This is a genomic window from Martinezella calliandrae, assembly GCF_030272695.1.
Taxonomy (GTDB): domain Bacteria; phylum Pseudomonadota; class Alphaproteobacteria; order Rhizobiales; family Rhizobiaceae; genus Rhizobium; species Rhizobium calliandrae.
The window spans coordinates 1-230,686 of record NZ_JARFYN010000002.1 but is presented as its reverse complement, the minus strand read 5'-3'; the positions used below and the strand labels follow the sequence as shown (position 1 = coordinate 230,686).

General features: G+C 59.3%; 218 protein-coding genes, 1 tRNA gene and 8 pseudogenes. 127 read left to right on the top strand and 100 right to left on the bottom strand.

Going from position 1 to position 230,686, the window contains the following annotated elements:
• The first annotated feature begins 191 nt into the window (after positions 1-191).
• A complete protein-coding gene (locus PY650_RS02630; RefSeq protein WP_285877515.1) occupies positions 192-1,379 on the top strand; it encodes an aq_1923 C-terminal domain in 1,188 nt (395 codons plus the stop codon).
• 66 nt (positions 1,380-1,445) lie between these two features.
• Here the strand turns inward: PY650_RS02630 and PY650_RS02625 are convergent, their stop codons facing one another.
• Positions 1,446-2,102 carry a TetR/AcrR family transcriptional regulator gene (locus PY650_RS02625; protein ID WP_285877514.1) on the bottom strand — a complete coding sequence of 219 codons (657 nt, stop codon included), beginning with the start codon at positions 2,100-2,102 and terminating at the stop codon, positions 1,446-1,448.
• Positions 2,103-2,168: 66 nt separating this feature from the next.
• Here PY650_RS02625 and PY650_RS02620 point away from each other — a divergent pair, with 66 nt between their 5' ends.
• On the top strand, positions 2,169-3,338 hold the full coding sequence (locus PY650_RS02620; protein WP_285877513.1) for a serine hydrolase domain-containing protein: 1,170 nt from the start codon (positions 2,169-2,171) through the stop codon (positions 3,336-3,338).
• An 84-nt stretch (positions 3,339-3,422) separates the two neighbouring features.
• Here PY650_RS02620 and aspS read toward each other — a convergent pair whose 3' ends face one another.
• Together aspS and PY650_RS02610 are read right to left on the bottom strand one after the other, a co-directional pair.
• Positions 3,423-5,213 (bottom strand): aspartate--tRNA ligase, encoded by a 1,791-nt coding sequence (gene aspS / locus PY650_RS02615; RefSeq protein WP_285877512.1) that lies wholly within the window; start codon positions 5,211-5,213, stop codon positions 3,423-3,425.
• 407 nt (positions 5,214-5,620) lie between these two features.
• Positions 5,621-5,932 (bottom strand): annotated as a pseudogene (locus PY650_RS02610) (endonuclease domain-containing protein).
• Between the two features lie 235 nt (positions 5,933-6,167).
• Here PY650_RS02610 and PY650_RS02605 point away from each other — a divergent pair.
• The 3 genes from PY650_RS02605 (at position 6,168) to PY650_RS02595 (ending at position 10,135) form a co-directional block, all read left to right on the top strand.
• On the top strand, positions 6,168-7,562 hold the full coding sequence (locus PY650_RS02605) for a multicopper oxidase family protein (RefSeq protein ID WP_285877511.1): 1,395 nt from the start codon (positions 6,168-6,170) through the stop codon (positions 7,560-7,562).
• Between the two features lie 167 nt (positions 7,563-7,729).
• Entirely contained in the window at positions 7,730-8,875 is a 1,146-nt protein-coding gene (gene rnd / locus PY650_RS02600) for a ribonuclease D (protein ID WP_285877510.1), read from the top strand.
• A 207-nt stretch (positions 8,876-9,082) separates the two neighbouring features.
• Positions 9,083-10,135, top strand: coding sequence for an adenylate/guanylate cyclase domain-containing protein (locus PY650_RS02595; protein ID WP_285877509.1), 1,053 nt, complete (start codon positions 9,083-9,085; stop codon positions 10,133-10,135).
• A gap of 102 nt (positions 10,136-10,237) precedes the next feature.
• Here PY650_RS02595 and ppx read toward each other — a convergent pair whose 3' ends face one another.
• From ppx to PY650_RS02575, 4 genes are all read right to left on the bottom strand, one after another.
• Positions 10,238-11,758 carry an exopolyphosphatase gene (ppx, locus tag PY650_RS02590; protein WP_285877508.1) on the bottom strand — a complete coding sequence of 507 codons (1,521 nt, stop codon included), beginning with the start codon at positions 11,756-11,758 and terminating at the stop codon, positions 10,238-10,240.
• A gap of 11 nt (positions 11,759-11,769) precedes the next feature.
• Positions 11,770-13,971, bottom strand: a complete 2,202-nt coding sequence (locus tag PY650_RS02585) for an RNA degradosome polyphosphate kinase (protein ID WP_285877507.1) — start codon at positions 13,969-13,971, stop codon at positions 11,770-11,772.
• 75 nt (positions 13,972-14,046) lie between these two features.
• Positions 14,047-14,760, bottom strand: a complete 714-nt coding sequence (gene hdaA, locus PY650_RS02580; RefSeq protein ID WP_285877506.1) for a DnaA regulatory inactivator HdaA — start codon at positions 14,758-14,760, stop codon at positions 14,047-14,049.
• Between the two features lie 2 nt (positions 14,761-14,762).
• On the bottom strand, positions 14,763-15,893 hold the full coding sequence (locus tag PY650_RS02575) for an AI-2E family transporter (protein ID WP_285877505.1): 1,131 nt from the start codon (positions 15,891-15,893) through the stop codon (positions 14,763-14,765).
• Positions 15,894-16,128: 235 nt separating this feature from the next.
• Between PY650_RS02575 and purM the strand changes: the two genes are divergently transcribed.
• On the top strand, positions 16,129-17,202 hold the full coding sequence (purM, locus tag PY650_RS02570) for a phosphoribosylformylglycinamidine cyclo-ligase (protein ID WP_285877504.1): 1,074 nt from the start codon (positions 16,129-16,131) through the stop codon (positions 17,200-17,202).
• Positions 17,199-17,876, top strand: coding sequence for a phosphoribosylglycinamide formyltransferase (gene purN, locus PY650_RS02565; RefSeq protein ID WP_285877503.1), 678 nt, complete (start codon positions 17,199-17,201; stop codon positions 17,874-17,876). Before purM ends, purN begins: the two co-directional genes overlap by 4 nt.
• A 15-nt stretch (positions 17,877-17,891) precedes the next feature.
• Here the strand turns inward: purN and PY650_RS02560 are convergent, their stop codons facing one another.
• The 3 genes from PY650_RS02560 to PY650_RS02550 form a co-directional block, all read right to left on the bottom strand.
• Positions 17,892-19,061 (bottom strand): alpha-D-ribose 1-methylphosphonate 5-triphosphate diphosphatase, encoded by a 1,170-nt coding sequence (locus PY650_RS02560; RefSeq protein WP_285877502.1) that lies wholly within the window; start codon positions 19,059-19,061, stop codon positions 17,892-17,894.
• 161 nt (positions 19,062-19,222) lie between these two features.
• Positions 19,223-19,816, bottom strand: coding sequence for an NUDIX domain-containing protein (locus tag PY650_RS02555; protein ID WP_285877501.1), 594 nt, complete (start codon positions 19,814-19,816; stop codon positions 19,223-19,225).
• On the bottom strand, positions 19,813-21,954 hold the full coding sequence (locus tag PY650_RS02550) for a molybdopterin-containing oxidoreductase family protein (RefSeq protein ID WP_285877500.1): 2,142 nt from the start codon (positions 21,952-21,954) through the stop codon (positions 19,813-19,815). The genes PY650_RS02555 and PY650_RS02550 overlap by 4 nt, the downstream gene beginning before the upstream one ends.
• A 63-nt stretch (positions 21,955-22,017) precedes the next feature.
• On the opposite strand from PY650_RS02550, the gene PY650_RS02545 reads away from it, so the two are divergent.
• Positions 22,018-22,869: a 23S rRNA (adenine(2030)-N(6))-methyltransferase RlmJ gene (locus tag PY650_RS02545; RefSeq protein ID WP_285877499.1), complete on the top strand. Its 852-nt coding sequence runs from the start codon at positions 22,018-22,020 to the stop codon at positions 22,867-22,869.
• Positions 22,870-22,900: 31 nt separating this feature from the next.
• The gene (locus PY650_RS02540; RefSeq protein WP_285877498.1) at positions 22,901-23,497 is read left to right on the top strand and encodes a glutathione S-transferase; all 597 of its coding nucleotides are present in this window, start codon (positions 22,901-22,903) and stop codon (positions 23,495-23,497) included.
• Between the two features lie 10 nt (positions 23,498-23,507).
• Here the strand turns inward: PY650_RS02540 and PY650_RS02535 are convergent, their stop codons facing one another.
• The gene (locus PY650_RS02535) at positions 23,508-24,410 is read right to left on the bottom strand and encodes a LysR family transcriptional regulator (protein WP_285877497.1); all 903 of its coding nucleotides are present in this window, start codon (positions 24,408-24,410) and stop codon (positions 23,508-23,510) included.
• Between the two features lie 123 nt (positions 24,411-24,533).
• Between PY650_RS02535 and PY650_RS02530 the strand changes: the two genes are divergently transcribed.
• Positions 24,534-25,376: an oxidoreductase gene (locus PY650_RS02530; protein ID WP_285877496.1), complete on the top strand. Its 843-nt coding sequence runs from the start codon at positions 24,534-24,536 to the stop codon at positions 25,374-25,376.
• 73 nt (positions 25,377-25,449) lie between these two features.
• On the opposite strand, the gene PY650_RS02525 is transcribed toward PY650_RS02530, so the two are convergent.
• Positions 25,450-26,082 (bottom strand): outer membrane protein, encoded by a 633-nt coding sequence (locus PY650_RS02525; protein ID WP_285877495.1) that lies wholly within the window; start codon positions 26,080-26,082, stop codon positions 25,450-25,452.
• Positions 26,083-26,446: 364 nt separating this feature from the next.
• Here PY650_RS02525 and PY650_RS02520 point away from each other — a divergent pair, with 364 nt between their 5' ends.
• From PY650_RS02520 to PY650_RS02500, 5 genes are all read left to right on the top strand, one after another.
• The gene (locus PY650_RS02520; protein ID WP_285877494.1) at positions 26,447-27,214 is read left to right on the top strand and encodes an SDR family oxidoreductase; all 768 of its coding nucleotides are present in this window, start codon (positions 26,447-26,449) and stop codon (positions 27,212-27,214) included.
• On the top strand, positions 27,211-29,253 hold the full coding sequence (uvrC, locus tag PY650_RS02515) for an excinuclease ABC subunit UvrC (protein WP_285877493.1): 2,043 nt from the start codon (positions 27,211-27,213) through the stop codon (positions 29,251-29,253). Before PY650_RS02520 ends, uvrC begins: the two co-directional genes overlap by 4 nt.
• Before the next feature lie 212 nt (positions 29,254-29,465).
• Complete coding sequence (gene pgsA / locus PY650_RS02510; RefSeq protein ID WP_285877492.1) at positions 29,466-30,053, top strand: CDP-diacylglycerol--glycerol-3-phosphate 3-phosphatidyltransferase; 588 nt, start codon at positions 29,466-29,468, stop codon at positions 30,051-30,053.
• Complete coding sequence (gene moaD, locus PY650_RS02505; RefSeq protein WP_285877566.1) at positions 30,053-30,307, top strand: molybdopterin converting factor subunit 1; 255 nt, start codon at positions 30,053-30,055, stop codon at positions 30,305-30,307. Before pgsA ends, moaD begins: the two co-directional genes overlap by 1 nt.
• Before the next feature lie 5 nt (positions 30,308-30,312).
• Positions 30,313-30,783 carry a molybdenum cofactor biosynthesis protein MoaE gene (locus tag PY650_RS02500; RefSeq protein ID WP_285877491.1) on the top strand — a complete coding sequence of 157 codons (471 nt, stop codon included), beginning with the start codon at positions 30,313-30,315 and terminating at the stop codon, positions 30,781-30,783.
• A 19-nt stretch (positions 30,784-30,802) separates the two neighbouring features.
• On the opposite strand, the gene PY650_RS02495 is transcribed toward PY650_RS02500, so the two are convergent.
• Complete coding sequence (locus PY650_RS02495) at positions 30,803-31,699, bottom strand: branched-chain amino acid ABC transporter permease (RefSeq protein ID WP_285877490.1); 897 nt, start codon at positions 31,697-31,699, stop codon at positions 30,803-30,805.
• A gap of 64 nt (positions 31,700-31,763) precedes the next feature.
• Here PY650_RS02495 and PY650_RS02490 point away from each other — a divergent pair, with 64 nt between their 5' ends.
• Both PY650_RS02490 and PY650_RS02485 read left to right on the top strand, forming a co-directional pair.
• Positions 31,764-32,315 carry a CGNR zinc finger domain-containing protein gene (locus PY650_RS02490; protein ID WP_285877489.1) on the top strand — a complete coding sequence of 184 codons (552 nt, stop codon included), beginning with the start codon at positions 31,764-31,766 and terminating at the stop codon, positions 32,313-32,315.
• Positions 32,312-32,821, top strand: coding sequence for a hypothetical protein (locus PY650_RS02485; protein WP_285877488.1), 510 nt, complete (start codon positions 32,312-32,314; stop codon positions 32,819-32,821). Before PY650_RS02490 ends, PY650_RS02485 begins: the two co-directional genes overlap by 4 nt.
• Positions 32,822-32,894: 73 nt before the next feature.
• On the opposite strand, the gene ndk is transcribed toward PY650_RS02485, so the two are convergent.
• On the bottom strand, positions 32,895-33,317 hold the full coding sequence (gene ndk, locus PY650_RS02480; RefSeq protein ID WP_285868963.1) for a nucleoside-diphosphate kinase: 423 nt from the start codon (positions 33,315-33,317) through the stop codon (positions 32,895-32,897).
• Between the two features lie 226 nt (positions 33,318-33,543).
• Here ndk and PY650_RS02475 point away from each other — a divergent pair, with 226 nt between their 5' ends.
• The 7 genes and pseudogenes from PY650_RS02475 to PY650_RS02445 all read left to right on the top strand — a co-directional run bounded on the left by PY650_RS02475 (position 33,544) and on the right by PY650_RS02445 (position 41,572).
• Positions 33,544-34,053: a DinB family protein gene (locus PY650_RS02475; protein ID WP_285877487.1), complete on the top strand. Its 510-nt coding sequence runs from the start codon at positions 33,544-33,546 to the stop codon at positions 34,051-34,053.
• A 160-nt stretch (positions 34,054-34,213) separates the two neighbouring features.
• Positions 34,214-34,720 (top strand): hypothetical protein, encoded by a 507-nt coding sequence (locus PY650_RS02470; protein WP_285877486.1) that lies wholly within the window; start codon positions 34,214-34,216, stop codon positions 34,718-34,720.
• 49 nt (positions 34,721-34,769) lie between these two features.
• Positions 34,770-36,659, top strand: coding sequence for an ABC-F family ATP-binding cassette domain-containing protein (locus tag PY650_RS02465; RefSeq protein ID WP_285877485.1), 1,890 nt, complete (start codon positions 34,770-34,772; stop codon positions 36,657-36,659).
• A gap of 106 nt (positions 36,660-36,765) precedes the next feature.
• Entirely contained in the window at positions 36,766-37,656 is an 891-nt protein-coding gene (locus tag PY650_RS02460; protein WP_285877484.1) for a polysaccharide deacetylase family protein, read from the top strand.
• 123 nt (positions 37,657-37,779) lie between these two features.
• Positions 37,780-39,840: a prolyl oligopeptidase family serine peptidase gene (locus PY650_RS02455; protein ID WP_285877483.1), complete on the top strand. Its 2,061-nt coding sequence runs from the start codon at positions 37,780-37,782 to the stop codon at positions 39,838-39,840.
• A gap of 207 nt (positions 39,841-40,047) precedes the next feature.
• Entirely contained in the window at positions 40,048-40,971 is a 924-nt protein-coding gene (locus PY650_RS02450; protein WP_285877482.1) for a Gfo/Idh/MocA family protein, read from the top strand.
• A 56-nt stretch (positions 40,972-41,027) separates the two neighbouring features.
• A pseudogene (locus PY650_RS02445) lies at positions 41,028-41,572 on the top strand (GrpB family protein).
• Between the two features lie 37 nt (positions 41,573-41,609).
• Here PY650_RS02445 and PY650_RS02440 read toward each other — a convergent pair.
• Both PY650_RS02440 and PY650_RS02435 read right to left on the bottom strand, forming a co-directional pair.
• On the bottom strand, positions 41,610-42,059 hold the full coding sequence (locus tag PY650_RS02440) for a DNA polymerase III subunit chi (protein ID WP_285877481.1): 450 nt from the start codon (positions 42,057-42,059) through the stop codon (positions 41,610-41,612).
• A gap of 32 nt (positions 42,060-42,091) precedes the next feature.
• Positions 42,092-43,585, bottom strand: coding sequence for a leucyl aminopeptidase (locus PY650_RS02435; RefSeq protein WP_285877480.1), 1,494 nt, complete (start codon positions 43,583-43,585; stop codon positions 42,092-42,094).
• A 210-nt stretch (positions 43,586-43,795) separates the two neighbouring features.
• Here PY650_RS02435 and PY650_RS02430 point away from each other — a divergent pair, with 210 nt between their 5' ends.
• The 7 genes from PY650_RS02430 to rsmA all read left to right on the top strand — a co-directional run bounded on the left by PY650_RS02430 (position 43,796) and on the right by rsmA (position 52,346).
• Entirely contained in the window at positions 43,796-44,578 is a 783-nt protein-coding gene (locus tag PY650_RS02430) for a phosphatase PAP2 family protein (protein ID WP_285877479.1), read from the top strand.
• 105 nt (positions 44,579-44,683) lie between these two features.
• Positions 44,684-45,862: an LptF/LptG family permease gene (locus PY650_RS02425; protein WP_285877478.1), complete on the top strand. Its 1,179-nt coding sequence runs from the start codon at positions 44,684-44,686 to the stop codon at positions 45,860-45,862.
• The gene (gene lptG, locus PY650_RS02420; RefSeq protein WP_285877477.1) at positions 45,859-46,944 is read left to right on the top strand and encodes an LPS export ABC transporter permease LptG; all 1,086 of its coding nucleotides are present in this window, start codon (positions 45,859-45,861) and stop codon (positions 46,942-46,944) included. Before PY650_RS02425 ends, lptG begins: the two co-directional genes overlap by 4 nt.
• A complete protein-coding gene (locus PY650_RS02415) occupies positions 46,945-49,335 on the top strand; it encodes an LPS-assembly protein LptD (protein ID WP_285877476.1) in 2,391 nt (796 codons plus the stop codon). It begins immediately after the preceding gene.
• Positions 49,336-49,538: 203 nt separating this feature from the next.
• Positions 49,539-50,486: a SurA N-terminal domain-containing protein gene (locus PY650_RS02410; RefSeq protein WP_285877475.1), complete on the top strand. Its 948-nt coding sequence runs from the start codon at positions 49,539-49,541 to the stop codon at positions 50,484-50,486.
• A gap of 7 nt (positions 50,487-50,493) precedes the next feature.
• Entirely contained in the window at positions 50,494-51,519 is a 1,026-nt protein-coding gene (pdxA, locus tag PY650_RS02405; protein WP_285877474.1) for a 4-hydroxythreonine-4-phosphate dehydrogenase PdxA, read from the top strand.
• Positions 51,519-52,346: a 16S rRNA (adenine(1518)-N(6)/adenine(1519)-N(6))-dimethyltransferase RsmA gene (gene rsmA / locus PY650_RS02400; protein WP_285877473.1), complete on the top strand. Its 828-nt coding sequence runs from the start codon at positions 51,519-51,521 to the stop codon at positions 52,344-52,346. Before pdxA ends, rsmA begins: the two co-directional genes overlap by 1 nt.
• A 7-nt stretch (positions 52,347-52,353) precedes the next feature.
• Here the strand turns inward: rsmA and gmk are convergent, their stop codons facing one another.
• The 7 genes from gmk to fabD all read right to left on the bottom strand — a co-directional run bounded on the left by gmk (position 52,354) and on the right by fabD (position 59,075).
• Positions 52,354-53,016: a guanylate kinase gene (gmk, locus tag PY650_RS02395; protein ID WP_028753370.1), complete on the bottom strand. Its 663-nt coding sequence runs from the start codon at positions 53,014-53,016 to the stop codon at positions 52,354-52,356.
• Positions 53,017-53,018: 2 nt separating this feature from the next.
• On the bottom strand, positions 53,019-53,906 hold the full coding sequence (locus PY650_RS02390; protein ID WP_285877472.1) for a YicC/YloC family endoribonuclease: 888 nt from the start codon (positions 53,904-53,906) through the stop codon (positions 53,019-53,021).
• 110 nt (positions 53,907-54,016) lie between these two features.
• Entirely contained in the window at positions 54,017-55,237 is a 1,221-nt protein-coding gene (gene mltG / locus PY650_RS02385) for an endolytic transglycosylase MltG (RefSeq protein ID WP_432761475.1), read from the bottom strand.
• Positions 55,238-55,456: 219 nt separating this feature from the next.
• Positions 55,457-56,719, bottom strand: coding sequence for a beta-ketoacyl-ACP synthase II (fabF, locus tag PY650_RS02380; protein WP_285877470.1), 1,263 nt, complete (start codon positions 56,717-56,719; stop codon positions 55,457-55,459).
• Positions 56,720-56,833: 114 nt separating this feature from the next.
• Positions 56,834-57,070 carry an acyl carrier protein gene (locus PY650_RS02375; RefSeq protein WP_003547058.1) on the bottom strand — a complete coding sequence of 79 codons (237 nt, stop codon included), beginning with the start codon at positions 57,068-57,070 and terminating at the stop codon, positions 56,834-56,836.
• Between the two features lie 294 nt (positions 57,071-57,364).
• Entirely contained in the window at positions 57,365-58,102 is a 738-nt protein-coding gene (gene fabG / locus PY650_RS02370) for a 3-oxoacyl-[acyl-carrier-protein] reductase (RefSeq protein WP_285877469.1), read from the bottom strand.
• A 28-nt stretch (positions 58,103-58,130) separates the two neighbouring features.
• Entirely contained in the window at positions 58,131-59,075 is a 945-nt protein-coding gene (gene fabD, locus PY650_RS02365) for an ACP S-malonyltransferase (RefSeq protein WP_285877468.1), read from the bottom strand.
• A 196-nt stretch (positions 59,076-59,271) separates the two neighbouring features.
• Here fabD and PY650_RS02360 point away from each other — a divergent pair, with 196 nt between their 5' ends.
• The 9 genes from PY650_RS02360 to rplI all read left to right on the top strand — a co-directional run bounded on the left by PY650_RS02360 (position 59,272) and on the right by rplI (position 66,538).
• On the top strand, positions 59,272-60,315 hold the full coding sequence (locus tag PY650_RS02360) for an aldo/keto reductase (RefSeq protein WP_285877467.1): 1,044 nt from the start codon (positions 59,272-59,274) through the stop codon (positions 60,313-60,315).
• Between the two features lie 299 nt (positions 60,316-60,614).
• Positions 60,615-61,004, top strand: coding sequence for a nuclear transport factor 2 family protein (locus PY650_RS02355; RefSeq protein ID WP_285877466.1), 390 nt, complete (start codon positions 60,615-60,617; stop codon positions 61,002-61,004).
• Positions 61,005-61,059: 55 nt separating this feature from the next.
• The gene (locus PY650_RS02350; RefSeq protein ID WP_285877465.1) at positions 61,060-61,926 is read left to right on the top strand and encodes a helix-turn-helix domain-containing protein; all 867 of its coding nucleotides are present in this window, start codon (positions 61,060-61,062) and stop codon (positions 61,924-61,926) included.
• Positions 61,927-62,112: 186 nt separating this feature from the next.
• On the top strand, positions 62,113-62,559 hold the full coding sequence (locus PY650_RS02345) for an SRPBCC family protein (protein ID WP_285877464.1): 447 nt from the start codon (positions 62,113-62,115) through the stop codon (positions 62,557-62,559).
• A gap of 156 nt (positions 62,560-62,715) precedes the next feature.
• Complete coding sequence (locus PY650_RS02340; RefSeq protein ID WP_285877463.1) at positions 62,716-63,774, top strand: adenylate/guanylate cyclase domain-containing protein; 1,059 nt, start codon at positions 62,716-62,718, stop codon at positions 63,772-63,774.
• A gap of 313 nt (positions 63,775-64,087) precedes the next feature.
• The gene (gene rpsF, locus PY650_RS02335; RefSeq protein ID WP_285877462.1) at positions 64,088-64,534 is read left to right on the top strand and encodes a 30S ribosomal protein S6; all 447 of its coding nucleotides are present in this window, start codon (positions 64,088-64,090) and stop codon (positions 64,532-64,534) included.
• Between the two features lie 13 nt (positions 64,535-64,547).
• The gene (gene rpsR, locus PY650_RS02330) at positions 64,548-64,796 is read left to right on the top strand and encodes a 30S ribosomal protein S18 (RefSeq protein WP_004122103.1); all 249 of its coding nucleotides are present in this window, start codon (positions 64,548-64,550) and stop codon (positions 64,794-64,796) included.
• Between the two features lie 162 nt (positions 64,797-64,958).
• A complete protein-coding gene (locus tag PY650_RS02325) occupies positions 64,959-65,939 on the top strand; it encodes a DUF2232 domain-containing protein (protein ID WP_285877461.1) in 981 nt (326 codons plus the stop codon).
• Positions 65,940-65,959: 20 nt separating this feature from the next.
• On the top strand, positions 65,960-66,538 hold the full coding sequence (rplI, locus tag PY650_RS02320; RefSeq protein ID WP_285877460.1) for a 50S ribosomal protein L9: 579 nt from the start codon (positions 65,960-65,962) through the stop codon (positions 66,536-66,538).
• A gap of 108 nt (positions 66,539-66,646) precedes the next feature.
• Here rplI and PY650_RS02315 read toward each other — a convergent pair whose 3' ends face one another.
• Genes PY650_RS02315 through PY650_RS02305 form a run of 3 tightly spaced genes read right to left on the bottom strand, consistent with a single transcriptional unit; the run spans position 66,647 to position 69,827 of the window.
• Complete coding sequence (locus PY650_RS02315) at positions 66,647-67,711, bottom strand: HlyD family secretion protein (protein WP_285877459.1); 1,065 nt, start codon at positions 67,709-67,711, stop codon at positions 66,647-66,649.
• Positions 67,712-67,728: 17 nt separating this feature from the next.
• Positions 67,729-69,375, bottom strand: coding sequence for an MFS transporter (locus tag PY650_RS02310; RefSeq protein WP_285877458.1), 1,647 nt, complete (start codon positions 69,373-69,375; stop codon positions 67,729-67,731).
• A gap of 8 nt (positions 69,376-69,383) precedes the next feature.
• The gene (locus tag PY650_RS02305) at positions 69,384-69,827 is read right to left on the bottom strand and encodes a MarR family winged helix-turn-helix transcriptional regulator (RefSeq protein ID WP_285877457.1); all 444 of its coding nucleotides are present in this window, start codon (positions 69,825-69,827) and stop codon (positions 69,384-69,386) included.
• 344 nt (positions 69,828-70,171) lie between these two features.
• On the opposite strand from PY650_RS02305, the gene PY650_RS02300 reads away from it, so the two are divergent.
• Positions 70,172-71,668, top strand: coding sequence for a replicative DNA helicase (locus tag PY650_RS02300; protein WP_285877456.1), 1,497 nt, complete (start codon positions 70,172-70,174; stop codon positions 71,666-71,668).
• Between the two features lie 108 nt (positions 71,669-71,776).
• Positions 71,777-72,961 (top strand): alanine racemase, encoded by a 1,185-nt coding sequence (gene alr / locus PY650_RS02295; protein ID WP_285877455.1) that lies wholly within the window; start codon positions 71,777-71,779, stop codon positions 72,959-72,961.
• On the opposite strand, the gene PY650_RS02290 is transcribed toward alr, so the two are convergent.
• Complete coding sequence (locus tag PY650_RS02290) at positions 72,958-73,593, bottom strand: LysE family translocator (protein ID WP_285877454.1); 636 nt, start codon at positions 73,591-73,593, stop codon at positions 72,958-72,960. The genes alr and PY650_RS02290 overlap by 4 nt on opposite strands.
• A gap of 155 nt (positions 73,594-73,748) precedes the next feature.
• Here PY650_RS02290 and radA point away from each other — a divergent pair, with 155 nt between their 5' ends.
• The 10 genes from radA to rarD all read left to right on the top strand — a co-directional run bounded on the left by radA (position 73,749) and on the right by rarD (position 84,549).
• Entirely contained in the window at positions 73,749-75,152 is a 1,404-nt protein-coding gene (radA, locus tag PY650_RS02285) for a DNA repair protein RadA (protein WP_285877453.1), read from the top strand.
• 94 nt (positions 75,153-75,246) lie between these two features.
• Positions 75,247-75,870: a CvpA family protein gene (locus PY650_RS02280; protein ID WP_285877452.1), complete on the top strand. Its 624-nt coding sequence runs from the start codon at positions 75,247-75,249 to the stop codon at positions 75,868-75,870.
• 164 nt (positions 75,871-76,034) lie between these two features.
• Positions 76,035-77,519 (top strand): amidophosphoribosyltransferase, encoded by a 1,485-nt coding sequence (purF, locus tag PY650_RS02275; RefSeq protein WP_285877451.1) that lies wholly within the window; start codon positions 76,035-76,037, stop codon positions 77,517-77,519.
• 51 nt (positions 77,520-77,570) lie between these two features.
• Positions 77,571-78,311 carry an SDR family NAD(P)-dependent oxidoreductase gene (locus PY650_RS02270; RefSeq protein WP_285877450.1) on the top strand — a complete coding sequence of 247 codons (741 nt, stop codon included), beginning with the start codon at positions 77,571-77,573 and terminating at the stop codon, positions 78,309-78,311.
• 211 nt (positions 78,312-78,522) lie between these two features.
• Positions 78,523-79,914 carry a cysteine--tRNA ligase gene (gene cysS, locus PY650_RS02265; RefSeq protein ID WP_285877449.1) on the top strand — a complete coding sequence of 464 codons (1,392 nt, stop codon included), beginning with the start codon at positions 78,523-78,525 and terminating at the stop codon, positions 79,912-79,914.
• On the top strand, positions 79,911-80,393 hold the full coding sequence (locus tag PY650_RS02260; RefSeq protein WP_285877448.1) for a GFA family protein: 483 nt from the start codon (positions 79,911-79,913) through the stop codon (positions 80,391-80,393). The genes cysS and PY650_RS02260 overlap by 4 nt, the downstream gene beginning before the upstream one ends.
• Complete coding sequence (locus tag PY650_RS02255; RefSeq protein ID WP_285877447.1) at positions 80,386-80,862, top strand: GFA family protein; 477 nt, start codon at positions 80,386-80,388, stop codon at positions 80,860-80,862. The genes PY650_RS02260 and PY650_RS02255 overlap by 8 nt, the downstream gene beginning before the upstream one ends.
• Positions 80,859-81,818, top strand: coding sequence for a prolyl aminopeptidase (pip, locus tag PY650_RS02250; RefSeq protein ID WP_285877446.1), 960 nt, complete (start codon positions 80,859-80,861; stop codon positions 81,816-81,818). The genes PY650_RS02255 and pip overlap by 4 nt, the downstream gene beginning before the upstream one ends.
• A gap of 92 nt (positions 81,819-81,910) precedes the next feature.
• Positions 81,911-83,527: a citramalate synthase gene (gene cimA / locus PY650_RS02245; protein ID WP_285877445.1), complete on the top strand. Its 1,617-nt coding sequence runs from the start codon at positions 81,911-81,913 to the stop codon at positions 83,525-83,527.
• A gap of 110 nt (positions 83,528-83,637) precedes the next feature.
• Positions 83,638-84,549: an EamA family transporter RarD gene (gene rarD, locus PY650_RS02240; RefSeq protein WP_285877444.1), complete on the top strand. Its 912-nt coding sequence runs from the start codon at positions 83,638-83,640 to the stop codon at positions 84,547-84,549.
• Between the two features lie 28 nt (positions 84,550-84,577).
• On the opposite strand, the gene PY650_RS02235 is transcribed toward rarD, so the two are convergent.
• Positions 84,578-85,201: an LOG family protein gene (locus tag PY650_RS02235; protein ID WP_107108105.1), complete on the bottom strand. Its 624-nt coding sequence runs from the start codon at positions 85,199-85,201 to the stop codon at positions 84,578-84,580.
• A gap of 155 nt (positions 85,202-85,356) precedes the next feature.
• Here PY650_RS02235 and PY650_RS02230 point away from each other — a divergent pair, with 155 nt between their 5' ends.
• The 7 genes from PY650_RS02230 to PY650_RS02200 all read left to right on the top strand — a co-directional run bounded on the left by PY650_RS02230 (position 85,357) and on the right by PY650_RS02200 (position 93,159).
• Positions 85,357-87,402 carry a LysM peptidoglycan-binding domain-containing protein gene (locus PY650_RS02230; protein ID WP_285877443.1) on the top strand — a complete coding sequence of 682 codons (2,046 nt, stop codon included), beginning with the start codon at positions 85,357-85,359 and terminating at the stop codon, positions 87,400-87,402.
• Positions 87,403-87,604: 202 nt separating this feature from the next.
• Positions 87,605-89,491: an ABCB family ABC transporter ATP-binding protein/permease gene (locus tag PY650_RS02225; RefSeq protein ID WP_285877442.1), complete on the top strand. Its 1,887-nt coding sequence runs from the start codon at positions 87,605-87,607 to the stop codon at positions 89,489-89,491.
• Positions 89,492-89,601: 110 nt separating this feature from the next.
• On the top strand, positions 89,602-90,300 hold the full coding sequence (locus tag PY650_RS02220) for an acid phosphatase (protein ID WP_285877441.1): 699 nt from the start codon (positions 89,602-89,604) through the stop codon (positions 90,298-90,300).
• 315 nt (positions 90,301-90,615) lie between these two features.
• Positions 90,616-91,002: an orotate phosphoribosyltransferase gene (locus PY650_RS02215; protein WP_285877440.1), complete on the top strand. Its 387-nt coding sequence runs from the start codon at positions 90,616-90,618 to the stop codon at positions 91,000-91,002.
• A gap of 181 nt (positions 91,003-91,183) precedes the next feature.
• Positions 91,184-91,882 carry a phosphatidylserine decarboxylase gene (locus tag PY650_RS02210; protein ID WP_285877439.1) on the top strand — a complete coding sequence of 233 codons (699 nt, stop codon included), beginning with the start codon at positions 91,184-91,186 and terminating at the stop codon, positions 91,880-91,882.
• Positions 91,883-91,902: 20 nt separating this feature from the next.
• Positions 91,903-92,763 carry a CDP-diacylglycerol--serine O-phosphatidyltransferase gene (gene pssA, locus PY650_RS02205; RefSeq protein ID WP_285877438.1) on the top strand — a complete coding sequence of 287 codons (861 nt, stop codon included), beginning with the start codon at positions 91,903-91,905 and terminating at the stop codon, positions 92,761-92,763.
• Between the two features lie 252 nt (positions 92,764-93,015).
• Positions 93,016-93,159: a hypothetical protein gene (locus PY650_RS02200; protein ID WP_285877437.1), complete on the top strand. Its 144-nt coding sequence runs from the start codon at positions 93,016-93,018 to the stop codon at positions 93,157-93,159.
• Positions 93,160-93,239: 80 nt separating this feature from the next.
• Here the strand turns inward: PY650_RS02200 and PY650_RS02195 are convergent, their stop codons facing one another.
• Positions 93,240-94,004 carry an SOS response-associated peptidase gene (locus PY650_RS02195; RefSeq protein WP_285877436.1) on the bottom strand — a complete coding sequence of 255 codons (765 nt, stop codon included), beginning with the start codon at positions 94,002-94,004 and terminating at the stop codon, positions 93,240-93,242.
• Positions 94,005-94,047: 43 nt separating this feature from the next.
• A complete protein-coding gene (locus tag PY650_RS02190) occupies positions 94,048-94,368 on the bottom strand; it encodes a YnfA family protein (RefSeq protein WP_285877435.1) in 321 nt (106 codons plus the stop codon).
• A gap of 164 nt (positions 94,369-94,532) precedes the next feature.
• Between PY650_RS02190 and PY650_RS02185 the strand changes: the two genes are divergently transcribed.
• From PY650_RS02185 to PY650_RS02155, 7 genes are all read left to right on the top strand, one after another.
• Entirely contained in the window at positions 94,533-94,952 is a 420-nt protein-coding gene (locus PY650_RS02185) for an NUDIX hydrolase (RefSeq protein WP_285877434.1), read from the top strand.
• 78 nt (positions 94,953-95,030) lie between these two features.
• Positions 95,031-95,492, top strand: coding sequence for a TIGR02301 family protein (locus PY650_RS02180; RefSeq protein ID WP_432761474.1), 462 nt, complete (start codon positions 95,031-95,033; stop codon positions 95,490-95,492).
• A gap of 104 nt (positions 95,493-95,596) precedes the next feature.
• Positions 95,597-95,854: a hypothetical protein gene (locus tag PY650_RS02175; RefSeq protein WP_285877432.1), complete on the top strand. Its 258-nt coding sequence runs from the start codon at positions 95,597-95,599 to the stop codon at positions 95,852-95,854.
• 16 nt (positions 95,855-95,870) lie between these two features.
• A complete protein-coding gene (locus tag PY650_RS02170) occupies positions 95,871-96,632 on the top strand; it encodes a hypothetical protein (RefSeq protein WP_285877431.1) in 762 nt (253 codons plus the stop codon).
• Positions 96,633-96,705: 73 nt separating this feature from the next.
• Positions 96,706-97,545: a CAF17-like 4Fe-4S cluster assembly/insertion protein YgfZ gene (ygfZ, locus tag PY650_RS02165; protein WP_285877430.1), complete on the top strand. Its 840-nt coding sequence runs from the start codon at positions 96,706-96,708 to the stop codon at positions 97,543-97,545.
• The gene (locus PY650_RS02160) at positions 97,542-98,159 is read left to right on the top strand and encodes a YfbR-like 5'-deoxynucleotidase (protein ID WP_285877429.1); all 618 of its coding nucleotides are present in this window, start codon (positions 97,542-97,544) and stop codon (positions 98,157-98,159) included. Before ygfZ ends, PY650_RS02160 begins: the two co-directional genes overlap by 4 nt.
• A complete protein-coding gene (locus PY650_RS02155; protein WP_285877428.1) occupies positions 98,156-98,689 on the top strand; it encodes a tyrosine phosphatase family protein in 534 nt (177 codons plus the stop codon). Before PY650_RS02160 ends, PY650_RS02155 begins: the two co-directional genes overlap by 4 nt.
• Positions 98,690-98,742: 53 nt before the next feature.
• On the opposite strand, the gene PY650_RS02150 is transcribed toward PY650_RS02155, so the two are convergent.
• The 3 genes from PY650_RS02150 to PY650_RS02140 all read right to left on the bottom strand — a co-directional run bounded on the left by PY650_RS02150 (position 98,743) and on the right by PY650_RS02140 (position 100,631).
• Positions 98,743-99,417, bottom strand: coding sequence for an EF-hand domain-containing protein (locus tag PY650_RS02150; protein WP_285877427.1), 675 nt, complete (start codon positions 99,415-99,417; stop codon positions 98,743-98,745).
• Positions 99,418-99,648: 231 nt separating this feature from the next.
• Entirely contained in the window at positions 99,649-100,155 is a 507-nt protein-coding gene (locus PY650_RS02145; protein WP_285877426.1) for a superoxide dismutase family protein, read from the bottom strand.
• 143 nt (positions 100,156-100,298) lie between these two features.
• Positions 100,299-100,631 (bottom strand): hypothetical protein, encoded by a 333-nt coding sequence (locus PY650_RS02140; RefSeq protein ID WP_285877425.1) that lies wholly within the window; start codon positions 100,629-100,631, stop codon positions 100,299-100,301.
• Between the two features lie 302 nt (positions 100,632-100,933).
• Here PY650_RS02140 and PY650_RS02135 point away from each other — a divergent pair, with 302 nt between their 5' ends.
• From PY650_RS02135 to PY650_RS02115, 5 genes are all read left to right on the top strand, one after another.
• Positions 100,934-103,675: a DUF2339 domain-containing protein gene (locus PY650_RS02135; RefSeq protein WP_432761479.1), complete on the top strand. Its 2,742-nt coding sequence runs from the start codon at positions 100,934-100,936 to the stop codon at positions 103,673-103,675.
• A 73-nt stretch (positions 103,676-103,748) separates the two neighbouring features.
• The gene (locus tag PY650_RS02130; RefSeq protein ID WP_285877423.1) at positions 103,749-104,402 is read left to right on the top strand and encodes an HD domain-containing protein; all 654 of its coding nucleotides are present in this window, start codon (positions 103,749-103,751) and stop codon (positions 104,400-104,402) included.
• A gap of 9 nt (positions 104,403-104,411) precedes the next feature.
• Complete coding sequence (locus tag PY650_RS02125; RefSeq protein ID WP_285877422.1) at positions 104,412-105,260, top strand: MOSC domain-containing protein; 849 nt, start codon at positions 104,412-104,414, stop codon at positions 105,258-105,260.
• Between the two features lie 137 nt (positions 105,261-105,397).
• The gene (locus PY650_RS02120) at positions 105,398-108,643 is read left to right on the top strand and encodes an adenylate/guanylate cyclase domain-containing protein (protein WP_285877421.1); all 3,246 of its coding nucleotides are present in this window, start codon (positions 105,398-105,400) and stop codon (positions 108,641-108,643) included.
• A gap of 73 nt (positions 108,644-108,716) precedes the next feature.
• Positions 108,717-109,397, top strand: coding sequence for a peroxiredoxin-like family protein (locus PY650_RS02115; protein ID WP_285877420.1), 681 nt, complete (start codon positions 108,717-108,719; stop codon positions 109,395-109,397).
• A gap of 24 nt (positions 109,398-109,421) precedes the next feature.
• On the opposite strand, the gene recO is transcribed toward PY650_RS02115, so the two are convergent.
• The 11 genes from recO to rpoZ form a co-directional block, all read right to left on the bottom strand.
• A complete protein-coding gene (recO, locus tag PY650_RS02110; protein ID WP_285877419.1) occupies positions 109,422-110,207 on the bottom strand; it encodes a DNA repair protein RecO in 786 nt (261 codons plus the stop codon).
• Positions 110,208-110,286: 79 nt separating this feature from the next.
• Complete coding sequence (locus PY650_RS02105; RefSeq protein ID WP_349644473.1) at positions 110,287-110,664, bottom strand: response regulator; 378 nt, start codon at positions 110,662-110,664, stop codon at positions 110,287-110,289.
• Between the two features lie 335 nt (positions 110,665-110,999).
• Positions 111,000-111,752 (bottom strand): Crp/Fnr family transcriptional regulator, encoded by a 753-nt coding sequence (locus PY650_RS02100; protein ID WP_285877417.1) that lies wholly within the window; start codon positions 111,750-111,752, stop codon positions 111,000-111,002.
• A gap of 82 nt (positions 111,753-111,834) precedes the next feature.
• Positions 111,835-112,779 (bottom strand): GTPase Era, encoded by a 945-nt coding sequence (gene era, locus PY650_RS02095; protein WP_285877416.1) that lies wholly within the window; start codon positions 112,777-112,779, stop codon positions 111,835-111,837.
• A 22-nt stretch (positions 112,780-112,801) separates the two neighbouring features.
• Positions 112,802-113,521 (bottom strand): ribonuclease III, encoded by a 720-nt coding sequence (rnc, locus tag PY650_RS02090; protein WP_285877415.1) that lies wholly within the window; start codon positions 113,519-113,521, stop codon positions 112,802-112,804.
• Positions 113,518-114,264 (bottom strand): signal peptidase I, encoded by a 747-nt coding sequence (gene lepB, locus PY650_RS02085; protein WP_285877414.1) that lies wholly within the window; start codon positions 114,262-114,264, stop codon positions 113,518-113,520. The genes rnc and lepB overlap by 4 nt, the downstream gene beginning before the upstream one ends.
• A 115-nt stretch (positions 114,265-114,379) precedes the next feature.
• Complete coding sequence (acpS, locus tag PY650_RS02080; RefSeq protein ID WP_285877413.1) at positions 114,380-114,784, bottom strand: holo-ACP synthase; 405 nt, start codon at positions 114,782-114,784, stop codon at positions 114,380-114,382.
• Positions 114,785-114,805: 21 nt separating this feature from the next.
• Positions 114,806-115,393, bottom strand: a complete 588-nt coding sequence (locus PY650_RS02075) for a DUF2062 domain-containing protein (RefSeq protein ID WP_285877412.1) — start codon at positions 115,391-115,393, stop codon at positions 114,806-114,808.
• A 229-nt stretch (positions 115,394-115,622) separates the two neighbouring features.
• On the bottom strand, positions 115,623-115,772 hold the full coding sequence (locus tag PY650_RS02070) for a DUF3563 family protein (RefSeq protein WP_285877411.1): 150 nt from the start codon (positions 115,770-115,772) through the stop codon (positions 115,623-115,625).
• A gap of 193 nt (positions 115,773-115,965) precedes the next feature.
• On the bottom strand, positions 115,966-118,191 hold the full coding sequence (locus PY650_RS02065; RefSeq protein WP_285877410.1) for a RelA/SpoT family protein: 2,226 nt from the start codon (positions 118,189-118,191) through the stop codon (positions 115,966-115,968).
• Positions 118,192-118,293: 102 nt separating this feature from the next.
• Positions 118,294-118,698, bottom strand: coding sequence for a DNA-directed RNA polymerase subunit omega (gene rpoZ, locus PY650_RS02060; RefSeq protein ID WP_285877409.1), 405 nt, complete (start codon positions 118,696-118,698; stop codon positions 118,294-118,296).
• A gap of 310 nt (positions 118,699-119,008) precedes the next feature.
• Between rpoZ and PY650_RS02055 the strand changes: the two genes are divergently transcribed.
• Positions 119,009-119,593, top strand: coding sequence for a LabA-like NYN domain-containing protein (locus PY650_RS02055; protein ID WP_285877408.1), 585 nt, complete (start codon positions 119,009-119,011; stop codon positions 119,591-119,593).
• Positions 119,594-119,664: 71 nt separating this feature from the next.
• Here PY650_RS02055 and smpB read toward each other — a convergent pair whose 3' ends face one another.
• Positions 119,665-120,144, bottom strand: a complete 480-nt coding sequence (gene smpB / locus PY650_RS02050; RefSeq protein WP_285877407.1) for an SsrA-binding protein SmpB — start codon at positions 120,142-120,144, stop codon at positions 119,665-119,667.
• A 136-nt stretch (positions 120,145-120,280) separates the two neighbouring features.
• Positions 120,281-121,165 carry a 4-hydroxy-tetrahydrodipicolinate synthase gene (dapA, locus tag PY650_RS02045; protein ID WP_285877406.1) on the bottom strand — a complete coding sequence of 295 codons (885 nt, stop codon included), beginning with the start codon at positions 121,163-121,165 and terminating at the stop codon, positions 120,281-120,283.
• Between the two features lie 218 nt (positions 121,166-121,383).
• On the opposite strand from dapA, the gene PY650_RS02040 reads away from it, so the two are divergent.
• Both PY650_RS02040 and PY650_RS02035 read left to right on the top strand, forming a co-directional pair.
• Entirely contained in the window at positions 121,384-123,438 is a 2,055-nt protein-coding gene (locus PY650_RS02040; RefSeq protein WP_285877405.1) for a lytic transglycosylase domain-containing protein, read from the top strand.
• A gap of 86 nt (positions 123,439-123,524) precedes the next feature.
• On the top strand, positions 123,525-124,412 hold the full coding sequence (locus PY650_RS02035; RefSeq protein ID WP_285877404.1) for an alpha/beta fold hydrolase: 888 nt from the start codon (positions 123,525-123,527) through the stop codon (positions 124,410-124,412).
• Positions 124,413-124,540: 128 nt separating this feature from the next.
• On the opposite strand, the gene PY650_RS02030 is transcribed toward PY650_RS02035, so the two are convergent.
• The 5 genes from PY650_RS02030 to PY650_RS02010 form a co-directional block, all read right to left on the bottom strand.
• A complete protein-coding gene (locus PY650_RS02030) occupies positions 124,541-125,635 on the bottom strand; it encodes a porin (RefSeq protein ID WP_285877403.1) in 1,095 nt (364 codons plus the stop codon).
• A 465-nt stretch (positions 125,636-126,100) separates the two neighbouring features.
• Entirely contained in the window at positions 126,101-127,216 is a 1,116-nt protein-coding gene (locus tag PY650_RS02025) for a porin (RefSeq protein ID WP_285877402.1), read from the bottom strand.
• 613 nt (positions 127,217-127,829) lie between these two features.
• Positions 127,830-127,920, bottom strand: a tRNA-Ser gene (locus PY650_RS02020).
• Positions 127,921-128,047: 127 nt separating this feature from the next.
• Positions 128,048-129,265, bottom strand: a complete 1,218-nt coding sequence (locus tag PY650_RS02015; protein ID WP_285877401.1) for an NAD(P)/FAD-dependent oxidoreductase — start codon at positions 129,263-129,265, stop codon at positions 128,048-128,050.
• Between the two features lie 144 nt (positions 129,266-129,409).
• Positions 129,410-130,528: a Gfo/Idh/MocA family protein gene (locus PY650_RS02010; RefSeq protein ID WP_285877400.1), complete on the bottom strand. Its 1,119-nt coding sequence runs from the start codon at positions 130,526-130,528 to the stop codon at positions 129,410-129,412.
• Positions 130,529-130,763: 235 nt separating this feature from the next.
• On the opposite strand from PY650_RS02010, the gene PY650_RS02005 reads away from it, so the two are divergent.
• The 5 genes from PY650_RS02005 to iolB all read left to right on the top strand — a co-directional run bounded on the left by PY650_RS02005 (position 130,764) and on the right by iolB (position 137,515).
• Positions 130,764-131,639 (top strand): MurR/RpiR family transcriptional regulator, encoded by an 876-nt coding sequence (locus tag PY650_RS02005; protein WP_285877399.1) that lies wholly within the window; start codon positions 130,764-130,766, stop codon positions 131,637-131,639.
• Between the two features lie 181 nt (positions 131,640-131,820).
• On the top strand, positions 131,821-133,755 hold the full coding sequence (locus PY650_RS02000) for a bifunctional 5-dehydro-2-deoxygluconokinase/5-dehydro-2-deoxyphosphogluconate aldolase (protein ID WP_285877398.1): 1,935 nt from the start codon (positions 131,821-131,823) through the stop codon (positions 133,753-133,755).
• An 83-nt stretch (positions 133,756-133,838) separates the two neighbouring features.
• Positions 133,839-135,689 carry a 3D-(3,5/4)-trihydroxycyclohexane-1,2-dione acylhydrolase (decyclizing) gene (gene iolD, locus PY650_RS01995; protein WP_285877397.1) on the top strand — a complete coding sequence of 617 codons (1,851 nt, stop codon included), beginning with the start codon at positions 133,839-133,841 and terminating at the stop codon, positions 135,687-135,689.
• Between the two features lie 67 nt (positions 135,690-135,756).
• Positions 135,757-136,674, top strand: a complete 918-nt coding sequence (gene iolE, locus PY650_RS01990; protein ID WP_285877396.1) for a myo-inosose-2 dehydratase — start codon at positions 135,757-135,759, stop codon at positions 136,672-136,674.
• A 43-nt stretch (positions 136,675-136,717) separates the two neighbouring features.
• Entirely contained in the window at positions 136,718-137,515 is a 798-nt protein-coding gene (gene iolB / locus PY650_RS01985) for a 5-deoxy-glucuronate isomerase (protein WP_285877395.1), read from the top strand.
• Between the two features lie 48 nt (positions 137,516-137,563).
• Here the strand turns inward: iolB and PY650_RS01980 are convergent, their stop codons facing one another.
• From PY650_RS01980 to PY650_RS01970, 3 genes are all read right to left on the bottom strand, one after another.
• Positions 137,564-138,931 carry an MATE family efflux transporter gene (locus tag PY650_RS01980; RefSeq protein ID WP_285877394.1) on the bottom strand — a complete coding sequence of 456 codons (1,368 nt, stop codon included), beginning with the start codon at positions 138,929-138,931 and terminating at the stop codon, positions 137,564-137,566.
• Between the two features lie 67 nt (positions 138,932-138,998).
• Entirely contained in the window at positions 138,999-139,436 is a 438-nt protein-coding gene (locus PY650_RS01975; RefSeq protein ID WP_285877393.1) for a glyoxalase superfamily protein, read from the bottom strand.
• Between the two features lie 264 nt (positions 139,437-139,700).
• Positions 139,701-140,147, bottom strand: a complete 447-nt coding sequence (locus PY650_RS01970) for a baeRF12 domain-containing protein (RefSeq protein ID WP_285877392.1) — start codon at positions 140,145-140,147, stop codon at positions 139,701-139,703.
• Positions 140,148-140,371: 224 nt separating this feature from the next.
• Here PY650_RS01970 and PY650_RS01965 point away from each other — a divergent pair, with 224 nt between their 5' ends.
• A complete protein-coding gene (locus tag PY650_RS01965) occupies positions 140,372-140,770 on the top strand; it encodes a PilZ domain-containing protein (RefSeq protein ID WP_285877391.1) in 399 nt (132 codons plus the stop codon).
• Between the two features lie 48 nt (positions 140,771-140,818).
• Here the strand turns inward: PY650_RS01965 and PY650_RS01960 are convergent, their stop codons facing one another.
• Positions 140,819-141,139, bottom strand: coding sequence for a DoxX family protein (locus PY650_RS01960; protein ID WP_285877390.1), 321 nt, complete (start codon positions 141,137-141,139; stop codon positions 140,819-140,821).
• 1 nt (position 141,140) lies between these two features.
• Entirely contained in the window at positions 141,141-141,521 is a 381-nt protein-coding gene (locus tag PY650_RS01955; protein WP_285877389.1) for a DUF4267 domain-containing protein, read from the bottom strand.
• 122 nt (positions 141,522-141,643) lie between these two features.
• Between PY650_RS01955 and PY650_RS01950 the strand changes: the two genes are divergently transcribed.
• Both PY650_RS01950 and PY650_RS01945 read left to right on the top strand, forming a co-directional pair.
• On the top strand, positions 141,644-142,231 hold the full coding sequence (locus PY650_RS01950; RefSeq protein ID WP_285877388.1) for a TetR/AcrR family transcriptional regulator: 588 nt from the start codon (positions 141,644-141,646) through the stop codon (positions 142,229-142,231).
• A gap of 128 nt (positions 142,232-142,359) precedes the next feature.
• On the top strand, positions 142,360-143,472 hold the full coding sequence (locus PY650_RS01945; protein WP_285877387.1) for a pyridoxal phosphate-dependent aminotransferase: 1,113 nt from the start codon (positions 142,360-142,362) through the stop codon (positions 143,470-143,472).
• 134 nt (positions 143,473-143,606) lie between these two features.
• Here the strand turns inward: PY650_RS01945 and PY650_RS01940 are convergent, their stop codons facing one another.
• The gene (locus tag PY650_RS01940; RefSeq protein WP_285877386.1) at positions 143,607-143,870 is read right to left on the bottom strand and encodes a sel1 repeat family protein; all 264 of its coding nucleotides are present in this window, start codon (positions 143,868-143,870) and stop codon (positions 143,607-143,609) included.
• A 463-nt stretch (positions 143,871-144,333) separates the two neighbouring features.
• Between PY650_RS01940 and PY650_RS01935 the strand changes: the two genes are divergently transcribed.
• The 3 genes from PY650_RS01935 to PY650_RS01925 all read left to right on the top strand — a co-directional run bounded on the left by PY650_RS01935 (position 144,334) and on the right by PY650_RS01925 (position 146,658).
• On the top strand, positions 144,334-144,672 hold the full coding sequence (locus tag PY650_RS01935) for a DUF2147 domain-containing protein (protein WP_285877385.1): 339 nt from the start codon (positions 144,334-144,336) through the stop codon (positions 144,670-144,672).
• 182 nt (positions 144,673-144,854) lie between these two features.
• The gene (locus PY650_RS01930) at positions 144,855-145,031 is read left to right on the top strand and encodes a hypothetical protein (RefSeq protein WP_285871688.1); all 177 of its coding nucleotides are present in this window, start codon (positions 144,855-144,857) and stop codon (positions 145,029-145,031) included.
• A gap of 124 nt (positions 145,032-145,155) precedes the next feature.
• Positions 145,156-146,658, top strand: a complete 1,503-nt coding sequence (locus tag PY650_RS01925; RefSeq protein WP_285877384.1) for an AMP nucleosidase — start codon at positions 145,156-145,158, stop codon at positions 146,656-146,658.
• Positions 146,659-147,041: 383 nt separating this feature from the next.
• On the opposite strand, the gene PY650_RS01920 is transcribed toward PY650_RS01925, so the two are convergent.
• A complete protein-coding gene (locus tag PY650_RS01920; RefSeq protein ID WP_285877383.1) occupies positions 147,042-147,749 on the bottom strand; it encodes a helix-turn-helix transcriptional regulator in 708 nt (235 codons plus the stop codon).
• 74 nt (positions 147,750-147,823) lie between these two features.
• Here PY650_RS01920 and PY650_RS01915 point away from each other — a divergent pair, with 74 nt between their 5' ends.
• Positions 147,824-148,222: a VOC family protein gene (locus PY650_RS01915; protein WP_285877382.1), complete on the top strand. Its 399-nt coding sequence runs from the start codon at positions 147,824-147,826 to the stop codon at positions 148,220-148,222.
• A 78-nt stretch (positions 148,223-148,300) separates the two neighbouring features.
• On the opposite strand, the gene PY650_RS01910 is transcribed toward PY650_RS01915, so the two are convergent.
• A complete protein-coding gene (locus tag PY650_RS01910; RefSeq protein WP_285877381.1) occupies positions 148,301-148,531 on the bottom strand; it encodes a hypothetical protein in 231 nt (76 codons plus the stop codon).
• 156 nt (positions 148,532-148,687) lie between these two features.
• Between PY650_RS01910 and PY650_RS01905 the strand changes: the two genes are divergently transcribed.
• The 4 genes from PY650_RS01905 to PY650_RS01890 are packed head-to-tail and all read left to right on the top strand — an operon-like array spanning position 148,688 to position 151,074.
• Complete coding sequence (locus PY650_RS01905) at positions 148,688-149,047, top strand: YciI family protein (RefSeq protein ID WP_285877380.1); 360 nt, start codon at positions 148,688-148,690, stop codon at positions 149,045-149,047.
• A gap of 10 nt (positions 149,048-149,057) precedes the next feature.
• Positions 149,058-149,420: a YciI family protein gene (locus tag PY650_RS01900; protein ID WP_285877379.1), complete on the top strand. Its 363-nt coding sequence runs from the start codon at positions 149,058-149,060 to the stop codon at positions 149,418-149,420.
• Positions 149,421-149,443: 23 nt separating this feature from the next.
• Complete coding sequence (locus PY650_RS01895) at positions 149,444-149,806, top strand: YciI family protein (RefSeq protein ID WP_285877378.1); 363 nt, start codon at positions 149,444-149,446, stop codon at positions 149,804-149,806.
• A 26-nt stretch (positions 149,807-149,832) separates the two neighbouring features.
• Positions 149,833-151,074: an RNA polymerase sigma factor gene (locus PY650_RS01890; protein ID WP_285877565.1), complete on the top strand. Its 1,242-nt coding sequence runs from the start codon at positions 149,833-149,835 to the stop codon at positions 151,072-151,074.
• Positions 151,075-151,080: 6 nt separating this feature from the next.
• Here PY650_RS01890 and PY650_RS01885 read toward each other — a convergent pair whose 3' ends face one another.
• The gene (locus PY650_RS01885; protein WP_285877377.1) at positions 151,081-152,040 is read right to left on the bottom strand and encodes a lysylphosphatidylglycerol synthase domain-containing protein; all 960 of its coding nucleotides are present in this window, start codon (positions 152,038-152,040) and stop codon (positions 151,081-151,083) included.
• A 94-nt stretch (positions 152,041-152,134) separates the two neighbouring features.
• On the opposite strand from PY650_RS01885, the gene PY650_RS01880 reads away from it, so the two are divergent.
• The 3 genes from PY650_RS01880 (at position 152,135) to PY650_RS01870 (ending at position 155,325) form a co-directional block, all read left to right on the top strand.
• A complete protein-coding gene (locus tag PY650_RS01880) occupies positions 152,135-153,154 on the top strand; it encodes a glycosyltransferase family 2 protein (protein ID WP_285877376.1) in 1,020 nt (339 codons plus the stop codon).
• Positions 153,147-154,643, top strand: a complete 1,497-nt coding sequence (locus tag PY650_RS01875; RefSeq protein ID WP_285877375.1) for a glycosyltransferase family 39 protein — start codon at positions 153,147-153,149, stop codon at positions 154,641-154,643. The genes PY650_RS01880 and PY650_RS01875 overlap by 8 nt, the downstream gene beginning before the upstream one ends.
• A 61-nt stretch (positions 154,644-154,704) precedes the next feature.
• A complete protein-coding gene (locus PY650_RS01870) occupies positions 154,705-155,325 on the top strand; it encodes an NUDIX hydrolase (RefSeq protein ID WP_285877374.1) in 621 nt (206 codons plus the stop codon).
• Here PY650_RS01870 and PY650_RS01865 read toward each other — a convergent pair whose 3' ends face one another.
• A complete protein-coding gene (locus PY650_RS01865) occupies positions 155,326-156,693 on the bottom strand; it encodes an aspartate aminotransferase family protein (RefSeq protein ID WP_285877373.1) in 1,368 nt (455 codons plus the stop codon).
• Positions 156,694-156,775: 82 nt separating this feature from the next.
• Here PY650_RS01865 and PY650_RS01860 point away from each other — a divergent pair.
• Positions 156,776-158,098: pseudogene (locus PY650_RS01860) on the top strand (glutamine synthetase family protein).
• A 6-nt stretch (positions 158,099-158,104) separates the two neighbouring features.
• Here PY650_RS01860 and PY650_RS01855 read toward each other — a convergent pair.
• Positions 158,105-159,052: a diacylglycerol/lipid kinase family protein gene (locus PY650_RS01855; protein WP_285877372.1), complete on the bottom strand. Its 948-nt coding sequence runs from the start codon at positions 159,050-159,052 to the stop codon at positions 158,105-158,107.
• A 355-nt stretch (positions 159,053-159,407) separates the two neighbouring features.
• On the opposite strand from PY650_RS01855, the gene PY650_RS01850 reads away from it, so the two are divergent.
• Positions 159,408-160,625 (top strand): MFS transporter, encoded by a 1,218-nt coding sequence (locus PY650_RS01850; protein ID WP_432761473.1) that lies wholly within the window; start codon positions 159,408-159,410, stop codon positions 160,623-160,625.
• Here PY650_RS01850 and PY650_RS01845 read toward each other — a convergent pair.
• A pseudogene (locus PY650_RS01845) lies at positions 160,590-160,957 on the bottom strand (winged helix-turn-helix transcriptional regulator). The gene PY650_RS01850 and the pseudogene PY650_RS01845 sit on opposite strands and share 36 nt — an antisense overlap.
• A 45-nt stretch (positions 160,958-161,002) precedes the next feature.
• Between PY650_RS01845 and PY650_RS01840 the strand changes: the two are divergent.
• Positions 161,003-161,532, top strand: a pseudogene (locus PY650_RS01840) (zinc-binding dehydrogenase); the annotation flags it as partial.
• Positions 161,533-161,883: 351 nt separating this feature from the next.
• A complete protein-coding gene (gene mgtE, locus PY650_RS01835; protein WP_285877371.1) occupies positions 161,884-163,257 on the top strand; it encodes a magnesium transporter in 1,374 nt (457 codons plus the stop codon).
• A gap of 50 nt (positions 163,258-163,307) precedes the next feature.
• On the opposite strand, the gene PY650_RS01830 is transcribed toward mgtE, so the two are convergent.
• Positions 163,308-163,781, bottom strand: coding sequence for an Lrp/AsnC family transcriptional regulator (locus PY650_RS01830; RefSeq protein WP_285877370.1), 474 nt, complete (start codon positions 163,779-163,781; stop codon positions 163,308-163,310).
• A 145-nt stretch (positions 163,782-163,926) separates the two neighbouring features.
• Between PY650_RS01830 and PY650_RS01825 the strand changes: the two genes are divergently transcribed.
• Positions 163,927-164,829: a DMT family transporter gene (locus tag PY650_RS01825; protein ID WP_285877369.1), complete on the top strand. Its 903-nt coding sequence runs from the start codon at positions 163,927-163,929 to the stop codon at positions 164,827-164,829.
• A 114-nt stretch (positions 164,830-164,943) separates the two neighbouring features.
• On the opposite strand, the gene PY650_RS01820 is transcribed toward PY650_RS01825, so the two are convergent.
• Both PY650_RS01820 and PY650_RS01815 read right to left on the bottom strand, forming a co-directional pair.
• A complete protein-coding gene (locus PY650_RS01820; RefSeq protein ID WP_285877368.1) occupies positions 164,944-165,477 on the bottom strand; it encodes a GNAT family N-acetyltransferase in 534 nt (177 codons plus the stop codon).
• Positions 165,477-167,141, bottom strand: a complete 1,665-nt coding sequence (locus PY650_RS01815) for an electron transfer flavoprotein-ubiquinone oxidoreductase (protein WP_285877367.1) — start codon at positions 167,139-167,141, stop codon at positions 165,477-165,479. Before PY650_RS01815 ends, PY650_RS01820 begins: the two co-directional genes overlap by 1 nt.
• Before the next feature lie 291 nt (positions 167,142-167,432).
• Between PY650_RS01815 and PY650_RS01810 the strand changes: the two genes are divergently transcribed.
• The 6 genes from PY650_RS01810 to PY650_RS01785 all read left to right on the top strand — a co-directional run bounded on the left by PY650_RS01810 (position 167,433) and on the right by PY650_RS01785 (position 175,806).
• Positions 167,433-168,221, top strand: coding sequence for an SDR family oxidoreductase (locus tag PY650_RS01810; protein ID WP_285877366.1), 789 nt, complete (start codon positions 167,433-167,435; stop codon positions 168,219-168,221).
• A gap of 428 nt (positions 168,222-168,649) precedes the next feature.
• Positions 168,650-169,882, top strand: a complete 1,233-nt coding sequence (locus tag PY650_RS01805; RefSeq protein ID WP_285877365.1) for an efflux RND transporter periplasmic adaptor subunit — start codon at positions 168,650-168,652, stop codon at positions 169,880-169,882.
• Entirely contained in the window at positions 169,879-172,998 is a 3,120-nt protein-coding gene (locus PY650_RS01800) for an efflux RND transporter permease subunit (RefSeq protein ID WP_285877364.1), read from the top strand. Before PY650_RS01805 ends, PY650_RS01800 begins: the two co-directional genes overlap by 4 nt.
• A 242-nt stretch (positions 172,999-173,240) precedes the next feature.
• Positions 173,241-174,530 carry an Hsp70 family protein gene (locus PY650_RS01795; protein ID WP_285877363.1) on the top strand — a complete coding sequence of 430 codons (1,290 nt, stop codon included), beginning with the start codon at positions 173,241-173,243 and terminating at the stop codon, positions 174,528-174,530.
• Positions 174,531-174,585: 55 nt separating this feature from the next.
• On the top strand, positions 174,586-175,473 hold the full coding sequence (locus PY650_RS01790) for a uracil-DNA glycosylase family protein (protein ID WP_285877362.1): 888 nt from the start codon (positions 174,586-174,588) through the stop codon (positions 175,471-175,473).
• A gap of 141 nt (positions 175,474-175,614) precedes the next feature.
• Positions 175,615-175,806, top strand: a complete 192-nt coding sequence (locus tag PY650_RS01785) for a hypothetical protein (RefSeq protein ID WP_120703618.1) — start codon at positions 175,615-175,617, stop codon at positions 175,804-175,806.
• 401 nt (positions 175,807-176,207) lie between these two features.
• Here PY650_RS01785 and PY650_RS01780 read toward each other — a convergent pair whose 3' ends face one another.
• Entirely contained in the window at positions 176,208-177,083 is an 876-nt protein-coding gene (locus PY650_RS01780; RefSeq protein WP_285877361.1) for a hypothetical protein, read from the bottom strand.
• A 330-nt stretch (positions 177,084-177,413) separates the two neighbouring features.
• Between PY650_RS01780 and PY650_RS01775 the strand changes: the two genes are divergently transcribed.
• The 3 genes from PY650_RS01775 to PY650_RS01765 all read left to right on the top strand — a co-directional run bounded on the left by PY650_RS01775 (position 177,414) and on the right by PY650_RS01765 (position 184,161).
• Positions 177,414-178,652: an MFS transporter gene (locus tag PY650_RS01775; RefSeq protein WP_285877360.1), complete on the top strand. Its 1,239-nt coding sequence runs from the start codon at positions 177,414-177,416 to the stop codon at positions 178,650-178,652.
• 314 nt (positions 178,653-178,966) lie between these two features.
• Complete coding sequence (gene pepN, locus PY650_RS01770) at positions 178,967-181,615, top strand: aminopeptidase N (protein ID WP_285877359.1); 2,649 nt, start codon at positions 178,967-178,969, stop codon at positions 181,613-181,615.
• A 230-nt stretch (positions 181,616-181,845) separates the two neighbouring features.
• Complete coding sequence (locus PY650_RS01765; protein ID WP_285877358.1) at positions 181,846-184,161, top strand: PAS domain-containing sensor histidine kinase; 2,316 nt, start codon at positions 181,846-181,848, stop codon at positions 184,159-184,161.
• A 1-nt stretch (position 184,162) separates the two neighbouring features.
• Here PY650_RS01765 and PY650_RS01760 read toward each other — a convergent pair whose 3' ends face one another.
• The 13 genes from PY650_RS01760 to PY650_RS01700 all read right to left on the bottom strand — a co-directional run bounded on the left by PY650_RS01760 (position 184,163) and on the right by PY650_RS01700 (position 199,258).
• Entirely contained in the window at positions 184,163-187,123 is a 2,961-nt protein-coding gene (locus tag PY650_RS01760; protein ID WP_285877357.1) for a bifunctional [glutamine synthetase] adenylyltransferase/[glutamine synthetase]-adenylyl-L-tyrosine phosphorylase, read from the bottom strand.
• 149 nt (positions 187,124-187,272) lie between these two features.
• Positions 187,273-188,682, bottom strand: a complete 1,410-nt coding sequence (locus PY650_RS01755; protein WP_285877356.1) for a sensor histidine kinase — start codon at positions 188,680-188,682, stop codon at positions 187,273-187,275.
• On the bottom strand, positions 188,679-189,437 hold the full coding sequence (locus PY650_RS01750; RefSeq protein WP_432761472.1) for a response regulator transcription factor: 759 nt from the start codon (positions 189,435-189,437) through the stop codon (positions 188,679-188,681). Before PY650_RS01750 ends, PY650_RS01755 begins: the two co-directional genes overlap by 4 nt.
• Positions 189,438-189,545: 108 nt before the next feature.
• The gene (locus PY650_RS01745) at positions 189,546-191,102 is read right to left on the bottom strand and encodes a Do family serine endopeptidase (RefSeq protein ID WP_285877354.1); all 1,557 of its coding nucleotides are present in this window, start codon (positions 191,100-191,102) and stop codon (positions 189,546-189,548) included.
• 176 nt (positions 191,103-191,278) lie between these two features.
• Positions 191,279-191,734 carry a cytochrome c-type biogenesis protein gene (locus tag PY650_RS01740; RefSeq protein WP_285877353.1) on the bottom strand — a complete coding sequence of 152 codons (456 nt, stop codon included), beginning with the start codon at positions 191,732-191,734 and terminating at the stop codon, positions 191,279-191,281.
• A complete protein-coding gene (locus tag PY650_RS01735; protein WP_285877352.1) occupies positions 191,731-193,719 on the bottom strand; it encodes a heme lyase CcmF/NrfE family subunit in 1,989 nt (662 codons plus the stop codon). The genes PY650_RS01740 and PY650_RS01735 overlap by 4 nt, the downstream gene beginning before the upstream one ends.
• Positions 193,716-194,165, bottom strand: a complete 450-nt coding sequence (gene ccmE / locus PY650_RS01730) for a cytochrome c maturation protein CcmE (RefSeq protein ID WP_285877351.1) — start codon at positions 194,163-194,165, stop codon at positions 193,716-193,718. The genes PY650_RS01735 and ccmE overlap by 4 nt, the downstream gene beginning before the upstream one ends.
• A complete protein-coding gene (gene ccmI / locus PY650_RS01725; protein WP_285877350.1) occupies positions 194,162-195,310 on the bottom strand; it encodes a c-type cytochrome biogenesis protein CcmI in 1,149 nt (382 codons plus the stop codon). Before ccmI ends, ccmE begins: the two co-directional genes overlap by 4 nt.
• A gap of 98 nt (positions 195,311-195,408) precedes the next feature.
• Complete coding sequence (locus tag PY650_RS01720; RefSeq protein ID WP_285877349.1) at positions 195,409-195,840, bottom strand: RT0821/Lpp0805 family surface protein; 432 nt, start codon at positions 195,838-195,840, stop codon at positions 195,409-195,411.
• A 91-nt stretch (positions 195,841-195,931) separates the two neighbouring features.
• Entirely contained in the window at positions 195,932-197,329 is a 1,398-nt protein-coding gene (locus tag PY650_RS01715) for a sensor histidine kinase (protein ID WP_285877348.1), read from the bottom strand.
• Positions 197,319-197,990, bottom strand: a complete 672-nt coding sequence (locus PY650_RS01710; RefSeq protein ID WP_120703601.1) for a response regulator transcription factor — start codon at positions 197,988-197,990, stop codon at positions 197,319-197,321. The genes PY650_RS01715 and PY650_RS01710 overlap by 11 nt, the downstream gene beginning before the upstream one ends.
• Before the next feature lie 136 nt (positions 197,991-198,126).
• The gene (locus tag PY650_RS01705) at positions 198,127-198,375 is read right to left on the bottom strand and encodes a hypothetical protein (protein ID WP_285877347.1); all 249 of its coding nucleotides are present in this window, start codon (positions 198,373-198,375) and stop codon (positions 198,127-198,129) included.
• Positions 198,376-198,949: 574 nt separating this feature from the next.
• Positions 198,950-199,258 (bottom strand): Dabb family protein, encoded by a 309-nt coding sequence (locus PY650_RS01700; RefSeq protein WP_285877346.1) that lies wholly within the window; start codon positions 199,256-199,258, stop codon positions 198,950-198,952.
• 159 nt (positions 199,259-199,417) lie between these two features.
• Here PY650_RS01700 and PY650_RS01695 point away from each other — a divergent pair, with 159 nt between their 5' ends.
• A complete protein-coding gene (locus tag PY650_RS01695) occupies positions 199,418-199,747 on the top strand; it encodes an MmcQ/YjbR family DNA-binding protein (protein WP_285877345.1) in 330 nt (109 codons plus the stop codon).
• On the opposite strand, the gene PY650_RS01690 is transcribed toward PY650_RS01695, so the two are convergent.
• On the bottom strand, positions 199,725-200,210 hold the full coding sequence (locus PY650_RS01690) for a YcgN family cysteine cluster protein (protein WP_285877344.1): 486 nt from the start codon (positions 200,208-200,210) through the stop codon (positions 199,725-199,727). The two genes, PY650_RS01695 and PY650_RS01690, sit on opposite strands and share 23 nt — an antisense overlap.
• Positions 200,211-200,375: 165 nt before the next feature.
• Here PY650_RS01690 and PY650_RS01685 point away from each other — a divergent pair, with 165 nt between their 5' ends.
• From PY650_RS01685 to PY650_RS01675, 3 genes are all read left to right on the top strand, one after another.
• Entirely contained in the window at positions 200,376-202,583 is a 2,208-nt protein-coding gene (locus tag PY650_RS01685) for a transglycosylase domain-containing protein (protein WP_285877343.1), read from the top strand.
• A gap of 153 nt (positions 202,584-202,736) precedes the next feature.
• Positions 202,737-203,324, top strand: coding sequence for a DUF1214 domain-containing protein (locus tag PY650_RS01680; RefSeq protein WP_285877342.1), 588 nt, complete (start codon positions 202,737-202,739; stop codon positions 203,322-203,324).
• Positions 203,317-203,865, top strand: a complete 549-nt coding sequence (locus PY650_RS01675; RefSeq protein ID WP_285877341.1) for a DUF1254 domain-containing protein — start codon at positions 203,317-203,319, stop codon at positions 203,863-203,865. Before PY650_RS01680 ends, PY650_RS01675 begins: the two co-directional genes overlap by 8 nt.
• A gap of 134 nt (positions 203,866-203,999) precedes the next feature.
• Here PY650_RS01675 and PY650_RS01670 read toward each other — a convergent pair whose 3' ends face one another.
• A complete protein-coding gene (locus PY650_RS01670; protein WP_285877340.1) occupies positions 204,000-204,167 on the bottom strand; it encodes a hypothetical protein in 168 nt (55 codons plus the stop codon).
• Between the two features lie 535 nt (positions 204,168-204,702).
• Here PY650_RS01670 and PY650_RS01665 point away from each other — a divergent pair.
• From PY650_RS01665 to PY650_RS01650, 4 genes are all read left to right on the top strand, one after another.
• Positions 204,703-204,909, top strand: coding sequence for a hypothetical protein (locus PY650_RS01665; RefSeq protein ID WP_285877339.1), 207 nt, complete (start codon positions 204,703-204,705; stop codon positions 204,907-204,909).
• 383 nt (positions 204,910-205,292) lie between these two features.
• The gene (locus PY650_RS01660) at positions 205,293-206,330 is read left to right on the top strand and encodes a DUF2336 domain-containing protein (protein WP_432761478.1); all 1,038 of its coding nucleotides are present in this window, start codon (positions 205,293-205,295) and stop codon (positions 206,328-206,330) included.
• Between the two features lie 180 nt (positions 206,331-206,510).
• Positions 206,511-206,660, top strand: coding sequence for a GFA family protein (locus PY650_RS01655; RefSeq protein ID WP_349644472.1), 150 nt, complete (start codon positions 206,511-206,513; stop codon positions 206,658-206,660).
• Between the two features lie 15 nt (positions 206,661-206,675).
• Entirely contained in the window at positions 206,676-206,945 is a 270-nt protein-coding gene (locus PY650_RS01650; protein WP_285877336.1) for a GFA family protein, read from the top strand.
• Positions 206,946-206,968: 23 nt separating this feature from the next.
• On the opposite strand, the gene PY650_RS01645 is transcribed toward PY650_RS01650, so the two are convergent.
• The 4 genes and pseudogenes from PY650_RS01645 to PY650_RS01630 form a co-directional block, all read right to left on the bottom strand.
• On the bottom strand, positions 206,969-207,325 hold the full coding sequence (locus tag PY650_RS01645) for a DUF1491 family protein (RefSeq protein ID WP_285877335.1): 357 nt from the start codon (positions 207,323-207,325) through the stop codon (positions 206,969-206,971).
• Positions 207,326-207,375: 50 nt separating this feature from the next.
• A pseudogene (locus tag PY650_RS01640) lies at positions 207,376-207,546 on the bottom strand (peptidoglycan-binding domain-containing protein); the annotation flags it as partial.
• A 225-nt stretch (positions 207,547-207,771) separates the two neighbouring features.
• A pseudogene (locus PY650_RS01635) lies at positions 207,772-208,443 on the bottom strand (peptidoglycan-binding domain-containing protein); the annotation flags it as partial.
• Positions 208,415-209,950 carry a sensor histidine kinase gene (locus PY650_RS01630; RefSeq protein ID WP_285877562.1) on the bottom strand — a complete coding sequence of 512 codons (1,536 nt, stop codon included), beginning with the start codon at positions 209,948-209,950 and terminating at the stop codon, positions 208,415-208,417. The pseudogene PY650_RS01635 and the gene PY650_RS01630, both read right to left, overlap by 29 nt.
• A gap of 471 nt (positions 209,951-210,421) precedes the next feature.
• Between PY650_RS01630 and PY650_RS01625 the strand changes: the two genes are divergently transcribed.
• Both PY650_RS01625 and PY650_RS01620 read left to right on the top strand, forming a co-directional pair.
• Positions 210,422-210,895 (top strand): DUF5330 domain-containing protein, encoded by a 474-nt coding sequence (locus tag PY650_RS01625; RefSeq protein ID WP_285877334.1) that lies wholly within the window; start codon positions 210,422-210,424, stop codon positions 210,893-210,895.
• 132 nt (positions 210,896-211,027) lie between these two features.
• Positions 211,028-211,450 (top strand): SufE family protein, encoded by a 423-nt coding sequence (locus PY650_RS01620; protein ID WP_285877333.1) that lies wholly within the window; start codon positions 211,028-211,030, stop codon positions 211,448-211,450.
• 80 nt (positions 211,451-211,530) lie between these two features.
• Here PY650_RS01620 and PY650_RS01615 read toward each other — a convergent pair whose 3' ends face one another.
• The 6 genes and pseudogenes from PY650_RS01615 to PY650_RS01590 form a co-directional block, all read right to left on the bottom strand.
• Positions 211,531-211,962: a Ros/MucR family transcriptional regulator gene (locus PY650_RS01615; RefSeq protein WP_104822432.1), complete on the bottom strand. Its 432-nt coding sequence runs from the start codon at positions 211,960-211,962 to the stop codon at positions 211,531-211,533.
• Between the two features lie 532 nt (positions 211,963-212,494).
• Positions 212,495-212,644 (bottom strand): annotated as a pseudogene (locus PY650_RS01610) (monovalent cation/H(+) antiporter subunit G); the annotation flags it as partial.
• Between the two features lie 164 nt (positions 212,645-212,808).
• Entirely contained in the window at positions 212,809-212,907 is a 99-nt protein-coding gene (locus PY650_RS01605; RefSeq protein WP_285877332.1) for a hypothetical protein, read from the bottom strand.
• A gap of 22 nt (positions 212,908-212,929) precedes the next feature.
• On the bottom strand, positions 212,930-213,634 hold the full coding sequence (locus PY650_RS01600; protein ID WP_285877331.1) for a proton-conducting transporter transmembrane domain-containing protein: 705 nt from the start codon (positions 213,632-213,634) through the stop codon (positions 212,930-212,932).
• A gap of 191 nt (positions 213,635-213,825) precedes the next feature.
• Entirely contained in the window at positions 213,826-214,923 is a 1,098-nt protein-coding gene (locus tag PY650_RS01595) for an NAD(P)/FAD-dependent oxidoreductase (protein WP_285877330.1), read from the bottom strand.
• Between the two features lie 85 nt (positions 214,924-215,008).
• Positions 215,009-215,509, bottom strand: coding sequence for a GNAT family N-acetyltransferase (locus tag PY650_RS01590; RefSeq protein WP_285877329.1), 501 nt, complete (start codon positions 215,507-215,509; stop codon positions 215,009-215,011).
• Between the two features lie 205 nt (positions 215,510-215,714).
• Between PY650_RS01590 and PY650_RS01585 the strand changes: the two genes are divergently transcribed.
• Positions 215,715-216,230: a hypothetical protein gene (locus PY650_RS01585; RefSeq protein ID WP_285877328.1), complete on the top strand. Its 516-nt coding sequence runs from the start codon at positions 215,715-215,717 to the stop codon at positions 216,228-216,230.
• On the opposite strand, the gene trhA is transcribed toward PY650_RS01585, so the two are convergent.
• Positions 216,205-216,873: a PAQR family membrane homeostasis protein TrhA gene (trhA, locus tag PY650_RS01580; protein WP_285877327.1), complete on the bottom strand. Its 669-nt coding sequence runs from the start codon at positions 216,871-216,873 to the stop codon at positions 216,205-216,207. The two genes, PY650_RS01585 and trhA, sit on opposite strands and share 26 nt — an antisense overlap.
• Positions 216,874-217,202: 329 nt before the next feature.
• Here trhA and PY650_RS01575 point away from each other — a divergent pair, with 329 nt between their 5' ends.
• On the top strand, positions 217,203-218,069 hold the full coding sequence (locus PY650_RS01575; protein ID WP_285877326.1) for a VOC family protein: 867 nt from the start codon (positions 217,203-217,205) through the stop codon (positions 218,067-218,069).
• Between the two features lie 102 nt (positions 218,070-218,171).
• Positions 218,172-219,344 (top strand): AI-2E family transporter, encoded by a 1,173-nt coding sequence (locus PY650_RS01570; RefSeq protein ID WP_285877561.1) that lies wholly within the window; start codon positions 218,172-218,174, stop codon positions 219,342-219,344.
• A 64-nt stretch (positions 219,345-219,408) separates the two neighbouring features.
• On the opposite strand, the gene PY650_RS01565 is transcribed toward PY650_RS01570, so the two are convergent.
• Positions 219,409-220,203 (bottom strand): polysaccharide deacetylase family protein, encoded by a 795-nt coding sequence (locus PY650_RS01565; protein ID WP_285877325.1) that lies wholly within the window; start codon positions 220,201-220,203, stop codon positions 219,409-219,411.
• 269 nt (positions 220,204-220,472) lie between these two features.
• Here PY650_RS01565 and PY650_RS01560 point away from each other — a divergent pair, with 269 nt between their 5' ends.
• Both PY650_RS01560 and PY650_RS01555 read left to right on the top strand, forming a co-directional pair.
• Positions 220,473-221,384, top strand: coding sequence for a DnaJ C-terminal domain-containing protein (locus PY650_RS01560; protein ID WP_285877324.1), 912 nt, complete (start codon positions 220,473-220,475; stop codon positions 221,382-221,384).
• 3 nt (positions 221,385-221,387) lie between these two features.
• Complete coding sequence (locus PY650_RS01555) at positions 221,388-221,720, top strand: chaperone modulator CbpM (RefSeq protein ID WP_285877323.1); 333 nt, start codon at positions 221,388-221,390, stop codon at positions 221,718-221,720.
• 5 nt (positions 221,721-221,725) lie between these two features.
• Here PY650_RS01555 and PY650_RS01550 read toward each other — a convergent pair whose 3' ends face one another.
• Positions 221,726-222,067, bottom strand: coding sequence for a DUF930 domain-containing protein (locus PY650_RS01550; RefSeq protein ID WP_285877322.1), 342 nt, complete (start codon positions 222,065-222,067; stop codon positions 221,726-221,728).
• A 476-nt stretch (positions 222,068-222,543) separates the two neighbouring features.
• Here PY650_RS01550 and PY650_RS01545 point away from each other — a divergent pair, with 476 nt between their 5' ends.
• Entirely contained in the window at positions 222,544-224,637 is a 2,094-nt protein-coding gene (locus PY650_RS01545) for a S9 family peptidase (protein ID WP_285877321.1), read from the top strand.
• 20 nt (positions 224,638-224,657) lie between these two features.
• Positions 224,658-225,176, top strand: coding sequence for a DUF1697 domain-containing protein (locus PY650_RS01540; protein WP_285877320.1), 519 nt, complete (start codon positions 224,658-224,660; stop codon positions 225,174-225,176).
• Here PY650_RS01540 and PY650_RS01535 read toward each other — a convergent pair.
• Entirely contained in the window at positions 225,173-225,487 is a 315-nt protein-coding gene (locus PY650_RS01535; protein ID WP_285877319.1) for a hypothetical protein, read from the bottom strand. The genes PY650_RS01540 and PY650_RS01535 overlap by 4 nt on opposite strands.
• A gap of 144 nt (positions 225,488-225,631) precedes the next feature.
• On the bottom strand, positions 225,632-225,751 hold the full coding sequence (locus PY650_RS37095) for a ribbon-helix-helix domain-containing protein (RefSeq protein ID WP_349644471.1): 120 nt from the start codon (positions 225,749-225,751) through the stop codon (positions 225,632-225,634).
• Between the two features lie 107 nt (positions 225,752-225,858).
• Here PY650_RS37095 and PY650_RS01525 point away from each other — a divergent pair, with 107 nt between their 5' ends.
• The 3 genes from PY650_RS01525 to PY650_RS01515 all read left to right on the top strand — a co-directional run bounded on the left by PY650_RS01525 (position 225,859) and on the right by PY650_RS01515 (position 227,998).
• Positions 225,859-227,367 (top strand): protein adenylyltransferase SelO, encoded by a 1,509-nt coding sequence (locus PY650_RS01525; RefSeq protein ID WP_285877318.1) that lies wholly within the window; start codon positions 225,859-225,861, stop codon positions 227,365-227,367.
• Positions 227,368-227,440: 73 nt separating this feature from the next.
• Positions 227,441-227,674, top strand: coding sequence for a hypothetical protein (locus PY650_RS01520; RefSeq protein WP_285877317.1), 234 nt, complete (start codon positions 227,441-227,443; stop codon positions 227,672-227,674).
• 57 nt (positions 227,675-227,731) lie between these two features.
• The gene (locus PY650_RS01515; protein WP_285877316.1) at positions 227,732-227,998 is read left to right on the top strand and encodes a hypothetical protein; all 267 of its coding nucleotides are present in this window, start codon (positions 227,732-227,734) and stop codon (positions 227,996-227,998) included.
• Between the two features lie 53 nt (positions 227,999-228,051).
• Here PY650_RS01515 and bla read toward each other — a convergent pair whose 3' ends face one another.
• The 3 genes from bla to dmeR all read right to left on the bottom strand — a co-directional run bounded on the left by bla (position 228,052) and on the right by dmeR (position 230,443).
• A complete protein-coding gene (gene bla, locus PY650_RS01510; RefSeq protein WP_285877315.1) occupies positions 228,052-229,077 on the bottom strand; it encodes a class A beta-lactamase in 1,026 nt (341 codons plus the stop codon).
• A gap of 85 nt (positions 229,078-229,162) precedes the next feature.
• Positions 229,163-230,134 carry a CDF family Co(II)/Ni(II) efflux transporter DmeF gene (dmeF, locus tag PY650_RS01505; RefSeq protein WP_285877314.1) on the bottom strand — a complete coding sequence of 324 codons (972 nt, stop codon included), beginning with the start codon at positions 230,132-230,134 and terminating at the stop codon, positions 229,163-229,165.
• A gap of 36 nt (positions 230,135-230,170) precedes the next feature.
• Complete coding sequence (gene dmeR, locus PY650_RS01500; protein ID WP_285877313.1) at positions 230,171-230,443, bottom strand: Ni(II)/Co(II)-sensing transcriptional repressor DmeR; 273 nt, start codon at positions 230,441-230,443, stop codon at positions 230,171-230,173.
• Positions 230,444-230,686 lie beyond the last annotated feature (243 nt).

The following is a 230,686-nucleotide window of genomic DNA, read 5'->3' as shown; positions in this document are numbered from 1 at the left end:
AAATCAGTGGAAAGCACTTGTGGATGACGCCTCAGTTCAGGCACGATCTGACGTAACGTTGGACACAATTTTCATCCATCTATTTGCTATCGCCACTGTCATTGGAATTTAAGGCAAACGTGAATATAACCCGCGACAGTACACGCGATATCTGTACCCCGCCTACACCAGCTCAATGAGGAAAAGCCACCATGACTTTCTATCGGACAACACGGCTGATGCTGTCCAGCGCCGCAATTCTGTCTTTCGCCAGCTCCGCCTTTGCGCTTGATGGCAGCGACCTCTTGAAGAAGATCAATGACGCCTATGCTCTGCAGGGCGGCTCGGTCGCCGCGGAAAGCATCGATGTCAGCGGCACAACGGTGACGCTGAAAGGCGTGAGCATCAACGCGGCGGGCACGCCGGATGGCCTGAAGGTGGGCGATATCACTTTGACCGGCGTCGCGGAAGTGGGCGGTGGCTATGCGATCGATCAAATCGCTTTTCCCAACGTTGCCACAACGAAGGACGGCGTTACCATCGCAGCCTCCGACCTCACCTTGAGTGGTGTCGAAATCCCGGCCGACACCACCAAGGGCGATCTTGACTCCCTGCTGCTCTATAAGACCGCTCACGCCGGCCCCCTCTCCTTCACCAAGGACGGCACGCAGGTCTTCTCGTTCACCAACGCCGACGCCACGTTGAGCAAGCGAGCTGACAAGTCCGGTCTCGACTTCAATGCCAACGTCGACGGTATCAAGGCCGATCTCAGCAAGGTCGCAGATCAGCAGGCCAAGGAGGCCATCAACCAGCTGGATCTACAGCAGTTGAACGGCAGGCTGGCCATGAAGGGCAGCTGGGAAATCGCTCCGGGCAAGATTGACATCACCGAATATTCCCTGGATTTCAAGGATGTCGGTAAGCTGAACATCGCGCTCAGCATTTCCGGTTACACGCCCGCCTTCGTCAAGTCGCTTCAGGAGGCGCTCAAGACCGTCCGCTCCAATCCGAACCAGCAGGATGCCCAGCAATCCGCCGGTCTTGCCATGCTCGGACTTCTGCAGCAGTTGACCTTCAACAGTGCACAGATCCGCTTCGACGATAGCTCGATCACCTCCCGGGCACTGGAATTTGCCGGTAAGCAGCAGGGGGTTTCCGGCAAGCAGCTCGCCGACACGCTAAAGGCGATGACGCCGATCATGATGGCACAGCTCAACATTCCGGAGCTGCAGAACGCCGTTTCTACTGCCGTCAGCGCCTATCTCGACAATCCGAAGAGCCTAACGGTCAAGGCTTCGCCCGACAAGCCGGTGCCGCTGCCGATGATCATCGGCGCCGCTATGGGCGCTCCGCAGTCGATTCCGCAGGTCATCGGCCTCAAGGTTTCGTCCAACGACTAAGCGGCCGTTCTCCAAGCTGCTCAGAAACCCGGCGATCTCCGTCGCCGGGTTTTTCTTTGCCGCCGGTTAGATCTCCTCGGATAGTTGATATTTTTTCAGCTCGCTGAGGCCATGGGACAATAGGGCAAGCAGTTCATCCGTGGTTGCACCATCGCGCGCCTGGACGGACATGCCCTGCACGATTGCGCCCAGAAAGCGAGCTAGCGATTGGGCGTCGGCATCCGGCCGCATGTCGCCCTCCGCGATACCGCGCTCGATCCGTGCCGTGAAGATAGCCAGCGTCTGCAGGCGCATCGACGCGACGTGATGGGCGATCGGCTCGTTTTCCTCTGCGCAATTCAGCACCGCCGTCGATATCATGCAGCCCTTCGGATGCTCCGGCGCCGTGAAGGTCTTGGCGGAATTTGTCAGAAAGCGCTCGAAGGCGGTCACCGTATCGGTCATGTCCGTAAACGGATTGCCGGGCTCCGCTCGTGGCATGCGCCGATACTGATCGAGCGTTTCTCGGTAGAGCTCGGCCTTGGAGCCAAAGGCAGCATAGAGACTTTGCGGCGTAATTCCCATAGCTGCCGTCAGATCGGCGATGGAGGAACCATCATAGCCATGCTTCCAGAAAGTGTCGCGTGCGGCGGCGAGAACCGTCTCGCGATCGAAAGCCGGCGGCCGTCCGCGCTTGCGTGGCGCGGAATCTCCTGTCTCTTCGTTATTTTTCACAATGGTCACTCTAGAATTATTTCCCGATCTGGTTTATTCAGGAATGGTCATTGTGATTATAGAAGGTTTTGCCCCATGAGTCTTCCCCTGGAAAATTCCGCGCGTCCAAGCCACGGCAGCCTTTCTCAAGGTGTCGATGCTGCGATTGATACCGCTCTGGCCGACAAGAGGCTGGTCGGGACCGTGGTCCAGATCGCCCGGAACGGTGAGCTGATCTACAGCCGCGCTGCCGGCCTGGCGGATCGAGAAAACAAGGTGGCGATGCAGGAGGATGCCATCTTCCGCCTGGCCTCCATCACCAAGCCGATCGTCACCATTACCGCCATGCGGCTCGTCGAGCAGGGCCGCATCGGGCTCGACGATCCGATCACCAAATGGCTGCCGGACTTCCGGCCGCGGCTGCCCGATGGAGGCGAGGCCGTTATCCGCATCCGCCACCTACTGACGCACACGTCCGGACTGGGTTACACATTCGCCGAGGCGCAGGACGGCCCCTATCATCGCGCCAGCGTATCTGACGGGCTGGACACCCCCGGCCTGTCATTGGCTGATAACCTCAAGCGCCTGGCCAGTGCACCTCTTCTCTTTCCGCCCGGCGAAGGCTGGCAATATTCGCTGGCGATGGATGTGCTCGGCGGCATCATCGAAAAGGAAACCGGCCGTGCTCTCGGCGAGGTCGTTGAGGAGCTCGTGATGAAGCCGCTCGGCCTTTCCGATACTGCCTTCTCGGTCCGCGACCGCAGCCGCTTGCCAGTCGCCTATTTGAATAGTGCATTTGAGCCGGAGCCAATGGGACAAGAGGCGCTCGTTCCGATCCTCGATGGCTTCATTCGGTTCGCGCCGGACAGGATATTCGATGCCAGCTCCTATCATTCCGGCGGCGCGGGCATGGCCGGAACGGCAAGTGACATTCTTGCCATTCTGGAAGCCATACGGAAGGGCGGCGCACCGCTGCTGTCGGCGGATACTGTCAAGACCATGATGACCGATCAGGCGGGCGGCCATATGCAGACGCAACAAGCCGGCTTCGGCTTCGGTTATGGCTGGTCCGTCGTCATCGACCCCATTGCTGCCCAGGCGCCATTCTCCAAGGGCACGATCAAATGGGGCGGCGTCTATGGTCACAGCTGGTTCGTAGACCCACAGCAAAAGCTGACGGTCGTGGCGCTGACCAATACGGCGATCGAGGGCATGTGGGGACAGTTCACCATCGATCTTCGCGACGCGATTTATGCCGCTCTTTAATTCCCTCCCAAGACCAACAAAAACCCGGCGATTTCGGTCGCCGGGTTTTGCATTTTCATGAAACCTGGAAGCTTGTGAAAATCCTTAGTCCTTCTTGACCGGTGGTATCGGGCGGATTGCCAGCTCGCGCAGCTGCGTGGGCGTTGCAGGCGACGGAGCGCCCATCAGCAGATCCTGCGCCTGCTGGTTCATCGGGAACAGCGAGATCTCGCGCAGGTTCTTGGCGCCGACCAGCAGCATGACGATGCGGTCGATGCCGAAAGCAGCACCACCGTGCGGAGGCGCGCCGTATTGGAAGGCGCGGTAGAGACCGCCGAAGCGCTCCTCGACATCCGCCTGGCTGAGCCCGACCTTTTCGAAGGCGGCAACCATCGTTTCCGGCGACTGGTTACGGATCGAACCGGAAGCGATTTCGAAGCCGTTGCAGACGGCGTCGTACTGGAAGGCTTTGATCGTCAGCGGATCCTGGCTCTGTAGCGCCTCAAGACCGCCCTGCGGCATGGAGAACGGGTTGTGGGCAAAATCGACCTTCTTTTCTTCCTCGCTCCATTCGAAGAACGGGAAGTCGACGATCCAGCAGAGCTCGAAACGGTCGCGATCGACCAGGTTCAGCTCCTCACCGGCCTTGGTACGGGCCTCGCCGGCAAACTTGTGGAACTTGTCCGGATCGCCGGCGACGAAGAAGCAGGCGTCGCCGTCGCCGAGGCCGAGCTGGGTACGGATCGCATCGGTGCGCTCCTCGCCAATGTTCTTGGCAAGCGGGCCGGCGCCTTCGAGCTTTTCGCCTTCCTTGCGCCAGAAGATGTAACCGAGTCCTGGCTGGCCCTGGCTCTGCGCCCAGGCGTTCATGCGGTCGCAGAAAGCTCGGGAGCCGCCGGTCTTGGCCGGGATCGCCCAGACCTGAACCTTCGGGTTAGAGGCGATCATGTTGGCGAAGACCTTGAAGCCGGAGCCGGCGAAATGCTCGGTCACCGCTTCCATAACGATTGGGTTGCGCAGGTCGGGCTTGTCCGTACCGTATTTGCGGATCGCGACATCATAGGGGATGCGCGGCCATTCCTTGGTGACGGGCTTGCCGTCGGCAAATTCCTCGAACACCTGGGTCATGAGCGGTCCCATGGTGTTCCAGACATCTTCCTGGGTGACGAAGCTCATCTCGAGGTCGAGCTGGTAGAATTCGCCCGGCAGCCGGTCGGCACGCGGGTCTTCGTCGCGGAAGCAGGGCGCGATCTGGAAATAGCGGTCGAAGCCGGCGACCATCAGGAGCTGCTTATACTGCTGCGGCGCCTGCGGCAGGGCATAAAACGTGCCGGGATGAATGCGGCTCGGCACCAGGAAGTCGCGCGCGCCTTCCGGCGACGAGGCCGTCAGGATCGGCGTGGAATATTCGGTGAAGCCCACTTCGCCCATATGGCGGCGCATGGAGGAGATAACTTGCGTGCGCCTGACGATATTCCTGTGCAGCGTTTCGCGGCGCAGATCAAGGAAGCGATACTTCAGGCGAACGTCTTCCGGATACTCCGGCTCGCCGAAAACCGGCAGCGGCAACTCCTTGGCGGCGGAGAGCACTTCGATCTCTTGCGCATAAAGCTCGATCTCGCCGGTCGGCATGTTCTTGTTGATCGTGTCTTCGGTACGAGCCTTCACCAGGCCGTCGACACGGATGACCCACTCGCCGCGCACGGTCTCGGCCAGCTTGAAGGCCGGTGAATCCGGGTCGGCGACAACCTGCGTAATACCGTAGTGATCGCGCAGATCGATGAACAGCACGCCGCCATGATCTCGGACGCGATGAACCCAGCCGGAGATGCGGACGGTCGAACCGACGTCGGACTTGCGCAGGGCGGCGCATGTGTGGCTGCGATAGCGATGCATAGTATATATCCTGGACTTGGCGGACGGCGGCGAATGCGGACAAAAGCCCCTCGCCTGCCGACGAGAAAATCGGGCGGAAAAGCGCATGGTGCGCCTGATTTGTCAAGGCTCGAGCGCCGCTTCTATCTCGCCCCAGGCCGACGAGAAAGCAAAAACTTAGGCTTGGATGAGGGCTTGTCCCTCATCCAAGTCTTAGTTTTTGCAAGAGGGGGGGTAGGCGGGGACGCAGAGAACTCCTGAATTGGGGTGAGCAAGGAACGCCCCCGCTCTTGCAATTTCAATGGCTTAGAAATTGCGCCAAACTCTCGAGAGCTTGGAACTTCCGCTCGCACAATTCCGAAACCAGTGGAAATGCTTTCTCGCCCGCCAAGGGCGAGATGGGCTTCGAGATTGCTTCGCGCTCCAGCTCATTCTCCAGTGTTTTTCAGCTTCGCCAGGATCGTTAAACAGATTCCACCAAGATCCCTGACGACCTCGTGGTTCCAGATCCGTAGAATATGAAAGTCCTGATCTAGAAGATACGCGTCTCTTTTCCGGTCAGTCTTGCTTACGGCGTGTTGCGCTCCAGCGACCTCAACGATCATCCGAGCTTCGAAACATACGAAGTCCAAAATCTAACCATCGATCGGAACCTGTGGCTTGACTTTGAACCCATGAAGCTGGCTGCGGCGCAGAGACTGCCAAAGCAGTTTCTCGGCCTTGGTGGCATCAGCGCGTATCGTTATTGCGAACTGTCAATGTCGATCAGAACGTTGCAATGCAAGAGTTTTCTCGTTTCCGTCATCACTACCATAAACAACATGTAGCCAAATGAATTCCAGCACGGCGAGAATTGCGAACCAACATCCACGCCCCCAGTAGTCCGATGCGGCAATTCATCTACCCCAGACCTATTGCTGAATGCCACAGTCAACTTTAAACAGGCATGCACATCCCCGTGTTTCGGAGCCTCGCATGCCCATCCTCACCCGTCGCAATCTTCTGAAAGCCTCCGCCATTGCCGGCGCCTATGGTGTGGGGCTCGACATCGCCGGCAGGTCTGGCGGCAGCGCGATAGCGGCGCCGGAGCCGCAGGTTCTAAAAACCACAAAGATCCAAGCCGATTTGATGGATGCTGGAGCGACCCAGAACGTCTTGACCTATGGCGAAGCCGGCATGCCGCCGGTTGTGCGCATGAAAAAAGGCGAGCCCTTTGCCGCTCGCCTTGTCAACGGCATAGATGATCCGACGACAATTCACTGGCATGGCATCCGCCTCCCGAACAAGATGGACGGCGTGCCCTTCCTGACGCAGCCTTATGTCTATACCGGCGATCATTTCGACTATGCCTTCACTCCGCCCGATTCTGGCACCTTCTGGTATCACCCGCATTGCAACACGCTGATCCAGATGGGGCACGGCATGACCGGGGTCATCGTCGTGGAAAATCCGAAAGATCCGACATTCGATTCCGAAGTGGTCCTCAATCTGCGCGACTGGCGGCTCGGCGGCGACGGCCAGTTCATCGCGCAGTTCCGGCCGCGCGATTCCGCCAAATCTGGTACCTACGGCACGGTGCGGACGGCCAATTGGCGGCAGCAGCCGCAATATGACGCGCCTTCCGGCGGGCTGGTCCGGCTGCGCCTCGCCATAACTGACGTCACGCGCATCTATTCTTTCCGCCTGGAAGGGGCTGAAGCAACGGTGATCGCCATCGACGGCAACCCGGTGCCGCAGCGCTTTCCGCTCGAATTGCTGCAGCTAGGGCCCGGTCAACGCCTTGAGTTGGCCGTACGTATGCCCGACGACGAAGGCGCGATCGTCAAGCTCGAGGATATCAGGGGCACCGACCCGAAGGTGCTCGCAACGCTGCGGTCGGTCGGCGGCACGTTGAAGCGCGATGTTCGCGATCTGGCAACCGTTGAGGACAATCCGGTCGCGAAGGCGGATATTGGCTCGGCCCAACATATTCCGCTGATCCTCAGCGCCACGGCGGAAAACTCCGCCGACAACAGCATTTGCGGTTCGCTCGGCTTTAGTTTCTGGGCGATCAACAAGGTGCCGTGGCCGGGCGATTCGCCCGATCCGACCACGCCGCTGGCCGAACTGAAACTCGGCAAGAGCTATGTCATCGACATGGAAAACGTCACGCCGCACACGCATCCGATCCATCTGCACGGCATGAGCTTCACAGTGCTCTCCTCTTCGACACGCCAGGTCCAGCCATTCGTCTCGGACACCTACCTCATACAGCCGAACGAGAAGGTGCAGCTCGCTTTCGTTGCCGATAATCCCGGCGACTGGGTGCTCCATTGCCATATCATCGAACATCAGAAGACGGGCATGACCAGCTATCTGCGCGTGGCTTAGGCAGGAATGGGAAACCCGCGCCACGCTGGCTTTGCGCGACCTATTTGCTTTGAGCGATTCCGCTTAAAAGCGGCGTCTGCCTGAGGCTTGGGCTTTCGACGTATTGACATATCCGACCGAAAGGAGAAGGAAGGTTAGCGGACTATTTTACCGATGAATGTGTTGATATGATCGAAACTACCGCCCAATTGGAGGCGGCCTGCCAAGAGCTGGCCAAGTCAGAATTCATTACCATCGACACCGAATTCCTGCGCGAGACGACCTTCTGGCCGGAGCTGTGCTTGATCCAGATGGCGAGCCCGACGACCGAAGTGCTTGTTGATCCGCTGGCCAAGGGCCTGGAGTTGAAACCTTTCTTTGAGCTGATGGCCAATCCCGCCGTCATGAAAGTATTCCACGCCGCCCGCCAGGACATCGAAATCATCTTCAATCGCGGCAACCTTATCCCGCACCCGATCTTCGACACCCAGGTCGCCGCCATGGTCTGCGGTTTCGGCGATTCGGTCTCCTACGACCAGCTCGTCAGCCGCATCAAGAACGTTCATATCGACAAGTCCTCGCGCTTCACCGACTGGAGCCGCCGGCCGCTGTCGGAGAAACAGCTCGACTATGCGCTCGCCGACGTTACCCACCTGCGTGATGTCTATCTTTCGCTGAAAGTGCAGCTTGAGCGCGAAGGTCGCGCCTCCTGGCTGCTCGAAGAAATGGCAATCCTCGAAGCGCGCGAAACCTATGATCTGCATCCGGACGATGCATGGCAGCGGCTGAAGATGCGGCTGCGCAAGCCGCAGGAACTGGCCGTGTTGAAATACGTCGCCGCCTGGCGCGAACGCGAGGCGCGTTCCCGCAATGTGCCGCGCGCTCGCGTGTTGAAGGACGACGCCATCTACGAAATCGCCCAGCAGCAGCCTAAAGACATGGAAGCCCTCGGTCGCCTGCGGACGATCCCGAAGGGATGGGAACGATCCGCCTCCGGCACGGCCGTATTGGATGCGATCAACCAGGCCTTGGCGTTGCCCAAGGCCGAGATGCCGCATGTGCCGCGTCATCAACAGGCGCCGGAGGGTACGGCCGCAGCCGCTGAGTTGCTGAAGGTTCTTCTGAAGCTCATTGCCGAAAAGCACGGCGTCGCCCCGAAAGTCATCGCCAACAGCGAGGATCTGGATAAGATCGCCGCCGAAGGCGAGAAGGCCGACGTGGCCGCTCTCTCCGGCTGGCGACGCGATCTTTTCGGCGAGACCGCGCTGCAGCTTATCCAGGGACAGGTGGCCCTGCGCTTCGTCGGCAAGCGAGTCGAGACAGTCAGCCTGTAATCGCGTGACCGTTGCCAACCGTCAGCGATGCCGAACATTTGGCGGTTGCGCACTCTCAAAAAATGGCGATGTTGGTTCCGAACGCGATTGTGCCCCACATCCGACAGAATGGATACTTAGCGCAATCATATAGTTGATGGCGCACAGATCTTTTGCCAAACCAATCCCGGTTTGGGGGTATGCGCTGGCTCTTGGCGGATCGACAGCATGGGAAGGTTCCATTCAGCGCTCAACTGGGTTGTGACCGCGATTTTCGTCGCCGCAAGCGGCGTCGTCTATGGCAAGCTATTTTTCCATGCATCACCGCTCTATATCGGCGCAGTCTATGCGTTATTCTGCGGCATGCCGGCACTGGCCTTCGAACGCCGCATGATCCTGCCGCGCTTGAACCGTTGGATGCATCGCCTGCCCACGCCGGCCTTTATCGTCTCTGCCTTGATTGCCGATTTCGCCTTGATCGCCATCGGCTTTGCCGTGGCCGGCGCCCTGCTGAAATCCCTGCACCTAATCACCGACAACTGGGCCGAAGCCATGCTGCTCCAGGTCGACGTCTACATCTACGCCATCATCGTGACCGCTATCGTCGTCTTCGTCGCGCGTGTGCGGGAGCTGCTTGGCCGTGACGTCTTCCTCAGCCTTTTGACTGGCCGTTACCGCAATCCGGTGCAGGAAGAGCGCGTGTTTCTCTTCATCGATCTCGTCGGCTCGACTGCCTTCGCCGAGGAGCGTGGCGACCTCAAGGCACAGCAATACCTGGGCTCCATATTTGGCGCGATTGCCGAGCCGGTGCGGCGGCACAAGGGCGCGATCGACGACTATATCGGCGATGCCGCTATCATCACCTGGCCGCTTGAGCGTGGCGTGAAGAATGCCCGTTGCGTTCGCTGCGTTTTCGACATCCTTGCCGATATCGAGGCGAATGCAGAAATCTGGCTGAAATCCTACGGCAGAGTGCCGCGCCTGAGGGCAGCGCTGCATGGCGGCGGCATCGTCACCGCCGAAATCGGCGTCGACCACCACAAGATTGCCTATTTCGGCGACACGGTGAACACCACCGCCAGGTTGGAATCCCTCTGCAAGGCACTGGAACGCCAGGTGCTGATCTCGGCCGACCTTGCAAGACGGATAGAGCTTCCGGAGGAGATCGCCATGGAAGATCTGGGCGATCACGCTGTTCGCGGCCGCGACCAGACGCTCGGGGTGATCGCCCTGCATATGCCGAGAGAACATGTACGGAAGGCCATAAGCAATGGGCAATAGCAACAGCTACTATATGCCCGGCGCCGCGGGCCAATCCTTAGGTTTAAAGCCCCCTCAAACACGCAGTCTGTGGAACCTTCTCCTAGCGGCGAGAAGGTTTTCCTACTCGAACCGAAACGCCAATCTTCTGTTTGTCAGCCTGCCGAGCTGCTGCAGGCGGCCTTCCAACCGTTCGCCGGCAAAATCGTGGTATTCGGCCGGCACGACGAATTCGAGATCCAGCTCCGGATTTTGCGAGCGGCGGAACGACAAGTTGCGGACGACGCCTGGCATGGAAGCCGAAAAAAGATAGACGACACGCAGCAGGCCACCGAGCAGCTTGGCCCGCTCGATGAAGAGCGGCGTAGCGATCGTCGCGAGCGGCCCCGTGGCGCCGTCGTCGTTAAGGCCCTCGAAACGATAGTAGTTGGCGAGCGCAATGAAGGCGCGGCCGGCATGAGTGATGCCGACGAAGGAGGTGTGGGCGATGATGTTCAGCGCCTGCAAACCACGATAATCAGGATGGGCGCGCCAGCTAATGTCAGCAAGCAGGCACGCGGCCTGGCGATAGCGGCTTTCCTCCTCCGTCTCGGTGATGCCGAAGAAAGGCATCATCCGGCCGGTCCACTCGGCAAGCTCGCGGGCATGTTCCGGCGAGCGGGCACGCAGGATGGCAAGCTCACCAGCGGCTACGAGAAGCGGATCGCTATGACGTTCGGCTTCGGTCAGCAGCGAATAAAGGTAGCCTTCACGCACGCCCTGTGCCGAGAAGGACACGATGGAGGGCTTCATCTCCGCCAATACTTCGCGCATTGCCACCGCGCCGAAGGGCAGCAGCGAACGGCGATGCTTGGAGATCGACAGCAGCGCCGGCTCCTTCGTATCCCTTGCCTCGCTGATCTGGTCGAGGAAGCGCATCATCTCGTCCAGCGGTACTTCATAGCCCTGCATCATGTGCAGCGGATATTTGCGGATTTCCATGTGCAGCTTGGCGATGTTTCGCCAGGTGCCGCCGACAGCGTAAAAGGTGCGACCCTCGCCCTTGCCTAGCAATTTTGCTGTTTTCACATGCTTGCGGGCAAAGCTGCGCGCCCTGGCGAGCGAACCGTCGGCATATTCCGAAAGCCTGAGGCCCCCGAGCGGCAGAGTGACGCCCTTGCCGATTTCCTTGCCCTTGATGTCGATGAGTTCGAGCGAGCCGCCACCGAGGTCGCCAGCGATGCCATCTGGACTGAAAAAGCCGCTGATGATGCCGAGCGCGGAAAACTGCGCTTCTTCCTCGCCCGAAAGCAAGCGCACCTTACGCTGCAGGATCGATTCAGCCTGATGGATGAACTCTGGGCCGTTGCTTGCCTCGCGGGCGGCAGCCGTCGCTAGAACATAGATGGTCGATGCGCGCGCCTGGTCGGACAGCGCCTTGAACCGGTGCAGGGCAGCGAGCGCGCGCGCAACGCTCTCCTCATCCATCCTTCCCGTCAGCGCTATGCCTTTGCCAAGGCCGCAAAGCACCTTCTCGTTGAAAAGGATGGTTGGCGACCGCGAATGTCCTTCATAGACGACAAGACGAACCGAGTTCGATCCAATGTCGACAACGGAGACAGGGGCTATACCGGGAAGGCGCCCCTGGGCTTCTGATTCAACCATGCAGGTCCAATTTATATCTTGCGGCCCGACAATAGCCCGGCGATCAGTTTCGGCGCGCTGGATTTCAAAGCTTCACCACGGCCCGACAGGCTGGGATTGGTCATGAAATACTGCTGCGCGTTGAACGGCTCTTCACCTCTGCGCACTTCCATGCGCCGCGAAGTACCGTCCGGCAATATCTCGTAGCTCTGCTGATTGTCAATGATGTTGCCCAGCATGATCTGTGAAAGAACTTGCTCATGCACGGTCTTGTTGGTCAGCGGAACGAGGGTTTCGACGCGGCGATCGAGGTTTCTCGGCATCATGTCCGCCGAACCGATATAGACCAGCGCCTTTTCCGACGGCAGGCCTTGGCCATTGCCGAAACAGAAGATGCGGCTGTGTTCGAGGAAGCGGCCGACGATGGACTTGACGCGGATATTTTCGGAAAGACCTGCCACTTGCGGACGCAGGCAGCAGATGCCGCGGACGACGAGATCGATCTCGACGCCGGCATTGCTGGCCCGGTAAAGCGCGTCGATGATGTCGGGGTCGACCAGCGAATTCATCTTCATCCAGATCGCCGCCGGCTGGCCGTTCTTGGCGTGCTCGATTTCCTCCTCGATGTGCTGGAGGATGCGCGGGCGGAGTGTATAGGGCGAGACGGCGATCTTCATGTCATGTTCCGGCTCGCCATAGCCGGTGATGAAGTTGAAGATGTTTGCCATGTCGTGGGCGATCTTCGGATCGCAGGTGAAATAGGACAGGTCGGTATAGATCTTGGCGGTGACCGGGTGATAGTTGCCGGTACCGAGATGGCAATAGGTGCGCAGCTTGCCGTCTTCGCGGCGCACGACCATCGACATCTTCGCATGCGTCTTCAGTTCGATGAAGCCGAAGACGACCTGCACGCCGGCGCGTTCGAGATCGCGCGCCCAGCGGATGTTGGCCTCTTCGTCGAAGCGTGCCTTGAGTTCCACAAGCGCCGTGACGGACTTGCCCATGTCAGCGGCATCGATCAGTGCGCGGACGATCGGGCTGTCGTTCGACGTACGATAGAGCGTCTGTTTTATCGCCAGAACGTCAGGATCGCGCGCAGCTTGGAGCAGGAACTGGACCACCACGTCGAAGGATTCATAGGGATGATGGACCACCATGTCCTTTTCGCGGATCGCGGCAAAACAATCGCCGGCATGTTCGCGGACACGCTCAGGAAATCGGGCATTGTAAGGCTCGAAACGCAGGTCGTCTCGCGGGGCCTTGGCGATTTCCGACAGCGTGTTGAGGGCCAGCAGGCCCGGCAGAACGGCAATGCGGTTCTCCGGCACGTTCAGCGATTCCACCACGAACTGGCGCAGTTCGAGCGGCATTTCCGAGTCGGTCTCGATGCGGATCACCGAACCTCGGCGGCGGCGCTTCAACGCCGTTTCGAAAAAGCGAACGAGATCTTCGGCTTCTTCCTCGACTTCGATATCGCTGTCTCTGATGATGCGGAAGGTACCCGAACCCTGCACCTCATAGCCGGGATAAAGCCGGTGAATGAAGATGTTGACGACGTCTTCGAGGGTGATGTAGCGGATGACGTTGCTGGCATCCGGCAGGCGGACGAAGCGATCGAGCGCCGGCGGCAAGCGCAGCAGCGCCGTCATGGGCTCGCGGCCGTTCTTGCTGGTGAGTTGCAGCGCGATCGAGAAACCGAGATTCGGGATGAACGGGAACGGATGCGCCGGATCGATGGAAAGCGGCGTCAGGACCGGGAAGATCGCCTGCTCGAATTCATTGGCAAGCCACTGCCGGTCGGCCTCGGAAAGTGCCGGCGGGCGGACAATTAGAATGTCTTCTTTGGCGAGATACTGCTGCAGCACGGCAAGCGATGCCTGTTGCTCCATTTGGAGATTGTCGATTTCGCGAAGGATGTCGTCGAGCTGTTCGGCCGGTGTCTTGCCATCCGGCGTGCGCATAAGGATCTTCTGGCGGACCTGGCCTTCGAGGCCGGCGACGCGCACCATGAAGAACTCATCGAGGTTGGCGGCGGAGATCGAAAGGAAACGGATGCGTTCCAGCAGCGGATGCGCCGTGTTCAACGTTTCCTCGAGAACGCGGCGGTTGAACTGCAGCCAAGAGAATTCACGATTGATGAAGCGTTCAGGGCTGGTCAGCAACTCGTTGATCGGCGGCGCGGCCTCCGGCGCTTGCTGGCTGGTGTCCTGATGTTCCGTTAACGCCGAGTCCATGCACCTACCCTCATCTTAGAACTTTTTGCCACGTATAGCAGTTTGACGACGGAACTGTGACAGTTAACCAATCGCTCAATCAGCCAAGTCGGAATTGCCCAATTCATCTAATACTTCAACGGCCAACAGGCGTGTAATCCTGGTGCCACGACCAAGCGCCAACCGATCCAGCCGGTCGACGATCAACTGCGCGGCGTTCAAGGAGCGCTCCATTCGATTGACGATATAAAGGACAAGTTTATCATCGATATAAAGCTGGCGGTCCGCAAAAAGCTTTACAATCACCTGCGATAACAGCTCCTCGTCCGGCTCGCCGATCTCGACCACGGTCGCCGCTTTCAGTCGCGAGCGCAGATCGGGCAGCGCGACCGGCCAGGACATCGGCCACAGCCTGCTGGTCATCAACAAGCCCGTGCCGTTTTCCCTGACACTGTTGATGACATGAAAAAGCTCGGTGTCGTCGAAGCCCAGGCGATCGACATCCTCGAAGATGACCGGATCGTTCGCCGCCGCCACCGCGGCGCCGGAGCCGGTTTTCGGGTGAATGGAGATAGCGCCGCTTTTCTCGCGCCAGATACTTGCGAGATGTGATTTTCCCGAACCGACCGGCCCGGCGAGGATCACCACCGGCGATGGCCAGTGCGGCCATGAATCGACGATCTTCACGGCCGCGCTCAAGGGATTGGCGACCAACAGGTCGTCACGGCCGCTCGCGGCGTCATGAGTGAAGGCCAGGGCTAGCTGTTCGGCGGGTCTGCGCCTGAGATCAGCGTTCTTCGTGTCGGTCATGTCTATTTGTTCTCAGGATTGCCGGCCTTGGTTCTGCGCGCTTTACCGGTTTCCGAGCGTCCATGATAGAGGTCGCTCTGAAGGTACCGCGAAAGGGCAAAACGGACAAGGACGCCACAGGCTGCCGCGGCCGGAACGGCGATCAGCAGGCCGACGAAACCGAAGAGTGCGCCGAAGGCAAAAAGGGCGAACATCAGCCAGACCGGATGCAGGCCGACACTTTCGCCGACGAGCTTCGGCTGCAGCACGTTGCCCTCCAGGAACTGGCCGGTGAAGAAGACGGCGAGCGTGAGGCCGATCCAGAGATAATTCGGCCAGAACTGCACTAACGCAACGCTGACCGCGAGGAAGAGGCCGACCAGGGAGCCGACATAGGGGATGAAGCTGATCATGCCGGCGAACAGGCCGATCAGCAGGCCAAAATTCAAACCCACCAGCGACAGCCCGACGCCGTAGTAGACGCCGAGGATGATGCAGAGCGAGCCCTGGCCGCGGATGAAGCCGGCAATCGCCTGATCCACTTCCCGAGCGATCTTGCGCACGGTCGAGACATGATCGCGCGGTACCCAGGCATCGACCTTGGCGATCATGCGATCCCAGTCGAGCAATATATAGAAGGCGACGACCGGAGTGACGACCATGAGCGAGAGGATGTTGACCAGCGCCTTGCCGGAGCTCCATAGCTGCGCGAACAAGCCGCCGACGAAGCTCAGTGCATCTGACAGTATGCTGGAGAAATTGTCCTTGATTGCACCGAGCTGATTGCGAATCCAATCCGGCAGCATCGTCGTCTGCGTATGCGCGACGAATTTCTGGAATTGCTGGACGTAGCCCGGTATATGTTGAACGAAATCGTTGAACTGATTGATGATGATCGGAATAAAGATCGTCAGTGCCAGCGCAAAGACCAGCACGAAGGCAACGAGGATCACCACCGTCGCCATGAAGCGGCTGAGACCAATCCTTTCCAGCCGGTCGGCGACCGGATCGAGGAAATAGGCGACCGACATGCCGGCGATGAACGGCAAGAGGATCGAGCTGAAGAGATAGAGAAAGGCAATGAAGGCGGCGAGCACGATCACCCAGAAGATGATCTGGCGCTTGAGGCTCGCACCGCTGACTTGCTGCTCCATCGACTTCCCCATTATTGGCCGCCGTCGGCCGCTCGCTTAAGACATAGGATGACGGACATAGGATGACGCCGCAATTATGGTCAAGCCTGTGGCCTGAAATCGGCCTTTGGGCGCTGTGAAGCGGGGAAAATCGAGGGTTCGCCTGCGCTAGCGCCTTGCATAAAGGTTCCTGTCATGCAATGGCGACCCGATTAAAATTGTTCCAATTGGAATGATGGCCATCGGAGGCGGAAGCATGAGCCAGTCTGGAAAAAACGGTCTGACCTATAGCGACGCGGGCGTCGATATCGATGCCGGCAACCTGCTGGTCGAAATGATCAAGCCTGCGGTTCGCTCGACGCGCCGCTCTGGCGCTGATGGCGAAATCGGCGGTTTCGGCGGCCTCTTCGACCTGAAGGCCGCGGGCTTCAGCGATCCGGTGCTGGTTGCCGCGAATGACGGCGTCGGCACCAAGCTGAAGATCGCCATCGATGCGAATTATCACGACACCGTCGGCATCGACCTCGTTGCAATGTGCGTCAACGATCTCGTCGTCCAAGGTGCCGAACCGCTGTTCTTCCTCGATTATTTCGCGACCGGCAAGCTCGATCCCGATCAGGGCGCAGCCATCGTCGGCGGCATTGCGGCGGGTTGCCGCGAGGCGGGTTGTGCGTTGATCGGCGGCGAGACGGCGGAAATGCCGGGCATGTATTCCGATGGCGATTACGATCTGGCCGGCTTTGCCGTGGGTGCGGCCGAACGGGGTCAGCTGCTGCCCTCCGGAGATATCGCCGAGGGTGACGTCATTGTCGGCCTCGCTTCGTCCGGTGTCCACTCCAACGGTTTTTCGCTGGTGCGAAGGATCGTCGGCCTCTGCGGCCTTGATTGGGATGCCCCCGCCCCCTTTGCCGACGGCAAGGCGCTCGGTGAAGCCCTGCTGACGCCAACGCGCATTTATGTGAAGCCCCTTTTGAAGGCGATTCGCGAAACCCATGCCATCAAGGCGCTCGCTCATATCACCGGTGGCGGCTTCCCGGAGAATATTCCGCGGGTGCTGCCGAAGCATCTCGCGGCCGAGATCGATCTTGGCGCGGTCAAGGTCCTGCCGGTCTTCTCGTGGCTAGCAAAGGCAGGCGGCGTCGACTCCAAGGAGATGCTGCGCACCTTCAATTGCGGGATTGGCATGATCGCCGTCGTGGCGGTTGAAAATGTCGAAGCCGTCAAGGCAGCGCTTGAAGCCGAGGGCGAAACCATCGTCACGCTGGGCCGCATGATCGCCCGTGATGAAGGCGCTACCGGGACCGTTTACAAGGGCACGCTGGCGATATGAGTTCGGCCCGCAAACGCGTCGTCATCTTCATCTCGGGCAGCGGCTCCAACATGATGGCGCTGGTCAAAGCGGCGGCGGCTTCGGATTATCCGGCCGAAATCGTCGGCGTGATCTCCGACAAGGTCGGTGCCGGCGGTTTGGCGAAAGCAGCCGCAGAGGGTATCGCCACCTTCGCCTTCGTCCGCAAGGATTTTGCAAGCAAGGACGCGCATGAGGAGGCGATCCTCGCGCAGCTTGACGCTTTGTCGCCTGATATCATCTGCCTTGCCGGCTATATGCGCTTGCTCTCCGGCCGCTTCATCCAGCGTTACGAAGGCAGCATCATAAATATCCACCCTTCGTTGCTGCCGCTTTTTCCCGGCCTGCATACGCATCAGCGCGCCATCGACGCTGGCCAGCGGATCGCCGGTTGCACCGTGCATTTTGTCACCGAGGGCATGGACGAAGGCCCGGCGATCGGACAAGCGGCGGTGCCGGTGCTGACTGACGACACGGCCGAAACGCTCGCCGCTCGCGTGCTCACGATCGAGCATCAGCTTTATCCGCAATCACTCCGATTGCTAGCGCAGGGCAAGGTGCGCATGGAGGGCGGCAGAGCGATTTCCGCCGCCCAGATAGCCGTTGCCGGCGGGCGACAGATCATTTCACTGCTCGGTGACACCAACCAGATCTAACTAACTGTGTTCCCCTTACGCAGCCATTGCCATCAGCGGATTTAGCGTGCCGTCGCTATAGACGATGCGGCCATTGCGGAAGGTCGCGCGAATGCGATGAACCGCGCCATGCTCGACGGCGACCAGATCGGCCTTCTGGCCGACTGCGATCTCACCACGGTCCCTGAGACCTGCGGCGCGCGCGGCACCAGCCGTGGCCATGGCTACGGCGGCCGGCAGGCCGCCGCTGACGACATCGGCAATCTTGAAGATCGCCGGCACGAAGGCAGCCGGGTGATAATCGGCGGCGATGATGCCGAGCAAGCCGGCACCGGCGGCATCGAGCGCACTGAGATTTCCCGACATGGATTGGCCACGCAAGGCGTTCGGCGCGCCCATCAGCGTCCAGAGACCGCGGCGACGCGCCTCTTCGGCGGCCGGCAACGTCACCGGAAACTCGCTGATCGTGACACCGAGGTCGAACATTTCGGCCACCTTTTCCGCGTTGTCGTCGTCATGCGAGGCAAGCGATAGCTTGTGCTTCAGGGACAGCCTGATGACATCGCGCAGTTTCCGATCGATATCTGGATCCTGCCGCAGGGCGATGCGGCGGGCCAGCACTTCCTGGGCAGCTTCGCGAGTGATGCCGCGGCGCTCCGACATACTAAGAAGGTAGGCTTCGATGTTGTTATATTGCCCCTGCCCCGGCGTATGGTCGGTGAGCGACACCATGTCGACAAAACCATCTTCCAGCAGACGCTCCAGCGTCGGCGCTGCGCCGACATTGGTGATCTCATAACGGGCATGAACGCGATGATCGATCAGCAAGTGGTCGCGCAGGCTGTTGATGCCCTTGATGACAGCCGAGGTGGTCTCCAGCGACCGGACATGGCCGTAGACACTTTCGGTGGCGAAGGAGACAGCGGCGTAGGCCGTGGTGACGCCGGCGGCGGCAAGTTTCTTGTCGAGTTCATGGATGCCGAAATCGACGGGCATGGTCGCATTCGGCCGCGGCGCGATTTCGCGCTCGATCATATCGCCGTGCAGATCGACGAAGCCCGGCATCAGTAGCCGTCCACCGCCATCGAATGTCGCCCCCTCCACCAGTTCGGGTCGGATCTCCGCTATCACACCATCTTCTATGCGAACCGATCCCTGATCGACGACCTCATCGGGAAGAACGAGCGAAAAATTGCTGAGCCACATCGGCTTTCTCCTGAAATAGCATCAATCGTTTTGAGGGCATAGTGATGGTCCGGACCTATCCGGGGAGCGTCCCTCGTTAGTCGCGATTCGTGACATCATGATGAAAGCTGCAACATCGATTTCGGAGGCAACCAAAGACAACCGAACCGTCTTATTTTAGGCTATTTCAAGCCTGCCCTGTTCAACGTCGCCCATTGCAGAAGTATGATTGTCTTGGCGTCGTAGATCTCGCCTGCCTCGATCATCGCCATGGCATCGGCGAGTTTCACTTCGAGCACATCGATATCCTCGTGTTCGTCAGCGAGCCCGCCGCCACTACCGATGCGATCCGTGGCGTCGACAACGGCGGCGAAGAAATGCATGACCTCGACGACCGCACCCGGCGAGGTGAATGCCTTGAAAAGAAAATTGACCTCTCGAACGCGGAAGCCGGTTTCCTCAATTGCCTCTCGGCGGATCGCCTCTTCCGGATGATCGCCGTCGAGCAGACCGGCGGGTACTTCGATCATCCATCCGGGAAAGCCGGTGAGATGGGCCGGCAGACGGAACTGCCGCACGAGAATGACTGTTTCGCGCTTGGGGTCATAGAGTAGAATGCAGGCAGCCGGCGTGCGGTGATAGATTTCCCGCTCCAGCCGATGCGTCTCGCCCGCTGAATCCGTGTAGTCGATGTCGAAGCTGCTCAGCCGCGTCCATTGATCTGAAAGCGTCTTCTCGTTGACGATCTCGACCTTCGCCTTGTCAAATTTGCTCATGCTTTATCCTTGCGCAGCCAAACCTTGTTATCGTGCACGGCCGCGCCGCCATAGGGCGCGACGGGATCGGCGCCGGTCAGCACATTGATGCCTTCGCCATCGACATGCGCCTTGTTCGGCCACAGGCCCTCGGCAATCAGCACACCCGGCTTTACATCGGTCGTGATGCGCGCATGGATGCGGATAGCGCCCCTGACATTGCCGATCTGCACGAGGTCGCCATGGGCGATGTCCAATGCGGCAGCGTCCCCCGGATGGATCATCACCTCCGGACGACCTTCCTTCTGGCGCGAAGTCTTCGTTTCCGCAAAGCTCGAATTCAGGAAATTGCGCGATGGCGATGTGGCAAGGCGGAACGGATGGTCTGGATCGGCAACTTCGATGATGTCGACCTGATCGGGAAACTCCGGTAGTGCCACATGAGGGCCAAGCAGGCCGACAGCTTCCGGCGGCCGATTCGGGGCCGGTTGGCTGACCCAGTCTGGACGGAAGCGGAACTTGCCGTCGGGATGGGCAAAACCGTTGAGGAAATGCGCATCCTCGAAAGCCGGCTGGCGATTGAACCACTTATGCTCGACGAAATAATCATAGTCCGGCAGGCCGCTTCGCTCCAGAACGCGGTCGATCATCTCGCGAGCTGAAAAACCGAAGCCGGGACGATCGGCCACGCCGAGCCGTTTCGCCAGTTCCTCGATGACGAAGAGATTGCTGCGCACCGTCGGCGGCGGCTCGACCAGCTTGGGGCCGAGCAGGATGTGGTTCTGACCGCCGGCGCGGTAGATGTCGTCATGCTCGACGAACATGGTCGCGGGGATGACGATGTCAGCCATCTCAGCGGTATCCGTCATGAACTGTTCGTGCACGGCAACGAAGAGGTCGTTCCTGGCAAAACCACGCTTCACCAGCCGCTGTTCCGGCGCGATATTCACGGGATTGGTGTTCTGGATCAGCATCGCGGTCACTGGGCCGCGATGGCGCAAGGCGACGGCATCGCCGGTCAGCGCACGGCCGATCTGCGACTGGTCGATCATCCGGATACCCGGATCCTTCATCGATCGGCCGGTCAGCTCGCTCGCATCCATGCGGAAGATATCGCTGTTGGAATGGAAAGCACCGCCGCCCTCATATTGCCAGGAGCCGAGGACTGTGGCGACCGATGCTGCCGCGTGCATGGCGACAGCACCGTTGCGCTGGCGGGTAAAGCCGTAGCCGAGGCGAAAATAGGTCTTCTTCGTCGTGCCGACGAGCTTGGCGAAGGCCTCGATCTCATCGACCGACAGGCCTGTGATCGCAGCTGCCCATTCCGGCGTCTTTGTCTTCAAATGCCGTTCGAGGCCGGCCGGATCGTCGGCAAATTTCGCCATATACGCGCGATCGGCATAGCCGTCGCGGAAGGCGATGTGCATGACGGTGCAGGCGAGCGCCGCATCCGTTCCAGGTTTGACGATCAGCGCTAGGTCGGCCTGCTTCATCGTCGGATTGTCGTAGATGTCGATGACGACGATCTTGGCGCCCCGCTCCTTGCGCGACTTTACCGCATGGCTCATCACGTTGACTTGGGTGGCAACCGCATTGGTGCCCCAGATGACGACGCAGTCGGCGCGGCCCATCTCGTGCGGATCCGGGCCGCGCAGCACCCCGGTCGCCATGGTGAAACCGGTCCAGGCGGGGTTTGTGCAGATCGAGGAAAAGAAGCCCGAATAGCGCTTCGCATGGCGCAGCCGCTCGATGGAATCACGCTGCACCCAGCCCATGGTGCCGGCGTAAAAATATGGCCAAATCGCTTCGCTACCGTCTCTTGCCTCGGCCTTGACAAAGGCATTGGCGATCTCGTCCAGCGCGTCGTCCCAGGAGATCTGCTGCCAGCGCCCCTCGCCCTTGGCACCGGCGCGGCGCAGCGGCTGCATCAGCCGATCCGGATGGTAAAGCCGCTCGGCATAACGGGCGACCTTGGCGCAGATGACGCCCGACGTGTAGGAATGGTCGTTGGCACCGCGCACGCGGCCGACCTTGCCATCCTCCGTCAGGTCGATCTCCAACGCGCAGGTGGAGGGACAGTCGTGCGGACAGGCCGTGTGGCCGATGCGGGATTTGGCGTGAATAGGGGTCGCAATGTTCATGGCGTTTGTATATTTCATGCCTTGTCCGGCCAAAAGGCATAATCTGGCCCATCGCAACAATTCATGCGGACTTCACTGACAATGAACTATCGGCATATCTACCACGCGGGCAATTTCGCCGATGTGCTGAAGCACGCGGTGCTCGCCCGCCTCGTCCGCTACATGCAGAACAAGGACAGGGCTTTCCGCGTCCTCGACACCCATGCCGGCATCGGCCTCTACGATCTCTCTTCGGAAGAGGCGCAAAAGACCGGCGAATGGCGAGACGGGATCGGCCGGCTCTTGGAAACCGAGCTGGTGCCGCTGATTGCCGGCCTGCTGAAGCCTTATCTGGCCGCCGTCCGCGAGCTCAATCCCGAAGGCGGCCTGCGGTACTACCCCGGCTCGCCGAAGCTCGCCCGCATGCTATTTCGCCCACAGGACCGGCTATCGGCCATGGAGCTGCATCCGGACGATTTTCAGCGGCTGCATCGGTTGTTCGAGGGCGATCACCATGCGCGCATCACCGAACTCGACGGCTGGCTGGCGCTCGGCGCGCATCTGCCGCCGAAGGAAAAGCGCGGCATCGTCCTGGTCGATCCGCCTTTCGAGGAAGACGGCGAATATGAGCGGCTGGCAGACGGCCTTGCCAAGGCCTGGCGCCGCTTTCCCGGCGGCACCTATTGCCTATGGTATCCCCTCAAGAAGGACGCACCCATCAAGGCTTTTCACGAGGCACTGCAGGCATTGGAAATTCCGAAGATGCTTTGCGCCGAACTGGCGGTCAAGAGCGATCGCGGCTTCACCGGCCTGACCGGCTCAGGGCTCATCATCGTCAACCCACCGTTTACGCTGAAGGACGAGCTACATGCCTTGCTGCCGGCTCTGAAGGATATGCTGGCGCAGGACCGGTTTGCCTCGCAGCGCGCCTTCTGGCTGCGTGGCGAGCAGTGATATTTCTTTCGCACATCGCACAGGTGATTCCATGAAACTTCTTTGCGCACCCGCGTCCCCGTTTTCCAGCAAGGTACGGATGGCAGCGCGCCATCTCGGCATCGAGCTCAACGAAATCCGTGTCGATACCAATGCTGGTCCGGCCGTGCTGATCGACAACAATCCGCTCGGCAAGATCCCGACGTTGCTGACCGACGACGGTGAAGCGATCTTCGACAGCCGCGCCATCATGCACCATTTCAACCGGCTGAAGGGTAAGAAGCTTTATCCTGCCAAGGACAGCAAGCGCACCGAGGCCGAAGTGCTGGAAGCGCTTTGCGACGGCACCAGCGAGTGCCTCCTGTCGATCGTCTACGAACGGCGTTTTCGCAATCAGGACAAGCAGCACCAGCCCTGGATCGACCGGCAGTGGACCAAAGTGAGCCGCTCCCTCACCCATCTCAACGCTGAACCGCCGAAGTTCGGCAAGAAGCTACATGGCGGGCATTTCGCATTGGCCTCCATGCTGGGCTATCTGCAACTGCGATTTGAGGGACAGTGGGAAGCGGACCACGCAGACCTGATCGATTGGGCACGCAAGTTCGAAAAGCATTTTCCGGACTATCAGGCGATGAAGCCACAAGGCTGACGCCGTCCGCTCAGCTCTGGCGGACACCGTCGATCTTCACGAAATCGACAAAGGCGCGCAAGGCCGTCGGCAACTGCCGGCGGCTGGGATAATATAGGAAGAAGCCGGGATAATACGGGCACCAGTCCTCCAGCACACGGATCAGCCGGCCATCCTGCAAAGCCGGCAGCGCAAGATCTTCGAACATGAAAGCAAGACCGGAGCCATTGATGGCGGCATCGAACATCATGTCGAGATCGCCGAGCGTCAGCGGCCCCTGTACCTCGATCTCCAGCTCGATGCCACCGCGTTCGAACTCCCAGCGATAATAAGTGCCGCTCGGGAAACGGTAGCGGATGCAGGGATGATCTTTCAGATCATGCGGCGTGAGCGGTTTAGGGAAACGTTGAAAATGTTCGGGCGAGCCGACGATCGCTGTCCGCTGACGAGGGCCGATGGCGATGGCGATCATATCGGCGGCGATGCTTTCTCCGAACCTTATGCCGGCGTCGAAACCGCCTGACACAGTGTCCACCAGCCCATCGTCGACCACAATCTCCATTTCGACGGCCGGATAAGCCCTTAGGAATCGTGACACGATCGGCAACAACACCATCTTGGTGGCGGGGCGTGGCGTATTGATGCGCAGCTTGCCGTAGGGCTGGCCACGGAATTTATCGAGATCATCGAGCGCATCGTCGATATCGAGGAAAGCCGGGCGGATACGCTCGAACAGGCGCTCGCCGGCCTCCGTCAACCCGACACCGCGAGTGGTGCGATTGACCAGCCGCACATCCAACCGCTCCTCGATCGCCCGCAGCGAATGGCTAAGCGCGGAAGCGGTCACGCCGAGCCCTACCGCAGCCTTGCGAAAGCTGCGGTGTTGGGCGATGGCCAGGAAGATCGCCAGATCGGCCGAACGGGTGCGTCGCATTGATGAAATTTTCTCAGTACTTTATGGAGGAGAAAGTAGATTATCTCAACTATGCCATCAAGCTACCTTTCTCCCGCAAACAAATTCCACCCACGGAATTTTAAACCCACGAAGGAGAAAGTCATGCGCGTTTGGTTCATTACGGGCGCTTCCCGCGGCTTCGGCGCCCTTATCGCCCGGGAAGCCCTCAATGTGGGCGACGCCGTCGTTGCCACAGCCCGCAATCCCGCCGGCCTGGCGGAGAAGTTCGGCAATCATCCGAATCTCCTCCCCGTCGCCCTCGACGTTTCGAACGAGGCTCAGGCCCATGAAGCCGCAGCGGAAGCGGTCAAGCGCTTCGGCAGGATCGACATCCTTCTCAACAATGCCGGCTATGGGCTCTTAGGTGCAGTGGAAGAGGCAACGGCAGAGGAAATCGAGAAGCTTTACGCCACGAACGTCTTCGGCCTGCTGAAGGTTACCCGCGCCGTACTGCCGCACATGCGCCGGCAGCGTTCCGGTCATGTGATCAACACGTCCTCGATTGGCGGCTACCAGAGCTTTCCCGGTTGGGGCATCTATTCCTCGACGAAGTTCGCGGTCGAGGGCCTCTCCGAAGCAATGGCGGTGGAACTGCAACCGCTCGGCATCAAGGTCACTGTCGTCGAACCCGGCTTCTTCCGCACTGACTTCCTTGACGAAAGCTCGCTCGCTGTCAGCCCGAGCTCGATTGCCGACTACAAGGACACGCCTGCCGGTGCCATGCGCGATTTCGCAGCCGGTCACAATCACGGCCAGCCCGGCGATCCGGCACGGCTTGCAAAGTCGATGGTCACGCTCGCGCATTCGGCCAACCCGCCGCTGCGCATGCCGTTCGGAACCGATACGATCGGCGCGATCGAGGCCAAGAATGCATATGTCGCCAAGGAGCTGGCCGACTGGCGTGAACTGGCCGCTTCCACGGATTTCCCGAAGGTCGCCACATAAATATGCGGACTATGAAACAGAAAAAGCCGGGGCACGAACCCCGGCTTTTTCGTCAGATTATGCCATCAAATTATTAGAACTTGACGCCGATACCGACCTTGACGCTATTCTCGTCGTATCCGCGCGAGAAGCTGCCGGAGTCGAGGTGGAAATCCTTACGACCGTAGTCCGTGAAGCGATATTCGAGACGAGCGGTAATGTTGTTGGTGATGAAGGTTTCAGCGCCGGCACCGACCGTGTAACCAACAGCCGTCTTGCTTTCAGACGAGGTAGCGTCCTCGAGCTTGTTCTGGCCGAGCGCCAGACCAGCCGTGCCGTACAGCATAAACGGGTTGAAGTCGTAGCCGATACGGCCGCGAACGGAGCCGTTTACACCGTTCTTGGCGGTGAGGCCGTTGCGGGTCGCTTCAGAGTCGGCATAGCCGAGGTCACCTTCAATACCGTATACGATCTGGCCCTGCTGCCAGTTGTAGCCGGTGAAAGCCGAGCCACCCCAAGCATAGGAGTTACCGTTGTGGTTGAAATGACCCATGTTGTAGCTGCCGGTGCCACCGATGTAGAAGCCCGACCAGTTATTGATCGCCGGCGGAGCCTCCTGGGCAACGGGCGGTTGCGGAACCTGTTCCACAGCGTCGGCTGCATGAGCCGCAGTGAAGCCGCCGAGAGCGAAGCCAGAGACCATGAGGGTCGCAATAAGAGTACGCATACTTTTCTCCTTTCAGTCCCGTGTTCTTCGTCTACTGTCCTCGACTTCGAAGCACCACGAGCAATTACTAGATGTCCCTCCCGGATCGACACTGAAATTGGAATGCAATTGAGGAATTCGAAGAGCTAAAATATGATATCATTGTGGCACAGAGGTGGCTGAATTTCGATGTTGCTTGACTGCAACAGACGAATTGTTAACCATAACCATTAATTAAAGCGTGTATACTTATCTATGTTGAAATATAACTGTAGTTTTACATAAGTTGATTGCGTCGCTTCGCGCTGCAAACGCACCTTTTCACATGGTGTATCGACGCCCTATATGAGCCCCGTTGGGTAATGGCGACGAAAAAGGCGACATCTTGAGCCAGGAAAAACTACGCACGGCGCTGATAACGGGTGCATCAAAAAGAATAGGCCGCGCAATCGCAGAGGATTTGTCGGCTAATGGCTTTGCGGTGGCGCTGCATGCCAATCAATCGCTCGCCGAAGCGATCGAGCTTGTGGCGAAATTGCGGCAGCAGGGCAAAAAGGCGGTTGCGATCAAGGCGGACCTGCAAAATTCGGCGGAAACATCGACGCTGATCGAAACGGCTGTTGCGGAGCTAGGACCGCTGGATCTGCTGGTCAACAATGCCTCCATTTTTCAGGGCGATTCCGCCGACCATTTCGACGCTCAAGCCTTTGACGCGCATTTTGCCGTGCATGTCCGCGCGCCTTCGATTCTTGCGGCGGATTTCGCGCGCCAGCTTCCGCAAGGTGTTCCAGGGCTGATCGTCAATATAGTCGACCAGCGCGTGTGGGCGCTAAACCCGCGCTTCTATTCCTATACGCTGTCGAAGGCCGCTCTGTGGACTGCGACCCAGACGATGGCGCAGAGCTTCGCACCACTCATCCGCGTCAACGCCATCGGCCCGGGTCCCACGGTGCGCAGCGTCCGCCAGACCGAAGAGGACTTCCAGGCGCAGATTGATGGGCTCATACTGAAGGCTGCGCCCGGGCTCGAGGAATTCGGCCGCACCGTCCGCTTTCTTTTTGACACGCCTTCGATCACGGGCCAAATGATAGCGCTCGATGGCGGCCAGCATCTTGCCTGGGAAACGCCTGATGTGGCGGAGAGCATGGAATGAACGGACGAAAGCTGCTCGATGGCGGCATTCTCTATGACGAATCAGGGGACATTGAAGACGACATCGAGGTGGAAGGCGATGCCGGCGCCTCCCCTGTTGTGCCCATAGACTGGAATGAGGGCGGCAAGAACGAAACCGGCCTTCGGGGCGCCGAATTGATCGCGGAATTCGTCAAGCGCCTGCCGAACAATCCGGGCGTCTACCGCATGTTCAACGAAGACGGCGACGTACTCTATGTGGGCAAGGCACGCAGCCTAAAGAAGCGCGTCGCCAATTATGCCATGGGCCGGGTGCATTCCAACCGTATCGCCCGCATGGTGCGCGAAACCGCCAACATGGAGTTCGTCACCACCCGCACCGAGACCGAAGCGCTGCTGCTGGAAGCGAATCTAATCAAGCGATTACGGCCGCGCTTCAACGTATTGCTGCGGGACGACAAGTCCTTTCCCTACATTCTCATCACCGGTGATCATCGGGCGCCTGCGATCTTCAAGCATCGCGGCGCGCGTGCCCGCAAGGGCGATTATTTCGGTCCTTTCGCCTCGGCCGGCGCCGTCGGCCGCACCATCAATTCGCTGCAGCGCGCCTTCCTGATCCGCACCTGCACCGACAGCGTTTTTGAAACACGCACCCGGCCCTGCCTGCTCTATCAGATCAAGCGCTGCTCGGGGCCCTGCACACGTGAAATCAGCGATGAAGGCTATGCGGAGCTGGTGCAGGAGGCGAAGGACTTCCTGTCCGGCAAGAGCCAGAACGTCAAGGCGCACATGGCGGAGGCAATGAACGCCGCCGCCGAAGACCTCGATTTTGAGCGCGCCGCCATCTATCGCGACCGGCTAGCTGCGCTGTCGCATGTGCAGAGCCATCAGGGCATCAACCCCGCCGGCGTCGAAGAAGCCGATGTCTTCGCCATCTATCACGAAGGCGGCATCTCCTGCATCCAGGTCTTCTTCTTTCGCACCGGTCAGAACTGGGGCAACCGCGCCTATTTCCCGAAGGCCGATCCGTCGCTTTCTGGCGCCGAGGTGCTGAATGCCTTCCTTGCGCAGTTCTATGACGACAAGCCGGTGCCTAGGCAGATCCTTCTGTCGGAGACGGTCGAGGAGATCGAACTGCTTGCCGCCGCGCTCAGTGAAAAGGCAGGCCACAAGGTCACGATCCTGGTGCCGCAGCGTGGCGAGAAGCGCGATCTGGTCGATCATGTCGTCGCCAATGCCCGCGAAGCGCATGGCCGAAAGCTTGCAGAGACCGCCTCGCAATCGCGGCTGCTTGAAGGCTTCAAGGAGACATTCCAGCTTCCCTACGTGCCACAGCGCATCGAAATCTACGACAACTCGCATATCATGGGCACGAATGCAGTCGGCGGCATGGTGGTGGCCGGACCAGAAGGATTCGTCAAAGGCCAGTACCGCAAGTTCAACATCAAATCGACCGACATCACGCCCGGTGACGATTTCGGCATGATGCGCGAAGTCATGACCCGGCGCTTCTCCCGCCTTTTGAAGGAAGAGGGAAAGCCGGATCGGAGCTCGAATACAGAAACTGCAGCCGCTGACGCAGCGGATCGGCCCTTCCCCGCCTGGCCTGACGTCATCCTCATCGATGGCGGCCAAGGGCAGATGACCGCCGTGCGCGCCATTCTCGAAGAGCTCGGCATTACCGACAGCGTCATTGCCATCGGTGTCGCCAAGGGTGTCGACCGCGATGCCGGACGCGAACGCTTCTTTGCATCCTCCCGCGAGAGTTTCACCCTGCCACCGCGCGATCCTGTGCTCTACTTCATCCAGCGCATGCGCGACGAGGCGCACCGTTTTGCCATCGGCTCGCACCGGGCCCGGCGCAAGAAAGAAATGGTGAAGAACCCGCTGGACGAAATCGGCGGCATCGGCCCCTCGCGCAAGCGGGCGCTGCTGCAACATTTCGGCACCGCCAAGGCCGTGTCGCGCGCGGCGCTCTCCGATCTGATGGCTGTCGAAGGCATATCTGAAGCCGTGGCGCGGCAGGTCTACAACCATTTTCACGAGGACGCCGCGAAATAAAAAAAGCTGGTCGCAAATTCCACGCAATGACGATGAAAAAACGGAAACAATATTGACGGTAAGGTCCTCGAACCGCCATCTAGGACATGATCCCCAAAAGTGCGGAACGGTTTTTGGATAAGATCATGCTAAATCAAATAGCTGAGACGAGATGACGCCTTAGGGACAAGGCCATTTTGGTCCAGTGAGACAACCGAAACGAAACGATTTCCATGGCTTCGCGCACATACAGCATTCCCAACCTGCTCACCTATGGCCGCATCCTTTGCGTACCGTTGATCGTCCTGTGCTTTTTCATCGAGGGCAAACTGGACAGCTCCGATTTCGCACGCTGGGTTGCGCTGTGGATCTTCATCATTGCCTCGATCACCGACTTCCTGGATGGCTACCTCGCGCGCATCTGGAATCAGACCTCGAATATCGGCCGCATGCTGGACCCGATAGCCGACAAGCTGCTCGTCTCGGCAATCCTGCTGCTGGTCGCAGCCGACGGCACCATCGCCGGCTGGTCGCTTTGGGCAGCCATCATCATCCTGTGCCGCGAAATACTGGTCTCGGGCCTGCGCGAATATCTTGCGGCGCTGAAGGTCAGCGTGCCGGTGACGCGCATCGCCAAATGGAAGACCACCGCACAGCTAGTGGCCATCGCTTTCCTCCTGGCTGGGCCGGCCGGCGACAAGGTGGTACCCTATACGACGGAGATGGGCATCGTCCTGCTCTGGGTCGCAGCACTGCTGACCATCTACACTGGTTATGACTATTTCCGCGCCGGTTTGAAGCATGTAGTGGATGAAGAATGATGACGAAGCTCGTCTATTTCGCCTGGGTGCGTGAAAGGATCGGCAAGGGTGAGGAAGAAATTTCGCTCCCCGCAGAAGTGATTACCGTTGGCGATCTCCTGAATCATTTGAAGACGTTAGGCGAGGAATACGAGACGGCGCTTCAATTTCCCGAGGCGATCCGCGTGGCCATCGATATGGAACATGCCGATCATGACGAGCGGATCGCCGGAGCCCGAGAGATCGGGCTGTTTCCTCCTATGACCGGTGGGTGATACCCATGGCTGCCGCGCTGTTTGTCAGGGTTCAAGCCGAGGATTTCGATCTTCAGACCGAGATCGACCGTCTCACCGATGGGCGGCGCGATATCGGCGCGGTCGTCACCTTCTCCGGTCTCTGCCGCGACGAAGGCGGAACGCTCGGCGCGCTGGAACTAGAACATTATCCCGGCATGGCGGAAGCGGAGATCACCCGCATTGCGACGCTCGCCATCGAGCGCTTCGAACTTGGTGGCCTGACCGCCATTCACCGCTACGGCAAGATTGCGCCCGGAGAAAACATCGTCCTCGTCGCGGCTGCCGCCTCGCACCGGCAAGCCGCCTTCGACGGCGCCAATTTCGTCATGGATTTCTTGAAGACCTCAGCGCCCTTCTGGAAAAAGGAACATGCCAAAGACGGCAAGGAAGGCGATTGGGTTTCGGCCAAGGACGCGGACGATGCCGCGCGGGCCAGATGGGCCGATGAAGAATAGGCTCTGGACCGCAATTGCTCTAAGGAACCACACGCTCCCGCCGGCTCAATACCAGCAGCAGGACAAGCAGCGAGAAGATTACGAAATCGCGCCAAAGGAACGGTCCGTAAGCACCCCACATGGTCTCGAACAGGCCAAGCAATGCCGCGCCGCCCGCCGACTTCAACGGATCGGAATAGCCGCCGACAGCGGCGATCATCAATACCTTCAGCCCGAACATCAAGCCGGCGCCGAAATCCATCGTGCCGTAATAGGAAGTCGCAAGCAGGCCGCAGAAGGTCGCGACCAGTGCCGAGGCAACATAGGCCAGGAGAAAAACGCGATTGGCGCTCGTGCCACAAAGCTCGGCGGCCAGCGCATCGTCCGTCACCGCCCGCCAGACACGGCCCCATCCGGTATATCTGAGGACATAGGCCCCGCCGAGGATCACGAGAACCATCAGCGCCGTGTTGATGAGCTGGATCTCGGTCAGTGTTACCCGGAAACCGCCGCTATTCCAGAAGACGATCATGTCGTTTAGGAAGGGCGGCAGCCAGATGCCACGCGTGTTGGAAGCCAGCCGCGCCGTTTCCATCAGTATGATCATCATACCAAGCGCTGCGACAATGATCGTGTTGGGCGATTTGCGTGACAGCGGCAACATGATCGAACGGCCGATGAGAAAGCTCGAACCCAAGGTATAAGCAAGCGAGATGGCGGCACCGAAGGCGAGGGCGGCCGGCAGAATGAGAAAGATCCTCGTGTAGCCGACGTCGGTAAACAGGACCAGCATCTGGCCGGCAAAGGCAAAAAGGGCACCATAGGTGATATCGGCCCGCTTCATCACACCGAAGGCAACGGCATAGCCGAAAGCCAGCGCCGCATAGAGTGCGGCGAGCGGAACGGCGTTCGCCAGTTGCTGCAGGAGATAGGCCATGGAACCTCCGGACGTCGGCGAATAATAACTAGTAAAATCGATTTTACCAGTTATAATTTCAAGCATGAGTTTTACCTGGACCCCACATCGATTTTCCGGCGGCGCATTGGCGCTGGACGTCGCCAACAGCGTGATCCTGCGCCATGACGACGAGCGGCGCACCGATCGTTTCGAGGCGCCGGGACAGATGGAGAGCTTTCCAAGAGCGGCAGTAAATTTCTGTGCCGAGCGGGCTTTGTTCGGCGATATACTGCCGGTGGGGCAGGAAAACAGATCCGACTTCATCGACTTGCGCGAGGCGATCGACGCATATTTCCGCGCCCGCATTCTGGATCGTAACGTAGATGGACTGCTGGCCGATTTGCTGGAGGCGCTGTCTAAGGTGATGCGAGGCGCCGCCTTGTCCGACGGGCTCGACGCCGCGACGGTGCATTCCACGCTGAGGCTGATTGCCATGCCCGATCCGGATCGCATGAAAATCTGCCGCAACTGCGGCTGGCTGTTTATCGACCGCAGCAAGAACAAGAGCCGGGCCTGGTGCGACATGGCGGTCTGCGGCAACCGCGCTAAGGCGAACCGGTATTATCGCCGCAAGAAGGAGGAGAGCCCACCATGAGAACCAAGGCGATCGTTTTGATGGCGGCAATTGCGGGCCTGGCGCTCGCCGGCTGCCAACGGCAGGCCGATAACGGCCCGACTGAGCTCAGCGGCCGGCTCTTCGTCTTCAACTATCGCGTCGCGAGCGCGAGCTATATGATTACGCTGAAGAAGATCGCACCAATCCCGGAAGGCACGACAGCAGTCGCGGAATTCGAAAACCCGATGGGTGGCGATCCGCTGGTGGTGCGCGAGAAGATCTATACGTTCTGGGACAAGATCACGCTCGAAAGCCCGGATCTGCGCTGCGTGCGCAAGGACCGCCCCTATTCCGTCTCGATCAAGCTGGTCGATGCGAGCGACAAGACGCTCCAGACCATCAAGACCGAAGTGAAATCCGATCTCGACCAGACCGTGCTGCCGACAAGACCGCTTGTCGTCGGCCCGAGCTATACGAAGAACCCGGATGTATTCAAGGCCGACGGCAGCGTTGACTATGGTCACGACGAGGCTTGCCCGGCATGATAAAGCCGGGGCGTTTGACCCCGGCTTTCTTCTGTTAATTCAATTGCTTCAGCGCGCAGGCTGAATGACTGATTCAGCCAACAATTTCGGTTTCGGAGAACCAGTAAGCGATTTCGATCGCCGCGGTTTCCGGAGCGTCCGAGCCGTGAACGGAGTTTTCGCCGATCGACAGAGCGTGGATCTTGCGGATCGTGCCTTCTGCAGCATTGGCCGGGTTGGTCGCGCCCATGATTTCGCGGTTTTTCAGGATGGCGCCTTCGCCTTCGAGAACCTGAACGACCGTCGGGCCGGAGGTCATGCCTTCGACGAGTTCACCGAAGAAAGGACGTTCCTTGTGAACGGCGTAGAAGCCTTCGGCTTCGCGCTTGCTCATCCAAACGCGCTTGGAAGCGATGACGCGCAGGCCATTGTCCTCAAAAATCTTGGTGATGGCACCGGTCAGGTTACGCTTGGTTGCATCCGGCTTGATCATCGAAAAAGTGCGTTCAATCGCCATGGGTCAATTCCTTGTCATCAGAGAAAAGTGGGCGGTGTTTACCCGCCCCACAGCCTGAAAACAAGGGGGATGCGCCAATTTCACGCTGCTGTCACAGTCTGGATGACTGATTCGGCGCGGGGCTGGCGGCGGCCGGCAACCATCAGCAAATTTCATGGGCATCAATCAGCCCTATCGACCCATTCGTATTCTAATCTTGCTTCGTTGCCCTAGGGGAGAGGTCGGAATGCTTAGACATTACAGAATGTTCGCGGACTACAATCGCTGGGCTAATGCTCTGCTTTACGATGCTGCCGCTGAACTCAGCGATGCCGAATACCGCGACGAATGCGGCGCCTTTTTCGGTTCGCTGCACGGCACGCTCAATCATCTGCTGGTCGGTGACCGCGTCTGGATGCACCGCTTCACCGGTACCGGAGAGGCAGCGAAGGCGTTGGACGTGATCTTGCATGACGATCTCAGGGACCTTCGCGTTGCACGAGAGGCTGAAGACCTGCGCATCATCCACTGGTTAGATACGCTCGATAGCGACGCGCTTGCTGCCGAAATCACCTACACACCCATTACCCGGCCAGGTACCATCACCCATCCGTTGGCGCCGGCACTCACGCATTTCTTCAACCATCAGACCCACCACCGCGGCCAGTGCCACATGATACTGACGGCAATTGGGAAGCCCTCGCTATGTCTCGATCTGATCTATTTCCTGCGTGGAGACGGTCAGCGCTGGATGTAAAGCTCAGCGTGAGCCACTATCCTGCGATACAGCCACGCGTTGCTCGATTGTCTAATTTTGCTGCAGGATCACATCGATATGATATTTCGTTCATGCCGTATTAACCCGAGAGCCTGCAGGTTGACGAGATATATCAGCCGGCAGGAAAAAGAGAGAAGGCATGAAGAGTTCGCAGGCGAGCGTTTCAGCATATCCCATCGGCCATGACGACAGCGAGGCAGCGACTGATCTCGAGATGATCGGCCACTATATGGCCAAGCTGAGGGTCAAGGCCCTGCCGCGCAACTACCAGCTTTTCCACGAAGCGCTCCACGGGTCGGATCGCAGGATCGCCAGCGAGATCGCTGCACTCGGCCCTGCCCCTTCGCAAGCCAGTCTCGACGATATCGGCCTGAAATATCGCCTCGTCAGCCATTGTGGCCTCGTCGCCCGGAAATCGGAGACCGATGCCGCCGAGATGCTGCGTGAGGTGGCCGATCAACTGGCCGAGGGGTTGATGAAAAAACAGAGATTCGCCCGCAAGATCGAGACGGCGCCGCATGCCACCGCCGCGATGGACAGCCTCAATGCGTTCCTCAGCAATCTGCTACTCTACGAAACCGAACTGACACAGAGGCTGAAGGACTGTGCCGGCTTGCCGCCTCAAGCAGGCGACAGTCGCGCCTAAGCGCTCTCCGGCTCTTGCCTTCGGCGCGGAGTTCGGCCAAAACCGCGCCATGATTTCAATTTCTGAGCTTTCCGCCCGCATTGCCGGCCGCCTCCTCATAGAAAATGCCAGCGTGACTCTTCCGGCCGGCACGAAGGCGGGGCTTGTCGGCAAGAATGGCGCCGGCAAGTCGACGCTGTTTCGCGTGATCACCGGCGATCTAGCCGCCGAAAGCGGCTCGGTCTCCATCCCGCGCAATGCCCGTATCGGTCAGGTGGCGCAGGAAGCGCCTGGCACTGAAGAGCTGCTGATCGAGATTGTGCTGAGGGCCGACAAGGAACGCACCGCCCTGCTCGCGGAAGCCGAAACTGCGACCGATCCTCATCGCATCGCCGACATCCAGACACGACTTGCCGATATCGGCGCGCATTCCGCCGAAGCCCGCGCTGCCAGCATCCTCGCTGGCCTCGGTTTCGACCATGAAGCACAGCACCGCCCCGCCTCCTCCTTTTCCGGCGGCTGGCGCATGCGCGTGGCGCTTGCAGCCGTGCTGTTCTCCGAACCGGACCTGTTGCTGCTCGACGAGCCGACCAACTATCTCGACCTTGAAGGCACACTGTGGCTGGAGGACTATATCCGCCGCTATCCGCACACGGTCATCATCATCTCGCACGACCGCGACCTCCTGAACACGGCCGTCAATTCCATCGTCCATCTCGATCAGAAGAAGCTCACCTTCTATCGTGGCTCCTACGACCAGTTCGAGCGGCAGAAGGCGGAGGCCGACGAACTGCAGATGAAGGCGAAGGCGAAGAACGAGGCGGCACGCAAGCACTTGCAGAGTTTTATCGACCGCTTCAAGGCCAAGGCCACGAAGGCGCGGCAGGCGCAATCGCGTGTCAAGGCGCTGGAGCGCATGGGCACGGTCGCCGCCGTCATTGAAGACCATGTGATGGGCTTCAGCTTTCCCGAGCCGGAAAAGCAGGCGGCCTCGCCGATCATCGCCATTAGCGGCGGCGCGGTCGGCTACGAGCCCTGCAAGCCGATCCTGAAACGCCTTAACCTGCGCATCGACGCCGACGACCGTATCGCCCTGCTCGGTTCGAACGGCAACGGCAAATCCACCTTCGCGAAATTCGTTTCCGGTCGTCTCAATGCCGAAAGCGGCGATGTGAAGCTGGCGCCGAACCTGAAGATCGGTTTCTTCGCGCAGCATCAGCTCGACGATCTGGTCCCAAACCAGACGGCAGTCGAGCATGTGCGCCGCCGTATGCCAGACGCGCCGGAGGCGAAGGTACGCGCCCGCGTCGCCCAAATGGGCCTTGCGACCGAGAAGATGGATACGCAAGTGAAGGACCTTTCTGGCGGTGAAAAGGCGCGGCTGCTAATGGGTCTTGCCGCCTTCGATGCGCCGAACCTGTTGATCCTCGACGAACCGACCAACCACCTCGACATCGACAGCCGCAATGCGCTGATCCAGGCGCTGAACGACTATTCCGGCGCCGTCATCCTGATCTCGCACGACCGCCACCTGATCGAGGCGACAGTCGACCGGCTGTGGCTGGTGCGCGACGGCACGGTTTCCAACTTCGACGGCGACTTGGAAGACTATCGCAGCCTCGTCGTCGCCAGCCCGAAGCCCAGGGACGACAAGGCCAAAACGAACTGTGCCGACGATTCCGTCTCCAAGGCGGATCAGCGCAAGCTAAATGCCGACCGTCGCGCCTCGCTCGCGCCGCTCAAGAAAAAGATCAACGAAATCGAATCCTTGACCGGCAAGCTGGAGAAACTGATTCAGGCGCTTGATGCGGAACTTGCAGATCCCGCTCTCTATGAAAAGACGCCTGCCAAGGCAGCCGAGAAAGCCAAACAGCGCTCCGACGCGGCGGAAAAGCTTGCCGCTGCCGAAGAGCAGTGGCTCGAGCTCTCGTCGGAGTATGAGAGCGGGATGGCCGGTTAGAATCGGTTAATTCCTAGGGCATCTCCACGCCAATCCTAACCGATCCTTAACCATAATCGGAAAAAATACGCCCAACATTCATTGCCATATATTGTTGAGCGATTCCATGCCTTACCGTCTTTTCCTGGCCGGCCTTGCCGTGGCCTTATCTCTTGCCGGTTGCGCCACAAAGCCGGGCAACGACGCGTCGTTGAAGACGGGTTATGCCGCGGAAGAGCCCCATCACAAGCGATTGAAGGCCAACGACCCCGTCGACATGGAGCCGACCAAATGGGCTGGCGCCGAGCTTGAAACCAGGGAAACGATCGATACCGGCAGCCCGCATCACCTAGCTGGACGCACGCTGGAAGTTGCCTCGCTGCGCGACCTCAAGCTCGCCGACAAGGAAGTCATTCTGAGCTTCGATGACGGTCCGGCACCGGGCAAGACCGAGCGTATCCTTGCGACGCTGGACAGATTCGGCGTCAAGGGGACCTTCATGATGGTTGGCGAGATGGCGCAAGCGCACCCGGCCACCGCCCGCAAGGTCTTTGCCGACGGCGACACCGTCGGCAGCCACACGTTCCGCCATCCCGATCTCGACAAGATGAGCTTCGACATGGCGATGGCCGAGATCGCCCGCGGCGAACACGCGGTCGCCAAGGTCATCGGCACGGATGTCTCCTTCTTCCGCTTCCCCTACCTCGCCGATTCCAAGCGCCTGCGCACCGCGGTCGCCATGCGTAACCTCGTCGTCATGGATGTGGATATCGACAGCAAGGACTATTTCAACTCGACGCCATCTGCTGTCGTCGCGCGCACCATGGATCAGCTGCACAGGCGCGGCCGCGGCATCATCCTGATGCACGACATCCACCAGCGCACTGCTATCATGCTGCCGACCCTTTTAGCGCGCCTCGAAAGAGAGGGCTACAAGGTCGTGACGCTGAAGTACAAAGGCACCTCGGTACCGACAACCAATCTGGTTGCCGAGGCCAGCATCAGGGATACGCGCTGAGGTCGGGATAAACCTCCGAAAACTGTGAGACCTAGTACATTCGGGGAAGCCCTGTTGCTTCCCCGAATGTATTTTGATTTGATTATATATGATTCACTTCATCAATGGCGTATCAGGTACCTTATGAATCTCTATCTCGAGCATGCCGACGATCCACTGACCCTGCAATTCGTCGCCGAGAGGGATGCACAATCTGAGCAGGTGCTGATGACGCCCGAATTCGAGGCGGATAGTGCGGCGATCAAAGCGCTGATAGAGCGTGAAGACCGGCTGATCCAGGCGGTACGACGTGGCAAGTGGCTGTTCGACTTCCATCGCAGCCCAAATCACCCCCTCGGCATGTGGTTCCGGCTGCCGGCCGATCTCACCCCCTTGCCTAGCGCGCCCTGGGAGCCGATCTTCGATCTCGATGCGTTCTGCGCGGCAGAGAACAAGCTTTGGCTTTGGCGCGGCGCGATCACCTGCCCCTGGGAGCCGACGCGGGTACTGCTTTGCCTCTCAGACGGCGGTTCCGATCTTGGGCGTCTCCTGGAGTTCGATTGCGAAGCCAAGAGCATCGTCGAAGGTGGCTTCGACACGCCGCCAGCGCGTTGCCATGCGACCTGGCTCAGCCGGGACGAGATTGCCTATTTCGGCTCTATCGACCGCCTTTCCTCGACGCGCTCCGGCTGGCCTCGCGTCGGCCGCCGGCTGAAGCGCGGCCAACTGCCGTCGAAGGCACCCCTGCTCTACGCGACCGCCGATACCGACGTCTACGGTTCGTGCCTGGTCTTCGATCCGGTGCTTGCCGGCATTGCAAAAAAAGGCATGGCCAAACCGATCCGCCTGTTCATCACAGGCCATCAAATCGGCAGTTCCAGCGTTTTCGTCAAAGAGCAGGATTTTTCACTGCGACGCATCGATCTGCCGAAGGATATCGATGTCCAGCTCAGCTATTTCTATTGCCTCTGGCTCGCCAAGACCGATGAGCGCATACCCGCCGGCAGCCTCGCGATACAACCCTTGCCGCCCCAGGCCACAGACGCCGGCGCGGAGGCCATGCGCGTACTGTTCGTGCCCGGCGAACGTCAGTCAGTGGCGCAATTCCTACTGATGCGCGAATGGTGTGTGTTCGTGGTTTCGGACAACCTGCGGCCGCGCCTTTTCGTCTTTGATCTGACCAAGACGGATGCGGCGATCCAAGAAATCGCGCTACCGGCCGATGTCCAGACGGTGACGGTCTGGCCGCTTTATTCCGATCTGCATCTCGGTGATGACACGCTGCAGGTCTACGGTGAAGGCTTTCTACAGCCGCCCTCCTGCTATCGCCTGGACCTTGCCGACCGCAGCAAGCCGCTTGAACTCGTTCACACCGCAAGTTCGCCGGCCTATTTCGATACCGACGGCATGACCTCCGAATTGCTCGAAGCTACTTCCGAAGACGGCACGAGGGTGCCGTACCGGCTGGTGTTGCCAAAGACGTGGGCCGAGGGCGAACTGCCAGTGCTGATGTACGGCTATGGCGGCTTCGATTTCTCGGTCCGTCCACAGTATTCCGGCGTCATCGGCCGCTGGCTCGAACAGGGCGGCGCCTATGTACAGGCCTATATCCGCGGCGGGGGCGAGCTCGGCCCGAACTGGCATCGCGCCGCCAAAGCCCATGGCCGTCACAGAGCCTTTGCCGATTTTGTTGCCGTTGCCCGCGATCTCGTCGCCCGCAGCTACACCAAGCCGTCGCGCATCGCCTGCAATGGCGGCAGCAATGGCGGGCTCCTGACCGGTGTGATGCTCACGCGCTATCCACGCGACTTCGGCGCCGTCTGGTGCCAAGTGCCGGTGCTCGACATGACGCGTTTCCATGTCTTCCCGGCCGGCCAGGCCTGGATCGATGAATATGGCAATCCAGACGATCAGACGGATCGGGACTACCTGCTTTCCTATTCGCCGCTGCAGAATCTGAAGCCGGCGTCGGAGATCAGCTACCCGCCGATCTATATCGAAAGCTCCAGCAATGACGACCGTGTTCATCCCTCGCATGCACGGCGGTTTGCTGCACGCATGGAGGATCTTGGTCATCATCCACTATTCCACGAATTCCACTCGGGTGGCCATGGCGGCGACGGCGCATCGACACAGCTCGCGGCGCGTATAGCGCTAGGCTACAGTTTTCTTCGGGAAACGATCGTGAAGCCGCGCGACATCTAAATATTTAGGCAGCCGCGAATATGTACGATTGCGCGTCCAGCCAGGCGTTGGCCGGAGATGTTGAACATCTTGCGGACGACGGCGTTTTAGGCGTTGACCAGCACGGCACCCAGTGGATCGCTCGCAATTACACTTGCCCGGCCTTGCCCACCTGCTGCTTTCTGATAAAAGATCATACAAATAATCATACTAATCGAGAGACACCCCATGTCCCCCATCAACCTCGCGATCGTCGGCGTCGGCAAGATCGTCCGCGACCAGCATCTTCCGTCCATCGCGAACAATCCGGATTTCAAACTGATCGCCACCGCAAGCCGCCATGGCACGGTCGACGGCATCCCGGCCTTCATATCCATCGAGGCCATGCTGGACGCGGTTCCCGGGATCGATGCCGTCTCGCTCTGCATGCCACCGCAATACCGCCACGAGGCCGCCTACAAGGCTCTCCAGACCGGCAAACATGTCTTCCTGGAAAAGCCGCCGGGCGCGACGCTGAGCGAAGTGGCCGATCTCGAGACGCTCGCCAAGGCGAAGGGTGTTTCCCTGTTTGCCAGCTGGCATTCGCGCTATGCACCTGCTGTCGAAGCCGCCAAGGCCTTCCTCGCCGGGACGACGATCAAGAGCGTCCGTGTCATCTGGAAGGAAGACGTCCGCCACTGGCACCCGAATCAGGAATGGATCTGGCAGGCCGGCGGCCTCGGCGTCTTCGATCCCGGCATCAACGCGCTGTCGATCGTCACGCACATCTTTCCGCCGCTTTTCCTGACGGGCGCAGTCCTGGAATTTCCCGAAAACCGCGATTCTCCGATCGCTGCCGACCTGCATTTCAAAAGCGCGGAGGGTTTGCCCGTACACGCCGAATTCGACTGGCGCCAGACCGGCAAGCAGAGGTGGGATATCGTCGCCGAAACCGAGGCCGGCCAGATGGTGCTCTCCGAAGGCGGCTCGAAGCTTTCCGTGAACGGCGAATTGAAGTTCACCGCCCCCGAGGCGGAATATCCTTCGCTGTACCGACGCTTCGCCGAGATCGTCAAAGCCGGCACGTCGGATGTCGACCTCGCACCGCTTCGCCACGTCGCCGACGCCTTCATGCTCGGCAAGCGCAAGTTCGTCGAGGTTTTCTACGACTAAACCCCATAAACCATGAGATGCGCCGCGCCGAATGTTAAACTGGCGCATCTTCATGGATGAGGAGATATGTCGTGCCGTCGGAAAGCGAGGAGAGTTTCGGGCAGGGTGTGAAGCACAAGCTGGTCACGCTGGCCGCGCCGAAACGCCCAGTGGCAGGAGGCCTATTCGCAGGAAGAAGCCGCCATCCGCAAGGTGCTCGGCGAACTCGCACTCGATATCCAGCATTTCGGCAGTACGTCGATGGCGGCCATCAAGGCCAAGCCGATCATCGATATCGCGTCGGCGTCAGGCGTTTCGACGATGGATGGAAGCGCTCGGCTACGACTACGCCGGCAACGACATCGTACCCGACGATCATATTTTCGGACGCGGCAGCAAAGGCGAGACGCGTACCCATCTCGTACACATCGTCGAATATCGCGGCGCCAATTGGACCCGTTTCATCCTGTTCCGCGACAGGCTCCGCGCCCGATCCGATCTTGCCCAAGCTTACGAGGCATTGAAGATCGGGCCAGCCGACGAATATACCGACAATCGAGCCGCCTATACGGAAGCGAAGAAAGCGTTTATCGATGAAGTCGTTGCGGCGTCTTTCGACTGAGCCTTGTCTTGACCCCAGTGGGGACAGAGAGGAATGATTAGGCCTTCTTCTCCCAACGCCCCTCCTGGGTCTGCTGCCAATAGGTGAGATTGTGCCCCTCGCCCTTCAGCTTCTTCCACTGCGCTCGGGCGCCTTCCAATTGTTCCTGATCGTAGCCGTCGAACATGAAGACGACACGCTGATAGGTCTCGATGGCTGACGCCTCGGCACCGTCGACGAAGAAGCGGACGGAGGCCCTGTTCGGGTTGTCGGGCGCGACGGTCAGCAACACCGGCTGCTTGTCCGGCATCTCGCTTTCATCCGTGCCGTGCGGTAGAAAGCTGTCCTCGCGATAGGTCCAGAGATGGGCGTCAAGCGAATCACGCCGCGCCGGCTCGCGCGTCTGGATGGCAACCTGCCAGCCGCGCTCGACACTTTTGTCGATCAGAGGCGGTAGGGCATCCTCCAGCTTCGATTCGGTCAAGTGATAGAAGAGAACGTCGGTCATGCCGTCCCTTCTATCTCAAATACCTTCGTAGGTCACGATTCGTAGTTCGCGCGAACGAGCTCATCGAGGAGTCGCACGCCGAAACCCGAACCCCAGGATTGGTTGATCTCATCCTGGATCGAGCCCATCGCCGTGCCAGCAATGTCGAGATGCGCCCACGGCGTTTCCTGCACGAACCGCTTGAGGAACTGCGCGGCAGTAATCGAACCGGCATGTCGGCCGCCGGTATTCTTCATATCGGCGAACTTGCTGTCGATCATCTTGTCGTAGTCCTTGCCGAGCGGCATGCGCCACAAGCGCTCATTGGTGGCAAGGCCGGCGGCCGTCAGCTCGTTCGCCAGCTTATCGTCATTGCAGAACAGGCCGGCATGCAGATTGCCGAGCGCAACCAGAATGGCACCGGTCAGCGTCGCAAGGTTGATCATGAACTGCGGCTTGAAGCGGTCGTTGCTGTACCAGAGCGCATCGCAGAGAACGAGCCGGCCTTCGGCATCCGTATTGATCACCTCGATCGTCTGGCCCGACATCGAAGTAACAATGTCGCCCGGACGCTGGGCATTGCCGTCGGGCATGTTTTCGACCAGGCCGATGACGCCGATGGCGTTGACCTTGGCGCCACGGGCGGCGAGCGTGTGAATAAGGCCCGTAACGGCGGCGGCTCCGCCCATGTCACCCTTCATGTCCTCCATGCCGGCGGCCGGCTTGATGGAAATGCCGCCGGTGTCGAACACCACGCCCTTGCCGATGAAGGCGACCGGCTTATCCTTCGGCTTGCCGCCCTTCCATTGCATGATCACCAGGCGCGGAGGACGCACGGAGCCCTGCGCCACGCCAAGCAGCGCGCCCATGCCGAGCCGGCGCATCTCACGCTCCGTCAGGATCTCCACCTCGACGCCCAACTTTTCCAGCGTCTTAGCTTTGGCGGCAAACTCTACCGGACCGAGAACGTTTGGCGGCTCGTTGACGAGATCGCGAGCCAGGATAACGCCGTCGGCGATCGCTTCCGATGCAGAAAAGAGCTTTTTTGCGGCAACGACATTCGAGGTGACGATCGTAACCTTGACGGTCTTCTGCGCGCCATTGTCTTCGTCGTCTTTCTTTTTTGTTTTGTAAGTATCGAAGCTATAGGCCCGCAGCAGCATGCCAAGAGCGAAATCGGCGGCCGCCTTGGCGCCGACCTCGACACCAGGAACGTCGACAAAGATTGCGACCTTGTCGACATTGCGGATTTTCGCGGCCGCTCCGCCACCGAGTTTCAGCCAATCATGCGCATTCAGATCCTTCGCCTTGCCGGTGCCGATGACGAAGATTCGATCGACTGGCGAGCCCTCGGGCGCCACGATATCAAGGCTGCTCAAACCCTTGGCGGTGAAACGGGCGATGCGCGCGGCCTTGGAGAAGACATTCGCCGGATCGGCGCTCTCAGCCCCCGCCGGCATCTCGCTGTCCGTGTCTTTCAGTAGAATGGCCAGGCCACCATTCAACCGAACCGATTTGGCAAAGGAAATCTCGAATTTCACAGACATTTCTGCTCCGATAACAAGCGTCGTGCAAATTAGAATTATACACTTTCGATCATTCAAGGTTTCCTCATCAAATACAAGCTTTTGGCGAGACATTCCGCGAAGAAACACCCCCGCCACATTCAAATCACTGTCATCTACGGCCTCTAGGCTAACAACTCAGCTACTAGGTGCTGCGGCCCGGCCGGTGCGATCATTTATCGGGAAGCCACATTGATCATAGATTTCAGCAGCTTCGATCGCCGGGATCGTTTCCCCGAAATCCTCCGACCGCGCTCGGCGGGAGATGCCTTTGTCGTTCTCTTCTGCCTCTGGTGGATATTGCTCGGGCTGTTTTCGCTTTTTCCGCAGATCGATCTTGCCGTCGCCAATATGTTTTTCCTGCCGGAGCCTTGCGCCATTCCCGCGAGGATTGGCCAGATCTGCGGCATTTTCCCTTACGGTGACGACCCGCACATGCGCCTGCTCAGGGAGATTTTCTTTCAGGCTCCCTATCTCGTTGCAATGACACTCTGTTGGATGCTGGTCCAGTGCTGGCAGCAGCACGGTGCAACCTTCAGAACGTTAAGGGCCCGCAATCTGAAGATCGCGCTCGGCTCGCTGCTCCTCGGCCCTGTGCTGATCGTCAATCTCTGGCTCAAGGCCTTCTCAGGCCGTCCGCGGCCTCGCCAGACCGATCTTTTCGGCGGCGCACTTAATTTCGTTCATGCCGGTTCCTTCGCCGGAAAATGCGTGAGCAACTGTTCCTTCATTTCCGGCGAAGCTGCCGCCGCCGGTTGGCTGTTTTGCCTGATCTTTATCATTCCACAGCCGGCGCGAACGGCTCTTGCTCTGCCGATCGCAGCCGTTTCGATTCTCATCGCAGCCCTCAGAGTGGCTTTCGGCGGCCACTTCCTATCGGACGCCGTTCTGGGCTGGCTTTCCTCGCTGGTTGTATTTTCCGCTCTTCTGGCTCTATCCCAAACGACACACAGCAGAAGAATTTCAGAAAATTAACGAATTTTTTGCGAGTGGGTTGTCGCCAAAAAAACTCAAACAGCGTAGAGGAGGGTGAATCTCTCTGCCGGCTCGCACGGCGGGGTGTTGCGTTTAAGGGCCGGCATGAAGTTATTCGAAACATATATCGTACGGCGTGTCGGCATGATGTTCCTGGTAGCTCTGCTACCGGTGCTCGCGATCATCTGGACGACCCAGGTGCTGCAGCGCATCAATCTCGTGACCGACAGCGGCCAGTCGATTGGCTCGTTTGCTAAGCTTGCGACTCTCATCCTGCCGACGATCATTCCCGTGGTCCTGCCCTTTGCGTTGGTGATCGGCATTACGCAGACGCTGACTGCGATGAACAGCGATTCGGAACTGACCGTCATGGAGGCGGCTGGCGCGCGGCGCAGCATCATCATCCGCCCAATCATGATTCTCGCGATCGCCATCAGCGTTTTCTCTTTCGTCGTCGGCAATGTGATCGAGCCGAAGGCCCGCGTTGCGGCCCGCGAGATGGTCGCCGAAGCTTATGCCGACTTGCTCTCGACCGTTATCGAAGAGAAGAATTTCAGGCGAATCGAAGACGGGCTTTACGTGCAAATCACCCAGCGCCTGTCGGGACGAATCCTGAAAGGCCTCTTCGTGGTGGATTCGCGCGATCCTGGTTTCGACCTCATTTATTATGCCAAGGAGGGCGCCGTCGATCCGAGCGGCACTTCGCTGCTGATGAAGGATGGCGAAGTCCACCGCAAGACGCCGGACGGCAACGTCTCCGTCATAAATTTCGACTCCTATTCCTTCGATCTTTCCGATATGACGCAGAGCCGCGGTCAGGCAACGCTGCGCGCCAGCGACCGCAGCCTCGGGTTTCTGCTCAATCCGAATCCGAACGATGCGGATTACAAAGCAAAATCAGGCGACTATCGTGCCGAGTTGCACCGGCGTCTCAATGACTGGGCGCTGCCGGCAATCTTTGCTCTGATATCGCTGGTCATTGCAGGCGATGCGCGATCTCATCGTGAAGCGCGCTTGCACCCGATGGTTTCGGCACTCACCATCGCCTTCGCGCTGCGCTGGGCGAATTTTTACGCGGTAAATCAGATCGATAATGCACCCATTTTCATCGGCGTCCTCTATGCGGTCAACATCGCCACGGCTCTGATTGCCATTGCTCTGCTGTTCAGGAACAGGAAGATGTCGATGCCGGCGTCGATCCGCAACCGCGTCAGCAACTGGCGTCAGAAGATTCAGGATCGCATGCCGGTGGCGCCCGACAGCTCGAATGGGGATGGCGCATGATCTTCAGCACGCTCGGCCGCTACTTCTTCATGCGTTACGTCATCACCACCTTTTGGTTTTTCCTGGGCGTGATTTCGATCGTCTATCTTGTTGACTTTAGCGAGACCGCAGGCCGGCTCGCCGGCCTTCCCGGGTACACGGTCAGTGTCGGCTTGCTGATGACGGCCGTCAGATTGCCGTTCATCCTGCAGCAGACGGTGCCGTTTATTGCGCTCTTCGTCGGCATGACAGTGTTGATCGCGCTCAACCGGCGTCGGGAACTCGTGATTGCCCGTGCGGCCGGCATCTCCGTCTGGCAATTCATGACACCCTTCGTGATGGGCGCCTTCTTCGTCGGCCTTCTGACTATGTTCGCCCTCAATCCGGTCGCCGCATGGGGACAACGGCAGGCGGAAACGATGGAAGCCGATCTGCGCGGCGATCCGTCCTATCACAACAAACTCTCGATTCCGTGGTTGCGCCAATCGGACGGCAAAGACGACGTCATCATTGGCGCCAAGGCCATTCTCGACAACGGAACGACGCTGGTGAATGTCGTCTTTATCCACTTCGATTCACAGGGGAATATCGTTCTCAGGCAGGACGCGCAGTCGGCTAAATTGGAAGATGGTTACTGGCTTCTTAATGGTGTCGTCGAGCGCCGTCCCGGCGAAATTCCCGATCACAAGGGTACAACCAAGGTCCGTACGAATCTGAAACAGGATTTCGTCTCCGAGCGTTTGGCGCAGCCGGAAACCATTGCTTTTTATGATCTTTCTAATCGAATTGCGATTGCAAAGTCGTTTGGCATCTCAACCAAGGCTCTCGAGACGCAATTTCACTCGCTGCTGTCGCAGCCATTCCTCCTGGTGGCAATGACGCTGATCGCAGCAACCGTGTCTTTAAAATTCAGTAGATTCAACCAATCGCGCTCCGTGATTCTGGGTGGAATCCTCTCAGGCTTCGTGCTTTATGTTGTCACCGTGCTTGTAAAAGCATTTGGGAGCAGCGGAGTGGTTCCTCCTTTCGTGGCGACATGGATACCCGTGATCGTCGCTTTGGCATTCGGAGCAACGATCCTGCTTCATCAGGAGGACGGCTAAGTGGCGGCAGGCAACCGCGAGAGTATCAGGAAATTTGTCGCTGCCCTCGTCATGGGCGCGGCTGCATATGCATTTGTCATGAGCCCGGTCGTAGCTTACGCCCAGGACAACAATAATAACGCCGGCGCTGGTGCTGCGACCTCTCCCATCAAGGTCAAAGTGCCGGAAAACGCCAAGCTGATCCTTTCGTCAAACGAATTGGTCTACAACAAGGATACGCAGATCGTTACCGCAAGCGGTGCGGTCCAAATCAACTATGGCGGCTATAAGATGGTCGCACAGAAGGTTGAATATAATCAGAAAACGGGGCGGATGACGGCAATCGGCAATGTCGAGCTGATCACCCCGGACGGCAATCGCATGTACGGCGACAAAATGGATGTCACCGACAGCTTCTCCGACGGTTTCGTCAACGCCCTGCGCATCGAAATGCCTGACAATACCCGCATGGTCGCCGAAAAGGGCGAACGTGTTGGCGGCACCCAGTTGATCCTGACAAAGGGGGTCTACACTGCCTGCCTGCCCTGCTCTGAACAGGGCCGCGCGCCGCTGTGGCAGGTCAAGGCGCAGCGCGTGGTGCAGAACGGCGTAACACATACCGTCCGCCTCGAGCATGCGCGTTTCGAGCTGTTCGGCCAACCGATCGCTTACGTTCCATGGATCGAAGTTCCCGATAATACCGTGAAGCGCAAGTCCGGCTTCCTATTTCCGTCGGCCAGCATCTCGCAAAATCTCGGCTTCGGCCTGAAGGTTCCTTATTACTACGTGATCTCGCCGAGCATGGACGCGACGGTCAGCGCCACCGGTTATACGAGCCAAGGCTTGATGCTGGAAGGCGAATTCCGGCAACGCTTTGAAAACGGTACGCATATTCTGCGCGTAGCCGGTATCAATCAAATGAGCCCCGGGCAGTTCACAGCCGGCACCAGTGACGCTGAACACAAGGCGCGTGGTGTCATCAATTCGAAAGCCGATTTCAGAATCAACCCACGCTGGACGTTTGGCTGGGATGTCATGGCGCAAAGCGACAATAACTTTTCGCGCACTTATGGCATACAAGGTCTTAGCCAGAGCACCCACACGAATGACATCTATTTGACGGGTCTCGGCAAGCGCAATTTTTTCGATATGCGCGCCTTCTACTATGACATTCAGGATGCCGACAATAACAGCACTGCTGAAAAGCAGCAGGCGGTCGTCTATCCGACCATCGACTATCACTATGTCGATCCGAAGTCGGTATATGGTGGCGAACTATCCGCGAACATGAACTTCACGCACCTATCGCGCGATAAGGCCTCGGTGCTGGATAACGTCAACAATCTCGGCGACGCGAGCCTGAACGACCGCTTTCTCGGCCTTCCCGGCAGCTATACGCGCCTCAGCACGGAATTGCAGTGGCAGCGTACCTTTACCACCGATCAGGGTCTGGTTCTGACACCGCTGCTCGCAGCTCGCGGCGACGTCTACGGTCTCGATATGGATTCGCCCAACTCGTTGGGTTCGTCCTTCAGCTATCCCGGCAACTACGATACCAGTGACTATGCCACGCGTGGAATGCTGACGGCCGGCCTCGAGGCCAAATATCCCTTCCTCATCACGACCAGCGACAGCTCGCATGTGTTCGAGCCGATCGCGCAGATTTACGTGCGCCCGAACGAGACGCTTGCCGGGCAACTGCCGAACGAGGACGCGCAGAGCTTTGTCTTCGATGCGACCAATCTCTTCGACCGCGACAAGTTCTCCGGCTATGATCGCATCGAGGGCGGCACGCGCGCCAACCTCGGCTGGCGCTATACCGGCAGCTTCGATAGTGGCTACAAGCTGCAGAGTATCTTTGGTCAATCGTTCCAGCTTGCCGGGCGCAATTCGTTCGCAACGGACGATCTGGTCGCCGCCGGAGCGGAATCGGGGCTTGAAACCACCCGCTCCGATTATGTGACCATGTTCGGCCTTACTACGCCGCAGGGCATCTCGCTCTCGACGTCCTACCGCTTCGACGAAAAGGATTTCGCGTTCCGACGCGGCGATACCCAGGTCGGATTTGCGAACGACACCTTCCAGACGTCGATGACCTACACCCATATCGCCGCTCAGCCGCAATATGGCTTCACCACGGATCAGGATGAAATCCAGGGCCGCGCGCAGATCAAATTTAAAGAATATTGGTCTGTCTTCGGCACGGTCAGCTACGATCTCAACGACAGCCAGATCACCCGCCAGGGTATCGGCCTGTCCTATGCGGACGAATGCACGATCTTCAGCATCTCCTTCCTCGACAAGAAGGATACGACGAACCAATCGGGAAGCGACTGGTCTATCGGTGCTCGCATAACGTTCCGCACGCTCGGCGACGTCAATCTTGGCAACGTCCAGGAAGCAACGTTCTGAACAATCAAATCGCAAAAAGGCCGGCTTCGAAGCCGGCCTTTTTGCTTTGAATCGTTTCGCCATTCCCCCGCGTCATTGTTTCGCCGCAAGGATTTTGCAATTCGTCGTGCTTGTTGTAGATATCAGCGCAAATTTACCGTATTGCGCCAATGGCGTCCCAATGTGACGCGGTGCGGACAAGGACCTTTGGGAAGGGGTAATTGATGTTCTCTGGAAAGACACCGAAGCGCGCTGTGCTATTCGGCGCCGTAGCGATGGTCGTGGCCACCTTTGCCATACCAAGCAGCGATGTTGCCTTCGCGGCAAGTGAGGTGAAGGTCGTCGTCAACAACACGGTGATCACATCAGGCGATATCTCCAAGCGCGTCAACTTCCTGAAATTGCAGCGCCAGAAAGGCGACCTCAATAAGCTGGCACAACAGCAGCTCGTCGATGAGACGCTAAAGCGTTCGGAAATCGCCCGCGTGCACATGTCGGTCTCGACGACAGACGTCGACAACGCGTTTGCCCGCTTCGCCGCCAGCAACAAGATGTCACCCCAGCAGCTGAGCCAGATCCTGGACAAGATGGGTGTCGGCGTCGATCACTTCAAAAACTACATCGCCATTTCCATGAGCTGGCCGCGTGTCGTCAATGCCCGCTTCGGCGCGAGCGGTGGTCGCATGTCGAATGACGACCTCGTGACGCGCATGACGGAAAACAAGACGAAGCCGGTGACGACGGAATATTTCCTGAAACAGATGATCTTTGTCGTCCCGACCGCGAAGCGCAACGCGATTCTCCCCAAACGCAAGGCCGAGGCGGAAGCCTCAAGGGCCAAGTTCCCCGGTTGCGATCAGGCAAAAGTCTTCGCTGCAACCATGCATGATGTTTCCGTCCAGGATCTCGGCCGCGTCCTTGCACCCGACCTTCCGGAGGCTTGGAAGCCCCTGCTTGAGAAGGCAAAGGGCAATACGACCGATGCGATCGTGACCGATCGCGGCATCGAATATGTCGCGATCTGCTCGCAGCGCCAGGTGAACGACGACGTTGCCGCAGCCGCGGTCTTCCGCGCCGAAGATCTCGGCAAGGCGAATGCCCAGGGCGTTAGCGCCAACGACAAGAAGTATGTGGACGAACTGCGCTCCAAGGCGCAGATTCTCTATCGCTGATCGTCCGATGCCCTCGCGCTCTTCCCGCCCCCTTGCACTCACGCAAGGGGATCCAGCGGGTATCGGACCCGACATCACGCTCGCCGCCTGGCTTCGTCGCCGCGAGCTTGATTTGATGCCCTTCCTGTTTCTCGGCGACCCAAAAGTACTTGCGGCGCGAGCGCGCCAGTTGAACCTGACCGTGCCACTGCGGGAAGCGGATGCATCGACTGCCTCTGATGTCTTCGCCGAGTCCCTGCCGATATTGCCGATCGCCGCCGGCATGGATGTGATTGCCGGCGCACCGCATCTCGTTACGGCCAAGGCGACCATTGCAGCCATCGAGATGGCGGCCTCGCTCAGCATGAAGGGAGATACCTCGGCGGTTGTGACAAATCCCATCGCCAAATCGGTTCTTTACGACGCGGGCTTCGGTTTTCCCGGACATACCGAATTTCTAGCCGATCTTGCGACACGGGCGACAGGCAAGCCGGTAATGCCGGTCATGCTGCTCGCTGGGCCGAAACTGCGGGCAATTCCGGTCACCATCCATATTCCTTTGAAGGATGTGCCACAGGCGCTGACCTCGGATCTCATCGTCGAGACCTGCCGGATCACCGACCATGACCTCAGAACTCGTTTCGGCATCGCAAAGCCGCGACTTGCCGTCGCCGGCCTCAATCCGCATGCCGGCGAGAGCGGTGCCATCGGCAAGGAGGATGAGGACATCATTCGGCCGGCGATCGCGGTGCTGCGCAATGAAGGCATCGATGCCTTTGGCCCCCTGCCCGCCGACACGATGTTCCACGACGATGCCCGCCGTCGCTATGACGTCGCTGTGTGCATGTACCATGATCAGGCTTTGATTCCGGCCAAGGCGCTCGGCTTCGACGATTCCGTCAATGTTACGCTCGGCCTCCCTTTTGTCCGCACCTCGCCGGACCATGGCACCGCCTTTGGCATCGCCGGCAAGGGCGTCGCCAAGGAGGACAGTCTCGTGGCAGCCCTCAAGCTGGCGAGTGAGATCAGCCGCCCAATCGAAAGCAATCGCTGATGGCCGCGCTCGACGGTCTTCCACCGCTTCGCGAGGTGATCCAACGCCACGGCCTCGATGCACGCAAGGCGCTCGGCCAAAACTTCCTGCTCGATCTCAACCTGACACAGAAGGTCGCTCGCACTGCCGGATCGCTCGGCGGCGTCACCGTCTTTGAAGTCGGACCGGGACCAGGTGGGTTGACGCGTGCCATTCTGGCCCTCGGAGCCGCCAAGGTCATTGCCGTCGAGCGCGACCCACGCTGCCTACCGGCGCTGGCCGAGATCGCCGATCACTATCCCGGCCGGCTGGACGTCATCGAGGGCGATGCGCTGAAGACGGATTTCGCCGCGCTGGCGCCGACGGGTGCGGTCAAGATCATCGCCAACCTGCCCTATAATGTCGGCACGCAGTTGCTGGTGAATTGGCTCTTGCCAAATCAGTGGCCGCCCTTCTGGCAATCGCTGACGCTAATGTTCCAGAAGGAGGTCGGCCAGCGGATCGTTGCCGACGAGGATGACGATCACTATGGCCGTCTTGGCGTTCTCTGCGGCTGGCGTGCGAATGCGCACATGGCCTTCGACGTGCCGCCGCAGGCCTTTACGCCGCCGCCAAAGGTAGTCTCGACGGTCGTGCACCTCACGCCGAAGGAAAACCCGATCCACTGCTCCGTCGACAAGCTGGAAAAGGTGACACAGGCCGCCTTCGGGCAACGGCGCAAGATGCTACGACAGAGCCTGAAGCCGCTCGGTGGTGAAGCGCTGTTACAGAAAGCCGATATCGACCCTCAGCGACGCGCTGAAACGCTCTCCGTCGAAGAGTTCTGCCGGTTGGCGAACTTCCTTTGATCGCAGCTCAGAGCTTGGGCGTTTCTTCCAGCAAGCCACGAACGAAATCGAACATTCCGTGGCGACGGTCGCGGCGCAGGCGCTCGGCCTTGACGATGGACTGAACCGCATCGAAAGCAGCAGTCAGATCGTCGTTGATGATGACGTAGTCATATTCGCGCCAATGGGCGATCTCGGCCCTGGAATTCGCAAGCCGCGTTGCGATCACCTCTTCGGAATCCTCAGCGCGGCGGTGCAGGCGCGATTGTAGCTCCGTCATGGTGGGCGGCAGAACGAAGATCGACACGACATCTGCGGGCATCTTTTCCTGCAGTTGCTGTGCGCCCTGCCAATCGATATCGAAGAGCATATCGCGGCCCTCTGCCATTGCAGTTTCTACTGGCTCGCGCGGCGTGCCGTAGAAATTGCCATGTACCTCCGCCCATTCGAGCAACGAGTCGGAATCGCGCAGGCGCTCGAATTCCCGCAGCGAGACAAAATGATAATGTATGCCGGCAATCTCGCTCGGCCTCCGCTGCCGCGTCGTGACGCTGACGGAAAGACCGATCTGCTTGTCGGTCTCCAACAAGGTGCGCGCGATCGTCGATTTCCCCGCGCCCGAGGGCGAGGAAATAGCAAGCATCAGCCCCCGGCGGGCAATCGAAATGGATGTGGATGTCGCCGGTTTCATAGCTACTCCAAATTCTGGACCTGTTCGCGGAACTGGTCGATGACCACCTTCAATTCGATTCCGGCGGCGGTAACCGCCGCGGCATTCGACTTCGAACAGATAGTATTCGATTCCCGGTTAAATTCCTGTGCAAGGAAATCGAGCTTGCGTCCGACCGGGCCGCCCTTGGCGATAAGATCACGAGCCGCCGCCACATGCGCTTTGAGCCGGTCTATTTCTTCGCGCAGATCGGCCCTGGTGGCGATGAGCGCGGCCTCGGCATGGAGCCGGTCACGGTCCAGGCCGGAAGTCCCGTCCAGAAGCATGGCAACTTGCGTCGCCAGCCTTGCAGCGATCTCCTGGGGAGAACGTGACGGGTCGCGCTCCACCGTCGCCGTCAGCGTCTCAATGACGGCGACGTGGCCGAGCAGGATTTGGCCGAGCGCCTGCCCTTCCCGACGGCGCATATCGCTTAGATCGACGAGCGCGGCTTCGAGACCAGCCATGATGTTCGAATCGCGGGCTGCAAGCGCTTCTTCGCCTTCCTCGGCTTCCTTGAATTCAACCAGGCCACGAATGGCGAGCAGCGTGTCCAAGCGCAGTGGTGCTGGATCGATGACGCCGGCGAGCTGGCCGCGCAACGCCAGCACCGTCGCTAGCGCATCCTGATTGACGACCGCTTCAACGCGGCTTTCATCGACGGATAGGGAGAGGCCAACCTGCAGATTGCCGCGCGAAAACCTGTCGGTGATGAGCTTGCGTACATCGGTTTCCACACGCTCCAAGCCCGGCGGCAGGCGCAGACGCAAATCCAGACCCTTGCCGTTGACCGATCGCAGCTCCCAGGCCCAACGCGAGCGGCCGCTCGATCCCTCGCGCCGGGCAAAACCGGTCATGGACTGCAATAGCATGCAAGCCTCCGATAGTTCTCGTCCAAAATCCTTTCAAAATCAGAGGATCATAGACCATGCAACGGTGAGACTACGCCGAGCGCCCGATCGAAAGCACGGCGCAGCAGAGATTAGTTCGTCTTCTTTTTTTGTTGTACGCCGGAAGGGCCAGCGGCGGCAGCACCGTTGTCATCCGGCTGACCGTCAACCGCGATCGCGCTCGGATCCTCTCCCTTTTCCGCAACGATCTTGCGCCAGCGCTTGACGTTGGCGTTGTGATCTTCCAGCGTCGCGGCGAAGACGTGGCCGCCGGTGCCGTCAGCAACGAAATAGAGGTCCTGTGTCTTCCAAGGGTTCGCCACTGCGTCGAGCGCATCCTTACCCGGATTGGCGATCGGCGTCGGCGGCAGGCCCTTGATGAGATAGGTGTTGTAGGCCGTTTCTTTCTTCAAATCCGATTGGAAGATCGGGCGATCGGCCGGCTTGCCGTCGCCACCGAAGAGCCCATAGATGACCGTCGGATCGGATTGCAGGCGCATGCCCTTGCCGAGACGATTGAGGAAGACGGACGCCACATGGGCGCGCTCATCCGCAAGCCCGGTTTCCTTTTCAACGATCGACGCCAAGGTGACCAGATCGCGCTTATTCGTCAGCGGCAACGACTGATCGCGCTTCTCCCATATTTCATCGACAAGCTTTTCCTGCGCAGCCTTCATCTGATCGATGATTTCTGTGCGCTTCGCGCCACGTGTGAACTTATAGGTATTAGGTTCAAGGCTGCCTTCCGGCGGCAAGGCCGAGGGCAGATCGCCTTCCAGCACCGGGTCAGCCTGCAGCTTGTTGAATATTTGCCGCACGGTCAGCCCTTCCGGCAAGGTGACCGAATAGAGGATCGACTTGCCGGATTTCAACAGCTCCATGATATCCTTCATGGAAGCGCCGGCCTTGATCTCGTATTCGCCGGACCGCAGTGTCTCGCCGTTGTGGAGATAGGTTGCCGTCAGATAGCGGAAGATGCGGGCATCGGTGATGATGTTGCTGGCTTCGAGCCGGCTGGATATCTCGGCGAGGCCAGCGCCGTTGCGCACGATGAAATTGGTGTTGGTCGTCAGCGGCCCGGGGCTCTGATAGGCGGAGATGGCGTAGTAGGTGCCGACGATTGCAAGAACGATCACGAAGACGACCAGCGTCATCAGAAAGTTCAGGAAAATCACCATCTGGCTGCGGGCTTTGCGAGAACGCTTCGGCGGATCCGGAACACGCTCCGGACGCAGAGCTTCATTGGCCGATTTCGGGATGATCGGCCCTTTCTGCCCGTTCGGAGTTCCGTTGTTCTGGTTCGTATCGCTCACCGGCAATTCCTTCATTTGTCTTCGCCTGCTCTTTGACCAAGCAATGCGGCAAAAAGCAGGTTCAGAAGATAAAGCGGAGCCTAATGAAGATCCGCTTTCGACCGATCAGACGCTACTGCGTCACGTCCCGTGCGACACGCGAGGGACGCAATAACATTCAAGGATGGCACATGGCCCTGCCGCAAAGCACTCCCTGCTTTTCGGAATTACGCGCTGTTTTTATGCCTCATAACGACGCAGAACAAGTGATGCGTTCGTACCGCCGAATCCGAAGGAATTCGACAGTGCGACATTGATGTCCCGCTTACGAGCCTTGTGCGGAACGAGATCGATGGCCGTCTCCAGTTCCGGATTATCGAGGTTCAACGTCGGCGGCGCGATATTGTCTCGAATGGCGAGTGTGGAGAAGATCGCCTCGATCGCACCAGCTGCACCGAGGAGATGGCCGGTTGCCGACTTGGTCGACGACATGGAAATCTTGGACGCAGCATTGCCAACCAGCCGCTCGACAGCGCCGAGTTCGATCGTGTCAGCCATGGTCGACGTGCCATGTGCATTGATGTAATCGACATCTGCAGGCGTCAGCCCGGCGCGCTTCAGGGCCGAGGTCATGCACCGGAACGCGCCCTCGCCGTCTTCTGACGGCGCGGTAATGTGATAGGCGTCGCCGGAGAGGCCATAGCCGACCACTTCGGCATAGATCTTGGCGCCACGAGCCTTGGCGTGCTCCAGCTCTTCCAGAACGACGATACCTGCGCCCTCGCCCATGACGAAGCCGTCGCGGTCGCGGTCATAGGGGCGCGAAGCCTTGTGCGGATCGTCGTTGTGCTGCGTCGACAACGCCTTGCAGGCGGCAAAGCCGGCGAGCGCGATACGGCAAACCGGGGCTTCTGCGCCGCCGGCGACCATGACATCCGCATCGCCGAGCATGATCAGGCGGGCCGCGTCGCCTATCGCATGGGCGCCAGTGGAGCAGGCGGTGACGACGGCATGGTTCGGGCCGCGCAGCTTGTGGCGGATCGAAACCTGGCCGGAAACGAGATTGATCAAACGCCCCGGAATGAAGAAGGGCGAGATCCGCCGCGGACCCTTGTCGCGCAGCGTGTAGCCAGCCTCGACAATGCCTTCCAGGCCGCCAATGCCGGAGCCTATCATGACGCCGGTGGCGATCTGGTCTTCGTCGGACATCGGATGCCATCCGGCATCGTTCAGCGCCATATCGGCGGCAGCCATGCCGTAAATGATGAAAGGATCGACCTTGCGCTGTTCCTTCGGCTCCATCCAATCGTCGGCATTGAACGTGCCTTCGCTGCCATCGCCGACCGGAACGCGGCAAGCAATCTTCGCCGCGAGATCCTCGACCTCGAATTCCGTCACAAGACGCGCGCCGTTGTGTCCAGCGATCAAGCGCGCCCATGACACCTCCGTGCCACAGCCCAAAGGTGATACCATGCCGGTACCCGTGATAACGACACGTCTCATCGCCCGCAGACCCCCGTCTTTTTATCATGTCATGCGTATGAATATGGACCGTCCGACCTTGCCGGACGAAATAGGGCGGACTCAGAGAGCCCGCCCTTTACAAAGCGCAAATAATTAGGCCTGGGCCTTTTCAATGAACTTTACCGCGTCGCCAACCGTCAGGATCGAGTCGGCAGCGTCATCGGGGATTTCAACGCCGAATTCTTCTTCGAAGGCCATGACCAGTTCGACGGTGTCGAGCGAGTCCGCGCCCAGATCGTCGATGAAGCTTGCGCTTTCAACAACCTTGTCGGCGTCAACGCCAAGATGATCAATAACAATTTTCTTTACGCGTTCTGCGATATCGCTCATGTCGGTTTCCTCGACCTTATTTATGTCCTGATCAGAATGCCGTCTGACATCCCTACCCTGTTCAAGCCTGCAGCGCTTGTTTTGGCGCCGCTGGCAAACCCGTTCAACCCGGTCTTGAGATAAGGCCCGGCCGCCGTACACGCGGCCCAGTCCGTCTGCATTTGCGGGACGACTGAACACAGTCATGGCCCGCTTAACACGGTTTAAGTCTGTCGCAAAGCCAGAAAATAGCCGCTTCCAGGTTGCTCAACATGCTATTGGAGGGAAAGTTGCCCCCAACAGACTTTTCCTTTTTCAGATCATTGCCATGCCGCCGTTGACGTGGATCGTCTGACCGGTGACATAGCTCGCTTCCGAGGAGGCCAGATAGGCGACGGCGGACGCGACTTCGGCGCCGCTGCCCATTCGCTTCATGGGAATGGCACCCATGATCGCTTCCTTCTGCTTGTCGTTCAGCTTGCCGGTCATGGCACTATCGATGAAACCGGGGGCGACGCAATTGACGGTCACATTGCGCGTCGCGATCTCCTGCGCCAGCGACTTGGTAAAGCCGATCATGCCCGCCTTGGACGCGCAGTAGTTGGCCTGGCCGGGGTTGCCGGTGACGCCGACGACGGAGGTGATGTTGATGATGCGGCCATACCGACGGCGCATCATCGGATGGGTCAGCTCCCGGGTCAGCCGGAAAACGGCGGTGAGGTTGACTTCCAGCACGCTGTCCCAATCCTCGTCGCTCATGCGAACGAACAGGCCGTCCTTGGTAATGCCGGCATTGTTGACGAGGATGTCGACGCCGCCGAGTTCCTCCTCTGCCTTGACGCCGAGTGCCTTAACCTCATCGCGATCGGAAAGGTTAGCCGGAAAGATCTTGACGCGGTCGCCAAGTTCGGCAGCCAGGGCCTCGAGCTTCTCGACGCGCGTGCCGTGCAGGCCGACGATGGCGCCCTGCTTGTGTAGCAGCCGTGCGATCTCTTCGCCGATACCACCGGAAGAGCCGGTTACCAGGGCCTTGCGGCCGGTCAAATCAAGCATGTGAGTTCCCTCGTTCCAAATTGTTGTATTAGCCAAGCAGGCTGGCGAGCGCGGCGTCGATATCGGCGGTCGAATTTACCGCAATGCCGGTCACCGATTTGTTGATGCGCCGGGCCAGGCCGGTCAGCACCTTGCCGGCGCCGATTTCATATAATGTTGTTACATTGTTAGCGGCAAACCATCCCACTGTTTCGCGCCAGCGCACCTGACCCGTAACCTGCTCGACCAGCAGATCGGCGATTGTGGCAACGTCCGTCACCGGAGCCGCGCGAACATTGGCAATGACCGGCACGACCGGATCGGATTTCGCAACCTCAGCCAAAGCCGCGCGCATAGCCTCAGCGGCGGGCGCCATCAGCGACGAATGGAAGGGCGCGGATACTGGAAGCAGGATGGCACGCTTGGCACCCTTGGCGGTTGCGAGTTCGGTAGCCTTTTCGACCGGAGCCTTCTCGCCTGAAATGACGATCTGACCGCCGCCATTGTCGTTTGCGATCTGGCAGGCACCGATGGCCGAAGCCTCGGCGCAAACCGTGACCACGTCGGTGTGTTCCAGGCCGATAATCGCCGCCATTGCGCCCACGCCGACCGGAACCGCCGCCTGCATCGCATTGCCGCGAACGCGCAGTAGCCTCGCCGTATCGGCAAGCGAGAACGTGCCGGCGGCACACAACGCTGAATATTCGCCGAGCGAATGACCGGCAACATAAGCAACCTTGTTCTTCAGATCGAGACCCCTCGCCTGGAGAACGCGCATGACGGCGATCGATACTGCCATCAATGCCGGCTGCGCATTCGCAGTCAGCGTCAGCTTGTCTTCGGGGCCATTGAAGATGATGTCAGAAAGCTTTTCACCAAGCGCTTCATCGACTTCCTCGAAAACGGCGCGCGCTTCGGCGAAATTGTCCGCGAGATCCTTGCCCATGCTGACGGTCTGGCTACCCTGGCCGGGAAATGTGAAAGCAATAGTCATTATATCAAGCTTCCTTCGGGGGTCGTTTCGCTTCCCAATGACATTGTTGGCGGTGGAGTCAATAGCGCAAACCCTGCAGTCACTGCCTTTTGCAGATGGGAGAAGCGTCGATTTTCTTCTTGCGTTGGCTCCTTTCCCGCCTAGATTTCAGCGACTCTTCCTATAGGACTTTTCCTGCCAGCCTCAAGGTTTTCCCATGAAGTATAAGAATTTAGGCCGCACCGATATTTCCGTTTCGCAGATCTGTCTGGGTACGATGACCTGGGGGACGCAGAACAGCGAGGCCGAAGCGCACGAGCAGATTGATTATGCGCTCTATAAGGGCATCAATTTCTTCGATACGGCCGAAATGTATCCGACGACGCCGGTCGGACCGGAGACACAGGGCCGCACCGAGGAATATATCGGCAGCTGGCTGGAAAAGACCGGCAAGCGCGGGGATATCGTTCTCGCCACCAAGGTCGCCGGCGCCGGCCGCGACTATCTCCGCGGCGGCCAGGGTGCAGATGCCGCAAATATTCGCGCTGCAATCGACAGTAGCCTGAAGCGACTGAAAACCGACTATATCGACCTCTATCAGGTGCACTGGCCGAACCGCGGCCATTTCCATTTCCGCCAGAACTGGCGCTACAACCCCTTCACCCAGGACCGCGAAAAGACGATCGCCAATATCACCGATATCTTGGAGACCATGGGCGAGCTGGTGAAGGTCGGCAAGATCCGCGCCATCGGCCTTTCCAATGAAACGACCTGGGGCATCCAGAAATACCTGACGATCGCCGAGCAAAAGAACCTGCCGCGCGTCGTCTCGACACAGAACGAATACAATCTGCTCTATCGGCACTTCGATCTCGATCTCGCCGAGCTGTCGCATTACGAAGATGTTGGTCTGCTCGCCTATTCGCCGCTCGCCGGCGGCATTCTCAGCGGCAAATATCTCGGTGGCGCACGTCCGGTCGGCTCGCGCGGCTCTATCAATACGGACATCGGCGGCCGCTTACAGCCGCTGCAGGAACCGCCGGTGAAGGCCTATCTGGAGATCGCGGCCAAATATCATCTCGATCCGGCCAAGCTGGCGCTCGCCTATTGCCTGACCAAGCCATTCATGACCTCCGTCATCATCGGCGCGACCTCGATGGCTCAGCTCGAAACCGACATTGCTTCGGCCCATGTCACGCTGCCGGAAGGGGCGATTGCCGAGATCGAAAAGGTACACCGGCTCTATCCGTGGCCGATGTAGTCTCTGGTGAATGCGCCTTGCCGCCGCCGCAAGGCGCAACGACTGCAAGACAACCTTGCGAGGCCGATGGCATCTGCGCCGGCGCGTAAGCCGATCTTGTCCGTCGGCACGAAGGCGGCCGAACGCGCCGCAAAATATGACCCCTGATGTAATTGAGACGCGTCGTACTGGCGCGTAATTTCGGGACATCTCCACAAGAGATAAGCACCAACGAGAGAGAACAGACATCAAGCGCCGGCGGTTTCGCCCTGGCGGCTCTAGCCTCTTGTTGTCCTAAGCAACACATTGGGAGACAGACTATGAACGAGATGATTTTTACGAAGCGTGAAACGCCGGACTGGCTGTTGGCCTTCTGGAGGGAGATTGACGACAAGACCTTCGGCTCCGGCTTCGAGTGCTTCGCAGACGATGCTACCGCCAATTTGGGTATCGCTGAATGGAAGGGCCGCGAGACTATCCGCGAAAGTCTGCGCGCTTTCATCGACACCGGATTTACCGCCCTTCATGATGTGACCGAATATTGGGACGGCGGGTTCCTCAAGGTCTTCCGCGGCTTCGTTACGATGACCCCTGACGATCCGAACCACGCCGTCGTCAAGCCCGTGATGACGCACTTCTTCTACATGGACGAGGCTGATCACACCAAGGTGCGCCACTGGTTCGGTTCCGTCGGGCCGGTGCAATTCTAACCGTCCTGTGCCAGACGTAAGATGTCCTAGGCATAGCCGGCAAGGAGGTCCTTCCATGACGATCAGCAACACAGCGATATCTGTCTCGAAACAGCTCGGCCCGTTGCTGCGTCACTGGCGGGAGGTGCGCGGCAAAAGCCAACTCGACCTTTCGATGGAGACGGGCGTTTCGCAACGCCATATCAGCTTCGTCGAAAGCGGCCGCAGCATTCCGAGCCGCCAGAGGCTGCTGACCGTTGCGGAGGCGCTCGATGTGCCGTTCCGCGAACGCAACACCCTACTCCTCGCCGCAGGCTATGCGCCGATCTATTCGGACGATTCCTGGGAAGCGCCGGAAATGCAACCTGTCGCAGATGCGCTGCGGCGCATGCTGCGTCAGCATGAACCTTTCCCCGCGATCGTCATGGATCGCTATTGGAACGTTCTGTTGTCCAACACCGCCGCGCCGCGTTTCTTCAACTGCTTCGTCAATATGGAAACGCGCAAGTCGCCGCGTAACCTGCTGCATCTGATGTTCGACCCCGCCGGGATGCGCCCCTTCATTCGCGACTGGCCGGAGACATCGAGAAGCTTGCTGGCCCGTGTCCATCGCGAGTCTATTGGCCGGGTCGTTGACGAAAAAACCCGGGAGCTGCTCAAAACACTGCTCGCCTATCCGGATGTCGATGTCGACTGGAAAGCGCTCACCGCACCCGCCGGAACACCCGTCATTCCTCTGGTCTTTGTGAAGGACGGCAAGAATCTCGGCTTCTTTTCTCTGATAACGACAGTCGGCACCCCTATGACCATCGCATCGCAGGAGCTCAGGCTCGAATGCATGTTCCCGAAGGATCAGCAGACCGAACGGCTCTACGCAGAAATGATGAAGGATGCGCCGATGACAATATTTCCTGCGGATCATTATTGGGATTGCCCAGAATGACACCGCTTTTCAGCCGTAGCGAACATCGAAGTTCGAACGCTCAACGCCGCAATGTCATCGCAGGCACGCCGTTTTTGAGGGCATGCCGGCGCCTTCATGCTGTTGCATGAGGACGTTCCGCGATAGGATGCGCCTGTCCATTCTCCGCCTCCGGTAAGGCAGGCCACGCAACCAAAGGAGAGACTGATGCCAGAGCCCCTCGTCGTCCGCCAAGAAAGACGCATCCCGGCGCCACCAGCCGCAGTGTTCGCCCTCTTGACCGATCCGGAGAAAATTCTGCGCTGGATGGGAACGGAAGCACAGATCGAGCCGAAGCCCGAGGGGATTTATCTCGTCAACGTCACCGGCGCTCGCTTCGCTCGCGGTTCCTTTCGCGAGGTGGTGCCCGTGCATCGCCTGGCCTATAGTTTCGGCTGGGATGGCAGCGAGGCGGTTCCGCCGGGATCGAGCCTGGTCGAGATCGACCTCATCGAGCAACCGGATGGAACGCTGCTGCGCTTGACCCACACGGGATTGCCCAATGCCGAACAATGCGCCGGCCATGCGGAAGGCTGGGCTCACTATCTCGGACGGCTGGCCGAAGCTGCAGCCGGACGCAATCCGGGTCCGGACCCAATGGCTGGCAGAAAATAACCGCTTTCTGCTCCCGAAAATCGCCGACCTTGAGCCGGCTACAGTGCCCAAGCGCAACGGCTGTGGTCCAACGACGTCGCTGTACCTTTCATTGCAAGCCTATGTGCCATCGCCACCGCAGATGACAGCCTTCGACGGCCATGGCATGATCGAGGCATGGATCTGCCCGCCCCTCTTGCCTGGCTGGTTGACGAGGCAGGAGCCTCGCCCGCCCCTGAACGGTTCCTGGCCGAGCTCGGCGGGCGGCTGCTGGCCGACGGCCTGCCGCTTGCCGGAGGATTCCTGTCGCTCGCAGTACCGCATCCGATCATCGCCCGACGCATTTGGCTATGGCGGGCCGAAACCGGGACGGTGATCGAGTCGCTGGGCTTCGCCGGCAGTCCACCCAGCCAGGCCGGGCACGACTGGTTGACTGGGATAGGCCCGGTGCACGAGGACATAGTCGGCACGGCGGCGGACAGCCCGGTGCTGGGCTGGGCCGGGACTCGGCCATTCGACCCCGTCGAGACCGGCCGGCTGGGCCAGGCCGCGCGCTTCGCTGCGGCGCCCTTGGCGGCCTTGGCCGCGCAGGCGGCACTGGCGGCGCTGCTCGAGGCCTATCTTGGCCGGCGCAGCGCCGCCCGCGTACAGGCCGGCGCGCTGCACCGAGGCACCGGGGAAACGATCCGCGCCGCACTGCTTTGCGCCGATTTGCGCGATTTCACCGCACTGTCCGAGGAGACCGAGCCCACGGCGATGATCACGGCCCTTGATGCCTGGTTCGACCGCGTTGCCGGGGCGGTGCACGCTTTTGGGGGCGAGGTACTGAAGTTTATCGGCGACGGGGTGCTGGCGATTTTCCCGGCCACCGGCGCGCCGGGCGAGGCCTGCGAGGCGGCGCTTCGCGCGGTCGCCGCCGCCCGTGCCGGCATGGCCCATCTCGATACGGTGCGGCAGGCGCAGGGGCTGCCGCCGCTGCCTTTTGGTGCGGCGCTGCATTTCGGCGAGATGCTCTGGGGCAATATCGGCGCGGCTGACCGGCTGGACTTTACCGCAATTGGCCCCGCGGTCAATCTGGTCAGCCGGCTCGAAGGGCTATGCAAGCCGCTTGGCCGCAGCGTGCTCATCTCGGGCGCGGTCGCGGAGCAGACAACGACGGCTTTACTCCCTCTGGGCGAGCACCCATTGCGCGGTATCGCCGCCCCCTGCACCGTCTTCACTTTGCCGGATGATTGAGCCGGCCGACGGCGGGCAAGGCCATGATGTCCGAAGTCAAACAGCGCAATTTACCTCCTCCCCTTGCCTTTCCCGGAAAAATCCGTATAAGCCGCCCTGTTCGCAACCCGGTCTTCTGGCTGGTGGCTGAACGGAGGGCCGGTTTTCTTTTTTGAAAATCGTTCGGAACGGAAGCGTTCCAGCCTCCCGTGTCTCCGCTCTCGACCGTCTCGGAAACGCTTTTCTTGCTTGGGTTATCCCACTCAGGAGCAGTCGTTGAGGCTTAGCCGCCGAATATCGGGTTCAGACCAACGCAAGAAAGGCAAAGCTATCCATGGCTCTTTATGAACATGTATTCCTTGCCCGGCAGGATATTTCCGCTCAGCAGGTCGACGCCCTCGTAGAACAGTACAAGGGCGTTATCGAAGCTAACGGCGGTAAGGTCGGGCGTATCGAAAACTGGGGCCTCAAATCCCTCACCTATCGCATCAAGAAGAACCGCAAGGCTCATTACGCCCTGATGGACATTGATGCACCGGCCGCTGCCGTCCAGGAAATGGAACGTCAGATGCGCATCAGTGAAGACGTCCTGCGTTACATGACGATCGCTGTCGAAAAGCATGAAGACGGCCCGTCCGCCATGATGCAGAAGCGCGACCGTGACGACCGTCCGCGCCGCGATGGCGACCGTCCGGAGCGCAGCTTCGGCGATCGTGGTCCGCGCCCGGATCGTGGTGACCGCGAAGACCGTCCGCGCCGTCCGCGCGAAGACCGCGTATAAGGAGTTCTGAAAGATGTCTGAAGTTTCCTCCGCACCGGTCCGCCGCCCGTTCCATCGCCGCCGCAAGACCTGCCCATTCTCGGGCGCCAATGCGCCGCGCATCGACTACAAGGACGTTCGCCTCCTGCAGCGCTACATTTCCGAGCGCGGCAAGATCGTTCCGTCCCGCATCACGGCCGTTTCCCAGAAGAAGCAGCGCGAACTCGCTCAGGCGATCAAGCGCGCCCGTTTCCTCGGCCTGCTGCCCTACGTCGTCGCCTAATCGCGACCGACGCGCTGTAATTTAAGGGAAGGCAGTCATGCCTTCCCTTTTCCCTTCCGCGGTGGGCGCGGATCGGAACCTTAAACCCCATGTTGGGGACGGCTTTCAGACCAGAGTGTCGGAAGCATCCTCTAACTGCTTGATACGAAGCAGGACAGCGACGTGAAACAGATGAACCCGAAAGTGCTGGCCATCGGCGCCCTCGCCGGTCTTACCGCCGCCCTACTTGTGTATGGCGCGACCGTACAGCCGTTGATGTTCATCCTGTTCGGTGCGCTTTCCGCCCTTCCAATCCTCATTGTCGGCCTCGGCTGGGGCAACATCGCGGTCATCACCGCCGTCGTAACGGCCGGAATTGTCGGCGCTGCCGGCTATTCGCTGCCATTCGGGCTGTTCACGGTCCTGCTGGCATTGGTCCCGGCCTGGCTCAGCCACCTGGCCAACCTTGCACGTCCGGCCTCCGAACTCGGCGGTCCGGATCATTTGATGGCCTGGTATCCGCTATCGGACATCATGCTGCATCTCTGCGGTCTGGCGACTGGCGTCATCATCATCGTCGGCGCGATCATGGGCTATGGCACGGAGCTGATCGGCCAGGTCGTCGATCTCTACGTCACTGTCATGAAGGATCAACAGCCCACGCTGGCGCTCGACGCGGAGGCGATCGCGAGAACGAAATCCTTCATGCTCTACGCTGTTCCCGTCGTATGGGGCATCGTCTGGGTCCTGATGCTGCTGGCCGCCTACTACATCGCCACCCGCATCGTTGCAGCATCGAGCCGCAATCTGCGTCCGCGCGAAGATATCCCGTCGGCTCTACGTATGAACCGGAATGCAATCTTCGTTTTTCTCGTCGCCATCGTCGCGCTCTTTTTCGGCGGCATCCCGGCATTGATCGGCGCTGCCGCTTTCGGTGCGTTCAGCGCCGGCTTTCTCGTCTCCGGCTTCGCGGCACTCCACTACCGCACGCGTGGCAAGGACTGGCGCTTACCAGTGCTCATCCTCTGCTACCTGACGTCGCTGATGCTGACGTTGCCGGCCTTTGTCATCCTCATTCTCGGTCTGTCCGATACGCGCAAAGCGATCGCTCTGACCCCGAACAAGAATGCCGATAATTCCAAACAACCAGACACGAAAATCTGACATCAGAAAGGAACAACAAAATGGAAGTCATCCTCCTCGAGCGTATCTCCAAGCTCGGCCAGATGGGCGAAGTGGTCAAGGTTCGCGACGGCTTTGCCCGTAACTACTTGCTGCCGCTTGGCAAGGCGCTCCGCGCCAACGCCGCCAACAAGGCCCGTTTCGAATCCGAGCGAGCAACGCTCGAAGCTCGCAACCTCGAGCGCAAGAGCGAAGCCCAGAAGGTTGCCGACGTTCTCGCCGGCAAGTCCTTCATCGTCGTTCGCTCTGCCGGCGAGACCGGCCAGCTCTACGGCTCCGTCGCCGCTCGCGACGTCGTTGAAATCCTCGCAGCAGAAGGCTTCAACATCGGCCGCAACCAGGTTCACCTGAACACGCCGATCAAGGCTATCGGCCTGCACGATGTTGCGATCGCGCTTCACGCTGAAGTCGAAATCACTGTCGAGCTCAACGTCGCCCGTTCGGCTGAAGAAGCCGAGCGTCAGGCCAAGGGCGAAACGCTCACCTCCGCTGACGCCATCTACGGTGTCGATGAAGATGCGCTGCGTCCGGAAGACTTCTTCGATCCGGAAGCTGACGGCAACGCCGAAGACGAAGCTTGATCCAAGTCTTCGCAGCGATGCGAATATGAAAAAGCCTGGGTCTCGCGACCCAGGCTTTTTCTTCTTCTTTTCGCTGGCCCCGCGGCTACAGGCTCACCCATTGCCGCCTCAGTTCTCAGCCGTATCCTGCACCGGCGCCGAATTCTTGTCGACAGAGACGACCACCGACATGCCGGGCGCGAGATCGTCCGCCTGGGACTGATTTTCGTCAATCTTGACGCGCACGCCGACGCGCTGCGCCACTTTGGTGAAATTGCCCGTGGCGTTGTCAGGTCTGATGACAGCAAATTCCGAGCCCGCCGCCGGCGAGAAGCGCTGAATATGGCCTTTGAGCTCGCGATGACCGAGCGCATCGACGGAAATGGTTACGGGTTGGCCGACCCTCATACCGTCGAGCTGGGTTTCCTTGAAATTGGCGATGACCCAGACGTCTTTTGGAACCAGCCCCATGAGCTGCGTTCCCGGCGTCACATATTGGCCGAGGCGTACGCCGACCTCGCCAACGCGGCCATCGCGTGGCGCGACGATCGTCGCATTCTGCAAGTCGATCTCTGCAAGCTGCACGGCGGCTTCCGCGCCACTGACGCCGGCTTCCAGCGAGGCGCGGTCGACGATGATCGTCGTCAGATTCTGTTGCGACACGTCGAGCGCCGCCTTCGCCTGGTTGACCGCAGCCTTTGCCTGTTCCAGCGTCGCCTGCGCCTGTTCCGAATCGCTGGTCGTCGACACGCCCTTAGCCACCAGCGCGGACACGCGATCCCAGGCAAGCTGGGCGCGCTTCAAGGCAGCGTTGGCGCTATCGACCTGTGCCTGGCTTGAGGCAATGCCGGCTCGCGCCGCCTGCTCCTGCTGTTGCGAGTTGGCGAGCGCGGCCTTTTGGCCGTCTAGCGTCGCACGCGCCTGCGCCACCTTCTGCAGATAGATGCGGTCGTCTATCTTGGCCAGCACGTCGCCCTGCTTGACGAGCTTGTAGTCTCTCGTCGGAACATCCGTGATATAGCCGCTGACCTGCGGGCTGATGGTCGTGACATAGCCTTTGACGTAGGCATCGTCTGTTGTCTCGACAGAACTTTGGAAAGGCGGCAAATGCCAAGCATAGAGCACGAGCATGACACCGCCGACACCGGCGAGGACGGCGATAACTTCGATGGGGGAGCGAACGAGCCTCGACATGGAGCTATATCATACCTTTAAGGGTTGGACGCCATGGCCTGCGGCCGCGATTCGGTTAGCTGCGCCTTGATGAAACGGAAGAAGACATGCAGTGAAAGCGCCGCAAGAGTCGCGACTGCGATGACGCCGGAAACGAAGAAAGCATCGCCAAATGCAAGCGTATTGGCCTCGCGGGTGACCTGCGCGGCGAGCAGCGCCAATCCCTCACCCTTCAGCAGTGCGCTGTCGCCGATCACCTTGCCATAAGACGCCGAAAGCTGGCTAACGCGCTCGGCGACGTGAGGGTACATCAGCAACACACGCTCGGTCAGGACTGCGGAATGGAATTTTTCACGGATGATGATCAGCGTGCCGTAAAAGGCCGTGCCGATCAGACCGCCGATACTTTGCGTGAAGGTGAAAACCACGAAGAAGGTCACGAGATAAGGCGCACCCTTCGCAAAGGCAGCCTTGAAGCCCGCGGACATGGAAGGCGGCAGGAAAAGGGCAGCACCGGTAGCGACCAGCGCCTGGCTGAGATACATCTCTTCGGGTCGCGTCAGAGTGGTGACCTGCGCATCCATGAAGGAGCCAATGGCCATCATGACGAGTGCCATGAACTGGATCTGCCAACTCAGCCCATAGCTCATCAGCACTGTGCAAATGAGACCGCCGATGATCGAGAAAGCCAGAATAATCCAGTAGAGCATCGCCAGCTGATCATAAAGCAGCCCAACGGCATTCTGATAGAAAGTCATGATCACCGAGGTCTGCTCGGCAGCGATCATGCGGAAGATCAGCAGAATTGCGGTCAGATGCAGTATCTCCGGACTAAGCAGCCAGCGGACATCGATCAGCGGCGTTGGTCGGCGCAGGTCGATAACGGCGGCAAGCGTCACGGTGGCGATGCTGACCGCCAGCAGCACGCCGAGCCAAGGCACTTCCAGCCACCAATAAAGCCGCCCAAGGGAAAGGACGACGGCAAGGCTACCGAAACCGATAGCGACCAGCAGATAGACGATAATGTCGCCGAAGACGATAACCTTTACCCGCGGCGGCGGCGTTAGCGGCAGCAGATAGATGATCGGCATCACCAGCAGCGCCAAGGCCATTTCCAGGGTATAGAGCCCGCGCCATTCGCCATAATCAAGCAGCGACGGCGAGACGAGACGGGTGATGGGCGCCGCCAGAAGCGTATTCATCATCGCCAGGCTGACGCCGATCGTCAGCTTCTTGGCCGGCTCGAAGGCTTCCAGCATGTAAAGGAAGCCAAGCGTCGACAGCGGTGCGCCGGCGATGCCGCTCAAAAAGCGTACGACGATGGCCGAATGCAGATCAGAGACGAAGAGATTGAGCACCGAGGCGACCACGAAGCCTATGATGCTAACTTCGGCAAAATTTCGCACACCGTATTGCAGGCGGATTTTCACCAAAGCGATGGCAAGGCTGACATTCGGCGCCATGTAGGCAGCCGACAACCACGCAGATTCGGTGGTCGTTGCAGCAATGGTTCCCTGGATTTGCGTGAGATTGGCGAAGGCGAGATTGAGACCAAGGCCCTGCGTCAGGAAGAACATTACGGAGGCGCCGATATAAAGCGGTACCTTCCAGCGCGGCACGGGCGGTGGGGCGGCTGGTACGGCGATGTTGGCTTCCGCATTTACCGGGCCCGATACACCGCTCATACGCTACCTCATGACTTGCCTACATTCTGCAGATTGGCGGTCATTGCGCGGATGACTTTGAGGGCCATTCCGACATCATCGTCCGAAATCCCTTGCAGGATATCCGCACGTACGCCGGTGGCAAGAGCCTCGATTTCCTCTGCCACCAACTTTCCTGAATCCGTCATAAATATCTGCTTGGCGCGCCGGTCCGACAGCACCGCACGGCGCTCTATGAAGCTCTGCGCTTCCATGGCATCGAGGATACGAACCAAGGTTGGGGTCTCAAGCTCGAGCTCATCGGCTAGCTCGCGCTGATTGATGCCGTCGCGCTTAGAAAGCTTACTGAATACCCGGGCTCTCGCCAGCGTCATGCCATGCTCGCGCACCAGGCCGTCAAACGCCGCTCTCAGCTTCCGATTGAAAGCGGAAAGCTCGTCGAACAGTTCTCGGCGTGGCTGCGCACCAGACATAATTGCTGCTCTATACTATTAGTAACCTACCCTATTTCAACGAAATAGCCGGGTTCTCACATCTTTTCAAGCGCGATTGCCAGCTTGCAGGATGTCACCAGGGGCGGACCGGGCTAAAATGATTCATAGTAGTCCTCGTATGTGATTCGTCTGTTCGTCATTGCGTTGCAAAGTAGCGACAAAGGCTTTTTTACTGCGGAGAGTTTGTCCCTGTGGATGAGTGGAACAATGTGAATAGGCCGGAGGAATTGATGCCGTGCGGCACGGCACCGCTCTTCTGCAATTGACCCTGACATCGGATCGTCGCAAACCATTCGGCACTCCAAAATACGAAGAGACGGAAAATGAACGAAGCTGCGCGAAAGATCGCCGCAATTGCTCCCGCCGAACCGCATTACCGCGAAGCGCCAAATAACATCGAGGCCGAACAGGCCCTGCTCGGCGCTATCCTCGTCAACAATGACGCCTATTACCGTGTCTCCGACTTTCTGAAACCCATCCACCTCTATGAGCCACTGCATCGAAAGATTTTCGAGGTGGCGGGCGACATCATTCGCATGGGCAAGACTGCCAATCCGGTGACGATCAAGACGTTCCTGCCGGCCGAAGAGAAGGTCGGCGACATGACGGTGGCGCAATATCTCGCCCGTCTGGCGACCGAGGCCGTTTCGATCATCAATGCCGAGGATTATGGACGCGCCATTTACGATCTTGCGCTTCGCCGGGCGCTGATCACCATCGGTGAGGACATGGTCAATATCGCCTATGATGCGCCGCTCGACATGCCGCCGCAGACGCAGATCGAGGATACCGAGCGCCGGCTGTTCGAACTCGCAGAAAACGGTCGCTATGACGGCGGCTTCCAGGCTTTTAACGATGCCGTGGCGCTGGCGATCGACATGGCGGCCGTCGCCAAGGAGCGCGATGGCGGTCTGTCGGGCATTTCCACGGGCATTCATTCGCTCGACAGCAAGATGGGAGGCTTGCAGCGCTCGGACTTGATCATCCTCGCCGGTCGTCCCGGCATGGGTAAGACCTCGCTTGCCACCAACATCGCCTATAATATCGCCGCTGCCTATGAGGGTGAGGTACAGCCGGATGGCTCTACCAAAGCGAAGAACGGCGGCGTCGTCGGCTTCTATTCGTTGGAAATGTCGTCCGAACAGCTCGCCACCCGTATCATCTCCGAGCAAACGGAAGTTTCTTCGTCGAAGATCCGCCGCGGCGATATCAACGATGCCGATTTCGAAAAGCTCGTCGCCTGCTCGATGATGATGCAGAAGGTGCCGCTCTATATCGACCAAACCGGCGGCATCTCCATCGCCCAACTTGCCGCTCGTGCTCGTCGTCTCAAGCGCCAGCGCGGCCTCGACGTCCTGGTGGTCGACTACGTGCAGCTTATGACCGGCTCCAAGAAATCCGGGGAAAACCGCGTCCAGGAAATCACCGAAATCACCACCGGCCTAAAGGCACTCGGCAAGGAGCTGAACGTGCCGATCATCGCGCTTTCCCAGCTCTCGCGCGCGGTCGAAAGCCGAGACGACAAGCGTCCACAGCTTTCGGACCTCCGCGAATCGGGTTCGATCGAGCAGGACGCCGACGTGGTACTCTTCGTGTTCCGCGAGGAATATTACGTCAAGAACGCCGAACCGCGCGATCCGGCCGATCCGAAATATGCGGAATGGGAAGCCTTGTTCGACAAGGTGAAGGGTACGGCGGACGTTATCATCGCCAAGCAGCGTCATGGGCCAACCGGCACCGTAAAGCTCGCCTTCCAGTCGGAATTCACGCGCTTTGCCGATCTCGCAGACTCTTCCTTCCTGCAATATGAAGAGCACTGACGAAGGCTGCCCATCGCATATGTGCGGTGCAGCACTTTCTCTTTCCATCGATGATCAGTATTTTGGCCGGAGCAGCATCCCTCTGGCCCTTTTTATTCAGGCGGCTCCATGACAGATAGTTTCGAAGACAATGACGCTTTCGCTTCTGCCGGTCTTAGGCTGACGGTCGATCTAGGCGCCTTGGTCGAAAACTGGCAGGACATGGCCCGCCGCTCCGGCAGGGCCCGGACCGGGGCGGCTGTGAAAGCCGACGCCTACGGCCTGGGGATCGAAGATGTCGGCGAGGCCCTTTATCTCGTCGGCGCCCGCGATTTCTTTGTCGCCACTGCCGACGAAGGTGCCACACTCCGGCTTTACGCGCCGGATGCCCGCATCTTCGTACTCTGCGGCATATGGCCGGGAACCGAGCGGCTGTTTTTCGAAAACGATCTTGTGCCCGTCATCGCCTCCGAAGAGCAATTGGCCTTCTGGATGTCGGTGCTTGCTGACCATGGCGACCATCCCTGCGCGCTGCAGGTCGACACCGGCTTCAATCGGCTGGGACTACGGGCTGAGGATGCCATCGCGCTCGCCAACGATGTCTCGCGCCCGGCAAGCTTTGCACCCGTCCTAGTGATGAGCCATCTCGCCTGCGGCGACGATGCGGCCAATGCAATGAACAAGCAGCAGCTCGAGGCATTCCGCGCAGTCAGTGCTGCCTTCGAGGGAATTGAAGCAAGTCTCGCCAACTCCGCCGGCATCTTCCTTGGCTCGGAATATCATTTCGACCTCACCCGACCCGGCATCGCCCTCTATGGCGGCCGGGCGGTAAACGGGACGGCGAACCCGATGCGGCCGGTCGCAACCGCCGAGGCGCGCATCATCCAGACTCGCTCGGCCAAGGCCGGCGAGGTAGTCAGCTACGGCGGGGCCCTGAAGCTCACTCGCGACAGCCGCCTCGCCGTCGTCTCGGCCGGCTATGCCGACGGCTATATGCGCAGCCTGTCAAGCGGCGGCGTACCTTTGCGCCACACCGGCCTGCCAGGCGGCCAAGGCTTCATCGCGGGCCAGCCGGTGCCCGTTGCCGGCCGCGTGACCATGGATTTGACGATATTCGACGTTACCGACGTGCCCGAAAAACTGGTCCGTGCCGGCAACTATATCGAGCTCTTCGGCAAGAATATCCTCATTGACGATGCTGCCCGCGCCGCCGGCACGATCAGCTACGAGATGCTGACCGGCCTAGGGCTGAGACATGAGCGGCACTACATCGCGCACGAGAGCGAAGACCAGAAGTCCGTCGGCGCCGCTTAACGCGCGCTGATCGCCAGGCGGACACCCAGCGCTATGAACAATGTTCCAAGCCCACGGTCCAGCCACAGGCCCGCGCTTCGATTGCGCCCTAGTGCCTCTGCAAGGCGACCACCGAGAAGAATGAGCGGCGGCTCGATGAAGGCGGCGACCACGATGATGAGGCTGCCGTGGAGCAAGAGCTGCGCCCAAACCGGCCCTGCGCCTTCAACGACGAACTGCGGAAGGAAGGCGAGAAAGAAAATGGCTACCTTCGGGTTGAGCAGCGAAACGAGAATGCCTTGCCGGTAGATGCGGCTCCAGGGCAATACCTTCCCCGCCTCCTTGATCCAGGCGCCGTCGCCCTTCGAGCGCAGCGACTGGATGCCAAGCCACATGAGATAGGCGGCGCCAGCCCATTTTACCGCCGAAAACGCGATCGCCGACGCCGCCAATATGGTGGACAGCCCGGCTGCGGCCATCAACACGTGAAGGCAGGCGCCGCTCCAGATGCCAAACAGTGCGGCGAAACCGGAGTGCCTGCCGCTTCTGAACGTATGGCCGAGAATGAAGGCGATGTCCGGCCCCGGCGACAGATTGAGGAGGGTGGCGGCCGAAAGAAACGTGATCCAATGCGCAAGCGTGTAGTCGAACATCCGTTATCACCGATCAAAAACCCGGCATAAAGGCTGACACAATCCCCGCTGATACGGAAATCATTAGTTTTGATAGGCCGGGAAAGACATTATCTGACAGCCGATCGCGATTCGCTGCGAAAAGCGAAGCATTTGAACTTTGAGAACAGCATCCGATGGCCAAAGCCCGTACACAATTCATTTGCCAGAACTGCGGCACAGTCCACAATCGCTGGGCCGGCAAGTGCGACAGTTGCGGCGCATGGAACACCATCGTTGAGGAAGATCCGATGGGCGGGATCGGCGGCGGCCCTGCGAAGACGCCGAGGAAGGGAAAGCCGGTAACGCTGACGACGCTTTCGGGCGAGATCCAGGAAGCGCCGCGCATATACACCGGCATATCCGAGCTCGACCGCGCAACCGGCGGCGGCTTCGTCCGTGGCTCGGCCGTTCTTGTCGGCGGCGATCCTGGCATCGGCAAATCGACGCTGTTGATGCAGGCAGCGGCCGCGCTTGCCCGTCGTGGACACAAGATCGTTTACGTCTCCGGCGAAGAAGCCGTGGCGCAGGTTCGCCTGCGTGCCCAGCGGCTGAAGGCGGCCGACACGGAAGTCCTGCTGGCGGCGGAAACCAATGTCGAAGACATTCTGGCGACGCTTTCCGAAGGCAAGCGACCGGATCTCATCATCATCGATTCCATCCAGACGCTGTGGAGCGAACTTGCCGAATCCGCGCCCGGCACGGTCACCCAGGTACGCACCGGCGTCCAGGCGATGATCCGCTTCGCCAAGCAGACGGGCGCCGCCATGGTGCTGGTCGGTCACGTCACCAAGGACGGCCAGATCGCCGGTCCGCGCGTCGTCGAACATATGGTCGACGCCGTCCTCTATTTCGAAGGCGATCGCGGCCATCATTACCGCATCCTGCGCACGGTGAAGAATCGTTTCGGCCCAACGGACGAGATCGGCGTATTCGAAATGTCCGACAGCGGCCTGCGCGACGTCCCCAATCCGTCCGAGCTTTTTCTCGGCGAGCGCAACGAGAAAGCCCCAGGTGCGGCCGTCTTTGCCGGCATGGAGGGTACTCGGCCGGTCCTCGTCGAGGTGCAGGCGCTGGTTGCTCCGACCTCGCTCGGCACGCCACGCCGCGCCGTGGTGGGCTGGGATTCGGCGAGGCTCTCGATGATTCTCGCCGTTCTCGAGGCACACTGTGGCGTTCGGCTCGGCCAGCACGACGTTTATCTCAATATTGCCGGCGGTTATCGCATTTCTGAGCCGGCTGCAGACCTCGCGGTCGCCTCTGCACTGGTTTCATCCCTGGCTGGTCTTGCCCTTCCCGCCGATTGTGTTTATTTCGGCGAAGTCAGCCTGTCGGGCGCCGTCCGGCCGGTTGCGCACACCGCTCAGCGCCTCAAGGAAGCCGAGAAGCTGGGATTTTCTGCAGCGCTTCTCCCCACCGCCTCCGCCGACCTGCCAAAAGGCAATGGCGGACGCTGGAACGAGATAGGCAGCCTGCCGGACCTGGTGGCGCGCATAGCTGGATCGAAGGGCGCGCTCAAGCGCGCCGAAGACGAAGACTGAGCCTTACTTCAGCCGTTCTTGACGGGGAGGGAGGCACATATTGAGGCCCGATGGCAGCCACGCTTGGCGCGGCAAGTCTTGGAGTGGATTATACATGCCCATTACGATTTTTGACGGTATTGTTATCGGCGTCATTTTGTTCTCTGCGGTTCTGGCCATGGTCCGCGGCTTTTCCCGCGAAATTCTCTCAATCGTCAGTTGGGGCGGCTCGGCCGTTGCCGCTTATTATCTCTATTCACTGCTCGTCCCCTATGCGATGCATTACACGGCAGACACCCGCATCGCGACGGTCGCCTCTGCCGCCGTCATCTTCCTGATCGCGCTGATCGTCATTTCCTTCATCACCATCAGGATTGCGGATTTCATCATCGACAGCCGTATCGGCGCGCTCGATCGCACGCTCGGCTTTCTCTTCGGCGCTGCCCGCGGGCTGCTGCTGATGGTCGTCGTCGTAGCCTTCTGGAACTGGCTAGTCGCGCCGCCCGCACGCCCAGATTGGGTTAATAACGCCAAATCGAAGCCTTTCCTCGATTCGCTGGTCGAAAAGCTCAAATCCGCGCTTCCAGAAAACATCCAGGCGATGCTCCCCGCCGAGATTCTCAACAAGATCGCACCGAACCAGCAGCAACAGCAATCGCAGCCGCAGGATGGCGACAACGGCTCAACGAACGATACGGCACCCTCCGACGATGCGCCTGCGCCGAAGACGAACAATTAACAGTGCGTTTACAGGCTTGACCCGCCGGGCGATAATCGCCATGTGAGCGGCACAAAATACGAAAATCCGGCCGGATATTCTTTCCGGCCGGATTTTCAGCTATTTTTGCATTTAGTCGCGACTGCGCCCCGATCCGCCCACGTTGAGAGCAAAGGCCTACAGCCATGAACCATTTCCTTTCCATCGAGGATGATATCGACGGCGACACGCTGCACGAAGAATGCGGTGTCTTTGGCATTCTCGGGCATCCGGACGCGGCGACGCTGACGGCGCTCGGCTTGCACGCCCTGCAGCATCGCGGCCAAGAAGCGGCTGGCATCGTCTCCTTCGATGGTCAGCGCTTTCATTCGGAACGGCGGATGGGTCTCGTCGGCGATCACTATACCGATCCCGCAACGCTGGCCCGGCTGCCCGGGGATCGTTCGATCGGGCATGTGCGTTATTCGACGACGGGCGAGACCATCCTGCGCAACGTGCAGCCGCTGTTTGCCGAATTGGAAGTCGGCGGCATCGCGATCGCTCACAACGGCAATTTCACCAACGGCCTGACCATGCGCCGGCAACTGATCGCCGACGGCGCCATCTGCCAGTCGACGTCGGACACCGAAGTCGTTCTCCATCTCATCGCGCGTTCCAAGCATCCCTCCTCCTCCGACCGCTTCATCGACGCGATCCACCAGATGGAAGGTGGCTATTCGATGCTCGCCATGACGCGCACAAAGCTGATTGCAGCTCGCGACCCGATCGGCATCCGGCCGCTGGTGATGGGCGAGCTCGACGGCAAGCCGATCTTCTGCTCCGAAACCTGCGCGCTTGACATCATCGGCGCGAAATACATTCGTGATGTCGAAAACGGAGAAGTCGTCATCTGCGAGATTCAGCCGGATGGCTCGATCACGGTCGACGCCCGCAAGCCGGAGGTTTCTCGGCCCGAGCGGCTCTGCCTGTTCGAATATGTCTATTTCGCCCGCCCTGATTCCGTTGTCGGCGGCCGCAACGTTTACGTCGCCCGCAAGAACATGGGCATCAATCTTGCCAAGGAAGCCCCCATCGAGGCGGATGTCGTCGTACCCGTCCCGGATGGCGGTACGCCGGCGGCAATCGGCTATGCCCAGGCAAGTGGAATTCCTTTCGAGCTCGGCATCATCCGCAACCACTATGTCGGTCGCACCTTCATCGAGCCGACACAGCAAATCCGTGCCTTCGGTGTCAAGCTGAAGCACTCCGCCAACCGAGCCATCATCGAAGGCAAACGCGTCGTTCTGGTGGACGATTCCATCGTGCGCGGCACGACCTCGGTCAAGATCGTGCAGATGATCCGCGACGCCGGCGCCCGCGAGGTGCATATCCGCGTCGCCAGCCCGATGATCTACCATCCGGATTTCTACGGCATCGACACACCGGATGCCGACAAGCTGCTCGCCAACCAGTACACCAGCCTGAAGGCGATGTGCGATTTCATCGGTGCCGATTCGCTGGAGTTCCTATCGATCGACGGCCTTTATCGCGCCGTCGGCGGATCCCCGCGCGATCGTGCGCAGCCGCAGTTCACCGACCATTATTTCACCGGTGACTATCCGACCCGCTTGCTCGACCGGGAAAGCACCAGCAATGTGCGCAAGCTCTCCGTGCTCGCCAGCAATGGCTGACATGGCGACTTTCGCCCTTCTCTTTCCCTAGTGCATTCGGACCAAGGCAGCATGAGCATAGATCTCAAGGACAAAATCGCCCTCGTTACCGGCGCGTCGCGTGGTATTGGTTATTTTACGGCATTGGAACTGGCCAAGGCTGGCGCGCATGTCATTGCTTGCGCCCGCACGGTTGGCGGCCTTGAAGAACTCGACGACGCCATCAAGGCAGTCGGCGGCTCAGCGACGCTCGCACCCTTCGACCTTGCCGATATGAACGCGATCGACGCGCTCGGCGGCTCGATCTTCGAGCGCTGGGGTAAGCTCGATATCCTCGTCGCCAATGCCGGTGTACTCGGCGTCATCTCGCCGATCGGACATGTCGAGGCGAAGGTGTTCGAAAAGGTGATGACCATCAACGTGACCGCGACCTGGCGGCTGATCCGCTCCGTCGAGCCGCTGCTGATGCGCGCAGACGCGAGTCGCGCCATCATTCTGTCGTCGGCCGCCGCCCATCGCTGCCGGCCTTTCTGGGGGCCCTACTCGGCGTCCAAAGCGGCCGTCGAGGCGCTTGCCCGGACCTGGGCCGGCGAAACCCAGAGCACGGCGCTGCGGATCACCAGCGTCGACCCCGGCGCCACTCGCACCGCGATGCGCGCGCAGGCGATGCCTGGCGAAGATCCGGAGACGCTGCCGCACCCCCGCGACGTCGCCCAAGCCATCCTGCCGCTCGCCGGTCCTGATGTCGCCGAAACCGGCAAGCTCTTCGTCGTGCGCGATAACAAGCTCGTCGACTACCGGATGCCGGAATAATCGGTCATCGCGGGCCGATGCCGGCTCTTGACCAATCACCCTAGTCGAGCGATAAAGCCGGCCATGAAAACGGTTATCTGCATTATCTGCCGGAAGATTATTCGCTAGCATTTCGCTGGCCTGGCCGTTTTCGTCTCCCAAAATCCAAGATGACAAACGTCCCGGCCCGCCGGTGACGGTATTTTTTGGATCTATGCCTTGGGAGAATGAAATGGGCACCGAGCCGCAACTGAAGTTTTACAACACGCTGACGCGCGAAAAGGTCGACTTCCACCCGATCGACCGCGAGAACGTCCGCCTGTATGTCTGCGGTCCGACGGTTTATGATTTCGCCCATATCGGCAACGCCCGGCCCGCGATCGTCTTCGACGTGCTCTTTCGGCTGTTGCGGCAGGTCTACGGCGAAAGCCATGTCACCTATGTGCGCAACATCACCGACGTCGACGACAAGATCAACCTGCGGGCATTGCGGGACCATCCCGGTCTGCCGCTGAACCAGGCGATTCGTCTGGTCACCGAAAAGACCGAGACGCAGTATCGTGAAGACGCGATTGCGCTCGGCTGCCTTGAGCCGACGGCGCAGCCTCGGGCGACGGAAAACATCGCGCAGATGATCGAGATCATCGAGAAGTTGATTGCCAAAGGCCACGCCTATCAGGCGGCTGGAGAAGTGTTGTTCGACACAAAATCCATGTCGGATTACGGCCAGCTTTCGAAGCGCAATCTCGAGGAACAGCAGGCCGGCGCTCGCGTAGCTGTCGACGCGCATAAGAAGAGCGCAGGCGACTTCGTGCTCTGGAAACTCTCGGACGAGAGCGAGCCGGGCTGGGAAAGCCCCTGGGGCCGAGGCCGTCCAGGCTGGCATATCGAATGCTCCGCCATGAGCGGGCACTATCTCGGCGATGTCTTCGACATCCACGGCGGCGGGCTGGACCTTATCTTTCCGCACCATGAAAACGAGATCGCCCAGTCGCGTTGCGCCCACGGTACCGACGTGATGGCGAATGTCTGGATGCACAACGGCTTTCTGCAGGTCGAAGGCCGCAAGATGTCGAAGTCGGAAGGCAATTTCGTCACGATCTACGAGCTGCTGCGCACCGATAAACTCGGCGGACGCACATGGCCAGGGGCGGTGCTGCGGCTTGCCATGCTGATGACGCATTATCGCGAGCCGATCGACTTTTCCGTGAAGCGGCTGGAAGAAGCTGAACGGCTCCTGGCGAAATGGCCGGCGGCGGATGTCGGCGTTGCCACACCGGATGCCGCCGTCGTGGCGGCCCTTGCCGACGACCTCAATACCGTCGCCGCCATCCAGGCGCTGCACGCTTTGGCGCAAGCGGCCAATGCCGACGCCGGCGTCCTGCCCATCTTCGCCGCCAGCGCGGCACTTCTCGGCCTGTTGCCCGAAAAGGTGGAGATCGATGACGCCGTGGTTTCGGAAATCAACAGGCGGGTGAGCGCGCGGCTGGAACTGCTGAAGGCCAAGAATTTTGCCGAAGCGGACAAGATCCGCGAGGTACTTTCGGCTGAGGGTATTCAGTTGAAGGACGGCAAGGATGCGGCGACGGGTGAACGGACGACGACGTGGGAGGTCAAGCGGTGAGTGCAACCTACACCGGCGGCTGTCACTGCGGCGCGGTTCGCTTCCGCATACGAGGCGAGCTCAAGGATGCGTCGATCTGTCATTGCCGCATGTGCCAGAAGGCCTTTGGCGCCTATTATGCGCCGCTAGTCGCGACGCGCGGCGCCGAACTCACGTGGACACGCGGCGAGCGGAAGACGTTTCAATCGTCCAACTATGTGAAGCGTGGCTTCTGCGCAAATTGCGGCACGCCGCTGAGCTATGAGGCGCCGGACGGCATCGCAATGGCTGCGGGCGCTTTTGACGATCCCCCTAAGCTGCCGCCCGTCGTGCAATACGGCGTCGAAAGCAAGATCGGCTTCGTCGATCGGCTGCATCGGCTGCCGGGGCATCGGACGGAAGAGGATGCCGAGCAGGCGCCCTTCGTGCTGAAGATCGTCTCCTACCAACATCCCGATCACGATACCCATTCTTGGCCACGGGAGAAGAACCATGACTGAAGCTTTCCGAAGCGGGGGATGCCAATGCGGCGCGGTGCGGTTTCGCATTCGCGGCCAACTCGGCCGCCCGTCGATCTGCCATTGCCGCATGTGCCAGAAGCAGTTCGGAAACTTCTTCTCCGCTCTGGTTACGGCGCCGCATGACGGCCTGGAATGGACGCGCGGCGAGCCCACCTATTTCCAGTCTTCCGTCAATATCGACCGCGGCTTCTGCAAGAATTGCGGCACGCCGCTGACCTATCGCCATCCCGGGGGGCTGGAGATCGCCATCGGTGCCTTCGACGAACGAGACGATCTGGCGCCGCGGATCCAGGTGAACCACTCCTCGCGCCTGCCTTGGGTCGAAACCATATTTGAGCAACCGGTCCATCAGGACCCGGATTTTTACGCACGGCAGGAGCAAATCATCTCCTTCCAGCACCCCGATCACGATACGGACGTTTGGCCCTCCGAAGGATTGAAAATATGACGGAAATATTGCGTACGCTTTATCCGGAGATCGAGCCCTATGCCTCCGGCCATCTCGATGTCGGCGATGGCCACGTCATCTATTGGGAGCGCGTTGGTACGCCCGGTGCCAAGCCCGCCGTTTTCCTGCATGGCGGACCTGGCGGCGGCATATCTCCAACGCATCGTCGTCTTTTCGATCCAGCACTTTACGATGTCACGCTGTTTGACCAGCGCGGCTGCGGCAAGTCGACGCCGCTTGCCGAGCTCAACGCCAATACGACGTGGCATCTCGTTTCCGATATCGAGCGGCTGCGGGAGATGGCCGGCGCAGAAAAGTGGCAGATCTTCGGCGGCTCCTGGGGCTCGACGCTGGCGCTTGCCTATGCGGAAAAGCATCCAGAGCGCGTCTCCGAGCTGATTGTGCGCGGCATCTACATGCTGACCAAGGCGGAGCTCGACTGGTACTATCAGTTTGGCGTCTCGGAGATGTTTCCAGATAAATGGGAGCGCTTTATCGCACCTATCCCGCCCGAGGAGCGTCACGAGATGATGCTCGCCTATCACCGCCGGCTGACCCACGAAGACAAAGCCGTGCGCATCGAGGCCGCCAAGGCCTGGGCGATCTGGGAAGGCGAAACCATAACCCTGTTGCCGGACCCCGCAACCAGCGGACAGTTCGAAGAAGCCGAATATGCGCATGCCTTCGCGCGTATCGAGAACCATTTCTTCATTAATGGCGGCTGGCTAGAAGAAGGTCAGCTTCTTCGCTACGCTTTCCGTTTGCGGGATATTCCGGGCGTCATCGTTCACGGCCGTTACGATATGCCCTGCCCGGCGAAATATGCCTGGGCCCTGCATAAGGCATGGCCGAAAGCCGAGTTCCATCTGATCGAAGGCGCAGGCCACGCCGTTACCGAACCCGGCATTCTCGATCAGCTCATCCGGGCAACCGATAGGTTTGGCGGGAAAGTTTGAACCCAAGAAACTCTCTCCCTGCCTCTTCGGCAGTCTTACAACAGGGAGATGACCAACCGAATAGGACAAAACCGGTTCCCGGAGGAAACAGAATGACACGCGAAAAAATCTATCTCTTCGATACGACCTTGCGCGACGGGCAGCAGACGCCCGGCATAGACTTTTCGGTCGAGGACAAGATTTCCATCGCCACCATGCTGGACGAATTCGGCCTGGACTATGTCGAAGGCGGCTATCCCGGCGCCAATCCGACCGATACCACTTTCTTCGATGAAAAGCGGACGCAATCGGCTTCCTTCGTTGCCTTCGGCATGACCAAGCGTGCCGGCGTTTCCGCCTCCAACGATCCGGGTCTTGCAAGCCTGATCCAGGCAAAGGCCGACGCCATCTGTTTCGTGGCCAAGAGCTGGGATTATCACGTCAAGGTCGCTCTCGGCTGCACCAACGAGGAAAACCTTGAATGCATCGCCGAAAGCGTCAAGGCGGCTGTCGAAGCCGGCAAGGAAGCACTTGTTGACTGCGAGCACTTCTTCGACGGCTACAAGGCCAATCCGACCTATGCGCTCGCTTGCGCCAAAACGGCTTACGAGGCCGGCGCGCGCTGGGTCGTGCTCTGCGACACCAATGGCGGCACGCAGCCGCCGGAAGTGCGCGCCATCATCGAAGCCGTGATAGCCGAGGGCGTTCCCGGAGACTGTCTTGGGATCCATGCCCATAACGATACCGGCCAGGCGGTCGCCAATTCGCTCGCCGCCGTCGAAGCCGGCGTGCGGCAGATCCAGGGCACGCTCAACGGTATCGGCGAACGCTGCGGCAACGCCAATCTTATCACGCTCATTCCGACGCTGGCCTTAAAAAGGGCTTATAGCGAGCGCTTCGAAACCTCGATCGATGCCGAGCGGCTCGTGGGCTTGACCAGCCTGTCACATGCCTTCGACGAATTGCTGAACCGTTCGCCCGAGCATCAGGCGCCTTATGTCGGTGCCTCGGCTTTCGCGACCAAGGCCGGTATCCACGCCTCGGCGTTGCTGAAGGACCCGCGAACCTACGAACATGTGCCGCCCGAGAGCGTCGGCAATTTCCGCAAGGTCATGGTGTCTGACCAAGGCGGCAAATCGAACTTCATCAACGCGCTGAAGCGGCGCGGTATCGACGTCGGCAAGGACGATCCGAAGCTCGAACGGCTGATCCAGATCGTCAAGGAGCGAGAAGCGTCAGGCTATGCTTACGAAGGTGCCGATGCCAGTTTCGAGCTCCTGGCGCGCCGAACCCTCGGTACCATTCCGGAATTCTTCGCGATCGACGGCTTCCGCGTCATGGTCGAGCGCCGGTTCGATTCTCATGGCCACGTAAAGATCGTCTCGGAAGCTGTGGTCAAAATCATCATCGACGGCCAAACCATCATGTCGGTTGCCGAAGGCGATGGCCCGGTCAATGCGCTCGACTTGGCGCTACGGAAGGATTTCGGCAAATACCAGCATGAGATCGACGATCTGGAACTGGCCGACTTCAAGGTGCGTATCCTCAACGGCGGCACGGAGGCCATAACCCGCGTTCTGATCGAATCCACCGACAGCAGCGGCGTGCGCTGGTGGACGGTCGGCGTTTCGGAAAACATCATCGATGCTTCCTTCCAAGCTCTGATGGACTCCGTCATCTACAAGCTGATGAAGAACCGGCATATGGCAGGCAAGATCGCGGCGGAGTAATCCGCCGCCTATCAAAATCCTTGACGATGCCGTCAAGGAAATGAATTGGCCCCGCAGCATGCGTTGGGGTAATCCCGTCGTAAAAGAAAATGGCAAGGCGGGAAACATCGATGGCCACCGATACGGTCGCAACTGATATCAAGAACCAGGACAGTCCACGCGGATTCGGTTTCGTGCTGACGGCCTATCTGCTCTGGGGCGTCCTACCGCTTTACATGAAGGCCATGGCGCATATTCCGGCCATCGAGGTCATCGCCCATCGCATTCTCTGGTCCGTTCCCGTTGCCGGCGCCGTGCTTCTGGCACTTGGCCGCATGGGCGATGTGAAGGCGGCGCTCAGCCACCCACGCACGATCGCCATGGCTTCTGTGACGGCGATGCTGATTACCGTCAATTGGGGAACCTATGTCTGGGCCATCGGCGCCGGGCATTCGCTCGATGCGGCGCTCGGCTATTTCATCAATCCGCTGTTCAGTATCGCGCTCGGTGCGTTGCTGCTGAAGGAAAGGCTGGCGCCGACGCAGATCGTTGCGATCGGCCTCGCGGCTGCAGCGGTCGTCATCCTGACCGTCGAAGCCGGATCCTTGCCCTGGGTGGCGCTGTCGCTGACCTTCTCCTGGGGCTTCTACGCCTTTTTCCGCAAGACGCTGCCGGTCGGGCCGAACCAGGGCTTCTTCGTCGAGGTGCTGCTGCTCTGCATCCCCGCCCTGCTCTACATTGTCTATCTGGAGGCGCGCGGCGAGGGCCACCTCTATCGTACCGGCCTCTCGGATATGGCACTTCTGCTCGGTTGCGGATTTGTGACCGCCCTGCCCCTGATGATTTTCGCCAACGGAGCGAAGCTCCTGAGGCTCTCCACCATCGGCATCATGCAATATATCGTGCCGACCATGGTCTTCCTTATCGCCGTCTTCCTGTTCAAGGAGCCTTTCGGCACGACTCAGATGATCGCCTTCTCGTTGATCTGGGCGGGGCTGGCGCTTTACAGCTGGTCGATGCTGCGTCAGAGCCGCGGGCGCTAACCACCGAACATGGTTAGCAAATCTCTAATCAGAGCTTTGCGATGACGGCCTCTTCGCCGCCGCGCGAGCCCACCGTTTCGGCGGCATGCTTGCGGATTGCCGGGATGATGTCGGCGACCTGGTCGATAACCAGTGGCTGCACGCGATGGGCGGTGTGGACGAAGCCTTCTTCCGTCATATGACGGATGAGCTCCATCATCGGATTCCAGAAACCGTTGATATTGGCGAAAACCATCGGCTTTTCATGGCGACCAAGCTGACCCCACGTCATGATCTCGACGATCTCCTCCAACGTACCAATTCCGCCCGGCAGTGCCACGAATGCGTCGGCGCGCTCGAACATGGTGTGTTTGCGCGTATGCATGTCAGGGGTTATGATAAGTTCGTCCAATTGGCCGAGCGAATGGCGCGTCGCTTCCATGTCGACGAGAAACTCCGGAATTATGCCGGTGACCTGACCGCCATGCGACAAAACGCCGCTCGCCACAGCGCCCATGATGCCCTTCGTTCCGCCACCGTAGACAAGGCGTAACCCGCTCTCGGCGATGTTCTTACCAAGCTCGCGGCCTGCAGCCATGTGGGAAGGATCGCGTCCCGGCCTGGAGCCGCAATAGACGCAGATGGATCGAATTGGCACAGAATCGTCAGTCATGAATGCAAACAACTATGCTGCAAATGCTCAGTCAAGAATTTTCAAAGGAAAACTTGCGCAAGAGCATGCAGAAATAGCTGAGAAAGCTTGTAAAAGCAGGCGAAATCGTTAGCAATTTCAAGAGCGGAGACGACTCCGCCGCTTGGAGATAAATGATGATGAAGAACCGTGCCGGATTGCTGGCTCTGTTGGTGCTGGTAATTGCGACCGCCCTGATGGTCTTCTTTGTGATGCCGCGCATCAATGGCGACAAGAAGTCGATCGGCGACGCCATCAATCAGGCCGGCAACGCGGTGAAGAACACGATTACGGAGAATGGGCAGAAGGCAGGCAGTGCCGCACAAAAGGCCGGCGAGGCAACCAAGGGTGCTGTCTCGACGGCTACCAATGTCGCTGATGTCGCCAAGAAGCTTAACGATCTCAGCAGCACGGCGGTTGCCTCTCTCACCGATCTCCAGGCGCTCTTCAGCGATGGCAAGGGGCCGACCGAAGATGTCTTCACCGCTGCCAAGACGAAGGTGATCGCGGCGCTGCATGCGATCGTCGATTTTGCCGTTCCTGAAGGCACGGATGCCATGACGACCGCCTTGGTCAACAAGGCGCATGATGGCGCCGGCAAGGCACTCGCCATCATTCAGTCACTTCCGGAGAACATCGCGGATGCCGTCGCTGCGATCGACAAGGCGCGGGCAGCGCTTGACGGCCAGACTGCGCCCCAGACTCAAGCAGCGGGACCGGCGACGCCCTCCTTCGATGTGCTACGTGTCGAGCCTGATGGCTCCACCGTCATCGCCGGTACAGCCGAGGCGAATTCCAAGCTGGAGATCGTCGACGACGACAAGGTGCTGACGACGACCCACGTCGGGCCGAGCGGAGATTTTGCCGTTGTGCTCGACAATCCACTACCGCCCGGCGATCATCAACTGGTGCTGCGTGCGACCGGAAAGGACGGCAAGGCCGTCACCTCCGAGGAAGTTGCCACTGTTTCGGTTCCGAAGGACGACAAGAGCCAGCTTCTCGCTATGGTTACCAAGCCTGGCACGGCAAGCCGCATCATCACCGCGCCGTCAGCCAAACAGGGGCGCGTCGCTTCGGACCTGCAAGCGCCCGGGGCCAATGCGCCCGCAACCGCCAACGACGGCAGCGCCAAACCGCAGGACAATACCGCCGTCGCCTCTACCAATCCCGCTGGCAATGCGGCGACCTCTCCCGCAGCGCCGACCGGTGGTGAAGTGCCTGAAGTCATGGTCAATGCAGTCGAGATCGAAAACGACCATATCTTCGTTGCCGGTACGACAAAGCCGAATGCCAAGGTTCGGGCCTATGCCGACGACAAGCTGATCGGCGAGATCGTGGCGGGGGCCGATGGTCATTTCGTCGTCGACGGTGTGATGCCGCTGGCGGTCGGCGACCACAGGATCCGCGTCGATGTCCTCGACGGCACCGGCAAGGTCGCGTTGCGCACCAGCGTCAATTTCACTCGTCCCGAGGGCAATCAGGTGACTGTTGCGGCGCAAGCACCAGCAGCTTCCAATACCGGCGGCAATGCCACGGCCACCGCCATGGTGCCCCTCGACGAAGGCGAACTTGGCAAGCTGAGGGAGGACACCGCCAAGGCTTTCGCCCTCCTGAAGGACCTGTTTGCAGATGGCAAGCAGCCGACCGCGGAACAACTCGCCGCGGCCCGCTCGGGAACGGAAATTGCCTTGAAATCACTTTCGGAATTCCGCCCGGCCATTGATGCCAGTGCGGCTCTGAAAAAGGCCGCCACCGATGCCTCCAATGCGGCCACCAGGGCGCTTGCGGTGCTGCAGGCGATGCCGAAGGACCCGAAATCTGTTGGTGATGCTTTGCCCAACCTCGGAGATATGCTCGCCGCCGTCACCAAGCCGCAGAATGCGACCCTGGCGCCGGCAAGCGTCGAAACCTCCTCCACCGGCGGCGGCCCCAAGATCCTGCAGCAGGCGCCGCTTTCGCAGAACACCAATGCGGTCATCATCCGCCGCGGCGATACGCTCTGGCAGATCTCCCGCCGCACTTACGGCGCCGGCGTGCGCTATACGACGATCTATCTCGCCAATGAGGACAAGATCAACAATCCGGACCGAATTCTGCCCGGTCAGGTCTTCGGCCTGCCGAAAGACGCACTGCCCAATGCAGAAGAACTGCATCGCAAGCGGCTTTCAGGTGGGCATCTCTAAGGACATAGCCTCTCGCAACACGATCAGCGCAATACGGCCAGGCGCAATCAACGCCTGGCCGCTGCTTTTACCTGACATAAAAATGGTATAAGCGTGCCGCCGACCCACATTGCCCTGTTCCTTACCCGACGGGGCCCTTCCAGCCAGGCTCCGCAAGTGCGCGCCGTTGCCCCGCTGGCTCAGATATTCGCCGGAGACGGACATGGCAGACCGCAAGAAGACCATATCGGCGGATTCCAGCAATCCATTGAACACCATCGTCAATCTCTGGCCCTATATGTGGCCGGCGGGCCGCATGGACCTCAAAATGCGGGTCGTCTGGGCAACGGTCTACTTGCTGATCTCGAAATTCTTCCTGCTGCTGGTCCCCTATTTCTTCAAATGGTCCGTCGACGCCCTGAACGGCAAGCTGGATATGCAGGGCATCCTGCCAGCCTTTATGGTCGGCGCGATCGCGCTGATCGTCGCCACCAACGTCACGCGCCTCATTCAGCTCGGCCTCAATCAGTTACGTGACTCGCTCTTTGCCAGCGTCGGTCAATATGCCGTGCGCCAGCTCGCCTACCGAACGTTCGTGCACATGCACGAGCTGTCGCTGCGCTTTCATCTTGAGCGCAAGACCGGAGGCCTATCGCGCATCATCGAACGCGGCACCAAGGGCATCGAGACGATCGTCCGCTTCACCATCCTCAACACACTCCCGACCTTCATCGAATTCCTGCTGACTGCCATCATCTTCTGGCGCGGCTACGGCTTTTCCTATCTTGCGGTAACTGCCGTCACGGTCTGGCTCTATATCTGGTTCACCGTCCGGGCGAGCGACTGGCGCATCTCCATCCGCCGCTCGATGAACGAGAGCGACACCGACGCCAATACAAAGGCGATCGATTCGCTCCTGAATTTCGAAACGGTCAAATATTTCGGCAACGAAGAGATGGAGGCCAGACGCTTCGATCAGTCGATGTCGCGCTATGAGAAGGCCGCCACCGATGTCTGGACTTCCCTCGGCTGGCTGAACTTCGGCCAGGGCTTGATCTTCGGCCTGGGTACCACGGTCATGCTCGTCATCTCCGGCTGGTCCGTCCTTAACGGCCACCAGACGGTCGGCGACTTCGTTTTCATCAACGCCATGCTGCTGCAACTCTCGGTGCCGCTGAACTTCATCGGCTTCGTTTATCGCGAAATCCGCCAGGGTCTGACGGACATCGAAGAGATGTTTGATCTGCTGGAAGTAAAGCCGGAGGTGACAGATGCTCCCGACGCCAAGGAGTTGGCCATCGATCACGGGGCCATTTCCTTCGAAGACGTGCACTTCGCCTATGACAGCGCCCGGCCTATCCTGAAGGGCATCTCCTTCGAAGTGCCGGCCGGCAAGACGGTCGCCGTCGTCGGCCCTTCCGGCGCGGGCAAATCGACCCTCTCACGGCTTCTCTACCGCTTCTACGACGTCCAGAGCGGCACGATCACCATCGACGGCCAGGATCTGCGTAAAGTGACGCAAAAGAGCCTGCGCAAGGTGATCGGCATGGTGCCGCAGGACACTGTGCTCTTCAACGACACCATAGCCTACAATATCCGCTACGGCCGGCCGGGGGCGAGCGAGGCCGAGGTGACGACCGCAGCGGAAATCGCCCAGATCGGCGATTTCATCCGCCATCTGCCGGAGGGTTTCGACACAAAGGTCGGCGAGCGCGGCTTGAAGCTTTCCGGCGGCGAAAAGCAGCGCGTCGCCATTGCCCGCACGGTCCTCAAGGCTCCGCCGGTGCTCATCCTCGACGAGGCGACCTCGGCGCTGGACACGACGACCGAACGGGAAATCCAGGCGGCGCTGGACATCGTTTCCAAGAACCGCACGACGCTGGTCATCGCGCACCGGTTATCGACTGTCATCGGGGCAGACGAGATTATCGTGTTGAAAAGCGGCGAGATCGCCGAACGTGGCACCCATGCCGCCCTGCTCGAGCAGAACGGCCTTTATGCGTCGATGTGGAACCGCCAGCGCGAGGCGACACAGGCCGAAGAACATCTGAAGCAAGTGCGCGAAAGCGACGACCTCGGCGTCGTCGACCGCCTGGCGCCCGCGAACTGAGGCAAACATGGCTTCGTCAAAGGTGCGCGGACCAGTTGTGCACCGACTGTTGTCACAAGGCTGAGACGACAGCCTGCTAGATAGGGGTCTCACATCAAAGGGGCCCTAAAATGCGTAAATTTGCTAAAGCTTTAGCACTGTTGCTTGTCGTCGGCGCAGCCTCGCCGGTTTTCGCCGGAGATGCCAAGCCGTTCACCGATGCCAATGAAATCAATCTCCTTGATTTGCTACCGCCGCCGCCCGCAAACGACTCTGCACAGATGAAGGCCGAGTTAGGCGAAATCCTGACGATCCAGGTGACCCGCACGCCGGAAATGTCCGCTCGCGCCGTAGCCGATGCCGAAGAAAATATCTGGCGCTTCTCCGACGTCATCGACAATCCGAAATTCACCAAGGAAAACCTGCCGAAGTTCTCGGCATTTTTCGATCGCATCGTCGAGACAGAAGGCGCTGTCGTCGATCCGGCCAAGGACGTCTGGAAGCGCCCACGTCCGCATCTCTACAGCGATCTGGTGAAGCCGATCGTGCCGCTTTCCAAGTCCGGCTCCTATCCCTCGGGCCACACCACGCTCGGTACGCTGATGGGCGTCGTGCTGTCGAACATGGTGCCGGAAAAGCGCGACCTCATCATGGCTCGCGCCTGGGAATACGGCCATAACCGCATCGTCGGCGGTATTCACTACCCCACTGATATCGAAGCCGGCCGCATTTCAGGCGTCGTCATTGCGCAGACCATCATGACGCATGACGACTACAAGACCGAGTACGAAGCCGCCAAGGCTGAGCTGCGCACCGTCCTCGGCCTCTGATTTCGATCTCCAGCAATGCACAAGCCGCCGGATAATCTCCGGCGGCTTTGTTTACTCATTCCCCGAACCCGGCGCGCCTCCAAAGACATCATGTGGCTTGCGGCCCCATGATTCCAGCGTATACGCGGTAAGCCGTGCGAAGAAGGAGGCCGAACGATGACAGATGGAATAGTTCGATCGAAAAACGATCTCGCCCGGCGCATCGCCGAGGTGGCGACGTTGGAAGGCGAATTCGAACTGCCAAATTTCCAATCGATATTTCGACAAATACTGCTTTGAAGGCATGCCTTCGCTGCTGAAGCGCTTGCACGCGCCATGGCCGATCTCATCCCAGCCGAAACCGAGATTGTTGCCGGCCTCGAATTGAGAGGCATCCCGCTTGTGACGGCGATCTCGCTGGAGACCGGCCTTCCCGCGGCCTTCGTTCGCAAGGAGGCAAAGGCTTATGGAACCTGCCAGGCAATCGAGGGACAAGACGTTTTCAGCCGCCGCGTAACCTTCATCGAGGATGTGATTTCGACGGGCGGTGCAGTGAAAGATGCCCATCGCATGGCAGTCGGCTCGCAGGCGCACATTCTTGCCGTTGTCTGTGCGATCGGAGGTGCCCTGCGGTCCAAGGCCTTCCGCAACTTCGCGTCTTGTCCGCTTTTGCGAGAGCAGATCTGGAAAACGCCAATAGGCATAGGTATCGGCCGCGATTAGCATTGCGCTGGGGGCGAGCGTGCGAAAGCATTGCCCATGACAGAAATTGCCTGTAGTCACCGTCATTCTGGTAGTTAGAACAAGACGACTCATCTTGTTCTCGTCTTTTGGCCGGCATGATCTTTGCCCGAAAACCGCTGCCCGCCTTTTCGGGACCATGCCTTAATGGAGTGTGCCATCGATGAGCTTGTTGAATAGCGTACGCAACACGATCGTCCCGGTGCACAAAGAAGGGTATCCCTTCGTCGCTGGTTTTTTTGTTGCGTCGCTGGTTCTTGGCTGGATCTTCAAGCCGCTTTTTTGGATCGGCTTGATCTTCACGCTCTGGTGCGCCTATTTCTTCCGCGATCCCGAGCGCATGACGCCGCAGGACGACGATCTTGCCGTATCGCCTGCCGACGGCAAGGTCTCGGGCGTGCAGATGGTGACGCCGCCGGTTGAGCTCAATCTCGGCCACGAGCCGATGCTGCGCATCTCGATCTTCATGAACGTCTTCGACTGCCATGTGAACCGCTCGCCAATGCGCGGCCGTATCACCAATATCGCTTATCGCCAGGGCAGCTTCCTTAATGCGGAACTGGATAAGGCGAGCGAGCAGAACGAACGCAATGGTCTCGTCGTCGAGACAAAGCATGGCGAGATCGGCGTCGTGCAGATTGCCGGCCTCGTCGCCCGCCGCATCCTCTGCTTCGTCAATGAAAACGAATCGGTCGACGCGGGCGAGCGTATCGGCCTCATCCGTTTCGGCTCGCGCCTCGACGTCTTTCTGCCGGAGGGAGCAGCGCCTCGCGTCTCGGTCGGCCAAAGGGCGATCGCCGGCGAAACGGTGATTGCGGAATTCGGCTCCTCGAAGGGCCCCATCGTTAGCCGCCGCAGCTGAGCCCTGAGGAAGCGAGCGAGATGAAGACGCCTTTTCCACCCTTTGAGCCGCATGGTCCCAACGACGAGGCGCGCGGGCCGCGCCTGCGGGAAATCCCGCTGCGGCTGATCGTGCCGAACATGATCACCGTGCTGGCGATCTGCGCGGGCTTGACCGGCATTCGTCTCGCTTTCGAAAACCGCTACGAGCTCGCCGTGGTTGCCGTGCTGGTCGCTGCCTTCCTCGATGGGATCGACGGGCGCGTGGCGCGGCTGATGAAAGCCACCTCCAAGTTCGGCGCACAGATGGATTCGCTTGCCGATATCGTCAACTTCGGTGTCGCGCCGGCGCTTGTCATCTATGTCTTCCTGCTGGATCAGGCACGCTCGCTCGGCTGGATCGCGGCGCTGATCTATGCCATCGCGGCTGGCCTGCGGCTCGCGCGCTTCAACGTGATGGCGGAACGCGAGAACAAGGCGTCCTGGCAGTCTGAATATTTTGTCGGCGTGCCGGCGCCGGCCGGCGCGATGCTGGTATTGCTGCCGGTCTATCTCGGCTTCCTGGGGCTGACGCCCAGCAAAACCTTTGCCTATTGGGGTGCAGGCTACACCGTGCTGATCGCCTTCCTGCTGGTCAGCCGCCTGCCCGTCTGGTCCGGCAAATCGGAAAGCAGCCGCATCCGCCGCGATCTTGTGCTGCCGATCATGCTTGGCCTCGTCGTCTATGTGGCACTGCTGATGAGCTATACCTGGCATGTCATGGTGGTTACCGTCGTTGCCTATCTGCTATCACTGCCGTTCGGCGCGCGTTCCTGGACGCGCAAATACGGCACCTACACCATCAACGGCCCCGCCGATCCCGATGTCGACGATTCCAACGACGACATCGGCCGGCATATCTAGTCGAAACGCCGTGGCTATTTGACACTCACGACGGTTCATCGATTCGTCGTGTCAGCGCAACCTCTTAACGAAAAATAAACGCCTAAATTAGATAGATTGTACGTCAGAATTTCGCATTACACTCGCGAAATATGGTCGGTGTTTACAAAAGCTGATCGGCAAATGCCTTTGATTTGTCATGATTTATGACAAGAAAAGGCTACATGGCGGTGTGTCAAAAGACACCCTTGGGAACATTGCGAGGAGAAACACATGACGGCGAAGAAAGAAGAAGCGGCACAACCGCAAGCTAAGATCGACCCCAGCACACTCTATCGTCCGCTTGGCCTCAAGGCCGTCCTGGCAGCACATCTGATGCTGAAAAAGACCAAGCCGCTGGAAAAGAAACTCGCCTAAAGCTGCCGCATCCGCCAGTGGCCACAGAGTTTGGCCACAGTGGTTCATGACGATGCGATGCCGATCTCATGTAAAGCCGTTCAGAAGAGGCTTAGCTGGCCAGCGCCAACGTCCGGCTTCTTCGACGGCTTGATCAAAGGATCGACTGCGACGGGCGTCTGCAAATCCGACCCCATATTAGCGACCTTGTTGACGCGATCCGAAATCGGAATCGCCTCGAAAAAATTCTCCTGAACAGGCACCATCAGATCCTGGACTTCACGCGGCTCCTGCGTTTTGCAATCGAGCCAGCGGGTGAAATCTTCCGGCTTGATGACCACAGGCATGCGGTCGTGAATAGGCCGCATCGTTCGATTCGCCGATGTCGTTAAAATGGCGCCCGTATCGATCTCGGAACCATCGGCCGATGACCAGGTCTCCATCAGGCCGGCAAAGGCAATGACCCCGCCGGCCCGCGGACGGATCCAATAAGCCTGCGATTTCTCGCCGCTCGCCTTCGACGGGCGATGCCATTCGTAAAAGCCCGATGCCGGGATCAGAATGCGCCTGTGACGCATGGCGGCTCGGAATGAAGCCTTGCCGATCGCGGTTTCGGCCCGGGCATTGATCAAGAGCGGAAACTCCTTGGGGTCCTTCACCCAGGCCGGCGTAAAACCCCAGCGAACAAGTAGGGCGCGGCGATCCGGTAGATTGCTGCCCCGTTCCTGCCGGTCGCCTGAAATGACGACTAAAATCGGCTGCGTCGGAGCTATGTTATAGCGCGCGGGGAAATCTTCATGCTCGAGATAACCGAGCAATTCCCGCACTTCCTTCTCTGTTTGCGTCAATGCAAATCGTCCGCACATGCGGCTTGTGTTGCATCCTCAAAGAGTCGGGTCAAGGAGAAGGTCAGTAGCGAGGGCCGAAGAGAATAACGGCCGCGCCCGCAAGACAGACGGCGCCACCGGAGAGATCCCAACGATCCGGCAAGCGTCCCTCGATCATCCAGAGCCAGAGAATGGAAGCGACGATGTAGACGCCGCCATAGGCCGCAAAGGTACGCCCTGCAGCGTCGCTCGGCACCAGCGCCAGCAGCCAGGCGAACAACGCCAATGAGACCAGACCCGGTGCTAGCCACCAGATCGGCTTTGCCAGCCGGAGCCAGGCCCAGAAGGCAAAACAGCCGGCAATTTCAGCCAACGCAGCGAGAGCGTAAAGTCCATAGGTCATCATGGTTTTCATTGGCGTGCTGGTGGCCCCGATTCGTCGCCGTTTTCTTTCTCGAGTAAAAGGACTTTCATCCCGGACAACAAGGGTCGTATCTTATGGAGTGAGAAGCTTCCACGCCCACCCCTCATTGTCGCCGATATTTTCATTAGAATCCGAATTGACCCATGACCTCTATCCCGCGCCTCGCCTCCTCCGCCATCCTCGAACGTGACGGCCGCTTCCTGCTGGTGTTGCGGCGCAATCCGCCATCTGCCGATATGTACGCCTTTCCGGGCGGGCGGGCAGAAGATGGCGAAACACCGACGGAAACGGCATTGCGGGAGTTCAAGGAAGAGACAGGAATAATTGCTCGCAATCCTCGCCTTTTCGAAACTTACGATCTCAGAAGCCATGCAGCAGACGGGAGGCTCACCAGTCATTTCTTTCTGTCGGTCTTCCTGGTCGATGCCGACGAGGATGCGATTGCCGAAGCCGCCGACGATGCCGCGGCAATCGGGTGGTATTCGCTGGAAGAGCTCCGCCACTTGCCCGTTCCTGCGAGCGTGCTCGAATGTGCCGAACGGCTGGCGACGGCGCGGGTCTAATAATGTGTCCGGGGCTCTGGCGTTAACGATGCGTGATAAAAACGGCGTGGAAAGCGAGGTTTTCGCCTTGTTCCCGTCATGCTTGCCGTATCAATTGGGTTCATGAATTATCGTCGCCTCATCAAGCTGCTTCCGATCTGCGCCGCGCTAACGGCCGCATTTCCGGCCTTTGCGCAGCCTGCGGCGACAGCTCCGGAGGTGCAGGTGCCCGACGCAGGCGGTGGTACAGAACGGCCCGCGCCCTATGACGACCAGCTGTCACGGCTCGCCGAAATTCTTGGATCGATCCACTATCTGCGCAATCTCTGCCACACCGAAAAAGAAGATTCCTGGCGAGCCGATATGCAGCGATTGCTCGATACCGAGACCAAAGACGAACCGAAACGAAAAGAAAGACTGACCGCCTCTTTCAACCGTGGATATAGATCCTTCGCATCGGTTTACACGGACTGCACGCTGCAAGCCATCGTCGCCGAGGAGCGATACCGTAACGAAGGTGCAACACTTGCCACAGAAATAACCGCTCGCTTTGGAAATTGACGATTTATTAACCCCTTTTCCCACCGAGCCGTGTCGTTTTAGGAAAAGGCTGATAAAGTCGTTAATCAAGCGGTAAGGACATGGACGTCTCGAGGAACGAAACAATGGAACCAAGCCTGAACGACATCGACGACATGATTGTCCACGAAAAAAGGCAGGCAGCACTGGAATACCAGAATGAGGCCTGGGCTGACGGGATGGCTGATGGTATCGAGCCGGAAATCATCGCCGACGCCGCAATTGCCCATGCTATTCGCGAGACTATTCGCATCCATGGCGAACAAGGCGCGGAAGCCTTGCTCGAATCGCTTAGGGAACGCATGCTTGCTGGTGAATTCTCTCCGAACCGCACCTTGCAATAATAGCCAGAGATCCCTTATGCACATCCTATCGGGCAATGAGTCTCGACATTCCATTGCCTTGCTTGCCGCCGCCATGTTTTTTGGCAGCCTCGCTCAGCCTTTGCCCTCCTTTGCTTTCTCCCAGCTCAATCCGCCCACCACCAAGCCGGGCGTTCATGGGAAATCAGCGCAGCGCAGCAATGACAGGCCGGTCGAAGAGGCGCTTGAAGCACCCTCAAAGACACTCCCCATGCCCGACCCGCTGATCAACAGCCAGGCCGGACAGAGCAGCACGACACCCAGCAATGCCCCGAATGGCGGCAAGCAGGCGGAGATCCTCTTCGACATCAGCAAGGTGCCGGAGCCGGTGCGCAAGCTGCGCGAGATGATTGTCGAGGCCGCCGCCTCCGGTGAACTCGAGCGTCTGCGTCCGCTCATGAATGTCGGCGGTGGTCTCAATCAGACCCAGGTGACGGCAGACGATCCGGGCGAAGATCCGATCAAGACGTTGCATGACCTTTCCGGCGACCCTGACGGCATCGAAATCCTCTCGATTCTCCTCGACATCATGTCGACCGGCTTTGCCCATATCGGCCAGGGCACATCCGATGAAATGTATGTCTGGCCCTATTTCGCCGAAAAGGACATCAAGACCCTGACAGCGCCGGAAAAGGTCGATCTGATGCGCATCGTGACCGCTGGCGACTTTTCCGATATGCTGGAATTCGGCGGCTATAATTTCTATCGCGTCGGCATCACGCCTGATGGCAAATGGAAATTCTTCACCTCAGGCGAATGATCCGGCCGCAGAACTTGCGGTTCTCGACCGAAGGCCCTACCTCTGATGGATAGGCCAAATTAGCGGGTCCACCATGCCAGCCGTATTCCTGAGAGATCGCTCATTTCTTCGCGTTACCGGCGCGGAGGCAGAGCCCTTCCTGCATAATCTCATTACAACCGATCTCACCTCGCTTGGTGCGGACGAGGCACGCCCCGGAGCGCTGCTTACGCCGCAGGGTAAGATTCTGTTCGACTTCATGATCTGGCGCGATGGTTCCGGCTTTGTGCTGGAGACCGATACGGTGCAAAGGGACGGCCTTCTGAAGCGCCTCACCATGTATCGGCTGCGCGCGCCGGTCGATTTTTCTGCAATCGAGACCGAAGGCGTCACTGCCGCCTGGGGCGAGAATGCGGCCGAAAGCCGCAAGGACAGCCGCTTCACCAAGGCGGGTATCACACTAACACGTACGCCCGGCCAGCACGGCGACGACGCCGAGACCCTCTATCAGACGCTGCGCATCGCCAATGGCATTGCGACTTCCGGATTGGACTTTGCGCTGCAGGACGCTTTTCCGCATGACGTGCTGATGGATCTCAACGGCGGCCTCGGCTTCCGCAAGGGCTGCTATGTCGGGCAGGAAGTGGTTTCCCGCATGCAGCATCGCGGCACGGCGCGCCGACGGGTCGTCGTGGTGAGCGGTAGCAGCGATCTGCCTGCCACCGGCGCCGAATTGACCATCGGCGGCAAATCGATCGGCACGCTCGGCTCGACCTACGGCGCCAAGGGTCTTGCGATCGTCCGCATCGACCGCGCCGGCGAGGGCATCGCCGCCAGCAAGCCAATCCTGGCGGGGGATCGCGAAGTTTCGCTTACGCTTCCCCCTTGGTCCGGCCTCTCCTTCCCCACACCGGCCGATGAGGCCTCGGCATGACAGCGGGTGATACCCCGCGCGCCTGGCAGCGCATGCTGTCTGGCCGCAGGCTCGATCTGTTGGATCCCTCTCCGCTCGACGTCGAGATCAGCGACATCGCCCACGGGCTTGCCCGCGTGGCGCGCTGGAACGGTCAGACCTCCGGGGATCACGCCTTTTCCGTCGCTCAACACAGCCTTGTGGTGGAGGCGATCTTCCGCTATCTCAACAAAGCAACGCCGGACGAGCTGTTAGCGGCGCTGCTGCACGATGCCCCGGAATATGTCATTGGCGATATGATCTCGCCGTTCAAATCCGTGGTCGGCGGCGATTACAAGGTGGTAGAGAAGCGCCTGGAAGCCGCAATCTACAGACGCTTTGCCCTGCCGCCGCATTGCGGACCGGAGCTGAAGGAAAAGATCAAGAAGGCCGATACAGTTTCGGCTTATTTCGAGGCGACCCTGCTCGCAGGCTTTACGCCGCAGGAAGCGCGCAAGTTCTTCGGCCAGCCTCGCGGCATCACGCGAGACATGTTGCCGATCGAGCCGATGCCGGCGATCGAGGCGCAGCGGCTTTTCCTGGCGCGTTTCGACGCGATTGAGGCCGAACGGGCCGCCGTGAGGGCTGAGGCATGACCGCGATCATCGTATCCCCGCTGGCCCGCATTGCCCAGATGGCCGTTCTCCACGGCGTATCTGAAATGATCAGTCTGATGGCGAAGGAACAGATGTTTCATCGGCCCGCCGTGATCAAGGCACAACGGCACCTTTTGCTCGGCATGAACGACATCAGCTTTGCCGGAACCGGTGATCTCATCGCACCGCAGGAGATCCATGTTCGTCAGATCATCGATTTCGCCAGGAATTGGGACCGCAGCTCGCCGCTGCTGATCCATTGCTGGATGGGCGTTTCGCGATCGCCTGCAGCAGCGCTGATCGCGGCGTTGGCTGTCAATCCGGAAGAGGACGATCTTGCGCTGGCGCATCGCCTGCGCGCCGCCTCGCCTTATGCGACGCCGAACACTCGGCTGATGATGATCGGGGACGAAGTGCTTGATCGCAAAGGCCGGCTCGTCGACGCCGTTAAAGCGATCGGCCGTGGCGCCGATGCGGACGGCAACGCACCCTTCGTCCTGCCGTTGCTGACGGAAATCAACGTCACATAAATGCGGAGACTGCGCAACCTCCGTCGATTTTTCAGGCAATCCGAGGGCGCCAATCAGGCGGCAGCACTATCAGACGGATCGGGGTCATACTGACCATAGGTGTTCTGATAGACATTCATCGACGCCTGCATCTCGCTGATGAAAACTTCCAACGCGTTTTGGCCGCTATTGTGGCTGGTGCTCGTGCCGCTACTGTCACTATTGCTGGAGGTCTGCTTCAGTGACAGCATATCGGCTGCGGACGAGTCCGTGGTCTTCAGCACGTCGAGACCCTCGGCGAACTGATCCTTGTTCAACGAGCCGGAGCCCTGAGTATCTATGCTCTTGAACAGATTTTCGGCGTCACTTTGGCTCATGTCCTTCGGCCGTCCGGCAACGAACTCGTCGGATGAAACCTTGCCGTCATGGTTGGTATCGAGGCTGGCGAACAGCTGGTCCATCGGCGACTGATCGGTCGAACTGCCGCTCGACGAAGCCGTACTGTTCTGACTGCCACCGCTGGCGCCGCTCTGCTGCATCTGCAGCAGCATTGAAGCCAGGTTGCTCGAAAATGTATCCGTCGCGCTCGGGTCGCTGCTGTCTTCGTCGTTGAGGATACTTGCCGACAGAAGACCGGATTGCGCCGCTTCCTTCAGTTCCCGCGTGTCCACGATGCCGTCGCCATTTTTATCAAGGGGATTGTACGAGGCAGCCGTCATGCTGCTTCCAACTGAAGAAATACCACTCATCCAAATCTCCTAAAGTAAACGCCATCGGGCGTTTTCGGTGGGACGCAGTACGCTCGTTGAAATGCCGATTGGATAGGCCGATTTGCAGGGGCGGTCAAAGATAGGTGTTAATTGATCATTAACCCCAATTGACAGGTATCGAATCATATTGGCGGTGGGCATCCGTGCGAGGAAGACAACCAGTGCTTGGCGAGAATTCGGACGACTGCCCGAATCACTCTTGAGAGAAAGCTATTCGATGACTGCGCAAGCCACCCGTTTGCCGGCGCCTCCAACGGGCTGGCTGCGATAATCATCGGACTCTTCATGGATCATCAGCGTCCGGCCGCGAATGCCGTTCTTGCCGTCGAGTTTCACCATGCTGTTGAACACCTGGGCCCGCAGCTTGCCATCCTGATCGACGTATTGATTGGGCATGTCGCCGGCTTGAGGGCCGTTAGCCGCGAGCATGCCGTGCTCGGCATTTGTGGGATTGAAATGGCCGCCGGCAGATTCGAACCCGTGCGTATGGTCGCAATGGCCGTTCTCATGGATATGGAAGGCAACCCAGCGGTTGACCGGAAGACCGGAGACGTCGAGTTCGATCAGTACGCCCGTCTTCGCCTCAGTCAGAACCGCTCGTCCCGCCTGTTTGCCATCGAGACCGACGAAATTGGCAATCGCCGTCTGCTTGTCCTGTGCCACCGCAGATGAACCTGCCGCCAAAACCAGAGCCGCCGCGATAATGATAGTCCTCATGGAACATTCTCCCGTTTGACGTCAATGCAACGCATCACCGGGGCGGGTGTTCCCGCCAAGGGAGAAATGAGTGCTCTCGACACAAATGAGCGGTCCGCCGGCAACCGGCGAACCGCTACAACGATTAGAGCAAAAACGGTTGGTCAGGCCACCATGCTGTCCGTGTCGTATTGGCCGTAGGTGCTGTTGTAGGCATCCATAGGCGCCAGTAGACCAAAGTCGTTAGCATTATTGGCTTCGGGCGATGTGTTTGTCAGCGTCGCACCGCCACCGGGTAGTTGCATGAGCTTTGCAATCAGGCTGCCCATTGCCCCATTCCTGTTGCTGTTAGCGATCGCATCGGCTTCGAGGATGCCCGGACGCTCGTCAGCCTCTCGCTCCTCGCGGCTCAAAATACCGTCGCCATTTGCATCTAGCCGCGAAAGCGTGCCCCGATAAGCATAAGAACTGTTGGATGTCGAAGATACATGGGACATACAAACCTCCTAGGGTAGGAGCCGCCTCATGCGACGTCGTTTGTACGCAATACGTTCTGGTTAACTGCAATGTTGATAGGCTGATTTGCCGCTCGGGTAAAGACGAATTGTTAATGGCTATTAACAATAGTTCCCAAGTTATAAATCGCACTTTACTAATAAGCTTGCGGTGGTCCGCCACGCGAAGCATATCACCTTTCGTTGCGTAATCCTCTGAAATCATAGGGAAAATCGGTAGACTGACCCTTACTGTCCCGCGCATTTCGTATAATGTGATGACAGAAGCCCATGGAGGAGACATGATGGATCTGTTGCTGATCGTAGTTGTGGTCGTGGGCATTGTGATACTGCGCAGCTACAATCAACGGCTACAACGACTGGAAAGCCGTGTTCAAGAGCTGCAAAATGCACTCGCCGGTCATGTGCCGGCCGTTGAAGCTAGCGAATCAGCAGAACCTGCTGAGGCAGTCTCCCAGCTCCCAGGCAGTCCAATTGAGCCACCGACCGAAACCGCCGCAGGGTCATCAACCGAATCGAAAGAAGCGGCCTTCGCTGAAGCTAGCACCCAAGAGCAAGAAGAGGAGTTTGTCGCCCTAGCGCTTACCCAAAAAGAAGAAAGCCTGGAGAGTACGATCGGTGCCCGCTGGGCCGTCTGGGTGGGCGGAATCGCGCTGGCGCTTGGCGGCATCTTCCTGGTCAAATATTCGATTGAAAGCGGCTTGCTCAGCCCAGCCATGCGGCTGGTGCTTGCCGCCATCTTCGGCCTCTTCCTCGCCGCCGCTGGCGAAATCATCCGGCGCCGGTCAGAACCCGTGCTCGTCAATACCTTCCAGAACGCGATGATCCCCGGTGTGCTGACGGCGGCTGGCGTCGTCGCCCTGTTTGGCTCGACCTATACTGCCTATGGCATTTACGGCTTCATCGGGCCGGCGGCCGCCTTCGTCCTTCTTGGACTGATCTCGGTCGCCACACTTGGCCTGTCGCTGCTGCATGGCCAGGCGCTTGCCGGGCTTGGCCTCTTGGCTTCCATGGTCACGCCGGCGCTTATCGCCTCGACGGCGCCGAGACCCTGGACGCTTTTCGGCTATCTCGTCTTCACCTGGCTCGTTACCATCGCCGCATCGCGGCTGCGCCGCTGGCACCTCGTACCGTCCTTCGCCAACGCCCTCCTCAGCATCTGGCCGCTGCTTTACATTTTCAACAGCGACGCTGTCGATCTGACGCCGGTGACTCTGACCGTGCTGGCGATGATCGCCGGCATGATATTCATTTGGCCGGGACACTACGACGTAGCGGGAACTGCCGGGGAAAGTGCCGGTTTGGCCGGATCCGAGGGCCCCTCTCCCTCCTCGACCGCCAGCCATTGGACTGCGTTCCTGACGCGCGCGCCGCTTGGGATGACGCTGACGGCATCCATCGGCGCCGCTGCCGTCGCCTTGTCACTGCTTATCTACAGCCTTTCGAACGGATATCCGCTCACGGATGCTTCCTTTCCGTTTGCAGCGATTGTTGCGGCCGTCGCGGCGTTCGGTGCCAGCCGCACATATGCGGCCTGGGCGGCAATTCTGGCGGCGCTGGCGGCCGGCTTTGGCATGTTCATCGCCCTGATGCAACCGGAGATCGGTGCGGAACTGAATATCGCGCAGATCGTTCCGGCGTTATCCTATCTCGTCGCCTACGATGGTCTCAGCCTCGGCGCGGTTTTCGTCCTGGTCGGCTTCTTCTTTCTCAGGCGTTTTGGCGAAAGCGAGAGGCCCTTTGGGACTCTGTGGGGCATCATCATGGTCGCCACGCCGCTGACAATTGCAGTGATCAGTTATGTCACCTTTGGCAACTGGACACGCGACTGGCTGCATGGGCTCTACGGCATCGGGCTTGGTATCGTCCTGCTGGCGCTCGCCGAATGGCTGGATCGCCGATCCTTCAAAGAGAAAATAGCGCTGCCGTCCAACATCTTCGCCGCCGGTTCTTTCGCCGCTTTCGTCTTGGCTGTGCACACGCTGACCCATGACGCTCTCCCGACGATCCTGCTGCCGGTGCTTGGCACGGCATTTCTCCTCGCTGGACGCGCCCGCTCGTGGCCGGCCCTGCCTTGGATGATGGTCGCCGCGTTGATCATCGTCCTGGGTCGCATCGCCTGGCAGCCAACCATTGTCGATCCCGGTGAGCTCGGCACGACGCCAGTGTTCAACATGCTGCTCGCCGGTTACGGTATCCCCGCGGCGCTCGCGGCCTGGTCCGCCTTTGAAGTCAGGGGTTCACCGGACCTCAGACTGCGTAACACCCTGCAGGCACTCACGAGCTTCCTGGTGCTGCTGACCGTCGCCATGCTGGTGCGCCATGCGATGAACGGCGGCGTCTTGAACGCGAACATTCCAACCCTTGGCGAACAATCGATCTACACATTGCTGGCGATCGGCGCTTCCGCGACGCTGATGGCGCTCGATGTCAGCGCATCGAGCCATGTCTTTCGTTACGGCGGAATGGCGCTCGGTGTCCTCTCCGTCATCCTGATTCTGACGCTGCATCTGTTCGGCCTCAATCCCTTCATCACAGGCGAAAGCACGGGTCAGATCCCCTTCTTCAACCTCCTGATGCTCGGTTACCTTCTGCCAGCGCTCGCCTATGGCGGGGTGGCGCTCTATGGGCGGCACAGACGGCCCCTGCCCCTTGTGATGATGCTTGCCGTCGCCGGGGCGGTGATGGCCTTTGCATGGGCGACGCTATCCGTGCGCCGCTTCTGGCAGGGCGAATATATCCCGTTCTGGAACGGCGTTATTCAGGGGGAACTCTACTCGTACTCCGTTGTCTGGCTGCTGATCGGCATCGCCCTCCTCTGGCTCGGTGCACGCTTCGACGCCCGCAGCCTGCGTATCGCGTCGGCTGCGCTCGTTTTCGTCACTGTCGTGAAGGTCTTCCTCATCGACATGGCAAACCTGGAGGGCTTCCTGCGCGCTCTGTCCTTCATCGGCCTTGGCGCGGTACTGATCGGCATTGGCCTGTTCTATCAAAAGGTCTTGAGCGGCAAGAAAGCGACGGAATGATTGCAGCGAATCTCTACGCCCGGTAGGAACGCGCAGGATCATTCCGACAAATCATTGCGATACGGGGCCGAGGATGGACACCAACAGAATGGCGCGAGCCTTTGCCCCTTTCGAGGCGCTGGCTGCAGACCTCATTCCGCATGCGGCCGATGGCGACGACGGCTCGCACGACATCGCCCACATCCTGCGCGTCTTCAAGAACGCCATGTCCATCCAGGCGGAAGAAGGCGGCGATCCCCGCATCCTTGCTGCCGCCGTATTGCTGCATGATTGCGTCTCGGTAGAGAAGAATTCGCCGCATCGCGCTCAGGCATCGAGGCTGGCGGCCGTGAAGGCGGCCGGCATATTGCGACTGCTCGGATGGGCCGGCGAGGATATCGCCTCCGTAGCGCACGCGATCATCACGCACAGCTTCTCCGCCAATCTTCCACCGGAAACGCTGGAGGCGAAAATGTTGCAGGATGCCGACCGGCTGGATGCAATCGGCATGGTTGGCGCTGCCCGTTGTTTCTATATCGCAGGCCGACTGGGCTCGGGTCTCTACGATCCGTACGACCCTCTCGCCACCAAGCGGCCGCTGGACGACAAGTGCTTCGCCATTGACCATTTCGAGACAAAGCTGTTCAAACTGGCGGATGGGTTCCAGACCGAAACTGGCCGGAGGTTCGCTGGCGAGCGGCATGAGCGGTTGAAGACGGTTCTGGCGATGTTCATCGACGAAATCTGAGGGCTATTCATGCGGGTCAGCGATCTCTTCATCTATCCGCTCAAGAGCGCACGTGGCATTGCCATTCCGTCCGCCACAATCGACGCTTTCGGCCTCATCGGCGATCGTCGCGCCATGCTAATCGACCCCTCCGGTCGCTTCATCACGCAACGCGAATTGCAGGATCTTGCCCGCATCGACGTCCAGCCCGGCCCCTCCTACCTGCGCCTGAAAATGGAGGGAAAGGCCGACATTATCGTGCCACCGCCGCACCCGGACAACCGCATGGACGTGAACATCTGGAAGTCTACCGTGAACGCTTCCATCGCCGATGCGGAGACGAACAAGGCGTTGTCGGCCTGGCTCGGCCGCGACGTCAAAATGGTGTTCTTCGACAGCTTTGCGAAACGCATCGCCAATCCGGCATGGGCAGGCAGCGACACGCCGGTCACCTTCGTCGACGGATACCAGATCCTAATCACCACCACTGGCTCGCTGAAGGCGCTAAATGCCGCTCTTGCAGCCCATGGGGAAGGGTCGGTCGCCATGGCGCGCTTCCGCCCCAACATCGTCATCGATTGCGATGAGGCGTGGCCCGAGGACCGCTGGGCGGCAATCGAGGTCGGCGGCATTCGCCTCGACCTCGTCAAGCCCTGTGACCGCTGCATCATGACGACGCAGGACCAGAAAACCGGCTCGCGCGATGTTCCAAACCCGATCCCGGCCATGGGGCGTGTCCGCATGTCTGCCGACCGCCGAGTCCCCGGCCTCCTCTTCGGCTGGAATGCCGTACCGCGCGGCGAAGGCTCTGTGATGATCGGCGATACAGTGACGGTGATCGAGAAACGGCCCGAGGGCTGGGCGTTCAAGCGGCGATAGTCGCTCCTCTGTCACCTATGTTTGGTACTTGCAGGCCTGGGGCAGCAGGTTCATGTTCATGCTCGTCCTTTAATTGAAGCCCGGCGGTTGCTGCCGAAGGAGCCACGGCGCACCGGGCTTTTTTCGAGGTGCGTCCGATGGAATGCGCCGGCTGCGGTTTCGATATTCAGAGCGGTTTTGCTTTCTGCCCGCGATGCGGCGCAAAGCAACCTGTGTCCTGCGCTGCCTGCGGCTATCCCTGCAAGCCTGATTTTGCCTTCTGCCCCAGATGCGGCGCCTCGATTTCCGACACAGCCCAACCCGCAGCTAAGCCAACGATCGAAACCATACCGCCGAAAGCGGATAGCGATGCCGACCGGCGGCCAGTGACGGTGCTCTTTGCCGATCTCTGCGGCTTCACGACACTCAGCGAGCAGATCGACCCCGAAGTCATGCGGGTGCTGCAGAACGAATTGTTCGAAGAGATGACCCAGGCGGTCGAGGCCTATGGCGGCTTCGTCGACAAGTTCGTTGGCGACGCACTGTTGGCGCTGTTCGGCGCGCCGGTTGCCCATGAGGATGATCCGGTAAGGGCACTCAATGCCGCCCTCGATATGATCGAACGGGCGATGCAGGTCGGCGAGCGCTGGCAATCGCGCGCGGGTTTACCGCTGCGCCTGCATATCGGCATCAATAGTGGCCCTGTCGTCACCGGTAGCTTCGGCGCGGTTAGTACCAAATCCTATTCTGTGACCGGCGACACGGTGAATACCGCCCAACGCCTGCAATCCATGGCCGGCGAAAACGATATCCTTGTCGGGCCGCTGACCTATCGCCTCACCCGCCATGCCTTTGCCTTCGAGAGTCTCGGCGCGCAGGCGCTGCGCGGCAAAAGCGGCAATGTTCTCGTTCATCGGCTGACGGGACCATTGGAAGCGCCCTATACGGCGCGCGGGCTCGAAAGTTTCGGCCTTCAGGCGCCGATGATCGGACGAGATACGGAGTTGTCACGGCTGCTGACATGCCTCGATCTCGCCTGCGGCGGTGCGGCACAGCTTGTTCGCCTGATTGGCGAAGCGGGTATTGGCAAGTCTCGGCTGGTCAACGAATTCATCGGAATAGCCGGCAATGCCGTTCGCTTCCAGGGCCTTGCGATCCGCAAAGCAACCTGCTCTCCGCTTGGCGAGCAATCCTATGGCACGCTTGGCGCAGTCGTGCGCAGCGCGTACGGCATCGGCGAGCGGGATAATCTCGATAGGACGCGTCAGTTGCTGGCGGCGGGGTTCCGTGCGCTCGATCTCACGCAGCAGGACATCGACGGGCTTTTGCCGCTTTTCCTGCATGTGCTCGGCCTCGGTGACCCTAGCGGAACACTGCGGCATATCGAGCCTGAGCAACTGAGGCGGCAGATCTTCTATGCGGTCCGCACCGTTTTCGAGCGTCGGCTGGCGCAGGGTCCGCTGCTGCTTGTCATCGAGGACCTGCATTGGGCGGATGCTGCCTCGCTGGAAGTGCTTCGCTTCATGATGGACCGGCTGGAGCGTAGCCGGTTGATGCTGCTTGCGATCTACCGGCCGACTTCGCAAATCGACCCATTGGACTCAAATCGTGTCAGCGTCACCGTGCAACGTCTCGGCCCGTTGATTGCAGCCGATGGGCAAAAACTTCTCGCTGCCTTTTTCGGTGAAGGTCATGGCAACGTGCCGGTCACGATGCGTAAGCGCATCCTCGACCGCGCCGGCGGCAATCCGCTCTTTATCGAAGAAATCCTTCGGAGGCTGATCGAGATAGGGACGCTACGCAATGACGGTCAACGCTGGCATGTTGCGGCGGAAGACACGGATGTCGATATTCCGGTCAATCTGCAAGCCCTATTACTCGCCCGCGTCGATCGTCTGCCGCACGAGATAAGACGGTTGGCGCAGGAGGCGGCGGTAGTCGGCCCGAAGTTCGAGATCGCTCTGCTTCGCATCGTCGCCACCGATCCGGCTGCCATCGACCCTGCTTTGGACTATCTCTGCGATGCCAACATCATCGAGGAACTGCGCGGGCCCGATGCCGGCGTATCCCCCGCCTATCGCTTCAGCCAATCCCTGCTGCACGACGTCATCTATCATAATCTGCTGCTGCAACGGCGCATGGAGCTTCATCGCCGGATCGGTCAGGCTCTGGAACGCCAGTACGGTTCCGCACCCGATCGGCCCGAGCATCTGGCGCAGCTCGGCCATCATTTCAGCTTGACTGCCGAGAAGGCCAAGGGGGCTACCTACCTGATGGTGGCCGGCGATCTGGCGCGCAAGACCTACGCCAACGACGATGCCATGCGCCTCTATCGTCAGGCGCTTGCCGCCTTCGCAGACGAGCCGGAGGTAACGCCGGAGCAACTGGCGCTTCTGGAGCGTCTTGCCGATCTCTGCGGCCCGGCCGGCCTCCGCGACGCCGCCATCAACCATTATCAGCGAGCGCTTGCGATCCACCGCACCCGAGACGATCGAATCGCCGCCGCGAGGATATTGCGAAAGATCGGCCGCCTGTATCTCGATGCCGGGCGCCGCGACCAAGCGGAGGCCCACTGCGCCGAGGCTGAAGCCATGATCGCGACAATCGACGCGCCGGTCGAACATGCGCATCTTCTGCAGGAGCGCGGCTATCTGGCCTTCCGCATGGGCGACCAGACTGCCGCTGCCGAATGGGCGACGCAGGCCTTGCAATGCCTGCAAACGCTGCCGATCGACGGGACGACCGAGACTGGACGGGAGGCAGCGCGGGCGATGGCCGAAGCGCTGAATACCAAGGGGGCAGCACTTGCGCGGCTCGGACGTCGTCGTGATGCCGTGCACGAGGTGGAACGCAGCCTGTCCGTAGCCGAAAAGGCCGACCTGCAAAGTGCCGCCTGTCGCGCCTATTCCAATCTCGGCGTCCTCTACACGGTTGTCGATCCCGCCAGCGCTATCAAGGTCTGCCAGCGCGGGCTAGAGGTCGCGACCCGCATCGGCGATCTCGGCTTCCAGGCTCGTCTTCTCGCCAATCTCGCCGTTTCCTGTTGCACCTTCACCCATCGCTGTGCCACGGAGGGTGTGCCGGCAGCGGAGAAAGCGGTGGAAATCGACCGCGCGCTCGATCAGCGCGACCATCTCTCCGTTCCATTGATTGTCCTCGGGCAGATCCATCAATGTCACGGACAGCCGACGCTAGCTCGTAAGTATTACGAGGAAGCCCTTGAGGTTGCGAAGGAAATTGACGAGCCGCAACTGCTCTTTCCGTGCTATGATGGTTTGGCGACATTGAGCCTCGAGCGTGATGACATGGATGAGGCGGAACGGTATTTCACGCTTGCGCAGGATGTATGCGCCCGCCACAACCTCGACCCAGGCACGCTCGTCGTATTGCCGTTTCTTGATTGACTGCCCTCGTCGCGAGGCTCGCTGCAAATCCATTAGGGGAATCGATTCAGGCGCTTAAAGGGAGGAACGAAAGATGCCGGAGCACCACACCGAAAGACCATTGCAGCCTGGAGATCGGGCGCCGAACGTCGTGCTGGATGCGATCACCCGCCAAGGCAAGATCGCCATTGACGATTTTCGCGGTCAGAAGCCTGTGCTTGTCGGGTTGTTCCGCGGGCTGCATTGCCCCTTCTGCCGCCGGCAGATCGCCGCCATGTCCGAACTCACCGGTGCATTGCAGGAAAAAGGCATCGACAGCCTGACCGTCGTCAACACGCCGATCGACCGAGCCCGCCTTTATTTCCGCTACCATCCACTTCCCAATCTGCTGGCCGCGTCCGATCCGGAAAGGGTATCGCACAAAGCCTTCGGCCTGCCGAATGTGCAGTTCACCGAAGACGAGAATGACTGGCCACGCAAGGTTGGCGTGAAGACGGTGAAGTCAATGCGCGTCGAGATGCCGGACGAGCTTCCCCAGCCGATGAACCCGATGGCAGCGATGGAGTTCCTTGACAAAGTGGATGGCTATGAATTCACCGAGGATGACAAGCAGATGATCGCCACCGGCGAAGGACAGCTCATCGGCGAGTTTCTGCTCGATCGGGATGGTGTCGTCCGGTGGTGCTTTACGGAAGTGGAGGAGTCTGGCCGCCATATGTTCGGCATTCCCGCACCTAGAGAAGTGATGTCAGCGGCATCGAATATGGCTGTTTGAACCGAATGGTTCTTTGGTTCCGATCTAGTGTTTGAAGGCAGCGCCCAGTCGCTCTTGCTGCCTCTCCGCGGTAACCGAAGCTGTGCTCAACGCCTTCAGGGCAGCCTGAATGAACCCGTCACGCGCCGCGGCGATTTCAATGCCGCGGGGCTCGTAGACATGGCGATGCAGGAAGAAGCCGGTCAGGTGGAAAGCGGCGGCAAGGCTTTCACAATCCGCCGCTTCGACGGCGCCGGCAGCAAGGAAGGGTGGCAGCGCCAGCATCTTGTCGGCCCAAGGCAAACCGGCGGCACGGCAGACGGCACGTCCGCTCTTCGGTGATACGAAGGCGAGGTCGTCGCGCACGCCTGTTGCGGCACATGCAGTCAGATCAAGGCCGAAGCCAAGATCGTTGAGCACCGCCAACTCGAAGCGGACGAAGAGCTCGCCGGCGTCCATGGGGTTCTGCAGGTTTTCCAGAATGACATCGAGTGCATCGTAAAGATGCGGATGAGGATCGCGCTCAGGCAGCAGGCGCAGCAGCGCGCCCATGGCCTGCACGCCATAGACGGCGGTCGCCGTTTCCATCAGCCGCGCCGCCCGCAACCTCACCGGCTCGATGCGGAACTCGCCGAGATGCTCGTGCAGCCGCGCCCGCCAGGTGACTTCGACCAGATTACCCGCCTGCAGCACAGGCTGCATGGCGCGCGATCGGCCGGAGCGCACCAATCCCATATGCCGGCCACGATCACGCGTCATTACCTCGGCGATGACGCTTGTTTCGCCGAGGCGCTTGACGCCCAGTATGATCGCCTGATCCTGCCACTGCATCGGCCGGTTTATCCCGCAGAAATTCGTGATTCGAGTTTAGGCCAAACCGCAGACGCTGTCACATGGGAGACGATCGGCTCTACTGGTCGCTTGATAGGCTGCTTACAGACGCTAGCTTGTCGACGAATGCCCGCATGGCAGCTTCATCGAAGGGCTTGTTGAGCAACGGCACATGCCGCATGTCGTGTGGGAAATCGAGCGTATCAGGATAGCCGCTGACGAAGCCAAAAGCGATGCCGCGCTCGGCCAGCAACCGGGCAAAGCCGAAACTCATCGAATCACCCAGATTGACATCCAGCATCGCAAAATCATAACGCTCTGTATGAATGGCGTTGACCGCCTGCTCCAGGTTCGAGGCTATTTCTACCTGCACGACCCCGACAAGACGAAGAATTTCCTCCGCCTCCATCGCAATGATTAGATTGTCTTCCAAAATGAGAACGCGCTGAACCGTCATATCAGCGCCATCCCCGCGTCCGTACGCCAATCGGCGCGGTGCCCCGTAAACATTCCCACATCTATCCCTCCGGCGCCAATCATCGGCCCGTGTTGAATGGATGGTATTCCCCCATCCGTGTTGGCTAGATCTCATGTGACATGACCTCGCCTAAACCCGCATCGCACTTTTAACCTCGCGGCACTATGGGCTCGTCATCATGCTCCAATCGCTTTTGCCGCTGCGGTTAGTAAAAGGTGAAACTGGTCGAAAAGTGACGGCGAATGTAGTCTATGCTGATACAGCAATCGCTAGCATTTAAAAAAGACATGGGCAGTCTGTGTCAATATCGAACATTAGATGAATGGCCGGCGGCCCGAATCAAGCCCTTCCCACGCGGCGAGTTCGGCCAGTCCTTCGCCGTTTAGCACATCGCAACCGCGCTCCTGCCAGCGGATCAGTTTGCGTTCCGAGAGCTTTTTTAACGTCTTGTTGGTGTGAACGATGGAGAGGCCGAGCGTATCGGCAATGTGCTGCTGGGTGATCGGGATGACATTGCTACCGTTGAAGAGGTGCAGGGCGCTTGCCCGCTGATGCAGATAGGCGAGCAGATAAGCGGCACGTTCCAGCGCGGACCGCCGACCGACGCTCAGGAGATGTTCGTCCAGAATGCGTTCTTCCCGCGCGGCCATCCAGGTTAGATCGAAAGCCAGCGACGGATGGGTGTTGTAAAGCGTCATCAGTTCCGCACGCTCGAAGACGCAGAGCGAGACCGGTGACAGGGCCTCGGTCGAATGCCGCATTTCGCCCATGATCGAGCCCTGCAGACCGATGAGGTCACCGGGCATGACATAGTTGAGAATCTGCCTGCGCCCATCTTCGAGGGTCTTATAGCGAAAGCCCCAGCCGGAAAGAATCGTGAAAAGATGAGCGCTGTGGGCACCCTCGAGGAAAATCGTCGCACCAGCGTCGACGATTAACTCGCCCTTCTTGAAATCCGTGACGAAACTCAACTCCTCGCGATTGAATTCGCGGAAATGCGACAGGCCCCGCAGCGGACATTGCTGACACGGTGTCCTTTGCCCATGCAACGTCGTCGTCTTCGGCATTGACGCCCCCTTGGGTACGCCGACGGGCGCAATCCGCCCGACAGCTGTCGCAGGGTAAGACGGTCAACGGGACATTGTTCCGTCAGCGCGGAAACTCGAGTCCCATCTCACGGAAGCGTTCCGGATCGTCACCCCAGTTCTCCCGCACTTTGACGAAGAGGAAGAGGTGCACTGGCTGCTCGAGAATTTCAGACAGTTCCTTGCGTGAGGCGGTCGAGATCGCCTTGATCGTTTCGCCTGATTTGCCGAGGGCGATCTTCTTCTGGCTCTCGCGCTCGACATAGATCACCTGCTCGATACGCACTGAGCCGTCCTTGCGCTCCTCCCATTTCTCCGTCTCGACGTGGGAGGAATACGGCAGTTCCTGATGCAGACGCAGGAACAGTTTTTCGCGGGTGATTTCCGCGGCGAGCTGGCGCATCGGCAGATCGGAAATCTGGTCCTCGGGATAATACCACGGGCCTTCCGGCAGGGTTTTTGCCAGATAGTCCATCACATCGTCGCAACCCGAACCGTTTTCGGCCGAAATCATAAAGGTCTCCTCGAAGGCGATCTTCTCGTTGGCGGCAGCGGCAAGCGCCAGCAGGTCTTCGCGGCGAACACGGTCGATCTTGTTCAGAACGAGGATTTTTGGCTGCGAAACTTCCTTCAGTCCCTCGAGAATAGCTTCGGCATCGCCGCGTAATCCGCGCTCGCTGTCGATCAGCAGCATGATGAGATCCGCATCCTTGGCGCCTCCCCATGCGGTCGTCACCATCGCGCGATCGAGGCGCCGGCGCGGCTTGAATATGCCGGGCGTATCCATGAAGACGATCTGCGCCTTGTCATGAATGGCAATGCCGCGGACAATCGCGCGCGTCGTCTGCACCTTGTGGCTGACAATCGACACTTTCGCGCCGACGAGCCGGTTGACGAGCGTCGATTTGCCGGCATTGGTCGGGCCGATAAGGGCCACGAAGCCGGAATGCGTAGGGCTGATATTTTCAGCCGCGCCTTCACCGGCGGCCATGTCTTCCTGATTGGTCATCTTTTCCGTCATTTCTAGGCAGTCATTTTTGAGAGGACTGGAGCTGCCATACACCTTCACGCTCCAAAATCCGTGTCGCAGCCACTTGCTCGGCGGCGCGTTTGGAGCGTTCAATACCGGTCTCTGGCGCGGTTCCGGCCACCTCCACCGTCACCGTGAAACGGGGATCATGATCCGGTCCGCTGCGGTCATCAACCCTGTAAACGGGTGTGACACCATATTTAGCGTGCGCCCATTCCTGCAATTCCGTCTTGGCGTCGCGCCTTGCACCATCGGCACGGATGGCGCGGCGCTCCCAGTAGCGCAAGATGAACTTGCGCGCCACTTCGAGGCCGCCATCGAGATAAAGTGCCGCAATCAGGCTTTCGACGACATCGGCACGCACGTTCAACATGCGCTTGCCTGTCAGTTTTTTCACATCGGCGCCGGTGCGGATGAAGAGATGCAACTGCATCTCGTCGGCAACCTCGGCGCAGGTCTCCGCACTGACCAACTGGTTGAGGCGCACCGAGAGCTCGCCCTCGGTTGCCGTACCGAAGGTTTGGAAAAGCAGCTCGGCGATGCACAGGCCGAGAACCCGGTCGCCGAGAAATTCCAGCCGCTCGTAATTGCCGGCCTTGTGCGTTCGAGCACTGGCATGCGTCAGAGCCCAGTCGAGGCGCTCCTTCTCGGCGAATTCGTGACCTATAGCGGCTTCTAGCCTGACACGATCTGCCTGCTGGAGCGTCTGCGCTTTCGTCATTCGACAACCTTAAAGAGGCGATCCCAACGCATGTTGGTCGGCCATTTCCAGATTTCGCGGAACGACGTGTCGTGTCCGAGCGAGAAGAAAATGACGCTGGCGCGCCCGATCAGGTTCTCAGCCGGCACGTAACCGACGTCGAAACGGCTGTCGTCTGAATTGTCGCGGTTGTCGCCCATCATGAAGTAGTTGCCCGGCGGCACGACATATTCCTGCGTGTTGTCACCGCGCGACGAAGGCGACAGATCCAGTGTATCGTAGACCTTGCCGGTATCCGGCAGACGCTCGCTGTAAACGGGAATATCGTCGCCGGGCTCCTGGCTGTAATCCGAAGCGAAGGTGCCATGCGGCTGGCGCGGAACAGCCTGGCCGTTAATGTAAAGGATATCGTTCTTCACCTGAATACGATCGCCCGGTAGGCCGATGACGCGCTTGATATAGTCGACATCCGGATTCGGCGGGAAGCGGAAGACCACGACATCGCCGCGCTTCGGTTCGCTACCGAAGATGCGGCCGCTGAACAGATCTGGCGAGAAAGGCAGCGAATATTTGGAATAGCCGTAGGCGAATTTGTTGACGAAGATATAGTCTCCGACAAGAAGCGTCGGCATCATCGAGCCCGACGGAATGGTAAAAGGTTGAAATAGCACTGTGCGGATGATCATGGCCAGGACCAGAGCCTGTACTATGACCTTGAAGTTTTCCCACAGGACATTCTGCTGTTTTTCGGCTTTCTCGGACACGCAGTCTTATTCCTTTTTCGCACCCCACCGGCGCACTTTACTTTCAGGCACTCTCTATCTTCTTCATACCACGGCGGCAATGGCGCGAGTATTAAAAGCGACACATGTTCGTCATTCAGTCCGCAATCGGCAGTGCCTCGATGATCACGAAGGCTTGAGCGAGAGGGAAATCATCGGTTATCGTCAAATGAATGGCAGCGCGGTGATTTTCCGGCGTCATCGCCGCCAATCTTTTCGCCGCACCGCCCGTCAATTGCATCGTCGGCTTGCCGCTCGGCATATTGACGACACCCATATCGCGCCAGAAGACGCCCTGCGCCAGGCCTGTGCCAAGCGCCTTGGAACAGGCCTCCTTGGCGGCGAAGCGTTTGGCGTATGACGCAGCCTTGTTCTTGCGCCCTTCGGATTTGGCGCGCTCGATATCGGTGAAACAGCGTTCGGTGAACCGTGAACCGAAGCGTTCGATCGATTTCTCGACGCGGCGGATGTCGATGAGGTCGCTGCCTATCCCGATGATCATGAGAAGGCCCTTCGCGTTCCGTCAGACGCTCGATGCGTTGTCAGCAAGCGCTAGGCGCTCGCGCGCACGCTCCATCAACCGCGCCTTGCGACGGGATTTGAAGCTCTTCACCCCATAATAGGTCAAACCGTAAACGATGACGCCCGTGACGATTGCCGGCGGGATGCCACCGATCAACATCGGCTTCAGGACCGGGTCCCAAATCTGCAGGAGATCACCTCTATGCCACAGCGCAGGCAGATCGATGCCACCACTTTGGCCGCCGCCGTCGCGCGCCAGGATCAGATGACCGATTTCCCAGGTGAGGCCCCAGATGAAGGGATAGGTGATGGGATTGCCGGCGGCCAGGCAGCCGAGCGCGGCCGCGACCACATTGCCACCAACCAAATAGGCAATGATGATCGCCATGACGAAATGCACGCCAATGAAGGGGGTCCAGGAAACGACGATGCCCGCAGCAAAGCCCGCAGCCACCGAATGCGGCGACGCGGCGAGGCGCACTAGGCGCTTTCCAAAATATTGGAACGAGCGAATGAAACCTTTACGGGGCCAAAGATGATCCCGCAGTTTTTCCTTCAACGTTAGTGGTTTTCTGCGACGAAATAACATGCGGCTTATCTAGTGCACCCAGGGCGGTCATGACAAGAGCGGCGAAGCATATCATACGCTGATTATCCAGCCGCAGCACCTATACCTCCTGGAGCGGACGCATGTTCATAAGGAACTGCAAAAGCCTGCTCTAGAACACTACGCGGAACATCCTGTCTGCTTTCAGCGGGACGCTCCAAGGGCGCAGCAACATGCGCGCCCCTTCCCAATTTGAAAGTATTGTCAGCGTTTAACGCTGGCGAAACATGCCACGATCGATCTGGCGCTGACGATACTCAAGGTCAAAGCGGTCGTGCGAACCATTCAGATAAGCCATTTCACGTTCTTCGGTACTCGGAACGCGCAATGCGCGGGCGAATTTCTTGATAGGTCCAAACATTGTCTTCTCTCTTCTCTGTTTCGTTTCTTCGATAACAAGAAGATAGGCGTGACAAAGGTTAATTACCACCGCTCTAAAATACACGCAGCTATGCACAAGTCGCATGGCTTGGTGTGGATGTAGGCAATTTTGGTCATAAAATGATCACAAAATATGCAATTCGCACCGGATCCAATGCTGTCCCCAAGGATAATTATTCGTAAAGCCGCTTTACGGTAGCGATGCAATCGAGCTCTTTCAGCTGTACGAGTAGCTGATTGAGCTGGCGCAGGTCCCAGACTTCGACATCCAGCGCCATCTCCGTAAAGTCGGCGGCTACGCGCACCGTATTGAGAACGCGAATGTTGACGTCGATGTCTGCGACCGTTTGCGCTACCTTGGCAAGTGTGCCCGGCTCGTTCAGCGCATTGATCAGGATACGGGCGGCGAAGCGGGACTTGTTGGCCTCGTCGAGATCCCACCGCACGTCGATCCACCGCTCCGGTTGGTCGTCGAAACGCTGCAGTACCGGCGACTGTATCGGATAGATGGTAATGCCTCTGGGCTTTTCCATGATACCGACGATACGGTCCCCGGGTACGGCGCCGGTCGGCGCGAAATGTACTTCGACATCCGCCGCCAAGCCGCGGATCGGCGGGGCATCCCCCCCTTCGACACTGGCGGCGAGATCGGTCTTGTTCTTGCCGGGGATCTTGAAGATCATGCCTGCGACGCTGCGGACATTGAACCAGCCTTCGTCACCGGCGGGCTTGACCGTGACACGTTCGTCCTGATGATCGGGATAGACGGCGCGCAATACATCGAGCGACGACATCTCCCCTCGCCCGACAGCTGCGATCGCATCCTCGACATCCTTCTGGCCGAGACGGTGCAGCGCCGGCTTCAACGCCTCGCGCGAAAAAACCTTGCCGGCGCGCTCGAAGGTTCGCTCCAGGATACGGTGGCCGAGGCCGGCATATTGCTTGCGGATGGCCAGCCGCGTGGCGCGGCGGATGGCGGCGCGCGCCTTGCCGGTCACAACGATCTCTTCCCAGGCGGCCGGCGGCACCTGCACGCCGGAGCGTATGATCTCAACTTCGTCGCCGTTGGTCAGACGCGTCACAAGTGGCATTATCCGGCCGTTGATCTTGGCCCCGACCGTGGTGTCGCCGATATTGGTGTGAACGGCGTAAGCAAAATCGATCGGTGTGGCGCCGCGCGGCAGCGCGATCAGTTTGCCCTTCGGCGTGAAGCAGAAAACCTGATCCTGGAACAGTTCGAGCTTCGTATGCTCGAGGAATTCTTCGGGGCTATCGCCCTCAGCGAGCGCCTCGATGGTATGACGCAGCCAGGAATAGGCGTTGCTTTCGCGCGACAGCAGCTCACCATCGCCATTATTGTTGGTGCCGTCCTTATAGAGCGTGTGGGCGGCGATGCCGAACTCGGCGATTTCATGCATGCGCTTGGTGCGGATCTGCAGCTCGATGCGCTGACTGGACGGACCGACGATGGTGGTGTGCAGCGAGCGATAGTCGTTCTGCTTCGGCGTCGAGATGTAGTCCTTAAACCGGCCCGGCACGACACGCCAGCGTGTATGCACGATGCCGAGCGCGCGATAGCAGGACGGAACGTCGTCGACGAGGAGGCGGAAACCATAGACATCGGAGAGCTGTTCGAAGGAAAGCGACTTTGACTGCATCTTGCGGAAGACCGAATAAGGCTTCTTCTGCCTGCCCTTGACCATGGCATTGGCCAGGCCGTTGGCGACCAGCAGGTCGCGCAGTTCGGTCTCGATCTTCTTGACCAGACCTTCATTGCGCCGCGACAGCTCTTCGAGGCGCTTGGTAACCGTATCATGCGCCTCGGGATTGATGTGGCGGAAAGACAGCTCCTCCAACTCCTCGCGCATGTCCTGCATGCCCATGCGGCCGGCAAGCGGCGCATAGATTTCCATCGTCTCTTCGGAAATGCGGGCGCGCTTCTCCAGCGACATGTGGTCGAGCGTACGCATATTGTGAAGGCGGTCGGCCAATTTGACCAAGAGCACGCGGACGTCGTCGGAAATGGCGAGCAGCAGCTTTCGCAGATTCTCCGCCTGCTTCGCCTTCTTGGTGACGAGATCGAGCTTCTTGATCTTGGTGAGCCCCTCCACCAGGCGACCGATATCTTCGCCGAACAACTCGTCGATTTCGGCGCGCGTCGCGGTGGTGTCTTCGATCGTGTCATGCAGAAGCGCGACGGCGATCGTCGATTCATCCAGACGCATGTCGGTCAGGATGGCAGCAACTTCGAGGGGATGGGAAATATAGGGATCGCCGCTGGCACGCTTCTGCTGCCCATGCTTTTGCATCGCGTAAACATAGGCCTTGTTGAGAAGTGCTTCGTTGGCATCGGGCTTGTATTTCTGCACACGCTCGACAAGCTCGTATTGCCGCATCATTCCCAAGCTACTCCCGCAAAATAAAAGCGCGCCAGTCCTACGACCGGCGCACGCATCATTTCGTCATCATATCGCTCTTGGTTAGAGCATCAAGCTCAACGATCAGTAATCGTCGCTTTTTTCCGGCGGAACAAGGCCTTCGATGCCGGCGAGGAGCTCTTCTTCCGACATCTGGTCGAAGGTGACGGCTTCCGGCAGATCTTCTTCCTCCTCGCCCGAAGCCGAAGCGGCGCCGCCGGCAGCCAGGAGGCTTGCCGGATCGGGCTCGGGCTCGTCGACTTCGACGTGCTTCTGCAGCGAGTGGATCAGGTCTTCCTTCAGATCATCGGGAGACAGCGTCTCATCGGCGATTTCGCGCAACGCAACGACCGGGTTCTTGTCGTTGTCGCGATCGATGGTGATCGATGAACCCTGCGAGATCAAGCGGGCGCGGTGGCTGGCGAGCAGCACCAGCTCGAACCGGTTTTCTACTTTATCAATGCAATCTTCTACTGTGACACGGGCCATTGCCTGTCCTTTGTGGTCGTGATGTCTTCATCATGTCTCGGAGTAGCACGCGGATACAAGCAAACGATGGCAAATTCAAGTTTTTCCTGCTTCAGGGCTGCCAATCCCCCTGCAATGGGCTAAAATTCATTAGACAAGCTGCGCATTCAACTATAGGTTGCTTGGAATATCGCGAATCGTGCCCTAAATCTCGTTTATATGAATAATTCATAAAGTAATGCGGATTATTCTTGGGCGTCATACAAGACATTGTTTTGACTGCATTTTGAGTAAAAGTAATTGCGTTATGGTAAGAATGGATATGTAAGCGATGTTCGATCCACGCGAAAAAATTGCACTTTTTATTGACGGCGCCAATCTTTACGCCGCTTCAAAAAGCCTCGGTTTTGATATCGATTATCGTAAGCTGCTCAAGGCCTTTCAGAAGCGCGGATATTTGCTGCGAGCCTATTATTACACAGCACTTATCGAGGATCAGGAATATTCTTCGATCCGCCCGCTGATCGATTGGCTAGACTATAATGGCTATAAGGTCATCACCAAGCCGGCGAAGGAATTCACCGACTCCATGGGCCGCCGCAAGATCAAGGGCAACATGGATATCGAATTGGCGATCGATGCCATGGAGCAGTCGGAAACCGTCGATCACCTTGTGATCTTCTCCGGCGACGGCGATTTCACCACACTGGTGGAAGCGCTGCAGCGCCGTGGCCGCAAGGTGTCCGTCATTTCTACCATGGCGACCCAACCTCCGATGATCGCCGATGATCTGCGCCGCCAGGCCGATCACTTCATCGATCTCGTGTCGCTGAAGGCCGAGATCGGCCGCGACCCCTCCGAGCGCCCACAGCGTCCAGTCGAAGTGACTCCCGCCGCTGCTGACGTCGAAGAGTAATCTGGGACCTGAGAAAGCGTTCCGTATTTGCGGTGACCACCGGCCTTTCGCTTTGGCCCAGGGTGCGTGTGTCACCCATTATCCTTTAAAAGCCGGCTCCTCTGCCGGTTCCAGTCGCGTTCCTTCTCGGATTCGCGCTTATCATGAATCTTCTTGCCCTTGGCGAGCGCCAGTTCCAGTTTGGCGCGGCCGCTGTCGTTGAAATAGATCTTCAGCGGGATCAGCGTCATGCCTTCGCGATTTACGGCGGAGCGCAACCGCCCGATCTCGCGGCCTGAAAGCAACAGTTTGCGGCGACGGCGCGGCTCGTGATTGAAGCGGTTCGCCTGGAGATATTCCGGCAGATAGGAATTGATCAGCCAAATCTCGCCGCCCTCGTCGGAGGCATAGGATTCAGCGATATTTGCCTTGCCCTCGCGCAACGATTTGACCTCGGTGCCTTTCAGTACGAGGCCGGCCTCATAGGTATCGATGATCTCGTAGTTGAAGCGCGCCTTGCGGTTTTCCGCAACGACCTTCTTCACCACGCGTTGGCTGCCTTTGGGTGCCATGGTTCTTCTTCTTTTTCGTGCGTCAAATGCGGCAGCGGCCACCGGCGCGCCAGGATATCAGACCTTAAATAAGCGAGACCGCCCTCCTTGTGAAGAGAGAGCGGTCGTCGCACAAGATTCGCAGACGGCTTTGACCTCAGTTCAGGACGCCGGCGTGGCGCATAGCTGCGTCGATTGCCGCTTCCGTGCTCGGTTCCAGCGTCGAAAGCAGAGGCGAGCGCACATTGCGGCTCATGCGGCCGAGACGAGAAAGACCGTACTTCGCGCCACAAAGGCCCGGCTCCAGGAAGATTGCCTTATGCAGCGGCATCAGGCGGTCCTGATAATCCAGCGCCTTGGCATAGTCGCCGGCAAGCGTCGCCGCCTGAAATTCCGCACAGAGGCGCGGCGCGACATTGGCCGTCACCGAGATGCAGCCGACACCCCCGTGGGCATTGAAGCCAAGTGCCGTCGCATCCTCGCCAGAAAGCTGGCGAAAATCTCGGCCGCAGGTGATGCGCTGTTCGGAAACGCGTTCGATCTTGCCGGTCGCATCCTTTACACCGACGATATTTGCATGTGCCTTGGCCAATGCGCCCATGGTCTCCGGCGTCATATCAACGACCGAGCGACCCGGGATATTGTAAATATAGATGGGCAGCTTCACCGCATCGGCGATGGCCGAAAAATGGGCGTAAAGCCCCTTCTGCGTCGGCTTGTTGTAGTAGGGCGTGACGACCAGAACCGCATTGGCGCCAACCTTCTCGGCGTGCTGGGCCAACTCGATTGCTTCGCGGGTATTGTTGGAGCCGGCGCCGGCCATGATCGGAACGCGCTTGCCCGCCACCTCGATGCAAAGCTCGACAACCCGCTTGTGCTCATCATGCGACAGGGTCGGAGACTCACCCGTCGTGCCGACGGGAACAAGCCCGCTGCTGCCCTCATTTATCTGCCACTCGACGTGGGAAGCGAAGGAAGCTTCATCCAACTTGCCGGCGTCTGTGAAGGGCGTAACGAGTGCGGGAATGGACCCCTGGAACATGCAAGTCTCCTCGCGGCGCCGCTTTCATGCTTCAGCCGCAATCCATGATTATGAATCCGCGCACCATAAAGCGCTCACTTGACGGCGACAAGCGCGCTTTCGATGGTAAAGGGCAGTTTCCGATATCATAATTGATTGAAATTCGGGGCAACGCTAAGGTTTCGTTAATATAAAATTCGGCAAATGGAGGGGGCCTGTTTTTTGTTGTGAGTAGCCGGATGAAAAGACCTGTCATGATCTTGGCCGCTATGGGCGTGGCGGTCGCCTGGGGCACTTTTGCCTCACAGCTTCCCGGCAACCATGCATCGACATCAGAGACGACGGACGTAGCAATGACCATGCCGGATCCGTTGAGCACCGGGTCTATACCGCGTGGCTCCGCGATCGCGCCCGTCAGCGGTGACCTTAAAGCCGGCCTCGACGCTCTTTCCAACAAGAACCCGATGCAGGCGCTCGCCATTCGCAACAGCATGGGTCAGGACACGCTCGACCGTCATATTCTGACCTGGGCGATCGCCACCTCGGGCCAACCCGGCGTTCCTTCCGGTGAAATCGCCGCAGCCGCGCGCGAACTCGCCAGCTGGCCCGGTCTTACCAGCCTGCGCGGCAATTCCGAGCGCGCGCTTTACGCTGAAAATCCGCCGGCCGATCAGGTGCTTGCCGCCTTCGGCAATACGCCGCCGGAAACGCCGGAAGGTGCCGTGATCCTGTCGCGTGCGCTGGTTTCGCGCGGCGCTTCGGCGCAAGCCGCCAAGCTCATCCGCAAGATCTGGCGCAATGAGGCGCTGGACAAGTCCTTCGAAGACAAGGTCCTTGCTGAATTCTCCGGCCTGCTCTCGCCGGCCGATCACAAGGCGCGCATGGACTATCTGCTCTATCGCGGACGCACGGCACAGGCCAAGCGTTTCGGCGACCTCGGAAAGGCGCAGTCGCTCTACAAGGTTTGGGCAGCTGTCAACAATCGTTCGGCCAATGCCGGAACGCTGCTTGCCAATATGGATCCGCAATGGCGAAACGACCCCGCCTATCTTTTCATGCGGATCGAAAACCTGCGCCGTCAGGACAAATATGACGATGCCGCCAATCTTCTGATGCAGATGCCGCGCGACCGCGGCGCGCTCGTCAATGCCGGCCAATGGTGGGATGAGCAGCGTATCGTCAGCCGCGGCTTGGTGGATCAAGGTGAATTCAAGACCGCCTATCGCGTCGTCGACGCCAATGTCGCGGACAATCCGCAGGATGTCGGCGAGGCAGAATTCCACGCCGGCTGGTATGCTTTGCGTGGGCTGCAGGATGGTGCCACGGCTGAAGCACATTTCCGCAAGATCCTGCAGGTATCGAACGGCCCGATCTCGCAATCGCGGGCCTGGTACTGGCTCGGGCGCTCCGCGGAAGCCGGTGGTCCGGGCAAGGCTGCGGATTTCTTCGCCAAGGCCGCCTCTTACCCGGCCACGTTCTATGGCCAGTTAGCCGCAGAAAAACTGGGCCGGCGGACGCTGAACGTCACCTACCCCTCGCCAACGACTGAAGACCGGCAGCGCTTTCAGTCCCGCGAAGCCGTCCAGGCCATTGCGCATCTCGAAGCGGCCGGCCATGGCTGGCGGGCTGACGCCCTTTATCGGGCACTGGCGAAACAATTGCAGAGCCCCGGCGAGATCGCCATGTTGGCAGCGAGGGCTGAACGCTCCGGCAATCATCAGCTTTCGCTTCAGGTCGGCAAAATCGCCTATGGCCGCGGCGTCGATGTCGCAGCACTTGCCTTCCCGATCGGCGTCATTCCGGACAACGCCAATATTTCCGGCTCCGGCAAGGCGCTCGCCTATGCAATCGCCCGGCAGGAAAGTGCCTTCAACCCGGCAGCAGTTTCCTCCGCCAATGCGCGCGGCCTCTTGCAGCTTCTGCCAAAAACGGCCAAGGCAGTCGCTGGCCGTCACGGTATGGCGTATTCCGCGGACAAGCTGACGCAGGATGCCGGCTATAACGCCACGCTTGGCGCCCATTATCTCGGCGAACAGATCGACGCTTTTGGCGGCTCCTACATTCTGACCTTCATTGCTTACAATGCCGGCCCGAACAAGGTTCCGGAGTGGATCAGCCGCTACGGCGACCCGCGCGGCAAATCGATAGACGAAGTCGTCGACTGGATCGAGCGCATCCCCTTCCCCGAAACGCGCAACTATGTCCAGCGCGTCATGGAAAATTATCAGGTCTACAAGGCGCGGCTCGGCCAGAAGACCGATATCGAGCACGATCTGATCGATGGACGCGGCTAAGCTCTGCGTCGGCAAGCCTGATTGTTAGAGACGCCAAAATGGCGTTACATCCCTCGTGAAAGGCTATTCACCACGAGGGGTTATCCATGAGCAGTGACGAAAGCGGCTTTATTGTCAGAACAATCTCAGCACAGGACGGGCTAAAGCTCTACGCACGCGATTACGGCGGCGCGTCGGTGACGTCAAACCCTTTGCCGATCGTATGCCTGCCGGGACTGACCCGTAATTCGCGGGACTTTCATCAGTTGGCGCTGCTTTTGTCGCGTGACCCGATCGCGAAGCGCAGGGTGATTACCCTCGATTCCCGCGGGCGCGGTTCGTCGGCCTGGGACGACGACAAGAGCCACTATAACCTTGCGGTCGAGGCTCAGGACGTGCTCGCAACATGCAACGCACTGGATATTCCAAAGGCTATTTTCATTGGCACGTCGCGCGGCGGCCTCGTCCTGCATCTGCTGGCGGCCAGCCAACCCGATATACTGAAAGCAGTCATTCTCAACGACATCGGTCCCGTTCTCGAAAAGGAAGGGCTTGCCGATATCCGGGACTATCTGAACCGCGGCAGGAAGCCGGCCGATTGGGACGAGGCAGTCGACATTTTGCAGGAAAATTACGGTTGCACCTTCACCGCGCTTACGCAAGACGATTGGCGCGACATGGCGCTTGCGATCTATACCGAGAGCGATGGAAAAGTCGTCGCGGATTTCGATCCGGCTATTGCCGCACAGCTGGAGTCGCTCGATCTTGAAGCGCCGCTCCCGGATCTCTGGCCGCAGTTCGAGGCGTTTCAGAATATCCCGTTGATGGTGATTCGTGGAGAGAATTCGAAACTGCTGACAACGGCTACTGTCGAGGAGATTGCGAGGCGACATCCGGGCATGTCGGCAAAGATTGCCACCGGGCAAGGACATGCTCCTGTCCTGCACCTTGGGGATATTCCGGCTGCAATCCAGCATTTTCTAGCAGCAATTTGAATCGCGCGCGTCATTAGGAGGCGCTGTGCAAAAAGAAAAGGCCCGGTTGGGAAAACCGGGCCAATCCTTTTCTGATCGGAGGTCTGATCTGAGTATGAAAACGGTCAAATTCGGTTCAGTGAACCGAATTAGAAGCTACGCTGGAAGCGGAGGATACCAGCCCACTGATCCTGGTTCACAGAATCGAAGTTGGTGTAGGTAACTTCCGGCTGTACCAGGAGGTTCTTGACCGGGTTCCAACGAACGTTAGCGGTAACTTCGAGGATCTTCGAGTCGGTGTAAGCAAACTGAGCGTTTGCCTGCAGCTTGTCGTTAATCGGAACAGTGAAGCCGGTCCACAGAGCCCAGTCGCCCCAGCCGCAAAGATCGCCACGGCCAACCGGGCAAGCCGACGGGTCCAGGTTCGAGCCGGCATACTGGTTCAGCTTGTCGCCGTTGGTGTTCCAGCCGCCCATCAAGAAGGCCTTGAAGACGCCGAAATCGGCATCGACGCGAGCCTTGATAGCGCCTTCTTCGACGATGGAGTCATAACCACCGACGACGCGGAACTGCCAAGCGCCAGCCTTGTAGCCAGCACCAGCAACGACGTTCGGAGCGTAGTGGTTCTGCACAGACTGAACCCATGCGCCGCCGAAGGAGGTCTTATCCGCGCCGGAGTTGGAATCTTCGAGCGAAACTACAGCCGTGAAGCCGTTGCCGGCGTCGTAGTTGTAGGTGATCTGGTTGAGTTCGTACGGGCCGTCCCAGATCACGTCGTCGTTGATGACGTTGCCGGCGTAACCGGCGAACAGGTTGTACTGCGAGTCCTGCTTACCAACCAGGAAACCGCCGAGGCTGATGTTAGCCCAGAGCAGCTTGGTGGTCGTGTCCTTGCCATCGTTCCAGTCGAAACGGTAGACGGTGTCCGTCTTCAGCGGACCGTATTCGGTGTCCGATGCGGTGTCGATGGAAAGCTGAGCGCGGGTGTGCCAGTAGGTGCCGCGGTCGCCACCAGGACCTGGATTGTAAGCGTTGTACCAGCCGCCTTCCGTACGGACCATGCCGCCAACCTTGAGGCAGGTTTCGGTGCCCGGAATGAAGAAGTAGCCAGCGCCATATGCGTCGCAGATACGGACGTATTCAAGCGGCTCCGGCTCGGCAGCAACGATGGCATCGGCCGCATGAGCACCGGAAACTGCTGCCAGCGCAGCAGCGGAGCCGAGAAGAAGGCTCTTGATGTTCATAATAACTCCAGTTCTAAATATCGATTAGGTATGAGAATTCGCGCCGAAAAAACGACGTGCCCTACCCCACCTTTTGTTCAAAGTTGACCCCTGATCTGGGAGAAGCAAGACAATAAGCCTTGCTTCCGATTTGAGAAATACAGATCGGAATTTTTAGAGCAATATCAGAGACAAACTATAATCATATGTGACGATTGTTTCGAATTTTGCGTTGCACAAAGATCACGTCGCAAAATTGTCACATCTCTGCTGTGTTCAATATTGAACTATACTAAGAATTATTTTCGAAAATACTCATGTTGTAAATTTATACTTAATTAGAATACTCTAACTCATAGTATACGTGACGCCACTTACCAATACTCGGCTAGCTGGAATCGAACGCCCTAAACAAAAAGCCCGGCTCGAAAGCCGGGCTTTCCGTCACTAATGTGACAATCAGATTTTGACCGAGGTCTAATCAGATTAGAAGGTGCGCTCGAAGCGGAGGATACCAGCCCACTCGTCCTGGCTGATAGAATCCCAGTTGGTGTAGGATACTTCCGGCTCGATGAGGAGGTTCTTGACCGGGTTCCACTTGATGTTTGTGGTTGCGGCGAAGATCTTCGAGTCGGTGTAAGCGAGCTGCAGGTTCCACTTCAGCTTGTCGTTGATCGGAACGCCAACGCCGCCCCAAACTGCCCAGTCACCCCAGCCGCAGTCTGCACCATGAATGGTGCCGTCCGAATGCGTGCAAGTCGACACATCCAGGTTCGAGCCAGCATACTGGTTGAGCTTGTCGCCGTCCGTATTCCAGCCACCCATCAAGAAGGCCGAGAAGACACCGAAGTCAGCATCGATACGAGCCTTGATAGCGCCTTCTTCGACGATGGAGTCATAACCACCGACGACCTTGAAGGACCATGCACCGGCCTTGTAGCCAGCACCGGCAACAACGTTCGGAGCGTAGTGGTTGGAACGGCTGGTTTCCCAAGCGCCACCATAGGACGAGATATTGGCCGCCGAGTTGGAATCTTCCACCGAGACCACAGCCGTGAAGCCGTTGCCGGCGTCATAGTTGTAGGTGATCTGGTTGAGTTCGTACGGACCGTCATAGATCACGTCGTCGTTGATGACGTCGCCGGCGTAACCAACGAACTGGTTGTACTGCGAGTCCTGCTTACCGACGCTGAAGCCGCCGAGGCTGATGTACGACCACAGAAGGTTCGTGCCCGTGGAGCCGCCTTCCGACCAATCCCAACGAAGGATGGTGTTCGTCTTCAGCGGACCGTATTCGGTGTCGGTCGCGGTGTTGATATTCAATTCAGCGCGGGTGTGCCACAGCGTGCCGTAGCGCCAGTCACCAGCAGTGCCATGACCGCCATAAGCGTCGCCCCACTGGCCTTCCGTACGAACCTTACCGCCGATCTTAAGGCAGGTTTCGGTACCCGGAATGAAGAAGTAGCCTGCACCGTATGCGTCGCAGATGCGAACGTATTCGAGCGGCTCCGGCTCAGCGGCAACAACAGCGTCAGCCGCCTGAGCACCGGAAACTGCTGCCAGAGCAGCAGCGGAGCCGAGAAGAAGGCTCTTGATGTTCATTATTGACCTCCAGTCAAAGTTTCAATCGAGAATGAGAACTACCCGAAGGCATTCCCTGCCCCATCCTCGCGTTTCAAGAAGTGGACGATCAATCGCCCTTGCTTCCGAGATTGAAAATACAAGACGCGAACTGTCACGCAATCTACATCTTATCGGAAAGGGGTGTTTACATGAGCCTTCGCTAAGTCCTGTTGCCGAAAGGACACAAGTCCGCCACACGGACCTCGCATTTGTTTATTTTTTGTTAAGAAAGCCGTTACGGTACCAGCACTTACCGGCCGGCCTTAATTGACGACGAAGAGGCGCGACCAGCCGTCATAATGGCCGATTCACGGCAATTTTATGGGTTCCGCAACGTCATGCTCGCCGTTTCAGCGGACAATTATCGACAGAGCGCAGCAGGGCAAATCCGCTCTCGTCCTCCAGCGCGACATCGCCCGCGTTGATTCTGCTGCGACCGATTCGATGGAGGATGCTAGTTACAAACTATCCGCCCGCAAGATTGCAGCGGGATGACAAAAGGGAATCGACGAGGAACAGAATTTAGAAATCGCAGGGGATATCAATAACGGGGGGAAATTAGCAGTCCTGCGGGACGCTGTGCGAAACAGGATGGCGGAGAAGATGGGATTCGAACCCACGATACGCTTTTGACGTATACTCCCTTAGCAGGGGAGCGCCTTCGACCACTCGGCCACCTCTCCGGTGCGGCCCTGATACGGCCAATCATTTATCGACGCAAGCGCTTTTTCGCCTCTCTGCGCGTTCTCCCTGCATTAGGCGGTGAGCGCATCCTATAAAGAAGAACTCGGCCGCCGGCTTGCGGTTCCCTTAAGCCAGCAACAGCTTGAGGTCCGCAGCTGGGTCGGCCAGAATAGCCCTGTCCGGGCTGGCGCCGGTTTCCAGCAGCTTCTTGCCGGTCACATAGGCCTTCGCGTCATTGATGGCGTCCACGGCAATGAAACGGCCCTTCTTGAAATACCAGACCGAAGCCGATCCCTCGCGAGTGCCGGCGCGGAGAAAGGTTTCGTCATAGCCAAGGTTAAAACCGGCGATCTGCAATTTCACATCATATTGATCCGACCAGAACCATGGCTTCGGGTCGTAGGCCTCGCCGCTGCCGGCGATAATTCCGGCTGCGGCTTCGGCCTGGTCGACGGCGTTCTGTACCGATTCGAGACGGATGCGGCCGCCGTTCCAGGGCAGCTCGGCGCAATCACCCACGGCGAAGATGGAGGGATCGGAGGTGCGGGCAAACGAATCGACGATGATACCGTTGCCGACTTCCAGTCCCGCTTCCTTGGCGAGCTGGTCATTCGGGGCGACGCCGATGCCGACGACGACGAAATCGATGTCTATGGTAGAACCATCCGACAATTCGGCTGCAACGACGTGCCCGTTCTTGCCGACGAGTTGCTTAAGACCGGTCTTTTCGCGGATAACGACGTCATGTTGTCTGTGAATTGCCCGCATGATGTCCGCCGTCTCCTTGGCGGCGACGCGCTGCAAGATCCTGTCGGCCATTTCGATAAGCGTGACTTCGAGCCCGCGGTGGCGGGCAACGGCCGCCGCTTCGAGGCCGATGTAACCGCCGCCGATGATAAGAACACGGCGGCCCGCGCGCATTTCGTTGGCGAGCTGATCAGCATCACGCTTGTCTCTGGCGAGATAAACGCCTTCGAGAGAGCCGCCGACCGAGGGCGGCAGAGGGCGCGGTGCGGCGCCGGTTGCCAGTGCCAGTGTGTGATAATCCAGCACCGAGCCGTCCTGAGTGACAATCTGCTTTGCGGCCCGGTCGATCTCCTCGACCCAGGTAGACAAGCGAATCTCGACATTGTTGTCGACGTACCAATGCTCCGGGCGGAACAGCAAGCGATCGAACGCCATGTCGCCGAGAAGGTACTTCTTGGTAAGCGGTGGTCGCTGATAAGGTAAGTTTTCCTCCGCGCCGATGATCGTGATCGGCCTCAAATCTCCGAGCGCCCGCATTTTAGCGGCAAGCGCGAAACCGGCCTGCCCGGCCCCGACAATGACCAATCTGCCCGTCACGATCCTTACTCCATTATTGTTATAGCGGCTCGTCACCTTGATATAGGCGATCGCCCTCACGGATTTCAGGGGTAGCGCCGACTCTCGTAAGCGTCAATCATAGCTGACCTTGCGCCCGAGATCGGGAGAAAATTAGGGCGGAACTCAGGCCGGTATCTCGATCCAGCGCCGCTCATGGAACGATTGCGCCATGGCATGCACAGATTTCTCGATGCGCAAGCCATCCGTGAAACTCACAACCGACGCCGTTTCGCCGGAAATGGCGTGAATCAACTCGCGGCATTCGATGATCTTAAGGTCGTTGAAACCGAGCCCATGGCCGGGCGCCGGGATGAACCGGTCATAAGGTCTATGGGCCGGCGCGGCGAGGATCTTGCGGAACCCCTGTTCGGTGCCCCTGCCCTCCGCTTGATAAAGCTCGAATTCGTTCATGCGTTCCTGATCGTAGGTGATCGAGCCTTTCGAACCGAAGATCTGCAATGCAATGCGGCCCTTGCGTCCCCAGGCGGAGCGATTCGCCATCAGCACTGCGGAAATGTCGCCACCGAGTCGCATCAGAACATTGGCGACATCGTGATTCTCGACGGCGCGCCGCCCGCCGTCCTTCAACGGCCGTTCGGCATAGGGCTTCACCAAATCGGTGATGACAGCTTCGACATGGCCGAACAGAAACCAGAGCAGCGACAAGGGATGCACGGCGAAATCGTCGAGCGCGCCGTAGCCTCCCGCCAGCTCGCTCTTCCAATAGAAGAAGCTCTCGGGATCGGCCATGAAGTCTTCATCCATTTCGACGCGGACATGGTTGACCTCGCCGATCGCGCCTTCGCCGATCAGCGCCTTGATATGCCGCATAACCGGGTTCTGGATATAATTGTAGCCGAGGATGGCGATCTTGCCCGAGACTTTGGCGGCGCTCAGCATGCGTTCGGCGTCGGCATAGGCGGGCGCCATCGGCTTTTCACACCAGACATGCTTGCCGGCTTCCAGCGCCGCGATCGCCATTTCCGGATGGAATTGATTGGGGGTGGTGACGGAGACGACGTCGACCTCGGGATCGGCAATCAGATCGCGCCAGTCGGCGGTCGTCTTTTCAAAGCCGAATTCGTCGCCACGTTTCTTTGCCAAATCGGGATTGGCTTCCGCGAGATGCACAAGGCGCGGCCGTTCGACATCACCGAAGACGGTCTTGGCCGCGTTCCACGCCAGTGCATGGCATTTGCCCATATAGCCGGTTCCGATCAATCCGACGCCCAACGACTTCATATGCATTTCCCTCCTCAAACCTTCTCCCGAAGCTTCAATGGATTTTTGGAATATTTGGACCGTTTTGACAAGCGGGCTGCCCGATCAATCGGGGTAAGGAATCGGAGGAACGAAATTTATCCTCGCAAATTCATTAGCTTAAAAATAATCGTGCTGAACTAGTCAAAATCCGTTATCGTGCAAAATATGGAATATTTGTTTCATTGACCGGCATAGCGTTGAAAAGGGTGAAGGCATGGACAACGGAATCGAAACGCGAACCAAGGTGCCGCGGGATTTTGAAAGCCTGCGCAGCACCATTATAGAGCGCAAGAACGCCATGCCGAAACGTCTGGCCCAGATCGCCGCTTTCGCACTCGGGAATCCGGATGAAATCGCATTCGGCACCACGGCAAGCATTGCCACGGCGGCAGATGTCCAGCCTTCGACCCTTGTGCGTCTCGCCCATCATCTCGGTTATGAAGGGTTCTCAGACCTGCAGAGCATTTTCCGCGAAAGGCTGCGCGACCGGACGCTGAGTTATGAGGAGCGGCTGATCACGCTGGAACAATCCGGCATCAAGGATGAAGATGCCGGCATTATCTCCGGATTCCTCGCCGCCGCCAGCCAGTCGGTAAACAAACTTGCCGCCACGATCGAGACGGATACGTTTGCCAAGGCGGTGGATGTGCTTGCCGCGGCCGAAACGATCTATCTTATCGCCAAGCGCCGCTCCTATCCGCTTACGGCGCATATGACCTATGCCTTTTCCAAATTGAACATCCGTCATCAGATCGTCGCTTCGCCGAACGGCATTGATGGCGAGCTTGCCCGGTTTGCCACGGAAAAGGATGCGGCGATTGCCGCCAGCTTTTCACCCTATGCCGCCGACAGCCTGGCACAGGCACAGGATCTCGCCGGACGCAAGGTGCCGGTGATCGCCATTACCGATTCAGCCTTTTCGCCGCTGACGGCCTGCGCCACGCACTGGTTCGAGGTGGCCGAGGCTGATTTTGCCGGCTTCCGCTCGCTATCTGCCTCCATGGCACTCATCATGGCCTTCCCCGTCGCCATTGCCGAACGGCGGAGGAAAGATACCGTTGCAAGATCTCATAAAACCAAAATGGAATAAATATTCCGAATTGACAAAATTACGGAACCTATGTTTCATAATATCCATGATCGCGGTCACGGAAGACGGCCGCAAAATCTACCGGAACCTGGACGAAACAAGACAGGCCGGCACTTTCAATGACGCATGACCCATCGAAAACTCAAGAGTTATCGGGATCATGCCTGGACGGGAGGACATCATGGCACACGACAATCCTGGCGCCCGGCCGGAGCCGGCACTCGATGTGATCACCATCGGCCGTTCCTCCGTCGATCTTTATGGACAGCAGATCGGCTCTCGCCTGGAGGATATCGCCTCTCTTGCAAAATCTGTCGGCGGCTGCCCCGCCAATATTGCCATTGGCACGGCGCGGCTCGGCCTGAAGTCCGGCTTGATCACCCGCGTCGGCGACGAGCAAATGGGCCGTTTCATCCGCGAACAGGCGGCGCGCGAAGGCGTCGCGACAGAAGGGATTGCCACCGACAAGGAACGGTTGACGGCTCTCGTGTTGCTTGCGGTCGAGGCTGAGGGCGTCTCGCCGATGATCTTCTATCGGTCCGACTGCGCCGACATGGCGCTCGACGAGGGCGATATCGACGAGATTTTCATCCGCTCGTCCCGTGCCATACTCGTTTCCGGCACGCATTTTTCCAAGCCGAACACGGAGGCCGCCCAACGCAAGGCGATCCGCATCGCCAAGGCGAACGGCCGCAAGGTGATCTTCGATATCGATTACCGGCCGAATCTCTGGGGTCTCGCGGGCCACGCCGAGGGATTCGAACGTTATGTGAAGTCGGATCGCGTTTCCTCGAAAATGAAAGAGACGCTGCCGGATTGCGACCTGATTGTCGGCACGGAAGAGGAAATCATGATCGCCTCGGGCGCCGACGATGTGCTCGGCGCCTTGAAAGAAATCCGCCGCCTTTCCTCGGCAACCATCGTGCTGAAGCGCGGCGCCATGGGCTGCATCGTTTATGAGGGGTCGATTTCCGACGACCTCGAAGCCGGCATCGTCGGCGAAGGTTTTCCAATCGAAGTGTTCAACGTGCTCGGCGCCGGTGATGCCTTCATGTCCGGTTTCCTGCGCGGCTTTTTGCGCGACGAACCACTTGAGACCTGCGCCACCTGGGCCAATGCTTGCGGCGCCTTCGCGGTCTCGCGCCTGCTCTGCTCACCGGAATATCCGACCTGGGCCGAACTCGATTATTTCCTGAAGACGGGCAGCAAGCACCGGGCACTGCGTAAGGATGAGGCGATCAACCATATCCATTGGGCAACGACACGGAACGGCGATATCCCACTCTTGATGGCGCTTGCCATCGATCATCGTTCACAACTCGTCTGCGTCGCCGATGAGTTGGGCGTTTCCCACGACAGGATCGTGGCCTTCAAAAGGCTTGCGGTCGAGGCGGCGGCGCGAGTTTCGGGCGGTCGGTCCGGCTACGGCATGCTGATCGACGAGCGCTTCGGCCGCGATGCATTCTTCGACGCAGCCACCAAGAACTTCTCCTGGATCGGCCGCCCCGTCGAATTGCCGGGTTCGAAGCCGCTGAAATTCGAATTCAGCCAGGATATCGGCTCGCAGCTCACCGAATGGCCCCTCAACCATTGCATCAAATGCCTCTGCTTCTATCATCCCGACGATCCCGCGGAGTTGAAGGCGGAACAGCAGGAGAAGCTGCGCACTTTGTTCGAAGCGGCGCGCAAGGTCGGCCGCGAACTGCTGGTCGAGATCATAGCCGGCAAGAACGGGCCGCTGACCGACGACACGATTCCGAGGGCAATGGTAGAGCTCTACGCGCTCGGCATCAAGCCGGACTGGTGGAAGCTGGAACCGCAGGAATCGACCGCAGCCTGGCAAAAAATCGATGCCGTGATCGCCAAAAATGATCCATTGTGCCGGGGCATCGTGCTGCTTGGCCTGGAGGCGCCGGCGGAGGAGTTGATCCGGAGTTTCGAGGCGACGCTGGCCGCGCCCTCCGTCAAAGGTTTCGCTGTCGGGCGGACGATCTTTTCCGATGCGGCGCGCGCCTGGATGTTGGGCGGCATGAACGACGAAGAAGCGATCGCCGACATGGCCGGCCGCTTCCGGCAATTGACCCAGGCGTGGCTGAAAACCCGCGGATTGGAATAGCTTGGCCCATCGCTCCGAAAAGTGGTCACCAATTTTCGGAGCGATGCGCAAATAATGGACTAAAATGCATTTGGGAGGCGCCCATGGGCAAGACGATCCGATTGACGATGGCGCAGGCCGTCGCGCATTTCCTCAAAAAGCAGATGACCGTGATCGATGGTCGGAAGCTGCCGATCTTTGGCGGCGTCTGGGCGATCTTCGGCCATGGCAACGTCGCCGGCATGGGGGAAGCACTCTATCAGGTGCGCGATGAGCTGCCGACCTTCCGTGCGCATAACGAACAGGGCATGGCACACGCCGCCATCGCCTATGCGAAGACCAGTTTCCGCCAGCGCTTCATGGCCTGCACAACATCGATCGGTCCCGGTGCGCTGAATATGGTGACCGCCGCCGGCGTGGCGCATGTCAATCGCATCCCCGTGCTCTTCCTCCCCGGCGATGTCTTCGCCAACCGCGCGCCCGATCCGGTGCTGCAGCAGATAGAGGCTTTCGGCGACGGCACGGTGTCGGCCAACGATGCCTTCCGTCCGGTTTCGCGCTATTTCGATCGCATCACCCGGCCCGAGCAGATCATCACGGCGCTGAAGCGGGCCATGCAGGTGCTGACGGACCCGCTCGATTGTGGTCCCGTGACGCTCGCGCTTTGCCAGGATGTGCAGGCTGAGGCCTTCGATTATCCGGAAAGCTTCTTCGAGGAACTTGTCTGGACACAGCGCCGCCCGAGGCCGGATGAAGACGAACTGGCAAACGCGATCGCGCTAATCCGCAAATCCGAAAAGCCCGTAATTGTCGCCGGTGGCGGCGTGCTCTATTCACAGGCGACGAAGGAGCTGGCCACCTTCGCGGAAGCTCATGGTGTCCCCGTCGTCGTAACACAGGCGGGCAAATCGGCGATCGACGAGACGCATCCGCTGGCGCTTGGCTCGGTTGGCGTCACCGGCACATCGGCGGCCAATGCCATTGTCGAGGAAACCGATCTGGTAATCGCTGTCGGCACCCGCTGCCAAGATTTCACCACCGGGTCCTGGGCGCTGTTCAAGAACGAAAAATTGTCGATACTCGGTCTCAACATCGCGGCCTATGATGCGCTGAAGCACGATGGCCACCCCTTGGTGACAGATGCGCGCGAAGGATTAAAAGCCCTGTCCGCCGGCCTTTCCGGCTGGAAAGCGCCGGCAGTGCTTGCGGAAAAAGCAACACGGGAAAAGAAGATCTGGCTTGAGGCTGCCGCCAAGGCGATGGCGACGACGAATACCGCCCTACCCTCTGACGCGCAGGTGATCGGTGCGGTCACACGCACCATCGGGGGCGAAAAGAGCATCGTGGTTTGCGCCGCGGGCGGTCTGCCTGGCGAATTGCACAAGCTCTGGCCGGCGACCGCGGCCGCCAGCTACCACATGGAATATGGTTTCTCGTGTATGGGCTACGAGATCGCCGGTGCGCTGGGCGTCAAGATGGCGCGGCCGGAGAAAGATGTCATCGCCATGGTCGGCGACGGCTCCTACATGATGCTGAATTCAGAACTGGCGACCTCAGTCATGCTCGGCCTGAAGATCACGGTCGTCCTGCTCGACAACAGGGGCTTTGGCTGCATCAACCGTCTGCAGATGGCGACCGGCGGCGCGAACTTCAACAATCTCTTGAAGGATGCCCGTCACGAGGTGATGCCGGAGATCGATTTCCGGGCGCATGCCGAGAGCATGGGCGCCGTGGCCGTCAAGGTCGCATCCATCGCCGAACTGGAACAGGCAATCGAGGCTTCGAAGAAGAACGACCGGACCTCAGTCATCGTTATCGACACCGACCCGCTAATCACCACGGAAGAAGGCGGGCATTGGTGGGATGTCGTCGTGCCCGAGGTCAGCCCGCGCGCCGAAGTCAACAAGGCCCGCGCGGACTATGAGCAGGCACGCAACTCCCAGCGCATCGGCTGATCGATTTCCGTGATTTATCTGAAGGAGCGTTTCAACTCCTCCAACAATGCTTTCAAGGAGACCATTGATGAAGGCCAAACTCGGCATGTCGCCCATCGCCTGGTGGAACGACGATCTTCCTGAGCTCAGCGACGACGTATCTCTCGAGGAGTGTCTGCGCCAGTCGCGTAGCGCCGGCTTCACCGGTATGGAGCAGGGCCGGCGTTTCCCCGGCAATCCTGATGAGATGTTGCCGATCCTGCGCGCTGCTGACGTGACGCTTTGCGGCGGCTGGTTCTCGGGCACGCTGGTGAACGAGGAACTTGGCGCGAACAAGGACCGCATCGCGCCGATGATCGAACTGTTCAAGGCAGTCAATGCGCCTTGCATTGTTTATGGCGAAGTTGGCCGTTCCATCCAGGGCGACCGCTCCAAGCCGCTCGCCACCAAGCCGCGCCTCTCGGATGGCGAGATGAAGGCCTATGCGCGCCGCGTGACCGAGTTCGGCGAATGGTGCGCTCAGCAGGGCATGCCGCTCTCTTATCATCATCACATGGCAGCCGTCGTAGAAACCGAGCCGGAACTCGACGCCTTCATGCGCAACTCCGGCGAAGGTATTCCGCTTCTGCTCGATGCGGGTCACTTGGCCTTTGCCGGCGGCGACGTCCTGCGCGCCATCGACCACCACCACGTCCGCATCAACCACGTTCACGTCAAGGATATCCGCAAGCCGGTTATCGATGGGCTGGATCGCAGCCGGCAGTCCTTCCTCGATGCGGTGGCGCTCGGCGCATTCACGGTGCCGGGCGATGGCTCGCTCGATTTCGGCGCTATCGTCCAGCGTTTGGCGGATTACGGTTATGAAGGCTGGTTTGTCGTCGAGGCCGAACAGGACCCGCGCAAGGCTCCGCCGCAGAAGATGGCCGCGATCGGCCATGCCGAATTGATGCGCGTCATGACGGCGGCCGGTTACGCGGTGGAAACCGAGGGCTTTCCCAAGGGGTAGAGGGAACCGAATGCCTCTCCCCAAGCAACGAAGGAAAACACCAATGCCAAATCTCAAGGTCAAACCTGATGGCTCGCATGGTCGCGTCACCCATGTCACGCCCGAAAGCGCCGGGTGGGCCCATGTCGGATTCGATCTCCATCGCCTGAAGCCGGGCGAGTCGGCTTCGGCCGAAACCGGCGATCGCGAGGTCTGCCTCGTATGGATCAGCGGCAAGGGAAACGCCAAGGCAGGCACGAAGGATTTCGGCTCGCTCGGCCAGCGAATGTCTCCTTTCGAGGGCGCCCCCCACGCGCTCTATGTTCCAGCAGGATCGACCTGGTCGGTGACCGCAGAGACCGCGCTGGAACTTGCCGTCTGCTCGGCACCGGGCGGCGGCTCCTATGAAGCCCGCGCCATCCCACCGGGAACCCATCCGGCACTGACGCGCGGCAAGGGCACCAATGTCCGCTACGTCAACAACATCATGCCGGAGGACGATGGCGCGGCGCATTCCCTGCTGGTGGTCGAGGTCATCACGCCGGGCGGCCATACCTCGTCCTACCCGCCGCACAAGCACGACCGGGACAACTTGCCGAACGAAAGCTTCCTGGAAGAGACCTACTACCATCGCCTGAACCCGCCGCAGGGTTTCGGTTTCCAGCGCGTCTATACCGACGATCGCTCGCTCGACGAAGTTATGGTGTTGGAGGACGGCGACGTGACGTTGGTACCGAGGGGATACCACCCCTGCGCCGCCTGCCATGGCTACGACCTCTACTATCTCAACGTCATGGCCGGTCCGAAACGCATCTGGAAGTTCTACAACGCGCCGGAACATGAGTGGCTCCTCAAGGCCTGATTGCGCTGAACCATAAATGACCGCGTCTCAAGGACGCTGCCTTTTTGCTCATGCCGGCAGCAGACCGTATCGCCAGCCGCGGTCCCTGGCGTTGCGCGACAATACCAGCCAGGCGAGCAGGAACATTCCCGCCTCGGCGAATACCGGCACCATCCAAATTCCGGTTTCACCGAAGATGAAGGGCAGCAGGAATGTCAGCGGCAGCGTAAAGAAATAAGGCCGTGCCAGGCCGAAGATCGCGCCCCGCTTTGCGTCGCCGATCGACTGGAAATAGGACGACAGCACGATCATCTGTCCGAAGAGGAAATAAGCGCCGACCGTCCACGGCAATATCCGTCCCACCTCGGCAATTATGACGGAATCGCCGACGAATATGCTGCCCAGCCTGCTCGCGAACTTTTCGACGACCAGCTCCACCACAGTGCAATAGACTAGCGCCGACACCATGGCGATCTGCAGGCTCCGGCCCACGCGGGCGGGAAGTGCTGCGCCGTGATTATGACCGGCTATCGTCTGCAGAGCGATGCTGAGACCGAGCAGCGGCAGATAGGCGAAGGTCATCACCCGGGTGATGATTCCGTAAGCGCCGACGGTCGCGACATAGTCTCCCTGATGCCAGATCGACAGGTTGAAGAGGATCGATGCCGAACTCAGGGATATACCGATGAACCCCAAGCTCATCGGCGCGCCGAACGCGACGATCCCGAGCCATTCAGCCATTGGGAATGATATCGATGGCCTGAGCGCGCCTGGCTGCCGCCATCGATAGAACAGGACGATAGCTAGGCAAATGAATTGTGCCGCGATCGAACCGGTGGCGGAACCGACGACGCCCCAATGCATCACTCCCATCAGCAGCCAGTTGGCAACGATGTTGAGGAGCGTCGAAGCAAGCGTCACCAGCGTCATGAAGCCGATCTTGCCTTCGCAACGCAGGGCATCGATATGCACCGACAACAGGAAACTCACAGGAGCAAAACCGGCCATGGTTCCCATAAAAACTGCGGCATTGCCGGCGACGGCGACATTGCCTCCTGCGCTCGCGGCAACGATTTGCTGTCCGGTGGCCCAATAGACGGCGTTGACCAGGATCACCACCGCCAAGGCCAGGCCATGGGCGGCGCTAAAAACCTGTGTTGCGCCCGTCCGAGCTCCCGCCCCCAACCGGCGCGCCAGGATGCTCGCCATGCCGTTGGAGACCAGGGATTGCAGAGCGATCAGCAGCATCAGTGCCGGAAAAATGAGGCTGACCGCGGCGAGAGCATCAGCACCTACATAGATGCCGAGGAAATAAGCGTCGACCACGGCAAACAGGCCGTTGATGGTTGTGATCATGATGATCGGCGCGGCCGTGCGGGCAAAGACGCCCGGCAGCCAGCCGCTCAGGAACATGTTGCTTTCGGAATGATTCGTCATGGAAAGATCCAGGCAGCATCGCGCACCGTCAGATGATGGCAGCGGTCGATTGATGAAAGGATGAATATTAGATGTCCAGTACCAGATGCGGGACGCCATCCGAGGTCTTGCGCGGCGAAATGCCGTTGACATCGATCTGGGCGTTAATGCGCTGGCGAAAGGCCGAGAAGCTCTCGAAGGTCACGACGTCCACCGGAGTGTCGAAATGGATGGTGATCCTGCAAAGCCCGCCGGACTGCTCCGTGAGCGCCAGCACCTTGCCGGTGAAGGGCTGGTTCAGATAGCGGCCACGAACCGCGGTCCCGACGACACCCGGCGCTTTGGACGCCGCATTCGGGCTTGCCGCAAGTGCCGACAGCGTGTTCCAGTCGCGCAGCCCGTATTGCTTGGCGACCAGTTCCAAGGCCGCACTATGGGCCATATCGTCGCCGCGCGCGGCCATAGCCTGTCGCAGACGTTTGGCCTGCTCTTTCAATTCATTGATGGACGGATAGATCGTCGTCACGGAGTAAGCCTCTCATAGGCATGCGTTTACGACTGAAGATCGGAGCTCGCATTACCGCCAGTCAGCATGCGCCAGATGGCTGTGACTACATCGCGAGGGCTTCACCATGGATCTTCATCCGCGAGCGGCCGGTGCCTCGAACCGGATTTTCGTATGATCGAAGCCAGAGCCGATGTCAAGACGAAGCGACAGGGCCGCCAGCAAGCGATACCGCGTAGGCCCGAGCATAACGAGACGGCGGTATTTTCACGACTTCGCGTCTCTTCAAGCGACTAGATGGCGCTCAATCTGATCGACAGGAAAATTCGTCAAGTCCTTGGCGACTTCGGCCACGATGACCGCCTGCGAATGAGCCCCGAGATGAGGCCGCAGAACGCCGAGTGCGCGGGGCGGCGCCACAAGGATGAGGCGGTCGATGCCCTTCGTCTGCACGAGTGCATCGATCTTCGCCGCAACGCCCTTCAAGAACTCTGCCGCTGCCTGTTCATGCCATTCTGTTTCTTCGACGGCGCTGCCCGCGAAACCTTCGGCTTGGTGTGTGCGTCCCGGCTTGTCTGCGCCGAGTTCTCGATCCGGTGGATGCGGCTGCTCCATGGTTTCGCAGGTTCGCAAATGTGGATGCTGGCCGCCATTCGAACACTTCAGGATCAGCGCCTTGGCGCCGTCGCAAACGACGACCCAGGTTCCCCGCGAGAATTTGATATCGACCATCGTCCCGTCCTCATTCTGCATATCACTGCAAAAAACCGCCGACAAAAGAGAACGTCTCATGACGCGAAGGGTTCAAAAACTGCATGTCTGGCGCACGATGTCACCCAAACGGGTGAAAAACGCCCGATTCGTTAAAATTCGATCGGCGCAGTTGACGCTTATGCAAAATCTCCATGCAAGGTTCATGCTGTAACCGAGATGAATTCGGCAGCCTCAAACGGGGAATGACAATGCTTCGCGCAACGCATCTGGCGAAAGTCAAATCCGAAGTCTACGAACACAGGTGGGAACGATTCTTCGTTCAGCGGCCGGCTCGCCTCATTGCCGTGCGCCCGTGTCTGACAGGCATTTCAGTGCGCAGCGCCGAGATCGTCGATATCTCACAGGGCGGCGCAAGTTTCGTCGTCGGCACGACCGTAGGCCTACCGGCACATTATTATCTGAACATCCTTGGCCTTGCCTATCGCATCGCCTGCGCCGAGATCAATCGCATGGACAATCGCGTCAACGTCCGCTTCATCAACCTGATCGAACCGGAAACATTGAGACGCGTCGTGCGCGCCGATTTCATGATCGGCAACACCGAGGCGCTTGCGGCGCGCGGCAATCGGCAAACGGTATAAATTGGCTGCGTTTAACCCGAAGCGCACGAGCGGTCTTGCTGGCCGTGCTTAAGATGAAGCTGCGGCAAGAGCGATCAAGGTGATAAAGACACTCAGTGGGGCAAGGTGTGAGTACTCGCGGTGGCGCAGAACAGTTAACAGCGCGGCCGCGACGATGATCGCCCCAAGCACCACGCCGATAGTGCGGCTAACAGGAAGCGCAATCAGGACGGCGCTCAATATCTCCAGGCCACCAGTGAAAATACCCCACCAACGCGGATAGCCCCACCGAACGAAACCGCTTCGCGCTTCGGACGTCCCGATCGCGTTGACAAGGCCTGCGCCAAAGAATGCGGCAACCAAGAACCAGATTGAAAGAACGTGAACCATCTTATTGTGCGCCGATTGTCATGGGGATGGCGGCCACGGCCATAATCGCCGCCGTGAGGCCGTGGACGCCGAAGGCGCTTTTGGTGGAGCCTTTCGCAGCGAGGATGAGCAGCATGTCGCCGAAGGGAATAATCGTCTCCACCAAGAGAACGATGCCGATCTCCCGTTGAGTACCCCACACCATAAACGCAAGAACGAGTAATCCCGCTACGATGTCGCGAACGCCCTTGAGGCGAAGCCACCAAGGAATATTTGGGCCCTCTTCAGGAAGCGGCAGGCCAAAACTGCGCGTTGTGGTCATTGGGCTCGCAACATAGCTGGTGCCGATCGCGATTATCGCGAGGGCTATAAGCAAACCGATCCCGTTAACAAGCCAGTACATTTTGCATTGATCCTAGCGGCGAAATTTTATCTATCATCGCTAGATAATGTCTTAGCATTGCTCGCTTGTCAAGCATTGCTATAATTTTGCCATCTATTTGCCCGCGGACTGGAGATTTTCGAATGAGTATCGCAGACCGAAAAAGCAGAGAACGGGCCGAACGCGAAGATCGCATAATCGCGGCAGCACAAGCGATCGCGGAAAGCGAAGGGTGGGATGCCGTTACGGTCCGCCGTCTGGCAAAAGAAATCGAATATAGCCAGCCTGTCCTCTACTCGCATTTCGTGAACAAGGATGCCATCGTTGCAGCAGTTGCAGTCGAAGGCTTCAAGGAGCTCGCAACCATTCTTCGGTCAGCTGCAGACGGGGCGAAGGGACGGCGAGACGCCCTCACAGATGTCGCCAAGGGCTACTTTGCTTTCGCCCTAGATCGCCCGGCACTCTACGAAGCCATGTTCATACTGCCGACCCAATTGAGGTTCGCCGAAGCTGAAACGAGATCGGAACTTCGAGCCGGTTTCGAAGCAATTGCAGCAGCGGCGTCTCCGTTCTGCGCTGATGTGGAGATCGTAACCGAGACTTTCTGGGCAGCCCTCCATGGGCTTGCCGAGCTCGAACGCTCGGGCCGCGTTAGGCCCGGTATGCGTGACAAGCGCATCGCACTTGTTGTTCAGGCGATTGTGAATGCAGGAAACGCCGCGCCCAGCTGAGGTCATGTCATTCGGTCGAATGGCCGCTCATTGCGCAATCCGAAAGCAGAGCTTTTCCGCTCTTGCAACCACGCGCCAAGGGCCTATTGTGCTGCGCCTTGCAACTGAATTCGGGAAACAAAGCCAGCATGTCCGCCTTTTCGCGCTTCACGCCGCTGATCAGCGCCCTTCCCTCCACCGTGCCCTTCGTCGGCCCGGAAGCTCTTGAACGCCAGCGCGGATTGACCGTTAAGGCACGTATCGGCGCCAATGAAAATGGCTTCGGCCCGGCCCCCTCCGTCATCGAGACCATGCACGAGCAGGCCGGCGACATCTGGATGTATAACGATCCCGAAAATTTCGCGCTGAAAGAAGCGCTCGCCGCGCATGTCGGTGTCAAGGCCGCGAATATCGCCGTCGGCGAAGGTATCGACAGCTTGCTCGGTCTGATCGTCCGCATGGTCGTCGAGCCGGGTGCACCGGTCGTTACCTCGCTTGGCGGCTACCCGACCTTCAATTTCCATGTCGCCGGCTTCGGCGGACGATTGGTGACGGTACCCTATGTCTACGATCGCGAGGATCTCGACGGTCTATTAGAGGCGGTCAAGCGCGAGAATGCGCCATTGGTCTATTTCGCCAACCCCGATAATCCGATGGGGAGCTGGTGGGATGCCGACAAGATCGTCACCTTTGCCCGCGCTCTGCCGGAAAGCTGCCTGCTCATTCTCGACGAAGCCTACAGCGAGACCGGGCCTGCCAGCTCGTTGCCCGATATCTCTGCGCTGATCGACCTGTCGAACGTGCTGCGCACCCGCACCTTCTCCAAGGCTTATGGCCTCGCGGGCGCCCGTGTGGGCTATGCCATCGGCGTGCCGGAAACGGTGCTCGCTTTCGACAAAATCCGCAATCACTTCGGCATGAACCGGCTGGCGACGGCGGCCGCACTGGCGGCACTGAAGGATCAGGCCTACCTCGCCGAAGTCGTCGGCAAGATTCGCGCCGCCCGCGAGCACATCGGCATGATCGCCCGGGACAACGGGCTTTCGCCGCTTGCCTCCGCTACCAATTTCGTCGCCCTCGATTGCGGCCGCGACGGCGTCTACGCACGCGCCATTGTCGATGGGCTGATCCAGCACGGCGTCTTCATCCGCATGCCAGGTGTGGCGCCGCTCAATCGCTGCATCCGCGTCAGCGTCGGCCCCGAACGCGATCTTGACCTTCTGGCCGAAACACTTCCGAAGGTGTTGAAGGCGATCGGCTGACACCGGGAACGACGAGAAACCGCGCCGGCTTTATTCCCAGCCGGTCGCGGTTTTCTTGATGTTGGCAACGCGCAACAGCCGCGTTGCCAACACCCACTTCCGGGTTGTTATTCTCTCAGATCAATAGGGCAGCTTCAGTGCGTGGTCATCCACTCGCGGGCGGCGCGGAGTGCTGCGGCGAGTTCCATCTTGGTCAGCGAGGCTGAGACGTCCGCGCGAAGCTCGGCGGCGCGGTCGCTGCCCTTGATGGCGGCGATATTCAACCATTTGTGGGCGGCAACAAGGTCGGCCTCGCAGCCCCTACCGGTCGCATAGATCACGCCCAGTTCACAGAGAGCGTCAGCGCTGTTGCCACCCATCATGGCCATTTCGGATGTCGGTATTTCGAAGCGTGCCATCGGTTTAATCCCTGTTTCAGATTATTCGTTATCGACCCTGTTTTTCCTTCCGGACCTTGCCATCTATCGCGGCTTGATGATCCTTCCAGTCGGCGGGTTTGCCCCGCTCGTTTGATGGCTCCACTATCGCAGACGGCTTTCAAAAAACGGCTAAAATGCATGCTTAATTCGATGCAAACAAAGTACAAATGCTTTGTAAACTTGGGGTTTTGTTAAACATCGCTTCCCCTGCAAATTAAGGATTTTCGAGCGGGTTTTACACATCGTTAAGGTTTAGATCTAAACCCTTCGTTCACCACGAAAGCAGCCATCAAAAACAAGGCACGTTATTTTTCAGCGAGACGCTGACGCCCAGGAAGCCATAAATTCGCGCGCCACAAGGAGTATTTACCTTTACGTTCGCGCTGGATAGTTTCAGTGCAGCCCCGGCCCCAGTGCCGGAGAACCATGGGGGAAGAAAGCTATGATCCGTGCTACCATTCTCGCAGCCGCGCTGGTCTTCAGCGCGAGTGCAGCTTTGGCTGACGAACCAATTGTCGGCAATTGGAAGACTACTGAGGGCGAGACCGCCGCCATCGCGCCATGCGGCAGCAGTTACTGCGTGACGCTGAAGACCGGGAAATATGCCGGTCGGCAGATCGGCAAAATGCAGGGCAAGGACGGCACCTACACTGGCCAACTCACAGACCCCGAGGCCAACAAGACCTATGACGGGTCCGGGACAGTAAAAGGCAATACGGTGAAAATGCAGGGCTGCGTAATGAAGGTCTTCTGCAAATCACAAACTTGGACGAAGCTTTAGAAAGTACTTCGTCCGGGGGACGTAAGGCCAATTCAATACGTCCCCCGCCCCCGGAAGACCTTCGGCCCAAGGTTACGCGCGCTAATCTTTCTGAACGCCGGATGAACTGGTATCTCAGCACCTGTTCAGCCTGACCATGGCAAAACAGTGTCCAGCATAGGGCACGGGTAGGGCCAGGAATTATGAACAGGATCATCATAGCGCGGCGCTTCGCCATCATCATGCTGTCTGCCGCCATCTTCGCGATCACGTTTTCGATGGCGGTCGACAATACCGGCCGCAGCGGCGCACAATCGCATTTCGGTGCAAGCTTCACCTGCCTGCAGACCGGCAGCCCCTATTGCACGGCCGTGCAGTAGTCGGCAATTTTTCACCGATCTTCGAGCATCGAGCCGCAAAACCGCATGAAAAATAGCTGCGAAAATCCTGGACGGTGCCTTGCAACGTCGTTTGCTTGTTAAGGACGACACTCTATAATAGCTCATGAGCAACAGAATCTCCCCTTTTTCACCCCTCGATATTTCCTCACCCACTCCGTTTCAGCCGCAGAGCTTCGATGACCCGGCCAAGGCAGTCGATGCGCTCACCGAGCTTTATGAGCGCAATACAGCTTTCCTCATCGACAGCTTCACCAAGCTCGCCAAGGGCGCGCCGATCACGGCACGCTACCGCGCTTTCTATCCGCAGGTCTGCATCGAGACGACGAGCTTTGGCCATGTAGACACGCGCCTCTCCTACGGCCACGTCACCGCGCCAGGCGTCTACACGACCACCATCACCCACCCGCAGCTCTTCCGGCACTATCTGAAAGAGCAATTGGCGCAGCTGATGCGCAGCCATAATGTGCCAGTGCTCGTGTCTGAATCAACGACACCCATCCCCCTGCATTTCGCCTTCGGTGAAGGCGCGCATGTGGAAGCCTCCGCCACTGCTTTCGAAGATATTCCGCTGCGTGATCTCTTCGATGCGCCGGATCTGAACACCACCGACGACGAGATTGCCAACGGCGAATATATCCCGCCGCCGGGCGAACCATCACCATTGGCGCCGTTTACCGCGCAACGTATCGACTATTCGCTCGCGCGCCTCGCTCACTATACCGCGACCAGTGCGACGCATTTCCAGAACTTCGTGCTTTTCACGAACTACCAGTTCTATATCGACGAATTCTGCAACTGGGCGCGCGACCTGATGGCCAAGGGTGGCGACGGCTACACTGCCTTCGTCGAACCGGGCAACATCATCACGCTGCCCGGCTCCAGCCAACCGGAGGGCAACGCGACCCCGCCACGGTTGCCGCAGATGCCTGCCTATCACCTAAAAAAGAAAGGTCATGCCGGCATAACCATGATCAATATCGGCGTCGGCCCCTCCAACGCCAAGACGATCACCGACCATGTCGCCGTGCTCCGCCCCCATGCCTGGCTGATGCTTGGCCACTGCGCCGGCTTGCGCAACAGCCAGCGGCTCGGCGACTATGTGCTGGCGCATGCCTATATGCGCGAGGATCACGTTCTCGACGACGACCTTCCGGTATGGGTGCCGATCCCGGCGCTCGCCGAAGTGCAAGTGGCACTGGAAGCGGCGGTCGCCGAGATCACCGGCTACGAGGGTTTTGAGCTGAAACGCATCATGCGCACCGGCACGATCTGCACGATCGACAATCGCAATTGGGAACTGCGCGACCAGGCCGGTCCCGTCAAGCGGCTGTCGCAGGCGCGCGCCGTGGCGCTCGACATGGAGTCGGCGACAATTGCCGCCAACGGTTTCCGCTTCCGCGTTCCCTACGGCACGCTGCTCTGCGTTTCGGACAAGCCACTGCACGGCGAGTTGAAACTGCCAGGTATGGCGACCGCCTTCTATCGGACGCAGGTGAACCAGCATCTGCAGATCGGCATCCGCGCCATCCAGAAGCTGGCGGCAATGCCGCCAGAAGCGCTGCATTCACGCAAGCTGCGCAGCTTCTTCGAAACCGCGTTTCAGTGACCTATCGATAAGGCAGCAATCACAGTTTACAGAGGGAATGCATGTTGTGGATGAGCTTTGATGGCGGTTCGACGATCGGCCTTCATGGTTCGGAACGCGGCGTCCCTGTTTTGGACGAAGAACATAGCGCCGGCGCGCGCGTCACGCTTGAGAGGTGTGATCGCGTGCCATTTGCCGCTAGCTGCCGCCCCTGCGGCAATATGGTCCACACCGTTTTTATGGGCAGCGCCCAGGAGGCGCTGGGACCTTCCGTGCGATCAAGACAAATCTTGAAGAGCTAATCGCAATCTGGCCTGAATACGGTGCACCGGCCGATCTAGTGTCCAGATTTTAGGTTGCCATCTCGGATTTTGTACAGCGCATTTGACGCAGCTCTCTATTTCCTAAGTGCGGGTCTGGGGTAGCTTCAATTGTTCCGCTCTCCATTGCTCCCACTTACGCCGGAGTTCGCCGGCGCGCAGGCCAATGGTTTCATCGGACGGAACTGCCCTTGTGATCCTGTCGCAGCGGAAGTGCCTGAAATCCTGCCGTAATTCGCACCAAGCGACCAGCAGACGATGGCTCTCCGCATAGCCGAGGATGACCGGCCACACAATGCGGTCCGTTATCTCGCCGTTCTCCGCTCGATAGCAAAGCGCCAATTTGCGTCTCTGACGGATCGCTTCCCGGATCTGGGCAACATCAATGATTTCCATTGACGGACGTGAACCTGGTCTCACGCCTGTGCTTGGCTCGGTGATAAACGGTCGCAAATTTTCAGGGACAGCGGCCGAAATTTTGACGATGACATCACGGGCGGCATTGGCGATGAGAGTGTCGGAACAACCAACGACCCATTGGGCGCCCAGTATCACAGCCTCGATTTCATCAGGCGTAAGCATAAGCGGCGGCATGTCGTAAGCGGAATCGAGCAAATAGCCGAAGCCGGCTTCACCCGAAATCGGCACCCTCTGGCCCACGAGATCTCCAATGTCGCGGTAAACGGTGCGTTTCGAGACCTCAAGTTCTTCCGCTAGGTCGGCGGCAGTCACCCGCCGGGTACTACGACGCAAGATTTGAATGATCTGAAACAGGCGATCGGCTCGACGCATATGCTGACTCCTGCTGCCATAATGGTGGCAACAGGGCTGTGCGACAAGCTCCATCATGTCAATTGGAGCCTACAATGAAATTTGCATCGACACGCATCATCACCGCGAACATCAAGCAACTGGCCGCCTTCTACGAGATGATCACAAACCTGAAAGCGCAGTGGCTAGCGCCGGTCTTTGCCGAGATCGTCTTGCCTGGAGCCGTACTGGCGATTGGTTCATCGGAAACGGTTGCGCTCTGGAAGGAAGGCAGCGCCGAACCATGCGCCAATCGCAGTCTCGTCCTGGAGTTTCAGGTCGACGATATCGACGCCGAATATGCTCGTCTCAAAGACAAAGTGCCCCTTGTGCATGAACTCAAGACAATGCCTTGGGGCAACACAACGTTTCAGTTTCGGGACCCCGATGGAAATGCCGTTTCACTTTATATGCCGAGTACCGACGAAGCAAAGAAGCGATTTGCCGTCAGATAAAGTGCGCACCGCAATTAAAAAAAGTCGGAGTTTCGCGACACACATTCCGCACTTCAGTTCGGGCGGGTGCCTCGCCCCTCATTCTTTTCCCTCCGGCATCAGCCGCATTTGATCGACAGCTGCTACTTGCGGCCGATTGGTCGCTGGATCTGCTGCCCAATTGAGGCAGAGGATCAGAACCGCAATGGCGGCAAAACCAATCATGGTACGAAGAACGACCTTACCGAGCCCGACCGGCTCCATCAGATCTTTCTCCGAAACTGTCTTCCTGCACCAGTGATTCACCAGAGCTGTTTCTAAGGTGTGCATCTCCGTCTCTCCTGTGGCGATGATGGAACCTTGTCGAGCAGCTTTGCTCTTTTTCGACAGCGATGAAATTTTTTGTCATGCTGCCGATCGGGATGTCGATTTGCCCGCGGCCCGCTCGTCTATGGGTGTCAGCAAACGCAAAGAGGAGGCGCTGCGTTGAAATATCTTTGCCAGGTCTGGTTCGACGGCACGAAGTTCGATGCCATGACGAAAGAAGAAAAGCACAGGCTCGATTCGGATTCGCTTGCCTACGACCGGGATCTGGCTGCAAGCGGCCATATGATCCATGCCGAAGCGCTGCAATCGCCACGATCGGCCGTAACGGTGCGGGTGCGTGGCGGGGAAACGTCGGTGACCGACGGCCCGTTCATCGAAACCAAGGAGCATCTTGGCGGCTTCATCCTGATCGAGGCCAAGGACCTGAACGACGCTATCCGTGTGGCGGCCGGTATTCCGATGGCAAAGCTCGGCAGCATCGAGGTGCGGCCGATCTATTCCTTCGGTCCTGAAGAGTGAGGAGGCGACAATGAAATTTCTCTGCCAGGTCTGGTTCGAAACCGCCGAGATTATCACCCTCACCGAGGAAGAAGGACGGAGGCTCACACAAGAGTCCATCGATAACGACAACAGGCTGCGCAACAGCGGACATATAATCGTGGCGAACGCACTGCGCGCGCCGGAGACTGCCAGAACGGTTCGAGTGCGCAAAGGCGGAGCCACAGTCACGGACGGCCCTTTTGCCGAAATGAAAGAGCATCTCGGCGGCTTCGTGCTGATCGAGGCCAAGGATATCGACGAGGCGACCAGCATCGCCGCCACGTTCCCCGTCGCCCGATATGGAATAATCGAGGTCCGTGCGGCCTATGACATCCGGTTTCCGAACGAATAAGCAAAGAACGAGAGGACATGGATATGCGGTTCTTATGCTTGATCTACATGCCGGCCGACTTGGAAAGCACGCTGACCCCCAGCGAGGGCGATACGCTGATCGCCGAACATTTCGCGTATGACGAGGGCCTGAGACGCTCGGGCACGTTGGTTCTCTCGGACGCACTTGAGATGCCTGATAAGGCGATCGTCATCCGCCCGCCTGGATCCGCCCTTGCCACTACAGACGGCCCATTCGCGGAGACGAAGGAACATCTGGCCGGCTTCTATGTCGTCGAGGCGGTTGATCCGGCCGGTGCAACCGAAATTGCCCGGCGCATCCCCTCGGCCCAATACGGCGCCATCGAAATCCGTCCGATCCGGATATTGACCCTTCCCAGCACCTGATAGGAGAACAGAAGACCGCCGTGTCGCTGAACGAAACAATCGACGATATCTACCGGCGTCAATCGCGCCGCGTCCTTGCAACGCTGATCCGCCTGCTCGGCGATTTCGACCGGGCGGAGGAAGCGCTTCATGACGCCTTTGCTGTAGCGGCCCAGCAATGGACGGAAGAGGCTATCCCGGCCAACCCCTATTCCTGGCTGGTTTCGACCGGCCGCTTCCGGGCGATCGACCACATCCGGCGGCGAGCGCGTTTCAACGCCTCGGAGGCAGATATCGCAGACAGCCTGTACCCGGAGGGCGAATTGACAGAGATCGCCGAAGGCGAAGAGATCGAAGACGATATGCTCAGGCTGATCTTCACTTGCTGCCATCCTCTCATCCCTGCAGACGCCCAGATGGCAATGGCTCTGCGCGAGGTCTGCGGCCTGACAACGGAAGAAATCGCCCATGCTTTCCTCATCTCCGCGCCGACCGTCGCCCAACGCATCGTTCGCGCCAAGAACCGCATTCGCGCCGCCCGCATCCCCTATGAGGTCCCGGCAAAGCCGGAATTGCCGGAGCGCTTGGCGCAGGTGCTGCATGTCATCTATCTCGTCTTCAACGAAGGCTATTCCGCCTCTTCCGGTGCCGCGATCGTCCGCGCCGACCTCGCCGCCGAAGCCATTCGTCTCGGCCGCCTGCTTCTGGGGTTGCTGCCCGATCCAGAGGTTGCCGGACTGCTGGCGATGATGCTTCTGCAGGATTCGCGGCGGCTGGCGCGCGCGAGCGCTTCCGGCGATCTCATCCTACTTGCGGATCAGGATCGCCGGCTTTGGGACAATGGTAGAATCCGCGAGGGATTAACCTTCGCGGCAGAGGCGATGGCGTGCGAAAGCGTCGGCAGCTATGCGCTGCAGGCGGCAATTGCTGCCGAGCACGCACGCGCGTCAACGGCGGCGCGAACGGACTGGCGGCGGATCGTGGCGCTTTACGACCTGTTGCTGGTGGCGCATCCATCTCCGGTCATCGAACTCAACCGGGCGGTCGCAGTTTCAATGTGTAATGGGCCGGCGGCCGCACTCGAGATCGTCGACGACCTCCTGAGTGAAGACCGGTTGGCTCGATACCATCTGGCCCACGCTGCAAAGGCCGATTTCCTGCGCCAACTCAGCCGTCAAGATGAAGCGCGACAGTCCTATGAGGCGGCGCTTTCACTTTGCCATCAGGCGCCTGAGCAGGCGTTCCTGCGCAAGCGGCTAACGGAACTTGGCGACAGCGCTCAAAGATAGGCCGATTCAGTGGCGCTTCTTTGAAATCACCAGGGCAAGAGCCGTTCCCGTCAAAGCCGAAACGATGATCAGGAGATGCGCGTTGATGCTGGCCTGGGCCAAGTTGTCGAGCGCGGCGTTTTGTCCCGGCGCTCCGAATGCGATCGCGCCGGCGGTGATGCCGGCCGGATAAGTGCCGACCCCACCGGGCGCGTGCACCGGTAGCACAGAGGAAAGCTCGCCACCAAGCGCGCCGCCGAAACTTGCCGACAGCGGCGTGACATTCATCAGACGAAGCGCCCAGGCGAGCACCACGACCTTCACCAGCCAATTGACCACCGTCGCCAGCCAAGCGCGGGCAAAAGCACCGGCATTCGCCGGCAGGCCGCGTTCCAGTTCATGCACCAATCCCTGCGCCTTCTTCGGCAATGCTCTGGCGGCAAATTTGATTAACGGCCGGCGCAGAGCAAAACCGGCGACCGGCAAAAGCAGGAAGACAAGCCATATGACCAAGGCAAGAGCGCGATAGGGCGAGGCCAGTGCCAGGCCAATGCCCGCGGCGGCGAGCAACGCATGCAGGTCGAACAGCCGCATGACGAATAGCGCCGAAGTCCCGCGCGCCAGGGGAATACCGAACTCGGAACGCATCAGCACCGGAAAGCTGGTCTCCCCGGTGCGGAGGGGCATCATGATGTTGAGAAGATTGTGGATCTGCGTCACGCGGAAGAGCGCCGTGAAATGGCCACCGGTCTCTTTCGGGAAATAATCGTAGATGCGCCAGGTGCGCAGGAAATATGTGCTGGTCAGCAGTGCCAGTGCCAACAGAATGGGCAGGACGCCAACTTTGCCCCATTGCCCCAGGATCGAACTCCAGCCCCAGAACCATTCGATGAAGGCGGCATAGCCAAGAACGACGGCCGATGTCAGCAGCGTCATGCGATTGCGAATAAACCAGTTCTGTCGGCTGGCAACCATCGGAGTCTTCATGTAGTTAAGGCACCCAATGCGAGCGGAGGCTGACGCCGGACATGTCGCTCGTTCCGTCCGGCCGGTTCTGCCGGTCTTTTAGGAGAAAGAAGAGTTGCAGACAACGGCAGAGTCGATCCGCCCCCTGACCGACACAGTAAGTACCACTGAACTTTCGCTGGTCGTACCTGTCTTTAATGAAGAAGAAAGCGTCGGACCGCTGATCGAGCGCATCTGTTCCGCCATGGTGGGTTTCATCAAACCCTGGGAACTGATTCTGATCGACGACGGCAGCACTGATGCCACGCTTGCCAATGCGCGCCGGTCGCTCGGGCGCGAGGGGCTGACGCTGCGCATTGTCGAGCTGCAACGCAATTTCGGCCAGACGGCGGCCATGCAGGCCGGCATCGACACCGCCAACGGCCGGCTGATCGCCACGATGGACGGCGATTTGCAGAACGATCCGAAAGATATCCCCTCGATGGTCGAAGAGTTGGAACGTCGGCATCTCGACCTGCTCGTTGGCTGGCGCAAGAACCGGCAGGACGGGCTTTTCCTGCGCAAGATCCCCTCCTGGTGCGCAAACTATCTCATCGGCCGCATCACCGGCGTCAAGCTGCACGATTATGGCTGCAGCCTGAAAATCTACCGTGCCTCGATCATCAAGCAGGTGAAGCTGATGGGCGAGATGCATCGCTTCATCCCCGCCTGGGTCGCCGGTGTCGTACCGAGCTCGCGGATCGGCGAAGTGGTGGTAACCCACCACGCGCGCGAGCACGGCACATCGAAGTACGGAATTTCGCGCACCTTTCGTGTCATCCTCGACCTGCTGTCGGTCATGTTCTTCATGCGCTACAAGGCGCGGCCGGGCCATTTCTTCGGCTCTCTCGGCCTCGGCCTCGGGGCGCTCGCCGGCCTGATCCTGCTATGGCTCTTTGTCGATAAGTTCATCTTCGGCGACGATATCGGCAACAGGCCGCTGTTGCTGGTCGGGGTCGTGCTCCTGCTGTCGTCGGTGCAGATGATCACCACAGGCATTTTGGCCGAGATGATCGCGCGCATCTATTATCGTGACGATTTGTCGCCGAACTACATCGTCCGCAAGATCTTCGATCGGGATAATCAGGATGCATAGGCTTCTGGTCCGCCGACCGGATACCATCATCCCTTTGTTTGCCGGTTACTTCCTCCTTGAATTCCTGGTGCGGCTCGCCATGCCGCACGGCATGCGCTACGACGAGTCACAGCAGGCGCTTTTCTCGCAATGGCTGACACTCGGCTACGATTCGCAGCCGCCGCTCTACAACTGGGTGCAGGCGCTGGCGGTATCCGCCTTCGGACTGTCACTGGCGACGATATCCATCGTCAAGAACATCGTGCTGTTCCTGGTGTTCCTCAGCTATTACAAGCTGGCAAAGCTGGTGCTGTCCGACAAGGTTTTGGCGGCGATCGCCACGCTGTCGTTGTTCACCATTCCACAGCTCTTCTGGGAGGCACAGCGTGATCTGACGCATACGGTCGCGCAGCTTCTGACGATCAATCTCTTCCTCTATGGTGCAATCCGCACGCTGAAGACGCCAAGCACGGGTTCCTACGTGTTCACGGGCATAGCGCTCGGCCTCGGCATGCTGTCGAAATATAATTTCGCCCTACTTGCCATCGCGGCCATCGTCGCCGTCATGGTGCATCCGCAGGGACGTTCGCGCATCTTCAACTGGCGCTTTCTGCTGACGCTCGTAATCGCCCTGTTGATCTTTTTGCCGCACGGGCTCTGGCTGATCCACAATCTCGATATTGCCTCGGGGCGGACCTTGGGGATCATGGAGGAGGGTGCCCCGCAAAGCGCCTTTGCTAAGCTGGTGCAGGGGCCATTGGAATTTGTAAAATTGGTCGTCGTCATCTGCGCACCGACGCTCGTCGTTTATTTGTTGGTCTTCGGCAAGAGCCTCTTCAAAAAACTGGGGCACTCGAACGAATGGACTCGTTTTTTTGGAATCCTCTTCGCTGCCATCGCTGTGCTGGTGCTGATCCTGATCGTCGCAATTGGCATGACAGCGCTGCGGGACCGGTGGCTCTTGCCCTTCCTGTTCCTGCTGCCGATCTATCTGTGCCTAAAGATTGAAGCGGCCGGCATCAAGGCGGCGGATTTCGGCAAGCGCTTCTTCTATATTCCGCTTGCGATGATGCTGATCATTCCGGCGCTACTCTTGATCCGTGTCACTTTTCCGACGCTCTTCGGCTCCTATGATCACTACAACACGCCCTACCCCGCCTTCGTGAGCCAAGCCCTGACGTTGGAGGGCAAAACGCCGGGACTGGTGCTGACGGACAACTGGCTGCAGGCCGGTAATCTGCATTTGCAACTGCCGCACGTGCCGGCCATGTCACTGTTCTTCGGAAATCTGAAGACAAACTTTCAATGGAGCGGCGACAAGCCGATCCTCGTCGTCTGGCGGCCGGGCAAGAACGCCGACGGTGTGCCGGCGGCATTAACGAACTGGTTGCAGGAAACGCTCGGTTCGCAATATCGGGAGCCGGACGTCAAGCTCGCGAATGTCCAATACATCCACGGAAAGCCTGGCGACATGGCGACCTTCGGCTATTTCTGGATCTATCCGAAATAAACACCGATTATCCGATCCGCGGAACTGCTCTCCATTCTCAACTTCTAGGCCATAACAGCTCATGGACCAGACCGATAAGCTCGCGACAACCTTGCCTGACTCTGCCGATCTCCCGCCGTGGCAGGTCAAGAGTTCTACCCATCTGCTTCACGATCGGTGGCTGAAAGTTAGAGCAGACACTTGTGTGACGGCGGAGGGCGTGGAGATTGCCCCCTATTATGTGTTGGAATATCCCGATTGGGTGGAGGTGGTGGCGCTCGATGCGGAGGACAATATCTACCTGCTCCAACAATATCGGCATGGTCTGGGCGTCGTCGCACTGGAGGTGCCAGGTGGGGCTATGGATGCCAGCGATGCCAACCCGGTCGAGGCGGCCGCGCGCGAACTCAGAGAGGAAACCGGCCTCTCTGCTTCCGAATGGGAGTATGTCGGCGCCCTTGCACCGAATCCGGCTACCCACTCGAACCTTTCCCACATTGTGCTTGCTCGCAACGTCGAGATCACCATGAAGCCCGCCGACGATCCGACGGAACGCACTCGGCTTATCCGCATGCCAATCCGGCAGGCCATCGGACTGGCGCTCGAGGGCAAGATGATCCAGGTCATCCACGTCGCGGCGCTGACACTTGCCCTGCACAAGGCCGGCAAATGGGATGCGCCACCTCTGGCGGACAAGAGCTGACTACGCTCTTGTTTCCGCCCACACCGCATCAAGCGCCAGCCGCGCGATGCGCACCATTTCGTCCACTTCTTCCTGGCTGATGATCAATGGCGGCGAGGCCAGCATGCGGTCGGCCGTGGCGCGAAGCACGAGACCATTGGTCAAGGCATGATTGCGCACTGCCGAGCCGATCGCGTCGGGCTTCTCGAAACGGCGGCGCGTGGATTTATCGGCAGCGAGTTGCAGCGCGCCCATCAACCCGATGCTGACGGCTTCGCCGACCATATGGTGATCGGCAAGGGTGCCCCAGACCTCAGCGAAATAGGGACCGATATCGTCTCGGACGCGCTCAACCAGTTGCTCGTCCTCGATGATCCTAAGGTTTTCCAGCGCCGCAGCGGCGCAGACCGGATGGCCTGAATAGGTGAAGCCGTGGTTGAACTCGCCGACCTGATTGATCAAAACATCGGCGATGCGGTCGCTGACCAACACGCCGCCGATCGGCAGGTAGCCTGAAGACAGACCTTTTGCGATCGGTGCGAGATCGGGCTCGACACCGAAATGCTGATAGCCGAACCAGGAGCCAAGCCTTCCGAAGCCGCAGATCACCTCGTCGCAAACTAGCAGGATGTTCCTCGCCCTACAGATGCGAGCGATTTCCGGCCAATAGGTCGAGGGCGGAATGATGACGCCGCCCGCCCCCTGAACCGGCTCGGCGATGAAGGCTGCGACATTATCCTCGCCCAGCTCATCGATCTTCTCTTCTAGTTCGCGAGCAGCCTTGAGGCCGAACTCTTCCGGAGACAGATCGCCGCCCTCGGCGTACCAATAGGGCTGGCCGATATGGACGACGCCGGGGATCGGCAGGTCGCCCTGCTCATGCATGTATTTCATGCCGCCCATACTGGCGCCGGCGACCGTGGAGCCGTGATAGCCATTGCGGCGGGCGATAACGGTCTTCTTCGTCGGCTTGCCTATAGCGCTCCAGTAGACTCGCGCCATGCGGAACCAGGTGTCGTTGGCTTCCGAGCCGGAATTGGTGAAGAAGACGTGATTGAAATGCGATCCGGCATGGGTGCAGACCTTTTCCGACAGCAGCGTGGCCGACGACGTCGTCGTGCCGAAGAACGTGTTGTAATAGGGTAGTTCGTTCATCTGCCGCATGGCGGCTTCGGCAATTTCCGTTCGTCCATAGCCGATATTGACGCACCAGAGTCCGGCAAAGCCGTCGAGATACTTCTTGCCATTGCTGTCGAAGATATAGACGCGCTCGCCGCGCTGGATGATCCGGGCGCCGTCGGCGTTCAACTTCTTCATGTCGGCGAACGGATGGAGATGATGGGCAGAGTCGACGGCGGCGAGGTTGGAACGGCTGGAAGTGTCGGACATCGTTTGCAGAATCCCTATCGGATTGAAAGGTTGGTCTCGATCGTTTACGACCATGACCTGAGCATGAGGGATTGACAAGGGCATGGCGGCGGACAGCGCAACCGAGGGTAGCGCACGCATCGAAGTGTTGATCGTCGATATGAACGGTCGGCTGCGCGGCAAGCAGATACCCATGGAAGCCGAAAAGAAAGTCTGGTCCGGCGCGGTGCGCCTGCCGACCTCGACCCAATCCCTGGATATCTGGGGCGACGACAATGACCACCTCACCGGCCTCTCGCTGACGATCGGCGATCCCGACGGCACCTGCGTGGCTGATCCTCGCGGACATGCCCTGGGCGCCGCCGGGGTCGAAGCAGGTTCTGGCCACCATGCACGAGCTCGACGGCAATCCGAGTTTCCAGGATCCGCGCGCTATTCTTTCAGCCGTCGTCGAGTGTTATAAGTCACTCGACCTGACGCCGGTCGTTGCCACCGAACTGGAATTCTACCTTCTCGACGGCGACTGGCGGGAGCGCGGCGTCCCCTCGCCGCCGCCCGCACTGATGTATCGCGACGAGCCGAACGGCTATCAGCTCTACGATATGGATGCGGTCGATCTGCTCGGTGATTTTCTCGAAACTCTGCGCGCCTATGCCAAAGCACAGGGCCTGCCGGCGGACGCGACCACCGCGGAATTCGGTCCGGGCCAGTTCGAGGTCAATCTGCTGCCTCGTCCGGACGCGCTTACCGCCGCCGATGATTGCACTGCCTTGAAACGGCTGGCCGAGCAGGCCGCACGCCAACACGGTCTCAAATCGACCTATATGGCAAAACCCTATACCGATCACGCAGGCTCCGGCCTGCATGTGCACGCCAGCATCGGGGCCGCAATATTCTCGATGCGGCGGGCGGTGAGCCACGGAAGCTCAAATCGATCTGCGCCGGTCTGTTGCAGACCCTGCAGGACGCGCAGTTGGTCTTTGCGCCCTACGCCAATTCCTATCGCCGATTCCAGCCGGGCTCATTCGCACCCGTGGACCTCACCTGGGGCTACGGTCATCGCGGAACTGCGGTGCGCATCCCCGAAAAGGACGGGCCGGGTGCCCGCATCGAGCACCGCGTCGCCGGCGCCGATGCCAATCCATATCTGATGCTGGCGGCGATCCTCGGAGGGATGTTGCTTGGATTGCAGAATGAGCTCGATCCCGGCGAAGAGACGACACCAAGCCAGGTAACGGCAAATGCGCCCCGATTGATGCATGATCTCCTCACCGCTGTCGAACGCTTCCGCGCCTCCCCGTTCATCGCAGATATTTTCGGAGAGCGATATCAGAAGCTCTACGGCGATACGAAGCACAAGGAAGCAATCCACTATCTGCGGACCGTGTCCGATTTCGACTATCGAACATATCTGCCGCGCCTTTGACGGATTTCAAACAACCGCGCTGCGAACCGCGTGTTCCTCGGCAACCTCCGCCGCCGTGCCCTGCTTAATCATCACCTTCAACTCGCCGGCATGAAGTTTCAGCGCGATATCGCGTTCCAGCGGCCACAGCTCGCCGTCGATGACGCAATTCGCCAAACTACGCAATTTCGGGAAATGCAGATGCACCTCGCGTGCATGCATGACCATGACATCGGCGTTTTCGCGAAATCGGCCCCGCAGCATGTCGATGGCGAGCCGCGCCACATTGAGCGGCCGCAACGGCCCCGCCGTATAGAAGCCAAGCTCGCCGCCGCGCAGATCATCGGCATAAAGCAGTGTGTTGGGGCCGAACGGATTGTTGGATATGGAAATTGCCGAGACGTGGCGGCGCTCGCAAACTCCCCCGGCTTCGAAATCGACATCGAATTCCGGCGGGTTGAAGACCACACCCAGGGCGGCGCGCGTGCTGGCCGACATCTTGCCGAAACGCGAACGATAGGTATAGGCGTTGCGGTAGCGCACCATGCGTGCATGCATGCCGGCGGAAAACTGGTGGATGAAGGGCCGGCCGTTGGCGCTGCCGATATCCACTTGATCGACCTCGCCTGTCGCCAGAACGTCGAGCACCTGCCAAATATCGAGCGGCAGGTGGAGCGAACGTGCAAAAAGGTTCATGGTGCCGGCCGGAATGACGCCGAGTGCGACGCCGTTTTTCCAGGCGACCGCGGCTGCTGCAGAAATCGTTCCATCACCGCCGCCGGCAACTATGCCATCGATATCGTCGCGTCGCGCCGCGCGTTCCATGGCCGCAACGATTTCGCTACCCGACACGACCAAGCCTTCGAAATCATGGCCAGCATCCCGGAAAACCTGCTCTGCCTTCATTTCGTAGGCGTCCATGTCCGCCGTTTTGAACGTACCGCCATCGCGATTGAAAAAGCCGATCAGTTTCATCGAGGCTCCCGGTTTCCCGTTGAATCTGTCTCAAAAAAATCTGCTGCCCCACACCTGCTAATCCAGAAATGGTTTTGGTCGAGGCAATTTCAAGCGTTTTGAAACCGCTTACAGCAATCAAAGCGGGCGGCCATGTCGAGCGATAGGTCTCGCTGAGACTTATGCAGGGAGCGATATGCTGCACTGCAAAAAATGCACGCGACAGCAATATCACCCTGATTCATACTATTAATCGGGGCGCTTTCGTGCCTCTCCAGTCTTTCATTTCGTATCCTGTGCCCGAGGCCTGCATGCCGGTTTTCACCCGGTTGCCCGCTCAGCGGCCTTTTTGCATGATCGCCGCCAAGGAGTTTTCGTGAGCGATATCGCCGCCGACGTCATCGATTCCCGATCCATCCGAGGAGCCCCGTCGCGTACCGCGATCGCCCTTGTCACTCTGGCGCTCGCGGTCGGCAGCTTCGCTATCGGCACCGGCGAATTCGTTATCATGGGTTTGTTGCCTGAGGTCGCCGATACTTTTGGTGTCACCACGCCTGGGGCCGGCCACGTCATCAGCGCCTATGCGCTCGGCGTTGTTGTCGGCGCCCCGGTCATCGCGGTTCTCGCCGCTAAGATGGCGCGGCGCACCCTGCTTTTGCTGATGATGGCAATCTTTGCGGCCGGCAATATTTCGAGCGCGCTGGCTCCGACCTTCGAAAGCTTCGCGGCTCTGCGTTTCATCACCGGCTTGCCGCATGGTGCCTATTTCGGCGTCGCAGCGCTTGTGGCTGCCTCGATGGTGCCGGTCCATTGCCGCGTGCGTGCGGTTGGCCAGGTCATGCTCGGCCTCACCATCGCCACCCTGGTCGGCACACCGATCGCCACCTTCCTCGGCCAACTGCTGAACTGGCGGGCGGCCTTCATGATGGTGGGCGGCGTCGGCCTCGTGACCATGCTGCTCATTGCCCTTTTCCTGCCTAAAGACAAAGTCGACGAAGGGGCGAGCATTGCCCGCGAGTTGGGCGCACTGCGCCGCATCCAGGTTTGGCTGACGCTCGGCATTGCCGCGGTCGGCTTCGGCGGCATGTTTTCGATCTTCAGCTATGTGGCAACGACGACAACACAGATTGCTGGTTTGGGAACAAGCATGGTGCCAGTCGTATTGGCGCTTTTCGGCATCGGCATGAACGTCGGAAATATCGTCGGCTCGCGCCTGGGCGACCTGTCGATCAAGGGCACGATCGGCGGCATGATGGTCTTCAACGTCTTCGTCATGACGCTGTTTTCGCTGACGGCAGCCAATCCGGTGATGCTCTGCCTCTGCGTGTTCCTGATCGGCTGCGGGTTTGCGGCCTGCCCCGCCGTGCAGACACGTCTGATGGATGTCGCCGCGGATGCACAGACACTGGCCGCCGCCTCCAACCATTCGGCCTTCAACATTGCCAATGCGCTTGGCGCCTGGCTCGGAGGACTGGTGATTTCCTGGGGCTTCACGGCGGCATCGACGGGCTATGTCGGCGCGGTGCTTTCCGCCTTCGGCCTGATTGTCTTCGGGATATCAGTTGCTCTCGAGCGCAACGCCCGGACGCCATGAGGTCGGAAGAGGCCGCACCACCTGCATGTCGGCATCGCAGAAGACATTTTGCTCACCCCGGACCGCCATCGCCTTGATGATCAGCTCGAGGCTGGCGCCAAGCGGCGTCAGCGCATAGTCGACGCGCGGCGGCTCGACTGGGAAGACGGTGCGTGACGCCACATGCGCTGCGTCAGCGCCGGCAGCCTGCGCCATATCTCGTTGAATCGTAGCGTTCGTTCCATCAGGTGAAACAGGATCACGCCTTTCCATTTGCCGTCGAGCAGGCTTAGCGTCGCCTCGACCGGACAACCGGGGAAACTCTTGACGAGCTTGGCGCGGGGGACTGACATCTACAGTATCCTTCTGGGTACTACGTACAGAATTTGTGCATTCTTGCGTCACGCGTCGGCTCGATCGCCATCCAGATCGCCCGGTCACTGACCAACCTGACCGTGATCGCCACTGCCTCGGAAACGCGGGCTTGGGTGAAGGAACTTGGCGCCCACCTTTTATCGATCACTCCAAGCCATTGGCTCCGCAGATCGGGGCTCTCGGCATCGGCGCACCCGCTTTCATCTTCTCGACCACCAACACTAGCGATCATATCGCCTCGATCGTCGAAGCCATCGCGCCACAAGGCCGATGCGGACTGATCGACGATCCGACGGTGCTCGACGACGCCCCCTTCAAGCGCAAAGCGGTTTCGACTGGGAGCTGATGTTCACGCGCCCGCTCTTCAATACGGCCGACATGATCGAACAGCACAAGCTGCTGACAAAGATTGCCGAATTAGTCGACGCCGGTGAGATTCGCGCGACACTGACCGAAACGCTTGGCGCGATAAAATGCCGCGAATCTGAAGAAGGCGCACGCATTGGTCGAGACGGGCAAGATGAAGGGCAAGGTCGTTCTGGCCGGTTTGTGAGCCCATTCCATCTTCCAGGTTTGGTCGGATGCATGCCGCTCGGCCAACCCGCTTATGCCATTTTTGCAACAATGATTGCTGCGACGCATAAGTCTTAGCCGCCCAACAATAAATACCTGCGACATTATGGCATTAACCATCGGCGCCACTTGACTTTTCGGCTCGTCGGAGCGACTTCTCCCCAAGTGGGGAACAGTGTTTTCCATACCGATTAACCGGAGCCATCTTACGATGCCTAGCGACAGTAGTAGTCGATTGCCTTTGCCGTTAGTGGCACTCGTGCTGTAACCGACTCCTGTCGGCTCGCCACGATCTGCCACGACGGCGGATCGACCGGAAAGGCGAGCTATAATGAATATCAACAGCTTCCCCATGCGGGCTGGCAACGCCGCCCGTGCTTTTATCAATAATAATCGTGCCCTTACCATTGCAGAACGCGTTGAGTCGCTGAACGCGATCGAGGCTCACGAAGCCGCACGCATCCTGGCCAAGATGCCGGAAGAACGCGCCATTCGCATTCTCGACCGGCCGGAGCTCCGTAACGCCCCTGCCATTCTCGAGGTCATGACCAATGCAGACGCCACACGGCTGCTACATGGCATGTCCAACGACCGCGTGGCCGACATCCTTCTCGAACTGGACGACGACGTTCGCGTGCGCCTGTTTGCCACCCTTGAGGAGCCCGTCCGCGTTGCGATCCAGGGCCTGATGGGTTATCCGCCGCGCACGGCAGGCGGCATCATGACGACGGAATATGTCAGTGTGTGCGCCAGTTGGACCGTGGCGCAGACGCTCGACCACGTTCGCCAGGTGGAGCGCTCCCGCGAAACCGTCTATGCCATCTATGTGCTGGACGACGACACCCACGAGCTGCTGCATGTCGTGACACTGCGCCGTCTCATCACCGGCCAGCCCGACGCCTGTATCCTGACTGTGGCGCAAAAGGGCACGCCGGTCATGGCGCCGCCGCTGATGAAGCAAGAGGATGTCGCGCGCCTGATCCGCCGCCACGATCTGCTAGCGCTGCCGGTCGTTGACGACAAGGGCCATATGCTCGGCATCGTCACCGTCGATGATGTCATCGACACAATGATCGCCGATACTACCGAGGACGCTCAGAAGTTCGGCGGCATGGAAGCGCTCGGCCAGCCCTATATGAAGATCGGCTTCGGCGGGATGATCCGTAAACGTGCCGGCTGGCTCGCCGCTCTCTTCCTCGGCGAGATGCTGACGGCAAGCGCCATGCAGCATTTCGAAGGTGAGCTGGAGAAAGCCGTCGTGCTGACGCTATTCATCCCGCTGATCATGAGCTCGGGCGGCAATTCCGGCTCGCAGGCGACCTCGCTGATCATCCGGGCGCTGGCGCTCGGCGAGCTCAAGCTTTCCGACTGGTGGCGGGTCGCTTTCCGCGAATTGCCGACGGGCATTGTGCTCGGCTCGATCCTCGGTCTCGTCGGCTTTGCCCGCGTCGTGCTATGGCAGACCATTGGCCTTTTCGACTACGGTCCGCACTGGCAGCTGGTCGGCGTCACGGTGTTCGCCGCCCTGATCGGTATCGTCACCTTCGGCTCGCTTGCCGGCTCGATGCTACCGTTCATTCTGCAAAAGCTGCGCCTCGACCCAGCCAGCGCATCAGCCCCATTCGTCGCAACGCTGGTCGATGTCACAGGATTGGTGATCTATTTCTCGGTCGCACTATTGATCCTCAGCGGCACCTTGCTTTGACGACGAGGCAATCCTGATATCGCGGGGGCCGGCGACGGCCCCTTTTGTTCTCAGGCCGGCTGCGGCAGCGTCAGGACGCCGTTGGTCTTGATGCTGCGGATCGCGAAATTCGAGCGCAGGTCGGAGATGCCGGGAAGCGTTAACAGCTTTTCCGACATCACCCTCTCATAACCGGCAAGGTCCTCGACGACGACTTCCGCCAGAAAATCAGCGGCTCCGGAAATCAGATGGCAGGCAACGATTTCCGGAATCGCAAGCAATGCCGCCTGCTGCGCCTCGGAATTCTCTTTCGAATGATGACCGACCTTGAGTTCGACGAAAACCGTTAACCCGAGACCGGCCTCTTTGCGGTCGATATCGGCGCGATAGCCGCGCAGCAGACCCGATTTTTCCAGATTTCGAATGCGCCTCAAGCAGGGCGAAGGCGATAGGTTTACCCGCTCGGCGATCTCGACATTGGTGGCGCGGGCGTCCTCCTGCAGGCAGTTGAGGATGGCAATATCGAATTTATCAAGTTTTGGCATTTTCACGAAGCATCCTTACCAATATCGGCAGATTGTTGCTCATATCATGAATTTCAAGCCATAACTAGCAAGGACATGCTTTGGCCTTTGGCGCTATCTTTTCTTCAACCGGATGATGATCCGGACGGTTCGAAAGGATACGTCGATGACTGCTTTGACCCTCTCCTCCCGCAAGACAATGCCCGTCACAGTCGGTTATGCCGGCGCCATCGTTACGGTGCTGATCTGGGCCAACTGGATTCTTGCCACCCGCCATACCGCGGAAACGCAGATGGGCACGATCGACCTCGGCCTGATCCGTTACGGCATTCCGGCGCTGGTGCTGTCCCCCGTCTGGCTGCGCACCGGGCTGCTGCCAAAAGGCGTGCCGCTGAAGTTGCTGGCGCTGATGATCTGTGGCGCAGGCGCGCTCTTCTTCCAGTTGACCACCTTCGCCATCCATTCCACGCCCGCCGCGTCAGCCGGCATTCTGCTCGGAGGCTCGATGCCGTTGGCAACCGCGCTGATCGGCATGTTGCTGTTTGGCGAGCGACCCGACATCACCCGTTGGCTCGGTCTTGGCGGTATCGTCGCCGGCGTACTCATCCTTTTGGTGCGCAGCCTATCCGGCACGGAGATTTCAGGGGTGAGTTTCACGCTGCTGCCGCTCGGCGCTTTGCTCTGGGCGGGTTACACCCACGCTTTTCGTCGCTCCGGCCTCAACGCTATCCAGTCAAGCGCAATTATTGCCATCTGGTCGTTCCTCATTCATATCGGTTTGGCCATCATCTTCGGCAGTTCCCTCGCCTCCATCCCGCTGCCGGAAATCGGCCTGCAGGTTGTCAGCCAGGGCCTACTCTCCGGCCTCGCGGCCACGGTCGCCTATGGTCTCGCTGTTCAGGCCCTAGGCGGCACTCAAGCCGCCGCCTTCACCGCGATCACTCCGGTCCTGGCAACTTTTGGAGGCGGACTGCTGCTTGGCGAAACGATCGGCGCAGCTGAAATTGCAGCCGCAATTGTCACGGGCATGGGGGTTGCGCTTTCGACGGGGATCCTGTCGCGGAAATGAGCCGTGATCAATGAAGGACGGATCGAAGGCTGCCGCAGGCAGCCTTCCGTATTGAAGACGGCGCGCTGCCAAAAGTCACAGACTTGCCGCCTATTGCAGCCCGCAAATACCTGTTCAGAACCACAGCGCCATTGCGACCCGCCTTTCGGGATCTGCGCCATGATCGATCTCGAATTTTAGAATCTCAAACAATCCTGCTGGCACCTGACGTTCATCCAGCGTTTGAAACCCAAGCGACGCGTAAAAAGGTGCGTTGAACGGCACATAGCGGTCCGTGGTCAAGGTGACACCCGATGCGCTGCGCATTTGCGCCGTTTCGATTACGGTCTGCATCAAGCGCCGCCCGATGCCCTTGCGCTGCCAGCGCTGCATGACGTCGATCTCTACGACATAGATCGCCCCATCAAGCTCGGCAGCGGCAAGGAAAGCGAAGGGCTGATCCAAATCGTCCACGGCTGCGAACAACAGCCCGGCGTCGAGCGAACGCTGCAGCTTGTCGCGCGGCACGGTCCGGCCGTCATCCTCGACGCCGAGTGCCTTACGGAGAGTTACGAAAGCATCGAGCTCGATGCCAGCCATAAAATCCAGGTCAGCGAAACGGGCAGGGCGAATAATATAAGCGTCTCGCTCCATCTTCTCCTTGCTCATCACATATTCGGATAGACCGGCCCCTCGCCACCCTGCGGCGGCACCCAGTTGATGTTCTGGTTCGGGTCCTTGATATCGCAGGTCTTGCAGTGGACGCAGTTCTGGGCGTTGATGACGAAGATATCTGTGCCGTCCTTTTCCACCCATTCATAGACACCGGCCGGACAGTAGCGCGTCGACGGGCCGGCATAGATGTCGTGCTCGGACGACTTCTGGAGCGCCATGTCCTTGACCTGCAGATGCACCGGCTGGTCCTCCTCATGATTGGTGTTCGACAGGAACACCGAGGACAGGCGGTCGAAGGTCAATACGCCATCCGGCTTCGGATAGTCGATCGGCTTGTGCTGGGCCGCCGGCTCCAGTGACTGGGCATCCGTCTTGCCGTGCTTCAGCGTGCCGAACAGCGAGAATCCCAAGAGCTGGTTCATCCACATGTCGAAGCCGCCGAGCGCAATGCCGAGACCGGTGCCGAACTTCGACCAGAGCGGCTTGACGTTGCGCACCTTCTTCAGATCCTTGCCGATATCACTTGCGCGCCATTCATTTTCGATCTCGACCACTTCGTCATTAGCGCGACCGGCGGCGATCGCCACAGCGATCTTGTCGGCCGCCAGCATGCCCGAGAGCACCGCATTATGGCTGCCTTTGATGCGCGGCACGTTGACGAAGCCGGCCGAACAGCCGATCAGCGCCCCGCCGGGGAAAGAAAGCTTCGGCACCGACTGCCAGCCGCCCTCGGTGATGGCGCGCGCACCATAGGAGAGCCGCTTGGCCCCCTCGAAGGTAGAGCGGATCGCCGGATGCGTCTTGAAGCGCTGGAACTCCTCGAAGGGATAGAGATAGGGATTCTTGTAGTTCAGATGGATGACGAAGCCGACGGCGACGAGATTGTCTTCCAAGTGATAGAGGAACGAGCCGCCGCCGGTCTTCATGTCAAGCGGCCAGCCGAAGGAATGCTGCACCAGACCCTGCTTGTGGTGCTCGGGCTTCACCTGCCACAGTTCCTTGATGCCGATGCCGAACTTCTGCGGCTCTCGGCCCCTCTGCAGATCGAACCTGGTAATCAATTGCTTGGCGAGCGAGCCGCGCACGCCTTCGCCGATCAGGGTATATTTGCCGAGCAACGCCATGCCGCGCGTATAGTTCGGACCGGGCTCGCCGTTCTTCTCGATGCCCATGTCGCCGGTGGCGACACCAATGACGGCGCCTTCATCATTGTAAAGTACTTCGGTTGCGGCAAAGCCGGGATAGATTTCGACGCCGAGCGCCTCGGCCTTTTCGGCGAGCCAGCGACAGACGAGCCCGAGTGAGACGATATAGTTGCCATGATTGCTCATCAGCGGCGGCATCATGAAATTTGGCAGGCGGACCGAGCCGGCAGGACCCAGGAACAGGAAGTGATCGTCCGTCACCTCGGTCTTGAAGGGATGTCCCTCCTCTTCGCGCCAACCCGGCAACAGGCGATCGATACCGATCGGGTCAACGACCGCGCCGGATAGAATATGTGCACCGACCTCCGCTCCCTTTTCGAGCACGACGACGGTGAGATCGGGATTGACCTGCTTCAGGCGGATCGCCGCCGACAGGCCCGCCGGCCCGGCCCCGACAATCACCACGTCGAATTCCATGCTCTCGCGTTCAGGCAGCTCGCTCGCGTCAGTCATTCACTCTCTCCGATCGGCCGGGCTCCGATTGAATTGGACGCGGCCTTGTCCCCCTGGGCGTCTTCCCCATTCGGCTATCTCCTTGTCAAAACGAGAAGAGATTGTCGAGCCGGGAAACGACAGTTGATCCCCAATTCGCACAGTGGTGCATGGAAGTTATATTCCTCTTACGTCAACGTCAATATTTCCAGCTATTTCGCTCGTCGTTTGTCAGCATTCAACTTTCAAAAATGGTTCGCAGCGTTCTATAAATCCTCCTCGAAATAATCGGCAACGTGAAGGGTGAACAGCATGGATCTCGGCATCAAGGGAAAGCGGGCGCTGGTTTTGGCTTCCTCCAAGGGGCTTGGCCATGGCATAGCCGCGGCGCTGGCGCGCGAGGGAGCGAATGTCCTGCTTTGTGGCCGCAGCGGCGAGAGGCTCGAGAGCAATTGCAAGGCCATCAACGCCGAAGGAAAAGGCCGCGCCGATTGGATCTGGGCAGATCTCAATGACGAGAACTTCGTCGAGGTCGTCGGCAAGGCGGTTGCCGACAAACTCGGCGGCCTTGACATTCTGGTCAACAATACCGGCGGGCCGGTACCAGGAACATCGGAGGACATGACCGCCGACCGGCTGGAAACCTATTTCCTGTCGATGGTGGCGCGAATCATAACGCTGACCAATGCGCTGCTGCCCGGCCTGAAGGCACAGGGCTGGGGACGCATCCTGACTGTCGCGTCCTCCGGCATCATCGAACCGATCCCCAATTTGGCGCTTTCCAACACACTGCGCCCCGCGCTTGCCGGCTGGAGCAAAACGCTGGCGACTGAGGTGGCGGCCCATGGCATCACCGTGAATATGCTGCTGCCGGGCAGCATTGCTACCGACCGACTGGCCGACATCGACAACGCGGCCGCCAAACGCAGCGGCAAGAGCCTGGACGCAATACAGGCCGACCGACAACAGCGCATTCCCGCCGGCCGCTATGGCCGGATAGAGGAATTCGCGGCAACAGCCGCCTTTCTCTGCAGCGAACCTGCGAGCTATGTCACCGGCTCGATGATCCGCTGTGACGGCGGCGCGGCACGTTCAGTTTGAAGATAAGATCAGCGAATGAGCAGTGTGCCGTTGCGCAAAACGGCCTGCCCGAACACAATTGCGTGAGAGGCAAAGAGGCCAGCACAGGGCCCGAAAGCCGTCGATTCGGGATAGACGAGGGCATAAGACCGGCTTCGCATCACTTTTATTGCATAACTCCGATCAAAAATTGGCCAATTCGACCATTTGTTGCAGTGCAACCGGAAATACACCGCCAAAGCTTTCCAACTGTTAATTTTTCACCCTGTCGAACTGTGGTAAGTTGCCGCGAATTGGCGTTCATATTCGCGTTTTAGGGACAGAATACCGAACGTTAGCGGTAACGGCGATGTGATGAATTGCGGCGGAATCCGTCTTTGTTGCATCGCAATAAATCCACATCAAATGTCATGGCCCTTCCTGCAACTTGCCTCGACCGGTTCTTAAATATGAAGAAATTTTGGCTTTCCCTCGGCGTTGTCATTGTCGGCGCATTAGCGGTTTGGAGCTGCCGCGACCGTATCCCCTTCATGTCCGCCTTCGTTGATAAGGCATCGGCCAAGACCGAGGATAGCAGCAAGACCGCTGGAGGCGCCGCCAGGCGTCAGGCCGGCCCTGTCGCCGTAAAGACGGTCGCCGCTGTCAAAAGCGCTCTTCCGATGGACGTCCCGGCAACCGGCTGGGTCGTGCCGATCAATTCAACGACGATCGCCGCGCAGGAAGCCGGGCTGATCACGCAGATCGCCGTCAACGACGGCGCCACGGTCAAAGCCGGCGACCTCATCGCCATGCTCGATCCGCGTACAGCGCAGGCTGCCGTCAGCAAAGACCAGGCGAACCTCACGAGAGACCAGGCAAACCTTGCCCAGGCCGAGACCGCGCTGACCCGTGCCAATAGCCTGCTCACAAGCAGTGCCGGTACTCAGGCGACGGCTGACGAAGCGCGTGCGACTCGCGATGCCGCTGTTGCCACTGTCAGCGCGGACCAAGCGCAGCTTGCCTCGGATCAGGTCCTACTCGGAAACACTGATATACGTGCGCCCTATGACGGCCGCCTCGGTGACGTTCAATTGAGCCTGGGGGCCTATGTCAGCGCCGGCACGCCAATCGTGACGATCAGCAAATATGATCCGGCCTACATCAAGTTCACCATGCAGGAAAACAACCTGCGCGAACTGCAGGAGCAATTGGCCGCCGGTCCTGTCCAGGTCACCACCGTTCCTCGTTCCGCACAGGGCAAGCCTCGCACCGGAACGATCACCTTCTATGACAACACGGTTGATCAGGCTTCCGGAACGATCGCCGTGAAGGCAACCTTCGAAAACGCCAACGGCGCCTTGTGGCCGGGACGCTCCACAAATGTGATGGTCCACTTTGCCGACAACAAGCAGCTCATCGTCGTGCCGACGGTCGCCGTCAGCCCGGGGCCGGACGGCTACATCGCCTTCGTGGTGAAGGATGACAAGGTCAGGATCACGCCGGTGACCATTGCGCGCGCCAACGGTAGCCGCACGGCCGTCGCCACGGGCCTCTCGGTCGGCGACCATGTCGTTGTCGAGGGCCAGTCGCAGCTTATCAGCGGCACCGAGGTCAAGGAACAGTTCAGCAACAATCCAAACGAGAAGGTCGCCTCGACCGACGATGGCAAGACCGAAACCATCCCAGTTGGAGCTCAACAATGATCCCAAGCTTCTGTATCCAGCGACCGGTCGCCACCACGCTTCTCGCCATCGGCGTGGTTCTAGCCGGCCTCGCCGGCTACCGGCTCATCCCCGTCGCGGCGGTGCCGCAGGTGGACTTCCCGACGATCAACGTCTCGGCCCAGCTGACGGGTGCCTCCCCGCAGACCATGGCCACCTCGGTCGCCACGCCGCTAATCAAGCAGTTCGAGACGATACCTGGCATCAGCGAAATTTCCTCGACAAACTCGCTTGGCAATACCAGCATCGTGCTGCAGTTCAACCTCGACCGCAGCATCGACGCCGCCGCCGGTGACGTGCAGGCGGCGATCTCGACCGCGCAGAGGAAACTGCCCAACAACCTAACCACCCCACCGAGCTACAGAAAGACCAACCCGGCCGATGCGCCGGTGATGCTGATCGCCGTTCAGAGCGACACTCTGCAGCGCAGCAAGCTCGACGATATCGCCGAGAACATCATCGCTCCGTCGATCTCGACCCTGCCGGGCGTCGCCGAGGTGACCGTAAACGGCGCGCAGACCTACGCGGTGCGTATCGACGTCGACCCCAACAAGCTTCTCGATCGCGGCATCGGCATCGACACGGTCAATACAGCGGTTGTCAACGCCAACAACCAGGTCCCTGTCGGCACGCTACAAGACGCCGCGCAGAGCATGACGATCAATGCGGATACGCAGCGCGTCAACGCCGACCAGTTTCGCACTCTTGTGATCGCCAATCCCAACGGCAATCCAATTCACCTCGGCGATGTCGCGGACGTCCAGGACAGCGTCGAAAACCAAAATATCGGTAGCTGGTACGATGGCCAGCAGGCGATCATACTGGCTATTCAGCGCCAGCCCGACTCCAATACCGTCGACGTCGTCGATGCCGTCAACAAGACACTGCCGAAGCTGCATGCCGAAATGCCGGCTTCCGTCAAAATGACTGTCATGAACGACTCGGCCCAGCCGATCCGCGAAGCTATTTCCGACGTCAAATTCACTTTGATGCTCACCATCGGCCTCGTCGTTCTCGTCATCTACATGTTCACGGGCCACGTGACCGCAACGATCATCCCCGGTCTTGCGGTGCCTCTTTCGCTGATATCAACCTTCGGCATGATATATGTGCTCGGCTATAGCGTCGACAACATCTCACTGCTCGGATTGACGATCGCGGTTGGTCTTGTGGTGGACGACGCAATCGTCATGCTGGAAAACATTCTGCGGCATATGGAAGAAGGGATGCCTGCGCGGCAGGCAGCCCTCAAGGGCGCAGCCGAAGTCAGCTATACGATCATCTCCATGTCGATCTCGCTGATTGCCGTATTCATCCCGATCCTGCTCATGGGCGGCGTCGTTGGCCGCATCTTCAACGAATTCGGAATGGTCGTGGCGATCGCCATCATCTCATCGGCCGTGGTCTCGCTGACTGTCACGCCTATGCTCGGCTCACGCCTTTCCAGTGCCCACAGCCATCCTCCCCTGCCGGTTCGCCTGTTCAACAAGGGTTTTAACTGGACGGAAGCCAATTACGGCAAGTGCGTCGAATGGTGTCTTCGTCACCGCTTTATGGTGCTTGGAAGCTTCCTCGCCTCGGTGGCGCTCTCGGCATACCTCTTCCTGACGCTGCCGGCCAGCTTTTTCCCGCAGGAAGACATCGGCCGACTGCAGATATCCACACGCGCGCGCCAGGATATTTCCTATCCGGCCATGCGTGACCTGCAGAACCAGGCAGCTGCCGCGATCGGGGCAAACCCGGCCGTAGAGCATGTGATGTCGGTCGTCGGCGCCAGCGCCCGCCAGACGCTTAACAACGGTACGATCTATGCCCAGCTCAAGGACAAGAATGATCGCGAACCACTCGACCAGACGCTGCGTGAAATGCGCGCCGCCGTCGCCAAGATCCCAGGCATTCAGGTCTTCATCAATCCGCAGCAAAGCCTTCGCTTCGGCGGACGCCAGACCGCCAGCCAGTATCAGCTCATCATCCAGGCCCTGAACGCTGATCTGACGAACCAGTGGGCCAACAAGATGCTGCAGGAGATGCGCAAGGATCCACGCTTCACCGACGTGACCACCGACGCGCAATACAATGCGTTGCAGGCGAATATCGTCGTCGACACGGAGAAGGCGGCCGCCTACGGCATCAACAACAAGCTGCTGCGCACGACACTTGAAGAGGCCTTCAGCGACTACGCCGCCGCCCAGATCCAGTCGACCGGCGACAGCTATGACGTAATCATCGAATATGATGCGAACCAGCCCTGGGACGACCAGAAACTGTCGCGCATCCATGTGACGTCGTCGAAGGGCCAGCAGGTTCCATTGTCGGCCTTCGCGCATATCGTGCGCAATACCGGGCCGGTGACGATCAACCAGACGGGTCAGCTCGTGTCGACCACCGTATCCTTTAACCTGCCGGCCGGCGAAGCGCTCGGCGACGCCACCGCTCAGATCGACCAGATCAAGAAGGACATCAACATGCCGGCGGACGTCTTCACGTCCTACGGAGGTACTGCCCAGATCTTCCAGGAGTCGCAGGGCAGTACGCCTTACCTGATCCTCGCCGCTGTCTTGACGATCTACGTGGTCCTCGGCGTTCTGTATGAGAGCTTCATCCATCCGCTGACCATTCTCTCCGGCTTGCCGGCTGCCGCCCTCGGCGCCCTGCTCGCCCTTAAGGTCTTCGGCTTCGACTTGTCGATCATCGCGCTCATCGGCTTGCTGATGCTGATCGGTATCGTCAAGAAAAACGCGATCATGATGATCGACGTGGCGTTGGAAACGCTTCGATCCACCCCCGGCATTTCGCCGGCGGAGGCGATCCATGAAGCTTGCGTTCGCCGTTTCCGCCCGATCATGATGACGACCTTCTGCGCCCTGCTCGGCGCGCTGCCGATCGCGCTCGGCGGTGGTGCAAGCTCCGAGCTGCGCCAGCCGCTTGGCATTGCCGTGGTCGGCGGTCTGGTCGTCTCACAGATCCTGACGCTGTTCATCACGCCGGTCATCTTCCTTCAGATGAATTCTCTCAACGATTTCCTGGCTCGCTTCGGCAAGCGCAAGGACAAGCACGAGCACGAAGAAGAAACGCCGACCGCAATTGCGGCCGAATAAACCCGGCGGGCGCCGCAAGGCGCCCGTTTTGCTTTGGCACGATCCAGAACCCGCGAACGCCGCTTCGAAAACTTGGAAGCGGATTTTCGGACAAGAGCATGCCGAAACAAAATGCACTCTCACATCTTGCACTTGCAGTGCAGTCATGCCATGACGCGCCCTCTTTACGAAAAGGGCGCGTCTCGCGTTCCATAAGGGGCCTCGCCCCATTCCAACAAAATTCAGCAGAAAGGGGTGCGGGCATGGCTCGGGCACTTGGTTTTGACTTCGGCACAACGAACACGGTTTTGGCTCTGGCCGATGGTCCGGCGACACAATCGGTCGCCTTCACCAGTGCCGCCGGCACCGCGGACAGCATGCGCACAGCACTGTCCTTCATGAAGGATCCTGGACTGGGCGCTGCGGCATTGAAGGTCGAGGCGGGGCACGCCGCTATCCGGCAGTTCATCGACAATCCCGGCGATTGCCGCTTTCTGCAATCGATCAAGACTTTTGCAGCGAGCGCGCTTTTCCAGGGCACGCTGATCTTTGCCAAGCGCCACACCTTCGAAGATCTGATGGAGATATTCGTGCGCCGGCTGCGCGCTTATGCCGGCGAAGTCTGGCCGGCGGATGTTGGCCGCATCGTCACAGGCCGGCCGGTGCACTTTGCCGGCGCCAATCCGAATGCATCTCTCGCGACAGAGCGCTATAACGCGGCGCTGTCGCGCTTCGGATTTCCGGAAATCCATTACGTCTACGAACCGGTCGCGGCTGCGTTCTATTTCGCCCAACATCTAAAGGCGGATGCGACCGTATTGGTTGCCGATTTCGGCGGGGGTACGACCGACTATTCGCTCATTCGCTTCGAAACCCATGGTGGAAAACTCTCGGCGACGCCGATCGGCCATTCCGGCGTCGGCATCGCCGGCGATCATTTCGACTTTCGCATGATCGACAACATCGTCTCGCCGGCGATCGGCAAAGGCAGCCTCTTCAAAAGCTTCGACAAGCTGCTTGAAGTACCCACCTCCTACTACGCCAATTTCGGCCGCTGGAACCAACTGTCGATCTTCAAGACCTCGCGCGAATATGCCGACTTAAAAGCGCTGGTACGCAGCAGTCTCGAGCCGGAAAAACTGGAGACATTTATCGATCTTGTCGAAAATGACGAAGGCTATCCGCTCTATCAGGCCGTATCGGCGACAAAGATGGCGCTTTCAGCCAACGAGGAAGCCGAATTCAACTTCCCGCCACTCGGCAAGGCCGGCCGCAAGACCGTGCGCCGCACCGAATTCGAGAGCTGGATCGTCGACGACCTGGCGCGCATCGAAGGTGCGCTGGATGACGTGCTGGCGACAACCAATACATCGCCCGAGTCTATCGACAAGGTGTTCCTCACCGGCGGCACATCATTCGTGCCCGCCGTGCGTCGCATCTTCACCGAACGCTTCGGCCAGGAGCGGATTGAAACCGGCGGCGAGCTGCTGTCGATCGCTCATGGTCTCGCCTTGATCGGTGAGCGCGACGATGTCAGCCAGTGGACGGCGTAACGGGCCCGAGCACCCAGCCCTTTCGTTCTCTCGCTGTTTTGGCTAGAGTTCGCCGATGATCTCCGCCAACGACCTCACTCCGGCCGAACTTGCCGCCCTTCTGCATTTTCATGCGGAGGCGGGCGTCGAGTGGCTACTCGAAGAGGAGGCGGTCGACCGGTTTGCCGAATTCGAGGCGATGGCGGCCAGCCGCCGTGGCGCCCGGGCGGTCCAGCCGCGTGTCGAAGCACCACAGCCCGCGACACGGCCGACAATGCAGCTGGAACGTCACCAGGCCGCGCAGCCGGCCGTCCCGATGATGCCGCCGCGAAACGCACCGGCCATCCCTGACGAGCAAGCTGTCGAACAGGCTCGGTTCGCCGCCGAAAGCGCCCGGTCGTTGAGCGAACTCAAGACCGCGCTGGAGGCCTTCAACGGCTGCAATCTGAAAAACAGCGCGCGCTCGACAATCTTCGCCAGCGGCACCGCCGAAGGCCGGGTCGTGGTGATCGGCCCTATGCCGAGTGCCGATGACGACCGCGAAGGCACGCCCTTTGCCGGCCGAACCGGCCAGTTGCTCGACAAGATGCTGGCCGCCATTGGATTGCGCCGTGACGGCATTCTGCTCACCAACGTCATTCCATGGCGGCCGCCGGGCAACCGCGCACCCTCCGCCCCGGAAATCGAGATATGTCGTCCCTTCATCGAACGGCAGATCGCGCTCGCAGAGCCGAAAGCGTTGCTGTTGCTTGGTAATTTCACAGCGCGCCACTTCTTTGAGAGCAGCGAGACGATCCACGGTCTGCGCGGACAATGGCGAGACGTAACGATATCCGGCCGCGCGATACCGGCGATTGCCAGCCTCCATCCGCAGGAATTGCTGACTGCTCCGATCAATAAGCGATTGGCCTGGAACGATCTTTTGATGTTCAAGAGTCGCATCGATGCCGAGGTCTCGGGCTAATTTTTCATCAAGATTAAAGGAAGATGAAAATTGCTATGCAAATCTTGCATAGCAGTATTCCAACCGTGCGCATTGCAGAATCAATGCTGCACTGCAATATATGCAGCGTGTCTTGGGAGGAAATTGAAAGGAACCAAGGCCATGACTGCACGCTTCCGTCCTATCCATTGCGGGTTTGATACCCTGCGCCGCGCTCTCGAACCTGTGCGCGCCACCAACGGCCACCGCAACCTCGGCATTGCCGCCAACGAGCAGATGACTGCTCGCGGCACCGGCATTTCTGCCCGCGTCGGTCGTCCGACCGCCATATTCGCCGATTTTCGCGAGTGCTGAACGACGGAAAGCTGAGATAAATCAAAGCTTGGCTTTGCAATTTGTACAACTCAGCTTTTCCGAATTATCTATGGATTCGTCGCGAAATTCGCCACAGCATCGCGCACGATTTTGTTTTCAGGTATCATATCGTGTCTACCGACCCGCGTTCAATTTTCACTCTTCTCGACTCCGTAGGGCACATTGGCTCAGCGGTGCGCGCAGCGGAGGAATTCGAGCGCTTGCGGGGCCTGCGTAAGGCTGACAAAAGCGACCAGCGTCCTGCGCATGCGGCAACCGTCGGCATCCCCTTATAAATTTGGAAAGGGTGAGATCATTATCCTGCCCTTTTTGCTTCGGATTTTCATAAGAGATTTTCATGAAGCGTAGCGCCGGGCCTGACCCGGCGTCTTTTATGCGGTTCATAGTACCGGATGGGCGCTCGCTGTAACCGATTGCGCCCAGGCAAAAGCTTCATCCACGGCACAAAGTTTCACGGCCTGCCAGCGACAATATTCATCGAGGAAGTCTCGCGATAGCCACAAACGCGTCTTCTTCGGTTCGTCATACCACCCAAGACTGCCGTGATCGGCAGCCTTGCGCAAAAGGCGCTGCAAATGGGTGCGCGACATCATGAATTGTGCAGCGATCGCGCGCGTATCGATGCGGCCGAGATTGACGCGCCCGTCCACTTCGGTGCTCAAATCCAACCGGGACATGAGATGATCCATCACCAGTCCACCCGCTTCCGTCCACAGAAATAGGCCTACACGCTCCGGCGGCTCGCGCCAGGCCGCCTCCTCCAGACATCGACGCGCCATGCGCGGCTGCGCCAGATCGACCAGTTCCGGATGAGCGGCAAGTGCTACGGCACGGCCACCACTGTCCAGCAAGTCGAGTGCTGCGAGATTGGCGAGATACCAACTGATCATCGCAGCGTGACTGACCTCGGACGGCTCGTAGCGCCGGGGGCGTCGGGCAGCGCCGGTGGCGGGAACAATGAAGCGATATGTCAGCAGTTCATCGACAAAGCTCAGCACGGTGTTGCGGCTGGCGACGCGGTAGTTTGTAATGACATCGCGAAGCTTGACGACGGTCAGGCCGGAGCCGGGTACGGCTGGATCGTATTCCAGATGAAGTGCATAGGCCGTCTGGGTCAGAAGCCAGCGCTGATGCGAGGCCAGTAGCCGTGCAATCCGCGGTCCGCTGTCGTAACGGGCCCGCAGCGCTTCCGCCAAAAAACGCAGACAGGACACAAAGTCGGGATGGCGGGTAAGTTGCTCGACGGAAAAGCTCAAGCGGGCCTCCTTATGACGCCCTTCTAAAATAGAAAACGGAAAGAATTATTCGAATTTTTTTAGATAAATCTGCCGTCACAGACTACGACCTCAACATCACATAGCATGCTATAATTGTGTAAAAACACTGCTATCGCAAGAAGTTAAACAAACAATTTAATTTTAGAACCATTCTTTCGCCATCATGTTTTCCCATGACCGCCCGGCACGCGATCGAACGATCATCCGCGTCACATGCCGTCGCGATTGATCGCGCATCATTGCTGGGTTAGAGCAAGATGCGCTTTCGCGAGCCACAGCCCCTTCAACCCTCGATCGGATCCCGCTCCAATGCTGGCCAGCCTCGTCTCGATCGCCAGTCTGATGTTGTCAACGCTGTTGATGATGGTCGGCTATGGCTTGATGAACTTCGTTGTGCCGATCCGCTCGGTGGCGGAAGGTTGGTCGACCTTCACGATTTCGGTGATCGCAACCGGTTACACCCTCGGCTTCACGATATCCTGCATCATCACGCCGCGCTTCGTGCAGCGGGTGGGACATGTGCGCGTATTCGGTGCTTTGATCTCGCTACTGAGCATCGGCATTCTGCTTTGCGCATTGATGGTCGATTGGCGCGCCTGGCTGGTTTTCCGCTGCATCAGCGGCTTCGGCATCGCCGGCGCCTATCTCATCATCGAAAGCTGGTTGAACGAGCGGGTCACCAACGATAATCGAGCGACCATCTTCTCGGTCTATATGATCACCTGTCTGGTCGGCTCGATCGGCGGGCAATATCTTGTACCGCTCGGCGATCCGAGCAACACTTCGCTTTTCATTCTGTGCGGAGTCATCTTTGCGCTCGCGATGCTGCCGACAGCGCTCTCGACCGCCAAGTCGCCGACGCCGATCCATCAGGCCAAGTTCGACCTTCCGAAGCTTTATCGGCTATCGCCGATCGCCTTTATCGGCTCCTTGCTGTCGGGAGCCCTCTCCGGCACCTGGAGCAGCCTTGGCGGCGTCTATACCCAGAATATCGGAATGAACACTGCGGAGGGCGCGACGTTGCTCGCCTGCGTACTCGCCGGCGGTGCAGTATCGCAAATGCCGATCGGGCGCATATCGGACCTGATGGACCGCCGCTGGGTGATGATCGTCTGCGGCTTTGTCGGCGTTCTCGCCTGCGTCATCATGACATTGTTCAACGCGCATGCGCAGTGGATGCTCTATATCGCCGGCTTCTTCATCGGCACCGTGCTCTATCCAATCTATGCGCTCAATGTCGCCCATGCCAACGATCGTGCGGCTCCGGACGAATATGTGACCATATCCAGCGGCATCATGCTGCTCTACGGACTGGGCACCGTCTCCGGCCCCCTGGTCGGAGGAGCGATGATGGAAATCGCCGGCCCATCCGGCCTCCTCTGGTTCCTAGCTCTTGCCTTCGCATTCTATGCCGGCTACGCCGGTTGGCGCATCGCCATGCGCAAGCCAAATGAGGGGCGCGTTGCAAAAACGGACTTCCAGTCCATACCACTGCCTGTTCGCGGCAGCGAAACCACCGTCCGTGCGAGGCAGTCTACCGCCGACTGATCGCCGCAGATAACTGCGCCATCGTCGCTTACGCCAAGACGCTCGGTGATGAAGATTATGATGGCCTCCGATGGTATGCTGTCGCCGCATAGCAAATAGATTGCGACGAAGCGATCGAGGCGGCGTTCAACCTGAAATGAAACGTGGCCTTCTCGACCAAATACTTTCCTCGCCATCACAAATTGTAGTGGCGTGATGATATGACTTTAACTTTGGTTCAGATTTCGATGTAATGATGCGCGCGGATTTCCCATCCGGAGCGTCGCTCCGGATCAATGCCGCCCGCCGCAGTACAAGCCTGATCAGGATAGACCATGCGAACAGACACCGGCCAGATCGTGTATCTGGCAGATTATCGTCCCACCGACTTCGTTCTGGAACGCGTGGACCTTACCTTCGAACTGCACCCGACCGAGACCAAGGTCGAAGCGCGGTTGATTTTTCACCGCCGCGAGGACACCGACCGGCAGGCGCCGCTTGTGCTCGACGGTGACGAACTAAGCCTCTTAGGCCTGCTGCTCGATCAGGCGGAAGTTCCGGCCCACCAATACGTGGCGACAGCGGAAAGCCTGACTGTTCGCGATCTCCCGGAAAGCGCGCCCTTCGAGCTAACGATCACGACGGTCATCAATCCCGAAGCCAACACCCAGTTAATGGGGCTCTACCGCACCGGCGGCATCTATTGCACACAGTGCGAGGCCGAAGGCTTCCGCCGTATTACCTATTTCCCTGACCGGCCCGACGTACTGGCTCCCTACACGGTCAATATCATCGCCGACAAAGCCGCCAATCCGCTGCTCCTGTCGAACGGCAATTTCCTTGGCGGCGCCGGTTATGGCGAAGGCAAGCATTTTGCCGCATGGTTCGATCCGCATCCGAAGCCGAGCTATCTCTTCGCGCTCGTCGCCGGCGACCTCGGTGTCGTCGAGGATACGTTCGTCACGATGTCCGGCCGCGAAGTGGCGCTGAAGATCTATGTCGAGCATGGCAAGGAACCGCGTGCGGCCTATGCCATGGATGCGCTCAAGCGTTCGATGAAATGGGATGAGGAGCGCTTCGGGCGCGAATACGATCTCGACATCTTCATGATCGTTGCGGTCTCCGATTTCAATATGGGGGCGATGGAGAACAAGGGCCTTAACGTCTTCAACGATAAATATGTCCTTGCCGACCCGGAAATCGCCACCGACGCCGATTACGCCAATATCGAAGCAATCATCGCGCATGAATATTTCCATAACTGGACCGGCAATCGCATCACCTGCCGCGACTGGTTCCAGCTCTGCCTCAAGGAAGGCCTGACCGTCTATCGCGACCATGAATTTTCCGCCGATCAACGTTCGCGCCCGGTCAAGCGCATCGCCGAAGTCCGCCATCTGAAATCGGAACAGTTCCCAGAAGACGGCGGGCCGCTTGCCCATCCGGTTCGCCCGACGAAATATCGTGAAATCAACAACTTCTATACGACAACAGTCTACGAGAAGGGCAGCGAAGTCACTCGCATGATCGCCACCCTCCTGGGCCGCGATCTGTTTAAGAATGGCATGGATCTCTATTTCGATCGCTACGACGGCCAGGCTGTGACGATCGAAGATTTTATCAAGTCTTTCGAGAATGTGAGCGGCCGCGACCTGACGCAATTCTCACTCTGGTACCATCAAGCCGGCACTCCGCTGGTGACTGCTTCCAGCAGCTACGACGCCGGCGGCAAGACCTTTACCCTGTCGCTGGAACAGATGGTGCCGGCAACCCCCGGCCAGGCGACCAAGGAGCCAATGCACATTCCGCTGCGCCTGGCGCTTTTTGCCGAAGACGGTACCATGCTAACGCCGACATCAGTGACCGGCGCGGAGCTAACCGACGACGTCCTGCACCTGACCGAGCGGGCACAGAGCGTGGTTTTCAATGGTATTCCTTCGCGACCGGTGCTGTCACTGAACCGCAGTTTTTCGGCGCCGATCAATCTGCAATTCAGCCAGAGCGCCCAGGATCTGGCGCTGATCGCTCGTCATGAGGCCGATCATTTCGCGCGCTGGCAGGCGCTGATCGATCTTGGGCTGCCGAACCTGCTTGCCGCCGCGCGCGACGCGCGCCAGGGGGTTCCGGTTACTTGCGACGCAGCCTTCGTCGATGCGCTTTTGGCTGCGGCTAACGACGAGAGCCTGGAGCCCGCCTTCCGCGCTCAGGCGCTCGCCCTGCCGAGCGAAGCCGATATTGCCCGTGAGCTCGGCGGCAATAACGATCCTGACGCAATCCATGCCGGTCGCCAGGCGATCCTCGCGCTGATCGCCGAAGCCGGACAAGACGTCTTCGCCGCACTTTTCGACAGCATGCAAACGCCCGGCCCCTTCAGCCCGGACGCGGCCAGCGCCGGGCGGAGAGCGTTGCGTAATGCCGCGCTCACCTATCTGTCGCAGTCGGACAATGCACCGGCTCGCGCCAAGGCGGCCTATGACGCCGCCAACAACATGACCGATCTCAGTGCCGCATTGACCATCCTCGCTCACCGTTTCCCAGAAGCGGGGGAAGCCAAGGCCGCGCTCGAAAATTTCCATGATCGCTTCGCGGAAAACGCGCTGGTCATCGACAAGTGGTTTGCCATCCAGGCGGCCATTCCGGGCGCGGCAACCCTGGAGCGCATCCAGGGTCTGATGGAAATGCCGCTTTTTAAGCGCACCAATCCGAACCGCATGCGAGCCCTTGTCGGCACTTTCGCCTTCGCCAATCCCACCGGCTTCGGCCGCGCCGACGGCGCCGGCTATCGCTTCCTGGCTGAGGAAATCCTCGATATCGACCAGCGCAACCCGCAGTTGGCGGCGCGCATCCTGACCTCAATGCGCTCCTGGCGGTTGCTGGAGCCTGTTCGCGCCGATCACGCCCGCTCCGCTTTGATGCAAATCGAACGCGCCGGCGCCCTTTCGACCGACGTTCGCGATATTGTGGATCGCATCCTCAAGGAGTGATTTTCTCCTTGCTTATAGGCGCTCAAGACGGGTGATTTGCACCCGTCTATTCAGCCACAACGAGTCCATGACATCCGCGAGCTTACCATTGCGAGCACAAAAAGCGATGAAATCGCATATGGTTAAGAAAGTTTTACCGCTACCTCTGGACAACGCGAATCACGAGTGATTCATTAGGACAGATTCGGGCGAGCGGCGCAGCGAATCACACGAGGGACAAGGCTAGAGCGATGGTGGACGTGCGGCGGGCGACCGCGGCCGATGGGCGGCTGCGTGTTAATTTCGACGGTCTGAAATCCTGGCATAGCGGTGTTACCGATCGAGCGGGAATGCGGGCGGAGACCATTTCTCGCCGCTTTCCGCAGGCGGAACATATTCTGAAGCGGGTCATTCCCGTGCTCATCGTCTCCTTTCTGATGATCGTTGCGGCATCGCATTTCTTCGGTATGATGATGGAGCACGGTCGGATGACCGCGGCCGCACGCCGGACGACATCGCTTTCAATCGCTGCGGCTTCCGCTGCCTTCTCCAATGATGCCAGCCTGTTCCAGACCGGCGATCGCAACGGCGCCGAAAAGAAACTCGCAACTTACCTTCCGCAAGATCGGCTCGACACCGGCGCATTCGTGCTCCTCGTACAGGCGAGCGGCCGCGTCTTTGGCTCATCGGCCGCCGGCTCCGCCTATATCGGCCTGAGGATCTCCGACTTCTTCCCAGAGGTTTCCACCATCAGAAGTTTCGGCGACCATGCCGGCGTGATCGAGACGATGATCGACGGCGAGCCCTTTTATGCGGCGATTTCGTTGATCGGGGACAAGGGCGATTTCGTCCTCTCCGCCGCTTCGATGGAGCAGATCGACAAGCTCTGGCGCGATGAGCTGACACTGAATGTCACGCTCTTCGCCGGCATCTCTTCCATCCTTCTCGTCGTCCTCTACGCCTATTACACCCAAGTGAAACGGGCTCGCGATGCTGACGAGATCTTCCTCGAATCCAATCTTCGCGTCGAAACCGCTCTGTCGCGCGGCCGCTGCGGTCTCTGGGATTTCGATTTCGCCAGCCGCGAGTTCTTCTGGTCTCGGTCAATGTATGACATGCTTGGCCTACCGGCCGCCGATCGGCCGCTGTCCTTCAGCGATGCGGCGCGGATGATGCATCCTGACGACAATAGCCTTCATATGCTGGCCCGGTCGGTCACCCTCGGCAAAGCCGGTCAAGTGGATCAAATCCTGCGCATTCGTCATGCTAAAGGGCACTATGTTTGGATGCGCGCCCGCGCCCAGGTCATCCGCACCAATTCCGGCAGTGTTCATATGATCGGCATTGCCATGGACGTCACTGAGCAGCATCGGCTGGCGCAGCGCTATGCTGAGGCCGATCAGCGCCTGGCGGACGCGATCGAGTGCACGTCAGAAGCTTTCGTGCTCTGGGACAAGAACGACCGCCTGGTGATGTGCAACGCCCATTTCCAGCAGGCCTATGGCCTGCCGGACAAGGTGCTGGTGCCGGGCACCGAACGCACCGTCGTCAACGCCGCCGCAGCCCGCCCCGTCATCGAGCGGCGAATCGTCGACCCCGACCGCTCCAACCACTCGCAGACGACGGAAGTGCAGCTTGCCGACGAGCGCTGGCTGCAGATCAACGAACGCCGCACCCGCGACGGCGGCCTCGTTTCCGTTGGCACCGACATCACCCAATTGAAGCGCAACCAGGAGCGTCTGCGCGACTCCGAGCGCCGGCTTATGGCGACGATCAACGATCTCTCCGCCTCCCGTCAGATCCTCGAGCGACAGAAGGCAGAGCTTTCGACCGCCAACACCAACTATCTCGCCGAAAAGGAACGCGCCGAAGCCGCCAACAAGGCCAAATCGGAATTCCTCGCCAACATGTCGCATGAGTTGCGTACGCCGCTCAATGCCATCCTAGGCTTCTCCGAAATCCTGCAAAACCAGATGTTCGGTCCGCTAGGCTCGGGGAAATACAATGAATACGCCAAGGATATTCACGACAGCGGCAAGCATCTGCTGAACGTCATCAACGACATTCTCGATATGTCCAAGATCGAGGCGGGCCACCTCAATCTCTCCTGCGAGCGCATCGATCTTGCGCCATTGATTGAGGAATGCCTACGCTTCACCGCCATTCCGGCCGCCTGCAAGGACATCCTCGTCGAACAGCGCATCTCCTCTGGCATAAAGCTGACCGCCGACCGCCGCGCCATGAAGCAGATCTTGCTCAATCTCCTCTCCAACGCCGTGAAGTTCACTAATGACGGCGGCCGCATCGCAGTGCGCGCGCGCAAGATCGAGGACGCGGTGATGTTGACGATCGCCGACACTGGCATCGGCATACCAAAATCTGCACTCAGCAAGATCGGTCAGCCCTTCGAGCAGGTGCAAAACCAATACGCCAAGAGCAAGGGAGGCTCGGGCCTCGGGCTAGCCATTTCAAGGTCGCTGACGACGCTGCATTGCGGCCGCATGCGCATCCGCTCGCGCGAAGGCATAGGCACCGCGATCGCCATTCGCATCCCGGACCTGGGTTGAGCTAGGCTGTTACAACCGACTGGAAGACTTTCCGCACCGCTTTCGAAAGGCGCTTCAGTTCCGCTTCCAGCGTACGAATATCGGGGCAATCTCCGGCGCGGCAGACGAGCTCGATCAGTCCGGAGGGTGCCTTGTCCGGATCGAACGGTCCGTCGACACAGAGCCGTACCAACTGCGACAATTCGGTATAAAGATGCAACGCTTCCAGGCAGAGGTCGAGATCGTTGCGATCCATAAGGCTGCCGCCGAGCAATTTCAGCGCTTCGCCGGTGCTGAGGCCATTGGCATCGATTCCAACACCTCGGGCGGGCGCGATCAGCCGCAGATATTGCGCGATGAATTCGATATCGATCAGCCCACCGGGATTAAGCTTCAGGTCCCAAATGCTCACGGGCGGCTTTTCTTGCTCGATCAGCTCGCGCATCTCGGCGACATCCTTGGCGATCTTCGGGATATCGCGCCGTGAGGAGAGCACTTCGCCGATGATCCGCTCCGCATTCAGCTCCAGCTCCTCATCGCCGCAAATCAGGCGCGCCCGAGAAAGCGCCATGTGCTCCCAGGTCCAGGCCTCCCCGCGCTGATATTTCTCGAAGGAGTTGATGCGCGTTGCGACCGGCCCCTTGTTGCCGGAAGGACGCAGGCGCATGTCGACCTCGTAGAGCACGCCCTCCGCCGTCGGCGCTGAGAGCGCCGCAATGAGCCGCTGGGTAATGCGGGTAAAATAGCGCGTGGCGTCAAGCGGCTTTGGCCCGGTGGATTCGCCGGCTTCATTGTCGTAGTCGTAGAGCAGGATGATATCGATGTCCGAACCTGCGGTGAGCTCGAAGCTGCCGAGCTTTCCCATACCGACGACGGCGACGCGGCCGCCGGGATAATCACCATGTGCGGCCTGTATCTCCTTCAACACGACATTCAACGCCGCCTCGACGATCAGATCGGCAAGATAGGTGAAGGCGCGGGCAGCCATGGCGCCGCCGATTGCGCCCGTCAGCAGACGAATGCCGATCAGAAAGCGCTGCTCCGAGGCGAAGATGCGCAGCCGGTCCAGCACCTCCTCGTAATGTTGCGCAGGCGCCAGAAAGCTGTTGATGCGCTCGGCCAGATAGTCGCGCGTCGGCAGTTCCGCCATCAGCCCTGGGTCCAACATACCGTCGAAGACATGCGGCTTGGCGGCGATGATTTCGGCGAGCCGCGGCGCTGACGACATGATGTTGACGATGAGCGAAAGCAGCGCCGGATTTGTGCTGAGCAGCGAGAAAAGCTGGATGCCGGCCGGCAGGCCGGAGATGAAACTGTCGAAACGCAGCAGCGCCTCATCCGCCCGCTTGCTCTCGCCGAATACGCGCAGCAGCTCCGGCGTCAATTCGGTCAACCGCTCCCGCGCCTCGACCGATTGCGTGGCGCGGTAGCGACCATAGTGCCATGTGCGAATGACATGGGAAATAGCGGAAGGACGTTCAAAGCCGAGACGGTGCAGCGTCTCTAAGGTGTCGGGATCGTCGCCCTGTCCGGTGAAGACAAGATTGCCGGTCTCGGTCGAAAGCTTGGCCTCCTGCTCGAATAGACGTGCATAACGCCGCTCGACCGTCTTCAGCTTGGCAACGAGCGCCTCTGAGAAACTGGATAGATCGGCGAAGCCCATCATGAAGGCGATCCGCTTCAGCTCGCCATCCGTTTCGGGAAGCAGATGCGTCTGCTCGTCGCGCACCATCTGGATGCGATGCTCGACATCCCGCAGAAACCAATAGGCCTCCGTCAATTCGTCACGCGTTTCCGCGTCGATCCACTTTGCCTTGGTCAGCTCCGCCAATGTTTCCTCTGTGGCACGGCAACGCAGCGCCGGCATGCGGCCGCCGGCGATCAGTTGCTGTGTCTGCACGAAGAACTCGATCTCGCGGATGCCGCCGCGGCCGAGCTTGACGTTGTGGCCCTTGACGGCGATCGCGCCATGGCCCTTGTGCACATGGATCTGCCGCTTGATCGAATGGATGTCCGATATCGCTGCGTAATCGAGATATTTGCGGAAGACGAAGGGCACGAGATCGCGAATAAAGGCTTGGCCGGCCGCTATATCGCCGCCGACGGCACGCGCCTTGATGAAGGCGGCGCGCTCCCAATTCTGCCCCCTGCCCTCGTAATAGATCATTGCCGCATCGACGGGGATGGCAAGCGGCGTAGACCCCGGATCGGGGCGCAGGCGAAGATCGGTTCGGAAGACGTATCCGTCCGCACTGCGCTCCTGCAATATGCGCACAAGTCGGCGCATCAGCCGCGGGAAGATCTCGATCGCATCCTCGGGATTGGGAACAATTCCGGCCATCTCGTCGAAGAATACGACCAAATCAATATCAGAGGAGTAATTCAGCTCCTCGGCACCGAGCTTGCCCATGCCGAGCACGATAAGGCCGGAGCCGCGGCTCGGTGCGCAAGGGTCGCGGACCGTAATCTTGCCGGCCTCATGCGATGATAGCAGCAGATGGTCGATCGCTGCCGAAATCGAGGCTTCGGCAAGAGCGCTCAGCCAGCGCGTCGTTGCCCGCCCGTCAAAGATGCGAGCGAGATCGGCAAGCGCAATCAGGAAGGCGGCGCGGCGCTTGGCGATGCGCAAACCACTCATGACCTCGGATTCCGAGGGCGACGATGCATCGTTATGCGCCGGCAGCCAGACACGACGGGCATCGGCCACAAGCACCTCGATCTGCGGCAACAGCGGTTTGCTAATGGCTGCGGCAAGCAGCGCCGGCTCGAGATTGGCGGTCTCGCGAAGATAAGGTGAGAGTGTCAATGCAGCGGCAATAAAATCGCGCAGGGGACTGTCGTTCCCAAGAAGAGCGGCAATTGCCGGTTCCGATGCGGCGATATCCTTGAGGTCGGCGAGCGCCGCTTTCAGCTCCGTCTGATTGAGCGGGCGAAGCCGCCCGGGCAAAACATCCTGTAGCAAATCGCTTGCCATTATCGTCATGCAGTTCTCTCCCACCCGCGTCGCGCGTCCAACTGGACCGGCAAAAGACGCAGTAACATCTTTGAATTGGTGTGTGATCCCTAAAATCGGAAGCCGATTTAGAGATGATGTACGGAGCAATCCAATAGCGCAGGATTAATCTATTGTTTCTAGGTGGGGAAGATCATGGTTACGGTCAAGCCGCGAGTGTCGAGGCTGGACGGGTCGGTATCGCAAAGTTCCAGCCGGCCGCCATGCAGTTCCATGATCGCTTCCACCAGGGCAAGACCAAGGCCGGTGCCCGGTTTGGAGCGGCTCTCGTCTAGGCGGAAGAAGCGTTTGACCACCTCCGTCCGCTGGTGAGCAGGGATGCCTGGACCATGATCGGCGACAGCAAGGTTCACGGCGTTGGACGCACGGGATAGTTTCAGCACGACCGCCTGCTTGCCGGGACAGCCGGATGTATATTTGACCGCATTGTCGATCAGATTGAAGATCGCCTGGCCGATCAGCTCGCGATTGCCCTGCACCTCGATATCGGGCTCGATCTCAGTCGTCAGCGTCAGACCCGCCTCTTCGGCGACCGGTTCATAAAGCTCGGCCGTATCCGCGACGATAGAGGAGAGATCGACGCCCGTCATCTCGGCGGCGACCGAACCTGCCTCGACGCGTGAGATCATCAACAGCGCATTGAAAGTGCGGATCAACTGGTCGGATTCGCCGATAATGCCTTCCAGTGCGACACGCCGGCCGTCACTGTTGGCGTTGTCGAGTGCGTCCGCCGCTTTGTTGCGTAGCCGCGTCAGTGGTGTCTTCAAGTCGTGGGCGATGTTGTCGGAAACCTGCCGCAAGCCTTCGTTCAGTTTTTCGATGCGCTCCAGCATGGTGTTCAGCGATGTCGACATGCGATCGAATTCGTCGCCGGAGCCCCCGACCGGCAACCGCTGTGACAGATCGCCAGCCATGATCTTGCGGCTGGCATCGGTCATGCGGTCGATACGCTTCAGCGCGTTGCGGCCGATACCGAACCAGATAACGAGCGCGCCGAGGCCCATGATCGCCAGAGCTAGCATCAGGGCTTGGCGCACCAACACGCGGAAGCGCTCCGGCTCGCCAAGGTCGCGGCCGATCAGGATGCGCAAACCATTGTCGAGGAGGAAGATATTGGCGATCGCCAGATGCCGCCGTTCGGGGTCGGTGGTGCCCGAGTCCGTGTAGCGCTCATAAATGAATGGCAATTCTGTCCAACCGGCTTCGCCGAGGACGCCAGGCTGCACCGAAGCGACGTTGCCGGCAAGGATATCGCCGGAGGGGCTGGCGATGACATAGAGGTTGGCGCCAGGTTGTCGCGCGCGGCGCTCCATCGTGCGCAGCAGCAGATTCAAGCCGCCGACGTCGTAAGCGCGCTTAACCTGATTGACCTCCTGCTGCACGGCATCACGGATCTGCCCGGTCAGCAACCGCTCCGACATGGCCGATACGTAGAAGACAAGAGTCGCTGCACAGAGTGCAAAAAGAAGGATATAAAGGGCGGACAGGCGGACTGCTGTGGACTTGAAGAGGACGCGAAAGCGGCTCATCCCTCGTCCTTGATCATGTAGCCGGCGCCACGAATCGTCTTCAGCAGCGGTTGGCTGAAGTCTTTTTCGATCTTCGAACGCAGGCGCGAGACGTGAACGTCGATAACGTTCGTCTGCGGATCGAAATGGTAGTCCCAGACGTTTTCGAGAAGCATCGTGCGGGTCACCACCTGGCCTGCATTCTTCATCAGATATTCGAGTAGGCGGAACTCGCGCGGTTGCAAAAGTATCTCCCTGCCGCCGCGGCGAACCTCGTGCGACAGCCGATCAAGCTCAAGATCGCCGACACGGTAGAGCACATCCTGTTCCGGGGTGCCCTTGCGGCGGCCGAGAACTTCCACGCGGGCGAGCAATTCGCTGAACGCATAGGGCTTCGGCAGGTAGTCGTCGCCACCGGCACGAAGGCCGGTGACGCGATCATCCACCTGACCAAGGGCGGAGAGAATGAGAACCGGCGTATGCACGCCCTTGCGGCGTAGCTCGGTGATGACGGAAAGACCATCGCGGCGGGGCAACATGCGGTCGATGATGGCGACATCATAGACATTTTCGGTGGCCATGAAGAGGCCGCTCTCACCATCGCTCGCATGGTCGGCAACAATACCGGCCTCGCGAAACGCCTTGGTGAGATAGGCGGCAGCTTCGAGATCGTCTTCGATAATCAAAATCTTCATGTGAGCGACATTACCTGTCGGCGATGCCTCAGCACAACCAGAATCGCAGGAGTTCACAGCATGTTGGCCAGCGGTTGTCATCTTCTATCTGCCCTGGAAGCCATTTGTCGATAGAGTCACGTTGAAGCAAAGGAGCCGCGCAAGCCGTGGCCTGCGCGGCTCTCAATTCACGTCAATTGGCCGAAAAAATCAGCCGTTGGTGATCGGCAGAGCGACGAAGCGGCTGCCGTCGTTGGATTGGATCTGGAACAGCGCGCGAGTGCGGCCGCCCTTCTTTGCCTCCGCGATAACCTTGGCGATGTCGCCGGCGTTGGAGACTTGCTGATTGTTGACCGAGGTGATCTTCTCGCCCTCCTTCACGCCCTTGTCGGCAGCGTCGGAGTCTGGATCGACCGCCGTGATCGCGACACCCTTGCCGTCATCGGACGGACCGACGGTGAGCCCGAGATCGGCAAGCGCCTTTTCCGAGGACGGCTGCGGCGGCTGGGCTGGCTGAGAATTGTCGTCGTTCGAAGCCTGATTCTGATCGGCCGGCAGCGTTCCGAGTTCGACAGTAACCGACTGAGCCTTGCCGTCACGCCACAGCGAGACATCGACCTTGGTGCCCGGCTGCAGCGCGCCGATACGGCGGGCGAGATCGCGCGGGTCCTTGACCGGGTCGCCGTTGACGGCGGTTACAACGTCACCGTTCTTGATGCCGGCCTTCTGACCCGGAGAACCGTCCTGAGGGGATACGACGAGCGCGCCGTTCGGCTCGGACAAGCCGAGGGATTCGGCGATATCCTTGGTCACCGGCTGGATCTGCACGCCAAGCCAGCCACGCGAGACAGTGCCGCTCTTGATCAGGGTGGCTACGACGTTCTTGGCGGTATCGGCGGGGATTGCGAATGCAATGCCGACGCTGCCGCCCGATGGTGAGAAGATGGCGGTGTTGATGCCGACGACCTGGCCGTTGAGGTTGAAGGTCGGGCCGCCCGAGTTGCCACGGTTCACGGCTGCGTCAACCTGGATGAAGTCGTCATACGGGCCAGAGCCGATGTCGCGGCCACGAGCCGAGACGATGCCGGCAGTGACCGTGCCGCCGAGGCCGAAGGGGTTGCCGACGGCAACGACCCAGTCGCCAACGCGAACCTTGTTGTCATCGGCCCAATTGACATAGGTGAATTTCTTACCCTTGCCATCCACTTTCAAAACGGCGAGGTCGGTGCGCGGGTCCTTGCCGACCAGCTTGGCATCGAGTTCGGTGCCGTCATTGAGCACCACGACAAAAGCCGCGCCGTCGGAAACGACGTGATTATTGGTGACGAGATAACCGTCTTCGGAAATGAAGAAGCCGGAGCCCTGGGCAACCGGGCGCAGACGACCCTTATTGTCCTGCTGGCCTTTCTGCTGGCCCTGTTGTTGCTGGTTGTGGCCCTGCTGCTGTTCAAACTGTTTGAAGAACTTCTTCAGCGGATGATCGTCCGGCAGTTCATCGAAGCCGCGGCCAAGGCCGAAAGAATCGTCTTCATCGGCGACCGGATTGACACGCGATTCGACGCGAACGGAAACGACTGCCGGAGACACGGCGTCGACGACATTGGCGAAGCTCGGAACCTGCGGAGCCTGGACGTTGACGGCGTCGGCATAGGAACGGCTGATTTGAGCCGGAACGCCGGTGGCGAGGGCAGCGACAGCGAGGCCGGCGACGACAGAAGCTTTCATAGCGGTGCTACGGGACAAAACGTCCTTGATATTCCTGAACATATGCGAGTTACCTTCTCTTCTCTCGTCCGATTTTTCTTCTGCCGGGAAACCGGCAAAGGTGGGTTATGGAAAGATATAGGACTTCCGACCTTACAGCGAACTGTCCGACCGATGAAAAATCCGTAATGTAGCGAAATAATGTTTTCGGGCGGATAAAGACGACTTCTCGCGCAACATTACTTGCCGAGGATATCGTTGAGGCGCGCCTCTTCCTCCGCCGTCAACCGCGTGCCCGTCGGCTTGCCGGCGCCACGTCGGACATAGAGGATAAGAGCAAGCCCACCGAGCACGAAGAGCGCGGCCGGCGCGCCCCAGAGCAACAGCGTCTTTTCGCTGAGCCGCGGCTTCAACAGCACGAACTCGCCGTAGCGAGAAACGATATAGTCGAGCACCTGCTGGTCACTATCGCCTTGGACGAGGCGCTTGCGCACCAAAAAGCGCAGGTCGCGAGCAAGATCGGCATTCGAATCGTCGATCGACTGGTTCTGGCAGACCATGCAGCGCAGCTCAGCCGAGATCGTTCGTGCGCGCGCTTCGAGGGCCTTGTCGGGCAGCACCTCGTCCGGATTGACGGCGAAGGCGGGGGCAGCAAAGAAGAGCAGCGCCAGGGCCAGGAGCAATCGCCGGATCATTCCGCCGGCTCCATGATCGGTCGGGCGGGCTTCGCTTTGCGGCTCGGCGCGCCGACGCGCAGGCGGCGGTCGCTGAGCGAGACGAAGCCGCCGAGCGCCATGACAATGGCGCCGCCCCAGATGCAGATGATGAAGGGTTTCCACCAGATGCGCACGACCATGCCGCCATCTTTGGTCGGATCGCCGAGCGAGACGTAGAGTTGGCTCAGGCCCAGCGTCAGAATGCCCGCTTCGGTCGTCGCCTGGCGGCTGGCGGTAAAGAGACGCTTGGAAGACGAGACGCTGGCGATGGCGGTGCCGCCACGACTAACTGTGAAGCGAGCGCGATCCTCGGTGTAATTCGGACCCACACCCGGCTGAATGCCTTCAAAGCGCAGTGCATAGCCGCCGAGCTCGGCCGTACCGCCCGGTTTCATCTCGGTGATGTTTTCAGTCTGGAATGTCGAGACGGCGACGATGCCGAGCACGGTGATGCCGAGCCCGGCATGGGCAAGCGCCGTTCCGAACGCCGAGCGCGGGAGGCCAATCAGCCGTCGCCACGCGACATTGCCCGCCACTGTGCCAATGCCGGCGCGATACCAAAGTTCGGCGAGCGCACCGAAGACGAGGAAGAAGCCGGCGGCCAGGCCGAAAACCGCAAGCAGCGGTCCGCCATGGCGGACGTAGAACAGCGTCAGGCCAGCGATCAAGGCAAGTCCGGCGGCAACATAAAGCCGCTGCAGCACGCCGAGCAGATCTCCGCGCTTCCAGGCAAGCAGCGGGCCGAAGGGGACCGCGATCAGGATGGGCGTCATCAGCAGGCCGAAGGTCATGTTGAAGAAGGGCGGGCCGACCGAAATCTTGTCGCCGGTCAACGTCTCCAGTGCTAGCGGATAAAGCGTGCCTGTCAGAACCGTACCACAGGCGACTGTCAGGATGAGATTGTTCAGCACCAGCGACCCCTCGCGCGAGATCGGCGCGAACAGGCCGCCGGCTGCCAGTCGTGGTGCGCGGAAGGCAAAGAGCGCCAAGGCACCGCCTATGAAGACGAAGAGGATGCAGAGGATGAAGATGCCGCGCGTAGGATCGCTGGCGAAGGAATGCACTGAGGTCAGCACGCCAGAGCGCACCAGGAAGGTGCCGAGCAGCGACAACGAGAAGGTCAGGATCGCCAGGAGAACCGTCCAGATCTTCAGCGCGTCGCGCTTCTCCATCACCAAGGCGGAATGCAAGAGCGCCGAGCCGGCGAGCCACGGCATGAAGGAGGCGTTCTCCACCGGATCCCAAAACCACCAGCCGCCCCAGCCGAGTTCGTAATAGGCCCAATAAGAACCCATGGCGATGCCCAGCGTCAGGAACGTCCAGGCCGCAAGCGTCCAGGGACGTACCCAGCGCGCCCAGGCGGCGTCTATGCGACCTTCGAGCAAAGCGGCGATGGCGAAGGAAAAGCAGACGGAGAACCCGACATAACCGAGATAAAGCAGCGGCGGGTGGATCGCCAGACCGATATCCTGCAGCACCGGATTAAGGTCCTTGCCCTCCGCCGGGGCAGGATCGAGACGGAGAAACGGATTGGAGGTCAGGAGAATGAAGAGCAGAAAGGCCGACGATATCCAGGACTGCACGGCTAGTACATTGGCGCGCAGCGTGTCCGGTAGGTTGCGCCCGAACAGCGCCACCAAGGCGCTGAACAGCGCCAGGATCAGCAGCCAGAGCATCATCGACCCCTCATGATTGCCCCAGACGCCGGAGATCTTGAAGATCAGCGGCATCAACGAATGAGAATTCTCCCAGACGTTCAGCACGGAGAAATCGGACGCGACATAGGCATAGGTCAAAACGCCGAAGGAAAAGGCGACCAACGCGAACATGACGACGGCGCCGACCGGGGCGATGTCCATCATCGACAATTCGCCCCGCCGCGCGCCGATCACCGGAATGATGGAGACGATGATCGCCGTCGCGAGCGCCAGCACCAGAGCATAGTGTCCTAGCTCGATGATCATTGGCCTGCTTCCTCCCCCTTCCAGACGCCATCCGCCTTCAACTTGTCGGCGACTTCCTTCGGCATGTAGCGCTCGTCATGCTTGGCAAGTACGCTGTCAGCAACAAAGACGTCGCTGCCCTGCTCGAACCTGCCTTCGGTGACCACCCCCTGCCCCTCGCGAAATAGATCGGGCAGGATGCCATTATATTTGACTTTGATCGCATCGGTGCCGTCGGTGACGGAAAATTGAACCTGCGTTCCTGCGCCGCGCACCAGACTGCCCTCACCGACGAGACCACCTAGGCGGATCAGGGTGCCGGCGCTGACCGGGCTCTTGGCGAGATCGGCTGGCATGTAGAAATAGGCCACGGACTGGCTGAAGGCGAAGAGGACGAGCAGTACCGCGACGGCGATGAAGCCCATGCCGCTGGCAATGACAGCCAGACGTTTCTGCTTGCGTGTCATTGCTGCGTCACCCCCGTTGGCAGTCCCAGCTCCTTCGCCAGCGCCAAAAGCTGCTGTCCTTCGCCGCCGTCGGCGGGGAAAGCCTTCAGGCCGCGCTTCAATGCATCCACCGCGCGGTCCTTGTCATTCAAGACGGCATAGGAGCGGATCAACCGCATCCAGCCCTCGAAATTCCTGGGATCTTCCTTGAGCTTGGCATCCAGGCTCTCGACCATGCCACGGATCATCTGCAGACGGTCGCCGCTGTTCATGGCATTTGCAGCAGCAACCTGCTCGGCAGTCGGATTCCCCGGTGCATTGGGGTTTGCCGAACCTTGGGCCATTTCAGCGGTGCCGCCATTCTTTGCGATATGGTCGTTGACGGCGGCCATCCACGGGGCATCGGCGGGCGATTGCTTCGCCAGCGCCTCGAAGGCAGTCTTTGCTTCCGCGGCCTTGCCATCCTGCTCCAGTGCCAAGGCAAGGTAGAACAGCGCGCGGGGGTTATCGGCATCGAGCGCCAGCGATTGCTGCATCGTACTGCGGGCCTCAGCCGTCACGACGCCGTCGGCCTTCATGACCAGAACCTCGCCCAGACCGCCGAGCCGTTCGGCGCTGGGACCGAGCAGGCGGATGACATTGCGATAGGCAAGTTCGGCATCACCGATGCGGTTGGTCTTGAAGTAGATCGGCGCCAACACTTCCCAACCCTTGCCGTCGTCCGGATGCTGCGCCAGATGCCGTTCGACCTTGACAATCGAAATGGCGAGATCGTTGCCGGGGCCTTCGAGGCGCGCTTCCAGCGGCTGGGAGGGCAAGCCGGGATTGCCCTTGACAAGATAAAGACAGAGGCCAAGGACCGGCAGCAGGACGATGATGAAAGCCTGCGAGAGGCGGTAGCCGCCTGCCGGCGTTTTCACGGCACCCGATTTGGTGTTCGAAACGGCAAGAAGGCGGCGGCCGATTTCGGCGCGGGCGTAGCCGGCCTCTTCCGGAGAGATCAGGCCACCTGCGACATCGCGGTCCAGCTCGCGAAGCTGGTCGCGATAGACGGCAGCCTCGCCGGCATGACCGTCCTCAGCCACCTTTGCTCCGCGCAGAAGGGGATAGAGCAGGACGGCGCCGACAATCGCCGTCAGTACGGCCACGAGAATCCAGAACAGCATAGACGCCCAATACTTTAACGGGGCGCTTATTCCAACCGCCAAAGCCGCATTGACGAAGATTTGAGGCGTTTAGCCGCGTTTTTCAAGATTGCGGAATTCTAGTTCAATGGCGTCCAGGTGCCGTCGTCGTTGCGGCAGGCAGCGCCCCTCGCCTGGGTGGACTTGCCGTCGACGGTGATCGTGTGGGTATATTGGCGGCAATTTTGCGAACCAACCTGATAAGGTGCTGCGGCCACGACCTCGCCGATGACGTTCTTGCCGGTCCAGGCGACGGGCTGGCCGAGCGGGGCTGTTTCCAGCGCCCTGTATTCTGCTTCCAACGCCCGTTGTTTGTCGTTGTCGCTGAGCTTGATGCCGGTGCGGCCGACGATGCCGCCCTCTAAGGCCGCGATATAGCGCGTCGAGGCGGCCGGTTTGCCGGAAGAGAGAAAGCCGGTGACGCCACCCTTGCCGCTCGTGGCCGAGCAGGCGGAAAGGACGATGGCGACAAAAAGGGATGCAGCAATAAGAAAAAAGTTGCGAAGCTTCATACAACCGAACCAGTATCAACGAGTAAAACTAGAGGTACTGCGATGCGGCATCACCATGGCGCACCGCATGTTTCTGGCATCATGCCGGACATCACGCAACATCCTTTGTCACCCCCGGTAGAATTAGGCTGGCGCGAAGTCCACCCCAGGAGCCGCGAGACAATTCCAGCCGCCCCTGATATTCGTTGGTGATTTCGCTGACGATCGACAGACCGAGGCCGGTGCCCGGCTTGCTTTCATCCAGCCGGCGGCCGCGCTTCATCGCCTCGCGGATCTGATCCGGCTCCAGGCCCGGGCCGTCGTCCTCGACCACCAGTTCCACCCAGTGACGTCGCGCCGGATCGATGCCCTTCACCTCCGCCGGCGCCTCATTGGCCGCAATGCGCACCTTGCGCTCGGCAAAGCGAGCGGCATTTTCCAGAAGATTGCCTACCGTTTCCTCCAGGTCCTGCTGCTCCATGGCAAGCGACAGGTTGGGTGAAACGGAAAGCTCGAACTCCTTATCGGCATTGAGCCGACGCATGACGCGCACAAGCCGCTCCAACGCTGGCTCCGCATCGGTGCGAGCCAGCACGGATTCGCGTTGCGCGGCGATGCGCGCGCGGTTGAGATAGGATTGCACCTGCCCCTGCATGACCTCGGCTTGGTTCTTGACGAGATCGCCGTGCGAGCGCTCCAGCACGCGGGATTCGTTGAGCAGGACCGCGATCGGCGTCTTCAGCGAATGGGCGAGATTGCCGACCTGCATGCGCGCCCGCTCGACGATGCGGCGGTTGCTATCGATCAGCGCGTTGACCTCGTTGGCGAGCGGCAGGATTTCACGCGGGAATTCCCCCTGCAATCGCTCGCTCTCGCCGGCGCGGATGCGTTCCAGCGCCGCGCGCGCCTTATCGAGTGGCTTGAGACCATAAAGAATGGCGAGCGCGTTGACGACAAGACTGCCGACGCCGAAGCCCACAAGCGCGAAATAGAGGCTGTGGGAAAAATTGCGGACATCGTCCTCCACCACGGCGACATTGCCGGTGACGCGGAAGCGCGCGGCGCGACCGTCGGTGTCGAGCACGACCTCGGTCTCGGCGACCTGCACCCGGTTTCCGAAGGCGTCGGTGACGATGTAGTAGCGCTCGTAATTCTTGTCGAAAGGCGCTTCCAGCACCGAAAGAACAGGCAAGCTCGAGGCGCCGAGCGAGGGGGAAACCAACGGCGTTGCCGTGTAGGTACCGAGCGGTTCGACCATCCAGTACCAACCGGTCTTCGGCTGGGCGAAACGCAGGTCGCCAAGCTGCGGGCTGCCGGACAGCGCCCCTTGATCGCCGATCGTGACCGAGTTGATGACGTTATAGAGCTGCGCCCTCAAGAGATCCTGAAAACCGCGTTCGGCGCTCTTGCGATAGATATTCGATATGACAAGGCCAATCACCACCAGCGCCACGGCGGACCAGAGTGTGGTCAACAGCAGAACGCGAGCGGTTAGCGACTTAATTCGCATTGGTCGGCGCTTGGATGCGGTAGCCGAGACCTCGGACAGTTTCGATCAGGTCGACACCCATCTTCTTGCGCAGACGGCCGACGAAAACCTCGATCGTATTGGAATCGCGATCGAAATCCTGATCGTACATATGCTCGACCAGCTCTGTGCGCGACACGACTTCACCCTTGTGATGCATGAGATAGGCGAGCAGCCGATATTCATGAGAGGTGAGCTTCAGCGGCTTGCCGTCGACCGTGGCCTTCGAGCTTTTGGTATCGAGGCGCACCGGGCCGCAGATGATTTCAGACGAAGAGTGGCCGGCGGCACGGCGGATCAACGCCCGGATGCGAGCCAGCACTTCTTCCACGTGGAAAGGTTTGGCGACGTAATCGTCGGCACCGGCATCGATACCGGCGACTTTGTCACTCCAGCGGTCGCGAGCCGTCAGGATCAGAACCGGCATTCCCCGGCCTGCGCCACGCCATTTCTCCAGAACGGTTATCCCGTCCATCTCCGGCAGGCCGATATCGAGGATGATCGCGTCGTAGGGCTCAGTCTCGCCGAGGAAATGCCCCTCCTCGCCGTCAAAGGCGGTATCGACCACATAACCCGCTTCTTTCAGGGCCTCGGCGAGTTGGCGATTCAAATTGATATCGTCTTCGACTATGAGAATGCGCATGTTTCAACCCAATTTCCCCGGTTCGAGAAATAGTACTGCAAATCAGGCCCGAGTGGAATCGCTCGGCCATAAAGATTTTGCGTGAGATTCAAAGCGTTAGAGTGTTCCTCGCGTGTCGGTGTGAAACTGTTTCCACCTACATCGGCACTTTCATCGTCACCTTGCGCGGCCGCTGGCCATTGCCCTGGACGAGAACGGTAATGACGCAGCTATCGCCTGACGGCTGTGCGGAAAGGAGCTGCCCCCCGGTCTTGGCAACGACTTCGGCGGCAGCCTCGCTGCAGTCGCCGTTCGTACGCGCCACCAGGGTCGGCGTCGGCGCCGGCAGAACAGCCGAGCCGGCCATTACGGCGGCCGCTGCTGCTATGCTCAAGAATGATGCCATTATTCAGACTTCCCACGGGGACATTAACTTGAGCGAATATTTACCCAAATGCGTCTGAATGGCAAATGAATGGGCCGCAATTTTCCACGCGCAGAACGTGCGCGCAGCTGTCCATACCCTCTAAGTCCTTGCGTTAATTCGACCTGGAGGCGACGGTTCGCCAGATGCACCGAACCCCAGCCGCGCACCGTGTCGATGACGCACACGGTGATCGCGATCATTGTCTATCCGTGCCGGTTGACGTTTGCGCTCGACACAGGCTTGCGAGAGCAAGCCAAAAGTTAGTCATTTTTAATCTTTCTTGATTATCATTAACTCATAGGCTCGCGATGATCGGCGATGCTTTATCGGCCGATGCAACTGGCCTTCAAGTGTTTTACGCACGTAAAGCACGGCTGTTTTGTTGAGTCTTTTGAATCATTTACCGTCGCGTTTTCGAGCGTTCAATCGAAGACGTGAGAAGTTGAGTCAGGAACTTCACGCGATGAATCCAAGAGAGGTGAATTTGATTCTGCGGGACTATCCAATCTTTTGAAAAGATTGCCGAAAAGCTGTGTTCGCTGCGAAGCACCCTCTATACCGGCTCACGCGCTGCCGTTGTGCTCTCATAATCCGCCGCGATCCGCACCTCACGCAGCGGGCGGACCCGTTCGATGGAAAGCTGGTAGTTCGGATGTGCCTTGTAGGCGGCAAGAGCCGCTTCATCATCGAATTCGCCGTAGACCACAAGATCGACATCAGTGCCCAGCTGATCGGTCTTCACATTTGTACCGATCTCCAAGAGGCGCGCATGTGGAATGGCCGTGAGGATCGACAGGCCGGAACGGACGGCGTCAAAATTGGCGCGATCGGGAACGGTGAAGAAGACGATGTGGCGGATCACGCGGAAGCTCCTTTTGCACATGCGAAGGCATGGCGCGATAGCATGCGTGCCTGATTATTTCAACGAGTAGCCCGCCCCGCCGGGCTGCCGTTTCGTCGCGCGAGGCTAAGTGGAGCGGATTCCTACAGCGCAGTTGATTGCTATGCTAGTGTTGCAACCATGATCAACGACGACCTTGTTGCCTTTGCGCTCAGCCTGCCGGAAACGGTGGAGAGTTCGCATTTCAAAAACCGGGATTTTCGCGTTCGCGGGAAGATTTTCCTGACGCTTCCGAGCCTGGAGTTCTGCGTTGTCAAGCTGACGCCCGATCAGCAGCAGATAGTGCTGGCAACAGTGTCGGAGCATATCCTCGCCGTGCCGGGTGGTTGGGGGCTCAAGGGCTGGACGCGGATTTTCCATCCTATCGTGGATGACGAAACGATACACGCGCTCGTGCGACAGGCGTGGCGCAATGCGGCGCCGAAATCTATGACCCTACTGGAGGACTAACTTCCATGTCATCTTCCACCGTCAACGGCCAGTCAACGATGTAATCCTCGAAATCATCGAGATCGACATCGTTTTCGCTGACCGTACGACCACGAGCGGAGACGCGGGCTATATGAACCGTTTCGGGATCGCCCGATACCAGCGGATGCCACCAGTAGAGGTCGCGCCCCTCGTTGACGAGGCGGTAGGCGCAGGTGGGCGGCAGCCATTCCAGCTCCGGAACTTTTTCCGGCGTCAGTTGCACGCAATCGGGCACAAAATCCCAGCGGTTCGGATAGCTGGTACAGCGACAGCTTTCGCCATCCATCAGCTTGCAGCGGATCGAGGTGAAATAGACGTCGCCTGTATCCCACTCCTCGATCTTGTTGAGACAACAGAGACCGCAACCATCGCAGAGGCTCTCCCATTCGGGCGTGCTCATCTCCGTCAGTGTCTTGTTTTTCCAGAAAGGGGTATCGTCCATCGTCGTTGTCCTCGCAGCTCGCGAGGGAAATGCGAGCTGCGGCATGCATGTCTCTTGTTCTTTTCCCTAAATCAACCAATTATTCAATCCGCCAATCTATGAGAGGATAGGCTTTGCGTATCCTTAGGGAAGGCGCGAGGCAGCATTGTGGTCGGGAAGTAGAGCGTGGCAGACCCATCCAACCCAGAGAACGGGCCAGAGAACGGGCCAGAGACCAAGCCTGATGCGCAGCCGGAAGGCCAAGCGGAGCAGCGGCCGCGCCGGAAGCGACATTTTTTTCTGCGCATCGATTCCTGGATCGACTCCACTTTATGGAACGCGGGATTTCGCCTCGCCGAATTCTGGGAAGACACAACCATTTTCTTCCGGCGTTTTCGAGCCCGCGGCTGGTGGCGCATCCTCTTCGAACTACTCGGCGAGGGATTGACGCTCGGTACCGCCGGTTCCATCGTCATGCTGATGCTCGCCATGCCGGCGTTCGAAGCCACGCAGGGGGACTGGCGCAATCGCGGCAATTTCGCCGTCACCTTCCTCGATCGCTACGGCAATGTCATCGGTCACCGCGGCATTATTCATGAGAACTCAGTGCCGGTGGACCAATTGCCGGACTATTTTATCAAAGCGGTGTTGGCGACTGAGGACCGACGCTTCTTCGACCATTTCGGGATCGATATCTTCGGCCTCTTTCGGGCATTGACGGTCAACGCTCAAGCCGGCGGTGTCGTCCAGGGTGGCTCGACGCTGACGCAACAGCTTGCCAAGAATATTTTCCTCAGCAACGAGCGCTCGATCGACCGCAAGATCAAGGAGGCCTTCCTCGCGATCTGGCTGGAGGCCAATCTCTCCAAGAAGGAAATCCTCAGCCTCTATCTCGACCGCACCTATATGGGCGGCGGAACCTTCGGCGCAGCAGCAGCAGCGCAGTTCTATTTCGGCAAAAGCATTACCGACGTCAATCTGGCCGAGGCGGCGATGCTGGCCGGCCTGTTTAAGGCACCCGCGAAATATGCGCCGCATGTCAACCTGCCGGCCGCGCGCGCCCGCGCCAACGATGTCCTGACCAACCTCGTACAAAGCGGGTTGATGACCGAGGGACAAGTTATCGCTGCCAGGCGCAACCCCGCCTCGGTCGTCGATCGTGCGCAGATTGAATCACCGGATTTCTTCCTCGACTGGGCTTTCGACGAAGTACAGCGTCTTGCCACTCGCTTTCCGCAGCGATCGCTGATCGTCCGCACGACCATCGACATGGGCCTGCAGAAGGCCACGGAGGATTCGATCGAATCCAGCCTGATGGAATATGGCGAGCGCTATCACGCCTCGCAGGGCGCGAGCGTCATGATCGAAAACGGGGGCGCGGTGCGCGCGATGGTCGGCGGCCGGGACTACGGCGAAAGCCAGTTCAACCGAGCCACCAAGGCACTGCGCCAGCCGGGCTCGTCTTTTAAGATCTACACCTATTCGGTCGCCATGGAGAGCGGCATGACGCCGACATCTACCATCATCGATGCGCCCATTACCTGGGGCAACTGGAGCCCGCACAACTACGAAAACCGCTATGAGGGAAAGGTGACGCTGACGCAGGCGATCGCTCAGTCGATCAATACTGTTCCGGTGCGCCTCGCCAAAGAAAAATTCGGAATCCAGCCGATCCGCGACATGGCGAAAAACTTGGGCGTGGAAACCCCGATCCGCAACGACAAGACCATTCCGATCGGCACCTCGGAGGTAACCGTACTCGATCAGGCAACGGCCTATTCGGTATTCCCGGCGGACGGCATGCAATCGCGCCGCCACGCCATCGCGCAGATCATGAGCTATGACGGCAAGGTGCTCTACGACTTCAATCGCGATGAGCCGCCGGCCAAACGGGTACTCTCCGAAAAAGCCAATTCCTACATGACCCAGATGCTGACACAGATTCCGATCGTCGGCACCGGGCGCAAGGCAGCCCTCGACCATGGCATCGTCATGGGCGGCAAGACGGGCACGACCCAAGCCTATCGCGATGCCTGGTTCATCGGTTTCACCGGCAACTACACCTGCGCAGTCTGGTTCGGCAATGACGACTATACGTCCACCAACAACATGACGGGCGGCACGCTGCCGGCGATGACTTTCAAGAAGATCATGGACTATGCCCACCAGGGCATCGTGCTGAAACCGATCCCCGGCATCGACAACCCCTTCCCGGTGCAAAAACCGCAGACGGTGGCCGCCAAGAAAGCCCAGACGCCGGCCGACAATCCCCTGCCTCCACTCATCCGGCCGCGCTCGCTATCGGTGGACTCCACGAGGATCCTGCGCGATATCGGCGAGAAGCTGAAGGCGGCTGCGCCGCTCGCGGCACAGAAGGTGGCCGAGGCCAAGTAGATTGCGCTGTCCGTTTTATGCGCGCCAATTCCGAACCAAGGTAGTGCCGCTTCTTTTGGTGTGGCGAGGTCCGCAATCAATCGCCTGCACTTCCCCCATCCGTCAGAATCAGGGATAAATCGCCCTCTGATTGGTCATGAGGACGATCTTAAGGTGTTCCGGGTTCCCCTTCTTGTTGCGCTTTCGCTTTTGATCGCCTTCGGCGGGGGGATATTATTCACGCTTTTTGCGCTGGACGCGACCTCCGGTTTCGGGGCAATTAAGCTCGGTGTGTGGCAGGCATTTCCGGAAATGCACACGGTCGACGCCGACCCTTATGCGAAATCGCATCGCGCCCGCGCCGGGCGGTTGCTCTATGGCAGCGCGGAGGGGCTGGTGTTCACCGCCTCCGATGACGATTCCGGCGCGCCGTTGACCGCTGGCTGCAGCTATCGCATCAGCGGCCAGACACCTCCGGCGCGGCTATGGACCCTGTTCATCGCGGGCAGTGACGGCGAGCCGCTCGACCCATCTCCCGGCCGGCCGTCCGCGCTCAATTCATGGGTCGTGCTGCGCAATCCGGATTCGAGCTTCACCATCACCGTTTCGCCCGATGCCCAGGCAGGCAATTGGCTGGCACCGCCGGCCTCCGGTAGCTTCCGTCTGGTGTGGACGCTTTTGGACTCGCCTGCAGCCGGCAATTCCGGCCTCATCGATCTGTCCATGCCGAAGCTCGTAAAAATCGGGTGCGGCCATGTTTAGGATCGTCTTCGCCGTCCTAACAGGCGTACTTGGTGCGGCACTGTTGCATGTCATCATCATCCTCTCGCTACCGCATTTTTCCGACCGCGACGCCTATACCCGCGTCGAGGACGAAGGCGACGAGAACCATTTCTATACGCTGGACGATAAGAATGACGATGCGGGGCTTTCCAACAGCGATCCGTATATCCGCACGGCCGTCTGCGCCTTTGACATCAGCACCCAACCGATCCGCCTGACGGCCAAGGGGAAGGTGCCGTTCTGGTCACTCTCGGTCTATGACGCGGCATCGAACGAGGTGTTCAGCATGAGCGACCGGACCTCTGTCGGCGGAATGCTGGATTTGCTGATCGCCTCACCGATCCAGCTCACAGGAATCCGCAAGGCGCTGCCACCATCACTTGCACAGTCGATCCTGGTAGAGGCTCCACGCGCGGAGGGTTATGTGGTGCTGCGCACCTTGGCACCCCAGGCGAGTTTTGGTGACGCAGCCCGGGATTTCTTGTCCGGAGCCGGATGCGATGAGTTCAGCGGGCAGTGAGATTTGGCTGAAAAGCTGGGGACCAGGACGGTTAGAACAGGCGGTCCGACCTCAGGAGTATCGTGGCGCATGCCACGATACTGAAAACACGTAAACGGCGTAGCGCCGGCGCTTCTCGCCAGCATCTTGCCGGACTATTTACGCTTCGCCCGCTTCGGTCCCGTTCCCGGGCGATGAGAGCTGACGTCAAGGCGCTCGTAGCGCACGCCGGTGAACAGAAGAATCTTCGCCTCGACCGGCTCCTTTTGGGCCCGCGGCGGTAACTGCGACCTTCGGTCCAACAGGGATATGATCTCTGCCATTCTCGTCTCCATTTGCGGCCCGAGACGGATGAACTTGCGACTAATTTCACCCTGCCCGCGATTCAGGCGGGCTGGCGCTCCCTTCAGTCCTTGCCGCCTCCTGCGACTCCGACAAAAGGGCATTCACGCCATTCTCACGGCATTGCTCAAACACCGTGACATGGACGCCCAACTGTGGCGACCATGCGAACAATCATGCGACTAAGCACTGCAAATCGCTGCTTTCACCCGAATTGAGACATACTGTAGTTAACAGAATGCTAAGCATTGCCGTACCTCGCTTGAGCTCTCCCCAAGCGTTCGCGGCACCGTGATCATGTAACGCTGAGAGGGCGGATTTGGTTTCATATGCGATGTAAAAATCGCAAAGATCATTTTGCTCATAAAACATCGCGAAATCATGTTCTTAGGCACAGAAAAGCCATTATCTGCGAATCGCCGCTCAAGCCCACGCGTTGCAGAAAAGTGTCACGCAAATATTATTTGCGGCAACGAAAATTTAACGTATTGTATCGAGCGCAACAGAGGGCGGGCAATGTCTGCGACGGCCAATTCCTTCTTCTCCCCGGAGGACATCACGGTCCTGCGTGGTGCGCTGGACAAATGGTGTTTAGAGAAGCGGATAGATATCAAAAGCACCGAGGCCCAGTTCGCGGCAACGGCAGCGATCGGCCTCTTTCAATCCGGATACAACACCGCCGACAAGCTGCTGGCGGCGCTGCGGGAGCATAAAGGGATCTGAGTTCCTGCCGCCACCCGAAGAATAAACCCTCGAAGCTCTTATAGGTTGAACGGGATAGTCAGCGCTCGGCGGTGAAACAGTCGCCACAACTCTCGAGTGCCCGCAGGCACACCGAATTCGACGAAAATTCTCCGGCTCTTTCGGCGCAAGCTTAACGCGCAATTTTTATTTGGATTTTAATAAAGTTTTCACCAACCGTTAACCCTGCGCCCCTTACTCTTCCCAAAAAGCCAGATCAGGACGACCGTGTCCACGCCCGTTTCGACAGCCACCGCCGCTTGCGCCCGTATGAACCAGAGCGCGATCCGGCTCGGCCAAAGAAGGACGCAGCGCCGCACGGTTTTGCCGATCAGGCTCCCGTCTTTTTTGTTTCGCGTATCAGTATGGGTGTTGGCGTGCGTGACCGGTTTCGAGACCTTGAAGAGCCTGCGACTGTGCGTAAGAAAGATGTGGTTCTGATGGCGACGGTCACCAGTTTCGAGGGCCTGACACATCCGTCGAAATCGGAGCTTCGCCAGTTTGCCGAACTCTTTACCCCTCTCTTCCAGGCCTCCTCCGAGGAGGCAAAACGCCAGGCAGTCGCCGCACTCTCGCAATGCCCGACGGTGCCGCCGGCCGTTGCTCTCTTCATCGGCTGCCAGCCGATTGCGATCGCCGCTCCGTTTCTAGCAACTTCGCAAGCGATCGACGACGATACGCTGATCACCATCGCCCGCACCCAGGGCGCCGCGCACGCAAAAGCGATCGTCCGTCGTCCGTCGTTGTCTCCCAAGGTCATCGACGCCCTCGTCAGCCTGCACCAGTCCGAGCCGGAGCGCGGCATGACCCTATCGGAGACCTTGTTGGGCGTCTCCGCTCCGACCCCACAGCTCGAACCGAACACAGCGGATGCCGAGCGCCTCGCCCGCGAGGAAGCCCTGCGGCAGAAGATCAAACAGATCGCCCGCCATCTCGGCCGCAACGACAGTGACCGTTTGGGTCTGCGCAGCCTTTCGCCCGTACAGGAAGCGTTGCTGGTGCGTTTTGCCCGTGAGCGCGAGGCGCAGCAATTTGCCACCACGCTTGCCGACGCCCTCTCCTCCAGCCGCTGGCTTGCGGAGCGCATCATGATCGACACGTCAGGCCAGCAACTTGCGGTAACACTCGTCAGCCTCGGCATGGGATTTGCCGACGCCGTCTATGTGTTGGAGCGATTCTATCCGCATTTGGCCGAACAGCATGGCAGCATCAGCCGTGCATGGCTGGTGCTCGACAGCATCGATGCCGAGGAAAGTCGGGCTCGTGTCGAAGCCTGGCGCCGCGCCGACAGCTACACCTATCTGCCGCCGGAACAGAAGCCCGCGCCGCGCTCCGGCGCGCCGCTTTTCGGCAACAAGGCAAGTCCGATCCGCGAGTTGCGTGTCGTCAGCCGGTCACGGTGACTTCATTCGTTCTTGACGTGTTGCCTATTTCCGCTACCTGCTAAGAACGCAGCCTGATCGAAAGCCCGCCGATCCATACACGCGGACAATGACATGAACCATGATGCGACTGCCCATTCTTTGACCGGCGGCTGCCAATGCGGCGCCATTCGATTTGCCTGCGACTTCCCACCTTAAAACGTGCACGTGTGCCACTGCCGAATGTGCCAGAAAGCGGTCGGCGGGCCGTTCGCCATCATCTGCCCTGTCAGGAAGACGGCGTTTCGGGTGACGCGCGGTGCGTTTTCCTGGTTTCAGAGTTCCACTTTGGCACGGCGTGGGTTTTGCTGAGATTGCGGCACGCCCATGATTTTCGAATACCCGGAATTCGAGGACATAGGCATTCTCGTGGGAACCTTCGACCAGCCCGATCGGGTGCCACCCGTTGTTCAATTCGGCAACGAGAGCAGGGTCTCGTGGTATTCCAGCTTGCCTGAACTCCCGGGAGATCATCCCACCTATGCCGTTGATCCGAATGGGTACCTGCCCCGCATCATCGCATCGAACCGGCAGCACCCCGACCATGACACCGACGAGTGGCCGCCAGGAACAGTTTTAACGGATCGCCTGCCCTGACCGCCGACAGGGCTATCTCTTTGTCAAAGAGGATTGCTGCGCTGCTCGGCCATAGGCACGATATCGCCTATATCGTCCGTTTCCAGCTCGATGATCCAGAGATCGGGATCGAATTTCAGCTCGCGGTCGAGCATCTGCCTGACATCTTCGGGTTCCCGGCGGTTCATGCGAACCTCGAACAGGCGCGTCCCGCTTTCCTCTTGATCGAAGAAGCTTTGCGGAGCGGGGGCATAGAGCGTTTCCAGGCCATCGCGAAAACGCTGGCGGATGAAGATCGCCCCGGCCTCCTCCGCGCCCTTGTGTTCGACGGCGGCGAAATCGCCGCGCGCAAAAAGACGGCGGGTCAAGGCGGAAACGAAGATGTCGCTGCGCAATCTCATGGGCAGAGCTATAGCGGCCAGTCGAGGACGAGGCAACCAACGGGAGAAGATTAAAGCGCCCCGATATCCTGCAGTTTCTTCAGGACCGCCATGTCGGGCTCGCCGGTTTCCGGCAGCCGGTAGTGCTTCTGGAAGCGGCGGATGGCGGCCTTGGTCTGTTCGCCGGCAACACCGTCGACGCTGACATTGCTATAGGCGATATTGCTCAAACCCTTCTGGATCTGCATCACCATGTTGACGGTGTTGACCGCATCGCTTGGCGCGCTCTTGGGCGCAGCGCTCGTCTTGATATCTTTCTCGGCGCTCCGAATGGCGGCGGCGACGGGATCAATGGCGGAAGCGTTGGCCGAGGCATTGACGGGCCGGTCCGCCGGAACAGCCGCAACCGTCGTCTTGGAGGTGGTGTGGGCACCGGCGCCCGCATCACTAGCCTTAAGCGCGGCCAGCAGCTCCGGGCTTACCACGCCGGTCTGTGCCAGTCCGGACGCTTCCTGGAAGAACAGGATGGCTGCGGTCGTGCGCGATCCGATGACACCGTCCGCCGCGCCGTCATAAAGGCCGCGGCGAACCAGTTCGACCTGCACGTCGGCAACCAGCTTCGATGGCGCTGATGTCGGCGCGGCCGGCGCCTGTGTTGCCGGCAGGCTGGCGGTTTGAACCGTTTCGGCGGGAGGAGCCGCCTGCAGATTGGACGGGGCGGCATTTGCCGCCGTCGAGTCCTGCCGCTCGATGCGGAAGGTGGTGACGTTGCCGGCATCGGATTGTTGCGCATGCAAGAAGGGTTTGCGGCCGGGGATCTGATAGGGAAACTTGGGATCGCGCGTGCGCAGCAGCGGCGACGGGTGCGTGCCCGTCTGATACCAGAGCGCATTGGTCGTCACGAAACCGAAAACCGTGAAAAAGATCGCGATACCGCCAGCAATCGCCGGATGCCGGCCGACGGCGCCGCCAAACACGCCGGCCAGCGCACCCGCACCGCGTACACCGAGGCCCCCCAACGCGCCAGCACCGCGCAGGCCGAGGCTGCCGACGGCAACCGCCCCCCGGGAAGCAAGGCCGGGCTGCTTGCGCCTGCCCCTGCCCTTTCCCTTAGGCGATTTTCGCTTTTGCGGGGCCATTAACCTCTTCCTCTTTTTGCTTCTCGTTCATCTCCAGATTATGTTTCAGACGCGGCGGAAAATCGACTGTGCGGCTGACATCCACAGGCGGCTGTATCGCCACAGCGCCAGAACCGTCGAACGGGATGAGGATCGTTATCGCCGTGCCCTCGCCCGGCGCGCTGGCGATGGCAAAGCTGCCGCCATGCAGCGCCACCAGCCCCTTGACCAGCGACAGGCCAAGCCCGGTGCCGGCGTAGCGGCGGGTATAATCGTTCTGGATCTGCACGAATGGCTGACCCAGCGAGGCGAGTCGCTCACTAGCTATGCCGATGCCGGTGTCGCTGACCGAAAGCTTCAGCATCCGGTCGGTCATCGCCGCATCGATGGTGATGGCGCCGCCGGCATCGGTAAACTTGATGGCATTGCCGACGAGATTGATGAGAATCTGTTGGATGGCGCGCTGATCGGCGACGATATCACCGAGGCCACGCTGCACACGGCTCGTCAACGTCAGTCCTTTTTCCTTTGCCTGCAGAGCCAGCATGGCTTCGCAAGCACCGATGCAAGTCTCAATCGGGAAAGGCTCGAGCAGAAGTTCGTAACGGCCAGCTTCAATCTTGCTCATGTCAAGCATGGTGTTGACGACCGAGAGCAGATGCGCGCCGGACTGACGGATGAGGCCGACATATTCCCGTTGGCGATTATTCTCGAGCTTGCCGAAATATTCGCCGCTGAGGATGTCGGAAAACCCGAGGATAGCGTTGAGCGGCGTGCGCAGCTCATGGCTGACTGCGGCGAGGAAGCGCGACTTGGCATCATTGGCCGATTCAGCTTCCGCCGCCTTGCGGGCGGCCTCCTCGCGAAGTTGCCGATCATAGGAAATATCGCGCGACTGGCTGACGATCCCGGTCAACCGACCTTCGCTGTCGCGGCGCGCACTCATTTCCATGCAGATATGGACGAACTGGTCGTTGCCCTCGACAACGGCCGAGCGTTCCAAACGCAGGTTGACGTCAAGCGCATCGCGGCCCTGGCGAAGCGTATCGACGGCCTGCAGGAAGAGGATGCGGTCAGAGACGTGCACCTGCTCGACAAAGCCGCGGCCGGAGGGGTCGCGCATCCAGCTCAAGAAGTCGGCCCGGTCGCGGCCGCCGGCGGCGGTGACGTTACCCTGCGAGTCGAACAGAAGCACGAGACCGCGAGCCGCCTCCAGCATGAGATCACGATGTTCGACGACGACGGCTTCGACCGGCCCGCAGGCAGGGCGCTGGCGCGACAAAGCGATGCTGCCGACGGCGGAAAACAGGAAGCCTGCGCAGACGGTGGCAACGCCAACCGGTAGCGCCACGGCAGGACTGGTGATGAAGGAGAGCCCCATCGGAACAACGACAAGGGCCGCGGACGAGGCAAGCACGAGCCGGCGAAGGATCGCCAATTCCTGTCCACGGACCTCGCCGTTCCCGCTTGTACGGGAAAGCCAGCTTCCGCCTGCCCGGTCCACGAAGGCTCCAGCCCTGCCAGCCATGTTACTCAATACGCGCACACCAAAACCCGTACAAACGGTCACTTATTTAACCGCACAATAGGCCTCGGCGACTTAAGGAAAGAATAAAGAACGGCCCTACGGATCAGTCCAAAAAGCCCGAAAATCTCGTTTTGGCGCACATGGCGAGACCTTTGACTTTTGTGGTTAACGGCGGGTAAGCAGCGGATTTTATTTAGATTTCCGTTACACGTTAACCTTTGCGCGGTGGCCGATGTCCGCAAATCCCTGGATATCAGGCAGATCGGCCGAGACATACTTAACAGCAATCGCTACAATTCTATGCAAATACGCTTGAAATGGCGAAAGCTACAATTTGAATCAAATTTGCCGAAAATACATCCAAGTTTTGAAAAGCGCTGTTGTCCTCTGCCGAGGTAGGGTCTGAGCAACATCAGATAGACGAGTTCGAATCGGCGACAAGACCGAGCGACATAGAGGATGGGCAAGGCAATGTGGTTTCTCATTAGAGCAGGGTTCTGGTTTTCGCTGGTTCTCATGTTTCTGCCGATTTTCGCCAAGCCAGAGGGCGCTCCACGGTCGGCTGACGAGCCTAAGGTAGAAGTTTCCGATGCTTTGTCTGCGGCGACTGGTATTGTGCAATATGTCGGAGCCATGTGCACGGAAAAGCCCGACGTCTGCCTGAAGGGCGGCGAAACGCTCACTGCGCTAAGCTATCAGGCTCGCGACGGCGCCCGCGTCGCCTACGATCTCTTGGGCCAGCATTTTAAGAACGACAAGTCGAGCGAGCAGGCACTGGCCGTTCAGCCTGCGCCGGCCTCCGTCAGCCGTGAAAAGGCGGCAGCCGAAGCACAGCCGATGCCCGCCAGGCGCCCGATCAACACGGAGACCGCCGATGCGGTCGTCACCGGCACGGTCAAGCTGCCATCTTATATTCCAGTACCGCTGCCGAAGCCCAGAACCTGATCTCCACCTGCATCGATGCCTCTCCTTATGCGTCGTGAGCTTGCCATCGCTCACGGCGTTCTTTTTTGTCATGGGTTCAAATCACCGGCCATTTCCCCTATATCCAAAGAGATAGACAATTGGACCGGCATGATGGCGACGCTTGAGCAGATCATTGAGGATTTTTCCTTCCTGGACGACTGGGAGGATCGCTATCGCTATGTGATCGAGCTCGGCAAGGAATTGCCGGATCTGCCGGAAGAGAAACGCACGCTGGAAAACAAAGTACAGGGCTGCGCCAGTCAGGTCTGGCTCGTTACTCACGCCGCCGGCGACCCGGAAAATCCGATACTGGCCTTCGAGGGTGATTCGGATGCGCATATCGTGCGTGGCCTGGTGGCCATCGTGCTCGCCACTTATTCCGGGAAGCGTGCTTCCGAGATCGCCGCGCTCGATGCTCTTGACGTCTTTGGCAAGATCGGCCTCGTCGAACATCTTTCCTCGCAGCGCGCCAACGGCTTGCGCTCGATGATCAAGCGTATTCGCGAAGAGGCGAGAGTGCGGGCGACGGCATAGATTTTGCCGCGCGCCTACAGCAAAAACCCGGCTCGAAAGCCGGGTTTCTTTTGTCGATGGCATCGACGGGTTCGGGAACCTCAGCGACTACCGCGCTTGCGGCGCTGGCCGAGACCCATTTCCTTCGCGAGACGCGAACGGGCTTCGGCGTAGGCGGGCGCAACCATCGGGTAGTCGGCCGCCAGATCCCACTTTTCACGGTATTCTTCAGGCGAAAGACTATGATGAGTCATCAGGTGGCGCTTCAACGACTTGAAGCTGCCGCCGCATTCCAGGCAGGTGATTTGATCGTCCTGTACCGATTTACGAACGGATACGGCCGGCTTCTGCTTTTCCACCACGGTGACGGCCGGAGCCGGAGCCGAGGTGTTGCTCAAGGCGGAATGTACGTCGGAAATCAGATTCGGAAGGTCGCTGACCGGGACTACATGATTGCTGACGTAAGCCGCCACGATGTCGGCGGTTAGCTCAACCAGCAAATCCTGGCCATTGCCAAGGGCCGTATCTGTCATTTTGTTCTCCTGTTCATCGGCTTGCCCACTGCGCCACGCCCCTACAGAGCACGCAACACAGCATTGCTTTAACGTTTTCGCATGATCCTTTTGAAAACTGTTCCGCTTCCAGGGATATGCGATGGACATTCCGCGTGAACGGCTTTGCCCATATTCGTAGCAGCCATCAGCAAAAAACGGGGCATTTCATGCCATATTGCCCGCGACACAAAATCCACCCCTAGACTTTGTACGACGAAACCCGTTCTTATACCGCTTGATGTAGAATCAGCGACGACGGAGGTAGGTCCGCCAATCCTTAACCAGAAGAAAGTTTTACCCGCCGTTCTTCAAAAGAAAGATCAAAACATTGGGCACTTAAAGCCGGCTGAGACTAACTCAACATCAAAACTCTACTTGAATCTGGATTACCACTCTTTATCCAAATGTCCAGTTTTTAATTCTATCATTTCTTTGTAAAATTCTCATCTATTAAAAATAGGTAACTAACGGGCAGAATTTGTATTCACTTTTCTAGCAATCCACACGTTTGTTAGCTTTTAATTTCGAAAGAACGTCGCTTGATCTCGTCCCTCAAGAGATCGTCGCGCACCGATGGCGGAGACAGCCGTTGGCTGGATTTGTGGGCGGCGCGTGCCAAAAGATGGGCCGAAATCAGCGCGGTCAGAACGAAGAAAACAAAAAACCGCCGGTGCCCCCGCCGCATGATCGGAGCCGAAGCCGATAAGCACGACCAGCAAACCGAGAGAGGAGGCCGTCGAATAGGTGAGCATCAGCTTCAAGTCGGTCTGGCGGATGGCGGCAACGTCCCGACCAGCAATGTCACGCCACCGAAAACCGGCAGGATCATCTCCCAAGCTCTTGTGCGCCCATCGCTAAATTAAGCCGCATCAAGAGATAGACACCGGCCTTCACCATCGTTGCGGAATGCAGATAGGCCGACACGGGCGTCGCGCCTCCATGGCATTTAGCAGCCAGAAATCGAAAGGAACTGCGCAGACTTGGTAAAGGCGCCACCGAGTATCAGGACAAGCGTGGCGAGATAAACCGGGCTTTCGCGTAGCGCCCCGCCGGCCCTCAATAGGCTGGACATGTCCGCGGCACCGGTGACCTGCCAGATCAGTGACAGACCTGCGAGCAGCTGGCAGCCCTCCTCCGCCGGTGACGGCAAGCGCCTGCAGGGCAGCGCGCCGCGCGGCCTCGCGCTGGTGAACCCGATCAGCAGGAAAGAGGCGATTAAGGTCAACTCCCAGAAAACGAACAGCGTCAGGAAACTGTCCGACGCGACAAGGCCAAGCATCGAGCCCATGAACAGGAAGATGAAGGAGAAAAAGCGGCTCTGGTCGGCATGCCGGTTCAGGTAACCGCCTGCATAATGGACGATCAGTGTACCAATGCCGGTGATCATCAGCGCAAATGTAAGTGACAAGCCATCGAGCAGCCAGGAAAAGCGCAAGTTCAAACTCGGCACCCAATGGAGGCCTTCCTGGACATTATGGCCGGCGGCAATGGTGGGTAGAAAGCCCAAGAAATGCAGAAAGGCGAGTGCCGGAAAAAGCGAAAGGGGCCAGGCAGCATTGTGGCCGAGATAGCGGACGGTGGTGGGCACGGTGATCGCACCGAGGAGGGGCAGACACAATGCCAGGAATGTCAGGCCGGTGACGCTTTCCATGTCTCCTCCCCGCTGGACGATCACACGGAATCCGGCCAAGCCGAAAGTCCATAATTGGGATAGGCTAAAGGCTGAATTGTCTCAAGCCCTGCGCGAGATAAACCGGAGGGTAAACCACTGGAATTGCTTTTTCGACATCAGAGCCGGATGGTCATGCCATGGTGTTTGAGGCGGAAAAATAGGGCAACCGATTAGCTGGCGGGAAAAGCGGCCACGTCAAATCCGGGAACCAGCGTCGATCGCTGTCCCTCGATGATCTCTTCCATCGCCAGCCGGCCGAGCAAGGGCGCTAGAATGATGCCTGGGTGGGCGACGGCGACATAGATGCCCTCGGCGCCTGGCAGAAAGCCAAGCCTCGGAAACCCATCGGCGAACACCGGACGATGGCCAATGACTGCCTGCTGCAATTCGACACCGTCCGGCAAAGCGAGCTTTCGTCTCATCGCATCTAGCAAGCGATATCCGATGGCCACCGGCCTGCTGTCCTCGGAATCGCCGCCGTAGCTTGCGGCGGATAGCAACGAATGGTCGGGCCGCTGGCGAAGTTCCAAATCGGGGCCGCGGAGAATGTGATTGAGGAAGGGCCGGTCGGCGGAAAATTGCAGTAGCACGGCGGGCGAGCTTTCGACGCCGATCGCCAATCCGAACGAAGAGATCAGCATGTCGACCGATGTGCCAATGGCCAGGACGACGACTTCAGCCGAAACGCCTTGCTCTGCCGTGCGCACACCGGCGATCCGACCGTCGGACGTTTCGAGAGCGATAATCTTCTGATCGAAATGCGCCGTGGCTCCGAAAGCAATCGCCGCACGCACAAATGTCTGCGTGAGCTGCGTCGGATCCAGCGCCAGATCGTCGGGAGAAAACGCTGCGCATTCCGGCACATCGCGAAGTTCCGGCTCCCACCAGGCGATCGTCTTGGCGTCAACCAACTCGACCGTTGCGCCCGCAGCCTGATGTTCTTGTACCAGCGCCTCCGTCTCCGCGGCTGTCGCACGCCAGGTCAGCGAACCGGAGCGCGCATGCTGCAATGCCTCCGGAAGAGCGACCTTTAAACGTTGATATTCGCTGATCGCCTCGCGCCTGATGCGGTAATTTCCATAATTCGTCGTTGGATCGCCGTTGATGAGATTGACCCAGCCAAATGCCTTGCCGGTAACGCCTGCAGCAGGCGCCGGACCTTCATCGAACAAACGCACCCGCGCTCCGCGGCGTGCCAGATGATAGGCAATCGATGCCCCGACAATCCCTGCGCCGATGACGGCTATCTGCATTTTCAGAAGATGCAACGGAGGATACCCGCGATGAAAATCACGTTTCAGATCTACCATCGTTTGGATAGCGTCAGGGTATGACGCGGGAATGACTAGCGAACTAGATACGCAGTTCCATGCAGGTCAGATCCAGCCAGCGACCGAACTTTGTACCAACTTCCGAAAACTGACCGACGACGCGGAAGCCGAGCTTTTCATGCAGACGAATGGAGGTAGCGTTGCCGGTCTCGATGGCAGCGATCATGATGTGGACATTGCCCGCGGCAGCACGGGCGACAAGTTCACGCAGCAAACCTTCGCCAATGCCGAGACCGCGCTGGTCCTTGTCGACATAGACGGAGTTTTCGACGGTATGGCGGTAGCCCTCGAAAGCGCGCCAATCGCCGTAGGAGGCGTAGCCGGCGACCTTGCCGTCCTTTTCCGCGACGATGACCGGAAAGCCTTTCGCCTTGCGCGCTTTAAGCCACTCCACGCGGTTGTCGACGTCAACCAGCGTGTCATTCCAAATCGCGGTCGTGTGCACGACCGCGTGGTTATAAATCTCGCAAATCGCAGGCAGATCAGCCTCGGTGGCATCGCGAAGCAGTACGGCTTGGTCCATAATCCCGTTTTCCGATTATTTTAAGATATGATCGCGGCATACTCCGCCATATGGGTGAAGTAAATCTGCCATTCCTGCATGGCTCGCAATCAAACCGTAACGAATTGAAGCTATTTTATTATCATTCTCAGAATCACTATGGAATTTTTGCTGGAAACTGCGCTATTCCTAGCTGGTTTGCAGATCCCGCCTCCCGGAAACCGCAATGCTCGCCCGCCTGACTGCCTTCCTGCTCATTTCTATCACGCCGGCGCAGGCCGCCGACTGGTGGTCCTATGAGAATGCGCGGTTTGGCTATGCGATCGAACTGCCGTCGGAATTCCGCCTTTCGGCCCGTCCCGACAATGGCGACGGACTGACCTTGACGCCGGCCGATCAGTCCGCACGGCTGCTGGTTTTCGGCACCAACATCCTCGATGGCGACTTTTCAACGGAAGCGAATACCCGCATGGCGCGCGCCAAGGATGACGGCTGGCAGATCTCCTATTCGAAATCGAACTCGCATGGCATCAGCTTCTCGGGCACCAAGCAGGGCCGCATCGTCTACGTGCGTGGCGTGGCGCTGTGCAATGGCGGCGCCGCCTTTTTCCAGATGGATTATCCGAAGACGACCATGCAGCGCTATGACGCCGTCGTCATGCGACTTGTGCGCAGCCTGCGCCCGACGAAGAAATGTGTGTCGACGACCCAAATTGTCAAAAGTTTTCCGGTGACAGGCTGAAACAGGTCAGCACCGCTGAATAATGCACGGCGGCGGCGGTAATGACGAAGCCGTGCCAAATGGCGTTCTGGAAACGCAGCTTCTCCCAGATATGGAAGACTACGCCAAGCGAATAGATGATGCCGCCAATCAAGATCAGCAGCATCGAGGCGAACGGTATATGCGAGGAAACATCCCTGGCCACCAACACGCCGCTCCAGCCCATGGCGAGATAAAGCAAGATCGCCAGCCGGTCGTGCCGCCCCGGAAAAATGCATTTCAGCGCAATGCCGAAGGCGGCGAAGACCCAGATGGCGATCAGCATGGCAAAGAGGAGCGGATCATCCGCGCCACGCTCCAGGAATGGCGTATAGGTGGCGGCGATCAGCACGAAGATTGCGGAATGATCGAAACGTCGCAGAAACCACTTTGTTTGCGACACCGGCCAAAGATTGTAGGCGAAAGACATCGCCAGCGTTAGGACAAGGCCGACGCCATAGATCCAGGCCGCGGCAATCTCGCCATAAGAGCTCCACACCGTCGCATAGAAGATCAACACGGTCGCGCCGATGAGAGCAAAGACGACGCCGACGCCGTTGACGATGCTGTCAACGATCACTTCATATCGGTCATAAGCCCAACGGATGCCCCCGAACTCGGCCATGCATACGTGTCCCAATTGGTCGACACAAGGGTTGATCGTCGCATCTCACAGCGACCGAGGCAACCGCCCCAAACGAGCATACGGGTAAATCTTCGTAAATGGTGAGGCCGCTCGAGAAGCCTGCTGTCAACGCGTAGCGAACGCTCAATCCGCAATTTCTAGTCTTCTGTGAACAATCAAAATCCGCCATATCTAAAATTAAGTACAGCAGGCCAGAGGATCTAAAGAGGTGCACCAACCGGCGAAAGCTCTTAGGACCTGCTATCGGCGGTGTTTTCGTCGCCCACGCCGGTTGCTCTCTCCCACAACATCGAGGTTCGAACACTCCCATGACCGAAACCGCTCACTCCTACGCGCTGACGCGTCCCGCCTATGTCGGGCAGTCGCATCTTGTCGTCACCGACCTGGCGGTGGTGTCGCGCTTTTATCAGGACATACTGGGCCTGAAGGTCATCGAGAAGACCGAGAGCGGCGAGGTGCTGGGCGTTGCCGGCTTGCCGCTGCTGACGCTGACGACGGATCGCGCGGCCGTGCGCGCGCCGCTGACGGCGGCCGGCCTGTTTCACACCGCCTTTCTGATGCCTGATCGCGTCGAGCTTGCCCGTTGGCTGCGGCACGCGGCGCATAATAACGTCGCCCTCGAAGGCGCTTCCGACCACGTCGTCAGCGAAGCGATCTATCTTTCCGACCCCGAGGGCAATGGCATCGAGATCTACGCAGACCGGCCGCATGAACAGTGGAAATTCCATGGCGACGGTACGGTTGAGATGGCGACGCTCAGGCTCGATTTGCAGAAGCTATACGAAAGTGCGCCGCAGGACCGCTGGGACGGCATGGCCGAAGGTTCGGCGATCGGCCACATCCATTTGCAGGTCGGCGATGTCGCGGAGGCAAATGCCTTTTATCGCGATGTGCTGGGAATGAAGGTGATGGCAGCTCGCTATCCCGGTGCAACCTTCCTCGCAACCGGCGGCTATCACCATCATCTCGGCGCCAACACCTGGAACAGCCGCGGCGCCGGTGTCCGTTCCGAACATATGACCGGCCTTTCCGACTACACGCTGCGTTTTAACGACAGGGACGCGCTCGACAAGGCAGTGGCAGCACTGGCCGCTCACGAGATCAAAACGGAAAGGCGCGACGGTGGCCTTTCGCTGCGCGATCCCTGGGGCATTGGGCTGAATCTGATCGGCTGATCGCGTATCCCCTAACTTACGATGTCAAAGGTCCGGTCCGGAACCAGCACGGACCTCCCGCGTTTGCATACCGAGGCAACGGGGTTCCGGGACATGTCCGGCATGGATATCGCCAACGGCATACGCAAACAGACGCGCAGATTGACGTTGGCGCGCGAAGGGCGCTCCAGTGCCTGGGTAGACGCGTTGCGGGCAGATACCGAACAAATGGATAGTACCGCACCCTCAAAGCGGATCGAGAAGGACGGGCTCGATGTTGCGTCTGCCTGGGCTGTCATCGGCATCTTCCTCGCCCTGGCGCTGGCGGGCGTCTACATGATGTCGATCATCCTCATCCCGCTGACGCTAGCCGTCGTCGTCGGCATGATCCTCGGGCTGGTCGCGGAAAGGCTCAGCAAGCTTGGCGTGCCGCGCATCCTCAACGCCGTTCTCTTGTCATCAGCGGTGGCGCTGGTCATCTTCCTGATCATTAATTCGCTCGCCGGACCGATGGCGACGCTCGCGCATGAAGGGCCCGACGTGTTCCAACGCACCGTCGATCGACTGATGCCCTATCTCGAGGGGATCAAATGGTTACACATCACACCGCAAACCTTTGAAAGCGGGCCGATGTCGATCAATGTGCTGCTTGAAAATGCCGGCAATGTGCTGCATGTCCTCGCCAACAGCCTGACGCCCGCCATTGTCCAAGGCCTTGTCTTTTTCGCGGCGTTGATGCTATTCCTCGCCGGCCGCATCAGTCTGCGCAAAACGATCATTATGACTTTCTCCACCAGAACATCGCGACTGACGGCGATCCGCGTCATCAATGCCGTGGAGCAGATGCTTGGCTTCTACTTTGCGACCGCCGCGCTGATCTATGCTGGCATCGGCGTCGTGATGACGGCCATCGTCTATGTCAGCGGTATGAGCGTGCCGATCCTTTGGGGCATCTTTGCCTTTCTCTCCAGCTTCGTTCCTTTCGTCGGCATCGCGACGATAACAGCGGCACTGGCGATCGCCGGCATCATCACCCATGACGATATCGTCCCCGGGCTCGCCCCCGCCATCGCCTTCTTCTGCGTCCATCTCGCCGTGGAGAACCTAGTTTTTCCAGCGGTCATGGGCCGGCAGTGGGAGCTCAATCCCTTCGTCGTCTTCATTGCCATCATCTTCTGGACCTGGATGTGGGGCGCCGTCGGGGCCATGCTCGCCCTGCCGCTCTCGCTGATCGTCATGACCGTGATCAACGAGCTGTTCTTCGAAGAAAAGGCGCAGCCGCAACTGCCCCAGTGAGGACGTCAGCTAAGGGTTGTTGTCGCCTGATGAATGCCTCCGCCACGAGAGCATCCAGCCCGGCTCAGTTCGTCGTATCGTCATCGCCCTGCTCGGGGATATCCTGCAGGCGGACGAACTGCACACCCTTGGCCTTCAACGCCAAAATGCTTGCGGCCACGCCTTCGCCCGCGGCGTGGGTCGGCTGGTTGATATGCGAGATGATGACATCGCCATCCTTGGCGGCAGCATACTGCTTTTCCACCATCTTGGCCGGCAGCAGGGAGCCACTGTCGCCGTTCACCGAATAGCCGGCGATGCGGTAGCCCATGCCGCGAATCTGGGCGATGGCAGAGAGGCTATATTTGGCCGTGGCGCCCCGGAACCAATGCGGCTGCGGAATGCCGGCGGCAATCATGGCATCGGAGCCGCCTTTGACTTCCTGCGCGACCGCCTGTGGCGATCCTGCCGCCGGAATGCCATAGACCTTGGTCGGGATGTCGACCGCCGGAATATGATTCTGGCCATGATCCTCAAGTTCGAAGATGTCGGGATGAGCAAGGAACACGGCGAGCGTTTCCGGGTTAGTCCGCAGCCAGCGGGCGGTGACGAAGATCGTCGCCGGGATGTGTTGATCTACCAATGTGTTGAGGATGCGCGGATCGGTCTTGCCCATGCAGGCGTCAAAGGTCAGGGCGATACGCGGCGCGCCTTTGCCGGCGCGGGTGACGTGCAAATGGGGCTCGACCAACTTGACGTTTGAAACCGGTGCCTTCGGCGGAAGCTGCGGCCACACAACGGGCTTGGCCACGGATTCGGCGGCAAAAGCCGCCGGAACGGCAGCGAGCACGAATGCGGACGTCAATAGAAAACGGTTCATCAGGCAGCCAACGGTCGGATCGAATGAAATGAAGTCTGGCGGAAAGAGCGTAAAATTGCCATGGCCCTACCGCCATGCCCGCAATCGTCCGGCAAGGCGACGGAAATATGGCAATCTGGCCGCAACGCCGCTTATTGCCCATCACAAATGCGCCATCGGTCATTCTGCGGCAGTCGCGCCCATGGCGTGCTATTATTTATGTTACGATTGATGCAAAGCCAGCCCATCACTATCTGCATATTTTTCTGTGCTCCCAAAGGGAAATATCTATGAGCCGTGATCCCTATGACATTCTGGGCGTAAAGCGGGACGCCCCGCAAAAAGACATTCAAAGCGCCTATCGCAGGCTTGCGAAAAAACTTCATCCCGATCTCAACCCCGGCGACAAACAGGCCGAGGACAAGTTCAAGGAAGTCTCCGCGGCCTATGGCATCCTTGGCGACGAGGACAAGCGTGGTCGCTTCGACCGTGGCGAAATCGACAGCAGCGGTGCGGAGCAGCCGCCACGCAGCTATTATCGCGACTATGCGACGACCGAAGGCCAGCGTGGCCCGTACCGCAACGCCGGTGGATTCGCCGACTTCGGCGATGCCGACGATATACTTTCCAGCTTTTTCTCACGTCGCAGCCGAGGCCAGTCAGAAATGCAGGGTCAGGATCGCCACTATTCCATGGAGGTCGATTTTCTCGACGCCATCAACGGCGCGAAAAAACAGATCAGTCTGCCGGACGGACCGGCACTCGACGTACAGATACCGCCGGGAACCCGTGACGGGCAGACGCTGCGCCTGCGCGGCAAGGGCGATCCGGGCTTTGGTGGTGGTGCGCATGGTGATGCCCTGATCGAGATACGTGTCCGCCCCCACCGCTTCTTCGTTCGCGACGGCGACGATATAAGGCTGGAATTACCGATTTCCCTTGCGGAGGCGGTGCTCGGCGGCAAGATCCGTGTGCCCACGCCCTCCGGCCCGGTCACCGTCACGCTTCAACCGAACTCCAACACCGGCAAGGTCTTGCGGCTGAAGGGCAAGGGAGTGCCAAAGCGTGGCAAAGAAAGCGGCGACGCCTATGTTTCGCTGAAGATCGTCTTGCCGGACGCACCGGATGCCGAGCTTGCAAACTTCGTTTCCGAATGGCGGGCCGGCAAAGCGCATGATCCCAGAAAGACCATGGGAGGCTGAGCGATGAATGAAAGCGAATTTCGTTTGCGCCTTGAGATCGACGACACCGTCCTTCAGATCTGGATCAAGCAGGGCTGGCTCGTTCCAGAAACCACAGACGGCGGCCCGCATTTTCGCGATGCGGACCTGGCGCGCGGAAAGCTGATCCTGGACCTCGTCAACGCAATGGGCGTCAATGAGGCGGGCGTCGATCTGGTCATGGATCTGGTGGATCAGCTGCATGGGCTCCGGGCGACGCTACGCGACCTGACGGACGCAGTCTGTCACCAGAACCCCGATGTACAGGAGCATATACTCTCCGAACTCTATCGACTGGAGCGCCAAAGCCGGCGCTGAAGGCATCAGTCGTAGAGATAATATTTCTGCCAGCTGCCGCGCGGCACTTTGTCGCCGCACTTATAGGAGAGATGGTACGAATCTCGCTTGCTGCGAAAGACTGCACCGGGAGCATTCATCGAATCCGGCGTCATATCCGGGTCGCTGAACGTATAGGCGATCACCTTATCCGGTTTGAAGCCGATCTTCTCTGTGCTGATACGTTTCATAGCCTCAGCATCGCAGCTTTGCTCCATCCGCTCGGACGGGTCGAGCTTTTGCAATTGCTTTTTCATGGTCGGATCGACGGCGAAAGCGGTAGTCGCGACGGAGACCAATGGCACAAGAATGGCAATGAATTTCAGCATGAATACCGGTCCCTTGGTTATTTCCGGGCTAAAGCGCCTCGCGATCTCTGAGATTCGCTCCTTGCGCTTTGGGCTCTTGTTTTTGCGCATGTCGTTGTCGCAAAACCGCGGCGACATGCTTTAGGCGGCGTCTGCTCCACCAGGGAAAGCGACCCGAGCCGCCCTCGTTCTCGGCGCAATGCTAAGCGGACTTCGTTAAAGAATGTGGTCGCATCAAAGGAGCGCTCACTTTCAAATGGAATGAGATGAAAGCGAGCGGGGATGTTTCGGATTCAAGAAGTCGGAACGTCCCTCGTGCGTTCGAATGAACACATGGCGCTCCAAGCGGGCTTTAGTGCCTTTAACAGCTCGATTGGAACTTGGCGTCATCCGCTTGCCTGAGGCTCGAGCGGACACTTGCCGCTTGAACCCCACGCGAGCGCCCTCTATCTCTTCTTCACCTCATTTCCGACTTTCATCCCGGAGAAAGCCTTCTCGTGTCTTCATTCAAGAACCTCCCCACCCCGCCCGCCGCTGCGAAAAAGCCGATCACCGACACGCGCCACGGCATCAGCCGCAGTGACGATTATGCCTGGCTGCGCGCCGATAATTGGCAGGCGATGTTCAAGGACACTTCGATCCTCGATCCGGAAATTCGCGCGCATCTGGAGGCCGAGAACGCCTATATGACCGCAGCGATGGCGGATACGAAAGAGCTGCAGAAGGTACTTTTTGCCGAAATGAAGGGTCGCATCAAGGAGGATGACAGCTCTGTGCCCGTCAAAGACGGCCCCTATGCCTACGGCACGCTCTACGTCACCGGTGGCGAGCAGCCGCACTATTTCCGCGAGGCACGCAACGGCGGCGAACGCAAGCTGCTTCTGAACGGCGACAAGGAAAACGAGGGGAAGTCCTATTTCCGGCTATCCGGCATCGACCATTCCACCGACCATAGCCACGGCATCTGGGGCTATGACGACAAGGGCTCTGAATATTTCACGCTGAAGGTCCGCAACCTTGATACCGGCGAAGACCTCGCCGACGTGATCGAGAATACCGGCGGCGGCGGTGTCTGGGCACCCGACGGCAAGAGCTTCTTCTATACACTCCAGGACGAGAACCATCGCCCATCGAAGATCTTCCATCACATCATCGGCACGCTGCAGTCGGAAGACCGTCTAGTCTACGAGGAAGAAGATTCCGGCTTCTTTATGGGTGTTGGTGGTTCCTTGCTGGATGACTACATCTTCATCGACATCCACGATCACGAGACCAGCGAATACCGCATTATTCCGACCTCGGATCTCATGGCCGAGCCGAAGCTGGTGGCCGCGCGCGATACCGGCATCGAGTATGAAATGGCGGAAGGCGGCGATGTCTTCTACATTCTCACCAATGACGGCGACGCCAAGGATTTCAAGATCATGGAAACGCCGGTCGACAATCCGGGCAAGGAGAACTGGCGCGATGTCGTGGCACACAAGCCCGGCACGCTGATCCTCAATCACATGGCCTTTGCCCGCCATCTCATATGGCTGGAGCGCAAGGACGGCTTGCCGAGGATCATCATCCGCGATCGCCGATCCGGCGAAGAACACGCCATCGCCTTCGATGAAGAGGCCTATTCGCTCGGTCTGCAGGGCGCCGCCGAATATGACACCGATGTCATCCGCTTTTCCTATTCCTCGATGACGACGCCGAGCCAGCTCTACGACTACAACATGGTGACGCGCGAGCGCACTCTGTTGAAGACGCAGGAGGTTCCGTCTGGTCACAATCCGGATGACTATGTCACGCGCCGCGTCTTCGCTCCCGCCTGGGACGGCGAACAGGTGCCGGTGACCCTACTCTATCGCAAGGCTACACCGCTCGACGGCTCCGCACCGTGTCTGCTCTACGGCTACGGCGCTTATGGCATCACCATTCCCGCTGGGTTCAACACCAATTGCCTGTCGCTCGCCGATCGTGGCTTCGTCTATGCCATCGCCCATATCCGCGGCGGCAAGGACAAGGGTTTTGCCTGGTACGAAGACGGCAAGATGGACAAGAAGACCAATACCTTCAAAGATTTCATCGCCGCAGCCGACTATTTGAACGAGGAGAAATTCACCTCCCACGCGAAGATCATCGCCGAGGGCGGCTCAGCCGGCGGGATGCTGATGGGCGCCGTCGCCAACATGGCGCCGGAGAAATTCGCCGGCATTATCGCCGCCGTGCCCTTCGTCGACGTCCTCAACACCATGCTGGACGACACCCTGCCGCTGACACCGCCGGAATGGCCGGAATGGGGCAATCCGATCGACAGCAAGGAAGAGTATGACCAGATCGCCGCCTACAGCCCCTATGACAATGTCGGCGAAAAGCCCTACCCTCCGATCCTGGCACTGGGCGGCCTGACCGATCCGCGCGTCACCTATTGGGAACCCGCAAAATGGGTGGCCAAGCTGCGTGAGAAGACCACCGGCGATGCCCCTATCCTCCTGAAAACCAACATGGATGCCGGCCACGGCGGCGCCTCGGGCCGCTTCCAGCGTCTGGAGGAAATCGCCTTCGAATATAGCTTCGCCATCAAGGTCGGTGGGAAGATCTAGTGAAAGTTTGGGAGGAGCCCATGCCGGTCTACGTGGCCCTGCTGCGTGCCGTCAACGTCGGCGGCACCGGCACGCTGTCGATGGCGGATTTGAAGGCACTTTGCGAGGAGATCGGCTTTACCGACGTGAAGACCTATATCCAAAGCGGCAACGTGCTTTTCCGCTGTGATAAGGACAAGGCGGCGGTTCAGAAGAATCTGGAAGAAGCGCTGACGCTCAAGATGGGCAAATCACCGGGCGTGATCCTGCGCAGCCGCAAAGAGCTTGAGGCCGCCGCAGAAGGCTCGCCCTTCCCGCATGCCAAGCCGAACTATCTGCTCGTGAACTTCCTTCCGGAGCATCCACCGGCGGATGCGCTGGACAAGTTGGTCGCGCCCGGCGGCGAAGAGGTGCATATCGCGGGTAAAGAAATCTACGTTCATTATCCCGACGGCTCCGGGCGCTCGAAATTGAAGCTGCCGGCACTGAAGGTGGGAACGTCGCGGAACCTCAATACGCTGCGAAAGCTGGTGGAGATGGCACGGGAGATGGAAGGCTAAGGGCGCGTCAGAAGGGTTTCGTAGTCGCAGCTACCGGAAAGTATATCGGTGATACAGACCGCAGAACCTTCGACTATGTAGAGAATAACGTAACGATGCTCTTCTCGAAGACGGCCATGCGAATTCCAGGCCCCAATCGTCGCGGCGACCCCGCCAAACAGGGCATCGCCAAACTTTTCGCGGCGCCTGCAGATACGATCTACATATCCTTCGCTCGTCTGGATATTCTGGCTTTGCTGCAGCACACAAGCGGCGATGTCGACAAGGTTTTCAACTGCTTCCGAACGGCATTGGACAGTTTGTCGCTCCATGGGTCAGCGGTGCTTTTCAAAAAACGCACCAAGCAGTTCCTTGACGTCTTCCCCAGTCAAATTGGGCCTCGGATCGCCCAGTGAGGCTTTTGCCCGCGCCCGGATCGCGGCGATCCTTTCTTCGTATTCCGCTTCCTCCCGCAGCTAAAGCCGCATTGCTGCGCGAAGGACCTTTCTCGTGGAGGCGTAAGCTCCGGCGTCGACGCGACTTTTGATCGCAGCCACCATTTCGCTTGGAAGTGTGACGCTCAATTTTTCATTCATGTCGCATTCTCAAATCATTGGCCCAACTCATTGGCGGGATAACGTAGGATATCATCCTAATTCTCACGAGCCTTGCGCCGCACCCTCGCCAGTCCTACCTTAAGCCTATGAGCTCACCCCTTCACGACAAGGCAGTGTTCAATGCGCTGCCGATACTGTTTGACAATAGCTATGTGCAGCTGCCGCCACAGTTTTTTGTGGAACAGGTGCCTGTGCCGGTCGCAGCGCCGCGCTTGATCAAATTCAATACTACCTTGGCACGCGATCTCGGGTTGGACGCCGATGCGTTGGAACGGGATGGAGCAGCAATCTTTTCCGGCAACAAGCTCCTGCCGGGTTCCCAGCCGATCGCGATGGCCTATGCCGGCCACCAGTTCGGCGGTTTCGTGCCGCAGCTCGGGGATGGCCGGGCGATCCTGCTCGGCGAAGTCGTCGACGACCGCGGCAGGCGTCGCGATATCCAGCTCAAGGGTTCCGGACCCACGCCGTTTTCGCGACGTGGTGACGGGCGAGCCGCACTCGGGCCGGTGTTGCGCGAATATATCGTCAGCGAAGCCATGCATGCGCTCGGCATTCCGACGACACGAGCACTGGCGGCGGTGACCACAGGCGAGCCCGTCTATCGTGAAGAAGTGCTGCCGGGTGCGATCTTCACCCGCGTCGCCGCAAGCCATATCCGAGTCGGCACTTTCCAGTACTTCGCCGCGCGCGGCGATAAGGACAGCCTGCGCATCCTCGCCGACTATGTCGTCGACCGGCATTATCCGGAAATCAAGGACAGAGGGAACCGCTATCTCGCGTTGCTGGAGGCTGTTGCCGATCGACAAGCGGCCCTGATCGCCCGCTGGCTGCATATCGGTTTCATCCATGGCGTGATGAATACCGACAATATGACCATTTCCGGCGAGACGATCGACTACGGCCCTTGCGCCTTCGTGGACACCTACCATTCGGCGACCGTTTTTTCCTCGATCGATCATCATGGTCGTTACGCCTATGCGAACCAACCGGCGATCGGCCAATGGAACATTGCCCGGCTGGGAGAAACGCTGCTGTCGTTGATCGACCCGTCGTTGGACACGGCCGTTGACCTGGCGAACGCAGTGATCAAGGCCTACGGCGAGCGTTTCCAAACCGACTGGCTTGTCGGCATGCGCGCCAAGCTCGGCCTTGCGACCGAAGAAGGCGACGATCTCGATCTCATCCAGGCGCTGCTCGCGCTGATGCAACAACAGGAGGCGGATTTCACGCTGACTTTCCGACGGCTCTCCGACCTTGCTGAAACTGACGACAGCGAAGCCACTTTTGCCGCCAGTTTCAAGGATCCGGATTCCGCTGCGCCATGGCTGGCGCGTTGGCGGGAACGGGTCAAACGTGAACCGCAATTTCCCATTGACCGTACGCGCGCGATGCGGCAAGTGAATCCGGCTTTCATTCCGCGCAACCATCGAATCGAGCAAGCGATCGAAGCGGCGGTCGAAGATGGCGATTTTTCACTCTTTGAGGCGCTGCTCACCGTGCTTGCCAAGCCATATGAGGACCAGCCGGCCTTCGCGCCCTATGCCGATCCGCCACAGCCGGCGGAGCGGGTGGTGCACACCTTCTGCGGAACATAAGAGAGCCTTAGCACACAAGCTCCGGACAGGCTTACAGAGTCATCGTCGCGCCAACCTAAAGGGAGACATGACGATGAAAGTTCATCACAGCACCCAGAGTTTTTTCAGCAGCCCGATAAAGAGCCAGCAGGATACGGATTCTGACGACAGTACGCCATTCATGCTACCCGATTACAGCGACAACCAGCAGAAGCAGGCGCCGTCACTTACGTCTAGTGGCGTCCCCTCCTCCATTTCATCGGTCTTTTGGCTCAGCCAGAGCGGACAAACGGCGCCTTCCACATCCGACGTCGATCAGAACAGCTGATCGGCTCCTAGTATCAATAGTTCGGTTTCGTCGAGCGATACATCCGGCCAGGATATCTTGGACGAATTTGCCAAGTGGGCACACATGACACCTGCTGAAAAAATCCGCGCCCAATATCTCGAAAAATACAATCTGACGGAAGATTCTCTCAAGAATCTGCCACCAGCTGAGCAGAAGGCAATCAACGATCAGATCACCGCTGAGATCAAGCAGCAGCTCGGCGGAAATAATCAGGCCGACGGCGGCGGCGAAGCGGACAGCACCGCCGCTGCCTATCCATCGCTTGAGCTTCCTCGAAACGACATCAAGGCGATACGATCCTGATTCACATCCAGATCGAATCGCCTTGATTTTATTGTTCACATTTCAAGACGCTACTATTTTGTCCCCACCATGCCCACGATAATCTTGGCGACTTCGGCGAAGACTGCCTCGATATCCTTTGCGGGTGCGGTTGCTTCGGCGACATAGGTGGTGACGAGGATCGGGCCACGGTCAGTCGGCCAGATGACTGCGACGTCAGCATAGGAGCCATTCTGACCGGTGCCGGTCTTGTCGCCAACCTTCCATTCCTTCGGCACGCCGGCGCGCAGGCGTGCATTCCCGGTGGTGTTGTTGACCAGCCAGTTCGACAACTGGTCGCGCGAAGTCTCTGACAAGGTATTGCCGAACGTCAAAAGCCCGATCGTATCCAGCATGGAATCGGGCGTCGTGGTGTCGCGCGGATCGCCCTTGATTGCTTGATTGACATCGGGCTCTTTGCGATCGAGCCGAGTTTCTGTGTCGCCGATCGTGCGTAGCCATGCCGTCAGCGCTGACGGTCCCCCGAAGCTGTCCAGCAGCAGATTGCCGGCTGTATTGTCGCTCAGTGTAATTGCGGCCCCACAAAGCTGGGCGATCGTCATGCCGTCCGTGCCGGCGTGCTTTTCGGTCTCCGGCGAATAGGTGACAACTGCGCCCTTGTCGAAAGTGACACGGCGGTCGAGCTTCTCGACACCCTGATCGACACGGGCCAGCACGTAACCAACGGCGAGCGCCTTATAGGTGCTGCACAATGGAAACCTCTCCGCTTCGCGTTGGCCGAGCGAAATGTTTGTTTCCGTATCCAGCACCGAAACACCGAGGCGACCACCCGTTTTCTTTTCGAGATCCGCCAATTGCTTGTCGGCATCATCCGTCAATTGAGAATCATCGGGACCCTGGTCGTCTTCCATGTCCTGATTGTTGTCGGGTGCATCGGATTTATCCCGAGTATCGGATGCATCGGGCGGCGGGGTGGTAGCGTTGGGGCTTTTGCTGGCGCTGGCGCCCTGCGCAAAGAGAGCTTTTGGCGCAAATGTCAGAACAGGAAAAAGCGGCACTGAGCCTGCCAAGAGGCGGCGGCGGGTAAGCAGTATGGGCATGCGGAAGCCTCCAGCAGAATCAAGCGGATTCTGAACTACGCGAGGAATATGGCAAGCCTCGGACGCGCCCAGCTTCCAGCCGACCTTATGCTGCTTTTATGGTCGTGACTTCAACTGTGACATGCGACAATTCGTGGATGCCGACCAGCCGCGCTTTATAGAAGGCGGCATCGCGCGGCTCCGGTGTTACCACGGCGACGATCGCCGCATGATGACCTGGACCGACCTGCCAGACATGCAGATCGGTGATGCGGTCGGCACCCGTTTCGATGACCTCTCGGATCTCATCCGGTAAGTCCTCGCCCGGCGGGATGAAGTCGAGCAGGATTGCACCCGAGTAACGCAACAGGCTCAAAGACCATTGCAAGATCACCAGGCCTCCGACAATGCCCATGAGCGGATCGAGAAAAATCCAGCCGAAGCGGCTACCGAGCAGAAGAGCGACAATAGCTAGAACCGAGGTCATGGCGTCGGCGATGACATGGACATAGGCGGAGCGTAGATTATTATCCTTGCCGCCGTGACCATGGTCATGGTGATGGTTGTGGGCATGGTGATGATCATGTCCGTGCCCGTGGGAATGCCCATGATGGTGATGATCATGATCGTCCCGCAGCAGCCAGGCGCTGACAAGATTGACGACGAGGCCAACCGCCGCAATCGCAATCGCCTCGCGGAAATTGATCGCCACCGGATTTTGCAATCGCAGCAGGCTTTCCCATCCCATCAACAGCGCGATCATGGCGAGGATGATGGCGCTGGCGAAGCCTGCGAGATCGCCGAGTTTGCCTGTGCCGAAGGTGAAGCGCGAATTATGTGCATGGCGACGGGCATAGAGATAGGCCAAGGCGGAAATCAGCATAGCGCTGGCATGCGTCGACATGTGCCAACCATCGGCAACCAACGCCATAGAGCCGTATAGCGTGCCGGTGCCGATTTCGATCACCATCATCACTGTCGTCAGCGCAATGACCAGCCAGACGCGGCGTTCATTCCGGCTGTGATCGGCGCCCAAAAATACGTGACTATGCATCAACGCATCCGAAGAAGTACTCATGAGGTCGGTCTCCCGTTGGACTTGCCAAGGCCTTGATCAGCGCAGATAGGTCTTCAGCACATCGGATATTTCATCGACCGCCTGGCGGCGAGCCGACTCGGTTTCGGCTTGGAGCACATGCTCCTGCAGATGATCTTCCAATATCTCGCCGGTCAGTCCCGCCAGGGCGCCGCGGATGGAAGAGAGGAGCTGTAAGATCTCCCCACAGGGCCGCTCGGCATCCAACGCTCTCTCCACCGCCTCCATCTGCCCTTTGAGGCGACGAACCCGGGAAAGAAGCTTGGCTTGCTCACGAATGGTATGGGACATATCGGCCTCACATATAATATAGGGGGGTATACTATATTTTCGGTCGAGAGAAAACCCGCGCTGTGCGATGCGCAGGTGCGGTTGACTGACGCGTGGTCGTTACCCTGATTGTCGGATCAAGGCGTGCGCGAGCGAGGGCATGGACAGGGGAATCGCATTTGAAAAAAGGTGTGGCGGTTTGATGTGATATGGATTCTTTAGGGAGCTCTGTTTTGGAGCTTTCTGATGGTTTCGCTTATCACG

Coding starts and splice junctions, on each gene's coding strand:
- PY650_RS02630 (WP_285877515.1), top strand. CDS start 192: ATGACTTTCTATCGGACAACACGGCTGATGCTGTCCAGCGCCGCAATT.
- PY650_RS02620 (WP_285877513.1), top strand. CDS start 2,169: ATGAGTCTTCCCCTGGAAAATTCCGCGCGTCCAAGCCACGGCAGCCTT.
- aspS (WP_285877512.1), bottom strand. CDS start 5,213: ATGCATCGCTATCGCAGCCACACATGCGCCGCCCTGCGCAAGTCCGAC.
- PY650_RS02605 (WP_285877511.1), top strand. CDS start 6,168: ATGCCCATCCTCACCCGTCGCAATCTTCTGAAAGCCTCCGCCATTGCC.
- rnd (WP_285877510.1), top strand. CDS start 7,730: ATGATCGAAACTACCGCCCAATTGGAGGCGGCCTGCCAAGAGCTGGCC.
- PY650_RS02595 (WP_285877509.1), top strand. CDS start 9,083: ATGGGAAGGTTCCATTCAGCGCTCAACTGGGTTGTGACCGCGATTTTC.
- ppx (WP_285877508.1), bottom strand. CDS start 11,758: ATGGTTGAATCAGAAGCCCAGGGGCGCCTTCCCGGTATAGCCCCTGTC.
- PY650_RS02585 (WP_285877507.1), bottom strand. CDS start 13,971: ATGGACTCGGCGTTAACGGAACATCAGGACACCAGCCAGCAAGCGCCG.
- hdaA (WP_285877506.1), bottom strand. CDS start 14,760: ATGACCGACACGAAGAACGCTGATCTCAGGCGCAGACCCGCCGAACAG.
- PY650_RS02575 (WP_285877505.1), bottom strand. CDS start 15,893: ATGGAGCAGCAAGTCAGCGGTGCGAGCCTCAAGCGCCAGATCATCTTC.
- purM (WP_285877504.1), top strand. CDS start 16,129: ATGAGCCAGTCTGGAAAAAACGGTCTGACCTATAGCGACGCGGGCGTC.
- purN (WP_285877503.1), top strand. CDS start 17,199: ATGAGTTCGGCCCGCAAACGCGTCGTCATCTTCATCTCGGGCAGCGGC.
- PY650_RS02560 (WP_285877502.1), bottom strand. CDS start 19,061: ATGTGGCTCAGCAATTTTTCGCTCGTTCTTCCCGATGAGGTCGTCGAT.
- PY650_RS02555 (WP_285877501.1), bottom strand. CDS start 19,816: ATGAGCAAATTTGACAAGGCGAAGGTCGAGATCGTCAACGAGAAGACG.
- PY650_RS02550 (WP_285877500.1), bottom strand. CDS start 21,954: ATGAAATATACAAACGCCATGAACATTGCGACCCCTATTCACGCCAAA.
- PY650_RS02545 (WP_285877499.1), top strand. CDS start 22,018: ATGAACTATCGGCATATCTACCACGCGGGCAATTTCGCCGATGTGCTG.
- PY650_RS02540 (WP_285877498.1), top strand. CDS start 22,901: ATGAAACTTCTTTGCGCACCCGCGTCCCCGTTTTCCAGCAAGGTACGG.
- PY650_RS02535 (WP_285877497.1), bottom strand. CDS start 24,410: ATGCGACGCACCCGTTCGGCCGATCTGGCGATCTTCCTGGCCATCGCC.
- PY650_RS02530 (WP_285877496.1), top strand. CDS start 24,534: ATGCGCGTTTGGTTCATTACGGGCGCTTCCCGCGGCTTCGGCGCCCTT.
- PY650_RS02525 (WP_285877495.1), bottom strand. CDS start 26,082: ATGCGTACTCTTATTGCGACCCTCATGGTCTCTGGCTTCGCTCTCGGC.
- uvrC (WP_285877493.1), top strand. CDS start 27,211: ATGAACGGACGAAAGCTGCTCGATGGCGGCATTCTCTATGACGAATCA.
- pgsA (WP_285877492.1), top strand. CDS start 29,466: ATGGCTTCGCGCACATACAGCATTCCCAACCTGCTCACCTATGGCCGC.
- moaD (WP_285877566.1), top strand. CDS start 30,053: ATGACGAAGCTCGTCTATTTCGCCTGGGTGCGTGAAAGGATCGGCAAG.
- PY650_RS02500 (WP_285877491.1), top strand. CDS start 30,313: ATGGCTGCCGCGCTGTTTGTCAGGGTTCAAGCCGAGGATTTCGATCTT.
- PY650_RS02495 (WP_285877490.1), bottom strand. CDS start 31,699: ATGGCCTATCTCCTGCAGCAACTGGCGAACGCCGTTCCGCTCGCCGCA.
- PY650_RS02490 (WP_285877489.1), top strand. CDS start 31,764: ATGAGTTTTACCTGGACCCCACATCGATTTTCCGGCGGCGCATTGGCG.
- PY650_RS02485 (WP_285877488.1), top strand. CDS start 32,312: ATGAGAACCAAGGCGATCGTTTTGATGGCGGCAATTGCGGGCCTGGCG.
- ndk (WP_285868963.1), bottom strand. CDS start 33,317: ATGGCGATTGAACGCACTTTTTCGATGATCAAGCCGGATGCAACCAAG.
- PY650_RS02475 (WP_285877487.1), top strand. CDS start 33,544: ATGCTTAGACATTACAGAATGTTCGCGGACTACAATCGCTGGGCTAAT.
- PY650_RS02470 (WP_285877486.1), top strand. CDS start 34,214: ATGAAGAGTTCGCAGGCGAGCGTTTCAGCATATCCCATCGGCCATGAC.
- PY650_RS02465 (WP_285877485.1), top strand. CDS start 34,770: ATGATTTCAATTTCTGAGCTTTCCGCCCGCATTGCCGGCCGCCTCCTC.
- PY650_RS02460 (WP_285877484.1), top strand. CDS start 36,766: ATGCCTTACCGTCTTTTCCTGGCCGGCCTTGCCGTGGCCTTATCTCTT.
- PY650_RS02455 (WP_285877483.1), top strand. CDS start 37,780: ATGAATCTCTATCTCGAGCATGCCGACGATCCACTGACCCTGCAATTC.
- PY650_RS02450 (WP_285877482.1), top strand. CDS start 40,048: ATGTCCCCCATCAACCTCGCGATCGTCGGCGTCGGCAAGATCGTCCGC.
- PY650_RS02440 (WP_285877481.1), bottom strand. CDS start 42,059: ATGACCGACGTTCTCTTCTATCACTTGACCGAATCGAAGCTGGAGGAT.
- PY650_RS02435 (WP_285877480.1), bottom strand. CDS start 43,585: ATGTCTGTGAAATTCGAGATTTCCTTTGCCAAATCGGTTCGGTTGAAT.
- PY650_RS02425 (WP_285877478.1), top strand. CDS start 44,684: ATGAAGTTATTCGAAACATATATCGTACGGCGTGTCGGCATGATGTTC.
- lptG (WP_285877477.1), top strand. CDS start 45,859: ATGATCTTCAGCACGCTCGGCCGCTACTTCTTCATGCGTTACGTCATC.
- PY650_RS02410 (WP_285877475.1), top strand. CDS start 49,539: ATGTTCTCTGGAAAGACACCGAAGCGCGCTGTGCTATTCGGCGCCGTA.
- pdxA (WP_285877474.1), top strand. CDS start 50,494: ATGCCCTCGCGCTCTTCCCGCCCCCTTGCACTCACGCAAGGGGATCCA.
- rsmA (WP_285877473.1), top strand. CDS start 51,519: ATGGCCGCGCTCGACGGTCTTCCACCGCTTCGCGAGGTGATCCAACGC.
- gmk (WP_028753370.1), bottom strand. CDS start 53,016: ATGAAACCGGCGACATCCACATCCATTTCGATTGCCCGCCGGGGGCTG.
- PY650_RS02390 (WP_285877472.1), bottom strand. CDS start 53,906: ATGCTATTGCAGTCCATGACCGGTTTTGCCCGGCGCGAGGGATCGAGC.
- fabF (WP_285877470.1), bottom strand. CDS start 56,719: ATGAGACGTGTCGTTATCACGGGTACCGGCATGGTATCACCTTTGGGC.
- PY650_RS02375 (WP_003547058.1), bottom strand. CDS start 57,070: ATGAGCGATATCGCAGAACGCGTAAAGAAAATTGTTATTGATCATCTT.
- fabG (WP_285877469.1), bottom strand. CDS start 58,102: ATGCTTGATTTGACCGGCCGCAAGGCCCTGGTAACCGGCTCTTCCGGT.
- fabD (WP_285877468.1), bottom strand. CDS start 59,075: ATGACTATTGCTTTCACATTTCCCGGCCAGGGTAGCCAGACCGTCAGC.
- PY650_RS02360 (WP_285877467.1), top strand. CDS start 59,272: ATGAAGTATAAGAATTTAGGCCGCACCGATATTTCCGTTTCGCAGATC.
- PY650_RS02355 (WP_285877466.1), top strand. CDS start 60,615: ATGAACGAGATGATTTTTACGAAGCGTGAAACGCCGGACTGGCTGTTG.
- PY650_RS02350 (WP_285877465.1), top strand. CDS start 61,060: ATGACGATCAGCAACACAGCGATATCTGTCTCGAAACAGCTCGGCCCG.
- PY650_RS02345 (WP_285877464.1), top strand. CDS start 62,113: ATGCCAGAGCCCCTCGTCGTCCGCCAAGAAAGACGCATCCCGGCGCCA.
- PY650_RS02340 (WP_285877463.1), top strand. CDS start 62,716: ATGGATCTGCCCGCCCCTCTTGCCTGGCTGGTTGACGAGGCAGGAGCC.
- rpsF (WP_285877462.1), top strand. CDS start 64,088: ATGGCTCTTTATGAACATGTATTCCTTGCCCGGCAGGATATTTCCGCT.
- rpsR (WP_004122103.1), top strand. CDS start 64,548: ATGTCTGAAGTTTCCTCCGCACCGGTCCGCCGCCCGTTCCATCGCCGC.
- rplI (WP_285877460.1), top strand. CDS start 65,960: ATGGAAGTCATCCTCCTCGAGCGTATCTCCAAGCTCGGCCAGATGGGC.
- PY650_RS02315 (WP_285877459.1), bottom strand. CDS start 67,711: ATGTCGAGGCTCGTTCGCTCCCCCATCGAAGTTATCGCCGTCCTCGCC.
- PY650_RS02310 (WP_285877458.1), bottom strand. CDS start 69,375: ATGAGCGGTGTATCGGGCCCGGTAAATGCGGAAGCCAACATCGCCGTA.
- PY650_RS02305 (WP_285877457.1), bottom strand. CDS start 69,827: ATGTCTGGTGCGCAGCCACGCCGAGAACTGTTCGACGAGCTTTCCGCT.
- PY650_RS02300 (WP_285877456.1), top strand. CDS start 70,172: ATGAACGAAGCTGCGCGAAAGATCGCCGCAATTGCTCCCGCCGAACCG.
- alr (WP_285877455.1), top strand. CDS start 71,777: ATGACAGATAGTTTCGAAGACAATGACGCTTTCGCTTCTGCCGGTCTT.
- PY650_RS02290 (WP_285877454.1), bottom strand. CDS start 73,593: ATGTTCGACTACACGCTTGCGCATTGGATCACGTTTCTTTCGGCCGCC.
- radA (WP_285877453.1), top strand. CDS start 73,749: ATGGCCAAAGCCCGTACACAATTCATTTGCCAGAACTGCGGCACAGTC.
- PY650_RS02280 (WP_285877452.1), top strand. CDS start 75,247: ATGCCCATTACGATTTTTGACGGTATTGTTATCGGCGTCATTTTGTTC.
- purF (WP_285877451.1), top strand. CDS start 76,035: ATGAACCATTTCCTTTCCATCGAGGATGATATCGACGGCGACACGCTG.
- PY650_RS02270 (WP_285877450.1), top strand. CDS start 77,571: ATGAGCATAGATCTCAAGGACAAAATCGCCCTCGTTACCGGCGCGTCG.
- cysS (WP_285877449.1), top strand. CDS start 78,523: ATGGGCACCGAGCCGCAACTGAAGTTTTACAACACGCTGACGCGCGAA.
- PY650_RS02255 (WP_285877447.1), top strand. CDS start 80,386: ATGACTGAAGCTTTCCGAAGCGGGGGATGCCAATGCGGCGCGGTGCGG.
- pip (WP_285877446.1), top strand. CDS start 80,859: ATGACGGAAATATTGCGTACGCTTTATCCGGAGATCGAGCCCTATGCC.
- cimA (WP_285877445.1), top strand. CDS start 81,911: ATGACACGCGAAAAAATCTATCTCTTCGATACGACCTTGCGCGACGGG.
- rarD (WP_285877444.1), top strand. CDS start 83,638: ATGGCCACCGATACGGTCGCAACTGATATCAAGAACCAGGACAGTCCA.
- PY650_RS02235 (WP_107108105.1), bottom strand. CDS start 85,201: ATGACTGACGATTCTGTGCCAATTCGATCCATCTGCGTCTATTGCGGC.
- PY650_RS02230 (WP_285877443.1), top strand. CDS start 85,357: ATGATGAAGAACCGTGCCGGATTGCTGGCTCTGTTGGTGCTGGTAATT.
- PY650_RS02225 (WP_285877442.1), top strand. CDS start 87,605: ATGGCAGACCGCAAGAAGACCATATCGGCGGATTCCAGCAATCCATTG.
- PY650_RS02220 (WP_285877441.1), top strand. CDS start 89,602: ATGCGTAAATTTGCTAAAGCTTTAGCACTGTTGCTTGTCGTCGGCGCA.
- PY650_RS02215 (WP_285877440.1), top strand. CDS start 90,616: ATGGCCGATCTCATCCCAGCCGAAACCGAGATTGTTGCCGGCCTCGAA.
- PY650_RS02210 (WP_285877439.1), top strand. CDS start 91,184: ATGAGCTTGTTGAATAGCGTACGCAACACGATCGTCCCGGTGCACAAA.
- pssA (WP_285877438.1), top strand. CDS start 91,903: ATGAAGACGCCTTTTCCACCCTTTGAGCCGCATGGTCCCAACGACGAG.
- PY650_RS02200 (WP_285877437.1), top strand. CDS start 93,016: ATGACGGCGAAGAAAGAAGAAGCGGCACAACCGCAAGCTAAGATCGAC.
- PY650_RS02195 (WP_285877436.1), bottom strand. CDS start 94,004: ATGTGCGGACGATTTGCATTGACGCAAACAGAGAAGGAAGTGCGGGAA.
- PY650_RS02190 (WP_285877435.1), bottom strand. CDS start 94,368: ATGACCTATGGACTTTACGCTCTCGCTGCGTTGGCTGAAATTGCCGGC.
- PY650_RS02185 (WP_285877434.1), top strand. CDS start 94,533: ATGACCTCTATCCCGCGCCTCGCCTCCTCCGCCATCCTCGAACGTGAC.
- PY650_RS02180 (WP_432761474.1), top strand. CDS start 95,031: ATGCTTGCCGTATCAATTGGGTTCATGAATTATCGTCGCCTCATCAAG.
- PY650_RS02175 (WP_285877432.1), top strand. CDS start 95,597: ATGGAACCAAGCCTGAACGACATCGACGACATGATTGTCCACGAAAAA.
- PY650_RS02170 (WP_285877431.1), top strand. CDS start 95,871: ATGCACATCCTATCGGGCAATGAGTCTCGACATTCCATTGCCTTGCTT.
- ygfZ (WP_285877430.1), top strand. CDS start 96,706: ATGCCAGCCGTATTCCTGAGAGATCGCTCATTTCTTCGCGTTACCGGC.
- PY650_RS02160 (WP_285877429.1), top strand. CDS start 97,542: ATGACAGCGGGTGATACCCCGCGCGCCTGGCAGCGCATGCTGTCTGGC.
- PY650_RS02155 (WP_285877428.1), top strand. CDS start 98,156: ATGACCGCGATCATCGTATCCCCGCTGGCCCGCATTGCCCAGATGGCC.
- PY650_RS02150 (WP_285877427.1), bottom strand. CDS start 99,417: ATGAGTGGTATTTCTTCAGTTGGAAGCAGCATGACGGCTGCCTCGTAC.
- PY650_RS02145 (WP_285877426.1), bottom strand. CDS start 100,155: ATGAGGACTATCATTATCGCGGCGGCTCTGGTTTTGGCGGCAGGTTCA.
- PY650_RS02140 (WP_285877425.1), bottom strand. CDS start 100,631: ATGTCCCATGTATCTTCGACATCCAACAGTTCTTATGCTTATCGGGGC.
- PY650_RS02135 (WP_432761479.1), top strand. CDS start 100,934: ATGGATCTGTTGCTGATCGTAGTTGTGGTCGTGGGCATTGTGATACTG.
- PY650_RS02130 (WP_285877423.1), top strand. CDS start 103,749: ATGGACACCAACAGAATGGCGCGAGCCTTTGCCCCTTTCGAGGCGCTG.
- PY650_RS02125 (WP_285877422.1), top strand. CDS start 104,412: ATGCGGGTCAGCGATCTCTTCATCTATCCGCTCAAGAGCGCACGTGGC.
- PY650_RS02120 (WP_285877421.1), top strand. CDS start 105,398: ATGGAATGCGCCGGCTGCGGTTTCGATATTCAGAGCGGTTTTGCTTTC.
- PY650_RS02115 (WP_285877420.1), top strand. CDS start 108,717: ATGCCGGAGCACCACACCGAAAGACCATTGCAGCCTGGAGATCGGGCG.
- recO (WP_285877419.1), bottom strand. CDS start 110,207: ATGCAGTGGCAGGATCAGGCGATCATACTGGGCGTCAAGCGCCTCGGC.
- PY650_RS02105 (WP_349644473.1), bottom strand. CDS start 110,664: ATGACGGTTCAGCGCGTTCTCATTTTGGAAGACAATCTAATCATTGCG.
- PY650_RS02100 (WP_285877417.1), bottom strand. CDS start 111,752: ATGCCGAAGACGACGACGTTGCATGGGCAAAGGACACCGTGTCAGCAA.
- era (WP_285877416.1), bottom strand. CDS start 112,779: ATGACCAATCAGGAAGACATGGCCGCCGGTGAAGGCGCGGCTGAAAAT.
- rnc (WP_285877415.1), bottom strand. CDS start 113,521: ATGACGAAAGCGCAGACGCTCCAGCAGGCAGATCGTGTCAGGCTAGAA.
- acpS (WP_285877413.1), bottom strand. CDS start 114,784: ATGATCATCGGGATAGGCAGCGACCTCATCGACATCCGCCGCGTCGAG.
- PY650_RS02075 (WP_285877412.1), bottom strand. CDS start 115,393: ATGTTATTTCGTCGCAGAAAACCACTAACGTTGAAGGAAAAACTGCGG.
- PY650_RS02070 (WP_285877411.1), bottom strand. CDS start 115,772: ATGTTTGGACCTATCAAGAAATTCGCCCGCGCATTGCGCGTTCCGAGT.
- PY650_RS02065 (WP_285877410.1), bottom strand. CDS start 118,191: ATGATGCGGCAATACGAGCTTGTCGAGCGTGTGCAGAAATACAAGCCC.
- rpoZ (WP_285877409.1), bottom strand. CDS start 118,698: ATGGCCCGTGTCACAGTAGAAGATTGCATTGATAAAGTAGAAAACCGG.
- PY650_RS02055 (WP_285877408.1), top strand. CDS start 119,009: ATGTTCGATCCACGCGAAAAAATTGCACTTTTTATTGACGGCGCCAAT.
- smpB (WP_285877407.1), bottom strand. CDS start 120,144: ATGGCACCCAAAGGCAGCCAACGCGTGGTGAAGAAGGTCGTTGCGGAA.
- dapA (WP_285877406.1), bottom strand. CDS start 121,165: ATGTTCCAGGGGTCCATTCCCGCACTCGTTACGCCCTTCACAGACGCC.
- PY650_RS02040 (WP_285877405.1), top strand. CDS start 121,384: ATGAAAAGACCTGTCATGATCTTGGCCGCTATGGGCGTGGCGGTCGCC.
- PY650_RS02035 (WP_285877404.1), top strand. CDS start 123,525: ATGAGCAGTGACGAAAGCGGCTTTATTGTCAGAACAATCTCAGCACAG.
- PY650_RS02030 (WP_285877403.1), bottom strand. CDS start 125,635: ATGAACATCAAGAGCCTTCTTCTCGGCTCCGCTGCTGCGCTGGCAGCA.
- PY650_RS02025 (WP_285877402.1), bottom strand. CDS start 127,216: ATGAACATCAAGAGCCTTCTTCTCGGCTCCGCTGCTGCTCTGGCAGCA.
- PY650_RS02010 (WP_285877400.1), bottom strand. CDS start 130,528: ATGAAGTCGTTGGGCGTCGGATTGATCGGAACCGGCTATATGGGCAAA.
- PY650_RS02005 (WP_285877399.1), top strand. CDS start 130,764: ATGGACAACGGAATCGAAACGCGAACCAAGGTGCCGCGGGATTTTGAA.
- PY650_RS02000 (WP_285877398.1), top strand. CDS start 131,821: ATGGCACACGACAATCCTGGCGCCCGGCCGGAGCCGGCACTCGATGTG.
- iolD (WP_285877397.1), top strand. CDS start 133,839: ATGGGCAAGACGATCCGATTGACGATGGCGCAGGCCGTCGCGCATTTC.
- iolE (WP_285877396.1), top strand. CDS start 135,757: ATGAAGGCCAAACTCGGCATGTCGCCCATCGCCTGGTGGAACGACGAT.
- iolB (WP_285877395.1), top strand. CDS start 136,718: ATGCCAAATCTCAAGGTCAAACCTGATGGCTCGCATGGTCGCGTCACC.
- PY650_RS01980 (WP_285877394.1), bottom strand. CDS start 138,931: ATGACGAATCATTCCGAAAGCAACATGTTCCTGAGCGGCTGGCTGCCG.
- PY650_RS01970 (WP_285877392.1), bottom strand. CDS start 140,147: ATGGTCGATATCAAATTCTCGCGGGGAACCTGGGTCGTCGTTTGCGAC.
- PY650_RS01965 (WP_285877391.1), top strand. CDS start 140,372: ATGACAATGCTTCGCGCAACGCATCTGGCGAAAGTCAAATCCGAAGTC.
- PY650_RS01960 (WP_285877390.1), bottom strand. CDS start 141,139: ATGGTTCACGTTCTTTCAATCTGGTTCTTGGTTGCCGCATTCTTTGGC.
- PY650_RS01955 (WP_285877389.1), bottom strand. CDS start 141,521: ATGTACTGGCTTGTTAACGGGATCGGTTTGCTTATAGCCCTCGCGATA.
- PY650_RS01950 (WP_285877388.1), top strand. CDS start 141,644: ATGAGTATCGCAGACCGAAAAAGCAGAGAACGGGCCGAACGCGAAGAT.
- PY650_RS01945 (WP_285877387.1), top strand. CDS start 142,360: ATGTCCGCCTTTTCGCGCTTCACGCCGCTGATCAGCGCCCTTCCCTCC.
- PY650_RS01940 (WP_285877386.1), bottom strand. CDS start 143,870: ATGGCACGCTTCGAAATACCGACATCCGAAATGGCCATGATGGGTGGC.
- PY650_RS01935 (WP_285877385.1), top strand. CDS start 144,334: ATGATCCGTGCTACCATTCTCGCAGCCGCGCTGGTCTTCAGCGCGAGT.
- PY650_RS01930 (WP_285871688.1), top strand. CDS start 144,855: ATGAACAGGATCATCATAGCGCGGCGCTTCGCCATCATCATGCTGTCT.
- PY650_RS01925 (WP_285877384.1), top strand. CDS start 145,156: ATGAGCAACAGAATCTCCCCTTTTTCACCCCTCGATATTTCCTCACCC.
- PY650_RS01920 (WP_285877383.1), bottom strand. CDS start 147,749: ATGCGTCGAGCCGATCGCCTGTTTCAGATCATTCAAATCTTGCGTCGT.
- PY650_RS01915 (WP_285877382.1), top strand. CDS start 147,824: ATGAAATTTGCATCGACACGCATCATCACCGCGAACATCAAGCAACTG.
- PY650_RS01910 (WP_285877381.1), bottom strand. CDS start 148,531: ATGCACACCTTAGAAACAGCTCTGGTGAATCACTGGTGCAGGAAGACA.
- PY650_RS01900 (WP_285877379.1), top strand. CDS start 149,058: ATGAAATTTCTCTGCCAGGTCTGGTTCGAAACCGCCGAGATTATCACC.
- PY650_RS01895 (WP_285877378.1), top strand. CDS start 149,444: ATGCGGTTCTTATGCTTGATCTACATGCCGGCCGACTTGGAAAGCACG.
- PY650_RS01885 (WP_285877377.1), bottom strand. CDS start 152,040: ATGAAGACTCCGATGGTTGCCAGCCGACAGAACTGGTTTATTCGCAAT.
- PY650_RS01875 (WP_285877375.1), top strand. CDS start 153,147: ATGCATAGGCTTCTGGTCCGCCGACCGGATACCATCATCCCTTTGTTT.
- PY650_RS01870 (WP_285877374.1), top strand. CDS start 154,705: ATGGACCAGACCGATAAGCTCGCGACAACCTTGCCTGACTCTGCCGAT.
- PY650_RS01865 (WP_285877373.1), bottom strand. CDS start 156,693: ATGTCCGACACTTCCAGCCGTTCCAACCTCGCCGCCGTCGACTCTGCC.
- PY650_RS01855 (WP_285877372.1), bottom strand. CDS start 159,052: ATGAAACTGATCGGCTTTTTCAATCGCGATGGCGGTACGTTCAAAACG.
- mgtE (WP_285877371.1), top strand. CDS start 161,884: ATGAATATCAACAGCTTCCCCATGCGGGCTGGCAACGCCGCCCGTGCT.
- PY650_RS01830 (WP_285877370.1), bottom strand. CDS start 163,781: ATGCCAAAACTTGATAAATTCGATATTGCCATCCTCAACTGCCTGCAG.
- PY650_RS01825 (WP_285877369.1), top strand. CDS start 163,927: ATGACTGCTTTGACCCTCTCCTCCCGCAAGACAATGCCCGTCACAGTC.
- PY650_RS01820 (WP_285877368.1), bottom strand. CDS start 165,477: ATGAGCAAGGAGAAGATGGAGCGAGACGCTTATATTATTCGCCCTGCC.
- PY650_RS01815 (WP_285877367.1), bottom strand. CDS start 167,141: ATGACTGACGCGAGCGAGCTGCCTGAACGCGAGAGCATGGAATTCGAC.
- PY650_RS01810 (WP_285877366.1), top strand. CDS start 167,433: ATGGATCTCGGCATCAAGGGAAAGCGGGCGCTGGTTTTGGCTTCCTCC.
- PY650_RS01805 (WP_285877365.1), top strand. CDS start 168,650: ATGAAGAAATTTTGGCTTTCCCTCGGCGTTGTCATTGTCGGCGCATTA.
- PY650_RS01800 (WP_285877364.1), top strand. CDS start 169,879: ATGATCCCAAGCTTCTGTATCCAGCGACCGGTCGCCACCACGCTTCTC.
- PY650_RS01795 (WP_285877363.1), top strand. CDS start 173,241: ATGGCTCGGGCACTTGGTTTTGACTTCGGCACAACGAACACGGTTTTG.
- PY650_RS01790 (WP_285877362.1), top strand. CDS start 174,586: ATGATCTCCGCCAACGACCTCACTCCGGCCGAACTTGCCGCCCTTCTG.
- PY650_RS01785 (WP_120703618.1), top strand. CDS start 175,615: ATGACTGCACGCTTCCGTCCTATCCATTGCGGGTTTGATACCCTGCGC.
- PY650_RS01775 (WP_285877360.1), top strand. CDS start 177,414: ATGCTGGCCAGCCTCGTCTCGATCGCCAGTCTGATGTTGTCAACGCTG.
- pepN (WP_285877359.1), top strand. CDS start 178,967: ATGCGAACAGACACCGGCCAGATCGTGTATCTGGCAGATTATCGTCCC.
- PY650_RS01765 (WP_285877358.1), top strand. CDS start 181,846: ATGGTGGACGTGCGGCGGGCGACCGCGGCCGATGGGCGGCTGCGTGTT.
- PY650_RS01760 (WP_285877357.1), bottom strand. CDS start 187,123: ATGACGATAATGGCAAGCGATTTGCTACAGGATGTTTTGCCCGGGCGG.
- PY650_RS01755 (WP_285877356.1), bottom strand. CDS start 188,682: ATGAGCCGCTTTCGCGTCCTCTTCAAGTCCACAGCAGTCCGCCTGTCC.
- PY650_RS01750 (WP_432761472.1), bottom strand. CDS start 189,437: ATGACAACCGCTGGCCAACATGCTGTGAACTCCTGCGATTCTGGTTGT.
- PY650_RS01745 (WP_285877354.1), bottom strand. CDS start 191,102: ATGTTCAGGAATATCAAGGACGTTTTGTCCCGTAGCACCGCTATGAAA.
- PY650_RS01740 (WP_285877353.1), bottom strand. CDS start 191,734: ATGATCCGGCGATTGCTCCTGGCCCTGGCGCTGCTCTTCTTTGCTGCC.
- PY650_RS01735 (WP_285877352.1), bottom strand. CDS start 193,719: ATGATCATCGAGCTAGGACACTATGCTCTGGTGCTGGCGCTCGCGACG.
- ccmE (WP_285877351.1), bottom strand. CDS start 194,165: ATGACACGCAAGCAGAAACGTCTGGCTGTCATTGCCAGCGGCATGGGC.
- ccmI (WP_285877350.1), bottom strand. CDS start 195,310: ATGCTGTTCTGGATTCTCGTGGCCGTACTGACGGCGATTGTCGGCGCC.
- PY650_RS01720 (WP_285877349.1), bottom strand. CDS start 195,840: ATGAAGCTTCGCAACTTTTTTCTTATTGCTGCATCCCTTTTTGTCGCC.
- PY650_RS01715 (WP_285877348.1), bottom strand. CDS start 197,329: ATGCGAATTAAGTCGCTAACCGCTCGCGTTCTGCTGTTGACCACACTC.
- PY650_RS01710 (WP_120703601.1), bottom strand. CDS start 197,990: ATGCGCATTCTCATAGTCGAAGACGATATCAATTTGAATCGCCAACTC.
- PY650_RS01705 (WP_285877347.1), bottom strand. CDS start 198,375: ATGGCATCATTCTTGAGCATAGCAGCAGCGGCCGCCGTAATGGCCGGC.
- PY650_RS01695 (WP_285877345.1), top strand. CDS start 199,418: ATGATCAACGACGACCTTGTTGCCTTTGCGCTCAGCCTGCCGGAAACG.
- PY650_RS01690 (WP_285877344.1), bottom strand. CDS start 200,210: ATGGACGATACCCCTTTCTGGAAAAACAAGACACTGACGGAGATGAGC.
- PY650_RS01675 (WP_285877341.1), top strand. CDS start 203,317: ATGTTTAGGATCGTCTTCGCCGTCCTAACAGGCGTACTTGGTGCGGCA.
- PY650_RS01670 (WP_285877340.1), bottom strand. CDS start 204,167: ATGGCAGAGATCATATCCCTGTTGGACCGAAGGTCGCAGTTACCGCCG.
- PY650_RS01665 (WP_285877339.1), top strand. CDS start 204,703: ATGTCTGCGACGGCCAATTCCTTCTTCTCCCCGGAGGACATCACGGTC.
- PY650_RS01660 (WP_432761478.1), top strand. CDS start 205,293: ATGGGTGTTGGCGTGCGTGACCGGTTTCGAGACCTTGAAGAGCCTGCG.
- PY650_RS01650 (WP_285877336.1), top strand. CDS start 206,676: ATGATTTTCGAATACCCGGAATTCGAGGACATAGGCATTCTCGTGGGA.
- PY650_RS01645 (WP_285877335.1), bottom strand. CDS start 207,325: ATGAGATTGCGCAGCGACATCTTCGTTTCCGCCTTGACCCGCCGTCTT.
- PY650_RS01630 (WP_285877562.1), bottom strand. CDS start 209,950: ATGGCTGGCAGGGCTGGAGCCTTCGTGGACCGGGCAGGCGGAAGCTGG.
- PY650_RS01625 (WP_285877334.1), top strand. CDS start 210,422: ATGTGGTTTCTCATTAGAGCAGGGTTCTGGTTTTCGCTGGTTCTCATG.
- PY650_RS01620 (WP_285877333.1), top strand. CDS start 211,028: ATGGCGACGCTTGAGCAGATCATTGAGGATTTTTCCTTCCTGGACGAC.
- PY650_RS01615 (WP_104822432.1), bottom strand. CDS start 211,962: ATGACAGATACGGCCCTTGGCAATGGCCAGGATTTGCTGGTTGAGCTA.
- PY650_RS01600 (WP_285877331.1), bottom strand. CDS start 213,634: ATGGAAAGCGTCACCGGCCTGACATTCCTGGCATTGTGTCTGCCCCTC.
- PY650_RS01590 (WP_285877329.1), bottom strand. CDS start 215,509: ATGGACCAAGCCGTACTGCTTCGCGATGCCACCGAGGCTGATCTGCCT.
- PY650_RS01585 (WP_285877328.1), top strand. CDS start 215,715: ATGCTCGCCCGCCTGACTGCCTTCCTGCTCATTTCTATCACGCCGGCG.
- trhA (WP_285877327.1), bottom strand. CDS start 216,873: ATGGCCGAGTTCGGGGGCATCCGTTGGGCTTATGACCGATATGAAGTG.
- PY650_RS01575 (WP_285877326.1), top strand. CDS start 217,203: ATGACCGAAACCGCTCACTCCTACGCGCTGACGCGTCCCGCCTATGTC.
- PY650_RS01570 (WP_285877561.1), top strand. CDS start 218,172: ATGGATATCGCCAACGGCATACGCAAACAGACGCGCAGATTGACGTTG.
- PY650_RS01565 (WP_285877325.1), bottom strand. CDS start 220,203: ATGAACCGTTTTCTATTGACGTCCGCATTCGTGCTCGCTGCCGTTCCG.
- PY650_RS01560 (WP_285877324.1), top strand. CDS start 220,473: ATGAGCCGTGATCCCTATGACATTCTGGGCGTAAAGCGGGACGCCCCG.
- PY650_RS01555 (WP_285877323.1), top strand. CDS start 221,388: ATGAATGAAAGCGAATTTCGTTTGCGCCTTGAGATCGACGACACCGTC.
- PY650_RS01550 (WP_285877322.1), bottom strand. CDS start 222,067: ATGCTGAAATTCATTGCCATTCTTGTGCCATTGGTCTCCGTCGCGACT.
- PY650_RS01540 (WP_285877320.1), top strand. CDS start 224,658: ATGCCGGTCTACGTGGCCCTGCTGCGTGCCGTCAACGTCGGCGGCACC.
- PY650_RS01535 (WP_285877319.1), bottom strand. CDS start 225,487: ATGGAGCGACAAACTGTCCAATGCCGTTCGGAAGCAGTTGAAAACCTT.
- PY650_RS37095 (WP_349644471.1), bottom strand. CDS start 225,751: ATGAATGAAAAATTGAGCGTCACACTTCCAAGCGAAATGGTGGCTGCG.
- PY650_RS01525 (WP_285877318.1), top strand. CDS start 225,859: ATGAGCTCACCCCTTCACGACAAGGCAGTGTTCAATGCGCTGCCGATA.
- PY650_RS01520 (WP_285877317.1), top strand. CDS start 227,441: ATGAAAGTTCATCACAGCACCCAGAGTTTTTTCAGCAGCCCGATAAAG.
- bla (WP_285877315.1), bottom strand. CDS start 229,077: ATGCCCATACTGCTTACCCGCCGCCGCCTCTTGGCAGGCTCAGTGCCG.
- dmeF (WP_285877314.1), bottom strand. CDS start 230,134: ATGAGTACTTCTTCGGATGCGTTGATGCATAGTCACGTATTTTTGGGC.
- dmeR (WP_285877313.1), bottom strand. CDS start 230,443: ATGTCCCATACCATTCGTGAGCAAGCCAAGCTTCTTTCCCGGGTTCGT.